The organism is Bradyrhizobium sp. CCH5-F6 (genome assembly GCF_001556045.1).
GTDB lineage: Bacteria > Pseudomonadota > Alphaproteobacteria > Rhizobiales > Xanthobacteraceae > Bradyrhizobium.
In genome coordinates this window covers 1-230,686 of record NZ_LSIC01000012.1, presented here as the reverse complement: position 1 = coordinate 230,686, position 230,686 = coordinate 1, and the positions used below count along the sequence as shown (strand labels likewise).

Sequence of the window (230,686 nt, the reverse complement as noted above, 5' to 3'; positions counted from 1 at the left end):
GCAACAAGGCCGGCGGCCTCACCACGATTCTGGAGAAATCGCTCGGCGCGATGGCGAAGGCCGGCACCACCAACCTTGTGGAGGTATTGCGCTACGCCGAGCCCGTCACCAAGAAGGGCTTCGTCTTCATGGACACGCCCGGCTACGATCCGGTGGCTGCGACCGGGCAGGTCGCCGGCGGCGCCAATCTGGTCTGCTTCACCACGGGTCGTGGCAGCGTGTTCGGCTGCAAGCCGGCGCCCTCGATCAAGCTTGCCACCAACACGCCCATGTACAAGCGCATGGAAGAGGACATGGACGTCAATTGCGGCATCATCCTCGAAGGCGAGGAGACAGTCGAGCAATGCGGCCAGCGCATCTTCGATCTCATCCTCAAGACCGCCTCGGGACAGCCGACCAAGAGCGAGAGCTTCGACTTCGGCGGCGCCGAGTTCGCGCCCTGGGTGCTCGGCGCGACGATGTAGTCGCATCCCGCGTGCGACGTAGCACGAGCACAATCGACGGCCGATCGAGCCAGGCCGGCGATCACGTCCGCGACGCGAGTGATGTGCAAGTGCAACGGTCGTTCGCTCCAGTAGTGATACGGAAGCAAGGATCTCGCGCCCAAGTTCCCGGGATTACATCTGGTTAACACTGTTGTCGTAGACAGGAAGTGATGCGGCTCCGCAACGTTGCGGGCCGGCCTTCGTCCAAGGATCGAACAGATGCAAGCGATACGTCCCACTGGGGTGGAAAATCTCCTCGGTGAGGAGGAACTGATCGTATCGAAGACGGATCTCAAAGGCCGCATCACCTACGCCAACGACGTCTTCATCCGCATGGCGAAATTCTCCTGGACGGAGCTGATGGGCGCGCCCCACAGCGTGATCCGCCATCCTGACATGCCGCGCTGCGTCTTCAAGCTGTTGTGGGACACGCTCGCGGCCAAGCAGGAAATCTTCGCCTACGTCGTCAACCTCGCCAAGGACGGCAGCCATTATTGGGTGCTCGCTCACGTCACCCCGACGCTCGACGATCGCGGCGACATCGTCGGCTATCACTCCAACCGCCGCAAACCCGATCCGGCGCAGATCGAGCGCATCAAGCCGATCTACAAGGCGCTGTGCGCCGAAGAGGCGCGCCATGCCAACGCCAAGGACGGCATGCGCGCGAGCTTCGAGATGATGGTCGGCCTGCTCAAGCAAAACGGTGTCGCCTACGATGAATTTGTGCTCTCTCTCTAAGGCGCAAGCCGCTGCGGGCCTGGCCTGCCTGCTCGCCGCCGCGGCCCTCGCATTGTCGGTGGCCGGCGCCTTGACCACGGTCCCTGCCGCCGTCCTGCTCGGCTTCATCGTGGCGCTGCTCGGCTACACGCTCTGGAATCAGCGCCGTTCGCTGGCTGCCATCGATGAGGCCGCGGAGGTATGCCGCAAGGCCGCCCATGGCGATCTGGAAGCGCGCGTGTTCAGCGATCGGCAGCCCGGCCGCATCGGAATGATCCAGAAATCGGTCAACGACATGCTCGACATCACCGACGCCTTCGTCCGCGAAGCCTCGGCGTCGATGGACTATGCCAGCCGCGGCAAGCACTTTCGCAAGATCCTGGCGCGCGGGTTGCCGGGCTCGTTCCGCCGTTCCGCCACCGTGATCAATTCGGGCACCGACAGCCTCGGCCGGCGCGTCGTCGAGATCGCGGAGCTCGCAAAGCAGTTCGGCACACACCTCGATGAGGTCGCCGGCGGCCTCATGAGCGCGGCGACCGATCTCGAATCCGACGCCGGCCAGATGGCCGCGGCGGCCGAGACGACGAGCCGTCAGACCTCCGGCGTGCGCAATGCGTCCGATCAAGCCTCCAGCAACGTCGCTACGGTGGCGAGCGCGGCGGAAGAGCTGGCGTCATCGATCGCCGAGATCGGCCGCCAGGTGGCCGGTTCGACCGCGAGCACGGGGCGGGCGGTGAACGAGGCCAATCGCGCCGGCAGCGAGATCCGCTCGCTCGCCGACGCGGCGCTGCGGATCGGCGACGTCGTCAGGCTGATCAGCGAGATCGCCGAGCAGACCAATCTCCTGGCGCTCAACGCCACCATCGAGGCGGCGCGGGCAGGGGAAGCCGGCCGCGGCTTCGCGGTGGTGGCCTCCGAGGTCAAGAGCCTCGCCAACCAGACCGCAAAGGCGACCGAGGAGATCAGCGCCAAGGTCGGCGAGATGCAGCAGTCGACCACCAATTCGGTCGCGGCGGTCGAGGCGATCGCGCAGACCATCGCCGAGATCGACGAGATCACGGCCGCGATCGCAACCTCCATCGAGCAGCAGGGTCTCGCCACCCGCGAGATCGCCCGCAATGTCCAGGAGGCCTCGGCAAGCACCACGCAGGTGTCCTCCAACGTTACCGGCATCAGCGAAGCCGCCGCCGACACCGGCCGTGTGGCAAGCCGCGTCAACAGCGCCTCCGAGCGCGTCCATGGCGAGGTCGAGACGCTCCGGCGCGAGGTGACGCAGTTCCTGCAGCGGCTGACCTCGGCGGCGTAAGGCTGCCGGGCGTTCCAGTATGGGGACGACGATTTAAGGGGCGAACAGCGAATAGGGAGTGGCGAATAGGGTAAATCTTTGGCTGCTCGCCATTCGCCGATCACCATTCGCCCCTGTCGTAGGCACGGCCTGCCCGTTGTTAGTGCTTGATCGCACCGACATCAGGTGTTCTGCTCAAAAAAGCTGCTGGAGCACCGCACCCCGTGTCGATCTACGTCGCGCTACATCACGTCACGCACTACAAATACGACCGTCCGATCGACCTTGGCCCGCAGACCATCCGCCTGCGGCCGGCGCCGCATACCCGCACGCCGATCCTGAGCTATTCGCTCAAGGTCACGCCATCCAATCATTTCGTGAACTGGCAGCAGGACCCGCAAGGCAACTGGCTCGCCCGCTACGTCTTTCCGGAGAAGACCACCGAGCTGAAATTCGAGGTCGACTTCACGGCGCAGATGACCGTGGTCAACCCGTTCGACTTCTTCGTCGAGCCATATGCCGACAGCTTTCCGTTCGAATATCCGAAGGACCTGAAGACGGAGCTCGCGCCCTATCTCGAGACCGTCAAGCCCGATCGCCTGTTCGCCAAGTTTCTGGACACGATTCCGCACGAGGCCCCGAACACCGTCAATTTCCTGGTCGATCTCAACCGCGAGCTCCAGAAGAAGATCCGCTACATCATCCGCATGGAGCCGGGCGTGCAGACGCCGGAGGAGACGCTTGCTTCCTGCGCAGGCTCGTGCCGCGACTCTGCCTGGCTCCTGATCCAGACCATGCGCCATCTCGGTCTCGCCGCCCGCTTCGTCTCCGGCTATCTGATCCAGATCCGGCCCGACATCGACCCGATCGAGGGACCGCCGGAAGTCGAGAACGATTTCACCGATCTGCACGCCTGGGCCGAGGTCTATCTGCCTGGCGCGGGCTGGATCGGTTTCGACGCGACCTCCGGCATGCTCGCGGGCGAGGGACACATCCCGGTTGCCGCGACGCCGCACTATAGCTCGGCCGCTCCGATCTCCGGTGGCGCGGGCTTTGCCGAGGTCGAGTTTGCATTCGACATGAGCGTGAAGCGCATTCGCGAGGCGCCGCGCATCACGAAACCGTTCTCCGACGAATCCTGGGCACGGCTCAACGATCTCGGCGAGCAGGTCGACGGCGATCTCGCGAGCCAGGACGTGCGCCTCACCATGGGCGGCGAGCCGACTTTCGTCTCGGTCGATGATCTCGAGGCGGCCGAGTGGAATACCGAAGCCGTCGGCCCGACCAAACGCGCGCTCGGCGACGATCTGATCCGCCGCTTGCGCACGCGCTTCGCGCCGGGCGGCCTTTTGCATTACGGCCAGGGCAAATGGTATCCGGGCGAGAGCCTGCCGCGCTGGGCCTTTGGCCTGTACTGGCGCAAGGACGGCATACCGATCTGGAAGAACGCCGATCTCATTGCCAGGATCGAGAATCCGCGCCGGGCCGAGGTGAAGGACGCCGAGGCCTTCATGGAAGGCACGGCGGCCCGGCTCGGCCTCGATGTCGGTTACATCATCCCGGCTTACGAGGACACCGCGTACTGGCTCCAGAAGGAGGCCGAGCTTCCGGTCAATGTCGATCCCACCGATTCCAAACTATCGGATCCGGAAGCCCGCGCGCGGATGGCGCGCGTGTTCAACGAGGGACTCAACACGCCGCGCGGCTTCGTGTTGCCGGTGCAGCGCTGGAATGCGCCGCCGCGCTGGCGCAGCGAGCGATGGCAACTCCGGCGCAATCATCTGTTCCTGATGCCGGGCGATTCTCCGCTCGGCCTGCGCCTGCCGATCGGGTCGCTCGGTTACGTCCCGCCCAACCAATATCCCTACATCGTCGAGCAGGACCCGATGGAGGCTCGGGACAAGCTGCCGGTGTTCACGCTCGCCGCGCGTCCGGAGCCTCCGCCGCGGGCCGCGCCCGAGCATCTCAACACCTCCGTCCCGGTGCGCACTGCGATGTCGGTCGAAGTCCGCGACGGCGTGCTCTGCGCCTTCATGCCGCCGGTCGAGCGCATCGAGGACTATCTCGAACTGGTCGCCGCGCTCGAAGCCACCGCGGAGGAGATGCAGCTACAGGTCCATGTCGAGGGCTATCCACCGCCGTTCGATCCGCGCATCGAGGTCATCAAGGTGACCCCCGACCCTGGCGTCATCGAGATCAACATCCAGCCGGCGAAGAGCTGGCGCGACGCGGTCGAGATCACCTCCGGCCTCTACGAGGACGCGGCGAAGGTGCGGCTCGGCGCGAACCGCTTCCTGGTCGACGGCCGTCACACCGGCACCGGCGGCGGCAATCACGTGGTGGTCGGCGGCTCGAGCCCGCAGGACTCGCCCTTCCTGCGCCGTCCCGATCTCTTGAAGAGCCTCGTGCTGTACTGGCAGCGGCATCCGTCGCTGTCCTATTTCTTCTCCGGTCTGTTCATCGGCCCGACCAGCCAGGCGCCGCGCATCGACGAAGCGCGGCACGACAGCATCTACGAGCTCGAGATCGCGCTCTCGCACGTACCGCCGCCGGGCACCCAGACCCCGCTGTGGCTGGTGGACAGGCTGTTCCGGCATCTGCTGGTCGACATCACCGGCAACACCCACCGCGCCGAGATCTGCATCGACAAGCTCTATTCGCCGGAGGGACCGACCGGCCGGCTCGGACTCGTCGAATTCCGCGCACTCGAGATGCCGCCGGATCCGCGCATGTCGCTGGCGCAGCAGCTCCTGATCCGCGCACTGATCGCAAAGTTCTGGCGCGAGCCGCTGGCCGGCAAATTCGTGCGCTGGGGCACCGCGCTGCACGACCGCTTCATGCTGCCGCATTTCATCTGGGAAGATTTTCAGGACGTGCTCACGGAGCTGAAGCAGTTCGGCTACCCGTTCGAGCCGGAATGGTATCTGGCCCAGCTCGAATTCCGCTTCCCCGCCTTCGGCCGCATTCATCATGGCGGCGTGACGCTGGAGCTGCGCCAGGCGCTGGAGCCCTGGCACGTGCTCGGCGAGGAGGGCTCGGCCGGGGGCACTGTGCGCTACGTCGATTCGTCGGTCGAGCGGCTCCAGGTCAAGGCGGAGGGCTTCGTCGAAGGCCGTCACATCGTCACCTGCAACGGCCGCCGCCTGCCGATGACCGCCACCGGACGCTCGGCAGAGGCCGTGGCTGGCGTCCGTTTCAAGGCCTGGCAGCCGGCGTCCGGCCTGCACCCGACCATCCCCGTTCACGCGCCCCTGACCTTTGATCTGATCGACACCTGGAACGGCCGCTCGCTCGGCGGCTGCGTCTACCACGTCGCTCATCCCGGTGGGCGCAGCTACGACACCAAGCCGGTCAACACCTATGAGGCCGAGGCGCGACGGCTGGCGCGCTTCCAGGACCACGGCCACACCCCTGGTCCGATGCAGCCGCCGCCCGAGGAACGCACAAATGAGTTTCCGCTGACCCTCGACTTGCGGACACCGCTCCTGCAATGAGTATGGTGCCGGGGCAGGGAGACGCGCATGGGCGAGGGCGCAGCCGAACAGGACGACAAGGCGGGGAAGGCGCAGGATCGGCGTGAAGCCCAGCGCCGGCTCACGCAATGGGTCCGCGACTATAGCCGGCTGCCCGGCATCCCCGACGAGTTCCTCGGCCAGGACGGCACCCCTCGCGCGGTCTGGAGCCGCTTCTTCGACGCATTCGGCGCGCTCGCGCCCGACGAGATCGAGCGGCGCTTCGGCATGGCCGACCGCCACCTCCGCGAGGCCGGCGTCACCTACCGCGCGCCCGGCGACAGCGCCGACCGGCCCTGGTCGATCAGCCATCTGCCGCTTTTGATCGACGAGGCCGACTGGAAGCAGCTTTGCGCCGGCATCACCCAGCGCGCCGAGCTGCTCGAGCGCGTGCTGCGCGACATCTATGGCGAGGGCCGGCTCGTTGCCGAAGGCGCGCTGCCGGCGGCCGCGATCGCCGGCAGCCCCGAATATCTCCGTCCCGTCTGCGGCGTGCCGCCGCCGGGCGGGCGCTATCTCTCCATCTATGCCGCCGATGTCGGCCGCGGGCCGGACGGACGCTGGTGGGTGCTCGGCGATCGCACCCAGGCGCCATCGGGCGCGGGCTACGCGCTGGAGAACCGCCTTGTGCTGTCGCGCGCCTTCTCCGATCTCTACAAGTCGATGAACGTGCCGCGCGTCGCGCCGTTCTTCGAGGCGTTCCGCGACAGCCTTCGCGCGCGCGCCGACCGCGACGAGCCGCGGATCGGCGTTCTCACCCCCGGCAGCTTCAGCGAGACCTATTTCGAGCATGCCACGCTGGCGCGCTATCTCGGCTTCCTGCTGGTCGAGGGCGACGATCTCGCCGTCAGCGACAACCGCGTCCACATCCGCACCGTCGCCGGGCTCAAGCGGCTCGACGTGCTCCTGCGCCGGGTCGATTCCAACTCGCTCGATCCGCTCGAACTCGATGCCTCCTCGCGGCTCGGGGTCCCCGGTCTGATCGACGTGTTGCGCAAGGACGGCGTCGTCGTCGCCAACATGCCTGGCTCGGGCGTCCTGGAGGCGCGGGCGCTGCTCGGCTTCCTGCCGGCGCTCAGCCGCCGCCTGCTCGGCGAAGATTTGAAGATGCCGCACATCGCGACCTGGTGGTGCGGCCAGCGCGCGGCGCGCGACGAGGTGCTGGCGCGGCTCGACGACGTCGCGATCGAAGGTGCCTACCGGCGTGACGTTCCCGGTTTCGACAGCAATGGTCCCGTGCTCGCGAGCGAACTCGATGCCGCCGACCGCCAGCGCCTGATCGACGCCATGACCGCGCGCGGCATGGACTATGTCGGCCAGGAAGTGGTGCGGCTCTCCACCATGCCGGTGTGGGAGAAGGGACAGCTCACGCCGCGCCCCTTCGTGCTGCGCGTGTTCGCGGCCGCCACGCCCGACGGCTGGGCCATCATGCCCGGCGGCTTCTGCCGGATCGCCGAGCAGCCGGACGCCCGCGCGGTGTCGATGGGCGACGGTGCCCGCGCCGCCGACGTCTGGGTGGTCTCGGACAAGCAGGTCTCGACCGCGACGCTGCTGCCGGCGACCGACAAGGTGCGCATCCGCCGCATCGCCGGCGTGCTGCCGAGCCGTGCCGCCGACAATCTGTTCTGGCTCGGCCGCTACCTCGAACGCGCCGAGGCGACGCTGCGGCTGGTGCGCGCGCTGGGCTCGCCGAGCGGGCCCAACAAGGGCACCGCGGCCTCGGTGCAATCGGCCGAACGCATCCAGCGGCTGCTGGTGGCCTGGGGCGCGATCTCGCAGAGCTCGCGCGCGGCTCCCGGTCGCATCGCGGCCGAAGCGTTGCAGAGCGCGGAGCGCTTCGGCTCGGCATTGTCGCTGGTGCGCGCGGCCCAGCGCACCGCCACCTCCTTGCGCGAGCGGCTGTCGCCCGATGCCTGGCAGGTCATCACCGAGATGGCGGAGCGGCTCGCCAACGAAGTGGAGGACGACGACGGCGTGCTGAGCGCAGCCGAGTTGACCTTGCAGGAACTTGCAAGCTTCGCAGGCCTCGCGCAGGAGAACATGAACCGCGCCGCCGGCTGGCGTTTCCTCGACATCGGACGCCGCACTGAACGTGCCATCAACACCACGCGCTTCGCGCGCCAATTCGCCTATGACGAAGCCGGCGACGAGGATCTCGACATCCTGCTGACGCTGGTGGATTGCCAGATCACCTACCGCTCGCGTTATCTGCTGGCGCCGATCCTGGCGCCGGTGCGCGACCTCGCCGTGCTCGACGGCTACAATCCGCGGTCGGTGGCGTTCCAGGTGACGACGCTGAACGAGCACATTGCCGCGCTGCCGAGCCTGAAGGAGCACGGCCTGATCGAGAAGCCGCAGCGGCTCGCGGTGGCGATGCAGGCGATGCTCGCGACCGCGGAGGCCGAGAAGCTCGAGGTCAAGACCCTGTTCGCACTGGAGCAGGATCTGCTCAGCTTGGCCGACGCGATCGGGCAGCACTATTTCCCGCACGGTCCCAATGCCAGCCGGCCGGAAAAGCTGACGGGGCTGGCGTGATCTACGACATCCGTCACGTCACCACCTACGAGTACGAGAATCCCGTCAGCTTCGCCCGCTGCACGCTGCGGCTGGAGCCCCGGAGCGGCGATGGCCAGGAGCTGATCTCGCACGATGTCGAGATCCATCCACGCCCGGCCGAACGTACCGTGCGGCGCGATTTCTTCGGCACGCTGACCGAGAGCGTCGTGATCGAAGCCGCGCATCGCAATCTGCGCATCGACTCGCGTTCACGTGTATCGGTGTCACGCGCGCCGCCGGCGCGTGATGCGCTCAGCCCGCCCTGGGAGAGAATTCGCGACCTGGCCTTCGAGGCGACGAGCCTCGGACCGGCCTCGCCCGTCGGTTACGTCTTCGCAAGTCCTCTGGTGCCGGTGCTCCGCCCGGTCAGCGCTTACGCGGCGGAGAGCTTTGCGCCGGACGTGGGCATCCTCGAAGGCGCGGTCGATCTGATGCACCGCATCCGCAACCAGTTTCGCTACGATCCCAAGGCGACGGTGATCTCGACACCGCTCGACGAGGTCTTCGACAAGCGTCACGGCGTCTGCCAGGACTTCGCCCATGTGATGATTGCAGGGCTGCGCGGCCTCGGCCTGCCTGCGGCCTATGTCAGCGGATATCTGCGTACCATTCCGCCGCCGGGCCGGCCGCGTTTGCAGGGCGCCGACGCCACCCATGCCTGGGTCTCGCTGTGGTGCGGGGCCGAGCTCGGCTGGGTCGATCTCGACCCGACCAACGATGTCCTCATCGGCAACGATCACATCGTGCTTGCAATGGGGCGCGATTTTTCCGACGTCTCGCCGGTCGACGGCATCATCGTCGGCTCGCAGAAGCAGAAGCTCGGCGTCGCCGTCGACGTGCTGCAGGTGGAGTAGGGCGTGTGCTCATAAGCGTCGGCTTATCAACGCACAGCGAAACTCTGACATCTTGGAAATGATCGGCAGGTTGTGACCCGTTGCGGACCTTCGTCGTGGCGTCGAAGGTTTGCTGAATCCTCGGAAGTCATATGAGCCAATTTCGCATCGCATCTGCGTGTCTATAGAGCCCTCGGACGCCTGACGGCGCTGGCAAAGCGTGAGGCGATACCTAAGCACCGCGGCGCGCTCGAGACCGTTGAGATCCTTTGCGAGGCTCCAGACGCAACCTCAGCCGGTCTATGGTTCGCACGAAAAGGCTCTCGTCATCGGTTGCGCGTGCCAACACTAAGGCGCCCTGAATTCCAAGTACTATTTCTTCGGCGGACAGGTTGGCGTCTGCAGGGTTCCATCCTAGTCGGACGAGCGCATCACTCAATGATGCGATCCACCGGACAAAATACCTTGAAATTGCATCGGAAAAACGATCGCGCGTGCCGTCGAGGGCAAATGCTCCGACGAGACAAATGCGTCTACCTGAGCGGAAATATGAAATGACGGAATCCCACATGCGAGTGATGGCTGCTTCAGGTGCGTCGTTGCGCAAGGGCGCGAAGACTTCGCGCTCGAACCAAGCATCAACTTCGTCCAGTACGGCTTTGGCCATGTCTTCTTTCCCGCCAGGAAAGAAGTGATAGAGGCTGCCCTTTCCTAGGCCGGTTTTTTCAGTAATCCGGCTCAATGACGAGCCCTCGTAGCCGAATTCCCGGAAGACTTCGGCTATGAGGGGGATTACGTCACGGCGCTCATTGAGCGTCCGCATGCGATGCCTTTCTAGTTTAGAGGCCTAAGTCCGACAGTCCCGGATGGTCATCCGGACGGCGGCCAAGAGGCCAGTGGAACTTGCGATCTGCTTCTTTGATAGGGACGTCATTGATGCAGGAGAAGCGCCGTTGCATCAGTCCCTCGCTATCGTATTCCCAGTTCTCGTTGCCGTATGACCGAAACCAGTTGCCGCTGTCGTCATGCCACTCATAGGCATAGCGGACAGAAATTCGGTTGTCGGTGAAGGCAAATAGTTCCTTCACCAAGCGGTAGTCTAGTTCCTTCGCCCACTTCCGGGAAAGGAACGCGACAATTGGGCCTCGTCCATTGACGAATTCGGCGCGATTCCGCCAGCGGCTGTCCGGCGTGTATGCGAGGGACACCTTTTCTGGGTCTCGGCTATTCCATCCATCTTCCGCGAGGCGGACCTTTTCCTTGGCGCTTTCTAGTGTGAAGGGCGGCGCAATCTTTGTCATGTCTACATCTCCGTTGTACTGATGGGTACAACGTATACCGTTCGGTACAGAATGTCAACGGCGTTCGATAATGATCGCTTGAAGTGCACTCGACAACTTCACGGAAGCCGATCAACCAACCGAAGTACGCAAATGATCGAACTGCGCCGACGTCGCCTAATGGGCCTATCTCCGAACTCAGGTGAGGGACGCCAACGCGCCGCTATGGAGGTGGAACGGAACCTACAAGAACAGCAGCGCGGGTTTATCGGTACCCGCCCTGCAAACGGTCGGCGCTCGCCGGTCACCGCACCATGGTCTCGCGATCCCAGGCCTGATAGTCGGGCGAGCCTTCGATGCGGATGGGACCCTCGTAGCCGTATTCCACCATGTGCACGGTTACATAGTCTTCTCCGAAAAACACCACGCCGTACGATTGCGGCAGGTCGGACGCACTCAGAAGCCTGGTCTCGGAGAACAAAGGATAGCTCGCATGGTTGGTGCCGCGCAGCGACGAGACTGGAACGCCTGCGACAGAACCGGCAAGAGGCAAGTGACAATGCCCGAAGAAGACGTGACGGATCTTTGACCGGTTGCGGCCAACGAGACGCCGGAACGGCGCTTCGTCGAGCAGGCGGATCTGGTCGAGAGGACCGAGATGCACCGGCATGGGATTATGGTGCATGAAGAGCAGGAACGGCCCGTCATGCTCGGCAAGCCGTGCCTCGAGCCAGCCGAGACGATCTTCGCAATAGCGGCCGGCATGCGTGTCCGGATGGGCGGTGTCGAGGAACAGGCAGCGGCCGGCTGCCGTATCGTGCATACCCTGGACGAAGCCGTTCTCGTCGGCGAGGTCGGGGAACACGCTCAGGAAGGCGGCGCGCCGGTCGTGGTTGCCGATGCACAGCCGGACCGGCAGCGGATATTCGTCGAGGCGCTGCTTGAGCCATTGATAGTCGGCGAGATCGCCCCAATCCGAGAGATCGCCGGTGATCACCATCAGTTCAGCGTCGTGATGATCCTTCAGGGCATGCGCCAGCGCCCGCTCGAAATTGGCCCGCGGATCGCGGCCGCCGATGGTCGAGCCGGGCGTCGTGAGGTGAATGTCGCTCAGATGAAGCAGTTTCACCGCCATCTCCAATCATTGCGGCGCGGGGCGCCGGAGCGCCCCGTGCCAGTGCATCCGAGAGAGCTCAGCGTGCCGCGCCGGTGGTCTTCGGCAGCAGCTTCTGCACGTCCGCGGTCATGTCGGCGAGGACGGCCTCGGGCTCCTTCGCGCGGGCGCCCGAGATGATCGAGTTGAGATGATCCTTGATCACGTCGGTGATCTTCAGGCCGTTGTCGCCGGGGAAGGCGTACCATTTGGTGAGCAGCGCGAGCTGGCTGACCGCGGTGTAGTTGTTGGGGTTCTTGACGTAGAAGTCCTTCAGATAGACGTCGTTGGCGACCTTGTTCGGCGGCATGTAACCGGTGGTCTCCGCCATGATCGCCGCGCCCTTGGGGCCGGTCCAGAACTTCACCGCTTCCCAGGCGGCGTCGCGCTTGGCCTTGTCCTTGGCGAGGATCAGCACGACATTGCCGCCGGCCGGCAGCCTGCCGTTCGGAGAGACGACGTCCGGGAACGGAATCGTCTTCAACGCGAACTTGCCGCCGGTCATCTGCGTGACCTTGTTGAGGTCCGAGGTCGAGGTGATGTGGAAGCCGGTCTTGCCGGCAGCGAACGCCGCGCGCATCGACGGCTGGTCGAGATTGGGCATGCCGCCTTCGTTGACCAGCCGCGCAATCGTGTTGATCGCGAACTTGCCTTCCGCTCCGTCGAACGCGACCTTGGTCTCGTCGGCGTTGAGCATGGTGCCGCCGCGCGCGAAGACCGGCGCCTGCCACAGCCAGTTGCCGGTGATGTCCCAGGCATAGGTGACGCCGTTGGTGTCGTTGCCGAGCGCCTTGACCTTCTTGGCGAGCGCGATCAGCTCGTCCCAGCTCTTGGGCAGGTTGTTCACATCGCCTCCCGCCTGCTTCACCAGGTCGAGATTGACGTAGACGATGGGCAGGGAGATCGCGAAGGGAAGGGCGTAGACCTTGCCGCTGGCGGTGCCGATGTCGAACATCGCCTGGTGAAAGCCCTGCTTGTCGAAATCCTTCTCGGCCGCGATGTAGCCGTCGAGCGGGGCCGGGATGTTCTTGTCGACCAGGACGCGGATGCGGTTCAGGCCCTGGAAGGATACATCAGGCATCTGGTTGGTCACGGCTTCGCGCAGCACCTTCTGTGTGCCGTCCTCGTAGGATTCGTAGGGTGCCCGCATGGTGACCTTGATCTCCGGGTGCACCTTGGCGAACTCCTCGGCGATGCGCTTGTGGGTCTCGGTGAACAGCTCCGGATAGGGATACTGCATCACGATCTCGGTCTGGGCCTGCGCGAGCGCAGATCCAGCCACGAGCGACAGAGCCGCCGCGGCGATGATGGTCTTCAGCATGGATAGACTCCTTGGTTGGGGTGGCGCAGTTACTTGATCCCGGTCAGGGTGATGCCCTCGATGAAACGGCGCTGGGCAAAGAGGAAAGCGATGACGAGCGGCGCGATGATCACCATCGCCGCCGCCATCAGCGGGCCGTAGCTGGTGCCGGCCTCGTTGTTGCGGAAATGCGCGACCGCAAGCGGCGGCGTACGCAATTGCTCGCTGTTGAGCACGATCAGCGGCCAAAAATAGTCGTTCCAATGCGCGACCACGGAGAAGATTCCGAAGGCGGTCACGGCCGGGATCGCGGCCGGCAGCATCACCCGCCAGACGATGCCGAATTCGGAGATGCCGTCCATGCGCGCGGCATCGACGAGATCGTCGGGCACGGTCTTGAAGAACTGGCGCATCAGGAAGATGCCGAAGACCGAGATCGTGAACGGCAGGACGAGCGCGGCATAGCTGTCGAGCAGGCCGGCCTTGTGCAGCATCAGGAAGACGGGGATCGCGGTTGCCTGCGGGGGGATCAGGATCCCGAACAGCACGAGCGCAAACAGCGTCTCGCGGCCGAGGAAGCGAAGCTTTGCGAGCGCATAGGCCGCCGGCAACGCCACCATGACCTGCAGCACGAAGATCGAGACGGTGACGATGACGCCGTTGAGCAGGAAGCGCAGCAGATTGGCCTTGGCGAAGGCCTCGCGCAGGTTCTCCATCAGAGCAAACTGATGCGGGATCAGGTGCAGCTCGCTGGAAAAGATCTCGGTCTGCGGCTTGGACGCGGTCGAGATCATCCAGATGAAGGGGGCCAGCATGATCGCGGCGCCCGCGATCAGGAGCACGTGGCGGAGGATCGCCCGGAACGGGATGGGATGCGCGTAGCTCATGAGTAGTGCACGCCGCGATCGGCGAGCCTCGATTTGACCAGAGTGAGCAGGAGAACGAAGACCAGGAAAACGACGGTGATCGCCGCGGCGTATCCCGAGCGGAAGAACTCAAATCCTTCCGTGTACATGGTGTGGATCAGCACCTCGGTGGATTTCGACGGGCCGCCCTTGGTCAATACGTGCACGGTGTCGAACACCTGGAACGAGCGGATGCCGGAGATCACGACGACGAAGGTCGTGACCGGCCCCAGCATCGGCCAGGTCACGAGGCGGAAGCGGGCCCAGCCGCTCGACGCGCCGTCTATCTCGGCCGCCTCGTAGAGCTGCTTGGGGATGGAGACGAGGCCGGCGAGAAACAGCACCATGTTGAAGCCGACCGCCTGCCAGATGCCGATCGCGCACAGCGCATAGAGGGCGGTGCTGCGGTCCTGCAGCCAGGCGAAGGCCGGCAGGCCCGCGCCGCGCAACACCCCGTTCACCAGTCCGAATTGCGGGTGCAGCATGAACTCCCACACGACTGCCATCGCGATCAGGGTCGCCATGACGGGCAGGAAATAGATGGTACGGTAGAGGCTGCGCAGGCTGGTGCCGCTCTGGATCAGAAGCGCGATCGCAAGTCCTGCGATCACGGCGCCGGGCACCACGATCACGACGTAAGCCAGCGTGTTGCGCAGCGCGGTCCAGAACACCTTGTCGGCGAACAGGTCCTGGTAATTGGAAAGGCCGATCCAGGAGAAATGCGGCGCGCCGAGCTGATAGTCGGTGAAGGAGAGCGCGATCACGCCGGCGAGCGGACCAAGCAGCATGATCAGCATCAGCGCCGCGGCCGGCGTCACCAGGGCGTAAGCGGAGTATGTCCGCCGGCTGCCGTGGGCCGGCACCGTGCGCCGCGTCACGCCTGCGGGGGCGATGGCCGCGTCAAAGGTCATGGAGCCGTCAGACATGGGCGGGCTCACGGACGCGCTCGGCCTGCTCCAGTCTGAGCTCGATCCGCTTCCCGGCCGGATCGAAGATCCGCACCGCGTCGGGTGCGAAGCCAAAGGTGACGGAGCCGCCCATCGCAGGCAAATGCCTGACGTCCGCGAGCCGCGCGATCAGGCGCAGCCCGCTGCCTGCGATCGCAAGATGCACGAATGCCTCGGCACCGAGATTCTCCAGATGGACGACGGTTCCGGTGAACGGCCCTGTGCCGAGGTCGATCCGCTCCGGGCGGACGGCGACGCGGCATTCGCCGGCCGCCGCACTGGACGAGAGCTTCAGGCCTGTCCCCAACACATCGACGCCGCCGTCCTTCCGGATCCGGCCGGGTAGGACGTTGATCTTGGGGCTGCCGATGAATTCGGCGACGCGGATATCGCCGGGGTCGTTGTAGATCTCTGCGGGCGTCCCCGCCTGAATCAATTCACCGCCCATCATGACGGCGATCCGGCTCGACATGGTCATCGCCTCGGCCTGGTCGTGCGTGACGTAGACGAACGTGGCCTTGAGGCGGCGATGCAGCTCGGCGAGCTCTGCGCGCATGTGGACACGCAGCTTTGCGTCGAGATTGGAGAGCGGTTCATCGAACAGGAAGGCCAGCGGCTCGCGCACCATGGCGCGCCCGACCGCGACGCGCTGCCGCTGTCCGCCGGACAATTGCCCGGGCTTGCGCCGCAGCAATGGAGCGATGTCGAGTTGCTCGGCGATCCTTTCGACGTCGGCGCGGATATGCCGTTCCTTGGCGCGCCGGCCCGGCAATAGTGCGCCGAGCAGCGGCAGCCGCTCGATCGCCGAGAGGCGCCGCATCCGCAATGGCACCGCAATGTTGTCGAAGGTACTCAGATGCGGATAGAGCGCGTAGGATTGGAAGACCATCGCGAGGTTGCGCGCGCTCGGGCGAATGGCGTCCACGGGGCGGCCGTCGATGTGGACCTGGCCGGAATTCTGGGGCTCCAGCCCCGCTATGATGCGGAGCAGGGTCGACTTGCCGCAGCCGGAAGGACCGACCAGCGAGATGAACTCGCCGTCCTCGATGCGGAAATCGATGCCTTTCAGGACGTCAGTACCGTCAAAGGATTTGCGGATTGCGGAAAGCTCGATTTGCGCCATGCGCGCTGGTCCCCTGCTGGCCTGTTGCGGCGCACGAGGAGTAGGGACCGCATCTGACATTCACATAACGGTCAATGGCTGTCCTTATGGTCATCCCAGGTTTTGCTTTTGCCGAGTCCGGCAGACGGGGGTATCGATCGTGGGGTTGTGGTCGTGGCGTTGACGTCGTCGCGCGTGCGGGCCGTCAATGCGGTGTTCGAGACCGGCAGCTTTGCGGCCGCAGCAAGGCGGCTGGGGGTGTCGCAGCCGGCAGTTGCCCAGCTCGTGCGCGATCTGGAGGCCGAGTTCGCGGTTGCGCTGTTCGACCGGCATGGCCAGACCCTGATCGCGACGCCGCTGTGCCGGCGGCTCTATGCCGCGACGAACCGCATGCAAGCGATCGAGGCGGATGCACTGGCCATCCTGCTGCAGCGCGATGAGCTCGCGGGGGGTGAGCTTCGCATCGGGCTTGGCAATGCCATGCCGGGCATGGCGCTGATCGCGGCGTTCCGCAATCTGTACCCGAAGATCCAGATCAACATCGAGATCGGCAGCTGGTCGGCGATCATGGCCGCGGTGATCGACCAGCGCGTCGACGTCGCCGTCCTGCCGGAGGTGCCGCAGGACAACCGCTTCCGGCGCGAGCCCTGCGTCCAGCAGCGCGTCGTTGCGATCTGCCATCCCGTTCACGACCTCAGTCGGGAAACGCGCGTGTCGATCGCCGGCCTCGTGCAATATCCGCTGGTCTTTCGAACCCGGGATTCCGCGACCCAGCGCGCCGTGGACAGGGCATTTCGCGCCGTCAACCTGCGCGCCAGTCCGGCGATCATCGTCAATACGCGCGAGGGGATGCTGGAGGCGGTTGCCAATCGGCTTGGCGTCGGCTTCGTCTGGGAGCACGGCTCGAGCCGCATCGACCGGATCGCGAAGGTGGCAATCGCGGAAATCGAGGCGGAGTCGCCCGAATACATCTTCTCGCTGGCCGGCAAACGCGGCAAGCTGGTCGAGCTGTTCTATCTGGCCAGAAGTCTTTCGCGTCCGGCCGACGGCGCCGACATCCTGGCCGCGCCGTGAAGCGCCAGTCTTGCCGCCAGTCTTTCCGGCTGCCTTTGGTTGTGCTGGAGTGTGACGGCAACCGTGATGTTGCGCGGCGGGATGGCAGGTTATTTACGTATTTTTGCTCCGGAGTTTGGTGACCCGACCCAAGATGGGCTATGCTCCCGCTGCGTCGAGGACAAGAATGAGACGTCGGGAGATGGCATGGGACACCAGCGGCGGACGGGGCTGCATCCATGATGACCTTACCGAGACTGGCGGCCGAATCTCTGGAGCAATTGCTCGGTAAGTTCATGCGGCGCCGGTACGATGAGACTTCTGCGAGCATCGTCGAGAGCGCGACCCGCACCGCGATGGAATGCATCGGCAACAGCGATGCGCTCTACCACAACATCGAGCATACGATGCTGGTGACGCTGGCCGCCCAGGCGATCCTCAGCGGCCGGAGCCTTCATACGCATCTGTCGGCCGAGGATTACGTCCATGTCCTGGTCGCCTGCCTCGCCCACGACATCGGCTATGTGCGCGGGCTGTTCGAGGAGGACGACGCCGACGGCTTCGTGATCGATGCGACCCACGCCAAGATCTCGTTGCCGCGCGGCGCGTCCGATGCGAGCTTGATGATGTATCACGTCGACCGGTCGAAGCTTTATGTGACGCGGCGGCTCCGGCACATCCCCGGAGTGGACCCGGACCGCGTCGCCCGTGCCATCGAGGGCACGCGCTTTCCCGCCCGTGAAGGGCAGGAATATGACGACGAAGCCTCGATCCTGCGCGCGGCCGACTTCATCGGCCAGCTCGGCGACCCCAACTATCTGCGCAAGGCCAACGCGCTCTACTACGAGTTCGAGGAGGTCGGCATGAACCGTCAGCTCGGCTACGACTCGCCGGCCGATATCGTCAACCGCTACCCCCAATTCTACTGGAACAGCGTCGCACCGCACATCCAGACCGAGATCGGTTATCTCAACAAGACCGAGATCGGCCGGCAATGGATCGCCAACCTCTACAGCAACGTCTTTCGCGCCGAACGCGACATCTCGCTGTCCGGTCCGCAGAAGTAGGTCGGCCGCGCCTGGCCTTGTTGGGCCCGGCGATATCCGGGGCGGTAGTGCCACATCGGGGATGTCGCTTCGCTGATCCGGGCTGCTGAGTCACACGTCTCGGCCGTGCAGTTTCCAGAGCTCGTAGAGGCTGTCCCAATCGGGAATCTCGTCGCAGGCGTAGCCGTAGGTCCGTCCGCTGCCGAGCTTCCGGAAATCTCTCATCGCATTCAGGTGCGCGCCGCTCGAGACGAAACGGCGCATGCTGACCAGATCCGACCACGCCGTCATGGTGTGGTAGACACCTCCTTTGACGCTACCGGTGGTGAGCAGATTCCCGGGCGCGCGCCTTGCCTGTGCGAAAGTTCGCATCGTCTTCCACCAGAACACCGGAAGCTGCATGACTCCATTCGGGCGAAAGCCCGTCATCGAGACATAGACCATGTCGGTCCCTTGGTCCGTTGCGTCTCATCAGAACGAATTTGTCCGAGGGCTTGGATCACTCGCGATCCGCGGTTTATGCTGAGAAGGCGAGGTGCCCGGCATGCAACAGAAAACAGTCACCACCGACGTCCTCGACGTCGCCTATCTCGACTACGGTGCGCCGGATGGCTGGCCCTGCATCATGGGTCACGGCTTTCCCTATGACGTGAACGCCTACGCCGAGGCGGCGCCGATCATCGCGGAGGCAGGCGCACGCGTGCTGGTGCCCTGGCTGCGCGGCTACGGGCCGACGCGGTTTCGCTTCGCACAGACGTTGCGCTCCGGTGAGCAGGCGGCGCTGGGTGCCGATCTCCTCGCCTTCATGGACGCGCTCGGCATCGAGCGCGCGGTCGTCGGGGGCTATGATTGGGGCGGTCGCGCCGCCTGCGTGGTGTCGGCGCTCCACCCCGAGCGCGTGGTCGGGCTCGTCTCCGGCAATTCCTACAACATCCAGAACATCGCCCGCGCGATGGAGCCGGCTTCGCCACCGGAGGAGGCGGCGCTCTGGTATCAATATCTGTTCCACAACGAGCGTGGCCGCCGCGCGCTGGAGCGCAACCGGCGCGGCTTCGCCCGCCAGCTCTGGTCGATGTGGTCGCCGACCTGGGCGTTCGACGACGCCACCTTCGAGCGGAGCGCGGTGGCGTTCGACAATCCCGATTTCGTCGACGTCGTGATCCACTCCTACCGCCACCGCTATGCGCTGGTTGAGGGCGACCCCGCCTATGCCGCGATCGAGGCGAGGCTGGCCGCCCAGCCGCCGATCCGCGTCCCGACCATCGCGATCGACGGTGACAGCGACGGCGTTAATCCCGGCACCGCCCATCACGCGCCCAAGTTCGAGGGCTTCTTCGAGCGGCGCGTGTTCGCGGGCGCCGGTCACAATCTGCCGCAGGAACGGCCGGCCGAATGGGCCCGGGCCGTGCTCGACGTGCGCAAGGCGGCCGAGCGCGCCTGACCATCGAAGGCGAGAGCGGACGTAGTCCGCTGCATTCGATCTTGACTTGCATCAATGTTGCTGCCGGCCGGCGGTGTTCTGCTGGCTGTCGTCCCGGTACGGCTCGTGCTATCTTGAATTGTGCGTCGGGGCCTCGCAGCAGGAGTGACCGCCATGACAAGTGCTTCGGATACGTCTCCCCATGGGAGTCTGGGCTCGGGCATCGCGGCGCTGCATGCCAAATGGGGCTGGATCGTCGCGCTCGGTGTCGTCTATCTGATCGCCGGCTTCGTCGCGCTCGGCAGCGTGGCGATGGCGACGGTGGCGAGCGTGATCGTGGTCGGCGCCATGATGATCGTCGCCGGTGTCGCCGAGGTCATCGGCGCATTCCAGTTGAAGAGCTGGGGCAAGTTCCTGATCTGGGCCTTGCTCGGCGTGCTCTACGTCATCGCGGGCTTCGTGACCTTCCAGAACCCGTTGCTCGCGGCAGTGCTGTTGACGCTCTTTCTGGGTGCGTCACTGATTGCCTCTGGCGCCATCAGGTTGTTCCTCGCCTTCAACATGAAGCGTGAGACGCCGTGGGTGTGGGTGGCGGTCTCGGGCGCCATCACGCTGCTGCTTGGCCTCTTGATCGTTGCGCGCTGGCCGGTCAACAGCGTCTACATCCTCGGCCTGTTCCTTGGCATCGACCTCATCATGGCGGGGGCCGGATGGATCAGTCTGGGCCTTGGCCTGAAGCGGCGTCGTTGAACGACGCTGCGTCATCAGCAACTCGACGCAAGACCGTGTGACGGAACTCCGTTGATTTGACGCGCTGACAAAAAGCAGCACGCCGCGCGACCGCCTGATGGCGTCGCGGCGACAATCATCGGGGAGAAACCATGAAAGCCGCATTGGTGCTGGCCGCAACGCTGGCTGCCGCCTGCCTGTCCACGCCCGCCGCCGCGCAGAAATCCTACGGTCCCGGCGTCAGCGACACCGAGATCAAGATCGGCAACACCATGCCCTATAGCGGCCCGGCCTCGCCGCTCAGCATCACGGGCAGGGTGATCTCCGCCTATTTCGACGAGGTCAACGAGAAGGGCGGCGTCAACGGCCGCAAGCTCAATCTGATTTCGCTGGACGACGCGTTCTCCCCGCCCAAGACGATGGAGGCGGCGCGGCGGCTGGTCGAGGGCGACGGCGTCGCCTTCATCTTCGCGACCATGGGCACGGCGCCGAGCTCGGCGATCGCGAAGTACCTGAACAGCAACAAGGTGCCGCAGCTCTTTCTGATCAGCTCGGCCTCGAAATGGAACGATCCCGCCAACATGCCCTGGTCGATGGCGTTGCCCTGGGCGCCGAACTACACCAGCGAGGCCGCGATCGACGTCGCCTATGCCCGCGCCAAGAACCCGAATGCGCGGTTTGCGGTGCTCTATCAGAACGACGACGCCGGCAAGGAATATCTGCGCGGCGTCAAGGAGGCGCTCGGTGCTGACGCCGACAAGGCGATCGCGATGGCCTCGAGCTTCGAAGTCGCCGACCCCACCGTCGATTCCCAGGTGCTGACGCTGGCGAATACGAAGGCCGACGTCTTCCTGATCTATTCGGTGACGCCGCGCGCCTGCGCGCAGGCGATCCGCAAGGCGCATGAGGTCGGCTGGCAGGCGACGCGCTTCATCGCGAGCGGCTGCGCCAACAAGGCCACCGTGATGGTGCCCGCGGGCCTCGATGCCGGAAAGGGCGTGCTGTCGCTCGGCGCGCTCAAGCCGTTCGTCGAGACGCCGAAGAACGATCCGGCGATGACGGCCTATATCGACTTCATGAAGAAACGCCTGCCCAATGCCGACGTCAACAACGTCGCCGGCCTCTACGGCTACACCGTCGCCGAAGCGCTGGTGGTGCTGCTGAAGCAATGCAAGGACAATCTGACGCGCGAGAACATCATGGCGCAGGCCGCGAACCTGAAGAACGTGCCGCTGTCGCTGCTGATGCCCGGCATCACGCTCAACACCACGCCGCAGGACTTCCGCCCGATCAAGGACGGCTACATGCTCCAGTTCGACGGTAACGATTGGGTGGTCGCGAGCGAGCTGTTAAAGGGGACGTGAGGGGCTGACAAGTCATCGCGGTTGACCGGTGTTGCGGCGCATCCTTCGAGACGCGCGCAAAGGGCGCGCTCCTCAGGATGAGGGCGGAGTGCGGGGTGGCAGTGTCAACAAGCGCCGGTGTCGCTTAGCCTCACCCTGAGGAGACCGCGAAGCGGTCGTCTCGAAGGGCGAGGCGCGCGCTCCACTTTTTACGAACAGGAGACCCCCATGGACTTTCAACACTCTCCCCGTTCGCTGGAGCTCCAGGACCGCGTCAGCCAGTTCATGCGGGCCCACGTCGAGCCGGTCGAGGAGCTCTATTACGAGCAGGTGAAGCCGGAAGCGTCGCGCTACAAGACGCCGCCCGTCCTGCAGGATCTGAAGCGGCTGGCGCGGGAGCAGGGGCTCTGGAACCTGTTCCTGTCAGGCGAGCACGGACCGGGCCTGACCAATCTCGAATATGCGCCCGTGAAGGAGATCATGGGCCGTATCCTCTGGGCGACCGAGGTCTTCAATTGCTCGGCGCCCGACGTCGGCAACATGGAGGTGCTGGCGAACTACGGCACGCCGGCGCAGCAGGAGCGCTGGCTAAAGCCGCTGCTGGAGGGACGCATCCGCTCCGGCTTCTCGATGACGGAGCCGCAGGTCGCCTCCAGCGATGCCACCAACATCCAGTGCGCGATCAAGCGCGATGGCGACGATTACGTCATCAACGGACGGAAGTGGTTCACCTCAGGCGCGATGAACGAGGATTGCGAGATCCTGATCGTGATGGGCAAGACCGCGCCTGACGATCCCGACCGCCACCGCCAGCAATCCATGATCCTGGTGCCGAAGAATACCCCCGGCGTCCGCATCGTCCGCGACATGCTCACCTACGGCTACGACGACGCGCCGGTCGGCCATCCCGAGATCGTCTACGAAGATGTTCGCGTGCCCGCGGAGAACATCCTGCTTGGCGAGGGCCGCGGCTTCGAGATCGCGCAAGGCAGGCTCGGGCCCGGCCGCATCCATCATTGCATGCGACTGATCGGCTGCGCCCAGCGCGCGCTGGAATTGATGTGCCAGCGGTCGGTCTCGCGCGTTGCCTTCGGCAAGCCGCTTGCCGAGCAGGGCTCGGTGCGCGAGGACATCGCAAACTCCTTCTGCGAGATCGCGCAGGCGCGGCTCCTGACGTTGCAAGCCGCCGACAAGATGGACCGCGAAGGCAACAAGGCCGCCCGCGACCTGATCGCCGCCGCCAAGATCGTGGTGCCCAGCATGGCCGCCCGCGTCATCGACCGCGCCATCCAGATCCACGGCGCCGCCGGCGTCTCCCAGGATACTTTCCTCGCGCGCGCGTACGTCTACGCCCGCTTCATCCGCATCGGCGACGGGCCGGACCAGGTGCATCTGGCGGCGGTGGGCAAGGAGCTGATCAGGCGGGGCGGGGTGATGGGGTAAGGGTGCCCGATCCGGTTGCACTCATTCGGTAATCTTCACAAAGCCTTCTTGCACGAGCTGGATTGTTCTGGCCATGGCGTCCAGATTGACCTTCACTCCCGCGAGCAAGTCGGCATTCCCCCAACCGTTGACTCTGGCCGTGGCGCCGCAAAGTTCGACCTTCACACCTCGCCTCATGAGATCGGCGATAAGGTCCTTGTATGGATTTCCAGTTGCGATATTGCGCGATGAGTTATACGCGCGGTCATCGAGCGTGACGTGACCGGCATTGGTGTGAAATACGGCGATCACGTTCGATTCCGCGCTCCAGTCGGCGATATCGCCGGCAATTAGCTGGAGATGGAAGATCGACGCCGGCAGATCGCCTTCGAACTGCAGCGCGCCTATGCTGTGGACGGACTTCACCCGTCGAAGCTCGACGGGAAGGTCAATGGTCAGTTTTGCGCTGGACATTTACTCACACCCTGCTGCTTGATTGTTCTGATTTCTGCGGTCGTCGGAAACGATGAACGGGCGCCTTGCGGCGTTGCGGGCCCCACCCGGGGAGCTCTCGCTGTTAGTCAGACCTACACCCCGGTATAAACAAGCTTGGTGAAGAATGCCGGGCTGATGACGAACTGGCCCCACTTGGCGTCGAAAGCCGCCGTCGGCTTTGCCGCGATGGTCTCATCCAGCGAGCGGCCTTGCTGCTTCAGCAAGGCGACGTTGGTGCGAATGGCAATCAGCATCTCGTGGAAGCTCTTGAGGCCGGCCTTGTCGCTGACGGGCTGTCCGTGACCAGGGACCACAATGGTGTTGTCGTTGATCTGCGAAAGCACGGCGCCGACGGCGGCAATCGTCCCGTCGATGCTTCCGCCCGTCGAATAGTCAATGAACGGGTAGATGCCGTTCCAGTAGATGTCGCCGGCGTGGAAAATATTCGGTTCGGCGAACTCGACCGTAATGTCGCCGTCGGTATGCGCGGCAGGAAGGTGCTTCAGGCGGATGGTGGTGTTGCTGAACCTGAGCTCTTTTGTATCCGACATCGTTTCCGTTGGTGCCGCGCCGGGGGGCGAGGCCGGAAAATCGACGTGCCAGTCGTCCACCCTCTGAGCGGACATCAAATGTTTGCGGGTGTTGGCGTGGGCAACAATGGTGGCGCCTTCCGCGCTCAGCCATTCGTTTCCGTTGGCGTGGTCGAAATGCCAGTGCGTGTTGATCAGGTACCTCAAAGGCTCCTTGCCGAGTCCCGCAAGGGCGTCGACGATCCTCGGCCGCGAAGCGCTGATCCCCGCGTCGACCAGTAGCTTGCCCTCAGGCCCGACCAGTGCGGCGATGTTGCCGCCGGACCCTTCCAGGACAGCGATGTTGCCGCGGAGTCGATGCACATTGATGGGAGCCTTTGCCGCCTCGGCGCGAATCATGTCGACGATTCCCTCGCCATAAGCAAACGCCTCTCTGGGTGTCAGCCAGCCGCCTGATGCACCGAGCGTGGTCGCGCCGATGCAGCACAAACAGAAGCCGCGGCGGGAAATTCTGGGTGTCCGGGTCATCGAATGCCTTTCCAGGTGCTCGGCGCACATGCCGACGCACCGATCAAGAAATGAGTTCGCCGCAGGGCGCCGTAGACGATCTAATCCTGGCACCTACGCCTTGATGAAGGCGAGGATGTCCTGATTGACGACCTCCGGATGAGTGCTGCACATGCCGTGTGGGAAGCCCGGATAGACTTTGAGCGTCCCGTTCTTGAGAAGCCTTACCGACAGCAGGGCCGCATCTGCGATCGGCACGATCTGGTCGTCGTCGCCGTGCATCACAAGAACCGGCACGTCGATCTGCTTCAAGTCTTCGGTGAAGTCTGTTTCCGAGAAGACCTTGATGCACTCGTAGTGCGCGTTCGCGCCACCCATCATGCCCTGCCGCCACCAATTCCGGATCAATCCTTGCGATACCTTTGCGCCGCTGCGGTTGAAGCCATAGAAGGGCCCACCGGCCACGTCGAGGTAGAACTGTGCGCGATTGGCCGCGAGCTGGGCCCGCAGATCGTCGAAAGCTTCCAAAGGCGTACCGCCAGGATTTCGATCGGATTTCAGCATCACCGGCGGGATTGCTCCGATGATCACCGCCTTTGCGACCCGTCCTTTGCCATATCGTGCCACATAACGCGTGACCTCGCCGCCGCCGGTGGAATGTCCAACGTGGACTGAATCGTGCAGATCGAGCGCGGCAGCCAGCTCCGCAACGTCGGCGGCGTAGGTATCCATGTCGTTGCCGGCCGCGGTCTGCGACGATCGTCCGTGTCCGCGCCGATCATGCGCGATGACCCGGAAGCCCTTGCTCAGGAAGAAGAGCATCTGGGCATCCCAGTCATCGGCGCTGAGTGGCCAGCCGTGATGGAAGACGATCGGCTGCCCCGAGCCCCAATCCTTGTAAAAGATCTCCGTGCCGTCCCGTGTCGTGATCGTGTTCATGGTCATGTTCCAATTCTCAGCTGCGAACCGGTGCGGCTGCGGCCAGCTCCGTGCGGGTCGTGGGGCGGCCGTCGATGCTCTCGTAAACCGCCTTCGATTTGCCGAGCGTATCCATCAGCGATTTGGGCCCCTCGAAAGGTCTTCCGCCGATATGCCAGCCATCGGTATGCAACTCCTCGATCAAAACCCATACGACCTCACGGAACGCCTCCGATCCTTCGAATTTCACCATCACATCGGTGATGGCGGCGGCCATGGCGTGTTTCTCCTCGGGCGTGAACACGCCGTCGACCAGCTTGATGTTGACGAACGGCATTTCATCCTCATGTTCTGCCTGGGAGATGGATGGTCGGTCAGTCGGCAATGTCGATGACGATCTTGCCGTTCGCGCTGCGGTTCTCGATCAGCCGGTGCGCTTCGGCGGCTGAATCGAGCGTAAATCGGCGCGGATCGAGCAGAGGCTTGATCTGGCCCGCCTCGGCGAGCCGCGTCGCCTCGCGCAGGATCTCGCCATGGTGCGCACGGCCCTGTCCTGTCAGCATCGGCAACAGGGTAAAAACGCCCGAATAGGTTGCCGCGCGAAATGAAAGCGGAGCGAGCGAGTGGGTGCTCCAGCCGAGACAGCTGACGACATGGCCAAAGCGCCGGACCGCATTGAATGATGCGTCTATCGCGGTCCCTCCGACCGTGTCGTAGACGACGTCGAAGCCGCGGCCGCCGGTGTGTTCCTCGACGTAGTCTTCGATGGTCGAGCGGTTGTAATCGATCGCGACGGCGCCGAGCTTTTCGATGAGGTCTTGTTTCGTAGCTCTATCGGATGCGTACACCTTCGCGCCAAAGGCTCGCGCGATCTGGATGACCATCTGGCCGACGCCGCCCGCCCCGTGGATCAGCAGCTTCTGGCGCGCCTGGATCTGGGCTCGGTCGACGAGCCCCTCCCACGCGGTGATGAAAATGAGGGGAAGTGCCGCGGCCTCGCGCATGCTGAGATTGGCCGGCTTCGGCGCAAGCAGGTCTGCGTCCACATTGGCAAAGGTCGCGAGGGAGCCCTGCAGGCCTCCCACGCCACCCGTCAGTCCGTACACGTCATCTCCGGGTGAGAATGCCGTGACATTGGGGCCGACAGCCTCGACAGTGCCGGCCAGATCGAGTCCGAGAATGGCGGGGAACGGATGCTTCGCATGCGGCGCGTTGCCGCCGCGGATCTTGAGGTCGAGAGGATTGACGCCGCTCGCTTTGATCTGGACGAGGACCTCGCCAGGACCGGGTGAGGGCCGCACAATCGTGGTGCGAATGAATGGCCCATTGCTGTCGCGAACCACGAGGGCGTCGATCGAATTGCTTGCGACCATTGCCTGCCTGCATCTTCTTGAGGCGCTCGCCCGAGGCAAGCGCCGGTGCAGCCGACCATGCGCGCTGCAAAGGCCTTGCGGCCAGTGAAACGTTGTGAATTCTCGTGGGACGTGTGAGCGCACGTGAGGGCCACGGGCGGAGCGGACAAAACCCTAAGACACCTCGGCCAAAAGAATGCCTGCGGAGCGCAGGTCGGCCGTCTCGAAGCCTTCGTGAAATTTCCCGAGGGTCGTTGCCAGCACGTCGCGCGCGCGCATGTCACTGCCGTCAGCGCGGAGCAGGCAAGCCAGACTCGTGGCCGCCCGTAACTCCCATGACAGGGCCCCTTGTCGTTGCGCCCAATCGATCGATTGCAGGAAGCAGCGCTCGGCGCCGGCGAAGTCCGCGGCATCGCGACGTAGCAATATCTCCCCTTTCACGCGCAGGAGCTCGGCCACGTACCAGAGCTCTTCTTTCTGCCTGCTGCGGTCGAGTCCCCTCTCGACTGTCGCGAGCGCCTCTGAAACCCGCCCTGCCGAGGCCAATCCTTCCGCAAGAATGCACAGGAAAGCGGTGCTGTAGTGAACGAGCATGCTGCCTTGCTGCAGTTGATCGAGTGTCCGGGAAAGCAGCTCCGCTCCGGCGCCGGCATCGCCCTGCCTTATGAGGAGAACAGCTTTCCAGCATCGTGCGAAAACCTCCCACTGGGCGAGTGCATGGGTTGACGCAAGATCGAGCAAATCATCGATGGAGTTTCTTGCTGCCGTGAGGTCGCCTGTCAGCAGGGCGATGGGACATGGTCCTCGCGCCAACGCATCGCACAGGGATATCGCGTGACCGGTGACACGGGCTTCGTCGACGCCCTCGCGTGCCACGCGGGTGGCCTGGTCGGAGAAGCCCTGGAGCCAGAGCAGCTGCGCCAACAACACTCGCGACGCCACGACCTGATCGAACCTGAAACGGGGGGCGCCTTCTGGCGCCGCGCGGCGCGGCAGCGGCCTCGCGAGAAAGCGGTCGACGTGACGCCGCGAGCCGGCGATGTCTCCCACGCAGAACAGCGGCACAGCGATCAATCGATTGCCGTTGGGGAGATCGATGCCGCTTTCCGAGATCTTGAAGAAGCGCTGCCCTGTTTGCAGCGCCGCGCGGTATTCTCCCGATCCGATCTGGCAGAACCACAAGCCCCAGAGCGCTTGCAGCTGCTCCTCGATGTCTTCGAGGCTCTCTGCAATCTCCAATGCCTTTTCCCAGGCGACAGAAGCTTGCGGTGCAAGGCCGATGGTGAAAATCCGTGCCAGTCCGAGTGCCATGTAGAGTCGCATCACTTCGCGCGCTTGGGCGTCCCGTCCCGGCCCCGGAGCGATGGTTGCCAGCGCACGCTGAACGCCGTCGCGGCATTCGTCGACCGATGACAGTTGGAACCAAAGCGGTATCGCGGCCACCGTGAGCGGTATTCTGACGGACTGGTCGCCCGCAGGTGAAAAGGCCCAATCGAGCGCGGTCCGCACATCATTGACGTGTCGGCCATGCCGGTCGAGCCACTCAGACCCCGTTAGCGGCTCGATCTCTCTCAGCGCTTCATTCAGTGTCGCGCACAGGTACCGCGCGAGCCGAGACATCGCGACGTCGAACTCGCGGGCTTCAGACAGCTTGGCTAGCGCATAGGCACGCGTCGTATCGAGCAGGCGATAACGAGCGACCCTGCCATGAGCCACCGCGACGAGCGATTTCGCGACCAAGTTCGCCAGAGTTTCGGTGACTTCCGCATTTGCGGTTTCAGCCTCGCTTGCAACCGCGCTGGCTCCTTCGAACGTGAATTCTCCGACGAATACGGCCAGCCGACGCAGCATCACCCGTTCGTCTGCCGAGAGCGATTCGTAACTCCAATCGAGCGTGGCGCCCAGCGTCTGGTGCCGGGGCAGGGCCGTCCGTCGGCCACCCGTCAGAAATCGAAAGCGGTCGTCGAGGTGCTCTGCGATGCCCCGCGTGCCGAACGCGTCGACCCGACCAGCCGCCAGTTCGATTGCCAACGCAATGCCGTCGAGTTGGCGACAAATATCCGCAACGATTGGCGCATCGCCGTCGTTCAGCTCAAATCCGTTGCTGCTTGACGCTGCGCGTTCGACGAACAGCTGGACGGCAGGAAAATTCAGCGCGTGGGCAGCCGTCAGGCCAGCCGATATCGGCGGTGTTTCCAATGATGGCAGTTGATAGACGCTTTCGCCTTCTGCGCGCAGCGCCTCGCGACTCGTTGCCAGAATTCGAACGTTCGGCGCCTCCTTCAACAAGGCTTCGGCAAAAGTGGCGGCAGCCCCGACCACTCGCTCGCAGCTGTCGAATATGAGCAACATGGTCTTGTCTCGGAGGAATCCGATGACACGGGGAAGCGGGTCTTCGGAGATGTTTGCAAGCTTGAGCGTCGAGGCCAGGACGCTCGCGAGCAGTTGAGGGTCGACCAAGGGTCCGAGGTCTAGAAAGCCGACACCGTCGCTGTAAGAGGCCTCCAGTTGTTCAGCGACTGCCAGGCCTAACGTCGTTTTTCCGATGCCACCGGGGCCGACGATCGTGACCAGGCGATAACGCGCCAACCGTTCTTTGACAGTCTCGATGGCTGCTTCGCGCCCAATCGGAGGTGTAAGCTGTCTTGGCAGGTTGCTCCTGCGATCCTGACCCGCGAGGGCGTGCTTGCTGTCGTCCTCGGGGTGCGCAACCGGGGCGGTAAACCGATAGCCGCGGCCCGCCACCGCGGAAATATACCTGGCGCTTCCCTCGCCATCACCAAGCGCTTTCCGCAGCAGCGCGACCTGAGCCCTGAGATTCGACTCATCGACGACGGTGTGGGGCCACACCTGCGCGACCAGTTCGTCTTTCGTGAGCAGTTCTCCGGCGCGGTCGGTCAAGGCGATCAGCAGGCCCAGAGCGCGGCTTCCGACGCGTACCGGCGTGTCACCCTTCAACAACAGGTGGCGGTTCGGAAGCAGCTTGAAAGGACCGAAGGTGATGGTCCGGTCGTTTTGCGACGCTTCAACCATTCCGGGGCAATTCCAGGCGAACTCGCTTTCCAATTATTTCGTTGACGGAGCGCACAAAGGTCGAACGCGACATTTTGGGATTGATAGCTGCGCGGCTTGCGAAGAGCCGAGGCTTGCGTCTGGCCTGCCCGCATGTCCGTCATCGGCATGATCACATCATGCCCCTGTTTCGTCCGACGAGTCAAAATCAATTCGTAGAAGCAGCAGGTCGTCGTGCCCGCCAAGCCATTGAAAAACCTCAACCCGCCTACTGTGTTTGGGGTGTTTTCGGTTTCTTGTCTGAGCGCCCCCGCCATAGTCCTGGTGCCGAGGAACACGCCCCGCGTGCGCATCGTCCGTGACATGCTCACCTACGGCATGGCGACGCGCCGGTCGGCCACTCCGAGATCATCGACGAGAATGTACGCGTGCCCGCGCCGAACATCCTGCTCGCGAAGGCCGCTGCTTCGAGATCGCGCAAAACAGGCTAGGGCCCGGTCCGGCTCTCACCGCTGCTTCCAAGAAGTGGTTGATCTTCCAGGACGACTGAGGCTCACGGGCAGAAGGCCATGATATCTTCACCGACAACCAAGGCGCTATCGTAGTCCTGCCGGGTTGCGTCAATGAGCTCTTGTATGGTCGGGGGGCGTTGATCCCATCGTCGATCAGCACCCGCCACGGACCGGCTTGGATCAGGGTCGCAGGCCCAAATCTGAGCGGGTCGGGCGACGGCATGCCGCTGCCCAGCAGCGTCGCATTGAATGGCGTGTCCATGACGGTCCTATTGCTCCGGCCTGAAGCCGGATGCCTTGATCGGCGCGGCCCAGCGTTCGACGTCCTCGCGCTGGATGCGGGCAAATTCCTCGGGCGATGTGCCGGTCGGCTTCAGTCCGATTTGCGCAATGCGCGCCTTGACGTCTTCGTCCTGGACGATTGTCGCGATCGCGCCGCTCAGCTTCGATACCGTCGCGGCCGGCGTTCCGGCAGGTGCGAAGAAGCCCCACCAGCCGCCGCCTTCGATAGCGTATCCACTTTCCCGGAAGGTCGGAATGTCGGGCAGGAACGTCGATCGCTGCGCGCCGGAGGTGGCCAGCACGCGTATCCGACCGCTCTTGTGCAACTCCGTCAGTTCATTGGTGGACAGGAAGACGATGGGGATCCGGCTGCCCATCAGGTCGGTGAGGGCCACCGTGCCACCCTTGTAGGCGATATGCTGCAGCGGCACGCCGGCGGCCTTCGCGAACATCAATCCGAAGAAATGGGGAAGCGTGCCTGCGCCGGGTGTGCCGAAGTTCGCCTTGTCCGGGTTCGCCTTCAGCCAGGCGATCAGCTCGGGAAGGTTGCCGGCGGGAATCTTCGGATCGATGCAGATGCCGAACTCGAAAGTGGCGATCTGTGAAACCGGCGCGAAGTCCTTGACCGGATCGTAGTCGAGCGCCGGGTAGACGCTTTGATACACGGCCATCGGAGCGATCGGAGTGGCGAGCAGCGTGTTGCCGTCCGGCTCGGCCGTCTTGACCGCCTGGACGCCGAGGCGGCCGGCCGCGCCCGCACGTGGCTCGACGATCACGGGGCGCTCCAGCGCCACGCCCAGTCGTTCGGCAATCAGGCGGGTCAGGGTGTCGCCGGAGCCTCCGCCTGGAAACGGGTAGATGATGCGAAGAGGGGCGGTGCGCGTCTGCGCTGCAAGAGGCGGCGCCAACGTCAGCATCGCGAAGCCGGCGACCGCAAGGACGATTCGGGTGAACCGCATGTTGGCCTCCTGTTCAGTTGCGGCTCCAGCTTCGCCCGGTTCGGGGTATACCGGGAAGCTCGATTGTCGGATATGGATATCCGGAAACCGAATAGGAGGACCGGATGGATGATCTCCGCCTGCGGCGGTTGAAGCTCCGCGATCTCCACGTTCTGGACGCCGTCGCCGAAGCGGGAAGCATGGCGAAGGCCGCGCCGCGGCTCGGCATGTCGCAGCCGGCCGTGTCCCGCGTCGTTGCCGAGTTGGAACATCTGCTTGGCGTTCCCCTGTTCGACCGGACCGCGACCGGCGTGGAGTTGACGAGGTTCGGCGAGGCGATGCGTCGACGCACCGCCACCGTTGCCGATGAGCTCAAGCAGGGCCTCGGCGAGCTGACTTTCCTGGTCGACCCGACGCAGGGCGAGATACGTATCGGCACGACGGAGCCCATGACGGCGCTGACGGCCACGATCGTCCAAGGCATCTCGGACGTGTATCCCAGGATCAAATTCGTCATCAGCGCGAACGATACGCTGGCGCTGCATGAAAGGTTGCGCCACCGGGAGATCGACATTGCGGTGACGCGCATGGCCGCAGACTTCGACCGCTACGAGGATCTGGTCGGCGAGGCCTTGTTCGAGGACGAGCTTGCGGTGATCGCGGGAAAGCAGAATCCGCTGGTGCGGCGCAGGCGTCTCACCCTCGGGAACCTCATGAACGAGAAATGGCTGCTTGGCCCGCCCGCAATGTCCTTCCTGCGTCCTTTCATCGAGGAAGCCTTTCGCACTGAAGGGTTGGATGTGCCGGCGGCGACGGTGACCTGCGGCTCATATGCGATGCAGATCAATCTGCTTGCGGCCGGTCCCTTCCTGGCAATCCTGCCGAGGGCTACGCTTCGCTACCCGGGGCCACATCCGACATTGGCTCCGCTTCGCTTGCGAATGCCGACGACGCGCCGGCCAGTCGGCCTGGTGCGGCTGAAGCACCGCCATGTCAGTCCAACCGTCAGCCTGTTCTGCTGGGCTGCGCGTGAAGCCGCCGCGAAAATGCGATGAGCCGGCGATGGAGGATTTGAGGATTGTACGACGCCGTCGGACAACGCTCATGACAGACTACGCAGCTCTTCCACGCCGATTGGCGGCTTTACTCGCCACCCGACGATGAAAGCTCGTTTTGCGAGCCCGTTCCGAACGCGAGCGATCTGCGTGCGCTCCCTATCGAGCCGAAGCCGCAGCAGGGGATCGCGAGTGCCCGAGACGGCGAGGCTCTTGTTGATGACCCAGCCGTATGGTTCGACGCCGGCACGCCGCAAGTCATCCTGAAGGGAAGCGGCCTCGGAAACCGGCGTCGTCTCCGGCAGCGCCACGAGGATGATCTTCGTGTGGGTCGGATCCTGCAGCCTCATCAACGGGGTAACGATACGTCCTGCAGCGGTCGGTGCAATCTGGCTCGTCATCTGGCGGTGATAGGCGCCGGTCGCGTCCAGCAGCAGGAGCGTGTGGCCTGTCGGGGCCGTATCGAGCACCACGAAAGCGCTCCGGGCCTCCGCAACAATGCGTGAGAAGGCATGGAACACGGCGACCTCTTCCGTGCATGGAGAAGCGAGGTCTTCGAGCAGCAGAGCCTTGGCCTGCTCGTCCAGGTCCCGGCCCCGGCTCGCCAGTATCTTTGCGACATAGCGCTCCGTTTCAACCCGGGGATCGATCCGATCGACGGTCAGACCGGGCATGACGCCATCGACGACGAAGCTGACGTGAGCTGCGGGATCGGTCGTGCTGAGATGAACGGCATGACCTCGCTTGGCCAATCCCGCGGCGATGGCCGCGGCGATCGTCGTCTTTCCGACGCCCCCCTTACCCATGACCATGATGAGGCCATGCTTGTCCTGCGCGATGTCATCGACCAGCCGATTCAGGCCCGGAAGGTCGAGCGGTGCGGTACCGGGCTCGGCAGCTACCAGCGATGGCTGATTGGTGGGCGATAAAAGTGCCCGCAGAGCCACGAGGCCGACGATGTCGAACCCGAGCAGAGGAATTTCGTCGCGCTGCAGTTTCGTGAGCGATGCCGGCATTGCGGCCAGGGCCTCGTCCTGATCGCGCTCGAGAGCAACTGCAACGACATCGGTCTTGTCCGTGGCATGGAAGCGCCCATTCACCACGAGAAGCTGGTTCGAGAGATTGAGCGCGTCAAGTTCGGCCGCCGTTCTGGCCGCCTCTCGGATCGCACCCCGGTCTGCGCGGGTGACCAGAATGATGGTGGTCTGCCTGGAATCGCCCAAGGCTCGGAGCGCCTTGCGAAAGCGGTCCTCCTGCATCTTCAGACCTGAATGCGGCCCCAGGCAGGATGCCCCCCGATCGTTGTCCTTGAGAAAGCCGGTCCATGCCTTTGGCAGGCTCAGGAGCCGCAACGTGTGACCTGTCGGGGCGGTGTCGAATATGATGTGATCGAACGCCGCGATATCGCCGTCCAGCAGTCCCACGAACTCGTCAAAGGCAGCTATTTCGGTGGTGCAGGCGCCGGAGAGCTGCTCGCGCACAGTCGATCGCTCGTCAGGGGTAACTTCCGGTCCGAGCTGTTCGAGCACTTTACCGCGATAATTATCGGCCGCAGCCTCGGGATCGATGTTCATCGCCGAAAGTCCGGGCGCGTTTGGCACCGGGGTAGGGCGATCGGTCAAAGAGACCTCGAGCATCTCGTCGAGGTTCGACGCAGGGTCGGTGCTGACGATCAGGACACGCAGTCCGCGGTCGGCGAGGCTAACGGCCGTAGCGCACGCAAGAGAGGTCTTGCCGACTCCGCCCTTGCCAGTGAAGAACAGAAATCGAGTTGGGGCGGCCAGCGCGCGAAAGTGGGGCAACATAGGGTGTCCTGCGGTCACAGAGGTCACGCGGCATTTGCCGATCGGTCCAGATGCCGCGCAAGCATCGCGTTGGAGGTCATTCATCAGCCTGACGCTTCTGGCGTGCCGGAGATCGGCACACGCCCAGGCAGCTCATGCCTTTTCCTCGAAGGCAGGCTCAATTCATCGATTCAAGCGCAAGCGCGATCCCTTGGCCGCCGCCGATGCAGAGAGTGACGACGCCCTTCTTGATGCCGTCCCGTTTCATCGAATGCAGCAATCGAGTGGTCAGCACCGCGCCGGTGGCTCCAATCGGGTGACCATGCGCGATCGCACCGCCTTCCACATTGACGATGCTTGCGTCGAGACCCAGGTCCTTCGCAACCGCAATTGCGATCGCCGCGAAGGCTTCGTTGATCTCGATGCGCTGGACATCCGATACCTTCCAGCCCGCCCGTTCGAGTGCCTGCTTGACTGCCGGCACCGGCCCCAACCCGAACATGCCTGGTTCGACGGCGCCTATCCCGTAGGCGACCAGACGCGCCATCGGCAGCAGGCCCTTCTTGTCGGCCCAGGCGCGATCGGCCACGATCATCGCCGACGCGCCGGTATTGAGCCCGGGCGCGTTGCCGGCCGTAATGGTGCCGTCTTTACGGAAGGCCGGCTTCAGCTTGCCGAGGCTTTCCATCGTGGTATCGGGCCGGTTGTGCTCATCCTTGTCGAAAGGAGTTGGACCCTTGCGGGAGGCAATTTCGACTGCAGCGATTTCCGCGGCGAACTTGCCGGCAGCCTGAGCCGCGGAGAATCGCTTTTGCGAGCGTTCGGCCCAACGGTCTTGCTCTTCGCGGGTGATCTGGTGCGAGGCTGCGAGATCCTCGGTATGCCATCCGGAATGTTGCCCGGAGAAGGCGTCATTCAGACCGTCCATCAGCATCGCATCGAAGATCTTCGCATCGCCCATGCGATAGCCCCAGCGCCCGGAACCCATGAGATACGGCGCACGGTCCATGTTCTCCATCCCGCCGGCAACCGCGCTGTCGACGAACCCGAGCATCACCTCCTGGGCAGCACTGGCGATCGCCTGCGCACCCGAGCCACAGACCCGGTTGACCGTCAGTGCCGGAACAGCGACGGGAACGCCGCCATTGATGGCCGCTTGCCGGGCCGGATTCATCTTGTTGCCGGCCTGGATCACGTTGCCCATGACGACAGTGCCGACATCGCCGGGCGACAGCTTCGCGCGCTCCAGCGTCGCACGGATCGCCACGGCGCCGAGATCGACAGCCGGCAAATCCTTCAGCGTGCCGCCATACGTGCCGACGGCGGTGCGCACGGGCGAACAGATCACGACTTCCTTGTTGGCCATTGGTCATCTCTCGCTTGGCTGCATCGCTCTGCGACGGGATATCTTGCGCAATGTATGAACAACCGGCCGAGGCTCTGTTGAGATGGATCAACGGAGCGGAGGAACCAAGTCTGGATCAAGGGTTCGATCTCGGCCTCAGGCGCTGTGGAATGTCCCGAAGCTCTCGGCTGTTGGCCGCAGGCGCCATCGAGCGATCGTGCTCAAACGCGACCTTCTGAGCGCATGGCGAATGCGACAATTGTTGGGAGCAGGCCTGCTCTGCACCCGCGCGCCGGACAACAGCTCGGCCCGTCTACGGCGACGGAAGGGCGGAGCGCCCATGATGACATCATGCCGGTGTTTTGCCCGACGAGTCAAAATGAATTCGTAAAATCCGCATAGTCTCGCGGCGGTGGCTAACCCATTGATTCAGTTGCCCCCGCCTACTGTGCATGGGGTTGTTTTCGCACTTTTGTGTCGGCGCGGGCTTCGCAGGCAGCGCTCGCGCCGTCATCCCGCCCTGGCGATACGCTCGTCCGCCGATCCCGACCGCAGGTTCTGGAAGAACTTCTCCACCTCGCGAGACAACGTGTCCGCCGTCGCCGTCAGGCTGCTTGCCGCCGTCAGCACCGAGGATGCCGCTGCATCGGTCTCGCCGATGGCATCGCGCAGCGAGGTGATGTTGGCGACCAGGGTCTCGTTGCCCTGGGCGGCCGATTGCGCGTTGGAGGAGATCTCGCGGGTGGCGGCGTCCTGCTGGCCGATGGCGCCGGCGATCGCCGCGGTGACCTCGTTGATCTCGCGCACCGCGCCGCCGATCTCGCGCACGGCATCGACCGCGTTGCGGGTGGAGGCCTGGATCATCGAGACGTTCTCGCCGATCTCGGCGGTGGCCTTGGCGGTCTGGCCCGCGAGCGCCTTCACCTCGTGGGCGACGACGGCAAAGCCGCGGCCGGCATCGCCGGCGCGGGCTGCTTCGATCGTGGCGTTGAGCGCGAGCAGATTGGTCTGCTCGGCGATCGCCTGGATCAAATTGAGCACGCCGTCGATGCGTTGCGTGGCTGCGGCGAGGCTCTCGATCTCGGAGATCGACTTCTCGGTGCGCTGGCCGGTCTGCTCGACCGCCCCGGCGCTCTGCCGCACCTGGCGGCCGATCTCCACCACCGAGGCCGACAGCTCTTCGGCCGCGCCCGCCACTGCCGTGACGTTGTGCGAAGCCTGCTCGGTGGCGTTCGCCGCGGTGCCGGCGCGGCTGCTCGCATCCGCAGTGACACGGGTGATGGTCTGCGCGGTCTCGCGCATGACCGAGGCGTTGTCGCTGAGGCCGCGCATGATCGCGCCGATCGCCTCGCGAAATTGCTCGACGGATCGTTCGATGTGGCGGGCGCGCTCCTCGCGCGCGGCGGCGTCGTGCGAGACCTGCGAGGCGAGGTTGCGGTTGCGGCCCATGGCGTCCTGGAACACCTGGATTGCGCGGGCCAGTGCGCCGATCTCGTCGCCGCGGTCGGAGTGCGGCACCACGACATTTTCGGCGCCGTCGGCGACCTGCTTGATGGTGGCGGTGATCGAGGCCAGCGGCCGGGCGATCGAGCGGGCGATGATGACGATGCCGATGACGACGAGGACCAGCGACATGCCGGCGAGGCAGGTCAGCACGAACGACAGCTCGCGATTGGTCTCGGTCTGCTGCGCGATCTGCCTGGCGCGCTCGGCATAGACCTTGGAGAGCGCTTCGAGATCCTTGTTCAGCGCCGATCGCACGGCGCGGTTGGCGTCGTTGTCGCCCCATTCGCGGCCCGCGGCCGCATTGATCTCGACGCCGCGGCGCACCAGCTCCTTGCGGAATTCGACGAACTGCTCGATGCGCTTCTTGAAAGTGGCGAACTGTTCGGCATCGTCGGCTCTGACGATGGTCTCCCAGCGCTTCACGACGTCGAGGATCTGCGCGTTGAACTTGAGCAGCCCGTCGCCGTATTTCTTCACCACGGCCGGCTCGGACGACATGTAGACGCCGCGCGATTCCATCACCACCGCATAGACCAGCGAGTTGACCCGCTCGACGTTCAGCGCGGCGGCATTCGCCGTCTCGATCGCGCTGGCGAGGTCGGCGCTGCGGCGGCTGTTGTAGTTGGACAGCATCGCCATCGCGGCCGTGAGCACCGCGAACAGTGCGAAGATCGCATAGAGCCTGGCGGCAAGCGTGAAACGGCCTGCCAGCCTGGTGGCATTCCCAGATCGGTCGGATGTCATGGTGTTCAGGGGCCCGGAATGGCCGGAAGCGGCCGGTGAGCAGAATCGTATGGAATTGATGCAAAACTTTGCAGGAGGAAGGTGGATGCGGCGTTAACGCCGAAGGCTTGGGACGAGCGCTGCACAGCCGGAGAAAAATACGATGGTTTTCAGCTGGTTAGTGGCGCGTCATGGGGCTCCGGCCCATCGTCTCCCCGGGCTCGAACGGGATGCCCCGAGCATCGGCGTGCGGGCCGGCCGCCAAAGCGGGCAATCTCTGGCGCCGGGACCGCCTTCATCGTCGACTTGGCCTCGGCCATTGGCCGACGAACCCGGTGAGACCCTTGGTCTATCGCCACACCCTCGACGCCACGAGCTGCACGTTTCCCGACCTGAGCGACCTGCTTGCCGGCGTGCTGCGGCGACCGGCGGGGCGGGTCGTCGCTGGGGACGTGATGTTTTTTGAGGCGGGGCAGGGCTCGCTCGCCGCTGGCTGAGCTACCGGTCGACGTCCTCCACGACGCGCCCTATGTCCGCGACGTCGTCAGCTTGCGCCTCGCGCCGGAGTGCAGGCCTGCTGCCGGATTTTGCCGCGCGCCTGATCGCGTGAGGCGATGTAAGGTGCGAACGTCCCTCCGAGGAAACCATCTGCGCTTCCCGGAATTATGCTTATGCCACAATATTGAGAAATTCCGCCGCCAGCATTACGTTGTGTGTCTGGCGCGCAATTTCCGCACCATCGGTCGAGTGTGGCGGGGGAGCTTTGATGCGAGCTGAAAGCAATGGAACGTCCCGGCGGATACTGTGTGTGTTTCCGCGCTACACTTCGTCCTTCGGTACGTTCGAGCATGCCTATCCCCTGACCGATGGCGTCCGTGCCTTCATGCCGCCGCAGGGGCTGTTGCTGATCTCCGCCTATCTGCCGCAGGATTGGCAGGTCAAATTCGTCGACGAGAATCTGCGCCGTACGACGAAGGAGGAGTTCGAATGGGCGGAAGCCGTCTTCGTCAGCGGCATGCACATTCAGCGCCAGCAGATGAACGACATCTGCCGCCGCGCCCATGAATTCGATCTGCCGGTCGCGCTCGGCGGACCTTCAGTCAGCGCCTGCCCCGACTATTATCCGGCCTTCGACTATCTCCATGTCGGCGAACTCGGCGACGCCACCAACCAGCTGATCGAGATCCTGTCGCGCGACACGTCGCGCCCGGAGGCGCAGGTGGTGCTGACCACCAGCGATCGCCTGCCGATGACGGAGTTTCCGATCCCGGCCTACGAGCTCGCCGACGTGAAGAAATACTTTCTCGGCAGCATCCAGTATTCCAGCGGCTGTCCCTACCAGTGCGAGTTCTGCGACATCCCCGGCCTGTACGGCCGTAACCCGCGCATCAAGACGCCGCAGCAGATCATCGCCGAGCTCGATCGCCTGCGCGAATGCGGCATGACCGACACGGTCTATTTCGTCGACGACAATTTCATCGGCAATCGCAAGGCGGCGCTCGACCTGTTGCCCCACCTGATCGAATGGCAGAAGAAGACCGGCTACGTGGTGCGGCTCGCCTGCGAGGCGACGCTCAACATCGCCAAGAGGCCCGAGATCCTCGAGAAGATGCGCGAAGCCTATTTCGTCACCATCTTCTGCGGCATCGAGACGCCTGACCCAGACGCGCTGAAGGCGATGCAGAAGGACCACAACATGATGGTCCCGATCCTGGAGGGCGTGCGCACCATCAACTCCTACGGCATGGAGGTCGTGTCCGGCATCATCATGGGGCTCGACACCGACAAGCCGAACACCGCGGAGGCGTTGCTCGCCTTCGTCGAGGAATCGCGCATTCCGTTGCTCACGATCAACCTGCTCCAGGCGCTGCCGAAGACGCCGCTGTGGGACCGGCTGGAACGCGAGGGACGCCTGGTCCACGACGACGGCCGCGATTCCAACGTCGATTTCCTGTTGCCCTATGACGAGGTCGTCACGTCCTGGAAGCACGCCATGGCAGTCGCTTACGCGCCCGAGAAGGTTTATGCGCGCTACCAGCATCAATGCGACCACGTCTATGTGAAGCGCCTCAAGATGCCGGTGCCGGACGAGATGAAGACCTGGCCGAACATCCGCCGCGGCCTCGTCATGCTGCGCAACATCTTCTGGAAGGTCGGCGTGCTCGGCGACTACAGGCGCGTGTTCTGGAAGTTCGCGCTGGGGCGCATCAAGCGCGGTGACATCGAGGGCCTGATCGGCTGCACGCTGATCGCGCACCACCTCATCACCTTTGCGCGCGCGGCCTCCAGCGGCAAGCAGAACGCCTCGAACTATTCGATCCGCCTGCGCGAGGCTGCGGTCCCCGCCGAATGACGGGCCACGTCTGATCCGGCTGCGCCGCGCCGTTCCACGCTCGATCGGCGTGTATTGACGCCAGCGCACGGCTGCTTCAAGGCCGCCTGGCTGGTCCGCGAGGGTCTGGCCCGGCAGGTTAGCGGCGCGGCGATGAAGGTTGAGAGCGCGGACCGCGCGTCACGTCGAATTGGCACATTTTCCCCGGGATGACCGGCATCCCCGCCCAGATCGCCGCTTTCTTGATCGATTCGGCCCCGCTTCGCCGGCTTGCGAAAAGACCTGTTGACCTGCTAAACCCCCTCGCGGCGAATTTCCGCGCATTTTCAAAGGGCAAGCCTCCCATTGGTATGGCGTTTTCAAGCCGCTCGCGGAGCGCAATAAGCTCTCAAGACTGAGCCGATTTAGGAACTGGACAAGGCATGCTCGAAAAGCACAGCGAGAATGAGGTTCATGTCGACAAGCTCGAGCAGGGACCTACGTCCTCGATCGCCTTCGGGCTGGAGCGGCTCGGGCTGATCGCCGTCCGGGCGCCGATCGTCTCCTGCATCGTCCTGCTCGCCCTGATCGTCGGCGCGGTGTTCGGCATCTACCGCATCAAGATCGACGATTCGCTGTCGCAGCTGTTCCGCTCCGACACCCGCGAATTCCGCCAGTACGAAGAGGTGACGAAGAAATTCCCCGCGGAGGAGTTCGACGTCCTCGTCGTGGTCGAGGGCAAGACCCTGCTGGCGCGGAACAACCTGGAGAAGTTGCGCGACTTCGTTACCGACCTGCAACTGGTCGAAGGCACGCGCGGGCTGGTCTCGCTGTTCTCGGCGCGCCAGGCGCCGGCGCCGGGCAAGCTGCCTGCGGCCCTGTTCCCGGCCGAGCTGTCCGAGGGCGCGGCGTATGACAAGTTCATCGAGACCGTCAAGAACAACGAGATCATTCGCGGCAAGCTGTTGTCGGAGGACGGCACGCTGGCGCTGATCGTGCTGTCGCTCGATCCCGAAGTGGTCGGCTCCAACAAGCTGACCAAGACCGTCGGCGACATCCGCGCCCTGATGAAGGAGGATCTCGGCGACACCGGGCTCAACGTGCAGCTCTCCGGCGTGCCGGTGATGCAGCTCGAGATCCGCAACGCGGTCGAGCGCGACGGGCTGACCTACAACATCCTCGGCATCCTCGCCGGCTGCATCATCGCCATCATCTTCTTCCGCAAGATCTCGTTCATGGTTGCGGCGGCGTTCCCGCCGATGATCGCCATCCTGCTGGCGCTCGGCGCGCTCGGCTGGGCCAATTTCAATCTCAACATGTTCCTGAACGTGATGACGCCGCTCATCATGGTCATCAGCTTTTCGGACTCGATGCAGCTCACCTTCGCCGCGCGCGACCGGCTGATCGCAGGCCAGGACAAGTTCACCGCGTTCAAGAATGCAGTGCTGGTGGTGGGGCCGGCCTGCGTGCTGACGCACGGCACTGCCGGCATCTCCTTCATCGCTCTGCAATTCTCCGACTCCGACCTGATCCGCAAGTTTGGCGAGGCGGGCCTCGCCGCCACCATCATCGCGCTGGTCGCGGTGCTGTCGCTGGTGCCGGTGTTCGGCGTGCTGCTCGTGCGCAACGAGAAGGTGTTCGCCGTCAAGTTCCAGAGCGCCGATGCCGGCGTCCAGGCCCTGCGCAATTTTTGCTACTGGATCGCGGTGCGCATGGTCGGCCGGCCCGGCCTGTTCAGCCTGATCGCGGTGCTGTTCGTCGGCGGCCTCGGCGTCATCTACGCCAATCTGGAGCCGCGCTACCGGCTCGCCGACCAGGTGCCGGACAAGCGCCAGGCGGTTGCCGCCAGTGACCGGCTCGACGCCAAGCTCACCGGCGCCAACCCCGTCAACGTGCTGATCGCATTCCCCAAGGGCGAATCGCTCTATTCGCCGGAGACGCTCCAGACGATCGCCGACGTGCATTCGACCGTGGAGAAGGCGGCCGGTGTCGGCAACGTCTGGTCGCTGGAGACGCTGCGCCGCTGGCTGGCCGAGAAGGCGGGCAGCGCCGACGTCGCGACGTTGAAGGAATATGTCAACGTCATCCCCGAGCATCTGGTGCGGCGGTTCATCGATGCCGAGCAGGATGCCGTCGTGGTCGCCGGCCGCGTGCCGGACAAGGATTCCAGCCAGCTCCTGCCGATCGTCGACAAGCTCGATTCCGAGCTCGATGCCGTCCGCAAGAAGCATCCCGGCTACGAGATCGCGGTGACGGGTCTTGCCGCCATCGCCGCGCGCAACTCGGCCAGCATGATCGAGAAGCTGAACCACGGCCTCACTATCGAATTCGCGCTGGTCGCGATCTTCATCGGCCTCGCGTTCCGCTCCTGGGTGGTGATGCTGGCCTGCATTCTGCCGGGCATCTTTCCGGTGGTGATGTCGGGCACGGTGCTGTGGGCGATGGGTGAGGGGCTGCAATTCGCCAGCGTCGTCGCGCTCACCGTCTCGTTCGGCCTGGGCTTGAGCGCGACCATCCACTTCCTCAACCGCTTGAGGCTCGAGAGCAAGCCGGGCGTCGGCTCAGCGCTCGCGGTCGAGCGGGCCACCGTGCTGGTTGGTCCGGCGCTGATCCTGACCACGGTGGTGCTGGCCTGCGGCCTCGTCGTCACCGTGTTCTCCGACCTGCCGTCGCTGCGACTGTTCGGCTGGCTCAGCGCCTTCTCGATGGTCATGGCCCTCGTCGCCGACCTCTTCATCCTGCGGCCGACGGCGATGTGGCTGATCAATCTGCACGGGAAGTTGCAGGGCTCTGACAAGCCCGCGATCTGAACGGCAGGGCTGCGAAGGCGGCCAGCGCTTTCAGGCCTCGATACGGACGATCCCGTACGGATTGAACTTGAAGTCGCCCTCGGCGTAGTCCTGCTCCCGCGACAGCGCGAGCTTGCGATCGCGCAGCGTCGCGTCGACGCCGCGCTCGGCCATTGCGTCCGCGATCTCGTCCATCAGCTTCGCCGCATTCCGGTCGCTGCCGCGCGCCTTCGCGACATAGATTTCCGGCAGTCCAACGAGGTGGAAGCCGACGCTTTCGTTGTAGGTGTCGCCGCCGAGCGGGCGCTTGGCGAAGGCGAGGCGGCATGCCTTGGCGACAGCGGGAGTCACGGCAAGGCCCTGGCCGGAGCTGGCGCCCTTGCGCGCCTGATCGGCGAGACTGCGCCATCGCGCGAGGCCATGAGCAACGCCCGCGCTCTCGCCCTTCACGGCGGTCGCGCCGGCCTCGATCATCTCCTCGACGATGCGCAAAGCGGCGGCCGAACAGGCGACCGTCTTCTGCTGCTCCATGGGCGGGCTCAGCACGTACAGGACCGCCTTGTGGTTGACCACGGCTGCTTCGTCCGCAGCGGACCATGCGTTCGGGAAGACCCGGTCCCAGCACACCCCGAACGATCGCTCCATGTGCGGATCGGGCTTGGCCTGCGAATAGGTGCGGTCGATCTCGAAGTTGAAATCGGCGATCGTCCTGGCCACCGCCTCCGGCGGATGCAGCAGGCTTTCGTCCTTGCCGAGAAAGCAGAGCACGTGACGCGGCCTCGCTGACGAGGGTTGCATGTTCGTCTCCCGCCGGACCCGCGGTTGATCGTTGGCGAAGGCGGGGCTGGCGGCGAAGAGCCCGATGGCCTTCAGCACATGTCTGCGAGTTGGGTCCATGTCCGCAACGATGTCAGCAAAAAGCCTCCGGGTCGCGAGAACCGGAGGCTGTATCCTTTCGAAGCGGGAAGGGCGTCAGCTCTTCGTCATCGTGATGTTGACGCCGCGGATCTCGCCCTTGGAGGAGATCTGCACGGTCTGCTTGGTGCCGTTGGTGCGGAGCGACAGATTGGCGGCAAAGCCGTTGGCTTCGACGAACACGTCGATCTGGCCGCCGCCTGCGGTGCCCTGGAGATTGCCGAAGATGTTGCGGCTCGCTTCGCTCCAGTTGCCGGAGATGCGGTCACCCTGGCTCGTCACGTCGCTGGTGAGGTTGAACTTGTAACTGTCGGACGCGCAGTTCAGCGCCTGCTTCAGGTTGAGGCCGCTGCCGGCGACCTTGTAGTCCGCCTTGCAGCGAATGCGCTCGGTGGAGCCGTCGGACAACGACACCGTGCCGGTGCCGGTCCACGCACCGTCGAAGCCGGCAAACGGTCCGGACGACTGAGCATGGCTCGCCGAAACTGAGAGGAGCAGCGCCCCGATGCCGGCCGCCGTGATTGCCAGTCCAGATCGCCCAAAGAATTTCATCGCAAATATCCCGTTTTGGAACGACGTTCGCTTACGATTAGAACGTCTCGCCACATCGAAAGTTTAGTGCTCCGAGCCAGTGTCAGGTTCAACGCCCGGCCGCCAGAGATGGCGGTTCACGACGCCTCGCGCCAGGTTTGAATCGTCAATTTACCATGTTTCGGCGTGTTTCCGGCGGGAAAGGCAGGGCGGATAGATGCAGCTCTGCAACAGGTATGCACTAAAACGCAGATATTCTGAATTATGACGTAGTATCAGAACCTTACGTCTGCGAATGAAAGCGCGGGGAAGACCTGATTCGGCGGGTGTGGCGCCAATTTGGCCGCATTTGCCAGTGCTTGTGCCTTCTCCGGGCCGCTCTCCCGCGGCGACTTGCCATCAGAACAATCCGTTCCGGTCGTCCGCCCTGTGCAGTCCGGGTCCGGTGCGATTCTGCCGTCAGAATGAAGGAAAACAATGCGTAATCTTCTCGTCGCTCTCACCCTGCTGTCGGCATCCCTTTCGACGGCGGCGTTCGCCCAGCAAGGGCGTGGCACGGACGCCGAGCAGAAGGCCTGCACGCGTGACGTGCAGAAGTTCTGCCGTCCCGTCATCGATCAGGGCGATTTCACCATCCTGGCCTGCCTCAAGGAGAACCGGGCCAAGATCTCGCAGGCCTGCGATCAGGTGCTGAAGAACCACAACCAATAAGCTCGGCCATTGGCCCCCAAAGGCGGATCCTGGAGCCGCCTTTGGGCCCGATCCGGAAGGGCAGCCATCGACAGACAGGATTGGTTTTGCGGCCGTATTCCCCTATATGGGGCCGCGGCGGCATCGCCGGGCATGAGCCCGCGCGAGTGAAAAAGCCTTCCAGTCCAAACGATTGTAGACCAGCCCTCGATGATCTCTGCGAGCGAATTGCGATCCGGCAAGGGTGACCACGACGAGAATTTTCCCGTCGCGTCCTGGATCATTCATCCGCGTCATCGCGCCCTGATCCTGGCCTACTACAATTTCGTCCGCACGGCCGACGACATCGCCGACCACGCGACGCTGCCGCCCGACCAGAAGCTCGCCTATCTCGATCTGCTGGAGGCGGAACTGCTCGGCAAGGGCGAGACCCAGGCGGAGGCCGTCACTCTGCGCCGTGCGCTGGCCGAGCGCGGCATGGCGCCGCGTCACGCGCTCGACGTGCTGGTCGCGTTCCGCATGGACGTGACCAAGCTGCGCTACGAGACCTGGGACGAGGTCATCCATTATTGCCGCTATTCGGCGATGCCGGTCGGCCGCTTCATGCTCGACGTACATGGCGAGAGCACCTCGACCTGGGCGGCATCGGACGCGCTCTGCGCGGCGCTTCAGATCAACAACCATCTCCAGGATTGCGGCAAGGATTTCCGCGAGCTCAACCGGGTCTATCTGCCGCGCGATGCGCTGGCAGCACACGGCGCCTCGGTCGAGCAGCTTGGCCTCGCCCAATCGCCGCCGGCAATGCTGGCCTGCCTTCAGGCGCTCGCCGCGCGCAACGAGGCGCTGCTCCACCAGAGCAAGTCGCTGAGCGCGGAGGTGAAGGATTTTCGTCTCGGCGTCGACATCTCGGTGATCCAGGCCTATGCCGATCGTATCGTGCGTCTGCTCAAGGTGCGCGATCCCCTGCGCGAGCGCGTGCATCTGAACAAGCTCGAGCTGCTCGCCTTCAGCATCGCCGGGATGATCGGCGAGGTCGGCCGCCGCGCGATCGGACGCAAGGCCATTTCCAGACCGGGGACTGCACATGACGCTTGAGGCGACCACGCCCGGCGCCAGTTACGGCTCGACCGCATCCGGCAGCTCGTTCTATGCCGCGATGCGCATCCTGCCGCGCGACCAGCGCGAAGCGATGTTCCAGATCTACAGCTTCTGCCGCCAGGTCGACGACATTGCCGATTCCGACGGGCCGCGCGAACAGCGGCTCGCCGCGCTTCAGGAATGGCGCAACGACATCGATGCGCTCTACCGGGGCAATCCGCCGCCGCGTCTGAAGGACTACGTCTCCTCGGTGAAGACCTTCGGGCTGAAACGCGAGGATTTTCTCGCGATCGTCGACGGCATGGAGATGGACGTGCCGCAGGACATTCGCGCCCCCGACATGGCGACGCTCGATCTCTATTGCGATCGTGTCGCCAGCGCCGTGGGACGCCTGTCGGTGCGGGTGTTCGGCATGCCCGAGGAAGACGGAATCCTGCTCGCGTACCATCTCGGCCGCGCGCTGCAGCTCACCAATATCCTGCGCGACCTCGACGAGGATGCCGGCCTCGGCCGGCTCTATCTGCCGCGGGAAGCGCTGCTGCATGCCGGCATCACCTCCAATGATCCGAACCGCGTGATCGCCGAGCGCGCGCTACCGAAGGTCTGCCTGCCGCTGGCGCAGCGCGCGAAATCTCATTTCGAGAAGTCGGACGAGATCATGAACCGCAACAAGCGCCGCGCGGTGCGCGCGCCGCGGATCATGTCGAAATATTACCACTCCATTCTGGATCTCCTGATCGCGCGCGGTTTCACCGCGCCGCGCGAGCCGGTGCGTGTGTCGAAGATCACGCGCATCCTGATCCTGCTCCGTTACGCTTTCATCTGATGCAAAAGACAGCTCACATCATCGGCGCTGGAATTTCCGGCCTCTCCGCCGCCGTGCGGCTCGCCAATGCCGGATTCAAGGTTGCCGTGCACGAGGCGACGCACCAGGCCGGCGGCCGCTGCCGGTCCTATTTCGACGGTGCCACCAACCTCACCATCGACAACGGGAATCATCTGCTGCTGTCGGGCAACAGCCATGCGCGCGCCTATGCCCGATCGATCGGCACCGAAGCGGGCCTCGTCGGTCCCGAGAGCGCGCAGTTTCCCTTCGTCGACATCAAGACCGGCCAGCGCTGGCAGATCGATCTCGGCGCCGGCCGGCTGCCGACCTGGGTGCTCGACGAGAGCCGCCGCGTTCCCGACACCGGCCTCACCGACTATCTCAAGCTGGCGCCGCTGATCTGGGCGTCGGAGGAGACGCTGGTCGGCAAGTCGATTCCCTGCGAGGGCGTGCTCTATCAGCGCCTGGTGCAGCCGCTGCTGCTGGCTGCGCTGAACGTCGATCCGCCCGAGGGTTCGGCCGGTCTCGCCGGCGCGATCGTGCGCGAGACGCTGCTCGCGGGCGGGCAGGCCTGCCGTCCCCTGATCGCGCGCGACGGCCTCAGCGCCGTTCTGATCGAGCCTGCGGTGAAATTCCTGCAGGAGCGGGGCCACTCGGTTCAGCTCGGCCATGAGCTGCGCTCGTTCGCGACCATCGACGGCAAGGTCGGCGCATTGAACTTCGGCGGCGAGGATGTGATCCAGATCGGCGAGGGCGATGTCGTCGTGATGGCGGTGCCGCCGCGTGCTGCCGCGAGCCTGCTGCCGGGCCTGAAGACGCCGACCGAATTCCGCGCCATCGTGAACGCGCATTTCCGTTTTGAGCCGCCGCCGGGCTCGGCTCCGATCCTCGGCGTGATCGGCGGCGTGGTGGAATGGCTGTTCGCGTTCCCGAACCGGCTTTCCGTCACCATCAGCAATGGCGACCGTCTGGTCGACATGCCGCGTGAGGAGCTCGCGCAGGCGATCTGGAACGACGTCTGCAAGGCCGCCGGCCTGTCCGGCGAGCTGCCGCCGCAATTGCCGCCCTGGCAGATCGTGCGCGAGCGCCGCGCCACCTTTGCCGCGACGCCGGCGCAGAATGCCCTGCGTCCGGGACCGGTCACGGCGCTGAAAAACCTGTTTCTCGCCGGCGACTGGACTGCTACGGGATTGCCTGCAACGATCGAGGGATCGGTCCGGTCCGGCGATCGCGCTGCCGATCTGGTGCTGGCCGCGCAGCGGCCCTGACGGGCAAATATCCCGGTCAATTTCAATCGACTATCGGAGCAATCGAGCGACATGGATTCCGTGAACGCGACCAGCCGCGAAGCCCTGGAATCGAAGAAATTGGAATCGAGCATTGCGTCGGCCACCGAGGGCGTCCTCGGCCTCCAGCAATCCGACGGTCATTGGGTGTTCGAGCTCGAGGCTGACGCCACGATCCCTGCAGAATACATTCTGCTTCGGCACCATCTCGCCGAACCGGTCGATACCGCGATCGAGGCCAGGATCGGCAACTATCTGCGCCGCATCCAGGGCGCCCATGGCGGCTGGCCGCTGGTCCATGACGGTGCGTTCGACATGAGCGCCAGCGTGAAAGCGTACTTCGCGCTGAAGATGATCGGCGACTCCGTCGATGCGCCGCACATGGTGCGTGCGCGCGAGGCGATCCGCTCGCGCGGTGGCGCGATACACAGCAACGTCTTCACCCGCTTCACGCTGGCGATGTTCGGCGTCCTGTCCTGGCGCGCGGTGCCGGTGCTGCCGATCGAGATCGTGCTGCTACCGTTCTGGTCGCCGTTCCACCTCAACAAGATCTCCTATTGGGCGCGCACCACCATGGTGCCGCTGATGGTGATCGCCGCGCTGAAACCGCGCGCGAAGAACCCGAAGGGCGTCGGCATCGACGAGCTGTTCCTGCAGGATCCGCGCTCGATCGGCATGACCGCGAAGGCGCCGCACCAGAGCATGGCGTGGTTCCTGCTATTCCGCTCGCTCGACGCGATCTTGCGCGTGATCGAGCCGATGTTTCCCAAGAGCCTGCGCAAGCGCGCCATCGACGCCGCGCTCGCCTTCACCGAGGAGCGGCTCAACGGCGAGGACGGCATGGGCGCGATCTACCCGCCGATGGCCAACATCGTCATGATGTACGACGCGCTCGGCAAGGATGAGAATTATCCGCCGCGGGCAACGACGCGCCGGGGTATCGACAAGCTGCTCGTGATCAACGGCGACGAGGCCTATTGCCAGCCCTGCGTCTCGCCGGTGTGGGACACGACGCTGACCGCCCACGCGCTGCTGGAAGCGGGCGGCGACAAGGCGGTGCCGGCGGCCAAGCAGGGACTCGACTGGCTGATCCCGAAGCAGGAGCTCGAGGTGAAGGGCGACTGGGCGGTGAAGCGGCCCGACGTGCGCCCCGGCGGCTGGGCCTTCCAGTACAACAACCCGCATTACCCCGATCTCGACGACACCGCCGTCGTGGTGATGTCGATGGACCGCATGCGCCGGGAGCACGGCGCGTCCGGTTACGACGCCGCGATCGCCCGCGGCCGGGAGTGGATCGAGGGGATGCAGAGCGACGACGGCGGCTGGGCCGCCTTCGACGTCAACAACCTCGAATATTACCTGAACAACATCCCGTTCTCCGACCACGGCGCGCTGCTCGACCCGCCGACCGAGGACGTCACGGCGCGCTGCATCTCGATGCTGGCCCAGCTCGGCGAGACCGAGGAGACCAGCAAGCACGTCGCCGCAGGGATCGCCTATTTGCGGAAGACCCAGCATCCGGAAGGGTCCTGGTACGGCCGCTGGGGCATGAACTTCATCTACGGAACCTGGTCGGTGCTCTGTGCCCTCAACATGGCCGGGGTCGATCACAAGGACCCCATGATCCGCAGGGCCGCGGCCTGGTTGACCTCGATCCAGAACGAGGATGGCGGCTGGGGCGAGGACGCCGTCAGCTACCGGCTGGACTACCGGGGATGGGAGGCTGCCCCCTCGACGGCCTCGCAAACGGCATGGGCCTTGCTTGCCCTGATGGCGGCAGGCGAGGTTGATCACCCGGCCGTCGCCCGCGGGGTGGAGTACCTGATTGCAACACAAAACAAAAAAGGACTGTGGGACGAGCAGCGGTACACCGCCACAGGCTTCCCCCGTGTATTCTACCTACGTTATCATGGTTACCCGAAGTTCTTCCCGCTGTGGGCATTGGCGCGGTATCGGAACTTGCGGAACACCAACAGCAGGGTGGTAGGGGTCGGAATGTGACTTTGGGGACGGGGGACTTTGTTACCGGGGCTCAAGCCATCGATTCCCGGCCGATATTGATTGTGACCGGACTCGTTCAGGAGGCCCGCATCGCGGCCGGGCCCGGAATGGCGGTCATCTGTTCATCCAGCAGCCCGACCCAGTTGCGGGCACTTCTGACCGTGGTCGATCCTGAGACGATTCGCGGCGTGATCTCGTTCGGCGTTGCCGGCGGGCTCGACCCGAGCTTGCGCTCCGGCGACGTCGTGCTGGCGACCGAGGTGCTGTCCGGGGATACCCGCTGGGCTGCCGGGCTGTCGCTTGGCGACGACCTGATCGAGCGGCTGACCTCGGGCCGCCGCCGCGTGGTGCGCGGCAGCCTCGCCGGCGCCGAAGAGGTGGTCACCGCGCGCTCCTGCAAGGCGGCACTGCATTCGGAGACCGGGGCATTCGCCGTCGACATGGAGAGCCACATCGCGGCTGCCTACGCCGCCGAGGCCGGCCTGCCGTTCGCCGCGGTCCGCGTCATCAGCGACCCCGCCCATCGCGCGCTGCCGGCGCTCGCCCGCGCCGCCATCAAGCCGAACGGCCAGATCGACCTGCCGGCCGTCCTGCGCGGCATCGTGCGCAATCCGACGACGCTGCATGCGCTGGTCTCGACCGGCATCGATTTCAACCGCGCGCTGCGATCCTTGCGCGGCTGCCGGGACTTCCTGATCGGCACCGAGCTCGCGGGCGCCGAGGCGCTGGTGTCCGAGACTGCCTGAGCGGGTTCTTCGAGCGGATTTGGCAAAGGCCCGGTCGCTGATGGCAACCGGGCCTTTTCATTTGGACAGCGTAATTGTCGTCACGGGTGAGGTCGCCTTCACTCAATGCAATTTCGACGCCGTCACCCCGGCTTGCTTGCGAGCCCACCCGAGCCTATCTTACTTTCGTCTTACATCAGGAAGCTCGGGCCATGGCCGGCGCGAAAAAGCTCACCACCACCACCGTTTCCACCAAGGGACAGGTCATCCTGCCCAGCGCCATTCGTCAGCGGCGGGAATGGGGGGCGGGAACGCGGCTCACGGTCGAGGATACGCCGGAGGGCGTGCTCCTGAAGCCGGCGCCGGCTTTTGCCGAGACGCGGCCGAAGGACGTGTTCGGCGTCCTGGCCTACAAGGGCAAGCCGAAGACGCTGGACGAGATGGACGCAGCCGTGCTTGCCGAAGCCAGGCGGCGCCATGCTCGCGATTGATACCAATCTGATCGTCCGCTACCTGACCGGCGATCACGTCGCCCAATCCGCACGTGCTCGCGCCTTGATCGACGGCGAGAGCGTCTTCGCCGCCGTCACGGTGCTGCTCGAAGTCGAGTGGGTGCTGCGAAGCGCGTACGGTTATCAGGCCGCTGACATCGTGCACGCGCTTCGCGTCTTCGCGGGGCTTCCGACCGTCACGGTCGAAGACGGCGCGATGGTTGCGGCGGCACTCGACCTCGCCGAGACGGGAATGGATTTCGCCGACGCGCTGCACCTGACGAGATCCGGACATTGCGAGGCCTTCCTCACCTTCGATCGCAAGCTCATCAAGGCGGCGAAGGCGGCGGGTCGGGCGGGGGTGCGCGAAGCACGGTAGTCGTATGGCGAAATGTTGCCGCGGAACAAGTGCGATGGGTTTTCGCGAGGGGCTCAGTCTATCCTACGGGCTGACGAGATCTGGCCCTTTCTGTTTATCTTTGTAGAGCGACTTGCCTCGCCGCCAACGTGATTTCGTAGTGTTGCTTGAACGCTTGCGAAGCCCATCTCTTCCCGAGCACGTTCTTTCTGAAAGCAAAAATGAGCGCACCCGAGATGAAGCCAATTGGGTTCCTTTGCTTGCTATTGATCTTTCTCTGTGGCGCCGTCCACGCAGGCGAGCAAAGATGCAGCGCGGCTCGTCTCCATGCAAATCTGGCGAAATCTGACGGCAAGTGGTGGTTAGTCGAGGAAGATCCTCTGCCACCTCAAAAGCGGATAACGGTGGGAACCGAATATCCGGCGTGCGTTGCACATTGCGAACGCCCATTCCAGCCCATTCGGCGGCTCTCGATTGATGGCGTTAAGATTTGGGTGGCGCCCTTCGGCTCCGACTACATGCTGGCCAGGCTTCGTGTGGTGGGCAAGGAGCTCAGTCTCGATCGCATCACCTTCATGCTGCCGCTGCCCGCAATGTGGCAGAGTGTGATCATCCAAAGGTATGCGAAGCCAGGTGTCCGGTTCACCCTTTCGGCGCCGGACGGCGAGTGTGGGGCGGGCGCTTTAGTTCTGACAATTGACGGTACGGGAGCTGCCGAACCATTTTCAACCGAGCAGTGGCAATTCAAACGAACCAATGCGAATTGGTGGCGCTGAACTCCTGATCTCTCTATGGGCCCCGGAAGCTCAGCCTGCTCGCGACCCTCAGCCATGAAGTCCGGGCTGAAGCCGCGCGCGACGGCCTCACGAAGCGAGGCCCATGGTCTGGAGGCGTTCCGCCTCGGGCGCAGGATCACGGCGTCGCCTTCACGCGACACCTCGACTTCATCGACCGAGAAATGAAAGTCCTTCGGTAGCCTGACGGCCTGGGAGTTGCCGGATTTGAAGACCTTGGCGATCTCGGGCATTGGTGGGCCCCTTGTGTGTACAGTAAAGTATATACCCCCTCAGGTGTAAGTCTACGAGGCTGTCGCAGCAATTCGGGTGTCACCGTCAGAGGCCGACGCGGAAACGGTCGCCCGCGAAACTCTGAGGTTGCGCGTCGCCTCGTGAAGAGCTGCCGGCCACGCGCACTCAGCCCTTCACGATTTCCGCCCGCATCGCCTGCACGCGCTCGTTCAGGGCCGCCAGCTCGTTCTCGTTCATGCCCGAGCGCTCCAGCAACAACTCGCCCAGACATCCCGACCGCTCCAGCAACCCATGGCCGGCCGAGGTCATCGTCACCTCGACCTTGCGTTCGTCCTCCGTGCCCCGCCGGCGCTCGACCAGTCCGGCGGTCTCCAGCCGCTTGATCAAGGGCGTCACCGTGCTGGATTCGAGGTCCAGTCGCGTGGCGATGGCGCCCACGGTCATGGGACCGCCTTCGCCGAGCGTGCAGAGCACGAGGTATTGCGGGTAGGTCAGGCCCAGCTCGTCGAGCAAAGGCTTGTAGGCCCGCGTGATGGCCATGCTGGTCGCATAGAGCGTGAAGCAGATCTGGCGATCCAGGGGACGCGTTTTCGCAGCTGTCTTGGTCGGACTTCTCTTGGCCATAGCAGATCATAGCACAATAATTGATATCGCGATAACGAATTTTCTGGACAGCGGGGTCCGACTGGCCTAGACCTAATTTATATCGCGATATCATTTATTGCGATATCAAATGGAGAACGTCATGAGTCAGCCGAACCAAGCCACCCGCCGCAGCGCGATCACCGCGGGAATCGGCCTAGCCGCCGCCGCGTCCCTGGGCGCAACCGCCGATGCACAAGCCGCCAAGACCGCGAGCCCCCGCGCCGCGAGCGGCTTCGTGACCACGCGGGACGGCGTCCAGATCTTTTACAAGGATTGGGGTCCCAAGGACGGGCAGCCGATCGTCTTTCACCATGGCTGGCCGCTGAGCGCCGACGACTGGGATGCCCAGATGATGTTCTTCCTGTTGAAGGGTTTTCGCGTGATCGCCCACGACCGCCGCGGGCACGGCCGTTCGACGCAGACCGACAGCGGCAACGAGATGGATACATACGCCGCCGACGTCACCGCTCTGACCGACCACCTCGACCTGAAGAATGCCATTCACGTCGGCCACTCCACTGGTGGCGGCGAAGTGGCGCACTATGTCGCGCGCGCAAAGTCAGGCCGCGTTGCCAAGGCGGTTCTGATCGGCGCGGTGCCGCCGATCATGCTCAAGACGGCCGCCAATCCCGGTGGGCTTCCGCTCGAAGTCTTCGATGGCTTCCGCGCCGCGCTTCTTGCAAACCGCGCGCAGTTCTTCCGCGACGTTCCGTCGGGCCCGTTCTATGGATTCAACCGGTCGGGCGCCAAGGTCAGCCAGGGCCTCATCGACAATTGGTGGCGTCAAGGCATGATGGGCGGCGCCAAGGCGCATTACGATTGCATCAAGGCCTTCTCCGAGACCGACTTCACCGACGATCTCAAGAAGATCGATGTGCCGGTGCTGATCATGCACGGCGAGGACGACCAGATCGTCCCGATCGCCGACAGCGCCCAGCTCGCCATCAAGCTGGTCAAGCACGGCACGTTGAAGACCTATCCCGGCCTGCCGCATGGGATGGCGTCGACCAACCCCGACATCATCAACGCGGACCTGCTGGCCTTCTTCCGGGCCTGAGGTCTGTCGCCTCAAGCATCATCCGGAAAAGTGCGCAGCGGTTTTTCGAAAAGATCATGCTCAAACAACAACCTAAAGCGCGATGACGATTCATCCTAATCGCATCGCGCTTTCGGGGACGAGGGGAGGGAGCACCGCCCCCTCGTCATTCCGGGATGCGCGCGTCGGCACGCAGATCCGGAATCCATCGGGCCACAGGTCTTGACGCGCCAGGGATTCCGGGTTCGCGCTGCGCGCGCCCCGGAATGACGGTGGAGGGGTTACGCCAACAGCGCGCGAGGCGTCGGGCAAAACACCTTGATACCCGTCAATCCATCCCAGCGAAAATATTTCACTTTTCCGAATTTCGGATTTGTGGCATAGGCCATTCATCCCGGCCCCTGCCAGAGGGGCGCTTCGCGATCGTCACGAGATGCGGGCCGGGGTGCGGTGGACGCGGTAGCGCCGGCGCGGAAATGCGATGACAGGGACGGGCAGCCCGTTGAGTCATGCGCGACGCGGTACGACACGGCGCGGTCACAGCGGCCAGGCTGGACATCGGGGGTGAGCACACGCCAGCCCTTGACGCTTCCGGGTTGGCCGTCCGCGGACGGAGAAGTCGTGTGGTCCTGACGTCCGGTTGCTGGCGTCAAGTCTCGCGGTGATGCGTGGTGTCCGACCGGATGCGTGCATCGAACAAGCGGCGAGGCGACGGGGGCAATAGTGCATCGCTCCCCGGGGAGAGCACGAAGGACACCGTTAAAACCATCCGCGCAGGGAAGGCCGGGTGACCGGCAACACCTGTGATCCACCCCGTGTGCGTTTTCGATGCACGCGGATCCGCGGGTGCCAGCCGGCGCCCGGCCTTCCCTGCGCCCTTTGGTCTTTCGAGGGCGAAACGAACAGCAAAGCTCGGGCGAAAGCAGCCGCGAGAACGCGCAGGTGCGTCTGCGAGAAGAGAGCGCATGGAAGAACAAGCTCGTGCCGCATACGCCGTCATTGCGAGCGCAGCGAAGCAATCCAGAGTCCCACCGCGGAGCGATTCTGGATTGCTTCGCTACGCTCGCAATGACGCTGGGTCGGGCAGCGTGCCTCGAAGCCTCACGAGACTGCGCAAAGGAAAAGGCCCGGTCGCGTTCGAGGCCGGGCCTTTTCTCGTTCGTAACCGTGACTGGCGCTTACGCCGCGGTGGACGCCTTCTGCGCCGCCTTCTGCTTGGCAGCCTCGGCTTCGTCCTTGCGGATCTCCGACAGGCGCTTCTGCACTTCGGCCGAGAAGATGTACTGCGCCGGGCGCTGCTTCGACATGTCGATCTCGGGCGCCATCGGGCCCGTGGTCCGGATGCCGCGCAGCGATACCCACATCGCCTTCAGCGGGTTGTTCAGCGCAGCCGTTGCCGCCGTCGGCTCGTAGCCGCAATGGGCCATGCAGTCCGCGCACTTCTCGTAACGGCCGGTCCCATAGGAGTCCCAGTCGGTGGTCTCCATCAGCTCCTTGAAGGTCTTGGCGTAGCCTTCGCCGAGCAGGTAGCAGGGCTTCTGCCAGCCGAAGATGTTGCGCGCGGGCATGCCCCACGGCGTGCACTCGTATTCCTGGTTGCCGGCGAGGAAGTCGAGGAACAGGCCGGAATGCATGAAGTTCCACTTCTTGCCCTTGCCCATGGCGAAGACGTCGCGGAACAGCTTCTTGGTCTTGGTGCGGTTGAGGAAGTGCTCCTGGTCCGGGGCGCGCTCATAGGCGTAGCCCGGCGACATCGAGACGCCGACGCCGAGCTCGACGGTGAGGTCGAGGAATTTCGCGATCTCCTCGGCCGGATGGCCGTCGAAGATGGTGGCGTTGACGTTGACGGTGAAGCCGCGCGCCTTGGCCGCCTTGATCGCGGAGACGGCGCGGTCGAACACGCCCTTCTGCGACACCGCCTTGTCGTGGTGGTCGCGCAGGCCGTCGAGATGCACGGAGAAGAACAGATACGGCGAAGGCTCGAACAGATCGAGCTTCTTCTCCAGCAGCAGCGCATTGGTGCAGAGCGAGACGAACTTCTTGCGCGCGACGAGGCCGCGCACGATCTCGCCGATCTCCTTGTGGATCAGCGGCTCGCCGCCGGGAATGGCGACCATCGGGGCGCCGCACTCGTCGGCCGCGTCCCAGCACTCCTGCGCCGTCATGCGGCGATTGAGGATCGCGTCGGGGTAGTCGATCTTGCCGCAGCCGACGCAGGCGAGGTTGCAGCGAAACAGCGGCTCCAGCATCAGCACGAGCGGATAGCGTTTGCGGCCAAGCAGCTTCTGCTTGAGCAAATAGCCGCCGATACGCATTTCCTTGAAGAACGGGATGGCCATTACAGGTTTTCTTTCTGGGCTTTGAATTCGGGTGGGTCAGCTCGCAGCCAGTTGGGCCGGAAGCCGGAATTCGATGTTTTCCTCGCGGCCCGGCAACACCGAGACCTTCACCGGTCCGATCCGCCGCATCGCTTCGATCACGTCATCCACGAGTACCTCGGGCGCCGAAGCGCCGGCCGTGACGCCGACGGTCCTGGCATCCTTCAACCATTCCGGATTGAGCTCGCTGCCGTCGGCAATCAAATAACTCGCGACGCCGGCCTCAGTGCCGATTTCGCGAAGCCGGTTCGAATTCGAGCTGTTGGCGGCGCCCACCACCAGGATCACGTCGACCAGCTTGCTCAAGTCCCTTACAGCAGATTGGCGGTTCTGTGTCGCATAGCAGATATCCCGGATATCCGGGCCTTGAATGTCTGTAAAGCGGGCCTGGAGGGCCGCGATGATGTCCCTGGTGTCGTCGACCGACAGGGTGGTCTGGGTGATGTAGGCCACTGGCGTATCCGCCGGCAATGTGAGCGCCTTGACCTCCTCAACGCTCTGGACGAGCTGCACCGGCCCCGGAACCTGGCCCATCGTGCCCTCGACCTCGGGGTGGCCGGCATGGCCGATCAGGATCAGCGTCCGCCCCTTGCCGATGTAGCGCTTCCCCTGATTGTGAACTTTCGTGACCAGCGGGCAGGTGGCATTGAGCACCGGAAGGTCGCGGGCGGCGGCCTCTTCCTCGACGCTGCGGGCAACGCCATGGGCGCTGAAGACCGTCACGGCCTTCGGTGGAACCTCGGAAAGCTCCTCGACGAAGATCGCGCCCTTGCTCTTCAGGCTCTCGACGACGTGTTTGTTGTGCACGATCTCATGGCGCACGTAGACGGGCGGGCCGTATTTCTCCAGCGCCCGTTCCACGATTTCGATCGCACGCACCACACCCGCGCAGAAGCCGCGCGGTTGCGCAAGATAAACTTCCATCGGACGCCCATCACGCAAGTTGCACCAATCCGCTTTCGTAAGTCCCCGGCGGCACCCCGATACTGACCAATGAGTTGCAATATCCGCACCATTGGTTCGCCTATACGGTAGCCTACCACCCTTGTGGGCTCGCGCGCATGGAGGCGCAGCACTTTGTGTCAAAAAATCGGCAGCAAGGAAAGGTCGGAACACTCATCGTCAGCCTTGATGGTATTATAGTAAGTCAAGCCTTGTGCCCAATGCGCGACCTTCGTGCATCGTCCTTCGTCACTTTCCCGCCTCAACTCTCCGGCTATACCCACCGCCCCGCATGATTTTAGCCACGGTCTCCCGCCGTTTACCTCGAACCTCGTGGCGGCGAGAACCACTCAAAACAGCAATAGGTTTCGCCCGGGAACTCCGATAAACAGCGGGCGTTTCCGGCAAGCTGTTTAACTGCAGAAAGAAAAGAAGTGCTGCAAAGCGTAGTCGTTGCCATTGTCAGGGCCTGCACCCGGTTTGCCTCCCTCGTCGTCCTTCTCGGGCTCTTGCTGTCGGTGGGAGCGGGCTATTACGCCGCGCGCCACTTCGCCATCAACACCGACATCAATTCGCTGATTTCCCAGAATCTCGACTGGCGCAAGCGCGACCAGCAATTCGACAAGGCGTTCGATCAGAACGAAACGATCCTCGCTGTGATCGAGGCCAAGACGCCGGAAATGGCGAGCGCAGCGGCAAACGCGCTCTATGCCAGGCTGAAGGACGACAAGACCAACTTCCTGTCGATGCAGCAACTCGGCAGCGGCGATTTCTTCGAGAGGAACGGATTGCTGTTCCTGCCGACGGAGGAAGTCGGCAAGATCACCGGCCAGTTCGAAGCCGCCGCGCCCCTGATCGAGATCATGGCGGGCGACCCCTCGATTCGGGGACTCACCGGCGCGCTGGAGACGGGACTTGCCGGCGTCAAGCGCGGCCAGGTCAAGCTCGACAACACCGAGCGTCCGTTCAACCTGATCGCGCAGACGGTCGAGACCGTGCTCAACAAGGGCAATGCGAGCTTCTCCTGGCGCGAACTGGTCAGCGACGAGCCGCTGAAGGATTCGGACAAGCGCACCTTCATCGAGTTCAAGCCGATCCTCGACTACAACGCGTTGGAGCCCGGCAAGGATGCCACCGACGCGATCCGCAAGGCCGCGGCCGAGCTCGATTTTCCCACCAAATACCAGGCGCGGGTGCGGCTCACCGGTCCGGTCCCGATCGCCAACGAGGAATACGCGACCGTCCAGGAAGGCGCCGTCGTCAACGGCGTCGGCACCGTCCTCGTCGTGCTGCTGATCCTGTGGCTGGCGCTGCATTCGGCGAAGATCATCTTCGCCGTGTTCGTCAATCTGTTCGTGGGCCTTGCGCTCACGACCGCGGCCGGCCTGATGATGGTCGGCTCGCTCAATCTGCTGTCGATCGCGTTCGCGGTGCTGTTCGTCGGCCTCGGCGTCGATTTCGGCATCCAGTACAGCGTCCGCTATCGCTCCGAGCGCTACAAGCACGATGACCTCGCGGGGGCGCTGGTGCTGGCTGCCAAGCGTTCGGCAGTGCCGCTGTCGCTGGCCGCAATGGCCACCGCGGCCGGCTTCCTCTGCTTCATGCCGACCGACTACAAGGGCATCTCGGAGCTCGGCCAGATCGCCGGTGTCGGCATGCTGGTGGCGTTCGTGTCCAGCATCACGGTGCTTCCCGCGCTGCTCAAGCTTCTGAACCCGCCCGGCGAGCCGGAGCCCGTCGGCTACGCCTTCCTGGCGCCGCTCGATCACTTCCTGGAGACGCACCGCGTGCTGATCGTCGGCGGCACGCTGCTGCTCGCGCTCGGCGGCCTCCCGCTGCTCTACTTCATGAAGTTCGACTTCAACCCGATGAACCTGCGCAACCCGAACGCCGAATCGATCGCGACCTTCCTCGATTTGCGCAAGGATCCCAACACCGGCGCCAACGCCATCAACGTGATGACCACGTCCGAGGAGCAGGCAAGACAGGTCGAGGCGAAGCTGGAGAAGGTGCCCGAGGTGTTGCGGGTGATGTCGCTCGACAGCTTCGTGCCGCAGGACCAGCCGCCGAAGCTGAAGCTGATCGCACAGGGCGCCAAGGTGTTGAACCCCGCGCTCAACCCCGATCAAATCGATGCGGCGCCGTCGGATCAGGAAAATGTCGAATCGTTGAAATCCTCGGCCGATAATCTCCGCCGGACGGCGGGCGATGCGAAGGGACCCGGCGCGATCGCCTCGCGCCGTCTTGCAGACGCGCTCGAAAAGCTCGCCAACGGCGACGAGGCGACGCGCAACAAGGCGCAGGACGTGTTCGTCACGCCAATGAAGATCGTGTTCGACCAGCTCAGGAAAGCCATGCAGGCCGAGCCGGTCACCCTGAAGTCACTGCCGCCCGATCTCGTCAGCGGCTGGAAGAGCAAGGACGGCATCATCCGCGTCGAGGCGTTGCCCAAGGGCGATCCCAACGACAACGACACGCTGCGCAAGTTCGCGGCGGCGGTGCTGGAGGCCGAGCCGACCGCCATCGGCGGACCGGTCTCGATCCTGAAATCCGGCGACACCGTGGTGAAGGCTTTCATCCACGCCGGCATCTATGCGCTGCTGGTGATCGGGCTCTTGCTATGGATCACGCTACGCCGGTTCGTCGACGTGCTGATGACGCTGGTGCCGCTTCTGGTTGCCGGCGCCGTCACGCTCGAGATCTGCGTGTTGATCGGCCTGCCGCTCAACTTCGCCAACATCGTTGCGCTGCCGCTGCTGCTCGGCGTCGGCGTCGCCTTCAAGATCTATTATGTCGTGGCCTGGCGCTCGGGCAGGACGAATCTGCTCCAGACCAGCCTGACACGGGCGATCTTCTTCAGTGCGCTGACGACGGCGACCGCGTTCGGCAGCCTATGGCTGTCGAGCCATCCCGGCACGTCCAGCATGGGCAAGCTGCTTGCACTCTCGCTGGTGACGACGCTCGCCGCCGTGTTGCTTTTCCAGCCGGCCCTAATGGGCAAACCCCGCAATCTCGGGGAGTAGGCAGATGTCGCCGACCGGGTCAGCGGCGCTCTTCTGACCGGGCTTGGCGGCGGCTGCGGCCTTCGGAGCTGCCGGCGCAGCCGCGGTGGCGGATGTCACGGCCTGGGCCGCTTGGGCTCCCTGGGCCTTGGGCGCTGCGCCGCCGGATTTCGGCGCGCCCTTGGCCATGGCGTTGGCAGGACTCAAGGGGATCGGCGGGCCGACCCGGGTCCAGGTTTCGCCGCCGCAGAGGAAGCCCATCACGCAGCCCTTGATTTCGAGCTGATCGGTCCCGGCCGGCGTGATGGTCGCGCTGTAGAGCTGGCCGTCCTTGGCGTTGTAGACCTGTCCCTCCCACTGATCGACGCCGGGCTTCTTCTTCATGTCGATCAGGGTCGCCATGCCCAGCGTCGGCCTGGTCTTTTTCGAGGCATCCGGATTATTCTCGTCGCGCCCACCGGGCTGCTTTTCCCAGGAGACCGCGCCCCACATGCTGCCATAGCATTGGGCGACACGAATGTTGGCTACGCCGTCGGCGACTCGCCAGTCGCCGGTCGGGTCTGCAGCGAGCGCGGGTGTCAGGCAGGTGTAACCGCCAGCCAGTATTAGTCCGGTGTAAAGGGCCAAACGCATGATGGTTCCTTGGCAGTGCAACATGATCTAAAAGCTGTGCTTGCGAAGATGGTCCGAAAAAGGGCAAAAGGCCGCACAGACCGTTTTCCGTAACGGTCCGTTTTCAGTTGACGAGACGGCCCTCAAGCGAAGTATGTAGCGGATGCACAGCCCAAATCCAGACATGTCTCAGCTATTCGCGGACCGTCAGGCCCAGCGCAGCACCCTGCATAACCGGTATTTGAACGAGCAGTTCGTTCGGGTTCTCAAGACCATCGGCTACGATGTCGGCTTCCAGAAGGGGCAGGGGCAGTACCTCTACGATCGCGAGGGCGCGCGCTATCTCGACCTGTTGTCCGGCTTCGGCGTGTTCGCGATCGGGCGTAATCATCCTGTCATGCGCGAGGCGCTCAAGAGCGTGCTCGATGCCGATCTGCCCAACCTCGTCCAGTTCGACGTGTCGACGCTCGCCGGCGTGCTGGCCGAACGGCTGCTGAAATACGTTCCCTATCTCGACAAGGCCTTCTTCGCCAATTCCGGCGCCGAATGCGTCGAAGCCGCGATCAAGTTCGCGCGCGGCGCCACAGGCCGCCCCGGCATCGTCTATTGCGCCCATGGCTATCACGGCCTGACCTACGGCGCGCTATCGCTGACCGGTGACTCGAATTTCCGCACCGGCTTCGAGCCGCTGCTGCCGGGCTGCACCTCGATCCCGTTCAACGATCTGGCCGCGCTGGAAAAGGCGTTGGCCTCACGCGAGGTCGCCGCCTTCGTCGTCGAGCCGATCCAGGGCAAGGGCGTCAACATGCCCACCGACGACTTCCTGCCTGGCGCGGCCGCGCTCTGCAAGAAGTACGGCACGCTGTTCGTCGCCGACGAGATCCAGACCGGCATGGGCCGCACCGGCCGCTTCCTCGCCGTCGAGCACTGGAACGTCGAGCCCGACATGGTGCTGCTGTCGAAGTCGCTGTCGGGCGGCCACGTGCCGGTCGGCGCGGTGCTGACGCGCAAGGGCATCTTCGACAAGATCTTCAACCAGATGGACCGGGCGGTCGTGCACGGCTCCACCTTCTCCAAGAACGACCTCGCCATGGCCGCGGGCATCGCCACGCTCGACGTCATGGAGTCCGAGAAGCTGATCGAATCGGCCGCAAAGCGCGGTGCCGAGCTGCGCCTGGCGCTGACGCGCATGGTGCCCGGCTACGAGCTGATGAAGGAAGTGCGCGGCAAGGGCCTGATGATCGGCGTCGAGTTCGGCCCGCCGAAATCGCTGCGCCTGCGCGCCTCCTGGAACGTGCTGGAGACCGCCAACAAGGGCCTGTTCTGCCAGCTCATCACCGTGCCGCTGTTCAAGGATCACAAGATCCTGACCCAGGTCGCCGGTCACGGCAGCCACACCATCAAGCTGCTGCCGCCGCTCACGATCACCGAGGAAGACTGCGGCTGGATCGAACGCGCCTTCGACGACGTCATCGCCGGCAGCCACAAGGTCCCCGGCGCGATCTGGTCGCTCGGCAAGACGCTGGTGGACAACGCGGTGCGAAGGTCGGCCTGACGAGAATAGTCCGCGACCAAAAAGAATCTTGGTTGCGTCTCGGTACCGCTCGGCAAGTCATGTGCTTCAATCGGCAAACACCGAATTGAACATCGCTGCCGCATCCCCGTCTTTGGCGAGTGCGAGGATCGCGCGCCGCCGCGTGCCATAGAGGAAGGGAATGTCGATCCAGTCCTTGCTCCTGATCAGACGCCGGTTCACCGACGCGTTTTGGGCGACGCCGGTCATGCCGATCAGGAAGTGCGTCGCATCAATTTTCACGGACAGCGCGTCGATCTGAGCGCCCTTGGCCTTCTCACTCGTTTTCAGCATCAGACCCATCACCTGGTGGATGCCGCCGCCGGCGAAGTCGAGCGGCGGTATGAAGTCGACCTGAACGGTGTGGCTCGCGGAAAGCGATGGATCGAAGTTGCGACGCAAGGTGATCGTCATCCGCATGTTCCGCTCCGGAATGACGACTTCGCCGCGTATGGTGATGTCGCCTCGCGGCGCCGAGGGGTCAGCGGTCTGTTCTGCTCGCCAAGTGACATGGCCTTCGAACTGGTCGCCCGCTCCGGATCCCTCCTCGTGGAGAACCGCCGGCCGCGCGACGTCTTGGCCGATCTCGGCCGCTGCCGGCGTGAGCATCGTCCAGGCAAGGGCTATGGCAAAGAACTGATTTCGTTTCATGGAGTTGCAATAGCAATGCGCCCGGGTCATTGCAACCGGAGGATGCAATCAATACCCCGCCGTCACCCCTCCACATTCGCTTTCATCGCCGCCTCGAACTCCTCCACGAGCTCGGCGAGCTCGTCGGCGCCGATATCGCTGACGGCCCCAGAAGTTGAGGCCGCGCTCGCCCCTCTGCGAGATGATGTGGTCGGCATTGTCGAATTCGGCGGGCTTCGACACATGCGTGCCGGAGTTCGTAACAGCTCTGGATTTGCCCCGGTTCAGCAGCGCGTCGCCAAAGCGCGTCGAAGACGCGTGAATGCGCTTCCATGCTGCGCCGCGTTCAGGGCACCAGCCCCTATTTCGCGAACTCCCGCACAGCTGCGACCACGGCCGCCGGCACTTCCTGAGCCACGCAATGGCCGGCGCCTTCGAAGACCTGCGTGCTGGCCCGCGGAATCAGCAACACGGCGCGTCGCGCCATCTCCTTGTAGATCGGCCCCGAATTCGCGGCTGTCGTGACGCACACCGGGCAGTCGATCTCGGTCAGCCAGGCAAACGGATTGCCGCGGACGTCGCCCACGTACACCTGCTCCATGGCCTCGTAGATCGGGCGCAGGATCGCCGATTCGATCTCGGGTGTGCAGCAGAGTCGGACGCGGCCATCGTCGAGTGGCACGAAGCCGTGGCGCACATAAGCGCGTAGTGAGGTCTCGGTCCAATCCGCAAAGGCCGGAGCGGCGCGATAGCGCTCGAACACGGCGTCGCCACTGTCGAACTCAGCGCGTCGGCGCAGCGTGCTCTCGACGCGGGACAAGGATTCCTCGCTCAATCCGCCGGAGCGCGCCTTGCGCGGGTCCATCACGGTCGGCTCCATCACGAAGAGACGGGTGAAGCGGCCGGGCAAGAGTTTCGCAGCGAGCAGGAGATCGGTCGCCCCCGCACTGTGGCCAATACCGTAGATGTCGCGGAGATCGAGCGCATCGATCACGTGGCAGACGTCCTGCGCATAGTCTAGGAAATGATAGGCGCCGGGCTTGTGGCTCGCGCCGTGGCCGCGGCGGTCGAGCGCATAGACCGTGTAGGTCGATGCAAGCTCGCGCGCGACCTCATCCCAGACATGGGCAACGAAGCCGGTGCCATGCAGGAGCAGCGCGGGCGGCCTGCCGCTCTCGCCCCATTGCAACATGGCGATCTGCGCGTCGGCCGGGCCGATATAGAAACGGTGCGGATTGATCATGGGAGCAGTGATGCGCGACGGGTTCGTTTACTTCGCGTCCTCCAGGATCATCGTGGCGCCCTTCTCCGCAATCATCGCCGTCGGCGTGTTGGTGTTGCCCGAGGTGATGGTCGGCATGATCGAGGCGTCGACGATGCGCAAGCCTCCGAGGCCGTAGAAGCGCAGACGCTCGTCGACCACCGCCATCGGATCGTTCGCCGTCCCCATCTTCGCGGTGCCGACGGGATGGAAGATGGTGGTGCCGATGTCGCCGGCGGCCTTTGCGAGCGAGGCGTCGTCGTCGCCGACGGAGGGCCCGGGCAGATATTCGCTGGGACGATACTTCGCGAGCGCCTTCTGCTGCATCAGGCGGCGCGTCGTACGGATCGCGTCGGCGGCGACCTGGCGGTCGTCGTCGGTCGACAGATAGTTCGGCGCGATGATCGGCTTTTCCTCCGGCGTCGCCGAACGGAGGCGCACGGTGCCGCGCGAGGTCGGCTGGAGATTGCAGGCACTCACCGTGATCGCGGGAAAGCGGTGCAGGGGATCGCCGAACTTGTCGAGCGACAGCGGCTGCACGTGGAACTGGATGTTGGCGCGTGCGCGCGTCGCATCCGAGCGCGTGAAGATGCCGAGCTGCGACGGCGCCATGGTCAGCGGCCCGCGCCGGCGGAAGGCGTAGTCGAGGCCCATCAGGCCGCGTCGGACCAGATTGTAATAGGTCTCGTTCAGCGTGCGCACGCCCTCGACCTTGTAGATCGCACGCTGCTGGAGATGGTCCTGGAGATTGCGTCCGACGCCGGGCTTGTCCATGACAATGTCGATGCCGAGCGGCGACAGCCAGTCGGCCGGGCCGATGCCGGTGCGATGCAGCACCTGCACCGAGCCGATCGAGCCGGCCGACAGGACCACCTCGCGCTTCGCCCGCGCCTCGATGATCTCGCCGTTCTGAATGAAGCGCACGCCGACGGCGCGGCCTTGTTCGATGATCAGGCGATCGACCAGCACATGCTTTTCGAGCCTGAGATTGGGGCGGTTCAGCGCAGGCTTGAGGAATCCGCGTGCCGACGACCAGCGCCTGCCGCGCTTCTGGTTGACGTGGAAATAGCTGGTGCCTTCGTTGTCGCCGGTGTTGAAATCCGGGATGCGCTTGATGCCCATCTCCTCGGCGGCGTCGCCGACGGCGTCGAGAACGGCCCACGACAGCCGTGGCGCCTCGATGCGCCAGCCGCCGCCGGCGCCGTGATGTTCGCTCGCGCCGAGGAAGTGATCCTCGAGGCGCTTGAACATCGGCAGCACGTCGTCATAGGCCCAGCCGGTCAGCCCGAGCTGGCGCCAATGATCGTAGTCGGCGGCCTGGCCGCGCATCGAGATCATGGCGTTGATCGCCGAGCAGCCGCCGATCACCTTGCCGCGGGGATAGGCCAGCGAACGGCCGTTCAGGCCGGGCTCGGCCTCGGTCTTGAACATCCAGTCCGACCGCGGATTGCCGATGGCGAAGAGATAGCCGACAGGGATGTGGAACCAGATCCAGTTGTCGTCGCCGCCGGCCTCGAGGATGAGGACGCGGTTTTTCGGGTCGGCCGAGAGTCGATTTGCGAGGATGCAGCCCGCCGTGCCGGCCCCGACAACGATGTAGTCAAACTCACCTTCGAGCCGCCTTGGCATTCTGCTTCCACCCGGATGGCATTTTGCGTTCCGTCTAATAGGCAGACGCAGCGGATCGGGACAAGTCCCGCCATGCTGGAGGGGCAGGGCCGGACCCCGATCCCCGGCGGTTGGGTGGACCGGCGCTTGCATGGTACAGTCCTGTATTTCCAATAATGCTCGAGACCCTCCATGCCCATCGTGAACCGCGTCGCCGACCTGCAACCCGATATTCAGGCTTGGCGCCGGGACATCCATCAGCATCCGGAGCTGCTATATGACGTCCACCGTACCGCGGCATTCGTGGCGGACCGGCTGCGGGAGTTCGGCTGCGATGAGGTCGTGACCGGTCTCGGCCAGACCGGCGTGGTCGGCGTCATCAAGGGCAACAAGCCCGCCGGCGACGGTCTCAAGGCGATCGGGATGCGTGCCGACATGGACGCTCTGCCCGTCGAGGAGCAGACCAACCTGCCTTACGCCTCCAAGACCCCGGGCAAGATGCACGCCTGCGGCCATGACGGCCACACCGCGATGCTGCTCGGGGCGGCGCGCTATCTCGCCGAGACCCGCAACTTCGCCGGTGACGCCGTCGTGATCTTCCAGCCGGCGGAGGAGGGCGGCGCTGGCGGTGCGGCCATGGTGAAGGACGGCCTGATGGAGCGCTTCGGCATCGAGCAGGTCTACGGCATGCACAACGGGCCCGGCATCCCGGTTGGCTCGTTCGCGATCCGGCCGGGTCCGATCATGGCGGCGACCGACGAGGTCGATATCCTGATCGAGGGCCTCGGCGGCCACGCCGCGCGTCCGCACAAATGCGTCGATTCCGTGCTGGTCGGTGCGCAGGTGATCACGGCACTGCAGTCGATCGTCGCGCGCAGCGTCGATCCACTTGAATCGGCCGTGATCTCGATCTGCGAATTCCACGCCGGCAACGCGCGCAACGTCATTCCGCAGACCGCGAATCTGAGAGGCACCATCCGCACGCTGTCGCCGGAGGTACGCAAGCTGGTCGAGAAGCGCGTGCGCGAGGTTGTGGCGGGCGTGGCGCAGATCACGGGTGCCAAGATCGACCTGCACTACAAGCGCAACTATCCGGTGGTGAACAACCACGCTGCGGAAACCGAGGTGGCGCGGCGCATCGCGGAGCAGGTCGCAGGCGAGGCCAATGTGCACGACATGGCACCGCTGATGGGCGGCGAGGATTTCGCCTACATGCTGGAAGCGCGGCCCGGCGCCTTCATCTTCTGCGGCAACGGCGACAGCGCCGGCCTGCATCACCCCGCCTACAATTTCAACGACGAGGCGATCGTCTACGGCACGTCCTACTGGGTCAAGCTGGTCGAGGAGCAGCTCGCGGCGTCGTAAAGGGCCGAGCTCGAGCACATGAAGGAGCCCGTGTGTTGTACGGGCTCTTTTTTCTTGAGAGATCGGATGGCCAACCAATGCGCGAAGCCATTTCCTGCCAGTTCAGGCAGCCCGTGCGGCCTTCTTCTGCAGGCCGGCGGCGATCTTCAGATCCTCGACAAAGCGCTGATACTCCAGCACCTTGGCTTCCGGATCCGGCAACCGCAGCAAATAGGACGGATGCACCGTGACGAGCGCTTTGCGGCCGTCGGGCAGGTCTATGAGCCGGCCGCGGTTCTTGCCGATCGGGGTGATCTTGCCGAACACGCTCTGCGCGGCGGTGGCGCCCATCGCCACGATGAGATCGGGCTGGATTGCCGCGACTTCCCGCTGATACCATTGCCTGCACGCCCGGATCTCGGGTGTGTTCGGCTTCTGGTGCAGGCGGATCTTCCCGCGCGGCACGAATTTGAAGTGCTTGACCGCGTTGGTGACATAGACCTTCTTGCGATCGACGCCGGCTTCCGCCAGCGCGCGGTCGAGCATCTGCCCCGCGGGGCCGACGAAGGGATGGCCGGCGAGGTCTTCCTTGTCGCCGGGCTGCTCACCGACCAGAATGATGTTGGCCGACTTCGGGCCTTCGCCGAACACGGTCTGCGTCGCGTCCTTGTAGAGATGGCAGGCGCGGCAATGCGCGGCCTCCTCGCGCAGCGCTTCGAGATCGTCGGCAGCAAGCTTGCGTTTCATAGGGGCCTCCGGCCGCTTCTGAGGCTTGTGCGGATCGGTTGCGGCGTTGGCGATCATGGCGCCGGTCATCCGTTCGGCATCCTCGATCAAGGGCTTAATGATCGAAGCCTCGGGCAGGTTCCTCCAATATTTCTTCGGCATCTCGGCCTGCATCGCCTTCACCTTGAGCCGGGCCGGATTGAAGATGCTGGCGTAGTAGCGCCGCCAGGTTTCCTCCAGCCGGTCTTCGCTCGGCGCTTCGCTCTTGCTCACGCCTGACGTGAACGACAGTGCGTGGCCATCCCAATGCGCGCAGAGGTCCGGCGTCAGGATCGACCAGGGCATGTCGGCGAAGCGTTTGGCGAAGAACGGCGCCGCAAGCTCGACGATGTGATGCTCCGGCTCGAACCAGGCGACGTAATGTGCCTCGCGTTCCCGGCCGATCTCGCGGAAGCGGACGAAGGCGTGCATCTTGTGCTCGTCGCGATAGACCGCCTTTGCCATGGCCGTGACTTGCGCGACGTCAGGATCGGTCGCGACCTCGATCAGATCGTGGTTGTCCTTCAGCCGAAACAGCAGGCGATAGAGGATCGCAAACCGCTGGGGATCGCGGTGGAGGATCGCGGCTTTGGCGAGCTCGACGAATTTCGCGGGTACGTTGAAGGTGCCGTCGTTCACCTCGAGGATCGGAGAGGGCGAGGGGGGCGCGAACAGCTCGGCTTCGCCGCCCTGCACGGCCCAGGTGACGTCGGCTGGTTTCACGTGATGAAGCACGAGCGTCCGCGCGGCTTTGCGCCAGCCATCGAAATCGGTTTCGCTGTCGAGCGTGATGTACTGCATCAGAAGCCAAATCCCAGTTGCGTTGCCTTCGGCTTGAACCGGTCGATCAGCCGCGCTTCGTCGAGGCGGTGCGGTGAGGGGCGGTGATCGCTGAGGACGATGAACGGCATCGCCTTGTTCCTGGGGACATGCAGCCGCGCGAGATCGGCGAGGCGGATCGTTGTCGTGCGCCGCGTCGCAATGATGCGTTCGACGGTCTTGGTGCCGAAGCCCGGTACGCGCAGCAATTCCTCGCGGCTGGCGCGGTTGACGTCGAGCGGGAAGCGGTCGCGATGGCGGAGCGCCCAGGCGAGCTTTGGATCGATATCGAGCGGCAGCATGGCGCTGTCGTCGACGATCTCGCCGACGTCGAAGCCGTAGAACCGCATCAGCCAGTCGGCCTGGTAGAGCCGGTGCTCGCGCAGCAAGGGCGGCTGTACCAAAGGCAAGGCTCGGCTCGCATCAGGGATCGGGCTGAAGGCGGAGTAGTAGACACGCCGGAGACGGTAGGCGCCGTAGAGATTGGCGCTGGTGTGGAGAATGGTCTGATCGGAGGCTGCGTCGGCGCCGACAATCATCTGCGTGCTTTGTCCGGCCGGCGCAAAGCGTTGCGGCTTGGCCTTAGTCTTTGCGCTGCGGCTGTCCTCGGCCTCATCCAGCTTCAGCCTGAGCCGGCCCATGGTGCGGCGGATCGCGCGCACGTCCTTCTCGGGTGCGAATTGCTGCAGGCTGGTCTCCTCAGGCATTTCGATATTGATGGAGAGACGGTCGGCATATTTGCCGGCCTCCGCGATCAGCGCATCGTCGGCCTCGGGAATGGTCTTCAGATGGATGTAGCCGCGGAAGTGATGCTCCTCGCGCAGTTTTCGCGCGACACTGACCACTTGCTCCATGGTGTAGTCGGGGCTGCGGATGATGCCGGAGGAGAGAAACAGGCCCTCGATGTAGTTGCGCCGGTAGAAGTCGAGCGTGAGCTTGACGACCTCGTCGATGGTGAAGCGGGCGCGCGGCACGTTGGAGGAGGCGCGGTTGACGCAATAGAGACAATCGTAATTGCAGGCATTGGTCAGCAGCACCTTGAGCAGTGAGATGCAGCGTCCGTCCGGCGCGTAGGAATGGCAGATGCCCATGCCGGGCGCGGTCGAGCCCATGCCCCTGCCGTCGCTGGAATCCCGCTTCTCGGTGCCGCTGGAAGCGCAGGACGCGTCGTATTTGGCTGCGTCCGCCAGGATTTCCAGCTTGCGTTGTACGTCCATATCGGAAACCCTTTGATTCAGCTCACGAATCCAAAAGCGCGGTAATTCGATTGACTCTCTGTGCGCCGTTAGCTTTATATTAGAACATATCATGAACAAATGAGCCAGCCGTTGGTTCTTCTTTTGAGAACCGCGGCAATCATCCCTGAAGGAGCGGCGAGCATGCAGAGCGCGATCAGCAAAAGTGGTCGCCGGTTTTGCGTCCGATCGCGCTCTTCTTTTTGAGAGGGCGCATGATCTTGTCGCCAAACCGCTCACACTTTGGCGGATCATGCGCCACCGCACGCATCAGCGCGCTTGCGACCTTGCGCGGCCAGATCGAGCGCATCGAGGCGGCGGAGGTCGTGCATCAGCAGGGTCGCGTCGCCCTCGGCCACAGTGAGGCTGACGGCGCGCTGAAAGGCGGGCTCGCGCGCGCGGCGATCCACGAGGTGTTTTGCGAAGGGCGTCAGGGCGCTGCCGCAACGGGCTTTGTCACCGGGCTTGCGGGCCGCGTGACGGCACGCAAGCCGCTGCTGTGGGTGCGGCAGGATTTTTCGGAATTCGAAACCGGCGCGCTGTCGATGAGCGGGCTATCCGAACTCGGGCTCGATCCGCGCCGCGTGGTGATGGTGCGTGCCGCCGATGTCGAGAGCGCATTGCGCACCTCGGCCGATGCGCTCGCCTGCGATGCGTTGGGCGCCGTGGTGCTCGAGCTCTGGGGCGAAACCAGGCAATTCGATCTCGTGGCGAGCCGCAAGCTGACGCTGGCCGCGCAAGGCTCCGGCGTTACCGGCCTCTTGCTGCGGATGGCCGCGCAGCCACTGCCGTCAACCGCGGAGACGCGATGGATGCTGCGTGCGGCGCATTCGCCGCCGGGCTCAGCATGGAGTGCCTGGGGCGCGCCGGTGTTCGACGCCGAGCTCTTGCGCAATCGTCATGGCCCCTGCGGCCGGTGGATCATGGAATGGAATTGTGATGAGTGCCAGTTCAGTGAGCCGTCGACGTATCCTCAGCCTGTGGCTGCCGCGCCTGCCCATCGACAGGATCCAGCGGTTTCTTGGCAGCGCCGGGCTGGGTAAAGCCAATCACGAGCCGAGCATCGTCGTCATCAAGGACAACAATGCGCTGGTGATCCATGCGCTGGACGAGGCCGCCGAGCGCCTCGGCCTGTATATCGGCCAACCCTTGGCCAATGCGCGGGCGATGTGTCCTGACCTGCGTGTGTTCGATGCCGATACCGTCGCCGATGCGAAGACGCTCAGCGATATCGCCGACTGGTGCGACCGTTTCACGCCGCTGGTGGCGCTCGATCCGCCGCTCGGGCTGTTCCTCGACATCACCGGCTGCGCGCATCTGTTCGGCGGCGAGGCGGCGCTGCTGAAGATGCTGGTCCGGGCGCTCGACCGGCAGGGCTTTGCCGTCAGCGCTGCGATCGCGAGCACCTCGGTCTGCGCCCGCACGCTGACACGGCAGGCCACGGGCACCATCGTGGCCGATGGCAGGGAGGCGGAGGCGATCAGCCGGCTTCCGGTCTCCGCGCTCGGGGCGGGCGAGGCCATCACCACCGGCTTGCGCCGCGCCGGTCTGAAGACCATCGGCGATGTCGCCTCACGCTCGCCGAGCGAAATCACGGCGCGGTTCGGCGCGCGGTTCTCCACGCTGCTCGCGCATGCGCTGGGACAGGGAGATGCGCCGATCAATCCGCGTAAACCGCTGCCCGATTACATCGTGGAGAAGCGTTTTGCCGAGCCGATCGCGACCGACACCATGATCGCGATGACGCTGTCGCGGCTGGCTGACACGCTTGTTACGTCCATGGAGAAGCAGGGCAAGGGCGCGCGGCGTCTCGAGGCAGCCTTCTTCCGTACCGACGGCGTGGTCCGTGCGATCACCGTCGAGACCGGACGCCCAGTGACGCGAAGCGCCGTGATCGACCGGCTGTTCCGCGAACGGCTCGATGCGCTCGCAGATCCGCTGGATCCCGGCTTCGGCTTCGACATGGTGCGGCTGTCGGCGAGCCGCACCGAGATCGTGGTGCAGGAGCAGCGCGATCTCGATGCGCATGTCCATGACAATGATGAGATTGCCGCGCTGATCGATCGCATCGCCGCGCGCATCGGGGGAAAGCGCGTCGTCGTCCACTTGCCGCAGGACACCCATATCCCCGAGCAAGCGGTGCTGGCCGCGCCGGCGCAGCATCATCTCGCCGTGGCCATGCAAGCCGAATGGCCGGCGCGCACCGAGAGCGAGCCGCCGCTGCGCCCCCTGCGGCTGTTCGACAAACCGGAGCCGATCAAGGTGCCGTTCGCGACCGTGCCTGATGGCCCGCCGCATCAATTCACCTGGCGCCGCGCGTTGCATGCGGTGGTGCGGGTGGAGGGGCCCGAGCGCATCGCCATGGAATGGTGGCGGCAGGACGGCAAACAACTGACGCGGGACTATTTCCGCATCGAGGATGCCGAAGGCTTGCGCTTCTGGATCTTTCGCGACGGTCTCTACGAGGGGGAGACGTTCGACGGCGAAGGCAAGCCCGTTTCCCCCAACTGGTATGTGCACGGTCTCTTCGCATGACCACGCCCGCCTATGCCGAGATCGGCATCACCACGAACTTCTCCTTCCTGCGCGGCGGCTCGGATCCGCGCGCCTATGTGCATCAGGCGAGCAGGCTTGAGATCCCCGCAATCGGAATTGCCGACCACAACACGCTCGCCGGCGTGGTGCGGGCCTACAAGGAGCTCGACAATGCCGAAGTGCTGCACAAGCCTAAGCTGCTGATCGGCGCGCGCATCGTCTTCGTCGACGGCAGGCCCGACATCCTGGTCTATCCGCGCGATCGTGCCGCCTATGGCCGGCTCTGTCAGCTCCTCACCAGGGGCAAGCGCGGCGACGACATCACGCGGATCGAGAAGGGCGAATGTCGTCTCACCTTCGCCGATCTCCTGGAGTTTTCGGAAGGCCAGTTGCTGGTCCTGACGTTGCCGCATCGCTTCGAGCCCGCTCAGGCGCTGAATGTTCTCGGAAAGCTCAGGGACAGCCGCGCCGAGGGCGTGTGGTTGGCGGCGAGCCTGATCTATCGCGGTGACGACAGGCGTCGCCTGGCGCGACTCGATGATCTCGCGACAAAAGCCCAAGTGCCGCTGCTCGCGACCAACGAGGTGCTTTATCACCATCCCGCGCGCCGTCCCCTCCAGGACGTGCTGACCTGCATCCGGGAAAAGACCACAATTGATTCGATCGGGAGGAAGCTCGAATCCAATGCCGAGCGGTTCCTGAAGACTCCGCGAGAAATGGCGCGGCTGTTTCGCGATTTCCCTGAAGCGATCGCGGAGACCATGCGCTTTGCGGGCAAGATCGACTTCTCGCTCGACCAGCTCAAATACCAATATCCCGACGAGCCGGTGCCGCCGGGCAAGACCGCGCAGGGACATCTGGAGGATCTGACCTGGGCCGGAGTCGACAAATATTTCTGCGGCAAGATCGACGACAAGCTGCGCGCGACGTTGAAGAAAGAGCTGGCGCTGATCGCCGAGCTGAAATACGCGCACTATTTCCTCACCGTGCACGACATCGTGCATTACGCGCGCAGCCAGAACATCCTGTGCCAGGGCCGCGGTTCGGCGGCGAATTCGGCCGTGTGTTACGTGCTCGGCATCACTTCGGTCGATCCGACCAAGGTTGATCTCCTGTTCGAGCGCTTCATCTCCAAGGAGCGGCTGGAGCCGCCCGACATCGACGTCGATTTCGAGCATTCGCGGCGCGAGGAGGTGATGCAATATGTCTATCGCCGCTACGGCCGCCACCGCGCCGCGATCATCGCTACCGTGATCCATTACCGTCCGCGCAGCGCCATTCGCGACGTCGGCAAGGCGCTGGGCCTGACCGAGGACGTCACCGCGGCGCTCGCCGACACGGTTTGGGGCAGCTGGGGCAAGGGCCTCAACGACATGCAGGTCAGGCAGGCCGGGCTCGATCCGAACAATCCCATGATCAATCTCGCGGTCGAGCTTGCGACCGAGCTGATCGAATTCCCGCGCCATCTCTCCCAGCATGTCGGCGGGTACGTGCTGACGCAGGACCGGCTCGACACCTATGTGCCGATCGGCAACGCCGCGATGGACGACCGCACCTTCATCGAATGGGACAAGGACGACGTCGACGCGCTTCATATGATGAAGGTCGACGTTCTGGCGCTCGGCATGCTGACCTGCATCCGCAAATGTTTTGACCTGATTGCGGACCACAAGGGCGAGCGCTGGGTGCTGGCGAGCGTTCCGCAGGACGATCCCCGGGTTTACGACATGCTGTGCGCCGGGGAGTCGCTCGGCGTGTTTCAGGTCGAGAGCCGCGCGCAGATGAACATGCTGCCGCGCCTGAAGCCGCGGACCTTCTACGATCTCGTCATCGAAGTCGCGATCGTGCGGCCGGGGCCGATCCAGGGCGACATGGTGCATCCCTATTTGCGGCGGCGGAAAATGAATCCGGAGGACATCGAATATCCTTATCCAAAGGGCGGAAACAAGAACGAGCTTCGCGAAGTCCTGCACAAGACGCTTGGTGTGCCCTTGTTTCAGGAACAGGCGATGCGGATCGCGATCGTGGCCGCAGAATTTACCTCGGAAGAGGCCAATGGATTGCGGCGAGCCATGGCAACGTTCCGCAACGTCGGGACCATCGGCAATTTCGAAGAAAAGATGATCGGCAACATGATCCGCCGGGGCTACGATCCTCAGTTCGCCAGAAATTGCTTCGAGCAGATCAAGGGTTTCGGCTCCTACGGTTTTCCGGAGAGTCACGCCGCGAGCTTCGCGCAGCTCGTCTACATCTCGTCATGGCTGAAATATCATCATCCCGACGCGTTCTGTTGCGGACTGCTGAATTCGCAGCCGATGGGTTTTTATGCGCCGGCGCAGATCGTCGGAGATGCCCGCAAGAACGGTGTCGAGGTGCGCGACATCGACGTGTCCTACAGCTTTGCGCAGAACACGCTGGAGCAGGGGAGTGGCAGATATTGCGCCGTGCGCCTCGGTTTTCGTCAGATCGACGGTTTCCACTGGCTGGATGAGGATGAGGAAAGGCTGAAATGCTCTCAGCTGTCATTCCGGGGCGCGCGCAGCGCGAGCCCGGAATCCATCGGGCCGCACACGCCTGGAGGAATGGATTCCGGGCTCGATGCTGACGCATCGCCCCGGAATGACGACGTGGAGAAAGTCCAGGACTGGGCCGACCGCATCATTGCCGCCCGCAACCGCCGTCCCTTCACCTCGCTGGAAGACTTCGCCCGCGATACCGGCCTGCCCAAGCGCGCGCTGATCCTGCTGGCGGATGCCGATGCGTTCCGCTCGCTCGGGCTCGACCGCCGCGAAGCGCTGTGGCAGGTGCGGCGACTGCCCGACGACGTGCCGCTGCCGCTGTTCGAGGCGGCGACCGCCCGCGAGCAGCCGGACGAAGGCGCAAAGCCATTGCCGGCGATGCCGCTCGCCGAGCAGGTGGTTGCGGACTACCAGACCATCCGGCTATCGCTGAAGGGCCACCCTATGGAATTTTTGCGCGAGATGTTTTCGCGCGAGCGGGTGGTGGCTTGCAGGGATATCAATCACGAGAACGAGCGGCGCCGCGTCCGCTGCGCCGGCGTGGTCCTGGTGCGGCAGCGGCCGGGCAGCGCCAGCGGCGTCGTGTTCATGACGCTGGAGGATGAGACCGGCATCGCCAATGTCGTGGTCTGGCCCAAGATCATGGAGCAGTACCGCAAGGAGGTGATGGGCGCGCGCCTCATCCTGGTCGAAGGCTACATCCAGAGCAGCCCCGAAAAGGTGACGCATCTCATCGCCCTGCGCATGGTCGACCGCTCGCACGATCTGGTCGGCCTCGCCAACGATGCCTTGAGCCGCAAGCATCCGGTACCGGCAGGCGCCACCGTGGTCGAGCCGCTCAACGACGATCCCCGCGCTCTTACCGACATGCCGGCGCAAAAAGTCCGCCACCCCCGCAACGTCCGCATCCTGCCGCCCTCGCGGGATTTTCATTGAAGGTGTAACGCAGGCCCCACCACACTGTCATTGCGAGCGCAGCGAAGCAATTCAGGATGTTTCGGCGGCGGGATTCTGGATTGCTTCGCTGCGCTCGCAATGACGAGATTATTGAGTAACCGCGCGCCACATTCTCAGTCGTCATGCCCGGGCTTGACCCGGGCATCCACGTCCTCAGCAGGTACGGTGGCGCGTGGATGCCGGTCAAGCCCAGCCGTGATGCTGGAGCAGTATCGCAAACCGGGCCCTCAAAAATTCACCCGGTTCGAGATCGCCCCATCCACGACGAGATTGGATCCCGTCGTGAAGCCCGACACCGGGCTTGCCAGAAACACTGCCGCGCTCGCGATCTCCTGGGGCGTTGCCATGCGTCCCGTCGGGTTGCGGCTCATCGCATCCTTGTAGCGCTCGGGCATGTTCTGCTCGATCATCTCCCAGACGCCGCCCTTGAAATAGACCGTGCCGGGCGAGACCACGTTGACCCGGATCTTCTTCTTCGCATGTTGCCGCGCAAGCCCCTTGGCCATGTGGATCAGCGCGGCCTTGATCGGGCCGTAGGAGCTCGCCGTGTCCGCCTGCGCCGCGGAGATCGAGGAGATGATCACGAAGGCCGCATCGCCGCGGCTTGCGCCGCTGGCTTCGAGGAACGGCCGGGCAGCATCGAAGGCGTGCACGGCACCGAGCACGTCGAGCCGGAAGTTCTGCTCCCATGACGCGGGATCGCCGCCCTGCGCCATCGCGCCGGCATTGGAGAACAGCATGTCGATGCCGCCGAGCTCTTTCGCCGCAGTCTCGATCCAGGATTTCAGTGCCGCGCCGTCGGTCACGTCGACCGGGCTGCCGGTGGCCTTGATGCCGCTCGCCTTCAGCTCCGCAACAGTGGCCGCGACCTGATCGGCATTGCGCGCGCACACCGCGACATTGGCGCCTTCACCGGCCAGCGTCGTCGCGATCGCCCGCCCGATGCCGCGCGTGCCGCCGAGCACGATGGCGTTCTTGCCTTTGAGACCGAGATCCATTGTTAGCTCCTTATTTGGTGCTGCGAGTGCAGCTGTTTCGACAAGTATGCTGAACTATCCAGTTCGTCATTGCGAGCGTTGCGAAGCAATCCAGAAATGCGTCCGAGGCAACGGTCTGGATTGCTTCGTCGCAAGGGCTCCTCGCAATGACGCGGTGAGAGGCTCGCACCTCTCACTCCGGCGCCGCTCCCACCGGCGGGCCGCCGGGCGGCCGGTGCAGGAAGGTCAGCGAGGCATAGGCGCCAACCCATGAGCCGATCGCGGCGAAGGCGACGTAGAAGGCGTTCTCGGTGTAGCTGATCACCGCGTAAGAGGAGAGCATGTACCAGATCGCGCTCCAGGTCGCGGCCGGCACGCGCTTGCGCGCGACCACGGCCGAGGTGAACATCACATAGACCGCGTCGGTGGCCGCCGTTGCGACGAATACGGCGCCTGCGGTGAGGGGATCGATGGTGGCCATTGCAATCCTTCTCGTGCTGATGAACGGTCGCGAAAACTAGAGCATGATCCGGAAAATCGTGCAGCCGTTTTCCGACGGGGGGCATGCTCAAACTTGAAGGGCGAGAAGCGGCCATGAAGCCGTACATGCTGCGTTCATCGAGAGCATGCCATCTGCCTTCGGCACGTTAAGCGTGCAGCATTCGGTCCTGCCGTCGATGACGCCGGCGCAACGGAGAGGTGCTGCGATGCCGCTCCGCAGTCATCCGGCGCGGTGGCCGGCGCGAAGCTGACATGAAGCTGACATGTCGCAGAAATTTAACGTAAACGGAAAGGCGCGAAGCGTTTTTTAGGTTGTTTGTAATCCCAATTCGGCACTATTAGCGCGACCGATAGGCAGGCGTCTGCCGAGATCGTCGCAAACACGACCGGGCTCCATGGCAGTTGAAAATACGATGCGATGGCAGGTGTTCAGAAAACCGCAGATGATCGCATCTGTCGTTCTGCTCGCTCTTGCCGGTGCCGGGGCCTACGGCTTCCTTTCTTCGGCACCCAAGGAAAAGAAGCACTCCGAGATCTCCAGCCAGTCGCGCAGGAATGCGCAGACATTCACGCCCACGCCGTCCGAATGGGCGACGCTGACGATCGAGCCGGTCAAGGCGAAGAGCTTCCGGGCCGAATATGTCACCGAGGGCAAGGTCGCAGTCGACGAGGACCGCTCGACGCCGGTGTTCTCGCCCTATGCGGGCCGGGTCACCAAGCTGCTCGCCAAGCCCGGCGAAATGCTGAAGCAGGGTCAACCGCTGTTCACGATCGAGGCCGCCGACACCGTACAGGCCCAGAACGATTTCATCGCGGCGATGACTTCGCAGAACAAGGCGAAGTCCGCGCTCGAGCTTTCCGACATCCAGTTCAAGCGCGCCAAGGACCTTTATGAAGGCCATGCCATTCCGCTGAAGGATTACCAGCAGGCGGAAGCAACCCAGGTCCAGGCGCAGAACGACATGCGCTCCTCGGCGACGGCGCTGGAAGCCGCACGCAGCAAGCTGCGTATCCTCGGCTTCACCGACGAGACCATCAAGGCGTTCCAGGACAAAGGCACGATCGATCGGGAGATCACGGTCTATTCGCCGATCTCCGGCACGGTCGTGCAGCGCAAGATCGGGCCCGGGCAGTACGTCAATTCCGGCGCCAGCGATCCGGTCTTCGTGATCGGCGACCTCTCCACCGTCTGGCTCACCGCCTTCGTGCGCGAGAGCGATGCGGCCGCGGTGTGCATCGGGCAGGACATCACCGTCAACGTGATGGCGCTGCCGGGCCGGCCGTTGACCGCCAGGATCAATTACGTCGCCGCCGCGATCGACCCCGCCAGCCGCCGCCTGCTCGTCCGCGCGACCATCGACAACAAGGACGGCCTGCTCAAGCCGGAGATGTTCGCGAACGTCACGATCTATTCGGCCGGCGACCGCGCCGCGCCGGCGGTGCCGAAGCAGGCGTTGATCTATGAGGCCGACAAGGTCCGCCTCTGGGTCGCGCGTGACGACAAGTCGGTCGAGCTGCGCCAGATCAAGACCGGTCTCATCAACGGCAACCTCGTCGAGGTCACCAGCAATCTGAAGCCCGGCGAGCAGATCGTCACCAAAGGCAGCCTGTTCATCGACCGCGCGGCGTCCGGCAGCTGATCGACGACCCAGGAAAATTGAAGACCTGAATGGATCGTCTCGTTGCCCTTGCCGTCAACCGGCGCTTTCTGATGGTCGGCATGTTCGTCGCCGTGCTCATCGGCGGCCTGATCGCGTTCAACCAGCTCAACATCGAGGCCTATCCCGATCCGACACCGCCGATGGTCGACATCGTCACGCAAAGCCCGGGCCTGTCGGCGGAGGAGATCGAGCGCTACATCACGATCCCGATCGAGACGCAGGTCGCGGGTTTGAAGAACCTCAAGTCCATCCGTACGATCTCGCTCTACGGCCTCTCCGACGTCAAGCTCCAGTTCTCTTTCGCCTACACGTATGACGAGGCCTTGCAGCAGGTCTTGAACCGGCTGGCGCAGCTCGCGCCGCTGCCGGGCAACGTGCAGCCGCAGATCTCCCCACTCAGCCCGATCGGCGAGATCTTCCGCTATCGCCTGGTCGGCCCGCCGAACTACAGCGTGCTCGATCTCAAGACCATCCAGGACTGGATCCTTCAGCGCCGCTTCCGCGCCGTACCCGGCGTCATCGACGTCACCGGCTGGGGCGGCAAGAGCAAGACCTACGAGCTCCAGGTCGACTTCAACAAGCTGGTCGCCAACGGCCTGACGCTGCCGCAACTGCTCCAGGCCGTCGGCAATTCCAACGTCAATGTCGGCGGTAACACCGTCGATATCGGCCAGCAATCGGCCGTGGTCCGCGGCGTCGGACTGATCCGCTCGATCGACGACCTCGCCAACACCATGGTGGCCCAGACCGGCGGCAATCCGGTGCTGGTCAAGGACGTCGCAACCGTCACGATCGGTCAGAAGCCGCGTCTCGGCATCGCCGGTCTCGACGACACCGACGACATCGTGCAGGGAATCGTCCTGATGCGCCGCGGGGAGCAGAGCTCGCCGACGATCAAGCGCGTCCACCAACTCGTTCAGACCATCAACAACTCCGGTATCCTTCCGCCCGGCGTGCGCATCGAGCGCATCTACGACCGCGGGGACCTGATCGAGCTCACGACCCATACCGTACTGCACAACATGGTGGTCGGCATCTTGCTGATCGTGCTGTTGCAGTGGATATTCCTCGGCAATCTCCGAAGCGCGCTGATCGTCGGCGCGACGATTCCGTTCGCGCTGTTCTTCGCCGTGATCATCCTGGTGCTGCGCGGGGAATCGGCGAACCTGTTGTCGGTCGGCGCGATCGATTTCGGCCTGATCGTCGATGCCACCGTCATCATGGTGGAGGCGATCTTCCGCCGCCTGACGCAGACGACGCCGATCTCGGAATCCGGGCATATGTCGTCCGAGACGCTGTTCGGAATGAAGAGCCACGCCATCCTCAGCGCGGCCGCCGACGTCTCACGCTCGATCTTCTTCGCCGCGGCGATCATCATCGCGGCGTTCCTGCCGCTTTTCACGCTGTCGGGGGTCGAGGGCAACATCTTCGGGCCGATGGCCCGCACCTACGCCTACGCGCTGGCCGGCGGACTGCTTGCGACGTTCACCGTCACGCCGGCGCTGTCCGCGATCATCCTGCCGGCGCATGTCGAGGAGACCGAGACCCGGGTCATGCAGTTCCTGCACCGGATATATTCGCCGTTGCTGCATTGGGCGGTCGCCAATCGCACCATCGTGCTCGGCGGCGCCCTCGGCCTTGTGCTGATGACGGTGGCGCTCAGCCGGCTGCTCGGCCTCGAATTCCTGCCGAAGCTGGAGGAAGGCAATCTCTGGATTCGCGCCACGCTGCCGCCGACCATCTCGCTCCAGGAAGGCAACAGCTACGTCAACGAGATGCGCAAGGTGATCCGCGCCCGGCCCGAGGTCGAATCCGTCGTATCGCAGCACGGCCGTCCCGACGACGGCACCGACGCCGCCGGCTTCTTCAACGCCGAGTTCTTCGCGCCGCTCAAGCCCGTGAGCCAGTGGCCGGGGACGCGCGACAAGGAGGAGCTGACCGCCGAGCTGCTCAAACAGCTCGACGATCGCTTCCCCGGCGTCGAGTTCAACTTCTCGCAATATCTCCAGGACAACGTCTCCGAAGCCGTCTCCGGGGTGAAAGGCGAGAACTCGATCAAGCTGTTCGGCAGCGATCTTCAGGCGCTGACCGACACCGCCAACAAGATCAAGTCGGTGCTGGCGACCGTGCAGGGCGTCACAGACCTCGCGGTGTTCACCTCGCTCGGGCAACCGACCGTCCAGATCGACATCGACCGCGCCAAGGCCGCGCGCTACGGCTTGGCGCCGGGCGACATCAATGCCACGATCAAGGTCGCGATCGGCGGCGACACCGCAGGCGACATCTACGAGCCCGGCAGCGACCGTCACTTCCCGATCATCGTGCGCCTCGCGCCGGAATACCGCAGGAGCGCGGAGGCGATCCAGAATTTGCGGATCGGCGCGCCCGGACCGAACGGTACCGTCACGCAGATCCCCTTGAGCGAGGTCGCCACCATCAGCCTGGTCTCGGGCGCGGCCTACATCTATCGTGAGCAGCAGGAGCGCTATCTGCCGATCAAGTTCTCGGTGCGCGAGCGCGACCTCGGCAGCGCGATCCGCGAGGCCCAGGACAAGATCGCCGAGCAGGTGCAGCTCCCGCCGGGCTCGCACATGGAATGGGTCGGCGAGTTCGGTAACCTCCAGGACGCGATCCGGCGTCTGTCGATCGTAGTGCCGATCTCACTGGCGCTGATCGGCGTGCTGCTCTGGTTCAATTTCGGCTCGATGACGGACACGCTGCTCGCGATGAGCGTGATTCCGATGGCGATCTTCGGCGGCGTGCTGGGGCTGTTGATTTCCGGAACGGCGTTCAGCGTCTCCGCGGCGATCGGCTTCATCGCGCTGTTCGGCATCGCCGTGATGGACGGCATCATCATCCTGTCGCAGTTCAACCAGCTCATCGAGGAGGGCATGGACCGCATGAGCGCGGTGGTGCGCACCGGCGAGCTTCAGCTCCGCCCCGTGCTGATGACCTGCGTCGTCGCGGGCGTCGGCCTGTTGCCGGCGGCACTGTCGGAAGGCATCGGCTCGCAGGTGCAGAAGCCGCTCGCGGTGGTCGTCGTCACCGGCATGATGCTGGCACCGGTCGTGATCCTGGTCACCTTGCCGGTCCTGATCTCGTTCTTCTCGCGCCATGGGCGCTGACCGTCAGAACCCGTACAGCTGCGCCGGATTGTCGACGAGGATCTTCTTGCGCACATCTGCCTGGGGCGCCCACACCGGAAGCTGGTTGAGCAGGCGGCCGTCGTCGATCTGGTAGAGCGGCGCGATGTCGGTGGGCTTGCGTCCCTCGACGCGGCTGGAATCCGGATGCGGCCAGTCGGTTCCCCAGACGATGCGGTCCGGATTCGCCGCGATCAGCGCGCGGGCATAGGGCATCATGTCCTGATAGTCGGGTGCGAGCTTCGACGAGCGATAGGCGCCGGAGATCTTCACATAGGCCTTGCCGGATTCGACGAGCGCGATCAGGTCGGCAAATCCGGGTTGCTCCAGGCCGAGCGAAGCCTCGAGACCCCCGAAATGGTCGAACACGACGGGTACCGGCGCAGTCTCGACGAGGTCCTTGATCGCCGAGATCATCGCCAGCGAGGTGTAGAGCTGCACGTGCCAGCCGCGCGCTTTCATACGCTCGACAGCGGCGGTGAAGCGGGGCCGGCCGACATTGGGGTCATTGACGCCGCCGGTCGCCAGATTGAGGCGGATGCCGCGGAAGCCGTCTCGATGCATCGCATCGAGTGCGCTCTCCGTCGTCTTGTCGTCGATCACGGCGACCCCCCGCGCGGTCGCGCCGCGCGCCTTCATGCCGAACAAGGTGGAGGAATTGTCGGTGCCGTAGACGCTCGGCGTCACGATCACCACGCGCTCGATATGCAGCGCCTTGTGCAGCGCCGCCATTTCTTCGGGGCTCGCCGGCTCCGGCGTATAGACGCGCCCCGCGAAGAACGGAAACTTTTCAGGATCGCCATGAATGTGGGTGTGACAATCGCAGGCATGGGCCGGGACGTCGAAATTGACCGGCGTCGCGGGCTGTGCCGCGCGGGCGTGGGCTTTGCTGGTCATGGCTGCTCCGGCGGCAAGGGAGGCAAGCAGGATGCTGCGTCGGCTGAGCATGGTTTCTCTCCCTGTTTTTGTGGTTTGGCAGCCGCAACGGGACGGTATCACATCAGCCGGGCAGCGGATGCGCTTCGCTGCATAGCTGCTCGACGAGGTCCGCAAGCGGGCGTGAGCCGTCAACGCGCACGACCGGGCACGGCAGGCCCGCGAGCCAGGCCTCATCTTGTGCGAGACTGCGTCCCTCGCGATCGCCGGCTTCGTAGCGCGAGGCCCATTCGACGAACGATTTCGTCTGCTCATGACGCCAGCCGCCCTGTGCGACGGCATCAGCTCCGAAATGCGCAGCCTCGCGGCTACGCAGGCGCTGCAGGCGAAGCTCGCGCGGCGTCGTCACGAAGACGACAAGATCGAAGAACAGGACGAGCTCGTTGCCCCAGCCGGTGACGGTTCCGCTCTGCACCCAATCGAGGCGCGGCAGAAACATCTCGTGCATCAGGCGCAAGCGCTCGGCGGCGGGGCGCGTCGTCTGGTAGGGCGGCACGGTCGGCAGCCAGAAATAGTCGTCGGTGTCGTGATGCGGCAGCGCAAGCCGGCCGGCAAGCGCGCGACCGAGCGTCGTCACGCCGGAGCCCGAAGCTCCCATCAGATGGATGCGGCGGCTCTTCATCGGCGCAGGCCAGTTGGTTTGAAACCAGCTACTGGCCGGACGGCGTGCGCAGGCCGTGCCAGGCGTCGCGGACCTGGTGGTAATGCACCTCGGGCAGATAGTCCGGCGTGTTCAGGTTCAGCGTCTTGACGTCGAGATGGCCGATGGCGCTGAGCAGCGTGTAGGAGGCGATCACCCGGTCGCGTTGCGCGCCGATCAGACGGGCCTTCGCCTGGATCAAATCGGCTTGCGAGTTCAAGACGTCCACCGTCGTGCGTTGTCCGCCGGAGGCTTCGCGCTGCACGCCCTGGAGCGCCACGGTCGCGGCCTTCACCTCGGACTCCGAGGCCGAGACCGCAACCTTCGCGCCTTCATTGGCAGCCCAGGCGCTCACAGCCGCCGTGCGCGCCTGGTTGCGTATCTGGTCGAGCACGAGCCGGCTCTGCGCCGTGATCTCCTTGGCCTGGCGGGTCTGCGCTGCGGCCTGGCCGCCGTCGTAGATCGGGGCGGTGACATTGGCGACGATCGAGGCCTGGTCCTCGGCGAAGGTGCCGAGCGTCGGGTCGTTGTTGCGACTCTTGCTGGCGCTGCCCTGGATGGTGGCGCTCGGCAGCAGCGAGCCTTCCACGATGCGGATGTTGGTGGAGGCAACGTCGACGTCGAAGCTGGCGGCCATCACCGCCGGGTGCTGGCGGATCGCCATGGTCATGGCGTCCTCGCGGCTCTTCGGCAGATAACGGTCGACAGCCTCGGCCGCCCGAAGCTGCGACGGCGCATTGCCGATCACTTGCGCATAGGTCGCCTGGCTGACGGCGAGCGCGACCTCCGCCGCATTGAGATCGGCAAGGCCGCGGTTGAGACGCGCCTCGGCCTGGGCAGAGTCGGTGGGTGTGACGTCGCCGGCATTGAGGCGGCGCTGGGTGACCGCGAGTGTTTCGCGCAGGAAGGCGACGTTGGAGCGCTGTGCCTCGACCAGCGACTGGTTGGCGAGCACGTTGGTGTAGGCGGTAACCGCATCGAGCAGCACGCCCTGGCCGACATTACGCAGCGCCTCGCGGCCCGACTGCACCTGGAGTTCGGCGGCCCGCACGCTGTTGGCGGTGCGGAAGCCGTTGAACAGGGTCTGCGTCACGGTGACGCCGATGATCCAGGGTTTCAGGTTTGCGGTCTGAATGGTGTTGTCCGGCAAAAGGTTCCGGACCGATTGCAGGCCGGCGCTGAGGCTAGCCACGATCTGCGGCCGGTAACCGGCCAGTGCCTGCGGCACGTTCTCGTCGGTGGCGCGCTGGCGCGCGCGCTCGGCATTGAGCTGCGGATTGGTCTGGTAGGCCTTGGCAAGCGCCTCCGGCAGGGCTTCGGCCCATGCAGCGCAGGGCAGGGCGCACGAGAGCGCCAGTGTGGTCCATGTCGCAAGCGCGCGACCCACGCCCGATCGACGTCGCTTCATCACGCGACCAGCTCTGGCGGTACGCCCAATCATGTAATTCCGCAAAACCCTGGCTATGCGCCCCCGCCGATGGTGGCCTCTTAACTGTTAAACCAGCCGGGGTCGCGCAGGCAAACTGCCGCGGGGGAAACCCCCATGTATTCCGTGCTTGTTGCAGAGGCGTCACAGCCGTTTTGGGCAAAACGCCAGAGCCTTACACCTGCCTGACCGGTCGCTGGCGCTACCTGTTCTTGTTCACCGGCTTGCGCTTCTCGATGAATGCCGCCATGCCCTCGGAGCGGTCTTCCAGCGCAAAGGTCGCATGGAACAGGTTGCGCTCGACGCTCATGCCCTCGGCAAGCGTGGTCTCGAAGGCGCGGTTCACCGCTTCCTTGGCCATCGCGGCTGCCGGGCGCGACATCGCGGCGATCTTCTCGGCTGCCGCCATCACTTCGTCCATCAGCTTGTCGGCGGGGACGATGCGGCTGACGAGGCCGGAGCGCTCGGCTTCCGCCGCATCCATCATCCGGCCGGTGAGGCAGAGGTCCATTGCCTTGGACTTGCCGATCGCGCGCGTCAGGCGCTGGGTACCGCCGATGCCGGGAATCGTGCCGAGCGTGATCTCGGGCTGGCCGAACTTCGCGGTGTCCGCGGCGATGATGAAATCGCACATCATGGCGAGCTCGCAGCCGCCGCCCAGCGCATAACCGGCAACCGCCGCGATCGTCGGCTTGCGGCAACGCGCGACTCGGTCGCCGCCGATCGCGGCAAAATCCTCCGAGAACATGTCGATGAAGGCCTTGGGCTGCATCTCCTTGATGTCGGCGCCGGCGGCAAAGGCCTTCTCGTTGCCGGTCACGACGATGCAGCCGATGGCGTCATCGGCCTCGAGATCGTCGACCGCCGCGGCGATCTCGCGGAAGACGCCGAAGGAGAGCGCGTTGAGCATCTTCGGCCGGTTCAGCTTGATGATGCCGACCGCACCGATGGCTTCGACGATGATGTGTTCGAACGTGCTCATGCTCCACCCACGCTTTTGATTGAGCGGGCAATGTGCCCGCTGGCGCGGTGGGCTTCAAGAGGCTACGGGCCGCCGGAACGCGACGCGACGAGAGGCGGGTTCCGGACGAGGTCCGTCAGGCCGGTGCGCGGCCAGCGATCACGCCATGAACATCCGCGCGGCGGACACCAGGGTCAGCAGCGTGCCGACGCCGATGAAGATCTTGCCGATCAGGGAGCTCTGGTCCCAGGCCGAGCTCTGCTGGCTGCTTGCCATCACCGGCGCCGGACGTGGCTGCGCCTCGGTTGCGGCAATCACCGCCTTCTGCGCTGGCGGGCTCTCCTGCTGCAGGGCGCGATCGATGTCGTTGAGCTGATCGGGCGCGACGACCTGGCTTTCGGGGTTTGCCGCGTTGGTATTGTCTGCGGCGGCCTGGACATTGTCGCTGGCGCGGTTCGTCATGGCCGAGGCGGCGGCGGCAGGCGGCGTATCGGCGGCGAGCTGCGCATTTGCGTTGGCGACCTCCGGCGGCATCTGGCTCGACGCCGGCACCTCATTGCCGGCCTTGTTGTCGTTCTTGGCCTCGTCGGCCTTCGCCGCGGCGTCCTTCTTGTCGGATTTCTGCGTGGCCTTGCTGGTGCGGCGCGAGTCATGGCGCCGCTGCTTGGCCGTGTCGGCCTGCTTGTCCGCACTGTCCGACTTATTGCTTGCGGCCGAACTCGGCGCCGCCTGTGCAACGCTCCCGAACAGCAAGAATAGCCCGGACAAGACAATCAGGGCCGCGCGTGCGCTGGCATTCTTCATGTTGACGATCTCCCCAATTCCGCCCGTCCCGGCAGCGAACAGAGACCCCGGGGCGTGACGACAGCGGGGCAGAAAATGGGAATCTTCGGGCTAGACCCGGCAAAAACGGGGCAATTTGTTTGAATTGTTGTCGCCGGATGCGGAACGAGCCGATCGATGTTATGAGCCGTCGGAGATCTCTGCGGCCGCATTGATCGCGTGGCTCGGCCGTTGATCACGATTTCGTGATCTGATGGGTGTCCGCGTAACAAATTGAAAGAGCGGCCGAATTGCATGGTGAGGGGCGCGGGTGCGCGGACGTGAGGACGAATGGACCGGCCTGATGCGGTCGGCCATGGCTGGCGATGACGCGGCGTATCATCGCTTGTTGAAGGAAGTCACGCCGGTGCTGCGCGCCGCCGCGAGGCGCGGCCTGGCGCGGGCAGGCCAGCCTCCCGACCAGGCCGAGGATATCGTGCAGGAGATTCTGTTGGCGGTGCATCTGAAACGGCACACCTGGGACAGCGAAGCCCCCTTCGCGCCCTGGCTGTTCGCGATCGGCCGGAACAAGCTGATCGACGCGCTCCGCCGCCGCGGCAGGCGCGTCTTCGTCAACATCGACGATTTCGCCGAGACGCTGCCGGGCGAGGCGCCGCAGGAGACCGCCTCGGCTGGCGAGGTCGCCGCGCAACTGGGCACGCTGCCGCAGCGCCAGCGCGACGTGTTGCAATCGATCGCGGTCGAGGCCGCCTCGATCAAGGATACGGCGGCAAAGTTTTCGATGAGCGAGGGGGCGGTGCGGGTCGCGCTGCATCGCGGACTTGCGGCACTTACGGCCAAACTGCGGGACCATTAGTCATGGATACCGATCAACTCATTCGCACGCTCGCAGCCGACAACGCGCATCGCGCGCCGCGAGTCGGCGCCGTGCTGACGATGGCGCTGCTGGTGGCTGCACCCTTGTCGATCCTGATCTTTGCGACGTTCCTCGGCATGCGTGCCGACGTGATGAGCGCCATGCGCAACCCGTTCTTCGACATGAAGTTCGCGGTGACGCTGTCGCTCGCAATCCCCGCGATCATCGTCAGCCTGCATCTGTCGCGTCCAGAGGCCCTACTGCACGGCTGGGGCTGGCTGTTGCTGCTTCCGGTCGGGTTGCTCGCTGTGGCGATCGGCAGCGAAGCGATGATGGCGCCGGCCATGCCGATGACGATGCGCCTGATGGGCAAGAACTCCAGGGTGTGCCTGGTCGCGATCCCTGCGATGTCGCTGCCGCTGCTGGCGGGGGCGCTGTTCGGCCTGCGCCACGGCGCACCGTCGCGTCCCGCGCTCGCCGGCCTGGTGTCGGCCGGGCTCGCCGCGACCCTCTACGCCTCGCACTGCACCGACGACTCCCCGCTGTTCGTCGCGACCTGGTACACGCTCGCGACCGCGGTCGTGACCGCGATCGGCGCGCTGGCGGGATCCAGAGTTCTTCGCTACTAGCCGCGCCGGCTTCACGCAGCCGGCGTCGTATGCAGCTGCATGCGGTGGAAGCGCAACACCTGCTGTGCAGTCGAGGCGCGCAGGGCTTCATAGGTGTCGCGCAGCGTCAGAATGTCGGTCTGCGACCCGCCGGAGAGCTTCTCACGCATGGCGATGATGGCGCGCACGCTCGACCATTGCATGCCGGCGACCTTGGCGAGGATCATCACGCCTTCGGTGCGGTTCTCGATCATCATGGTCTCGGCGGTCTCGACCGCGACGCCTGCGAGTGCAGCCAGCCCCGCATTGGTCTCGTCGAACTTGCCCTGCTCGGCGAAGGTTGTGACCTGGAACTCGTTGAGCCGTCCGTCGTCGTGCAGCGATTTCACCAGCGCGCGGGCCATCTCGGTCTGCTTTGTCATCGTGGTGGCGCGAACCCGTTGCGCCGCTTCCTGCACGGCGTTCGACACGTCGTCCGCGAGCTCGGGATGCGCGGCCGCGAGTTTCCTGCGTACGCTCAAGGATGCCTTGGCGACCAGCCTCAAATAGTGATGACGTGGCAGGTCAGGCCGCAGGCCGATGCAGCTGGCGAGGTCGTCGTCGCGTTCGGCGCGGATGACGAGGTCGGTGAGACTTCCCTCGGAGAGCCGCGCGCCCGGATTGCTGACGGTCGACTGCACCACGTCCTCGTTGCCGCGCGTCACCAGCACGTCGCTCAGAGCTTCCGAAAGCACCCGCCGCACCGAGATCGCCTTGAGATGCGCCTGACCCCTGGTGCGCGCGATCTCGATCAGCGTGTCCTCGTCCAGCCGTTCCGATTTCGACAGCACGGGCCCGGAGACCTCGATGACCTCGTCGAGCGCGAGCGTGCGGATGATCTCCGGCGGCGCATCCGCGATCGGGGCGAGGCGTTCGGCGAGCAGCGCCCTGGCCGACGTTTCGATCTGCGCGATCAGGCACTGGAACACGTCGTCGAAGACGCGGATGTGGTCGTCGGAATAGTCTACCGCGTTGCCCACGAAGAGATCGGTGACGCGGCGCAGCGTCTCGACCCGGCGCGCAACGGTGCCGTGCGCGAGGGAGGCCTGCAATTCCTCGAGCAGGTTTTCGGATGATCTTGCGGTTCTGGATTTCATGGCCCTGTCCTGGAGCGTTCCCGGCAGCAGCTTCTGTCGCACCGGGAGGAAATGGATTGGTCAGCTCGTTACAATTGAGTTGCGGCCTTGCGCCTTGGCGGAATAGAGCGCGCGGTCGGCGCGCGCGAGAAACGTGTCGGCAGTATCAATATCGCGCAGCGTCGCGACGCCCGCGGACATGGTCACCCGCATGCCCGGAGAGAATGCGCTCCAGTCGAGATCGGCAACGATGCCGCGCAACCGCTCGAGCATGCGTCGCGCGGCGTCGCCCGGCATGCCTGGCAGCAGCAGCAGGAATTCCTCGCCGCCGTATCGGCCGAAACTGTCGGCCGGGCGGATGTTGGCGAAAATGGTGATCGCGAATGTGCGCAGCACCTCGTCGCCGACGGGATGGCCGTAGGCGTCGTTGATGCGCTTGAACCAGTCGATATCGATCAGGGCGATCGTGCAAGGCGTGGATGCCTGCCGCTTTTCGATCTCGGCATCCAGAAGCCGCATGATGCAGCGGCGGTTGTAGGCGCCGGTAAGCTCGTCGAGCTCGGCGAGTTCCTCAATGCGCTGATAGGCGGCCTTCAGTTCGATGCTGCGCCGGTACAGGATCTTGCGCAGGGTGGCACCGAACAGGCCGAGGAAGGCGCACTGTCCGATCACCAGCACAAAGCAGAGCATCGAGGCGGTTCGTTGCAGCCGCGTCGTGACCGGCAGTCCGATCGGCAGATCCGATCCCAGGAAAACCATGGCAAGCCCGCAGGTGGCGAGGCCCCAGGTGAGCATGGCCTGGCTCGACGTCATGCGCAGTGTTCCGAACGTGAAGATCAGAAACAACACGGCCAGGAACGCGACCCCGACGGTCGGCACTGCGAGCAGGAACACCAGTTGCAGCGCCATATGCGCCGAGATCTGATAGACGGTGAGATAATGATCCTCGAACCGGTCGCCGAACCCGGCTTCGGACAGCACCGTGAACGTACCGATGATCAGGAGGCCGCCGAGCCAGAACAGGGACGGAACGCCCATCGAGATCGTGCCGTCATAGGCGTAGAGCAGCAGCACCGAGGCGCCCAGCGAATAGCTTGCGACCTGGGCCATGTACATCTGGCGGCGTTGCCGGGCCCGGCGCTCCCTCACTTCGGGGGCCGTCGTCTCGGGCGCGAGGACGAGGTCCGCGGCCTCTGCGGCATTCCTCTCGGGAAAGGACGTCGCAGCCGTGCTCATGATCCCGCCAATGGTGGATGCCAGCGCAGAAATCTACGTGGCAAGCCTTTAGGTTTGGTATCCTTTGAAGCCGAATCCAAACCGTGCAGCACGGAGCAGGCGATCGGCCCGCGCGGGGGAGTTACCGGCGATCAGGTATCGTTTGCGATGCGGTCAATCCAAAGCAGAGCCTGGCGCGACAAACGTGGTGCAGGGCTGCTATGGAACCGGACTAGGCTGGGCCGCCTGTGCCGGACAGGCATTCCGCAGGGAATATCTCAGTATTATGTTACCGATCTGCACTGATTCCGCTGACCGCCGCGGGTGGGACAAGAAAAGAGCCTCTATGTGGGGTAGGTCACATCAGCCCCCGTATGACTGCGGTAGGTTGAACAATTTTGCGCCCCGGGTCGAACCGGTCACTGCATCGATCCGACCAACTTTGCGAGACGGCCATTGAGCGCGACACAGGCGGCTTCGGACGAGATCCTGATCGCCAGGATCGCTCAAGGTGACCGGCTCGCCATGCAGGTGCTGTACGGGCGGCACCATGTCAGGGTTTACCGGTTCGGACTGAGGCTCGTGCGTGACGAGCAGGCGGCGGAAGACCTCATCAGCGAGGTGTTTCTCGACGTCTGGCGTCAGGCCGGCAAGTTCGAAGGACGATCCGCGGTTTCCACCTGGCTGCTGGCAATCACCCGATTCAAGGCCCTGTCTGCGCTCCGGCGCAGGAAGGATTTCGAGCTGGACGAAGAAGCCGCGAACGCGATCGAGGATACGTCCGACGATCCGGAAACGGTGGTGCAGAAGAAAGATACCAGTGCAGCGTTGCGGGAGTGTCTGACGGGCCTCTCGCCGGAACACCGGGAAATCGTCGATCTCGTCTACTACCACGAGAAGTCCGTGGAAGAGGTGGCCGAAATCGTCGGGATACCGGAGAACACTGTGAAGACGCGCTTGTTCTATGCGCGCAAGAAACTGGCCGAACTGCTGAAGGCAGCCGGCGTTGAGCGAGGCTGGCCATGATGGCGTTGAGCAAGAAGATGCTGGAGCAAGAACCCAGTGAGGTTGAACTGCTGCTGCCCTGGCACGCGGCCGGCACGCTGAACGCGCGCGATGCGCGTCGCGTCGAGGACGCGCTGGCGCGCGATCCCGAGCTTGCCAGGCAATATGCCGCGATCCGCGACGAGTACGAAGGGACCATCCATCTGAACGAGAGCCTGGGTGCTCCGTCGGCGCGCGCGATGCAGAAGCTGTTCGCCGCGATCGATGCCGAGCCGGCAAGGGCGAGCGGATCGCTGCCGCTGGCGGCGCGCATCTCGACCTTCTTTGCGAGCCTGTCGCCGCGCACGCTGGCGTGGTCGGCGAGCCTCGGCGCCGTCGCGCTCGTGTTGCAAGCCGGAATCATCGGTGCCGTGCTGATGAAGAACCAGCCGGCGACCTTCCAGACGGCTTCGCTCTCGACCGGCGCGCCCATCACGCGCGACCTTGGTGGCACGGCTGCGCCGGCGCGCGCGCTGGTGCGCTTCACGCCGGAGGCGCGCGTCGCCGACATCACCGCGCTGCTCGACAGCTACCAGGCTTCGATCATCGGCGATGCCAAGGGCGGGATGTTCCGCCTCCAGTTCGACAAGGCGATGAACCAGGACGAGCTCGCCTCGCTGCTCGGCAGGATGCAGCGCGAGAAGTTCGTCAACCTCGCCGTCGCGGCGCCCTAGGCGCGCCGCTGAGCCGATGACGGGCAAGTCCGAGAGCAGGGTGCGCACCGGGACCTTCGCTTCAACCGTCGGGGCCGCGCTTCTGGTCGCCTCATGTCTCGGCGTCGAGGTTGCGCAGGCGCAGGCGATCATGCGCACGCCGACGATCAGCGTTCCCTCGCGCACGCCGACCCTATCTCCGAACATTGCCCCGCGGGTCAGCCCCAATATCGCTGCGCGAGCGGTCAGCGTCGACCGCGGCGCGCGGACGACGGCGGCAATCCCCCACACAACGACGGCGCGCGTACGACCGACGCCGGTGCTGCCCCATGCCCGCTATTCGCCGAACCTTTATCCGTCCTGCACCGCGCCCTATCGGGGGGGCGACGGCGAATGTCTGGCGCAGCCGAACGCAGGCGGCCAGGGTGGTGGAAAATCAGGCAAGAAAAGCGCGGGCAAGGGGAATGGCAACACCGCGCCGGCCGCGGCGAACCTGCGCAGCTTCGCCAACGAGTTCGTCGCCGAGATCGACGGCACTTTGTCTTCGGCCGAGGCCGACCAGCTGGCGCGTCGTCACGGCCTGACCCGCATCGCTTCCGAGAATTTCCCGCTGATCGGAGCCACGTTCGGCCTGTTCCGTATCACTGACGGCCGGCCATACGAGACGGTGCGGCGCGAATTCGCTGCCGACGGCAGCGTGCGCTCGCTCCAGCCGAACTTCCGATACGTGCTCCAGGACCAGAGGTCGTCGGGAAAGCTGGAGGGCGATCCTGCGCAATATGCCCTGACGAAGCTCCGCCTGCCGCAGGCGCATACGCTGGCGCATGGAGCCAACGTTACGGTTGCCGTGATCGATTCCGGCATCGACGCTAGGCATCCCGAACTCGCCAATTCCGTTGCCGACAATTTCGACGCGCTCGGCAGTGCAGAGGGGCCGCACGTTCATGGCACCGGGATCGCCGGTGCCATCGTGGCGCACGCCCGCCTGATGGGGAGTGCGCCCGAGGCGCGCATCATCGCCATCCGGGCGTTCGGCGGCGCCAACGGCGGCGCGGAGAGCTCGTCCTACATCATCCTGCGGTCGCTGAATTACGCGGCCGAGCATGGCGCGCAGATCGTCAATATGAGCTTTGCCGGTCCGAAGGACCCGGTGATCGAGCGCGCGATCGCCGCCACGGCCGCGCGTGGCCTCGTCCTGATCGCGGCGGCCGGCAATGCCGGCGCGAAGTCGCCGCCGCTCTATCCGGCAGCCAATCCGAATGTGATCGCGGTCAGCGCAACGGATCAGCAGGACAGGCTGTTCACGGCCTCCAACCGCGGCAACTACATCGCGGTCGCGGCCCCCGGCGTCGACATCTTCCTGCCGGCGCCCGACGGCAAGTATCAGATCACGTCGGGCACCTCGTTTTCGGCTGCCTATGTCTCCGGCGTCGCGGCGCTGCTCCTCGAGCGCAATCATACCTTGAAGCCGGAAGCGCTGCGCTCGGCGCTGACGAAGACCGCGCGCGACCTCGGCTCGCCCGGGCGTGACGACCTTTTCGGCGACGGGCATACGGATGCGTTTGCTGCGGTCATGGCCGTCCCCGCCGACAGCGCGACGCCGGTCGCAGCTGCCTCCGGTACAACAAAACGTGAAGATGCGGACAAGCGTCGCGACGCGCCCGGCATCCGTGCGATCGAGCAACCCTCGCTCTCGAGCGCGGACGATAAATCCACGATTTCTCAGGCGGATAGGCCGGCGACGCGATAAGCGGCTGCGACAAAGATGCGCGCAGGTCCCGGCTCAAAAAGGCGAACCCCGCATTGAACGTTCAGCCAGCTGCCACGACCAAATAGTGTGGGAGCGGTCATCCCTCCCCATCAGTCATATCAGGCGCGAGCGCCCATCCACCCCAAGCGCCCATATGGCTCGACCCGTCCGGTTGTCCCCCCGGACGGGTCATTTTCTTTTGGGCATATGTTCTTCTGAAGCTTCGCATTCCTTCAGCTTCCGGCCGACGATCGCCGGGTCGGCCATGGCCGCCGCTCGCGCGAGGCGCCGCAAGGCCGCCATGCTTGTGCGAAGCTTGACTCGCAAACCCCGCAAATCTCCGCACGACTACGGTGTCTGACGACGAACGCCGCGTCGTTGCTGGACAAGTCAAAACTTTTCCACAAAATATTCACATCGCGCCTAAACTGATTCGTGTGCGTTGCGTCGCGTCCGTACCTTCTCCTGACGGGCTGATTTATGACACATCGCCAAGAGTTCGTTCGCGGCGCGGCTGGTAGCCGCGAGATCGCGGCGCGCTGGTGCGCTCTCGCCGAGCAGCGCCTGCAGCATCTCTCCGAGATGTTCGAGACCGGCCGCTGGCGCCGGTACCATTCCGAGGTCGCGTTCCTCGAGAACATCCAGGAAGCCAAGCGAGCCGTCCAGACCTGGCGCGCGCTCGCAACCGGAGGGGACGTCGCCGAGGCGGCTGCGAGCGTGACGCCCGCATTCGGTTGGTCGCCGGCGGCGATGCCCCGCACGGCATCGCCGGACCGAAAGCCGCAGACCGTGCAGCCCAAGGCCGTTCACATCGCGCCCGAGACCGCCGTGGCGGTCAGGCTCGATCCCCAGCCGGACCTGCTCGCCGAAATCACGGAAGCGCCGATTGCACCGGTGTTGCCGCCCGTCGCCATGGCGCCACCCAAGGCACCCGCCGCGGTGGCTTCGTTTACCGCCCCCGCCGAGATGCCGCCGCTCAAGGCTCCCGCTGCGAGGGCGCCGCTGAGCGCACCTGCCGTGAGACCGCCGGCCGCCATGGCAACGCTTCTGCCGCAGTTCGCTCCGCCCGCCGCCGAAATCGTTGCAGTTCCCGAACGCGTCGTCGAATTCACCTTCAGCCTCGACGGTCTGGAAGCGAAGTACCCGTTGCTCCGCAACGCGTTCTAGCGGACGTTCAGGAAGGGATTTGCGTTCCTCCAACGTCGCCCTGTGGCGCGCGGCATGGGACGTTTCGCATCCCATGAGGAGCCTCGAAGGGTGCGCGGCCTGTCTGCCTGCAGCGCGGCTAGCGTCGCACCGCGTTCCCGCCGACCATCACCTGCGCGAACCGCTGGGCCCCTTCGGCCGACAGGTCTGACGTCACTGCACGCGCGTGATCGAGGCCGACCACGGCGCCGCGCGGGGTCTCGGAGATCATGTTGTTGTTGACGAGCGCGGTGCCGGCGCCCGGCACAACGGAGACTCCGACGCCGGCCAGCGCCTTGCGGATCACGTTGCCGGTGATTGCGACGTCACGCAGATATTTGCCCCAGCCGGCGACGATTCCGTAGGACGGAGCGTTCTCGATCACATTTCCGGTGACCGCTGAGTCCGCCTCGATATAGATGCCGACGCCGGCATCGTCGTCCGGCGCGGTGCCGATCGGCCGCTTCGGGATCAGATTGCGGATGATGTTGCCCTGGACCACCGCGATGCGGCCGCCCTCGTTGAAATTGCAGACGGAGACGCCGACGGCTGCGCCATCCACCGTGTTGTTGGCGATCACCGCGGCTTCGAACGCAAACTCCGAATAGAGCGCGACCTCGCGCACGTCGCTGACGCTGTTGCCGGTGATGTGGATGTTCGATGCGGAGTTGCCGCGCACCGCCGAATAGTCGCAATTCCTGATGCGGTTGCCGCGCACGATCACGTTGCCCGCGCGAAACGCGTTGATGGCGTTGCCGTACTGGCCCGAGCCGCCGGGGCCCGCCTTGATGTCCTCGATGCGGTTGTCCGCGACCAGCGTGCCGTCGTCGCCGAGCGCGGTGCGCAGGATCTCGATGCCGTTGTCGTTGGTGCCGATGATCGTGTTGCGCGAGACGCTGAGCCCCCTGGCGTCGAACGAGACCACCGCAGTCAACGCGATGTCGGTGAAGATGTTGCCGGAGATGTCGCCCGCGACCTGCTCGAGCCAGATGCCGCTGCCCCCCGATCCGGTGATCGTGCAATCGGCGATGCGGACGTCGCGGCCGCCGAGCACGTGGATCAGGCCGCGCCGCGTCGGCAAGGGAATGTTGCCGCCGTCGAAGGTGATGCCGGTGAGGCCGATTGCATCGGAACCGTCGCTCTGGATCGCCGAGGCCCCGCCGGTGAAGACGAGCTTGGTCGCACCGCGGACGCCGATCAGTTGCGCGCCGCTCGGCAGCCGCAACAGCCCGGTGCGATACACGCCCGGTGGCAGCGCCAGCGGCATTTGCGCCCGCGCAGCCTCGTCGATCGCACGCTGCAGCGCTCGCGTCTGATCCTCGCTGCTGCCGGGCCGCACGCCGTATTGCGTGGCGTCGCGCCCGAGCAGGGACGTCAGCGGCGCCGCGCGCGCGGCGTCGGATGGCATGGCGAGCGCGCCGGCGATGCCGACGGTCGAAGCTCCGATGAGATGGCGGCGATTGAGGTCCATGGCGCGTCCTCCGGCGGACGCGGGATGTCCGCGCAGACTAGGTAGCGCAGGGCAGCCGATGGCGCCGGGATTGTTGGCGGTAGGGTTAAATGTTTACGCCAAGCCGGTGCCGAAGGTGGGCGATGCGACCGCGCGGCGCTTACGAAACGCGCGCCTTCCTTGCCAACGCCACCATCTCCAGCAGCATGGCTTCGCCCGCATCGACCAGTTCCTCCAGCGTGATCCGGGCTGCGCCCTTGCGCCGCACGGCGCCGCCACGCGCGAGCAGCGGAATGTGGATGAACGCCGCAAGCTTCGGCTCGCCCGCCCTGACTTTCTCGATCGCGCGCCAGCTCAGATAATTGCAGAGATAGGCGCCGGCATCGCGCGAGGCACGCGCGTCGATGCCGGTGAGGCGCGCGGCGCGCAGCAGCCGTGCCGTGTGCGGGCCGAACATCATCGCGTCGGCATCGCCGGCGATGCCGCGTTTGCTCGAGCGGGTGTTGGCGGCATCCGGCCACAGCATGGTGACGGCGTTGCGGGCGCGGGTCTCGATCCGCAGGTAGGGCGTGCGCGCCGCGAGGCCGAACATCAAGAGCGCATCCGGCTTCACCTTCGCGAGCACATCCGGCAATTGCCGGTCGACCGCGGCATAGGTGACCGGGAAGATGTGGCTCGACAGCTCGACATCGTCGAGCGCAGGCCGGCGCAACTGCATCAGCCGGGCCACCAGCGGCTGGGTCGGATTGTAGGGCGCGCCGGGAAATGGCCCGAAGCCGGTGAGGAGAATGCGGAGCCCGGTCATTGCAGCAACTCCAGAATCCGCTCGGCTGCGAGCGCCGGCGTCAGATGGCCGTCGGCGACCTCCGCCTCGATCTTCCGGACTTTCGTCCGCACCGATGCTTCGCTGCGCAGCCTTGCCAGCATGCGCTGTTCCAGCATCGACCACATCCACTTCACCTGCTGGTCGCGCCGCCGCGCCGCGAAGTCGCCGGACGCATTCATCGCCTTGCGATGCTCGAGGATCTTCTGCCAGAGCTCGGCGATGCCTGTGCCCGCCAGCGCCGAATAGGTGACGACAGGCGGGTGCCAATGTTCGGACCGAGGCGCCAGAATGTGCAGCGCGCCGCGATAATCCGCGGCGGTGATGTTGGCGCGCTTGAGATTGTCGCCGTCCGCCTTGTTGATCGCGATCATGTCGGCAAGCTCGACGAGACCCTTCTTGATGCCTTGAAGCTCGTCGCCGCCGCCCGGCAGCATCAGGGCGAGGAAGAAGTCGGTCATGTCGCAGACCGCGGTCTCTGACTGGCCGATGCCGACGGTCTCAACCAGCACGACGTCGAAGCCGGCGGCTTCGCAAAGCAACATCGCCTCGCGCGTCTTCGCCGCGACGCCGCCGAGCGTGCCTGACGACGGCGAGGGTCGGATGAAGGCATTGTCCGATGCCGAGAGCCGCGCCATCCGCGTCTTGTCGCCGAGGATCGAGCCGCCGCTGCGCGCCGAGGACGGGTCGACCGCGAGCACCGCGACCTTGTGGCCCTGCTCGATCAGATGCGTTCCGAGCGCGTCGATCGTGGTGGATTTGCCGACGCCGGGCGATCCCGTGATGCCGACACGAACCGCCTTGCCGGTGTCGGGCAGCAGCATCTGCACCAGCTCGCGCGCAAGCGCCTGATGGTCGCCACGCCGGCTCTCCACCAGCGTGATCGCGCGCGCCAGCGCCGCACGACTGCCGGCACGCAAGTCGCGGGCGAGGGATATGATGTCGAGCAAGGCCTTTTTCTCAGTCATGCCCTGCTTTACAACGCCCGGCCGGAGCAGGCGAGAGCCGCCTGCCCGATATCACCGGCCCGTTGCCGGCGCCGTTTGCGGCAGTTTCACCTTGCGCCAGACCCACACCATCACCGGCCAGAGCAGGGCGCCGATCGCCATGGCGGCGAGGATCGCCGCGACCGGCCGCTCGAAGAACGGCAGGATGCTGCCGTCGGACTTGATCAGCGAGGTGACGAAGGCCTGCTCGACCATGGTGCCCATGACGATGCCGAGCACCATGGCCGCGACGGGATAGCCGTTCGCTTCCATCACGTAGCCGATCACGCCGAAGGCGGCGACGGTGACGATGCCGAACATGTTGTTGCCGATCGCGAACGAGCCGACCGCGCAGCACAGCATGATGACCGGCATGATGGCCGAGCGCGGCGCCAGCAGGATGTAGGCGGCGACCCGGATCATGGCGATGCCGAGCGGGATCATCATGATGTTCGCGATGATGAACATCAGATAGATCGCGTACATGCTCGACGCCTTCTCGGTGAACAGCGTCGGGCCGGGATTGAGACCCTTCATGTAGAGCACGCCGATCGCGATCGCGGCGATGGTGTCGCCGGGGATGCCGAACAGCAGCGAGGGTACCCAGCCGGAGGCGATGCTGGCGTTGTTGCTGGCGCCGGCCTCGACCAGCCCCTCGACATGGCCGGTGCCGAATTTCTCCGGCTCCTTGGAGAAGCGCTTCGACATCGCGTAGGAGACCCAGGCGGCCATGTCGGCGCCGGCGCCGGGCAGCACGCCGATGATGATGCCGACGATGTTCCCGCGCGTCATCTGCCAGCGATACAGCTTCGTCAGCTTCCACTGGCCGGCCAGGATGCTTCCGAACTTTCGCCGCGGCAGCGGCGGCGGCTCGGGCGTCAGCATCGCGCGCATGACCTGCGCCACCGCGAAGACGCCCACCAGCGCCGGGATCGGCTCGATGCCGCCGAACAGATCGGTGAGGCCGAAGGTGAAGCGCGGCACACCGCCGGGATTCTCGATGCCGATGCAGGCGACCAGGAGGCCGATGAACATGCCCGCGATCGCCTTCACCGGCGATGAACGCGCGACCAGAGTGGCGCACATCAGGCCAAGCAGGGCCAACCAGAAATATTCGAAGGTCGAGAACGACAGCGCGATCTCGGCGAGCGGCGGCGCCAGGATCATCAGCGACAGCACGCCGGCGATGCCGCCGACCGCGGAGAACCACACGCCGGCACCTAACGCGAGCTCGGCCTGGCCCTTGCGCGTCATGGCATAGGCTTCGTCCGCATAGGCGGCGGAGGCGGGCGTGCCGGGAATGCGCAGCAGTGCGCCCGGAATGTCGCCGGAGAAGATCGCCATCGAAGAGGCCGCGACGATGGTCGCGATCGCCGCGATCGGGGACAGATAGAAAGTGACGGGGACGAGCAGGGCGGTTGCCATCGTCGCCGACAGGCCCGGCAACGAGCCGATCACGAGCCCGTACACGGACGCTGCGAACATCGCGATGATGACCTCCCAGGTGGAGATCAGCGCGAATGCATCAATCAGGGTCTTCAGCATGGGCGATTACCAGGGCGTCGGCAGCAGGCCGGCGGGCAGCGGCACCCGCAACAGCTTGCCGAAGATGAGGTGGATGGCGAAGGGCGAGAGCGCCGCGAGCGGCAGCGCCAGCTTCCACTTGGCTCCCAGCGCCGTCGAGGTGACGTAGACCATGATCGCCGCGGTGATGATGAAGCCGAGGCGGTCGGCCGCGACGACGTAGAACAGCAACAGCGCGGGCGGCAGCAGCGCACGCAGGCCGTAGAGCTTGCCCTGCGGTGGCGGAGCAGCTGCCTGGCCGTCCTCCAGGGGAACCAGCTGTTCCTCCTCCTCGAAGGAATGGCCGATGCCGAACACGATCGCCAGCCCGCATAGCGCAAGGCCGCAGCCGATCACCAGCGGAAACACGTTGGGGCCGACCGGCTGCCCAGGCACCGGCGGCAAGATCCAGCCGCCATAGGCGGCCGCAGCGCCAAGTGCGACGAGAAACGATCCCGTGACGGAGTCGGGAAGACGCATGGGGAGTCCTGTGAAAGAAGTTCTCCCTCTCCCCGCGCGCGGGGAGAGGGTTGGGGTGAGGGGGGCTCTCCGCGGACGAAGTGAGAGTTGGATTCGCGGAGAGTCCTCCTCACCCGGAATTCAAGCTGCGCCTGAATTCCGCCCTCTCCCCGCAAGCGGGGAGAGGTGAAACGTCACGTCTTCGAAAGGCCTGCCGCCTTCATGGCTTCGCCCATCTGGGCGTCGCCCTTGTCCATGAAGCTGGCGAAATGAGCGGCATCGCCCCACACGGTGCCGAAGCCGCGATTGCTCATGAAGTCCTTGAACTCCGCGGAGTCGTAGACCTTCTTCAGGGCTGCGGTGAGCTTTGTTGCGATCTCCGGCGGCAGGTTCTTGGGCCCCGCGATGCCGCGCCAGGCGCCCGTCGCGTAGTCGATGCCCATCGCCTCCTTCAGCGTCGGCACGTCCTTGAAGACCGGATTGCGGGCCGGCGCCATGATGGCGAGGCTCCTGGCCTTGCCCGCCTCGATGATGGCGCGCGCCTCCGGAACCGAACAGGTGGTGAGATCGAGGCCGCCGGCGGCGAGATCCTGCATCGCGGGTGCAGCGCCATTCGACGGCACCCAGGCGACCTGGTTGGCGGGCAGGCCCATCGCCTGCATCCAGCCGACCAGTGCCAGATGCCAGATGCCGCCCTGGCCGGTGCCCGACGCCTTGAACTTGCCGGGAGGCGCCGCCTTGATCGCATCGGCGAGTTCCTTGACCGTCTTGTAGGGCGAGGAGGAGGAGACCTGGATGCCCGGCGGATCCTCATTCATCAGCGCCAGCGGCGTGTAGCTCTTCGGCGTCAGCTCGGTCAGGCCCTGCCAGTGCATCATCGAGATTTCGACCGTGAGCATGCCGATGGTGTAGCCGTCGGGCTGGGCGGTCGCGATCGCGCTATGGCCCACCACGCCGGAGCCGCCGGTGCGGTTGACCACGTTGAAGGGCTGGCCGAGATCCTTCTCCAGCAGCGCCGCAACGATGCGCGCAGTCGCATCGGTGCCGCCGCCGGCGCCCCAGGGCACGATCACGGTGACCGGCCGGGCCGGATAGGCTTGTGCGAGCGCGGGCTTGAAGCCGAAGGCGGCGGATGCGGCGACTGCGGCAGTCGAGGCCGCAAAGGTGCGGCGCGTAATCTTGGACATGAATCCTCCCAGCGGCGCCCGTGACGTCGGACGCTCTTGTCAATGACGGCATTCTAGTCGGCTTTGCAGCGTCGCCGCAAGGTAGCGCTACCAACGAGATCGCGCCTGTTGTGTGAAAGCGGGGAGCCCATCGGATGAGCAGTCGGAAACCGGGTGGGTTTTGCCCGCGCAAGCCGCCAACCTCCCGCGCGTAACGAGAACCAAAAGGCAAGCCTCCAATGATCCAAGCCTATTACAGCGCCGTGCTGGACCATCCTCTGGACGACGTCTGGTCGCTGATCCGCGATTTCAACAACTATCCCGCCTATATCGACGGGGTGAGCGAGAGCGTGATCGAGGACGACAAGCGCGGCGACGAAGTCGGCGCCATCAGGCGCTTCTGCTATCTCGGAAACTGGATCCGTCAGCGCCTGGTCGACCACTCGGACCGGCAGCACAGCCTGACCTATGCCGGTCTCGAAGCGCTGCCGTTTCCAGAAGATGACGCGGATCAGAGCCCAGCGCCGACGCGCTATCAAGGCACCATGCATCTGCGCCCGATCACCGAGGGCGATCGTACCCTCATCGAATGGTCGGTCGACCTCGAGACGGAGCCCGCGGACGCCGACCGCTGGCGGGCCCTGTTTGCCTCCTGGATTCCCGATTGGACGGAGTCGCTCGCGCGGACGCTGGCCCGGACCCGTCCGCGATCCAGTTAGCGGTCGCTCACTGCCCGTCCGCATCGTCCTTCGGCCGCGCGCCGCCGAAGATGCGGGTGCCCTCCACGGTGAGATAGGGCTTCAGCGTTTCCCACGGCACGAAGGCGACATACTCGCCTTCGGCGTAGGCGCCGACGGCATAAGGCGGGTAGTGGAATGTCAGGCCGGAGCTTTTGCCCGCTTCGGTCGAGGGCGCAAGCGTCACCGCGCCGATCTTGAGCAAGCTCGGCGCGAGCTCCTTGAACCATTCGTCAGTCGCGGTCTCGCTGGTGCCGCGCTTTTTCTTCTCGGCCTTGAGTGAAGCGATCACGGCCTTCACCATGGTGTTCATGGTCGCCCCGTTGTCGGCGGTCTCGGTGAAGAACGGGCGGATCGAGATGCGCTTGTTCTCGGCCTTGTCCCACAGGATCGTGTTCACGTCCGAATTGGGATGCGCGCCCCTTGTGTTCACGTAGTCGTTGCGGAGGATGCTGATGTAGCGATCGGCAACGACGGAGCGGATTTCATATTTCCGCTCGAAGTCCCAGCCACCGTCTTTGAAGAACTGCGGATCGGCCTTGCGCGCGGCGGCAGCCTCGGCAGAGTTCTTGTCGAGCCACTTTTTGCCTTCGGCGAGGCAATCCGCCGCCAGCGGTGCATCGGCCTTGATCCTGTCGTCGAGGAAGACGCGCGCCTCGATGTTTTTGGTCTTGACGACGGAGTCGGGCTTGGGGTCGGCAGCGTGCGAAAGGGAAATATTGGCTGCGCCCATCAATAGTGCCAGGCTCAATTTTAGGACGGTGTTCAAGCCTTTGGCTCCTTGGCGATGGTTCGGATGAAGATCTCCAACGGCGGCAGATCGTCCTTGATCATGTCCCATAACAGATCCGCGTCGGTCTGATGGTAGGCATGTCGCAGCCAGTTGCCCAGGTCGGCCAATCCCCTCCAATTAATGCTGGGATTGTTCGCTTTAACATCGTCCGGAATGGAACGCGATGCTTCGCTGATGACCTCGAGTAAGCGCTCGACTGCCAGACGCATGAAGACGTCCTGCGCGAATGTCTCACGGCTGTGAGTTGCCACGGCCGTTCTGATCTTGTCCGTGGCATCCAGGATATGGCCGACGGGGTCAGCAAAAGTCGGCGGCACGTCAGAATACTTCGTGTATGTCGTCTGCGATCCGCTCTGCAAAGCGTGGAGAGAGGGAGCGCCGCACCGTTGCCTGGGCTTGCAGGCCGGTCGCATCCTCGATGATGTGCTCAACATCGATCAAGTTGAGTAGGGAGAACGAGATTTCGGGCTCGATCTCGACGAGAACGTCAATGTCGCTATCAGGCCGATAATCGTCCCGGGCGCGCGAGCCGAAAATGGCAAGCTTCGATACGCCTTTACCTTTGATGGCATCCGCGTTTTTGCGTATCGCAGCGATGATTTCGTCACGTGTCATGGACGCACCCGGCCGGTTACCCCGGCCATTCTATCATCTACTCCGCCGCCTCGCTATGCCCGAGCCGGGCGTTCAGCTTGCGGATCAGCTCCTCGGCCGCCTCCGCGATCACCGTGCCCGGCGGGAAGATCGCTTCCGCACCGGCGGCATAGAGCGCATCGTAATCCTGCGGCGGCACCACGCCGCCGACGATGATCATGATGTCGTCGCGGCCCTGCTTCTTGAGCGCGGCCTTCAGTTCGGGCACGGCGGTGAGATGGGCGGCTGCGAGGGAGGAGACGCCGAGGATGTGCACGTCATTCTCGACCGCCTGCCGCGCGGCTTCGTCGGCGGTCGCGAACAGCGGGCCGATGTCGACGTCGAAGCCGATATCGGCGAAGGCGGAAGCGATCACCTTCTGGCCGCGGTCGTGGCCGTCCTGGCCGATCTTGGCGACCAGGATGCGCGGGCGGCGGCCTTCCGCCTCCTCGAACGCGTCGATCAGCGCCTGAACCTTCTCGACCTGGTTGCCCATGCTGGACGCCTCCCGCTTGTAGACGCCGGTGATGGATTTGATTTCGGCGCGGTGGCGGCCGAACACTTTCTCCAATGCGTCAGAGATTTCGCCAACGGTTGCCTTCGCGCGTGCCGCGTCGATGGCGAGCGCGAGCAGGTTGCCGTTGCCTTCGCCGGCCGAGCGCGTCAGCGCGGCGAGCGCGGCGTCGACGTCCTTTTGGTTTCGCTCGGATTTCAGCCGCTTCAGCTTGTCGATCTGGAGCCGGCGAACATTGGTGTTGTCGACCTTCAGGATCTCGATCGGGACCTCGTCGGTCGGCTTGTACTTGTTGACGCCGATCACGGCCTGCCTGCCGGCGTCGATCCGAGCCTGCGTCTTGGCCGAGGCCTCCTCGATGCGCAGTTTCGGAACCCCGGCCTCGATCGCCTTCGCCATGCCGCCGAGCTCCTCGACCTCCTGGATGTGGCTCCACGCCTTCGCCGCGAGGTCGCGCGTCAGCCGCTCGACGTAATAGGAGCCGCCCCAGGGATCGATGATGCGGGTGGTGCCGCTCTCCTGCTGGAGGAAGAGCTGGGTGTTGCGGGCGATGCGCGCCGAGAAGTCGGTCGGCAGCGCCAGCGCTTCGTCGAGCGCGTTGGTGTGCAGCGACTGGGTGTGGCCTTGGGTGGCCGCCATTGCCTCCACCGTCGTGCGCATCACGTTGTTGAAGACGTCCTGCGCCGTCAACGACCAGCCCGAGGTCTGGCTGTGCGTGCGCAGCGACAGCGAGCGCGGATCTTTCGGGTTGAACGGCTTGAGCAGCTTCGCCCAGAGCAGGCGCGCAGCCCGCAGCTTGGCGACCTCCATGAAGAAGTTCATGCCGATCGCCCAGAAGAACGACAGCCGCGGCGCAAAGCGGTCGACGTCGAGCCCGGCGGCAAGACCGGCGCGAAGATATTCGACGCCGTCGGCGAGCGTATAGGCGAGCTCAAGGTCCTGCGTCGCGCCGGCCTCCTGCATGTGATAGCCGGAGATGGAGATCGAATTGTACTTCGGCATCCTCGTGGAGGTGTAGGCGAAGATGTCGGAGATGATCCGCATCGATGGCGCAGGCGGATAGATGTAGGTGTTGCGCACCATGAACTCTTTCAGAATGTCGTTCTGAATGGTGCCGGAGAGCTTTTCGGGCGGCACGCCCTGTTCCTCCGCGGCCGCGACGTAGAGCGCGAGGATCGGCAGCACGGCGCCGTTCATGGTCATGGACACGCTCATCTGGTCGAGCGGAATGCCCGCAAACAGCGTGCGCATGTCGTAGATGGAATCGATGGCCACACCGGCCATGCCGACGTCGCCGCCGACCCGCGGATGATCGCTGTCATAGCCGCGGTGGGTGGCAAGATCGAAGGCGACCGACAGACCTTTTTGTCCCGCCGCCAGATTGCGCCGGTAGAACGCGTTGGAATCCTCCGCCGTGGAGAAGCCGGCATATTGCCTGACCGTCCAGGGCTGGTTGACATACATGGTCGGGTAGGGGCCGCGCAGATAGGGCGCGATGCCCGGATAGGTCTCGAGGAAATCGAGCCCGGCGAGATCCGCCTCGCCATAAGCGGGCTTCACCAGAATGCCCTCGGGCGTCAGCCATGGCTCGGCGCTGCCGACCGGTGCGGCGGTGGCGATGCGCTCGAAGGCGACATCGGCGAAATTGGGAATGCGGGTCATTCCTTGGGTCCCTCAAACCTGCGGTTTCGTTTTATCATGTCTGCCGTCGCTCGCCATGGTCCTGCTCACGTCGCCGCCACGGCTTTTCGGGCTGCGATCCGGCGCTTCATCTCGTCGCGCACGTCCTTGAACTCGCATTCTCTGAGAAAGGCCTCTAGGGACGAGGGCGTAACTAGGTTGCCATTGCCCAAAGCACTCAAGAGTCCGATGAGCAAGGCTTGGATCCGATAGAAGATGCGGGCATGAAGCAGCCCGCGGCCGAACAGCCCCGTCCCCAGGCGGTAGGCCAGCTTGTTCTGTTGGATAAACGCCAGCGACCGAATGTACGCTTCCTTCTCGGCAACCAGCGTCTCATAGCGTGCCGCGATCTCGGTATCATCGAGTTTGGCAAGGTCGCCGCGCAGATTGATGCCGAACCGCATGGACGCCTCAATCATGATCCGGATGCTGATGGCTGACGATGGTCGCCATCTTCTCCGGTCCGTAATTCTGTTGCGTGGTCTGGCTCGGCAGGTTGGAGATGCCGACCACCCAGCCGAGGCGGGACTCGGTGCCGAACTGCCGCGTCGGCACGACGCGGTCGGGGCGGTCGAAGGTGCCGGTCATGATCTCGATCCGGTCGCCGTCGATGCGACCAAAGCTCAGCGGCGTGCCGCAGGCTGCGCAAAAGCCGCGTTCGGCGATGGTGGAAGAGCGGAAGAACGACGGCTGTCCCCTGGTCCAGGTAAAATCCGTTCTGTTGATGTCGGCCAAAGAGGCGAAAGGCGCACCGCTTGCTTTCTGGCACATCCGGCAGTGGCAGATCGAGACCCTGGTCGGCGCTGTCGTGACTGCAAAGCGCACGGCCCCGCATTGGCAGCCGCCAGTGAGAACGGGTTTGCCGGGTTCGGTCATGCCTGCTCCATCCGTCGATAGGCGTCTTGCAGCGTCGCAAGCGCATCGCCTCCGGCGAAGATGAAACCGGTGACGCCGGCCGCGCGCAGGGCCGCCTCGGCATCGGTCGGGCGCCCTGCCAGATAGATATGTCGGGCGCCTGCGGTTTGCAGGGCCTGCGCCGCGGCCTCGGCATGTTCCGCATAGACCTTGTCACTGGAACAAAGACAGGCGAGCTCTGCGCCGGAGTCCCTGAAAGCGGCGCCGAGCTTGACGGGATCGGCAAAGCCCTCGCTGTCGACGGCCTGGATGCCGCCGGCCTCGAAGAAGCTCTTGGCAAAGGTCGCGCGCGCCGTGAAATCGGCGGGCGTGCCGAGATTGGCCAGAAACACCTTTGGACGGGCGCCGCGCGCCTTCAACACGGCATCGGATTTGTCGCGCAACGCCTCGAACGGTTGCGCCAGCCGGATCGGCGCCAGTGCCTCGAATCTGTACTTCTGCTCGCCGTAAGGCGCGAGCGCGACCGGTGTCGCCTTCAGCACCGCGGTCTCGCTCTCATGCAGGTTCGGAAACTCGCTGGCGCCGGTCAACACGTCGCGGCGTTTTGCGATGTTGGCCTCCCGCGCCTTTCGCGCGGCCGCCACCTTGCTCTGGAACAGGCCCTGCTGAAGCGCCGCGAAGGCACCACCCGCTTTCTCGCTTTCCTGGAACAGCGCCCAGGCGGCGTCGCAAAGCTGCGCCGTCAGAGTCTCGATGCCGCCTGCGCCGGCCGCGGGATCGCTGACCTTGGCGAGGTTGCTTTCTTCCAGCAAGAGAAGCTGCGTGTTGCGCGCCACGCGCCGCGCGAACGGATCGGGCAGGCCGAGCGCCAGCGTGTGCGGCAGCACGGTGATCGCATTCGCGCCGGCGAGCCCGGCGGCGAATGTCGCGATGGTCGCACGCAGCATGTTCACGTAAGGGTCGCGCTGCGTCAGCATGCGCCAGGCGGTATCGGCGGCAATGAACAGCGGTCTTGGCGTGAGCCCGCAGGCCTGCTCGATGCGCGCCCACAGCAGCCGCAGCGCGCGGAATTTGGCCATGGTGAGGAACTGGTCGGCATCGGCGGCGAGCCGCGCATAGACCATGCCCTGCGCCTGCTCGAGCGGAATGCCGGCGCCTTCGATCGCACGCAGATAAGCGACGCCGCAGGCGAGCACGAAGGCGAGCTCCTGCACTTCCGAGCCACCGGCGTCATGGATCACGCGCCCGTCGGCGGAGGCGAACGGTCCCTTGAAGCCGAGCGCAGCGAGACCCTGGATGGCGCCGCCAATGGCGGGAACGATCTCGTTCCAATCATAGGGGCTGTAGCCCCACATTGCGCAGGCCGCGAGCGGATCTACTCCGAAGCGGATGTCGCAGGCGGCGGGATCGAGGCCCTTGCTCTTCACAAATTCCGCGACATGGATCGCGGCCATCCGCGACTGCGGACCGATCTGGAGCTCGAGGCCGATCCCGGCATCGAGATGGATGTCCTTCAGGACTTTCGCAACCGCATCGGCCGACGGTTCCAGCCCGAAGCCGTAAGCTCCGTTGCCGTCGGCGAACACCAGCGCGAGCCCGGTCGCGCCATTCTCCAGATCCTGCAAAGCCTGTGCATTCGCGGCCGCCGCATCGGGATGGTCGATCCGCTGCACGATCTGCCACGGCGCAGCCGGCGGCCGTCCAGCCACGGGCGCAACGCCCCTGGCGCGCGGATAGAGCGGATCGATCTTGATGCCGTCATAGGTCTTGCCGACCAGCTTCTCGAACGGCGCGCCCTTCAGCACGCCGTCGACCAGCTTGCGCCAGTCCTCGACGGTGGCCTTGGGAAAATCCGCCGCCAGCGGCAGGTCGTCAGTCACGGAGGTCATGCGGCGAGAGGCTCCCAAACATCTTCTTGTTCGCTGGCGAAATTGCCACGGCAGGCCGTCCCTGCAAACGGTTGTTTTTGGTTAACCGGTATCCGGAAGCCGCTCAATGCCTTGCGTCGAGACGCTGGCGAGCCCGTCACGCACACGAATGCCTGAGATCACGCGGTCCGGCGCGATTTCGGCCAGCGGCACCAGAACGAAGGCGCGCTCGAACAGGTGCGGATGCGGCAGCGTCAGGTCGGGCTTCTGCAGGCTGACGTCGTCATAGGCGATCATGTCGAGATCGAGCGTGCGTGGCCCCCAGCGCCTCGCCTTGTCCCTGATACGGCCGAATTTCTGCTCGACCTTCTGCAGCACGAACAAGAGCGCGTGCGGATCGAGACCGGTCTCGATCTCGATGCAGGCGTTGATGAAGGGATCCTGGTCCTCGTCGCCCCAGGGCGGGGTGGCATAGTCCGAGGAGCGCGCGATCAGGGCGCCTTGCGCCATGCCGCAGATATGGGCGATCGCCTTGCCGAACGTCGCGCGGACATCGCCGACATTGCCGCCCAGCGCGATCAGCACGCTCGCCATGCTAGGGGTGCCGCGAGCGCGTCAGCATGACACCGACATCGTCGAAGATCGCGGCGATGGGCGCATGCGGCTTGTGCACCGTGATCTTCACGGCGCGGATGCGCGGGAAATTCGACAGGATGGCGTCGGCCACCGCGCCGGCAGCGCGCTCCAGCAGCTTGTAGTTGGTGTTCTTGAACGCCGCCGTCGTCGTCGCCACGACATCGGCGTAGGACACCGTGTCCGCGAGCCGGTCGCTGCGCGAGGGCTCCGAGAGGTCGGTATAGAGTTCGAGATCGATGACGAAACGCTGGCCCACCTCGGTTTCGTGATCCATCACGCCGTGGCGGGCATGGATCGACAGGCCGGTAACGAAGATCGTATCGGTCATTGCTTGCTCTCGATTGCGTGCGCCACGCGCAGGGCTTGCAGGGTTTCGCCGACGTCATGGGTCCGGATGATCTTCGCGCCGCGCTGCGCGGCGATCAGATGGGCCGCGATCGAGCCGCCGAGCCGCTCCGATGGTTCGGACGGCGACACCGAGGCGATGAAGCGCTTGCGCGAGGCGCCGACCAGGATCGGCAGGCCGAACATCTCGAATTCGCGTAAGCGCGCCAGCGCGGTCATGCTCTGCTCGGCCGTCTTGCCGAAGCCGATGCCGGGATCCAGCACGATTTTGTCGCGTGCGATGCCAGCCTGTGCGGCGATATCGAGCGAGCGCAGGAAGAACGTCTTCATGTCCGTGATGATGTCGATGGCGGGATCGGCGTCGTCGCGGTTGTGCATGACGATGACTGGGACGCCTCTTGCGGCGATCAGCGGCGCCATGCCGGCGTCGCGTTGCAGGCCCCAGACGTCGTTGGCGATCGCAGCGCCCTGGTCGAGCGCGAAGGCCACCACCTCCGCCTTCATGCTGTCGATTGAGACGGGCGCGCCGAGCGCCACCACGTCGGCCAGCACCGGCTTCAGCCGGGCGAGCTCGTCCGCCGCCGTGACGGGCCGGGCGCCCTTGTAGGGGCGGGTGGATTCGGCACCGATGTCGATGATGTCGACGCCATCGGCGATCATCGCCCGCGCCCGTTCCATCGCCCTTGCGGGCGCGATGAACTCGCCGCCGTCGGAGAAGGAATCCGGGGTGATGTTGAGCACGCCCATCACCGCCGGGATCGGCCGTTCCAGCAACGTCCGCAGCGCATCAAGCCCGGCCGAGCCGGCCGATGCGACGGAGGGGGAAGGCGAGGCGTTCATGCGCGTGGCTTTAGCGGTCGGGGAGGGGGAGTCAAGACCAACACCCTCGCTGTCATTGCCCGCGAAGGCGGGCAATCCAGTATTCCGAGGCCGTGCGGTGATACGGAGGAGACCCGGCGTACTGGATACCCCGCCTTGGCGGGGTATGACACCGAAAGCTAACGCGGCAGGGAGAGGCCCTAATACGTGATCTTCGGCGGCAGCTTCTTGGCCTTGGCGATGATGTCGCCGACCGACTTCTCGGAAGGCAAGATGCGGACGAGCTTCTTCTTCTCGTTGGCCTCGCGCATGCTCTGGGCGAGCCTTGCCGGATTTCGATAGGCGAGCTCGCGCACCGTGGTGACGCCGGCGGCGCGAACGAGGCCGACCTTGGCCCGGCCCATGCCGGGGATGCGCATGTAGTCCGAGACATTGGCCCATTCCAGCAGCAGCTGCTCGCTGATGCCGGTCTTGGCCGACAGAGCCTTGCGGCCTTTCACGGTCGACGCGGCCTCGAGCAGCGCGTCGGTGGTGCGGATTCCTTGCGCCTTCAGCTTGTTGGCGGCAAAGGCCGAGAGGCCCTCAATCTCGGAGATCGGATATGTCATGATGCTCGATGTGAATGCGTGGCTTCAGGCGAACTGGCTGAGGCCCGGCGTCCCCGCGATGATCTTGCCCATCTGATCCGCTCCGATCTTGTCCCGCCCGTAGCGGAAAAGTTCACGGGCAACTTTTTGAATGTCGGACATGCCAAGTCCCAGACCCATCAGGCGCGTGCCCACGGCCATCAGACCGCCGCCCATCAGCCGTGACAGGCCGCCGCCGCTCCTGGACGCGTCGATCGCAGCTTCTGCTCCGGGAATCTGATCGATCAGGGCCTGCACGCTATCGGAGGGGCCCTCGCTGCGGAGGAAGCCCAGGATAATGCCGACGGTCTTTTCAGCCACAGCACTATCTATGCCGGCGTTTGTCGCCAGCCGTCCGATCAACTCGTCCATAAGACCCGCCCCTCAGCCGGTTCACATGCCGGAGTATTGCTTTCGAAAATGATCTTGGGCCGGTGTGACGTGAAATTCAAGCGATGAACGCACGCGCTGCGCGAAATCATATGCGAACGCGCGAAAGGTGTTGCAGCCGTGCAAGAGCCGAGAACGAATCGGCGAAAAATTGCCGCGTTGCGAACACTTCGCTCCGACTTTGGGCTGACCTCGTCCGTTTGTGTCCGACAATGTCGCATGCCTGGGCGCGTTGAACGGTTTTATTCGGTGCGCGACATGCGTTAAACTACGGAACTGGTGCATTTGAGTTTCAATACGCGAAACTCGGCAGAGAGATCAGAGATCAGAGAGAATAATGACCGCACAAGACAGCAAGCTCGGCGATACCGACGACAAGATCTTCGTCGGCAAGGGAAACGAGCAGGCATGGCTGACGCTGGCGCTCGCCAATCGCCACGGCCTCGTCACGGGTGCAACCGGAACCGGCAAGACCGTGTCGCTGCAAGTGCTGGCGGAAGGATTTGCGCGCGCCGGTGTTCCCGTATTCGCGGCCGACATCAAGGGCGACCTGTCTGGGATCTCGGAAGTCGGCGAGGCCAAGGACTTCATCCTCAAGCGCGCGGGCGAGATAGGCCTCAAATTTCAGCCGGACCAGTTCTCGACCGTGTTCTGGGACGTGTTCGGCGAGCAGGGCCACCCCGTGCGCGCCACCGTCACCGAAATGGGGCCGTTGCTGTTGGCACGGATGCTCGACCTGAACGACGTGCAGGAAGGCGTTCTCAATGTCGCATTCCGTGTTGCCGACGAGAATGGTCTGCCATTGTTGGATATGAAGGATCTGCGGTCGCTGTTGGATGCGATCGTTCCCGCCAGCGGCAAGAAGGCAGCGGATGCCGAGGAAGATCCATTTGCCGAGATCCGCAAGGCCGCGCAGAGCTTCGGCAATGTCAGCAAGGCGACGGTTGGAACCATTCAACGCCAGCTCCTGGTGCTGGAAAACCAGGGCGGAACGAAATTCTTCGGTGAGCCGGCACTGGAGCTGAAGGATTTCATGAAGACCGATAGCGACGGTCGCGGCATCGTCAACATTCTGGTTGCTGACAAGCTGATGGAGAGCCCCAGGCTCTACGCTACCTTCCTGTTGTGGTTGCTGTCGGAGTTGTTTGAGGAACTGCCTGAAGCCGGCGATCTGCCGAAGCCAAAACTGGTGTTCTTTTTCGACGAGGCGCATTTGCTGTTCAACGATGCGCCGAAGGCACTGATGGACAAGATCGAGCAGGTGGTTCGTCTGATCCGTTCCAAGGGCGTCGGCGTCTATTTCGTCACGCAGAATCCGATCGACGTGCCGGACAAGGTGTTGGCCCAGTTGGGCGGTCGTGTGCAGCATGCTCTGCGCGCCTTCACGCCGCGCGACCAGAAGGCGGTCGCCGCTGCGGCGCAGACCTTCCGGCCCAACCCGAAGCTCGACACGGCCAAGGTGATCATGGAGCTCGGCAAGGGCGAGGCGCTGGTGTCCTTCCTCGAGGGCAACGGCACGCCTTCGATGGTGGAGCGGGTGATGATCCGGCCGCCATCGGCCAGGATCGGACCGATCACGCCGGACGAGCGCAAGGCGATCATGGCTGCAAGCCCGATGAAGGGCAAATATGACACCGCCGTCGATTCCGAGTCCGCCTACGAGATGCTTCAGAAGCGCATCGCCGCCACGGCGGCCACGGCGGAAGGTCCAGCTGGCGGAAGCGGCGGCGGCATCCTGGGTCAGATCGGCTCGATCGTTGGCACCATCTTCGGCACCAACGTCAAGCGAGGGCGTCTCTCGACTGGCCAGGTCATTGCGCGGGACGTGACGCGATCGGTCACCAACCAGGTGATCGGCGGGTTGGCCGCGAACGTCGGAAAGTCGGTCGGCGGCCAGCTCGGCGGCTCGATCGGCCGCACGCTGGTCCGCGGCGCGCTCGGCGGATTGCTGCGGCGGTAGGCGGAACGCCGGGCGGGAAGGCGATCCCTCCACCGCCCGTCGGCTTCACCCAAGCTGGGGGCGAACATCACACAATCAGGTGAGGGGACTCTCCAAGTCTCCGCCCGTCTGCTACGTCCTGCTGGTCGCCGCACAGGATCGCACCGTGACTTCGCCCGCTCCGTTAGCCAAGCCTGACGCGCCCAGACGCTTGTCGCTGCGTGCGCCGCTGGATCTGCTTTTTCTGCTCTGCTGCGTCCTCCTGACGGCCGACGTGCTCGTCCCCGAGATTTTCGGCCGCGGCAAGACCAAGGACTACCTGCTCTGGTACTGGGCCGGACAGCAGGTCTTGCAGGGTTGGCCGCTCTATCCCGCCACGGCCAAGGAGTATTTCGACTTCATCTATCCGCCGTTGCCGGCGATCCTGTTGGCGATCCCGGCCTGGTTCGGCAAGATTCCGCTCTATGTCATCCTGTCGATTCTGAATGCTGTGGCGTGGTGGTACACCGGGACGCTCTCCCAAGTCATGGCCGGCTCGGGCCGCAAGCCAGGCCCCTGGCTGGAAGCGCTGCCGGTCCTGGTCACCGTCGCCTTCGTGTTCGACATGTTCGATCTCGGCCAGCCGAATCTCGTCCTGCTCGCGATGATGCTCTATGGCTTCTGGAGCTTGCGGCATCAGCGGGCGTGGCTCGCCGGCTTCTTGTTCGCGCTTGCCACCGCCATCAAGGTGTTTCCGATCGCAGTGCTCCCCTATCTGCTCTGGCGGCGGAAGTGGGGCGCCCTCGTCAGCACGATCGCCTTCACCGGCATCCTGCTCTATGTCGTGCCGGCGCCGATCCGCGGCTTCGAGCGCAACGCGGCCGAGCTTGCGGTCTGGTATCAGGGCATGGTCGGGACGAGCTCGGAAGAGGGCTTTGGCCAGCGCGCGGAGCAGAACTGGTCATGGGTCAACCAGTCCCTCATTGCCGTCACGCACCGTCTGGTCCGTCCGGTCAACTACAACCAGGACGATCGCAACAAGCCGCCGCGGACGATGAACGTCATCGACGTCGATTACAGGACGGCGAACTGGATCGTGCTGGCGCTGTCGGCACTGCTCGGGCTCGGCTTCGTCGCGATCATGCCGCGGGAGGCGCAGCGGACGGAGCGCTCGGACGCCGAGGAGCTCGGCATCCTGTTCTGCCTGATGACGGTGGCCTCGCCTTTAGCCCGGCAATACTACTTCATGTGGCTGTTCTTCCCGATCACGGTGCTGATGCATCGCGCCGCCTTCGACGCGCGGGCGCATGTGCGCCTGGGAACCTGGCTCGCTTTGGGCGCCGCCGGCATCCTCCTGCTGCTGTCGCTGCCGTGGTTTCCCCACGTCATCCAGGCCTGGGGCAACAACCTCGCCGCGACCGCCGTCCTCGCAGGGTGCCTCGCCTGGCACATCCGGCATCCGCCGGTTGCGGCTGGCCCCCAGGCTGCGCCGGCGCTAAAACCCGGGACCTCTTGAGACCCAACAATCAGGATCACGACCATGGCCAATGCGCAGCTCCAATCCGTGCTCGACCACATCGACAAGGATTTCGACAACAGCCTGCAGCGTCTGTTCTCGTTGTTGCGGATCAAGTCGATCTCGGCCGATCCCGCCTTTGCAGATGACTGCAAGGCCGCTGCCGAACATCTCGCCAAGGACATCGCCAGCCTCGGTGTCGCCACCGAGGTGAGGCCGACCGCGGGCCATCCCGCCGTCGTCGGCAAGACCGCAGCAGGCGGGCGGCCGCACGTGCTGTTCTACGGCCATTACGACGTGCAGCCGGTCGACCCGCTCGATCTCTGGCACCGTCCGCCGTTCGAGCCCGTCGTCACGGATCATGCCGATGGCCGCAAGATCATCGTCGCGCGCGGCGCCGAGGACGACAAGGGACAGGTGATGACGTTCGTCGAGGCCTGCCGCGCCTGGAAGAAGGTGACGGGCTCGCTGCCGGTCGACGTCACCTTCCTGATCGAAGGCGAGGAAGAGGTCGGCTCGAAGAACTTCGTGCCCTTCATCGAGGCCAACAAGGACGAGTTCAAGGCCGACTACGTGCTGGTCTGCGATACCGGCATGTGGGACCCCAACACACCGGCGATCACGACCTCGCTGCGCGGGCTGCTCTACGAGGAGCTGAAGATCACCGCCGCCAACCGCGATTTGCATTCCGGCGTGTTCGGCGGCAGTGCGATGAACCCGATCCGGGTGCTCACGAAAATCCTCGGCGGCCTGTTCGACGACGACAACCGCATCACCATCCCCGGCTTCTATGACGGTGTGAAAGACACGCCCCCTGACATCATGGCGCAGTGGAGGAAGCTCGAATTCACGCCGGACACGTTCCTCAAGCCGGTCGGCTTGTCGCTTCCTGCAGGCGAGAAGGGCAGGCTCCTGGTCGAGCAGGCCTCCACGCGTCCGACCTGCGACGTCAACGGCATCTGGGGCGGCTATATCGGCGAAGGCTCCAAGACCGTGATCCCGTCGCATGCATCGGCGAAGGTGTCGTTCCGTCTCGTGCAGGGCCAGGACCCCGCGAGAATCCGCAAGGCTTTCCGCGACTACGTATCGGCGCGCATTCCCGGCGACTGCAAGGTCGAGTTTGGCGATCATTCCGCGGCGCCGGCCGTCGCACTCGACTGGAACATGAAGCCGCTCGCCGCCGCTCGCACGGCACTAACGGAAGAATGGGGCAAGGAGACCGTGCTGATCGGCTCGGGCGCCTCGATCCCCATCGTCGCCGACTTCAAGCGCACGCTCGGCCTGGACTCGCTGCTCGTCGGCTTCGGCCTCGATGACGACAACATCCACTCGCCGAACGAGAAATACGACCTGCGCAGCTTTCAGAAGGGCATCCGCTCCTGGGCTCGCATCCTCGCGGCGCTGGCGGAGGTGAAGTAGGGGCTTGCAAGCTGAGAGCTTTGCAAAATGCCAGCTTCGACAAAGTCCGGCCGCCACCAACGTTCAATCGAGGTTTGAAATGATTCTCGGCAGAGCCGATGGTTTGTGGCTGAACGAACCGAAGAGATGGGCCGCGGAAGGCGACAGCCTTGAAATCGTTACCGACAAGGCCAGCGATTTCTGGCGCGAGACGCATTATGGCTTCAATCGCGACAGCGGGCATTTCCTTGGTTTTCCGACTGGCGAGGCTTTCACCGCCGAACTACACGTCCAGAGCGACTTTCGGCAGCTCTACGATCAAGCGGGCATCATGGTTCGCATCGACGAGCGGCATTGGGTCAAGGCCGGGATTGAGTTCTCGGACGGACAGGCCATGCTTGGGAGCGTGTTGACGGACGAGCGTTCCGACTGGACGACTGCACCGTATCAAAACGATGCCAGCGACTTTTGGGTACGCGCAACCGTCGACAAGGGTGTGCTTCGGTTGCAGATTTCGGCTGACGGCAACCTTTGGCCGCTGATGCGGCTGGCTCCATTCCCAATGGCAAGCTCCTATCTTGTCGGGCCGATGGCCTGCACGCCCGAGCGGGATGGGCTGAAGGTCCTGTTCACAAGCTTTCGTCTGTCGCCGCCGCTTGGTAGGCCTTTGCACGACCTGAGCTGAGGGAGCCGCCAGCGCGTTGCATTCAAACAAAAACGCCGCCCGGAATTGGGCGGCGTTTCATTCCAAGACGTGCAGAGGGTGTTGAGAGCTACCCTACACGAAATCCCCCGAAGCTCAAGACCGGTAGCCCGGCAGCTCGCGGTCGAGCTTGCGCAGCAGCGGCGGCCACACGAGGTTCGTCGCGCGCAGCTCGGCGCGGTCGCGGTTCGACAGCAGCTCCGTGTTCTTGTCGATCGCGGTGTCGTCGACCGGATAGACCGGCGTGCCCAGCGCGCGCGTGCGCACCTGCATCGAGCAGGCGCGCTCGAGGTGATACATGCGCTCGAATGCGGACGCGACCGAGCGGCCGACCGTGAGCGTGCCGTGATTGCGCAGCAGCATGTGGTTGTGATCGCCGAGGTCCTTCTGGAGCCGCGGCCGCTCTTCATGGTCGAGGGCGATGCCTTCATAGTCGTGATAGGCGAGGTCGTGGGTGACGAGCTGGGCGGTCTGGTTCAGCGGCAGCAGGCCTTCCGCGCTGCTCGACACCGCAGTGCCGTCGAGCGTGTGGAGATGCAGCACGCAGATGGCGTCCTCGCGCACCTCGTGGATCGCCGAATGGATGGTGAAGCCGGCTGGGTTGATGCTGTATTCGCTCTCGGAGAGCTGGTTGCCGTGCAGGTCGACCTTGACGAGGCTCGAGGCCGTGATTTCCTCGAACATCAGTCCGTAAGGGTTGATGAGGAAGTGATGGTCGGGACCGGGCACGCGCGCGGAGATGTGAGTGTCGACCAGATCGTCCCAGCCATACAGCGCCACCAGGCGATAGCAGGCGGCGAGATTGACCCGTTGCTGCCACTCCGCCTCCGTCATGTTCGACGGCACTTCCCTCAGGCGCGCTTCCGCTGGCGACATGGCTGATCTCTCCGAACATCGTTGTTGCGAGGCGCGAACCTAGTCCTGCTGCGGGCTGCCAGCAAGGCGGTCAAAGGCGCGGCAGTTCAGCGTCGCCCGCATGAGCGGACGCGATATGCGGGGTGCCCGGATGTCGCTGGCGCTCATCCAGGCGACGGCTGCGTTTTTCTTGTGCAGCCCCGAGACCAGGGAATAAACTACGGCGCCGGGATCGACAGCAGGCTGGAGATGCTGCGGCCGCGGATGTCGTAGACGCGGGCGAACACCACGTCGTCGCGCTTGATCTCGACCATGACGGGCGCGGTGAGACCCTTGCAGTAGAACTCGCCGAGCGTCATCGCAAAATCGGCCGCGTTGGAATCCCAGCCGATGGTGAAGTCGGGGCCGAGCGCGACCTGCGCGGGCCGCTGCGGACCGCAGACGGCGACCTTCCATTTGCGATTGGTGGGCGGCACTTCCTGGCGCTCGACCAGTTGCTCGCGCAATTCGTCCGAGGCCTGTTTCAAGGCGAGGCCCCAATAGTCCAGCATGAAACGGTTGTCGGCGCCGCGCACGGTGCCGGCGATGTGGTTGAAGTGCGTGTACTGATAGGGGTGCAGCCGGATCATCTCGGCGAGCGAGACCGCCAGGCCGAAGCAGAAGGCCGCGAGCACGACCGGCTGCCATGTCCGGTGATTGGCGCGCAGGCGCTCCATCGTCCAGGCGAAGGCGACGCCGCCGAGCACCGCCATCGGCGGGATCACGAAGACGAAATGGCGGATGCCGTTGTACAGCGCCGGCCGCTTCACCATGGCGATCACGAGCGGCAGGGTTGCGGCAAGCGTCAGCATCAGGAGGATCGTCTTGCGGCGCGCCGGAACCTTGTGGCGCGGCAGCATCGCGAAGGTGCCGATCACGGCGCCGGCCATCAAAACCAGCATCACCTCGGGCAGCTGCAGTGCGAACAGCGTCGGCAGATAGGACCAGGGCATGTCGGGCACGGATACGATCGCGCCGTCGAACATCTCCTTCCACGGCTTCTCGAAGAAGTGCGAGAAATAGGTCAGCGCCTCGAAGGGATTGCCGGGCTCCATGATCGACCACGGCCAGATCAGGCCCATGATGAGGTAGCCGAGCACGAGGCCGGGCAGCAGCACATAGACGACATGGGCGAAGCGGCGGACCGACTCGCGCAGGCCTTCGGTGCGCAGTTCTTCCAGGAACAGCGGCATGAAGCCGAGTACGGCGTAGACCAAGGCGAGCCCGCCGAGAACGCGGCAGCCCAGCGAAAGGCCGGCGCCCAGGCCGACAATGAGGATCGTGCGCGGCGACGGCTGCGGATATTCCTCGGCGAGCCGGACGAGGCCGAGCATCAGGATGATCATGGCCACCGCGAAGGGCGCATCCTTCGGGTTCATGAACATGTGGCCGTAGAAGATCGGGCACAGCGCGAGCAGCAGGAGCGATGCAAGACCCGCAAGAGGGCCGCCGATGCGGCGGCCGAGCCGCCAGGTCACGGCGAGGCCGATCACGCCGACGACGGCGCCGAGCAGGCGGCGCGTCTCGAACAGCTCGAGCGGAATGACTTTGTGGAGCAGGGCCGCGACCATGTCGAAGCCGCCGCCATACATGTAGAGATTGGCGAACGAGAGCGCGGCGGTGTCCTTGAAACCGGAACCGAACATGCGGAGCAGCAGGTCGGCGTATTCTGCGTGGGTGTAATCGTCCCAGCCGAGCCCGTAATCGCGGAAGGTGAGGCCTGCGATCACGGCGACCGCGGCAAGCACCAGCATGGCGAGATCGTCGCAAGTCCGCTCGACCGAGCGCCGCAAGGGCGTGTCGATCGCCGAAGTCGTGATGGATGTCATGGCTATCGGTGCCCCGGAATCCCCTCTTGACCCTGCTCGTGCGCGCGGGCCTGCTCCCGGGACTCCGTATAGCGCAGTTCCATTACCAAGTAATTGGGCATTATGGCTAAATTCCTGATGCGGCGCAGCAATTCCCGTTACTCGAGGCCAGTCTCAGCAGTAGCGAGCCGGAGCTGAAGGGAATGTGAATAAGTCTCTGATTTCCCTCCCTTTAGGAACACCGCCTGCAATTGGTCGTTGGCGTGGAACACCGTATGACGATATCGTGGTGCAGCGGTTGTCGCGTGTGGATGCGCGGCCGGGGGTGAGTTCGATGAATTTGGCTTTCCTGATCGTGGGGATTTGCGCCTTCCTGGCGGGGTTCCTTGCGATCATTTTCGGCCTGACGATCAGGGAGTTCAGCCTCGGTGGTACTCTCATAATCTCGGGCACCATCGGCGTCTGCTCCGGAATGTTACTGGTGGGCCTGCATCTGGTGCTGCTCGAGCTCAAGGGCATCGCGCGCCGGCTGGCCGGTGTGGTCGCGCCGTCCGAGGTTCGGGTCAGGCCCGTGCTGCCGGGCCTCGCCGTGCCTGGAGAGGTCGAAGCGAACAGCAGGTTGCGCCGGCGCCGCCGTCACCGCCGTCCGCAAGTCCGCCGCCGTGGCAGAGCGAAGCTGCTGCGCGCGAGCGTCCGCGCGTCGAGGCAGTGCAGGAGCCGGAAGCTCCCACGCCGTCCCCCGCTCAGGAAACGTCGCGCCGGCGCAACCTGCTGTTCGCTTCGACCTCGCGCAAGGAGCGCGAGCGCGCGGACGCGAAGACGACCGAAGGTGCACCGCCGCAACCGCCTGCGGAGCCCAGCCAGGCCGCGAACACTCCGCCTGCGAGCTTTGATGCTGCCTGGCCGAAGCCGGACCGCGTGCGGCCGCCGGAGCCGCCGGCCGCTTCTCGCCGTCCGCCACGCTCTCCGTCGGAATTTGCGGAGGCCGCCCCACCGCCTGCACCTGAACCGCCGCCACCCGTGGAGCCGCCGCAGGTGACCGTGCTCAAATCCGGCGTCGTCGACGGCATGGCTTATTCGCTCTATTCCGACGGCTCGATCGAGGCGCAGATGCCGGAAGGCATGATGCGCTTTGCCTCGATCGACGAACTCCGCGCCCATCTCGACCAGCGCGGTTGAGGCCGCCGTGCTCTAAGTAAAGCGGCGCGGTTCAGCAGTAATCGGCGTATCCTCGCCAGTCGTCCGGTTTCCCTCGAATGTATTGTTGACACGGAATACTTTGCCGTCGTCAATCCCGTCGGATGCAGGCTTGAGAAAGGACGGGCGCATGTCGGATGCGGGTGCAAAGAATTTCGTCGAGCTGACGGCGAGCATCGTGTCGGCCTATCTCAGCAACAATCCGACGCCGGCGGCCGAGATTCCGAACCTGATCAGCCAGGTGCATGGCGCCTTGGTGCGGGTCTCGTCGGGCCGGACCGAGACGGCACCGCTGGAGCCGGCGAAGCCGGCAGTGTCGCTGAAGAAGTCGATCGCGCCGGACTATCTGATCTGCCTGGAAGACGGCAGGCGCTTCAAGTCGCTCAAGCGCCATCTGCGCACGAAGTACAACATGACGCCGGAGCAGTACCGCGAGAAATGGGGCTTGCCGGCCGACTATCCCATGGTCGCGCCGAACTACGCGGTGGCGCGCTCGCAATTGGCGAAGCAGATGGGGCTGGGACAGCAGCAGCGGAAGCGGAAGTAAGCCTCTTATGAGGCTGCCGCCAGCGCTTCCTTCGCGTCGGTCTTGATGCGCTCGACCATCGAGCGCAGGCCGTTCGAGCGCTGCGGCGTCAGATGATCGCGAAAGCCGAACTCGTTGAACACCGCGATTGCGTCGGTGTCGAGGATCTGCTGCGGCGTGCGGCCCGAATAGAGCGCGAGCACGATCGCGACCAGCCCGCGCACGATATGCGCGTCGCTGTCGCCGCGATATTTCAGGATCGGTTCGCCGCCGCTGCGGTCGACCAGCTTCTGGAGCCAGACCTGGCTGACGCAGCCTTGCACCTTGTTCGCGGCGGAGTGCTCGGCCTCCGGCATCGGTTCCAGGGTACGGCCGAGTTCGATGACGTACCGGTAGCGGTCGTCCCACTCGTCCAGAAGCTCGAAATTGTCCCTGATTTCGTCGATCGTGGTCATGCTGGCCCGTGTTCCCGTTCGGGCCAATATAGGGACGCGAGAGCGTGAAATCGATAGGGAATAGGCTTTTGGCTCGTGTGGAGCCGGTCGCCCCTTTCAGCGCGCAGCGTGTCTAATTTGCAGGCTGCGGTCCGCGCCATTCCAGCGCGAGGTCGTCCTGGGTCAGCGTGTCGCGCGGCGCCTCGCTCGAGGCAACGTCGCCTTCGCCGGCCATCGCGATCGAGCCGGTATGGTCGGGCGCCTTCTTGTGATCGTTCTTGTTGCCGTCGTTCTTCTCGTTGGTGATCTGCTCTTTCTTGTCGTTGATGATCTGGTAGAGCTTCTTTGCACCGTCCTGGGCGCGCTGGCCGATGATGGACGCGGCCTGTCCGCCGACCTCGCAGGCGGTCGGCTGGCGCTTGCAGAACTGGGTCATGTCGGAGACGGCCGCAGTCGCAGCCTGCACCGCATCGGCAGCGCCGATCTGCGGCAGCTTCTCCGATTCGGGCGTCTTGTCCCGCGGCAGGAGCACCAGCACCAGCCCGAGCCAGAATGTGATGCGAAGCAGAAAGCGCATCTTGCGACCTGTACGTTCGATCCCGTCCGCGGCGATCTCCGCGGATGGGCGGACCTAGCAACTCTCGATAAATCGCAAGTGATTGCCTTGAGCTTAATTCGCGGAAAATTTACGCAGAATTCTTCGGGATCGTCGTTTCCGTAAATATTCGATTGACGTCGCGGCCTTGATTCTGCCGGGCTGCCTCGCATCCACCAATTCGAAACCATGCGGACGAAGGTGAAACCCTGTGTTCACCATCTGCAGCGAAGACGTCGTCAAATCGTCTAAAAAGCCCCGCGATGCCCCGGCGTCCGGCCGCACGCGGCGTCGCCTTAGCACTCGTTTAAGGTCGCTCTGACACGGTGGCTCAACGATAAGGAGGCGTTCCGGCGCGTCTTCAAAAGACGATCGAGCCGAAGCGCGAGACCCGTGACAGTTTTGAGTATCATCCGCGATTGTCTCGATGCACTGCTGCATCCCTCCGCGCGCTACGATGCGCTGATGCGAGCGCGCCATCGTGCCTTCATGGCGCCGCGGCTGCTCGGCAGCCTGGCCGCCTTTGCCGCATTTCCGGTCTATCTCGCCATGCGCGGCGCGCCGAGCGCGATCGAGGTCGCGGCCTTCGCGTGGCTGATCGCGCCGATCATGTTGTCCTGGTTCCTGTCGCGCACCGGCCGCTATGAGGGCGCGCATGTGCTGTCGTCGCTGGCGCTCGCCGGGCTGATCATGGCGGTGGCGGTCACGACGGGCGGCATCGAATCATTCGCCGCGGTCTGGCTGGTCGTAGTTCCCCTCGAAGCTGCTCTGTCGGCCTCGCGCCGGGTCGCGGCTTTCGCCTCGCTGCTCGCGCTGTCCTGCGCAGGGATGCTGATCCTGTTCAGCCAGCTCGGTTGGCTCCCGGTGGAGGAGCCGGGCGCGGCCGAGCGCGGCGTGCTGATGGCCTTCGGCATCGCGTCCGCGACTCTCTATGCCGGAGGCCTCGCCTTCGGCGCGGAATCGCTCGCGCGCACCAGCGTCGCGCTGTTGTCGCGCGAGGAGGAACGCTATCGCCTGCTGGCGCGCAACATGAGCGACGTCATCTCGCGGCATCGGCGCAATGGCGCGGTGCAGTTCATCTCGCCTGCGGTGGAAGCCATGCTCGGCATGCAGGTGGCGCAACTGCTCGGCCATGGCCTGTTCGACCGCGTCCATGTCGCCGATCGGCCGGCCTATCTCACGGCACTCTCCGAGGCCGCGCGCGGCGACGTGCGCAGCGTCGAGTTCCGGCTGCGGCGGGAGCCCGCCGGTTCCGAACGAGGTGAGGTCGATTTCATCTGGGTCGAGATGCGCTGCCGCCCGCTCGACCAGGACAGTGCTCGCGACGTCACGCAGGAGGTCGAAGTCGTCGCCGTGATGCGCGACGTCACCGACCGCAAGCTGTCGGAGCAGGCGCTGGATCAGGCCCGCAGCGCCGCCGAGGCGGCCGATGCCGCCAAGACCCGCTTCCTCGCCACCATGAGCCACGAGTTGCGCACGCCGCTCAACGCCATCATCGGCTTCTCCGAGATGATCGCGCAGGAGCAGACCTTGATGCTGGGTGCTGCCCAGCGCAAGGAATACGCCGAGCTCATCAACGATTCCGGCCAGCATCTGCTGTCGGTCGTCAACGGCATTCTGGACATGTCGAAGATGGAATCGGGCAATTTCGAGATTGCCTCCGAGCCGTTCGCGCCGCGCGCATCGCTGCTCCATTGCTGCAATCTGCTGGCGCTGAAGGCGCGGGAGAACGGCATCGACCTGATCACCGACGCGCCGCAGGACCTGCCCGTCATGACCGGTGATCCCAGGGCGTTCAAGCAGATCGTGCTCAACCTCGTCGCCAATGCGATCAAGTTCACCGAGCGCGGCGGCCAAGTCAACGTATCGGCCGCTGTGTCGGGTTCGCAGCTGATGCTGCGCGTCAGCGACACCGGCGTCGGCATCGCACCCGACGACCTCAAACGCATCGGCGCGCCGTTCTTTCAGGCCGGCAAGACCTATCAGCGCCGTCACGAGGGCACTGGTCTCGGACTTTCGATCGTGAAGAGCCTCGTATCGTTGCATCTCGGCGAATTGACGGTACAAAGCAGGTTAGGAGAGGGCACCGCCGTCACCGTCAAGCTGCCGCTCGTCTACACGCCGCCGCAAGTCAGGCCGGCCGAGAGCAAGATCGCGACGCTGACGCCGGCGCTGCGCCAGGACCTTCACGACCAAGCTCACGACCAAGCTCAGGACCAACCCGCTCTGGTGAAGAAAAGTGCCTAAGAAGCCTGCCAAGGACGAAGCCGCTCCGCGCCGCCGTGGCGCCAAGGCCGCGGTCATCGATGTCGAGACCGAGCGCAACATCGTGTTGCGCGTGCTGTTGCACAGCCCCAAGGATACGCTGGCCGGCCTGGTCGCCGTTGCCGCGATCGGTGCGATCGTTGCCAATGCGCTGTTCCTCCAGACTGGCCGGCATCCCGCGCCGATGTTCGGCACGGTGATCAACCTTCCCGCGCCGTCGGCGGTGCCGCTGTCGAACCCGTTGCCGCGTCCGCGCCCCGTCGGTGCCGATACCTCGCCGCTCGAGCCGCGCGCGACGGAGTTCCGCGTTGAACCCAAACCTGCCGAGCGTGCCGCCGAGAAGGCGCCCGAGAAGCCCGTCGAGGCGACCGCCTCGACGCGCTCGAACGATCCGATGACCAGTCTGGTCAAGGCGACGGCCTCGACGCCGCCCTCGGCTCTGCGTCCGCCGGCGCCGATTCCGGTGCAGAGCCCGGCCGCGCGACGCATCGCCGGCGTGCAGCGTGCGCTGTCCGAATATGGCTACGGCAATCTGAAGATCACGGGCACCATGAGCGGCGAGACCCAGGCCGCGATCCAGAAATTCGAACGCGAGCACAAGATGCAGGTCACGGGCCAGGTGTCCGACCGGCTGCTGCGCGAACTCGCGGCCGCAATCGGCCATCCCGTCGAATAGCCGTTACCGCCTGTCATTGACGCCGATCAACTCCGCATGTCGCGCGCCGCACATCAGGTCGGCGTCTGCGGGCGCGCGATTTGCTGGGGATCAATGACGGCTGGCGGCTTCGGGGAACATGATCGTTCATCCTCATCGAGGAAGAGAGAGGTCGTCATGTTCAAGGTTTCGATTCTGGTCTGGATCATGTTGGGAACCACGTTGGCTGGAATCAGTCTGATCGTGGTGCTGATGGTGCCGAGCCTTGCGGCGGATGCCATCAAGAACATTCCCTACGCCGTAGCAGTGGGATTCGCGCTGGCGATGCCGCTGTCATATTTCGTCGCGACCCAGATTCGCGGTGGTCGGGACAGCACGCGCAAGGCGTGAGACGCACGAGCCGAGGCTGGCGTGAGAGCTCGCGCTGGCCTATCGTCGGATTCATGCGTTTGAAATCCAACATTTGGGTGGCGGCTTATTTGCGTCGCTGCCAGACCGAGGGCGTGTTCGGCGCGGTGCGACGCCGCGGCGCCGAGGAGGCCGGCGCGGTGTTCGTCAAGGTGTCGCTGCTCGACGGCCATGCGATGCTGTATGCGCCGGCGCCGCAGACCGTCTATGACGACGGTCGACCGATCGATCGTTTCTTTGTGCCGGTGGCGCCGCAGCCCCTGCCGGAGCACGCCATCGAGGAACGGCTGACCAGGGAAATCCGCTTCGATCCTGACGCCTGGATCGTCGAGACCGAGGACCGCGCGGGCCGGCATTTTCTCGATCTGGCGAAGGCCTGACTTCTGCACAGTCGTGTCCCGGCTCTGCAGCGCACAGCGAAGAGGCGCTGCGCTGCGTCCGGGGCACGAGAGCCGTCAGCGATCCGACGAACCAGTGCCTTTCCGCACCGCAGGTGCAGTGCCCGGCTGCGCACCCGGCCGTGTCTGGCTTGCGCCGGCACGCGCGCGCTGGCGCTCGCCGTCATGCAACGAGGACTGATATTTGGCGCGGGTGACGGCCAGCGCCGAGCCGCGCCAGGCTGCCAGCATCACCAGCGCCGAGCGATCGCTGAGGCGATCGTAGAGCCGCGACAGCCGGTACACGGCGTTGACGGAGGTGCCGATCTCCGGCTTGAAGAACAACAGGATGCGCTGGAAGACCGGGCTCGGCATGTCGAGCGCACGGGCGGCGACCGCGAGCGCCTCGCCGCCGGCATCGTCGGCGATCTGGGCCGCGACGCGCGAGGGCAAGATCAGGCTGTCGCCGAGCTCGAAGGTGAAGTTCTCGATGTCGCCCGCGATCGCGGCCATCTCCAGGATCTGGATCGCGCGCCTGGCCCGCACGGTCGGAATCCGCGGCGCGGCCTTCAGCGGCGTCTGCGCCAGATTGTGCAGGATCAGCGCGCGCTCGGAGGCGCCGGCGCGGAAGAACATGTCGTGGATCTCGGCCGCTTCCTTCGGCTGCATCGCCAGGTTGGCGGCCATGCGCTGCTCGGCTTCGGTCGGCGCGCGCACCGGGGCGGGCGCGGGTGGCGGAACAGGAATCTCCCGCGCCAATGGAACCCTGCGGCCTTCCTGTGTCGCGACCAGCCCGAGCTTCTGCAGGACCGGTACGGGCGTCTTCGGATAGATCGCGAGCCGCGCCTTGACTGCCGCGCGCGTCGCATCGTCGACCTGGTCGATCAGCCGCGTGGCGAGCTCGATGAATTGTCGCTGCTCGTCCTCGCTATGGGTGCTCGTCTGGACATACAGGTCGGTCAGCACGCGCAGCAGCGTCGGACGGACATCGACGCCTTCGCGACGGGAGAGGGACATCAACCCGTCGAATCCGGGGAACAGCGACTTGGTCATTGAGATACGCGACCTGGAAAAGAGACTCGCCGTGAGCCTATCGCAGGCTCCTTTAAAGGCTCGTTAAGGAAAACGAGGCGTGAAACGGGAGGCTTGTTTTGAACGTTTCTCGTGCCGCAACGGGACGCCGCGCCCCGACCCGTGCGGTTACGGTCCGAAAGCCGCGTTTACACCCCGTTAACCATGAACTGATCTTAATGAACCCATGTTGCTGGGGCGCGTTCGGTCGCGCGGCAATCGAGAGAGCTGACATGGGGACCATCATCGAATTTCCGGCCGGTCGCCGGGTAGGCTCGTCGGGGGACGTCTCGCCGCACGCGGACATGGGGACGGTTCTGATCCTCCCGGTGATCCGCATCGAGCGCGAGAGCGACGAAACCAGCGGCGATCGCGGGCCGGAGCAGGGCACAGCGCCGGGGCGCCGTCGTCGCCGTCGTTAGGTCCGGCTTTTTCGCAATGCCGGATCCCATCCGCCATATCCGGCCTTTCGTATCGGCCGTCCTGCTCGCGCTGCTCGGCGCGATGCTGGGCGCTTGCAGTGGCGGCGATTTCGGCCGCACCCGCGCCGACATGCGCAGCGACGACATGCATCGCTGGCTGGGCGCGGAGGTCACCTCCAGCGTCGGCCTGAAGCCCTCGCAATTCCAGCTCACCGACGAGGAGCGTCAGCTTCGCGACCTCGCCTATCCCATGATCGAGCCGCCGCTGTCGCGCCCGGCATGGAAGAGCGTGTTCGGAGACTACAAGGCGCTGCCGTCGCCCTGGCGGCAGAAGATCGTGTTCGACCGCACCATGTACGGACGCACGCTGATCGACGAGCCGCATCGCTCGCATTCCTCGCGTTATGCTCAGCTGATCGAGGATGTCCGCAACGACATCACCCGCTTCGAGCCGTTCTTCGCCAGCGCGATCCGCGTCATCGATCTCGACAGGAAGCGCGATGCCAGCATGGCGCGAGTCTCCGCGCTCTCGCCGAGGGAGAGGGAGGACGCGGTCGCGCGCATGCAGGAGAACTCGCTGATCGTGCAGTGGGTGCAGCAATGCCTGGAGCAGCGCGTCTCGTCCTATCGCTGGGCGCTGGAGCGCCTGGTGATCCAGGCTCCCGACGGCATGGCTGCCGACGCCGATCGCCTGATCGGCGAGCTCGCCGCCCAGACTGCCAACCCGCCGGTCGCAGCGCAGCCGCCCTATGGGCGGGCGGTCGTCTCCAAAGGCTGAGACGCGCAAGGGCGGCTTCTGGCGAGCGCGGACCGTCCGTATCGATCGGCGCATTGGGATCCGAATCCCGCGCTTTCGTGGCTCTGCCTGGCCGCGCCGCGCTGCATCAAAGCCTTCATCCAGCCCAGACATCGTTTGGGAACCCTGATTGCGCTTGTCCTTCCGGGCCGGATGGCTAGGATTATTTTGTTTTCCTTCAAGTCCATTTGCCCAAAGGTCCTTTGAGATGAGCTTCGACGCCCCGCGTCCCCTCACAAGCCGTCTGGACGTTGCCCCGCGCACCCTGCTGGTACTTGCCGTCGTTCTCGGATCTGCCGGCCCTGCCGCCGCACTGACCAAGGAGGCGGCGATCGAGAATTGCCGGATGACGGTCGGCAAGCCGATCGTGCAGGGCTGCATGCGCGCCGGCGGTGGGCCCGCCGGTGGCGCCAATCTCGAAGCCTGCCGTGCCAAGGCATCGCCCCAGGTCAGGGCCTGCGTGATGGCGGCGATGAACGCAGCCAACGGCCGCGCAAATGTGGCTGTCGAGATTCCCAAGGAAACGGCGCACAAGCTCGACGCCGGGACCGCCCTTCCAAAGGACTTCGTCGCTCCGCCCCGCAGCATCGCTGACATCACGGCGGTTCTCGACGGCGACAAGCCCGACGAGAAAATGATCGCGGAGCTCAAGTCGGATGCCGACGCCGTTCCGACCGGGAAGGAGTCCCGCGGGGATCTCGCCCAGCTCTATTTCGACCGCGCCAACGCGCGCGCCCAGCTTGGCCGGCTCGCCGAAGCGATGGCGGACGCCGACAAGGCCGCAGAGGTCGGGCGCGGCGCCGTTAATCCGAACCTGCTGGGTCGTATCCTGCAACTCCAATCCCTGCAGCACGCGCTCGCGGGTGATCCGAAGCGCTCGCTCGAGATCATGCAGAGGCTGCTGCGCGAATCCGCCAGCATGCCCGGCGCCAAGGGATTGCAGTTCAACACCAACCGCGGCATCGCCAGCGTTCTCATCCAGATGGGCGACGTCGCGCAGGCCGAGGGCTATCTGCGCCGCAGCCAGACTGCGATCCAGGAGGCCCGCACCAGCGGCCATCCCAACTGGCGAGCGGCCTATGCCAAGTTCGGCCAGAGCTGGGAAGGCGAGCTGGAACTCGGGCGTGCGTTGATCTTCGAGGCGCGAGGACAGTTTGCCGACGCGGAAGCTGCCTATCGCAACGCCGAACTGCGCAAGCGCGCAAGCACGAAGGCGATCCTGGAAGGTGACAATCCGCCCGCCGAAACCATCCTGTTGCAGGCAATCGACGGCATCATCCTGAACCAGGCGCGCATGAAGGCGAAGCAGGGCCGGCTCGCCGAGGCTGAGGTGGACGCGCGTCGTGCGCTGCTGTCGCGCCTGAAAGATACCGGCAAGTACAATTCCGTCACGCCGCGCTTCGTGATGGGGCTTGCGGGCATCCTTGTCGACCAGGGCCGTTACGAAGAGGCCGAGAAGCTCGGACGCGTCGCCCTCGAAATCAACAACAAGGTGGGCGTGCCGGAGGACTCGCAGGCAACGGTGCAATTGCTGTCGCAGCTCGCCGGCATCCTCACACTTCGCCGTCAGAACGCTGAAGCCGGCGCGATGTTCGCGCGGATCGACAAGGCCGTTGCCGGCTGGGATCCGCAGCGCCGCCAGGTGTTCGAGCTCAATCCGTCCCGCATCCTGTCGCTCTACGGTTCCGGTCAATTGGACGCCGGCATCGCCGCCGCCGAGCAACTCGTGAAGAAGCAGATCGCGCGGGTCGGCGAGAATCATTTCGACGCCGCATCGGCGCGCGGCACCCTGGCGATGGGCCTGATGCGCGCCGGACGCGACGCCGAGGCGATCCGCGAATACAAGGCCGCCATCCCGGTCATGATGGCGGGCGCCAACGAGAATGCCGACGACGAGAACACGACCGTGGTCGCTGCGCGCAGCCAGCGGCTGCAGGCCATCGTCGAGAGCTATCTGGTGCTGCTGGCCAGGGCCGAAGGGACCAACAAGGATGTCGGCCAAGAGACGTTCAGTCTCGCCGACGCCATCCGCGGCCGTTCGGTGCAGCAGGCGCTCGCCGCCTCGAGCGCGCGTGCTGCGGCAAAGGATCCCGCGCTTGCCGAGCTCGTGCGCAAGGAGCAGGACATGACCAAGCAGGTCAACGCCCAGCTCGGCACGCTCAACAACGTGCTCGCGCTCCCTGCGGCGGAGCGCGACGAGAAGGGCGTTGCACAAATCCAGGCCTCGATCGCGGCCCTGCGCAGTCAACGCGACAAGGCGCGACAGGAGATCAAGCAGAAATTCCCGATCTACGCCGATCTCGTTTCGCCCAAGCCGCCGAGCGTCGCCGAGATCCGCGCCACGCTGGCCGACGACGAGGCCATGCTGTCGTTCTATTTCGGCCAGAACGCCAGCTTCGTCTGGGCTGTGCCGAAATCGGGGCCGGTGGCGTTCGCCGCCGTGCCGGCCAGGATCGGCGACATCGAGAGCAAGATCCGCAAGCTGCGCGAAGCGCTCGAGCCGCAGGCGGCGATGATCTCGGATATTCCGCCGTTCGACCTCGCGCTCGGCCACGAGCTCTACGAGCTCCTGCTCAAGCCCGTCGAGAGCGGGTGGAAGCCGGCCAAGAACCTGATTGTCGTCACCAATGGCGCGCTCGGGCTATTGCCCCTGTCCCTGTTGCCGACCGCGAAGGTCGAGGTGGCCGCCGACGAGGACCCGCTGTTCGCTGGCTATCGCAATGTGCCGTGGCTGGCGCGGACCCATGCCGTGTCGACGGTGCCGTCCGCGGCAGCGCTGCGCACGCTGCGGCAATTGCCGCCGGGCAAGCCCGGCCGCGGCGACCTCGTTGCCTTCGGCGATCCCTATTTCAACAGGGATCAACAGGCCGAGGCTGATGGCGCCGGGGAGAAGGTGCAGGTCGCCGATGCCGGCGGCAATGTCACGCGCGGCGGGCCGCTGAAGCGGCGCAACAGTCCCAAGCTCGAAGGCGTGGACAGTGCCGAGCTCGGTCTGCTGCCCCGGCTTCCCGATACCGCGGATGAGTTGAAGTCGATCGCGTTGGCGCTGCAGGCCGATCCCTCGAAGGTGCTGTTCCTCGGCAAGGACGCCACCGAGAGCGCCGTGAAGACCATGAATCTCTCCGGCTTCAGGATCCTGGCCTTTGCGACCCACGGTTTGGTGCCGGGCGAACTGAATGGGCTGACGCAGCCGGCACTCGCTTTGTCCTCGCCGGCAGTGACGGGGCAGGGTGGCGATGGCCTCCTGACGATGGAGGAGATCCTCGGCCTGAAGCTCGATGCGGACTGGGTCATCCTGTCGGCCTGCAACACCGGCGCGGGCGCCGGAGCCGGCGCTGAGGCGGCATCCGGGCTCGGTCGCGCGTTCTTCTACGCCGGAACGCGCGCGCTGCTGGTGACCAACTGGTCGGTGCATTCGCAATCGGCCCGGGAACTGGTGACGGACCTCTTCAAGCGGCAGGCCGACGATCCCAAGCTGTCGCGCAGTGAAGCGCTGCGCCAGGCGGCGATGGCCCTCGTCGATGGGCACGGCTACCTCAACAGCGAAGGCAAAACCGAGTTCGCCTACGCGCATCCGCTGTTCTGGGCGCCTTACACCATCATCGGCGATGGCGGCTTGCGTTGATGAACAAGGAAGGGGGGCAGGGAAAATGAAGCGAACTATCTTGCTGGGCCTCGCGGCTGCGGGTTTGTTGTGTTCGGAACCGTCGCGCGCCACGCAGTTGATCACGGAAGAGGAAGCGAAGCTTCCACCTCCGAAGGGAGCGGTCGCTGCGGACCGGCGCGGCATCCTGCGCGGACCCAAGGTCGAGTTCGTCTCGCCCGGCGAGTCCGTCAGCTCGCCGATGAGGCTGTTGCTGAAGTTCGAATCGTTCGGCGGCACAAAGATCGATCCGGACTCGGTCAAGATGATCTTCCTCCGGACGCCGAATGTCGATCTGACCCCTCGGGTCAAGCCCTTCGTGAAGGCCGACGGCATCAACATGCAGGATGCCGAGCTGCCGCCGGGCGAATACACCGTGCGCGTCGATATCAAGGACAGCGACGGCCGGTTGGGCACGACCGTCTTTACCCTGAAGGTCGCCCCCAAGTGACGTGCCCCTATTGCCGGTCCGGCACTGCTGAGGATGCGCTGGCTTGCTCGTCCTGCGGTCGCGACATCGCCGCTCCCGCCACGCTGGTTGCTGAGCGCGACGATCTCCTCCGCAAGCGCGAGCAATTGCGCGACGAGCTAAAGCGAGCCCGAGACGAGATCGAGGCCTTCATGAGGCGGAGGCATTCGCGCTAGCGATGGAATGTCCGTTCTGCGCCGAGACGATCAAGGACGAAGCCATTGCGTGCAAGCATTGCTCGCGCGACCTGCGCGCGGTGCGGCCGATACTGCTCGAGATCGAAGAGATCGTCACTGATCTGGACAGGCTCAGGCGCGATCTCGACCGCGTCAATGTCCGCCTCGAGCGCTACAAGAACCCGTTGCGCTACTATGGAACGCATGCGGTGCTCTACGTCGCCATCCCATCCCTGCTGCTGGTGATCGCGCATGTGCTCGTGACCATCACTTTCAACGTCTCGCCGATCCCGCTCCGGATCGCATCGATCGTCATACCGCTCCTGTTCGGATTCCTGGCCTATCCGCTGCACCGGGTCTCCGCCCTGACGGCGTTCGTACTGGCGTTCTCGGCCGCGAGCGTCAGCATCCTCGCCATGTTGACGGTCACCGGGATCCACGATCGTGTCCCGATCCTCCCGGAAGCCTGGATCGAATGGCGCGAAGTGTTCGAGTACGGTGCCAGCATCCTGCTCGCCTTCGTGTCCGGAAACATCTTGAGCGTGGTGATATTCCAGGTCCTGCCGCGCGTGCTGACCCAAGGCGGCAAGCCGAATGCGTTCGCGTTCCGGGTGGCGCGCCTGCTGGGGCAGCACGTTGGTGAGGAGCAGCTGCGCCGCCGCGCCCGCCTGATCCAGGACCTCATGCAGACCGCGGGGCCGCTGGCGGGCGTCGCCGTGACAGGCATCGGCTCGATCTACGCCGGACTGAAGGGCTTCTTGCTCGGATAGCTCCGCGTTCGATGCGGGCGCCTGGTCCGGGCCGGCGTGGCGCCGGGGGAAGATGCCGGCCTATCGCGCTTCGACGACCTCGCCGTCTTCCTTCACGAAGCGACCGACCGGACTGTCGAGCAGATCGACGACCGCCTCCGAGGGCCTGCACAATCGCGTGCCCTTTGGCGTCACCACGATCGGGCGGTTGATCAGGATGGGATGAGCGAGCATCTGGTCGATCAGCTCGTCGTCGGACCATTTGGGATCGTCCAGGCCGAGCTCCTTGTACGGCGTTCCCTTCTCACGCAGCAGCGCGCGGACCGGAACGCCCATCGTCGCGATCAACTCCTTGAGCTTCTGCCGCGAGGGTGGCGTCTTGAGATACTCGATGACGACGGGCTCAGTGCCGCTCTGCCGGATCATCGCCAGCGTGTTGCGCGAGGTGCCGCAGGCAGGGTTGTGATAGATCGTGACGGTCAAGATCGGGTCTCCACGACAGCAGCTTCGCCGCGCCTCTCGGCACGTTTGAGGCCAATTCATACCAGCAGCGGGTCAGCGATGGCTCCGCAGAACTTCGCAAGGCCGACGCTTGTGATCGCGGCGACTATCGAAGGCGCCGGAATGCGTGTGTTTTCCGGGGCTCCGGCCGAAATTGACCGGCGGCAGAGGGCGCCTCACTTGCCGGCCTCCAGGGTGGCGGGGACTTTACCGGTCCCGGCTTCGTACCAGCCTCGCGTGGCCTTGACGATGCGGACGACGGACAGCATCACCGGGACCTCGACGAGGACGCCAACGACGGTCGCCAGCGCAGCGCCGGAGTCCAGGCCGAACAGGCTGATCGCGGCGGCGACCGCCAGTTCGAAGAAATTGCTCGCGCCGATGAGGGCAGCTGGAGCCGCGACGCACCAGGCCACGCCGAACCGTCGGCTCAGCCAATAGGCCAGGCCCGCATTGAAATAGACTTGCACGAGAATCGGGACGGCGAGGATCGCGATGACGACGGGCTGTCTGACGATCTGCTCTCCCTGAAAGCCGAAGAGAAGCACCAGTGTCGCGAGGAGCGCGACCAGTGAGACAGGCTGCAGCATCCGCATGACGCGGTTGAACCTGTCGTCGCCACCTCGCAGCAGCACCTTGCGCCATAGCTGAGCGACGATCACGGGAACAACGATGTAAAGCAGAACGGACAGAAGCAATGTGTCCCAGGGCACGCTGATCGAGGCCACTCCGAGCAGCAACCCTACAAGCGGCGCGAACAGGAAAACCATGATCACGTCGTTGAGTGCGACCTGGCTCAGGGTGTAATGGGGCTCCCCTTCGCACAAATTGGACCATACGAACACCATCGCGGTGCAGGGGGCAGCCGCAAGCAGGATCAAGCCGGCGATGTAGGACGGGATCTGGCCGGCCGGCAGCCACGGTGCGAAGAGGTGACCGATGAAGAAGGAGCCCAGCAGCGCCATCGAGAACGGCTTCACGGCCCAGTTGATGAAGAGGGTGACGCCGACGCCGCGCCAATGCTCCCGGACCTGGCCCAGTGAGCCGAAGTCGATCTTCAGCAACATCGGCACGATCATGAGCCAGATCAGTATCGCGACTGGCAGGTTGACCTTGGCGACCTCGGCGGCTGCAATCGCGCTGAAGAAGCCAGGCATGACGTGCCCCAATGCGACGCCGACAACGATGCAAAGCGCGACCCACAAAGTGAGGTATCGTTCGAAGATGCTCATGGTTACGCCACGTCACTCTTGCCGGACGTTGCCCCCTCGGAGCGGCCGATTTCCCGCAGCTTGGTCCCCAGCGAAAGCCGGTCGATGCCGCTGAGGGGCAGGTTCACGAACGCGCCAATACGGTTCTTCAAATAGCGGAACGCTATCGAGAAGGCCGCAAGTCTTTCAATCTCGCTGCCTTCGACGGACGCAGGATCTTCGATGCCCCAATGCGCGGTCGTCGGTTGGCCCAGCCAGACCGGACAGGATTCGCCGGCTGCGTTGTCACAGACGGTGAAGACGAAATCCATCACCGGCGCGTCGGCTGCGGCGAACTCGAGCCAGCTCTTCGAGCGCATCCCGTCGACCGGGTAGTCCATGGACTGAAGCGTGCGCAGGGCCAGCGGATGCACGGCGCCTTTCGGCGTGCTTCCTGCGGAGAAGGACCGAAAGCGCCCGGCACCGTCCTTGCGGAGGATCGACTCTGCGAGGATCGAGCGCGCGGAATTGCCCGTACAGAGAAACAGCACATTGTAGATGCGATCAGGCACGGACCTTATCCTTTCGCTTGGGAGCGCAGCACGATTGCAGAGTCTGGACGACGGGCTCGCAAACTTCCGGTCGTCCGCCGCAGCAATCCCGCAGCAGGAAAACGGCAACCTCGCGAAACTCGCCGAGGTTGGCGCGGTAGATGATCGAGCGGCTGTGCCGCTCGGACAGCACGAGGCGCGCGCGGCTCAGAATCGACAGATGCGCCGAGAGCGTGTTTTGAGGGACTTCCAGCAGGCGCGCGAGGTCGCCGGCCGCAAGACCATCCGGCTCGTGTCTGACCAGCGCCCGGAACGCCTCAAGACGGGTCGGTTGAGCCAGCGCGGCGAGCGCCAGGACGGCTTCTTCTGGTTCCATATATCCAGATTTATGGAATTGATCGGGTCGCGTCAACCTGAAACTCGATCACCCCGTCCATATTTCGATTATTCTAGAAATAAAGTTTGACAGCCGATGTGGCCCGGATGCATCGTGGTGCCCATGAAGATCGATGATGCAGCAGCACGACTGGAAGCCCTGGGGAATCGGACCCGGCTGCAGATCTATCGCGCGCTCGTCCGGGCGGGGCACGCCGGCATGCCGGTCGGCCGCCTGCAGGACAAGCTGAAGATCCCGGCGTCGACGCTGTCGCACCACATCAAGACCTTGGTCTCGGTCGGACTGGTCAGCCAGATCAGGGAATCGACGACCCTGATCTGCCACGCCAATTTCGACGCCATGCGCGGCCTGGTCGACTTCCTGGTCGCGGAGTGCTGTGCCGACGAAGTCGGATGCAAGGATGCTCAGACGGCGGCCTGAATCATTTCGCGAATTATTCTATAATTCTAGAAAGATCGGAGAATTCGGATGAACAAGAAGACGATAGCCGTCATCGGGGCAGGGCCGGTCGGTCTCGCCGCCGCCGCGCACGTGCTCGAACGCGGCATGTCCCCCGTCGTGCTGGAGGCCGGACCGGAAGCCGGGCATGCGGTGCGGCAGTGGCGGCACGTCCAGCTGTTCTCGCCGTGGGAATACAATGTCGACAAGGCGGCGGCGCGCCTGCTCGCGCCGACGGGCTGGAATTCGCCGGATCCGCAATCCTATCCGACCGGCCGCGAACTGATCGAGCGCTACCTCGCGCCGCTCGCAACGCGAACGCCGCTGCGTGAAAGGATCCGGACCTCGAGCCGCGTCACGGCGATCAGCCGCGTCGGCTTCGACAAGGCGAAGACCAGGGGCCGCGAGCAGGCGCCTTTCGAAATTCGTTATCAGAACGGCAAGGGACCCGAGGTGCTGCGCGCCGACGCCGTCATCGACGTATCCGGCACCTGGTTCTCGCCCAATCCCGCCGGCAGCAACGGTCTGCCCGCGATCGGCGAACGCGAGCACACCGATCGCATCGCCTATGGCATGCCGGATGTGCGAGGGGCTGCGCGCGCCAAATATGCCGGCAAGACCGTCGCCGTGCTCGGTGCTGGCCATTCCGCGGTGGGCACGTTGATCGATCTCGCGCAACTCGCCGAGGAGGTGCCCGGCACGCAGCCCGTCTGGCTGTTGCGCGGCGGTGATCCTGCAAAGGCCTTCGGCGGCGGTGGCAACGACAAGCTTGCCGCGCGCGGCGAGCTGGGCTCCGCCTTCGCCGCGCTCGTGGCCGCTGGAAAGATCAAGGTCGAGACCGGGTTCGGCGTCACTCACCTTTCGCAGGCCGAAGGACGCCTCAGGATTTCGGCAGGCGCGTGCTGCGGTGCGCGGAGCGTGGTGGCGGATGAGCTGGTGGTGTCGACCGGCTTCCGTCCCGATCTCTCGTTCCTGTCCGAGCTGCGGCTTCGGCTCGACCCGGCGATCGAGGCGCCCGTCGCACTTGCGCCGCTCATCGATCCCAACGAGCATAGCTGCGGAACGGTGCGGCCTCACGGCGCGCGTGAGCTCGCACATGATGAGCCCGGCTTCTATCTGGCCGGCATGAAATCCTACGGCCGGGCGCCGACCTTCCTGATGATGACCGGTTACGAGCAGATCCGCTCGATCGTCGCCGAGATCGCAGGCGACAAGGAGGCTGCGGCACGGGTCGAACTCGTGTTGCCGGAGACCGGTGTCTGCACACGTGGCGGCGTCGAGTCCGCCGGTGATGCGGGATGCTGCGGCGGTCCGGCCAAGGCCGAGCCCTCGGCCTGCTGTGCCGCCGATGAATCCGACAGGAAGGCAGGCGGCGCGGGATGCGGGTGCTCATGAGGCGAGGCCCTGCGGGCCCGCTCGCTGTCGTCGTCGCGCTCGGCACCGCGCAGACCATTGCGTGGGCGTCGAGCTACTATCTTCCCGCGATCCTGGCTGCACCGATCGCGCGCGATCTCGGTCTTGCGCCGACCTACGTGTTCGGCGCGTTGTCGGGAGCGCTCGTCATCTCCGGCCTGCTCGGTCCGAGAGTCGGGCATGCCATCGATACGTTCGGAGGGCGCGGCCTGCTTGCGACCTCGAACCTCGTTTTCGCGGCAGGCCTGCTCCTGCTCTCACTGGCCCATGGCGCAGCGGTGCTGATCGCAGCCTGGATATTGCTCGGGATCGGCATGGGCATGGGCCTCTATGAAGCGGCCTTCGCGACGCTTGCGCGCATCCATGGCGCCGATGCGCGACGAACGATCACCGGCATCACCCTGATCGCCGGTTTCGCCAGCACGCTCGGCTGGCCTCTCACGACATGGCTCGCTTCGGAGTACGGCTGGCGCGCGGCCTGCCAGGCATGGGCGGTGATCCATATCGGCCTGGCGTTGCCGCTCAACCTTTCGTTGCCCCGTGCCGCTCCCTTGGGCCAGGAGTCCCGACCGGGCACGGGCGCGAGCCAACATTCCGGCCGCCAGAGCGAAGGCTTCGCAATGATGCTGCTGGCATACATCTTTGCGGCGGCAAGCTTCGTCAGCTCCGGAGTCTCGGCCATTCTGCCGACCATGCTGGTGGCGTTCGGCGCCACGCCGGCACAGGCCTTGTTCGCGGGAGCATTGGTCGGACCCGCGCAAGTCGGCGCCCGCCTTCTGGAAGCTGGATGGCTCGGCCGGTTTCATCCGCTGCTGTCGGCGCGGCTCGCCATGCTGATGAATCCGATCGGCGTGCTTGTGCTGGTCGCGGGCGGCCCTTGGCTCGCGCCGGCGTTCACGGTGCTGTATGGCGCGGGCAACGGCATCATCACCATTGCCCGTGGCACGCTGCCGCTGGCGCTGTTCGGGCCGGCGGGATTCGGCCGGCGGGTCGGCATGATCTCCCTGCCGTCGAGGGCAACAGGCGCCTTCGCGCCGCTTGCGCTGGGACTGATGGTGGATCATTTCGGCAGCAGCGCGCTCTGGATCAGCGCGCTGGCCTCGGCCTCCGCCTTGTTCGCGCTTCTGCTCCTTCGTGCCGATCGGACGACATGAGCACCCACGGGATGGGAGGAGAGCATTCGTAGCTTGCGCGGCTGGCCGCTGATTGCGGCAATGTGTATCGGTCAGCTCGGCAATCTCCTGCCGCATGTGACGTTGTCCGCGAATCTGGCGCAGCACCTGATGCCGGCGTGGGGGTTGTCCGCCGCGGAAGGCGGGCTGATGGCGAGCGGCTACGCGTTCGGCTACATGCTGGCGGTGCCCGTGCTCACGACCTTGACCGATCGCATCGATGCACGACTCGTGCTCCTGGGCGGCTCTGTCGTCAGCGGAGTCGCGACCGTCGCGTTCGGGATCTTCGCGCAAGGGTTCTGGTCGGGGACCATCATCTGGTCGCTCGCGGGTTTGGGTTTTGCCGGTGCCTACATGCCAGGGCTCAAGGCGCTGACCGACCGGTTGCCGGCCGGCGACACCTCACGGGCGGTAACGCTGTACACGTCGAGCTTCTCGGTCGGCGTCGGCCTGTCCTTCCTGATCGCGCAAATCCTCGCCGATCGCTGGGGGTGGCGGACGGCATTCTACGTGACGGGTATCGGGCCGATTGCGATGGTGGTCGCGTGTCTTGCGATCGAGGGCCGCCGCCCCACTCCCAGAGCAGGACGCCTGCTGAACTTTGCACCCGTTTTTGCCAACCGCGAGGCGCTCGGCTACATCTTCGGTTACGGCGCTCACTGCTTCGAGCTCTATGGCATTCGCACCTGGCTGGTCGGATTCTGGACCTTCGTCGTTGCGCATCAAGGCGCGCCCTCATGGCTCTCTCCGGTCCTGATGAGCTTCTGCTTCGCGGTGATCTCGATGCCGGCCAGTATCCTCGGCAATGAGGCCGCCCTGAAATTCGGGCGGCATCGTGCGATCACGGTGGTGATGATCGCTTCGGCCTGCGTTGCGCTCGCCATCGGCCTCAACGCGACGGCTCCGGCATGGGTGCTGGCGTTGCTGCTGATGATCTATGGCCTGACGGTGCCGGCGGATTCAGGCGCGCTGACGGCGGGCATGTCGGCTGCGGCTGTTTCCGAGCATCGCGGGGCGACCCTGGCCCTGCATTCGACGGTTGGCTTCGGCCTGTCCGCGATTGGAGCGTGGGGAACCGGGGCTGCGCTCGATGCTGCTGGCGGTCCGCAGAGTGCGAAGGGCTGGTTGCTCGTTTTCATCGTGCTCGCGGCCGGAATCGCGTTGGGCCCGCTCGCATTGCTGTGGGCGCGCATGACTCCGTCGGAGAAGCATCTATCGAGGTCAAGATAGCGACCCCGGGAGTTCGCTGCTTGGTCGGGGGTGATCGCGGTGACAGGTGCCGAACCCGCGGTCACGAATGCTTGACCCGGATCAAAGAATGCTTTCGGCAGCGGGATATGTTACAAACGCTGCGGTTCCAGAAAGTGTCCCAACAGTTAAAAGCAGATTAATGCGGATCGTCCGTACCATCCTGGCATTCGCCATCGCCCTATCCCTGGCGATGCTGCCGGTTGGCGTGTCCGCTTCCAGCCTCGCCATGTCGTCGGACGACATGCCGGCGACCATGGTCATGAGCGGCCACGGAGAAATGTCGATGGACGATTGCTGTCCCGACATGAAGGGAACGGGCTCCGACACCGGCGGCTACAAGTGCGGGATGGGGTTCTGCTGTGTCGGCAGCACCATCGCACTTGCAGACATCCGGCCCCTGGCCTTCGAATTGCTTGCCATAGCGGCGGGGGAAACCGTCATTCCCGACGATCAGGTCGTCGCCTTCCGCGGCGGCAGTCCTCCCTTCCGGCCCCCTCGAATCTGATCTCGCCAATTTAACGACGCGTGCGCACGGCTGCGCGCGTCGCTGGCTGACGTGCGCGCGTCATGCGTCACGGCGGAAGATCAATTCATGAGGACAGGAAATGCTTTTCAGATTCAGCGCTGCGGCTCTTGCCGCCACCCTTTCGCTCGCCGCTTCGGCCGCCATGGCGGGGGCAGGCGATTACGCTTTCGAGCCGGTCAATCCCGAGATGAAGAAGGGCGACGACGTCACGCTCGCCGTTCGCCTGACAAACAAGCAGACCGGCAAGCCGGTCTCCGACGCGGTGATCTTCAGGACTCGCGTGGACATGGCGCCTGACGGCATGGCCGACATGGAGTCGGCCGTCGCGCCGCTGCCGTCCCAAGAGCCGGGCGTCTATGCCTTCAAGACCGACCTGCCGATGGCCGGCCGCTATCAGGTCACGCTCTCGGCGAAGGTGCAGGGCGAGCCTGAGACGGTCACCAGCAAGGTCATCGTCAAGGCGACGAAGTGAGCCTTCGGGCGCCGCCGGACGGCGCCCGAACTTCTCTTTCCCGTTTACATGGACGCGCGCCCGCGGCACGCGGTATCTGGCGATGAACACGCAACGTCTTCTCACCGCACTCGCGCTCACTGGCAGCCTGGCCCTGGGCGTTTTCTGGCTCATGAACGACGGCGGCTCGTCCGTCCATGCCGAGGTCGTCTCGGCCACGGCAGGCGGTGCCAAAACTCCGCTCTATTACCGCGATCCGAGCGGCGCGCCGCTCTGGTCGGCCGGGCCGCGGAAGGACGAGCGGGGGCGGGACTATCTGCCGGTCTACGATGACGATCAGGCAGCCCCTGCAGAGTCGAAGCCATCGCAAGCGGCCGCGTCGCGAAAAATTCTCTACTACCGCAATCCCATGGGGCTGCCCGACACCTCGCCCGTGCCGAAGAAGGATCCGATGGGAATGAACTACATCCCCGTTTACGAAGGTGACGACGTTGACGACGGGACGGTGAAGCTGTCGCCCGGCAAGATCCAGCGCACCGGCGTGAAGTCCGAGCCGGTGGCGCGGCGATCAATCCGGGTGCTGGTGAAGGCGCCCGGCACAATTCAGCTGGACGAACGCCGCGTCTCGGTGATCGCGATGCGCGCCGAAAGCTTCGTGCAGAAGGTCGCGGACGTCACCACCGGCACCCGCGTGAAGGCCGGCCAGCCGGTGATGGAGATCTACAGCGCGGCGGTCGCGTCTGCGGCTGCCGAGTATCTCGCGACGATCACCTCGAAGACCGTCGGCGGCGTCGAGTCGTACGGCCGCGGCTCGCGGCAGCGGCTGGTCAATCTCGACGTCCCCGAGCAGGTGATCGCCGAGATGGAGAAGACGCGCGTCGCGCCCGTCACCATCCATTGGTCGGCGCCGCGCGACGGGATCGTGCTCGAGCGCAACGCGATCGAAGGCATGCGTGCCAATCCCGGCGATGTGCTGTTCCGGATCGCTGACACTTCGCTGGTCTGGGCGCTGGTCGACGTCGCCGAGCGCGATCTCGGCAATATCGGGGTGGGGCAGTCCGTTGCGGTGCGCGCGCGAAGCTTTCCCGGCCGCGCGTTCACCGGCAAGATCGCCGTGATCTATCCGCAGGTGAACCGCGATACCCGGACGGTTCGCGTCCGGATCGAGCTCGCCAATCCCGACGCGGCGCTGCTGCCGGACATGTATGTCGATGCCGACATCGACACGGCAGATGGCGCGCCGGTCCTGGCGGTACAGGATAGCTCGGTGCTCGACACCGGCACGCGCCAGGCCGTTCTCGTCGACAAGGGGGACGGGCGCTTCGAGCCGCGGGACGTGAAGCTCGGCCGGCGCGGTGGCGGCTATATCGAGGTGCGGGACGGTCTTGCGGACGGCGAGGCGGTGGTCACATCCGCCAACTTCCTGATCGATGCGGAGAGCAATCTGAAGGCCGCGCTCAAAGGCTTCGCCGAGGCTGCTCCTCAGGCCTCCGACGCGGGCCATGCGGCGGGAGAGCACAAATGATCGCCCGCATCATCGCCTGGTCGGCGCGCAATCTGCTGCTGGTGCTGTTCGGCACCGGCTTTGCGGCCGCCGCCGGCCTCTACGCCCTGGTTCATCTGCCGCTGGACGCCATTCCGGACCTCTCGGACACGCAGGTCATCGTCTACACAGAATATTCCGGCCAGGCGCCGCAAGTGATCGAGGACCAGGTCACCTATCCCTTGACGACGGCAATGCTGACCGTGCCGAAATCGAAGGTGGTGCGCGGCTTCTCCTTCTTCGGCGTGTCGTTCGTCTACGTGATCTTCGAGGACGGCACCGACATCTATTGGGCGCGCTCGCGCGTCATGGAGTTTTTGAACGGCGCGTCGTCCAGGCTTCCCGCCGGCGTCACCCCGACCATCGGGCCCGACGCGACTGGCGTCGGCTGGGTCTATCAGTACGCCGTGATATCAAGGCAATTGAACCTCGCGGACACGCGCACGATCCAGGACTGGAATCTGAAGTTCGCGCTGGCCAAGGCGGAAGGCGTCGCCGAGGTGGCCAGCATCGGCGGCTTCGTCAAGCAGTACAACGTGGTGCTTGATCCGCAGCGGATGCGCGATCGCGGCATCAGCATGCAGAAGATCCGGGAGGCGATCCGCGCCAGCAATGCCGACGTCGGCGGACGTACAGTCGAACTGTCGGAGTTCGAATACGTCATTCGCGGCAAGGGCTACATCAGGAGCATCAACGATCTCGGCAACATCGTCCTGAAGACGAGCAACGGCACGCCGGTGCTGCTTCGCGACGTCGCCAATGTCGAACTCGGGCCGGACGAGCGGCGCGGCATCGCCGAGCTGAACGGTGAGGGCGAAGTCGCAAGCGGCATCGTATTGCAGCGCTTCGGCGTCAACGCCCTCGACGTGATCGAGAACGTCAAGAAGCGCTTCCGGGAGATCGCCAGCAGCCTGCCGAACTCGGTCGAGATCGTCCCGGTCTACGATCGCTCCAGCCTGATCTATGCGGCCATCGATACGCTCAAGCACACACTGCTCGAGGAGAGCATCGTGGTCGCGCTCGTCTGCATCGTGTTCCTGCTCCATGTCCGCAGCGCGCTGGTCGCGATCCTGATGCTGCCGGTCGGCGTGCTGATGGCGTTCGGCGCCATGAAGCTGCTGGGACTGGGATCGAACATCATGAGCCTCGGAGGCATCGCGATTGCGATCGGCGCCATGGTGGATGCCGCGATCGTCATGATCGAGAACGCCCACAAGCACCTCGAACGCGCCAGGCCCGATCAGTCGCGCGTCCAGATCCTGATCGACGCTGCGTCCGAAGTCGGGCCCGCGCTGTTCTTCAGCCTGCTGATCATCACCGTGTCGTTCATGCCGATCTTCACGCTGGAATCGCAGGAGGGGCGGTTGTTCAGCCCGCTGGCGTTCACGAAAACCTTCGCGATGGCGGCTGCCGCCCTGCTGTCCGTCACTCTGGTGCCGGCGTTGATGGTGATCTTCGTCCGCGGCAGGATCGTGCCGGAGCACAGGAATTTCATCAACCGTTTCCTGATCTGGATCTACCGGCCGGTCATCAAGGGCGTGCTGCGCGCCAAGACGCTGGTGATCCTGGCCTCGCTCGTCGTGCTCGCCATCACGATCTGGCCGGCGCGCCAGCTTGGCACCGAGTTCATGCCGACGCTGGACGAAGGCACGCTGCTCTACATGCCGACGACGCTGCCGGGCATCTCGGTGACCAAGGCGGCGGAACTGATGCAGACGCAGGACCGCATCATCAAGTCCTTTCCGGAGGTCGCGTCCGTCTTCGGCAAGGCGGGGCGGGCGGCGACCGCCACCGACCCGGCGCCGACCGAGATGTTCGAGACGATCGTCAACCTGAAGCCCAGGGAGCAGTGGCGGCCCGGCGTCACCGTCGACAGCCTGGTCGCGGAGATGGACAAGGCGCTGCAGTTTCCGGGCGTCTCCAACGCCTGGACCATGCCGATCAAGGCGCGCATCGACATGCTGTCTACCGGCATCCGCACCCCTGTCGGCGTCAAGGTGATCGGCACCGACCTCGTCGAGATCGACCGGCTGGCGCGGCAGGTCGAACGGGTGATCAAGTCCGTCCCCGGCACGTCCTCGGCCTACGCCGAACGCGGCATCGGCGGGTACTATCTGGAGATCGTGCCCGATCGCGAGGCGCTCGCCCGTTATGGCATCCTGATCCAGGACGTGCAGGACACCGTCGCCGCCGCTCTCGGCGGTCAGACCGTGACGACGACGGTGGAAGGCCGGCAGCGGTTCGCGGTGAACATGCGCTATCCGCGCGACATGCGCGACAATCCCAAGGCGATCGCCAGCGACATACTGGTGCCGATGCCCGCGGGCGGCGCCGTACCGCTCGGCGAGGTTGCCAAGGTCGAGCCGGCGCGCGGGCCGACGTCGATCCGGACGGAGAACGGCCAGCTCGCGACCTACGTCTATGTCGACATCCGCGATCGCGACATCGGCAGCTACGTCACCGATGCGCAACGCGCCGTGACGGAGAGCATTCAGTTCCCCTCCGGCTATTACGTGGTCTGGAGCGGCCAGTACGAGTATCTGCAGCGCGCGGCAGCGCGGCTGAAGATCGTGGTCCCCGTGACGCTGACGATCATCTTCCTGCTGCTGTACCTGAACTTCAGGGCCATGACCGAGACCCTCATCGTCATGCTGTCGCTGCCGTTCGCGCTGGTCGGCGGCATCTGGATGATGTGGTGGCTGGGCTTCAACCTGTCGGTCGCCGTCGCGGTCGGCTTCATCGCGCTCGCGGGCGTCGCCGCCGAAACAGGCGTCGTGATGCTGATCTATCTCGATCACGCGCTGGCTGAGATGAAGGCGAAGCGCGGCGCCGAGGGCGGGGTCTTCACGCGGCGGGATCTCCACGACGCCATCATGGTAGGCGCCGTCGAACGCGTCCGGCCCAAGATGATGACGGTGGTCGCCATCATGGCGGGCCTGCTGCCGATTATGTGGAGCACCGGTACGGGGGCCGAGATCATGCAGCGCATCGCGGTGCCGATGATCGGCGGCATGATATCCTCGACGCTGCTGACGCTGATCGTGATCCCCGCGATTTTCGGACTGGCGAAGGGGCAGGGGCTGCCGCCGGGTGGCGAACTTACCGAGGAAGCGGTGATGGGAGTGTACGTTCCGCAAGCCGCCGAGTAGTGTTGGTGGATGTCCTGCAACATGGGTGAAAAATCATGAAGATCGTCGTTTTGATCATCGCCTTGCTCGCGCCGGCTGCCGGTTTGGCGCAGACGCCGTACGCCGGCATGCAGTCCCGCCACATCAAGGCGCTCTCGGACCAGCAGATCGGCGATCTGCGGGCGGGGCGCGGCATGGGGCTCGCGCTCGCGGCCGAGCTCAATGGATATCCCGGGCCCTCCCACGTGCTCGAGCTCGCGGACCAGCTCGGATTGAATCCGGAGCAGCGGCGCAAGGTCGAGGTGATGTTCTCCGAGATGAAGACCGAGACCACTCCCATCGGCAACATATTGATCGAGAGGGAGGCGGATCTGGATCGGCAGTTCGCCAGCCGGACGATCACCGACGAAAGTCTGGGATCCGCCACCGCAGCCATCGCGAAGACACAGGGCGAGCTGCGGCAGGCTCATCTCAAATATCACCTGCGCACCGCGGCGGTTCTCGATCAGGCGCAATTGGCGCGATACGCCGAGCTGCGCGGGTACACGTCCGACGGCGTTCCGCAACGCCATCGCCACCGCCATCATCAATGAGCTGGCGCACGGACCGAGCGTTGCCAATCCCTGGATGACGCCGGAAGAGCCCGCGTCATCCGCCGCCGCTACGGTTGCGGCGGATAGCGGTCGAACGCCGGCAGTTCGTGCGCATGCTCCATCCAGCGAAGCCGCTCGGCGACCTGGATCTGCATCGTTGCCGGCACGGCCGCGGGATCGTCGTAGGTCGCGCTCTGGATGTCGATCATGCCCGGCAGCATGCTGGCATTGACATAGAACAGGCCGGTGCCGCAGTCGCCGCAGAAGTGCCGCCGGCCATGTTCCGAGGAGTTGTACACCTTCGGCTCGCCTTTCGTCACCTTGACGGCATCGTCGGCGTACATCGTCCAGCCGACCACGGGCGCGCCGGCGTGAAGCCGGCAATCGCGGCAGTGGCACAACGCGTGCACGATCGCGTCGCCCTCGGCCTGATAGCGGATCGCGCCACAGTGGCAGCCGCCGGTAATGGTGCTCATGCGTTCCTCCGATCGAGACGACTTTTTGAATCGATAACCATCGAGACGAGCGGCTTCAATACCCCAGGCGATCGGGAGTTGCGTCCTACTGTCGCCTGACACCTGCTGCCATCGCCGCTATGCGAGATCGGTTCCGCAGAGATGCACGGTCTCGGTCTGCTTTGAAACGCCCCGTGCACTCGGCCCTCATTCTCAGGGCCGTTCAGCGCGGTCTGGCCACCACGTTGAACCACAGCGTCGCATTGTAGAGGTCGGCCGTCGCCTGATCCGGCGTGACTGACGGCGCCGCGCGATGATCGATGACCAGCAGATGGGGACCCGGCTTGACGATGGGAACGGCCGCCACGCCTTCGGCGTCCGTCTTGAATTTTGGAATGTCCTTCTCTGCAACGGCCGTCTTGCCGTCGCCGCGTTCGACCTCCGCCTCGGCGAGAGGCTTGCCGCGAAACAGCACCTTGACCTTGAGCGCCTCACCTGGCCTCGCCCTGGCTGGATCGGTGAGCGGCACAAGCTCGAGTTCGTGTCCGAGCACCTCCTGCCACGGCGCGTCAGCCCCCGTGATCGCCTTTGCGAACTTTCCGGACCAGAAGCTCTCGGCGGCGTCAGGCACCAGCCGCCTGGTGGCGTTGCGATAGGAGCCGTCTTTCGTCTTGACCCAGAATCCGTTGTCGTAACGCGCCGCGAGCAGCGTATGCCCGGCATCGTCGAACGGTCTCGTTCGTGCGACCTGGATGCCGTTGTCCGATGCGCCCGCAAGTCCGTCGAGCAGCGAGCTGCGGCCTTTCGGCGTGATCATGAACAGGTCCACGACCTTGTCCGCAAACGCCGGCGGCCGGTCATCCGGATGACCGTAGTTGACGATGGCGCGGCGTCCGGTCGCCGGCCCCGAGAACGTGAGCCAGACATCATGCGCCGAAGCCGAGGATATCGAACCGAGAACGAGCCCGGTTGCCAGCAGTGTGTGGACGAGACGAGAGAAGGTGCGGCTCATTTGGTCACCAGTTTTGGATTTGTCGCGGCCATCACGGTGGGGAAACGATATGAAACGCCCGCAAGCACGGCGATGGTCGGCTGCGCGCTGACGAAGATGTCGGACGTTCTTGCGCCGACGGGATCGCCGAAATTGATGGCGATCTCGCTGAGGCGATCACCGGGATACCAGGTCGCCTGCGTGAACGCGGTCCACCCCTCGGGCCAGGTATAGGCGAGCTTGCCGGTCACGCGGGAGTAGGGTGAGGTCGTGATGAGGCCGTCCTGCGTCAGGTTCTTCTTGCCGACGAAGGTCACATAGGCGGAGCCGGACAGGATTTGCGCATTGACCGTCGCGACGTTGAAGTCCACGCCGACATTGGCGACGTAGCTTGGCACGTTGGGAACGAAGTAGGAGGGAGCCGCGTCGACGAGGCGGGCCGAGACGCCGCCATAGTTGGCGAATAGCGATACGTTGTTGACGGGATCCCTGATCACGTACCAGCGGGCATCGACGTCGTATCCGTTGCGCTGGGCCTTCCCCAGGAACGTCACGGGCAGACCGGGCGCCGCCTGAAACGCTTCATTGGCAGAGTCCGTCGTCCAATAGCTCGCGAGCAGCCTGAAGCGATCGAATGTGAACTGGACGCCGCCCTCGCGGCTGACGATCCTGAATGGCTGAATGCCGGGGTTGCCGATCAACTCTGCGGGTACGTCGATGCTGCGGAAACCCTCGCCGTAGTTGGCAAACAGCTCCAGCCATTTGAATGGCGTAATGGCGACGCCGGCTTTTGGGCTTGCGATGCCGTTCGAAATGTTCGGCGTGCCGCCGGGCGTGATGCGGTCGTTGATGTCGTAGTAGAACTGGTCGTAACGTCCGCCGGCCGTGAACTTGAGCCATGCCAGCGGCTTGACCTGGACCTGGCCGAAGCCGGCGATGTTCGTCTCGGTCAATCCGACATTGACCGCGGCCGGACCCGACACGGCGCGTGCGATGGTCGGCGCTTGAAACGCCTCGATGAAATCGGTGCGCCAGTTGCTGCCGAGCAGGACCTGCACGGGAATGTCGTCGCCGATGGCACCGCTCCAGACCTTGCTGACACGGCCGCCGACCATCGTGCGGTCCTCGTGCTGCACGCGCTGGCCGCCGCCGAAATCCGCGAACCGGTTCGAGAACTGGTGGTTGACGAACAGGGTGCCCTTCAGCTCCTGGTCCTGTGCGCCGGAGCTGTAGTTGGCGACGAGGTTTTCCAGTTGCTTGTTGCCGCCGTCGGTCGGATTTGTCGCCGAGCGTTCGGAGATCGTTCCGGCGGCAACGGCGTCGCGACTGGCATAGCCCGGCGAGCCATACTCGGTGCCATAGGCCTGTGCACGGAACGACACGGTGGCGCCGTCCGGAAGCGTCGTCGTGACCTTGTTGAACGAGTTGTAGCGATTGATGAAGCTGTTATCGCGATAACCGTCGGTGTGATACCCCTCGAACGCCAGATAGGGCAGCCACGCGCCCTGCGTCGTGCTGTAGGTCGCAACGCCCCGCGCAGTGCCTTGCGTGCCCCCGGAGATGCCGAGGCTGGCATAGGGCTCGGCCTGCTTGGTCGTGATGTTGACCGAGCCGCCCATATTGGAGTCGCCGTACTCGACCGAAAACGGCCCGCGCACGATCTCGATGCTCTTGATCGTTTCCGGAAACAGCACGTTGAGGTCGGCATAGTTCGGCGTGTGCAGCGAGGAGACCTCGTTGAGCGGGACGCCGTCGATGTAATAGGCGATGTCGCGGCCATGCTCGGATTCGGTATAGCCTCGCAGCGAAAGCCCGTAGCCGATGCCGCCCTGGCCGTAGTTGGACACATTGAAGCCCGGGAGCGAGCGGAACAGGTCGCCATAGGTTGCGACCGCCAGCCGGCTGATTGCCGGTGCGTCCATCACCGTAACCGCCGCCGGCAGCGCAGTCACCGCGCTCGACACGTCGCCCCGTCCTGGCGTCGCACCAGCGGAGAGGCCCGCGCTCGATTGCTGCTGCGATGAAGGCTGCGTGACCGGCGATCGCTGCGCCCGACGCGCGGCGTTTGTCCTTGCCGAAGGCTCTGCGCGCCGCGTGCGCCTGGGAGGCGCCTCGGGCGCCGTGATCGTGACCGGCGGCAAGGGCCCGGCCGCAGATCCCGCCGGTGCCGTCTGGGCGTGAACCGACTCTTCGGCCGAAGCCCCCGATATCGCGATGCCGGCCAGAACCAGACGCCAAGAAAGTCTACGCAACTTAACCCCCCGCCTTCACGTCGCCCCTCGACGGTCTCCGGCAACCGGTATGATGTCTCGTACAGGTGATCATACCTGCGTATGACGACTTGAGTCGATCATCATACTTGCATGAGCAAGTTGCGGGCCAACATGGGGGCGTGGATGGGTGTTCCGGCAAAGCTGACGGGATTCAGGCTGTTACGTGCTCGGACGTCGGGCATGCGCAGCGCATCGCTCCTCGCGGCAGCGGGGTCTGTAGGAAAGCTGCTGTCCACCACCTGGGAATCGCCGGCAACGGCGTGACCAGTCGATGGCCGTCCACATGACGCTTTGTCCCCAGGGCTGTCCGCAGACGTCTCGCGCTGCTCCAGATTCCCGAACAGCCGGCGCAGTCGGCAGCGGCAACGCATTGGCGGTTTCCGCGACTGGACGGCGCCTCCAGGCCACGCATGAGCAACGGCCCCGGTCCGCCACGCGGCGATCTCGAACATATCGTCGCGTGGCATCCGGTCCGGTCAGAAGCTGACGCCGAGCCGCGCGTTGAACGAGCGGCCGGGTCCCTTCACGTTGTAGCCGTAGGCGGCCGAAGACCCCATCATCGAGACGACCTTGTAGTCGACCAGATCGGCGCCGCCCAATGGCAGGTAGTAGTTCTGGTTGAACAGATTGTCGATGCCGAGGTCCAGTCTGACGTGCTGCCACTGGTAGCCGGTACGCAGATTGACCAGTGCATACTCCGGTGTCGTCAATTCGTTGCGAACCTGGCTGACCTGGTCTTTCGAGCCGACGAGCTGCAACTCGACGCTGTTGGTCCATCCGCCGAGGCGATGGTCGAGCGCGAGCTTCGCGTTGACAGGCATCATGTGGTAGAGGTCCACGCCGTCTGTGCGCCGGCCGCGAACATAGCCGATCAGGCCGCGAACCTGTCCCTGACCGTACACCGGATCATCCCACACGGTCAGCCGTCCCTCGACGTTTACGCCGTAGAGCGTCGCGTCGTGGTTGGCGAACTGGAGGTAGACGAAGCCGGTGCTGGCGGTCAGGTTGGCCGGATTGCTCGCGAGGCAGCTTGCGGTCGCGCAGCGGTCGACGTCGATATAGTCCTGCACATAGCTGGCATAGGGCGTCACCTTGACGTCCCAGATGCGTTGCGCGGGATCGTGCCAGCCGGCGGTGAAGCTGACGGTGTGGGCCTTCTCCGACTTGAGGTCGACATTGCCGACATAGCCGTTGCCGTCGCCGAACCAGCCGATCATCTTCATGGCCATCGCATTGGTGGACCAGGCATAGCGTTCGTAGAGATTGGGCGAGCGCGTCTTGCGGGCAAAGCCGAACTCGTACTGGCTCACATCATCAGGCTCGTAGCGGATCAGCGCGGAGCCGTCGACATGGACGTCGGTGCGGGCGCGGTCGAGCGCATTGAAGGCAGCCGCATCCGCGCCGTAGCTCATCGCATTGTAGCCCTGCACGTTGCCGGTGTTCATCCACACCACGTCGTTGCGCAGGCCGACGATCGAGGTCCACTGCCGGTCCCAATGGCGTTCCCACTCGACGAACGTGCCGACGCGGTCGCGCGTGCCGCCATTGATGTTGATGAACGCGTTCGGGCTCATCATCATCGATCCCGCCACCGGATTCCACCAGTCGTCGAGCCGGTTCAGCGCCAATTCGTTGCCGACCCGCAGCAGGTCATGGCCGGAGAGCGCGACGGTCGCCTTCAGCGCATAGCCGATGTCGAGGCTCTTGGTGTCCATCGGCATGTCGCTGACCTTGTCGGGCGCGATGAATCCCATAGTGTGCCGGATCTGGTGCACGAAGGCGCTGGCTTCGAACTTGCCCCAATCGAACACGCCCTCATAGCGCCCGTTGGCATAGAGCCCGCGGTTGTAGACCATGTCCATGTACTGGTTGACGTAGCCCTGGTACGGAATGAACTGCCCGCCGATCTGGAAGGTGAAGAGGTTGCCGAAGCTCTGCTTGGAGACGCTGATGGCGTGGTTCTGCGTCTCGTACCGCGTCGACTTGATCGTGCTGCCGTCGCCGGCCTTGTAGTTGCCGGCACGGACCCAGCCACCGGTATAGGTGATGCTGGTGTCGCGGTTCGCCACCGTCGCATTGGCATCGACCCCATAGGCATTGCCGTTGCTGCGGAAGAAGCCCGACAATTGCGTGCTGGTCACCCAGCCCGCCTGCTCCGGCACGAAGGCCGGCGGCGCAGTGGTGACGTCGATGCGGCTGCCGATATAGTCGCCGCCGACCGACACCGGCCCGACGCCGAGATAGGCGCGCATCTTCGCGATCATCGCGGGGTTCACGAACGACAGCGGCGGATTCATCTCGTTCGGGCAGGCCGGGCTGATCAGCATCGAGTTGATCGCGACCTGCAGCCGGTCCGCGCCAAATCCGTTGATCGCGGGCAGGCTCGAAACGCCGCCGGCGCCCCATGCCGCGCCGCCTGGCAGGTCGGTGACGAGCGAAGCGGAGTCGCTCGACGACAGGCCGCGGTTGAAGCCGGCTTCGGGCGGCAGTTCGGCGGAGGCTGGCACCGAATTCCGACGCTCGTCTGCCGCGGCTCGACCTCGTTCCGGTGTTGCAGCAGCCGGTGCGGCGGTGGCAACGCCACGCGGCTTCCGTTTGTGCTGGTGTGGCGCTTCAACAGTCACCGGCGGCAGTTTCTCCCGCGCTTGCGCGAGTGCCGATGTAGCGAAGGGTGGAAGCAGGGCGACGGTGGCGAGCAGGGCGGGCGGGACGAGCACCGTCGTCGCGATCCGTATTGACCGGCGCAGGCTGATGGATGTGTTTGACATGTGTTTTTCTTCTTCGGGCCAGAGTGCACTGGCGCATGACGGAGGCGGGGCGTGCGAGGGCGGCCCCTGCCGGTGATGCGGAATGGGTGAAGCAAAAGCAGCTCAGGCTCCGCATGGCGTCCCAGGGCGGGAGCTGCACGAGGAGCTTTCGCGCGAATGTCTGCGCTGGTCAGCGCAGCATCAGGTCAGGGCAGGTGGTCCGCGGGACTGGTGGTCGAAGGACCGCGCGTGGGCGACGATCCGCTGCCGAAACGCGTAGACCGCAGGCGCGGCGAGCGAAAGGCGTTCGGTCAGTGCGGGGTGAGGCGGCGGCAGGGCGCCGGAGACGTGATGCCCGAGGCAGAGCGGGCAGCGTACGGTCGTCTTGCCGTTGCGCTTGTCCGCGTCGCGTTGCGCATTGTCGTCGTTGCTGGTGGTGCAGAGCTCATGGGCGGCCGCTGCGACGGCCGGAGAGATGCTCGCGATGAGGATGCTGGAGAGGATGACGTTGAAGACGAGGGCATAGACCGCAATGAATGCAGCCCCCCATCCGATCCATCGCTTGCGAACGAGCCCCGTCATTCCACCCAATTCCCCGCCGGCAGACGTAGCATAGGCAGGGGCCGAGTCAAAGTTGCAAGCCCGGGCTCGGCTGAATGATTTGTGGTCGCGTGATGCGAAGATCGATACCGCTTGGACAAAGTGTCCAGTTCGCCAATGCGATCGGCCGGCTTTAATGCCCGGCTGACTGCCATGGTCGATACGTGACGTCCGGCATCGTTTGGCCTGGGCGTCATGCAAGCAGCCTCGATGAGGAGGTCGCGGTTGCGAAAAGATCGACGGCCGCGGTCGATGAAGAGTGGACACCGGTCCGCAGGTCTGTATTGTTTCTGCGGGGAAATGACAGTGATCGGCGGCATACGAAACATCAGGGGTCTGGCTGCGGCAGTTTGCGCCGCCGCCTTCCTGCTTGCCTCACAGGTCATTTTCTCGTCCGCGATCGCTGCCCGCATGGACGCGTTCGATCTGTTGTCGGGCGCGCTGGACCAGTCGATCTGCTCATCGCAGATGGATCGCTCGGGCGAAAGGGACCCCGGTCAATCCGCGCTTCACAAGAAGCTCTGCGACATCTGCGCCTTCGCGGCGCAATCCAGTCTTCCGACCGCCAACCTTCTTGTTCACGTCGCGCGGCTGACGCCTTCGACGACGATTGTCGAGCCACGGTCGGCAGGCATTCTGCTCCGCCAGACCCACGAGCCGCGCCTGACACGAGGACCACCTTTGCACGCTTGAGACGAATTTTCCGTTTCGAGCCTTCAAAGGAGTGCCGCCGTGTCGCGTCATCTGCCCACCGTGTGTGTGGCGGCAACGATCGTCGTTGCCGTATCCGATCAGTCGCTTGCCCAGACTCGTCCCGACCCCACGCTTCCGCCCGTTACGATCGACGCTCCCAGCCCAGAACGCGCTGCGAAGCCGACGCGGCGCTCGCAGGCGGCGGCACGCACGACCGCCCGACGAACGGCGCCGCCTCAGACAGCGCCCTCTGCCGTACCGCCGCTTCCTGCGGGTGTGACCATCAATCCGAGCATTCCGGTGGCCCAGACGACGGCGGGGCCGGTCCAGGGCTATCGCGCTCTCACGGCCGCATCTGCGACCAAGACCGACACTGCGCTCGAGCGCATTCCGCAGAACGTCGTGGTAATCCCGCGCTCCGTCATCGACGATCAGGGGGCGATGACGGTCAGTGAAGCCGTCACCAACGTCAGCAACGTGCGGGTCGTCGACACGCGGATGATCGGCAATGTCGAGCAGGTGCCGGTCAGGATCCGCGGTTTTGGCGCGGAGATGTGGATCGACGGCTATCCCGGCAATCTGTTCCTGGCGGGAGATCGCGACGGCCTCGCCAATGTCGAGCGCATCGAGGTGCTCAAGGGACCCAACGCGCTTCTCTACGGCGGCGGCGCCGGCTCTCCCGTCGGCGGCACGATCAACGTGATCTCGAAGCTTCCAACCGACAAGGCGAAATACGAAGTCGGTGGCACGTTCGGGAGCTATCAGTACTGGAATCCGCATTTCGACATCAATCAGCCGCTGAACGATGCGAGGACCGCGCTGTTCCGCATCACCGGCGAATACGGTCAGAGCAAGAACTTCACCGATGTGCTCACGCCCAGCCATTACAACATCAACCCGACCCTGACGTTGACCAATCGCGAAGATACCTCGCTGACGATCCAGGGGTTCGTGTCGGAGCAGCGCCAACAGGCCTATCCCGGCCTGCCGGTGGATGGGACTCTTTTCGGCGCATACCGCGTGCGCCGAGATCTCTATTTCGGCGATCCCAACATCCCGGAGAGCTATTCACGCCTGCATGGCGCAACTGTTACGCTCGACCACGAGTTCAACAACGTGTGGTCCGCGAACATCAAGGCCAGGTGGAGCCAGTCCGAGTTTCGTCAATTCTCGCAAAGTCCGCTCAATGACGCGACCTTCACCGGCGGTACCCCGGTTTTTCCGCCCGCGCTCTTCGACGTGAACAACGTAGACGTCCTCGACCGCCAGCAGGAATTCAGCATCAATCCGAGCGTGAAGGCCAGGTTTGCGGTGGGCCCCACCGCCAACACCTTGCTGTTCGGCGCCGACTACAGCCGCGTCGAGGATTCCGGATACATGAACACGGATCTCTTGGGACTATTGGGCGCCACCGTCGATCTCAGCAGCCCAAATCCGGTATTTCCGCCGTTCACGACGCCTGATCCAAGCTCGCCGACGTTCGTTCAGTTCAACAAATTCGACAACACCTACCTCACCAAAGCCCTCTACACGCAGTTGCAGTCGACGATCTACGACCGCATCCATCTTCTGGCGGGCGTGCGGCTGAATTCGATCGACACGACCTATAACGAGTTCGCGACGACCCCGCCGGGCGTCTTCAAGACCGATGCCACCAAGGCGCTGCCCCGCACCGGCATCGTGTTCGATGTGGTCAAGGGCTTCTCGCTCTATGCAAGCTATGGAGAGGGGATGAAGTGGACGCCGTTCTCGGCGGCGTTCGTCGCGGGCCCGCCCGAGACGTCGCAACAGCGTGAAGCCGGCATCAAGTTCAACTGGGGCGGCATGCTCACGGGCACCGTGGCGGTGTTCGACATCGACCGCGACAACGTTCCCTATACCACTGCGGCCTTTGCGGGCGCGCTGTCCTCGCAGAAATCGCGCGGCTTCGAGGCGGATATCGTCTTCCAGCCGACCAGCAACTGGAGTGTGCTGGGAAGCTTCGGGCACACCGATGCATTCTTCGTCACGGATACGCCCACGGCGCCCGCAGGCAACAAGCTGCCCTTCGTGCCGCAGAATTCCGGGCGGGCGTGGATCAACTACAAGTTCGACGGTCCGTGGACGGGATGGAGCGCCGGCGCCGGCATCTACGCCGCGTCGAGCCAGTATGTCGATTCGCTCAACCGCTGGTCCACCGCGGGCTATTACACCCTTGATGCCAGGATCGCTTATGAGACGAAGAAGTTCCGGGCGGCGTTCGTCGTCAAGAATCTCACCGGCCAGGAATACTACACGCCGTACACCTGGTTTGGCGGTCAGGTGGCGCCGGGGGCGCCACGCACGTTCTATCTGCAGACCTCGTACAAGTTCGATTGAGGTTGAGTATGATCACGCGCCGACAGATTGCTGCCGCGAGTGCGATGCTGGCCGCCATGCATCCGCTTCATCGAGCGCTCGGCCAGACGGCACCTGCCGGCGCGGCTGACGCAAAAGCCAAATCGACACACGACATGTCCTCCATGCCTGCCGACTGGATGGGGCATGAACAGATCGCTCTCCTGATCTATCCGTCCTTCACCGTGCTCGACATGGTCGGACCGCACTACATGTTCACCAGCCTGATCGGCGCTACCGTTCACGTCGTGGCGAAGACGACGGCTCCCGTGACCAGCGACGCGGGCCTGACCATCGTTCCGACCAAGTCGTTCGAGGATTGCCCGCGGGATCTGGATGTCATCTGCGTCCCGGGCGGCACTGACGGCACCCTGGCGGCCATGCAGGACGAGGAGACGATGCGCTTCCTCGCCGATCGCGGCAGCAGGGCAAGATACGTGACGTCTGTGTGTACCGGCTCGCTGCTGCTCGGTGCCGCCGGACTGCTCGAGGGCTACAAGGCCACGTCGCACTGGGCGACGCGGGATCTGCTGCCCATCTTCGGTGCGATCCCGACCGAGGGGCGTGTCGTACGCGACAGGAACCGCATCACCGGAGGCGGCGTCACCGCGGGAATCGACTTCGGCCTCTCCATGGTCGGCGATCTCAGGGATCGACCCTACGCGGAGGCCGTGCAGTTGCTGGCTGAATACGCGCCGGCCCCGCCTTACGATTCGGGATCTCCGGCTTCGGCCTCGACCGATACCCGCACGTTGATCGAAGACATGTTCGTCGACTTTCTGAAGAACGCCAGGGCGACAGGCGAGGGCGTGCGGCGAAGATAGCCCAGCTTGGAGAGGAAACATGACACGTGAGGGACTGAAGTCGTTCTCCATCCATATTCTCATCCCCTTCGTGATGGGCGCGAGCATCGGCTTGCTGTTCATGTATGCGATCTATCTCCTCGACGTCGGCGGCCTGCGCACGCTGCTGGCCAGGACGGGCGGGAGCCTGTTTGATGTCGGCCTCATACCGGTTGGCTTCGCTTTCGGATCGCTGGCGATTGGCACGAAGGGGCTCTTCATCGACAATTGACGACGATCGGTGCGACTTTGACGCAGCGCAATGCCTTCAGGGACGAATTCGGATGAATTGCTTTTCGCAATGTTCGATTTCGACCAGCCGCTGTTCGTCGCCGGGCTTCTGCTTGGCTTTTCCTCCAGCCTGCACTGCTTCGGCATGTGTGCAGGCATTGCTTCCTCCTTGCACTTCGCCGCCGACTTCGGTTCGAACCGGCCGCGGCAGGGCCTGTTGACCGCGACGGTCCTGATCAATGCGGGACGCATCTCGGCCTACGTGCTGGCCGGCGCCACGGTCGGCGCGATCGGATCGAGCGTGTTCGGATCGTTCGATCACGCGTTCGCTCATGCGATTCTGCGCTGGGCTGCGGCCGCGGCTCTCGCCTGGATCGGACTTTCGATGCTCGAAGTGCTGTCCCTGCCGGCTTGGCTCTCCCGGCTGGCCGCAGCCGTCAGCGCCAGGATCGGCGCCGCCGCCCACGCGATCCAGCTTCCGCCGACGATTGGGTTGTTCGTCAGCGGCGCAGTTTGGGGCTTCCTGCCCTGCGCCATGGTCTACGGCGCGCTGTTCTACGCCATGCTGTCCGGCTCGTGGCTGGGCGGCGCGCTCGCAATGAGCGGCTTTGGCCTCGGCACACTGCCTGTCCTGCTCGGCGCAGGCCTCGGGCTTCCGATGCTGCGGCGTCGCGCGACGGCAGGGTGGTTGCGGAACACCGTGGCTCTCGCCATCATTGCGGTCGGTATCGTCAGCGCGGGCATGTCGCCATCGACTTTGGCGGCGTGGTGCCGGACCTGACCGGCTCGCGGTTTCAGGCGATATTGATCCCCTGATCCTGGGTTGGGCTCCCAAAAGAATTACCCGCGGCGGATTGCTCCGCGCGGGTGTGACGAACTTTCGATGCTGCCAGCATGCCGGTGTTTTGCCCGACGAGTCAAAGAAGCGTGCACCTCGTCCCCCCGAGCTTCGTTAGCTCCGACTGAAGAGCACAACGATTTCAAAGGCCTCGCTACTGTGCATGGGGTTGTTTTCGCACTTTGATGTTTCGCAGATGTTTCGCAGCGCCGAAATGACCGCGCTCAACGCCGTCCGCGCGGCGCTTCGGCCTTGGCCGGTGGCTCGGTCTGCGGCGCGCAGGTCGCCGTTGCCAGCGAGGCCTGCGCCTGCGGCATCAGGCCGGGCTCGGCCGCGAGCGCCTTCATCAGGATCAGTCCGGTCGTGGTCGGGGAATCGATGATCAGCCGGTCGGCCGCGGTGACCTCTTCGTCCTCGGGTAGCTCGCTGTGCTGCGCTTCGGTCATCAGGTCGAGCTCGATCACCTTGCGGCCCGCGGAGCGGTCGTTGATGGCGTAATAGGCGATCTCGTTGCGGGTGTAGAACGACACCGAGGTGTAGGCTTGGCTCACCGGCACCGTGAGCTTGATCGGTCCGCCCGACAGATCGTAGCGGCAAATCGCCAGCGCGAAGGCCGGGTCCATGAACGGCATCGGCGAATTGCTGGGGTCGGCGAGGGGAAGCTGGGTGACGGCGTTCACTTTCGTCATCGGCGTCAGCCGCGAATAGGCGTCCTGCGTCGCGATCCGCGGCAGCGCCAGCACGCTGACGAGATGGACCACGAGGCCCAGCACCACGCCGGCAATGATGGTGAACACGAGCCGGATCATGAGCAGCCCACCGTCTTGATGCTGGGCATCGGCGCATCGCGCTGGGTGCGGGTCGCGACGCCGACCGGCGTATCATAGAGCCGCAGCATCAAGGCGTAGCGCTCGATGCCGCCGGTCGGCAGCCAGTTGCCGGCGCGCGAGCGCGAGGCGATGCGGATCTCGAACGAGCCGTCGGACTGCCGGACGATCTCCTGGCTGGTGAAGCCGTAGCGCTGCAGCGAATTGGCGACGAGGTGGCCCTTGCGGTCGTACAGCGTCAGCGTCCAGAACCGCGCCGGCGGCGTCACGCCCGAGACGACGACGTCGCAGCGGCCGTCCAGCGCCTTCTTGTTGTCGTCCCTGGTCGCGGTGAAGGCGACGCCGTCGCCGGTGCCGATCGGCAGCTCGCCGTTGCGCACGATGGTGGCGCGCGAATAGGGATCGACGTCCGCGGTGCCGGTGCGCGGCCGCGCGGTCCAGGGGCCGATGGTCAGCGCACCGATCTCCGTGCCGCGCGTCGTCGTCATCCAGGTCGCGCCGACGCCGACGACCGTCGCGAGAAGAAGCGCCGTCAATGTGATCAGGATCAGCCGCACGGGTTTCGATCAGTTCTTGCGCGGGGCGGAAGCGTTGGCGTTCTCTTCCGCGTAGTTCTGCGGGAAGGCGAGCGCGCTCGTCGACGAGGCCGGCTTGGTCGGCGTGCCGTCATTCGCCGCCGATTTGTTTGCGGTCTTGGCTGCATCGTCCAGCAGCCTCTCGACGCGCACCAGGATGTCGGCGCCGCGTTTGGTCAGCACCGGCGGCGGACCGGGTTTGGTCTCCAGCACCTTCGCCGCCGCATTGGCCTGCGCGTTGGAGATGTGCTGCGGCGGCAGCTTCTGGCCCATGCCGATGCCGGGGATTTCCCTGACCTCGACGCCCTGATGCGCCACGAGCATGATGTCGTGCCAGGTCTGCGCCGGCAGCGAGCCGCCGGTCATGCGGTTGGTCGGCGAATAGTCGTCGTTGCCGTACCAGACCGCGCAGGTGAAGTTGCCGGTGTAGCCGACGAACCAGGCGTCGCGATACGCATTGGTGGTGCCGGTCTTGCCCGCGGTCGGAATGCCGTCGAGGGCTGCGCGGCGCGCGGTGCCTTCGCTGACGACGTGGCTCATCATGCCGGCCATGTCGGCGGCGATGTTCGGCGGGATCGCCTGGCGCGGCTTCGGTCCGTCGCGGTCCCAGCGCCAGACGAGGTCGCCTGCGCCGGTGCGCACTTCGAGCACCGAATGCGGCGTGACCGCCTTGCCGCGGTTGGGGAAGGTCGCATAGGCCACCGCATGTTCGAGCACGGTGACTTCGTCCGAGCCGATCGGCAGCGACGGCGTGTCGGGCAGCGGCGCCTTGAGGCCGAAGCGGCGCGCGACCTCGACGATCTTGGCGCGGCCGACCTTGGCCGGGTTCTGCGCCTTGGGCTCGTTCTTCCGGCCGATCTCGATCGACAGCTTCACCGGCACGACGTTGATCGAGCGCGTGATCGCCTGGGTCAGCGTCACCGAGCCGGAATAGGAATGGCCATAATTCTGCGGGCACCAATTGCCGATGCAGACCGGGCCGTCGACCACGATCGAATTCGGCGTGTAACCGTTCAGCAGCGCGGTGGTGTAGACGTAGGGCTTGAACGAGGAGCCGGGCTGGCGACAACCGTCGTCGCCGACCATGGCGCGGATGCCGCCGTCGAGGTCGGCGACGACGGTTGCCGCCTGAGTCGCGTGATAATCGCGGCCGAACTGGCGCAGCTGGTTCTCGACCGCGTCTTCGGCGGCCTTCTGCACGTTGGGGTCGATAGCGAGGCGCACCACGAAGACGCGCTCGGTGTAGGATTTCGGGAAGGTGTCGACCAGCTTGCGCATCTCGTCGAAGGCGTAGTCGAGATAATAGTTCGGCGACGCCTCGTCGCGGCGGTCGACGGCGAAGGCCGGGTTGCGGCGGGCGCCGAACACCTGGCCCTCGGTCATGAAGCCGGCGTCGACGAGATTGTCGAGCACGACGTTGGCGCGGGCGCGGGCGGCGGGCAGGTTGATGTGGGGGGCGTATTTGGTCGGCGCCTTGAACAGGCCGGCGAGCATCGCCGCTTCCGCCAGCGTCACGTCGCGCGCGGATTTGTTGAAGTAGAAATGCGCCGCGCCGTCGACGCCGAAGGTGCCGCCGCCCATATAGGCGCGGTCGAGATACAGCTTGAGGATCTCGTTCTTGGTCAGGCGCCATTCCAGCCAGATCGCGAGGAAGGCCTCGTTGACCTTGCGCTCGATGGTGCGCTCGTTGCTCAGGAACAGGTTCTTGGCGAGCTGCTGGGTGATCGAGGAGCCACCCTGGCGGACGCCGCCAGCCTGGGCGTTGGTGACGAGCGCGCGCGCCGTGCCGGCGATGTCGATGCCGAAATGTTCGTAGAAGCGGCGGTCCTCGGTCGCCAGCGTCGCCTTGATCAGCACGTCCGGAAAGTCTTCCAGCGGGATCGAGTCGTTGTGCTTGATGCCGCGGCTGCCGATCGGATTGCCGTAGCGGTCGAGGAAGGTCACCGCGAGGTCGGACTTCTTCAGCCAGTCCTCGTCCGCGGTTTCGCGGAAGGCGGGGATGGCGAGGGTGAGCATCACGACCAGGCCGCCGAGCCCGAGGGTCGCGGCCTCCGACAGCGGCTCGATGAACACCCAGCGCTTCCAGCGGCCGACATAGAAGCGGTCCATGAAGGTCGAGTAGCGCTCGTAGAGCTCGCGGATGCCCTTGGCCGAGGAGAACAGCGAGGAGTCGATGCGCGCATCGAGGTCGAGGAAGAAGTTCCGGACCTTCTGCTTCCAATGCGGTGGTATGATCTGGCGCACCTAGAACCCTTGAGGCTTGCTTCGAAAGCGTTCAAGCACCCGGCCGGGGCGGCATCGAGACGTCTTGCGGGAATGTTGCGGCAAACCCAAGGCGCCCGGTCAGCATCCGAGGGACTTGCTGTTCCTTCTAGCCGAGCGGGGCCCATAAACCAATGGTCACGCTCGCGATTTTGAACAACAGGCCTAATTGACCCCGGTTCTTTACGGGCCTCCAGGCGGCCTCGCTTGCACCCTTGCGGCCGCACGCCCTAGATGGCTTTAGCCGTAGCTCTTTCGAACTTTTGTTGAGGCGCATGACCGCAGCTCCCAAACGACCGTCCGGCCAGGAAGGATTCTTCTGGAAAACCAAGACGTTGGAAGAGATGACGGGGCCCGAATGGGAAAGCCTGTGCGACGGCTGCGGGCGTTGCTGCCTGAACAAGCTCGAAGACGAGGACACCGGCAAGATCTATTTCACCCATATCGGATGCAAGCTGCTCGATGGGACCAGCTGTGCCTGCAAGGACTACCCGAATCGTTCGGACAAGGTTCCGGATTGCGTGCGCCTGACCCCGGCCAATGTCCGCACCTTGAACTGGCTGCCGCCGAGCTGCGGCTACAAGCTCGTCGCAGAAGGTCGCGACCTCTATTGGTGGCATCCGCTGGTTTCGGGCGATCCCAACACCGTGCATGAAGCCGGCGTCTCCGTGCGCGGCCGCGTCGAGGGAAGCGAGGAGGATATTCCGGACGAGCAGCTCGAGGATCACATCGTGCAATGGCCCGCCGTGCTGCCGAAACGGGCCCGCCTGAAGCGACGTCCGAAGGACTGATCCGCCACACGACTGGATCACGTGTTCGGGATGGCCCCTCGGCGGGATGCACCCATGCGCCGTGGTGCCTGCCAGGGAAGAACTTTGCTGTCTACATTGGACTGCATAGAACGAATCCTCCGCGGTGTTGCGCCGCCACATGACGTCCGATCGAGATGAACAAGTTCGAACGGCAGAGCGCTGCCGACGTCCAGACATTGCCTGACGACATCGCCGAAGAGCTGTCCCGCCTTCCCAGCGAGGTGTTGAGCGTCGATGACGCGCCGTCCATCGCGCCGCCAGTACCGCTGTCGCAGGACGAGGTCCGCACCATCGTGATCAGCCTGATGCTGACGATGTTCCTGGCGGCGCTCGACCAGACCATCGTGGCGACCGCGCTGCCGACCATCGGGCGCCAGTTCCAGGACGTCTCCAGTCTCTCCTGGGTGATCACAGCCTATCTGCTCGCCTCGACCGCCGTCGCGCCGGTGTTTGGCACGCTCAGCGACATCTACGGCCGCCGCGTCATGATCATCATCTCGCTCAGCCTGTTCGTCGCGGGCTCGGTGCTGTGCGCGATCGCGCCGAACCTGCCGATGCTGATCCTGGCGCGCGGGCTTCAGGGCCTCGGCGGCGGCGGCATCATGCCTGTGGTGCAGACGGTGATCTCGGACGTCGTGAGCCCGCGCGAGCGCGGCCAGTATCAGGCTTATTTTTCCAGCGTCTGGATGGTGGGCGGCATCCTCGGCCCGGTCATCGGCGGCGTGTTCGCCGAGCATCTGCACTGGTCGATGATCTTCTGGATCAACCTGCCGCTTTCGGCCGCCGCGCTGGCGCTGCTGCTGCCCAAGATGAGCAAGATTCCGGTGTTCCACCGCAAGCGCAAGGTCGACTGGCTCGGCGGCGTCTTGCTGATGGCCTCCGCCGTCGTCTTCATGCTGGTGCTGACCTGGGGCGGTACGCGCTACGCCTGGCTGTTCCTGCCGCTGCCGCTGCTCGGCGGAAGCGTCGTGCCGTTCGGGCTGATGGCCGGCGGGTGTGCGCTCGGCGCGATCACGGGCCTCACGGTCCAGCTCCCGCTTTATTATGAATCCGTCTATCATCTCAGCGCGAGCGAGGCGGGTCTTGCGCTGATTCCGCTGGCGGCGGTTTCGACCATCGGCGCTGCCGTCGCCGGCCGCACCATGGCGCGGGCCAAGCACTACAAGCGCGTCGCCATCGTCGGCACGTCCTGGGCTGCGCTGTGCGGCCTTGGTCTCACGCTGACGACGCTGCCGCTATGGGCCCTGCTGACGCTGATGGCGGCGTTCGCGCTCGGCCTCGGCACCACCTTTCCGGTCTGCGTGGTTTCGGTGCAGAATTCGGTCGCGCGGCCGCAGGTCGGCACCATCACCGGCGCGTTGAACTTCTTCCGCTCGCTGATGTCGTCGTTCACGGTCGCGGCCTTCGCGGCGATCCTGTTGATCGCGCTCGGCACCGACATCCCGCTGGCCGGCGAGCATCACGCCGCGGGCGCCGTCGCGATCCCCGCCGACGACATGCGGCACGCCTTCCGCTACGTGTTCGGCGCTGCCACCGCGTTGATGACCGCCGCCGCGCTGTGCCTGATTGCGATGGAGGAGCGGCCGCTGGCCGGCCCCTCGGCGAAGCAACCGGTCGAGATGGCCGAGTAGGCTCTCCCGTCACGGCGCCGGCCACTCAAGAAGGTCGGAAGCCGCTCCGACCGGGAACGGCTTCCTTTTCAGTTTCCAGAAGCTACTCGGCGGCTTGCATAATCCCGCGCGATTTGGACAGCGGGTCGGCCACCGTGCCGATCGCTTCCATCGACTTCTCGAACTTGACGAAATCATCGTCCATGATCGCGCGGGGATTGAAATCTTCATCGGCAATAACACCGTGCACGCGCCGCCTCTGCATGCCCATGTTGCCGCCGTCGTAGATCGGCAGCACCGCGGCTTCGCGCAGATATTTGCCAAACTTGAATTCGGTGCTCAGGCTGTTGACGCCGACGATCTGCATGCACTTGTAGACGCACTCGAACATCGTCTCGGTGACGTTGATCTTGCACATGGCTCCGAGCAGCTCGGCATGCTGCGAATGCTTGTCGAGGTAGTCCGCTGCGCGCCACGAGAAGTAGCGCGCCGACTCGATCTTTGCCGCGATGTCGCCCATGACATAACCGGCGTTCTGGAAGCGGATGATTGGGTTGAGCGACCCCGCGGTGTTTTTCTTCAGGAACTTGAGTGCATCTTCGTAGGCCGCTCTGGCAACGCCGACGGCGGCGATGGCAGCGACCGGGCCGGACCAGGCGAAGTTTCTATTGATCACGAAGTCGCCATTGCCCTGAGCGCCAGGAAGTAGATTGTCCACGGGAACTCTGGCGTCCTTGAACACGATGAACGCGTTCGAAGTCGTGCGATGTCCTTCCTTGTCGAGGAAAGTCCAGGTAATGCCCGGCGTTCCGCGCTCGATCACGATGGCCGATAGTCCCTCGGTGCCTCCGACGGTGGTATCGGTTCGGATGATCGCCGTTTGTGTGTTGGTGCCAAGTCCATCCCAGCCAGCGGACGAGGACCATTTCTTCTTGCCGTTGATGATGAAGTAGTCGCCATCGCGCACCGCGGTCATGCCGATGCCGGCCTTGGGCTGCGGGCTGTCGAAATTCGCGGTGCCGCCAGTGCCGCCGGGCGGTTCGCCCGCGGTCCAGGCGCTGAGATAGGTGCCAGTGGGGTCGGAAGTCGCCGCGCCGATGAAACGCTTCTTTTGCTCTTCGGTCCCGTACCAGGACACGGGCATCAGGCCGAGGCCGTTGCATAAGACCGTACAGGCGAAGCCGGGATCGACTGCGCAGATTTCTTCGGCTGCGATCACGAAGTCGAGACAGGACAATCCGCCACCGCCGTACTCTTTCGGCAGCATCGCCATGGCGATACCGGCCTTGTAGGCCTCGACATAGGCACCCTTTGTCATCTGATATGCCAGCATCGGATCGGGCTCCTTGTCGGCCGCCGGTATGACCGGAGCCAAGACCCCTTCGGAAAAGTCCCTCGCCATTTTCTGAATTTTCCGCTGCTCTGCGGACATCGTGAAATCGATCGCCATGCAAGTTCTCCGTTGGATGCGTGTTTCGGTTGTTTGGAAGCGGAAGCCCCGGCCGATTTGCCTCCCACGTGCATCATCCTCCCGAACTCGGATCGGCGGAAGTAGATAGTTTAGGCAGTTATTACTGTTTAAATATCTAGAAGCGCACATGTCTGATGCAGTTTGGTTCGGTTTTGGGCAGTTTGCGCGTGGAATTGTGCAGCGCCGGAGACTCTGTTGAGATACATCTGGCTCGGATTTTCTGAGGAGGGCTTGGCGTGATTGTCGGCGACACCCAGCAGAAGCTGTTGACCAAACTTCTGGAATCGAAAGCTGGGCTCTCGGTGGATGAACTCGCGAGCGCAATCGATATTACTCGCAGCGCGGTGAAGCAGCACCTATCCGGTATGGAACGGTCCGGATATGTGCAGCACACCTCGTCGAAAAGCGGCGGGCGCCCCCGCTTCCTGTACACTCTCACCGAGAGCGGAATCGATCTTTTCCCCAAGCGCTATTCGTGGTTCTCGCGGGTGATGTTCGAGACCCTGCGCAAGAAGATCGGCGCGACGAAGTTTGGCTCGTACATGTTCGAGCTCGGAGTCGACATGTCGTCAGCGGCGATCCCGCGCCTGGTCGGAAAAACGCGAGTCGAGCGTGTCGTCGAGATCGTGAAGATCATGAACGAGACCGGATTTGCTGCGCGTGTGATTTCGCCCGGCAAAGGTGAGAAGCTGCCTCGCATCGAGTGCAAGAACTGCGTTTTTCACGATCTCTCAAAGGATTACACGGAGGTCTGCCAGTTCGATCTCGGGTTTCTTTCTGGTCTGATGGGGGCGCCGATCGAACACCAGGAGTGTATGCAGCGCGGCGGTCAGGCCTGCCGTTTCAAATTCGTGCCGACGGCCTGAACCTCCGCCGGCGGCGCCTTCTTTCCGAACGGTGTGGCGGCCGATCTTGCGATTGCGCGCGGGTCGAAATCCGGCTCGGCCATGACAGCGCATATCTTCCGCATTTGCATGCCGATGTTGCCGGCATCATATAGCGGAAAAACGGACGCTTCCCTGAGATAGCGTTCAAGCGGGTGCGATCTGTCGAGCGCGTTCACGCCGACCACCTTCATCGCCTGGAAGACGGCGCTGAACAGCATCTCGCTGCAGAAGACCTTCGCCATGGGGCCGATCGCGTGGCCGTCGGCGTTGTGGAGGTCGTGATAATGGGCGGCCTTCCAGGCGAAGGCGCGGCCAGCCTCGACCTTCATGGCGACCTCTGCGAGTGTATACGCGACCACCTGGTGGTTGATGATCGGTCTTTCGCCGCCTCCGGTGTACCTCTTGGCCCACGACAACGCGTATTCGTAGGCCGACCGCGCCACGCCGACCGAGGCGATAGCCGCCACTGGCCCGGACCAGGTGAACGCTTTGTTGATGACGAGATCGCCGTCACCGACCGCGAATGCGTTCTCCTCGGGCACACGGCAGTCGGAAAACAACATGGAATTGTTTTGGCAGAGGCGGTGCCCGGACTTGGAGATCGGCTGTTCGTATGAGATGCCCGCGGTTCCGCGCGGCACCACGATGGCGCTGAGGCCCCGTGATCCATCGGCGAGCGGATCGGTTCGGACGATGCAGACGTTGACGTCCGCGCCCTGCAGGTCCCAGCCGCCGGCATTCACCGGCCAGTATTTGCGTCCGTTGAGTACGTATTCGCCATTCTTTCTGTCGTGGAATGCCGTGAGGCCGATGCCGGCAGGATAGGACGCCGGACCATCGAAATTGGCTGTCCCCCCAGGAGTTCCTGCCGGTTCGCTCGCGGTCCACGCGGCGAGGTACTCGCCTCGCGGATCGCTGGTTGCTGGCGCTAGCCATTTTTGCTTCTGCGCGTTCGACCCGAACCAGACCAGCGGCATCAAGGCCAGGCCGTTGACGAGCAGGATGGTGGCGAAGCCGGGATCGACCGCACAGATTTCCTCGACCACGATCTGGAGGTCAACGTTGGAAATACCGCCGCCGCCGTACTTCTTCGGTATGAAGCCCGTCGCAAAGCCGAGCTTATAGCTCTCCACATAGGCGCCCCGGACCGATTGAAAGGCTTTTTGTGGGTCGGGTTCCTCGTCAGCGGCACGCACCAGCGGAGCGAGGGTCTCGTTGGCGAACTCACGTGCGATGCGCTGCAAGCGTCGCTGGTACGACGTGAGGGTAAAGTCGATCATCGCCGCTGCCTTTGGGTCACAAGCGCATAAAGACAGTTTTACATATCTAAAATGGTTCTGTGTGTGCGTATTGTGAGCATGCCGTGCCAATTGATAGGCAGTTGACGTTTGAGCCATTGATGGGGCGGCGGGAGATGCATCTCTCACCGCCCCATCCGATCGCGTGACACAGCTTGTGCGCGGGTGATCTATGCCCCCGGCCGCGACACCTCGGTCTCCTTGCTGGTGATGAACTCCAGCAGCACCGGCACGCCTTCCCTGGTCTTCTGGATACCGCGCCTGATCGCAGGCACGATGTCCTCCGGCCTCGTCACGCGTTCGCCATAGCCGCCGAAGGCGCGTGCCATGGCGGCATAATCGCCGGAGATGTCGGTCGAGCGATATTTCTCGGTCGAGACCGGCATCACCTTCAGCTCGATCGCCATCGAGAAATTGTTGAGCAGGATCGACATGATCGGAATGCGCTCGCGCACCGCGGTCTCGAAGTCCATGCCGGTGAAGCCGATGGCCGCATCGCCCCACACGTTGATGCAGAGCTTGTCGGGCTTTGCGAGCTTGGCGCCCATCGCAAGGCCCAGGCCATAGCCGAGCTGGGTCGTCTTGCCCCAGCCGAGATAGGTGAGGGGCTCGACCGACTTCCAGAACGGCGAAAGCTGGTCGCGCGGGCTGCCGGCATCATGGGTGATGATGGTGTTGTGGATGTCGACGGTGTGCTGCAGGTCCCACAGCACGCGATAAGGGCTCAGCGGCGCGTCGTTGCTGGTGAGCTTCGGCATCCATTTCGCCAGCCATTCCTTGTGCGAGGCCGCAATCTCGGCCGCCACGGCCGAGGCGTCGCGATCCGTGGTGACGGTCCTTCCGATCTCCTCCAGCAGCGCGTCGAGCACGAGGCCGGCATCGCCAACGAGGCCGATTTTCGCTTCCACATCCTTGTTGAGGTGATTGGGGTCGAGCGTGGAATGGATGATGGTCTTGCCCTTCGGCATCGCGATGCCGAAATTGGTCTCGGTGAAGGAGCAGCCGATGCCGAAGATGACGTCGGCCTCGCTCAGAAACTTCGGCACCGCGCGGGGCACGGCGAGGCCGCCCGAGCCGAGCGAGAGCGGATGCGTTTCCGGAAACGACGATTTTCCGCCGAGGCTGGTGGTGACGGGGATCGCGAGCCGTTCGGCGAGCCGTTTCAGTTGCGGCCAGGCCCGCGCGTAATGCACGCCCTGGCCGGCATAGATCACCGGCCGTCTGGCGTTGGCCAGCAGATGGGCTGCCTCCTTCACGTGGACGGGATCGGCGCCGTAGCGGGTGCGCAGCACCGGCGTGTAATCGAGCGGCTCCGGCACCTCCTCGTTCCACATGTCGGAAGGAATCTCGATGATGACCGGCCCGCCGCGGCCGTTCTTCAGCTTGGTGAAGGCACGGCGGAAGATGTTGGCGACCTCGCTCGCAAGGATGATCGGCTCGGACGACTTCGCGAACGGCTTCATTGCCTCGCTGGAATTGAAGTTCGGCTCGATATGCGACAGCCTGCGCTGATAGCCCATCGGCAGCACCAGCACCGGCACGGATTCGCCGAAGCACTGCGCGACCCCGCCCATCGCGTTCTCGGCGCCCGGCCCATGCTGCATGCAGAACGCGCCGATGTTGCGGCCCGACGTCACCCGCGAGATCGCATCCGCCATGTGGATGCCGACGCGCTCCTGCCGCACCATGACGGGGCGGATATCGGCTTTCGCCGCGTGCTCGATCAGATGATTGACGGGATAGCCGCAGAGGATCTCGATCCCCTCGCGCTTCATGATTTCCGCGATGGCGGTGCCGAGCTTCATGGCGTCTCTCTCCCTGGGCGAGGCCGGTTGCTCCGGCTGGTTGGGAAGAGAGGATCAGGAATCGGAAGGGCGGTAAAGTGTGGCACGACGCACATGCGGTAGGGCAGCCATGCGGACGGCTCACCGACCGGCATCTCCTCGTCGAGGGCATGGCCCGATCGGCCGGGAATGAGCTTCGCGGGCGTGGCCGCACACGGGCCGGGCAGGCTCGAATTGACCTGAATCAACGAGCTTGCTGCTATACTTGGAATGTTGGGACCGGTCGCGGCGCAACCGATGACCAAATCGATCTTGTCTTCTCACTGCGGGCGGCCGTGCGAAGCGCCCTCCGGATCGTGGGTACGAGAGAGACCGTGATGGCGTGACTGATCGTCAGCAAACAACGCCGTTCTTCTTCAGGCCTTCCGCATCGGCGAGGCCGCGCAAACCTGTCCTCGGAAGCAGAGGGCTGGTTTCGCTCCCCGCGCCGTTGATGCTGCTGCTGATATCCTTGGGCGCCATCGCGACGGTGTGGTGGTGGCTCGGCACGCCAGCCGACTTCGCGCACGCGCCGATCGATCCCAACCACAAGCTGCAATGCATATCCTACGCCCCATTCCGGAGCCATCAGACCTCGCTTTCCCCAACGACGCAGGTGTCGCGCGAACAGATCGCCGAAGATCTCGCCCAGCTTGCGAAGATATCCGACTGCATCCGTACCTATGCGACCGATCTTGGTCTCGATCAAATTCCCGAACTTGCGGCGAAGGCAGGTCTGAAAGTCATTCAGGGCATTTTTCTGGATCGAGACCGGCACAAGAATTCGCTGCAGATCGAAGCGGGCATTCGCCTCGCCAGGGATTATCCCGGGACCGTCATAACACTCGTGGTCGGCAACGAGGTCTTGTTGCGCAAGGAGATGGCGGCATCCGAGCTCGCGGCGGCGATCCGCATGGTCAAGGCCCGGGCTGGCGTCCCCGTGACCTATGCCGACGTCTGGGAGTTCTGGCTGGGCAACCGCGAACTCGGCGATGCCGTCGACTTCGTCACGATTCACATCCTGCCCTATTGGGAGAACGTTCCGATTCCAGCGGAAAGTGCCGCCGCGCACGCCGGCGAGATTCGCCGCCAGGTCGCGTCGGCCTTTCCGGGCAAGGAAATCCTGATCGGGGAAATCGGCTGGCCGAGCGAAGGGCGGATGCGGGAATCGGCCCTGCCGTCGCGCATCAATCAGGCACGGGTGGTCTCGGACGTCCTCGCGCTTGCGCGGCGCGAGAACTTCCGCGTCAACCTGTTCGAGGCCTATGATGAAACGTGGAAACAGGAGATCGAGGGCACGGTCGGCGGATCCTGGGGGCTGTACGATTCCCTATCGCGTACACCGAAATATCCGCCCGGAGCTCCCGTCAGGAACTATCCGTTCTGGAAGCTGCAGATGTGCGGCGGACTGGCGCTGGCGCTGCTCGTTTTCGGCGCGGCATGGCTGTCGTCCCGCGGCAGTCGCACCGAGCCCGCGCTCGTCGCGTGGATTGCGGTCGGACTGTCCGCAACCACCGCCGGAATCCTGTTCGGGGTGGCCGCGCAAAAGATGTCCAATGAAAGTTCCGGCGTGGGCGGCTGGGTTTTGTGGGGTTCGCTCCTGACGGCGGCAACCGCTTCCCCGGTGTTTGGTGCGAGCGCCCTCATGTCGGGTCGCGCGTTGCCTCGCCTTTCCGATGTGTTGGGTTCGAGCGAGCCCGGAACCCGATCGGTGCCGACGATCATGCACGGCCTGGTACTGATCGTGATCCTCGTGATCGGCACGGCGACCGCGTTCGGCCTGGTGTTCGATCCGCGCAATATCGATTTTCCTTTCGCGTCTCTCACCATGGCAGCCTTGCCGTTCGCGTTGATGGCGGCGCTCGGTCCAGCCAGGAAGGGACGCCGTCCTCTGGTGGAATCCATCTTTGCCGGCGTCTTTCTCGTATCGTCGATCTACATCGGGTTCAACGAAGGACCGGCCAACTGGCAGTCGCTATGGACCTGCGCTGCCTATCTGCTGCTTGCGATGACGTTGTTGCAGGCCTCGCGGGTGGAATCTGATCCGAGCGCAACGTCGGTGGTTGACCGCTAAAGCATGATCCGGAAAAGTGCGCAGCGGTTTTCCGAAAAGATCATGCTTAAACAACAACCTAAAGCGCGATGACGATTCATCTAATCGCATAGCGCTTTAGTCGCCGCGGATTTCCATCGGCTTCCTCGACGAGGGGGGCGATCTCTCACCTTGCGCCGATGCGAGGGCGATCCTGTCTCATTCGAAACAGGCCGCGAGAACGCGGCGGTATGCCCGCAGGTGAAATGCGGTAGAGCTGCGCCGCCTCTCCACACTCCGTCATTGCGAGCGCAGCAAAGCAATCCAGAATCGCTCCTCGGTGACAGTCGGAATTGCTTCGCTACGCTCGCAATGAACGACTTCATGGCCTCGCTGGAATTGAAATTCGGCTCGATATGCGCAGGCCGGCGCTGATAGCCCATCGGCAGCACCAGCGCGGGCACGGATTCGCCGAAGCATTGCGCGACCCCGCCCATCGCGTTCTCGGCGCCCGGCCCATGCTGCATGCAGACGCGCCGATGCTGCGCCCCGACGTCACGCGCGAGATCGCATCCGCCATGTGGATGCCGACGCGCTCCCGCCGCACCATGACGGGGCGGATCTCGGCTTTCGCCGCGTGCTCGATCAGATGATTGACCGGATAGCCGCAGAGGATCTCGATTCCCTTGCCCCGCATGATTTCCGCGATGGCGGTGCCGAGCTTCATGGCGTCTCTCTCCCAGGGCGAGGCCGGTCGCTCCGGCTGGTTGAGGAGAGAGGATCAGGAATCGGAGGGGTGGTAAAGTCCGGCCGGTGGCTCAGGCAGGTAGGTTAGCCATGCAGGTCGGCATCGGCCGGGGAGGACTGCACCAAACGTGGCTGCTGGGCTTTGCGGAGGCTATTTGCAATTCCGGCAAATGATCAGCTTGCGCTTCAACGACTCGCCGTCGGGATCGACTGTTGACGTGTCGGCGACGCCATACCTCGCGGTCCGCGATCCCGCGGGCGACGCGGCCTGCGCGTCGTCCTCGCGATCGACGCTGAAGCCGTCATAGTCGAGTGCGGGATTCGGAGCCTGGGTCGGCCCGGCGATGGCGGAAGATGTCGCCGGAGGTTCCTTGGTGCCGGCGCGCGGGGGCGAGGCTTTGGGCGGCGCCAGCGAAACCGGCGGCACGGTCTGTGCGAAGGCGCGGTCCTGTGGCCATCCGCCGACGAGGACCAGACCGAGCACCAGCAGCATGGCCGTTTTCATCGCAATCCTTCGCTCGATCCTGGATGCGGAGCACGGTCTCATCGGCCCGCGAAGTCGACCCTATCAGCAGCGATCTTGCAAGGAAAAGATGCCCGAAATGGGACCGCGGTTCGCCGGCCGCGATCCCTCGTGGGCTCAGGTCGAGCAGGCCGCGAGATCGCGACACCGTGTCTTGCGATGGCAATCCCCTCGACGGCGAACCTCACGCGTCCCGCATGCGGATCATCGCCGCTTGCGCTGAATGCCGGACTAGAAGCGGTAGGTCGCCGTTCCCAGGATCGTTCGTCCCTGACCGTAATAGCAGTCGCCGCGCGCATAGCAGGCTGCCACGTAGCGTTCGTCGGCGATGTTGTTGACGTTGAGTTGCAGCCTGTATTTGCCGGGGTCGTAGGCTACCATCATGTCGAACAGTGTGTAGGACGGGATCGTGTACGTATTGGTTTCCTCGTAGGAGTCGCCGATGTAGCGCACGCCGGCACCCACCGTCACGTCGTGCAGACCGAGCGCGCTCAGGCGATACTTGCCCCAGAGCGAGGCCTGGTTGGCGGGCACACCCTCCACGGTCTTGCCGACGTTGTCGCCCCGCTCGACCTTGGCGGCGATGTAGGAATAGCTGGCGATGACGTCGAGATCGGACGTGACCTTGCCGATGAGCTCGATCTCCGCGCCGCGAATGCGGACCTGGCCGATCTGGCTCGACGCGAACGGATTGGATGGATCGTTCGATGCGGCCAGACGGTTCTTCTCCACCGTGTCGAAGACCGCGCCGTTGATCGCGAGGCCCGGCATCGGCGTGTACTTGAAGCCGACCTCGTAGGTCTCGCCGCGCTGGTCCTTGCAGGGACCATCGAGACACGTGCTGCCGCCATAGGTCGGGCTGAAGGACACCGGATTGAACGACTGGGCCCAGGTGACGTAAGGATTGAATCCGAACGGCGTCTCGTACATCAGGCTGGCGCGGCCGGTCGTTGCCGACCTGTCGCTGTCGGCGCCGGTATACCGCGTGCTGGCATAGTCCTGCCGGATCCCGATCGTCGCCAGCCAGGGCCCGAGCCGCATCTGATCCTGGGCATAGAGGCCGGTCTGGGTCTGTTCTGCATCCGATCCCCGCGTCAGCGCCGGCAGGGGGACGCTGGTATAGACCGGCGAATAGAGATCGAACGGGGTCGCGTCGAAGCCGGAGCCGGTGGACGACCGTGCATAGAGGCTGCGATAGTCCACGCCGAACAGCACCTTGTGCTGGAGCGCTCCGGTGATGGCCTTGATCTGCACGTTGTTGTCGAGCGTGATATTGTCGTTCGACGTCTGCTGGTTGTAGCTGTAGCGATTCACCGTGCGCCTGGAGGCGTCGAGGAAGGGATCGGCCGAGAATGCGTTCGCGTAGACCGAACGATAGACGCCGTCGACGTGCGCATAGCGGAAATTCTGCGTGAATTTCACGGCATCGTTGAAGCTGTGTTCGAACAGGCTGCTGATCGCGCCGGTTTCGGTCTGATACACATCGTTGTTGGGGTCGCCGACAAACCGGTTGCGTGGAATGTAGCCGTTGATGCCGGGCGTGAGCGTACCTTCCCGCGGCAGGAAGCCATTGGTGGTGCCGGTCTTGTCCTTCTGGTAGACGCCGAGCACGGTCCAGCTCGTCTTGGCCGTCGGTCGCCATGTCAGCGAGGGCGCCAGCAGCATGCGATCGTCGGGGACGTAGTCGACCTGCGTTCCGCTATCGCGGAACAGGCCGACGAAGCGATACAGCCATTCGCCGTCCTTGGTGACCTTGCCGGTCGAATCCATCTGGACCTGCTTGCGGCCGAAATTGTCGAAGGACACGCCGATCTCGCTCGCTGCGTCTGCACGCGGGCGCTTGGATATCAAATTGACGAGGCCCGCGGTCGAGGTGTCGCCATAGAGAACGGATGCCGGTCCGCGGAACACCTCGATGCGCTCGAGCATGTAGGGATCGACGCGCCATTCGTTGAAGTTGTTGCGGTTGTTCACCCGCGTGCCGTCGAGATAGACGTTCGGATCCTGGCCCCGCACCTTGAAATAGTCGTTGCGGGAATCGACGCCACCCGGCTCGGCGAAAACGCCGGGCACGTAGCGCAGGGTTTCCTGGATGCTGCTGACGCCCTGGTCTCGGACGCGCTCGGCGCTGACGACGGAGATCGATTGCGCGGTCTGGTTCAGCGGCGTGTCCGTCTTGGTGCCGGTGCCGCTCTGTGTCGCCAGATAGCCCTGCACCGGGCCCATGGCGGTCTCCCCCGCCGCGGCGGGCTGCGCGGCGACCTGCGCCGCAGCCGGGGCGTTGCCGGTCCGCGCAGCGTTGCGGCGTGTTCCCGTCGCGCGTGCCGTGGATGTGCGTTGAGGTCGCGCCGCGGGTCGCGGTTGGGCCTGTTCGACGATGACAGGAGGCAAATCAACAGCCGTCTGCGCGATTGCCGAGGGATCGAACGCCAGAGTCGCAATTGCGACCGTAGAAGCACCAAATAGATACGTCGCGTTCTTCATTCCCACCACGCTTGCGCTTGATTCCAAAAGTCGAGACGGCTGGTAGCAACCGTGCCGATCCAGGAGCAAGACGAAGTCAGGCGGTTTGCAGCAATTCCAGATTGGTTTCGTTCCGGACGACCGCGCACTCATTTAACGAAGCGCGTCAATTGTTTCCGGCGAGCAAAGATTGGATGATCGGCAGCGCGTGCGCTTGAGACGCGCAGCCATAGGCGACCCCATCGCGCAGGGGGCGCAACCGTCAGCCAGAGGCCTTATCCTATGTCCTCCAGCGCGCGGCGCAGCCTTCGGATGATGACGCCGCGGGCGCGGTCGTCGGCGGCGGCTGCGACACGGTCGTTGATGTCGAGCATGAGCTCGGACATCTCGTTGTGCCAGTCGAGACGGGTCACGGCCTCCGGCGCGAGCCGCCGGCGACGATCCGCATCGAGCACGCGCGGTTCGGGTGCGGCGAGCTCATAGATATCGTCCAGCATCGGCTGGTAGACCTTGGCCGCGGGAATGATGCGTTCGGCCACGCGCTCGGCCAGCCCCGCGATCGCGCCTTCCTCGCCGTGGACCAGGAACAGGCCGCGCGCGATCGGCCGGCGCGCCGCGATCCAGCTGGCCATGCCGGCGCCGTCGGCGTGGCCCGAATATTCGTCGATCATGCGGATGCGGGCCGCGACCTTGATCTCGTCGCCCTGGATCCGCACCGCCTTGGCCCCGTTCTGGAGGAAGCGGCCGAGCGTGCCGTTGGCCTGGAAGCCGGCGAGCAGCACGGTCGCGCGCTCGTTCCACAACCAGCGCTTCAGATGATGGCGGATGCGGCCGGCGTCGCACATGCCGCTCGCGGCGATGATGATGTGGAATCCGGTGAGACGCATGATCGCCTTGCTCTCGTCCGGGGTTTCGGTGAATTTGAGGTGAGGGGAGTTGAGCAGGCGCATGACGTCGACGGATGGGTCGAGGCTCTCGGCATGCCGGCGGAACACTTCGGTCGCGCGGATCGCGAGCGGCGAATCGAGGAAGACCGGGGCCGTCGGAATCTCGCCGTGCTCCATCAGGTCGACGAGATCGACGATCAGCTCCTGGGTGCGCTCGACCGCGAATGCGGGGAGCAGCAGCGCGCCCCCGGCTGCCGCCGCCTCGCGCACCTCGGCCGCGAGGTGCTTGCGGCGGAGGGCGGGTGTCGTGGCCTCACGCAGCCGGTCGCCATAGGTCGCTTCCGAGATGACGTAGTCGAGGTCGCTCGGCGCTTCGGGGTCGGGCTGGAGCAGCTTGGCCTCGGGCCCGACGTCGCCCGAGAGCAGAACGCGCAGCGGACGCGTCGAACCTTGCTCGGCGATTTCGAGCTCGATCGAGGCGGAGCCGAGCAGATGGCCGGCGTTCCAATAACGCGCGCGGACGCCCGGGATCACGTCGGTCCAGCGTTCATAGTCGACGGCGCGAAACGATTGCAGCGATGCAATCGCATCGGCCTGCGTGTAGATCGGCTGCACCTCCTTGCGCCCGCGCGAGACGTTTCGCCGGTTGAGCTGCGTGACCTCCGATTCCTGGATGCTGCCGGCGTCGGGCAGCATGTAGGAGCAGAGATCGATCGTTCCGCGTGTCGCCAGGATCGGTCCCTCGAATCCCGCGCGCACGAGTTTCGGCAGCAATCCGCTGTGATCGATGTGAGCATGCGTGAGCAGCACGGCATCGATATCGGCGGGGCGAAACGGAAAGGCGCCGTAGTTGAGCTCCTTCAGCGTCTTCTGGCCCTGGAACAGGCCGCAATCGACCAGGAAGCGGCCGGTCGCGGTCTGGAACAGATAGCTCGAACCGGTCACGGTGCGGGCGGCGCCGCAAAATCGAACGGTGATGCTCATGTCGTCGCCTCCGGAAGATGTGTCGTGCCCAGCTCGGACCGCAAGGCGGCCGCGAGAATCTCGTCGAGTGCAATCGCATTGGTCGGATGCGGCACGCTGTCGGTCGAGCGGATCGACCGTATGCCGGACTCCGTGAATAAGGCGATCATCGCGGGTGGAAACAGCGCGTGCGTCACGACCGCATCGACCACGGTCGCGCCAATCGCTCTCAGCGCCTTCGCGGTGGCCATCAAGGTCGTCCCGGAGGATACGATGTCGTCCACCATGAGCGCCGGTCGTCCCGAGAGCAGGTCGGGATCGGCAAAGCTGACGGCGACGGAGCGGTCGCCATGCCGCGTCTTGCGCGCCACCGTGTGCTGCAAGTGCAAACGGCTCGCGACGTCATTCACCCAGGGCTCGGACTCCATGTCGGGCCCGATCACGACGGTCGCGGGATCGACGTTACCGGCGGCCAGCGCGTTCGCGATGGCCGGCATGGCGGACAGGTTCTCCGCTTCGATACCGGGAAACACGGACCTGATGTCGGGAGTGCGATGCAAATGCGCATCGACGGTGACGACGCGGTCCACGGTCGCAGCGAGCAGGCGGCCCATGGCGCGCTGGCTGATGGCCTCGCCGGCATGAAAGGCAGCATCCTGCCGCATGTAGCAGAGATAGGGCGCGACGAGGACGAGCCGCTTCGCACCGTCGCGTCGCAGGGCCTCCGCGGCGAAGAGCAGGGCGATGAGCTTGTCGTTGGGCTGATCGAGCGGAGCGTAGAGGATCGTGGTGTCGGTCGCCGGCGCGACCGCGACCCGCAGTTCCCCGTCCGGAAAGCGATGTATGGCGATCTCGCCGCAGGCAAGCCCAAGCCGCGCCGCGAGGCGCCTGGCCGCACCGGTGCCGCACGGCAATGTCTGGAGCGCGACCGTGCTCACGACGCCGTCTTGCCCTGCGGTGCCTCTTGACCGTTGACGAGGTAGCCGGTCTCGTCGTCGGCGGCGGCGGCAACCAGATCATGCTCGGGCCGGTCGAACGTGTAGACGCGATAGAGCGGCTCGCCCTGCTCGACGCGGTCGCCGATCTTCTTGAACAGGCGGATGCCGGCGCCCTTGTCGAGCGGCGCGCCGGCGGTTCGTGCGAGACGGTTCAGGCGCAGGCAGTCGATCGCCGATACGATGCCGTCATGCGTCGCCTCGACGTCGAAGCTGAGCGGTCCCAGCTCGTTGCTGCATGTCGACGGCCCCTGAGCGTCGATGATCTTCTGCATCTGCTTCAGCGCCGCGCCGCTGTCGAGCAGCTCGCGAGCCCTCGCGTAGCCGGCGCCGCCGCGCAGCTTCGGATCGTATTCCAGGAGATGTGCGGCGAGCCGCAGCGACTTCTCGCGCAGGTCGCGCGGCGCGTCCTTCTCGTTGCCGAGCACCGCCATGACGTCGTTGGCCTCGAGCACCGGCCCGATGCCGTTGCCGATCGGCTGGCTGCCGTCGGTCGTAATCACCTCGACCGTGCGGCCGAAGCGGTCGCCGACGAATTCGAACAGCTTCCGCAGCCGCATGGCCTCGACGCCGCCGGTGACTTTCGCGGTCGGCCCGACCGGAATGTCGATCAACAGATGGGTCGAGCCCGCCGCGATCTTCTTGGACATGATGGAGGCGACCATCTGCTCGCGGGTATCGAGGCTCAGGGGGCGCTCGACCGAGATCAGGACGTCGTCGGCCGGCGACAGGTTCACGTGCCCGCCCCAGATCAGACAGCCGTTGCAGGTCGAGACGATCGCCTTCATCTCCTCGACGCCGACATTCACCCGCGCCAGCACCTCCATCGTGTCGGCGGTGCCGGCAGGCGAGGTGATGGCGCGCGAAGAGGTCTTCGGGATCGGGAGACCATGGGCGGCGACGATCGGCACCACGACCATCGAGGTGCGGTTGCCGGGGATGCCCCCGATGCAATGCTTGTCGACGACGACCGGGTTCGGCCAGACCAATTGCGTGCCGGCCTGCGCCATTGCCCCGGTGAGGGCGAGAAGCTCGTCGCTGGTGATGAAGCTGGCCGAACCGATCAGAAAGGCGGCGATCTCCATGTCGGAGTAGCGATAGTGCGCGAGATCGTTGATGATCGCGCCGATCTCGGCCTGGCTCAATGTTCGTCCGCGGATCTTCGCACGCACTGCTTCCAGGCTCTCCGGAGGCGAGGCGGGCCTGACCGTCACCGGCGTTCCGACGGCTTCCGCGAATCGCCGGAACGCGGGCTCGGAGAGTCCGATCTCGTCCGGAGCCGCCAGCGCATCGTCGTCCGTGATCAGCAGCGTCGCCAGGAGAACCTTGCCGCCCAGACGAAGCTCGACGCGGCTGAAACCGCGGAATATCTCCGCGCGCAACGCCTTCGAGTGCCTTGAGACGACGACGACGTTCTCACGGCCGGTATCGAGGCGGACGCGGCGGATCTTCAGTTGGGAGTGCGGAAGGTCTTGATGCATGGACGGGCCGGCGGCAGGGAGTTGGGTCTCCATGCTTAAACGTCGCCGTCCCGATGCTGTTGACCCAGATCATGGCCCGCAAGGCGGGAGACCCGGGCGAGGAGCGCTACGCGCCGCGCAGGCCAGGGCCTGCCGCTACTTCATCGACGAGCTGATCGAGTTGAACTTGTTGTTGAGCAGCGCGCCGCCCGTGTTGTTCACGACGGTCACGATTGCCAGGGCGATTCCGGCGGCGATCAGGCCATACTCGATTGCGGTTGCGCCATTCTCATCGGCAAGGAAGGACCTAAACAGACGCATTGCCAACTCCTGTTGATCCGATCCGATGGATGGTCGCCTCGTTATCGGACTCGAAAATCGATCGAATAAATCTTTGTGCGCGCCAAAAGAATTAAGCCCCGGCGATCACGCCTCCGCTGATACGACGGAGTCCATTAAATTAGGGTTCCGTCGATGCGTCCAAATGGATTCAAATCGCAGCCCCCCAAGCGGGCTGCATGGCCGAAGTGCCGTCGAGGCGAGATTGTCGGGCCGCTTAACCGATTGTTGAGCCTGTTCTTCAATCGGCCCCGCAAGGACATGTCCACCGCGCTCATCGACGCCGTCCGTCCGTATTCAGCGCCCGCAACATGGCGATGCGGGCGAACATCACCCAACCGCCGCCGGTCTCGGCCGCATTGATCAAGGTTTCGATCGCCGTCTGCCAATGCGCCTCGTGCTGGGCGTCCTCGGGCAGCCGCATGATGTAGTCCGCGGCATCCTGAAGCGTGAGCAGCTTGCGCTTGCTGCTGACGCGAACGGGATCGTCGAACGCCGTCGACCAGGGCATGTCAGGCCGGCCGGTCGGCGAGGAGAGACATCACGGGGGCGACCGCGCGGTGCGATGCGGCTAGCCGGCCTTCTTCGCCCGCGCCGGCTTGTCGGCCTTCTTCGCGGCGTCCCTGGGCGCAGTCTTTGCCGCGGCCTCCTTGCCGCCCTTGCCGGCGATCGGCAGCAGCATCTCGCGCTGCCCCTCGACGCGCTTCTTCGGCCTCTTGCCCTTGACGGTCTCCTTGGCGGCCTTCGCCACGGGCGCCGCGTCCTTCTCGCTCGCGAGGCTCTTCTTCAGCGCGTCCATCAGATTGATGACGTTGCCGCCGGTCTTCGGTGCCGCCTTGGCGGTGATCGGCATGCCGCTGCGCTTCTTGTTGATGAGGTCGATCAGCGCGGTCTCGTAATGGTCCTCGAACAGCTCGGGCTCGAACGCGCCGGACTTCTTCTCGACGATGTGCTTTGCGAGGTCGAGCATGTCCTTCGTGAGCTTCACGTCCTGGATGTCGTCGAAATATTCCTTCTCGCTGCGGACCTCGTAGGGGTAGCGCAGCAGCGTGCCCATCAGCCCGCTATCGAGCGGCTCCAGTGCAATGATGTGCTCGCGATTGGTCAGCACCACGCGGCCGATCGCGACCTTGTCCATGCTGCGGATGGTCTCGCGGATCACCGCATAGGCGTCGTGGCCGACCTTGCCGTCGGGCACGAGGTAATAGGGACGGATCAGGTAGCGGTTGTCGATGTCTGTCTTGGGCACGAACTCGTCGATCTCGATCGTGTGCGTCGAGTCCAGGGCGATTTCGTCGAGCTCGTCCTTGGTGACCTCGATATAGGTGTCGGTGTCGACCTTGTAGCCCTTGACGATGTCCTCGGACGTCACCTCGTCACCGGTCTCGGCGTCGACCTTGAGGTACTTGATCCGATGACCGGTCTTGCGGTTGATCTGGTTGAACGAGACTTTCTCGGTATCCGAAGTGGCCGGATAGAGCGCGACCGGACAGGTCACGAGCGACAGACGCAGAAAACCCTTCCAATTGGCGCGGGGGGCCATAGGCTACTCCAGACGCAACAGAGGACAAGTACTAAGGATAACATCGCCCCGGCCCGAATCATAGCAACCGCCGGCACGGAATCTTGCAACGGCGTTAATCGCGGCCTGCACCGCATTGCCGGAGCACGCCCATGGCCGGAACATCGCCCGAGATCACGCGTTGCTCCCGCACGACATAACCGCGAGAAGGTCGCGGCCATCCGACGCGACAGCGAGAGATTGAGGTCACCATGGCAACCACGCGAGAGCAGAAGCGGATCGTGGAAACTCCGACCGAGGCGCGTCAGGGCGAGCCTGGACCCTCCGTGGCGGCGCTGCTCGCCATCTCGACCGGGCTCGCAATCCTGATCCTCGCCGTCGTCTGGTTCGTGTTCTTCCGCACCTGACGACCGGATCCGGACGGCCGGACCTTCCGGCTGGCCGCGTAACCCGGCACACACTGCGCCCGCCATGCCGCCGGCTCGTCCCGCGGCCTGGCGGGCGCAGTCGCATTGGCTTGAAAGCAGGTCGTATATGACCAAAAAGTAACGTAGCCCGGTTCCCCGCGTTCATATTCAGTTCACGCCGGAATTGCTCATCTCTTATGGTGTATTCATGCAGCCTGTTCTTGCAGCCTATCTTTGGAGAGACGCGTGCGCCTGCTCGTTGTTGAGGACGACCCCGATCTCAATCGCCAGCTCACCAAGGCGCTGACCGACGCCGGCTATGTCGTCGATCGGGCCTTCGACGGGGAGGAGGGGCACTATCTCGGCGACAACGAGCCGTATGACGCCGTGGTGCTCGACATCGGCCTGCCGAAGAAGGACGGCATCTCGGTGTTGGAGGCCTGGCGCCGCAACGGCCGCACCATGCCGGTCCTGATCCTCACCGCACGCGACCGCTGGAGCGACAAGGTGCAGGGCTTCGATGCCGGCGCCGACGACTATGTCGCAAAGCCGTTCCATCTGGAGGAGGTGCTGGCACGCATCCGCGCCCTGCTTCGTCGCTCGACCGGCCACGCCCAGAGCGAGCTCAGCTGCGGTCCCGTCACGCTCGATACCCGGACCGGTCGGGTCAGCGTGTCAGGCAATCCCGTGAAGATGACCTCGCACGAATATCGGCTTCTGGCCTATCTGATGCACCATTCCGGGCGGGTGGTCTCGCGCACCGAACTTGTCGAGCACCTCTACGACCAGGATTTCGACCGCGACTCCAACACCATCGAGGTCTTCGTTGGACGCATCCGCAAGAAGCTCGACGTCGACATCATCCAGACCGTCCGCGGTCTCGGCTATCTCCTGACCCCGCCGCCTGCGCCGGGCGCCTGAGGCCCGGGCTTCGGGCGGTCCGGGCTTGACGGCCGCGCTGACACGGGCCTTGTTCGGCCCATGACCTTCGACCGCCTGACTTCCAGCCCCTGCCGGGACCGTTCCGATGGCCGCTAGCTCGCTTGCGAACCGACTGTTCTTGTCGGCGACCGCCTGGCTCGTGGTGATCCTCGCCATCACGGGCGTCGTGCTGTCGTCGGTCTACAAGGATGCCACCGAGCGCGCCTTCGACCGCCGGCTCAATCTCTATCTGCGCACGTTGATCGCGGAAGTCGCGACCCCCGACGAGCCGCCGGACCGGCAGTTCCAATCGCTTGGCGAGCCCCTGTTCGAGCTGCCGCTGTCCGGCTGGTACTGGCAGATCACGCGGACCGACACCGAAAAGCCGGAGGTCCGCTCCTCGCGCTCGCTGTGGGACAAGAAGCTGCCGAAGCTGGAAGAGCAGGGTGCCGAGCTCACCGCCGCCGGCATTCGCCTTGCCTATGTCGACGGACCGGAGGGACAAAATCTGCGCATGGTCGAGCGGCCGGTCGATCTCGGCGCCGACGGCAAATTTCTCGTCAGCGTCGCCGGCGACGACACCGAGATATTCGACGAAACGCGAAGCTTCGACTACTATCTCGGCGGCACGTTCACGGCGCTCGGCATCGTGCTGCTGCTGACGACCGTGTTCCAGGTCCGCTTCGGCCTCGCGCCGCTCAAGCGCATCTCGGAATCGATCGCCGACATTCGCTCCGGGCGGGCGGAACGGCTCGAGGGTGAATTCCCGGTCGAGATCGCGCCGCTGGCACGCGAGACCAACGCGCTGATCGATGCCAATCGCGAGATCGTCGAGCGCGCGCGCACCCATGTCGGCAATCTAGCCCACGCGATCAAGACGCCGCTCTCGGTCATCGTCAACGAGGCTGGCGCCCACGCGGCCGATCCGTTCGCGGCCAAGGTGATGGAGCAGGCGGACCTGATGCGCGACCAGGTCGCCCATCACCTCCAGCGTGCGCGCATTGCAGCGCGGGTTTCAGTGGTCGCGACCGTGACGGAGGTGGCGCCTGCCATCGAGGCGCTGCGGCGGACCATGGAGAAGATCCATCGCGACCGCGACATCGTGGTCGAGGCCAAGGCCGATCCATCCGCAAAGTTCCGGGGCGAGCGGCAGGATCTTGAGGAGATGGTCGGCAATCTCGTCGACAATGCCTGCAAATGGGCGGCTTCGCGCGTCTTTATCGAGGTGCGGGTCGAGACGCCGCACCAGACCGGCGCCGGCCCGCGCCTGCGGATCATCGTCGATGACGACGGGCGGGGCCTGTCGGAGGCCGAGCGCGCCCAGGTCTCCCGGCGCGGCCAGCGGCTCGACGAGTCCAAGCCCGGATCGGGGCTCGGGTTGTCGATCGTGACCGACCTCGCCGCGCTCTATGGCGGCAGCCTTTCGCTCGGCTCTGCGCCAAACGGTGGCCTGCGCGCCGAACTGGTCCTTCCTGGAATATAATCCCTTGTTGCCACGAGGCTTTTTCCCGTCGTCGACACACGTCCAGGGAAAACCGGCGGCATTCGAAGCCACTTCCTAAACGGCTTCTTAAGTGGCGACCTCCTAAGATCGGGCCCGGACGCATCCCATGTCCGCCACTTTACCGTGCATTACCCGGGCGCATGAGCCAGACATCGATCGAGCGGCTGACGGAATATCTCGCGCAGCTCCCGCCGCAGTCGCAGGCGTTGCTGATGCGGGAGTTCGAGCGCGCGCTGGAGCGCGGCCAGGACACGGCCGTCGCGACCCTCGTGCTCGATCAGTTGCGCAAGATCGTCCGCAAGACCGAAGCCGACGAAGCGCCGCCGCCGCGGACGGACGATCTGTCGCGGCTGCTGTTCCAGGTGCTGGAACCGTTCCTGGTCGAGGCGGGCGTCCCGATCCGGGTCGGGCAGATCCGCCGCTCGTCGCTACAGCCCATCTGGCAATGGCTCGGCCGTGACGGCGCCCCGGACAAGATCAGCGAATTCGAGGCGGCGCTGTCGCGCATCCCGGCCGACAATGCAGGGCAGGTCGAAGTCCTGGCGCAAAAGCTTCAGGCGGTGGCCGCGGACGCGATCCTCAAGTTGACGGGACCGGGCGGCGGCGACAAGTCGCGCGCGATGGCCCGCGTCGGCCCGCCGAACGTGATCGAGGACCTCTATTCGATCGGGGCGGTCCTCCAGGTCCGCGAGGCCATCGCCACCTTGAACGAGAAGCTGCCGCGCTTCCTGCGCGCCTTCGGCGAGCCCCAGATCGCCTCGGTGACGTCGGCGCTCAACATTCCCGCGCTTCAGACGCCACAGATGCTTCCCTTCGCGCTCTCGATGGTCGTGCAGCGGATGACCGCCCCCTGGCAGATCATCCGCCTCGCCATCAAGATTGCCGCGTCCGATGACGAGATTCGCGTCGCGGCAACGCCTTATGGCGCTGCCGTCACGATCGCGCTGCACGATCTGTCCTGCGTGGCCGCGATCCTTCGCATGGACATCAAGCGCGGCCATTTCGACAACGTCGCCGGCAATCTCAAGACGCTGCACGACGGCGTGCGCGGCCTGCGCACCGAGCTCGACCTGCGCAACGATTCCGCGTGGGGCAAGCAGTTGACCTCGATCCGGGCCGACATCTCCAATGCACTGCAATCCGAGATCGACAGCGTTCCCGGCCGCGTTCGCCGTATCCTGCGCCAGCGTCCGGAGAAGGACATTCCGCCGGGCGCGCGGATCGACAGCACCGAGGTGGAGGAAGCGGTGGCGCTGATCGACTTCGTCGCGACCTGCCGCAACTATGCGAGCGAGCTCGCGATCAACGAGGTGACGCTGCGCACCTATTCCGATCTCCAGCAATATGTTGAGCGGTCGACCGAGCAGCTGGTGCAGTCGCTGCGCGCCGCCGATCACAAGGTGCGCACCTACCGGCAGCAGCAGGTCCAGGCAGCCATCCGCTTCTGCGAGGTGCTGTTCGGCGACGACTACGCCTCGCTGATGAGTCGTGCGGCGGAGAACGCGCTCACGGGCGAGCGCAAATCGTCGCGCGCGGGCTGATTAAGCGCAAATTTCACGGTCACAATTTCTGGTTGACGGTGTCGATGGCGCGCCGTACGGTTCCCGAGCAAGTTCGGGGAATTTCTATCTGCAGGCGCATGAAGTCCATCATCAGCTCCATCGAAATCGAGAACCACGTCATTACGGCCAAGTACCATCGACTGATGGTCGGCGCGAAGGTGGTGCTGGTTGAGAAGGAAAGCGGCCGGCAATTCCCGGAGACGATCACTAGGGTCGCCTCTCCGGTTCCGGTCGGGGCGCTACGCATCCGGTTGCCCGATGCGATCAGGCCGGGAACATACTTCCTGAAGGTCTATAACGGGCACGGCGAGAATACCGCGCAGAGTGCGGACTTCGAGATCGGCTAAGCCGTTGGAGTTTCACCGTTTCGGGACCGCGCGGGTTCGCGCCGAATTGACAATTGTCAATTGCCGCATCGTCCGGCCGTGGTGTAAAGGCACCTATAGGCGCGGTTCGTGCGCCGCCGGAAGCTTGCCAGATGACGTTATGGTTCGTGTTCGCGCTGATGACGGTCGCGGCGATTTTCGCCGTGCTCTGGCCGCTTGGCCGCAGCAGCCGCGCACAAGATCAGGGCAGCGAGGTCGCGGTCTACAAGGACCAGTTGGCCGAGATCGAGCGTGATCTCACGGCAGGATTGATCCCTGCGCCGGAGGCCGAGGCGGCGCGCGTCGAGATCAGCCGCAGGCTGCTCGCGGCAGCGGCCAGCGAGCCCGCAACGGCGCCGAAGTCGAGCCTCAAATGGCGTCGTGCCGCGGCCGTGCTGGCGCTCGCCGGGCTCCCGCTCGTTGCGGTCGGCATCTACATGCCGCTCGGCTCACCGAGGCTTCAGGACTTCCCCCTGGCGCAGCGGGAGCGTGGGACCGGCATGGCGCAGTCGCTCGAGAACCTCGTCGTGCAGGTCGAGCAACATCTGGAAAAGAATCCGACCGACGGGCGCGGCTGGAACGTGCTCGCGCCGGTTCTGGAGCGGCTCGGCCGCTTCGATGACGCGGTGCGCGCCTATCGCAACTCGCTCACCTACAATGGCGAGAGCGCGGAGCGCCGGTCCGATCTCGGCGAAGCGATCTCGGCCGCTGCCGGCGGCGTGGTGACGGCCGAGGCCAAGGCCGAGTTCGAGCGAGCTCACGCCTTGAACGCCGACGATCCCAAGGCAAACTACTTCCTGGGTCTTGCCGCCGAGCAGGACGGCCGCAAGGGCGATGCCGCCACGATCTGGCGCGCGCTGCTCGCGAAAGCGCCGGCGGATGCGCCGTGGCGTGCCCTGGTGCAGTCCTCGCTCGCGCGGGTCGGCGGGGGCGACACGATGCCCGCGCTGTCCGATGAGACGATTGCTGCCTCCAGGGATATGGCTGAAGGCGATCGCAACGCGATGGTGCGCGGCATGGTCGATCGTCTGGCGACGCGGCTCAAGCAGAATGGCGAGGATGTCGAGGGCTGGCTGCGTCTGGTGCGCGCCTATCTCGTGATGGGCGAGCGTGACAAGGCTGTGGGAGCCTCGGCGGACGCCCGCCAGGCGGTTGCCAGCGACGCCGACCGGCTGCGCCAGCTCAACGAAGGCCTGAGGACTCTCGGGCTCGGCGGATGACGATTTCGGAACGAGACGAGCGGAGAACGGATACGCCATGACGCGCAAGCAGCGACGTATGACCATCATCGGCGGCTCGCTCGCCGTGCTCGCGCTCGCGGCCGCGCTGGTGCTCAACGCACTTCGCGACTCCATCGTGTTCTTCTCGACGCCGACCATGGTCGCCGAGAAGCATGTCGAGCCGGGCAAGCGGTTTCGCCTCGGCGGGCTGGTGCAGCCCGGCTCGCTGCAGCGTGGCGACAATCTCGCGGTGACCTTCGAGGTTGCCGACGGCAATGCCAAGCTGCCGGTCGCCTTCAAGGGCATCCTGCCCGACCTGTTCCGCGAAGGGCAGGGCGTCGTCGCCGAAGGCGCACTCGACGCCAACGGCGTGTTCAAGGCCGATACCGTCCTCGCCAAGCACGACGAAACCTACATGCCCAAGGACGTCGCCGATGCCCTGAAGAAGCAGGGGCACTGGAAGGACGATTACGAGGCCAAGGGACCAGCCGGCAGCAAACCTGCGGCCACGACGGCGCAGGGCAACCCGCAGGGAGCGGTGCGGTGATCGCGGAGTCCGGACATTATGCGCTGGTGCTGGCGCTCGCCCTTGCACTGATCCAGTCGATCGTGCCGCTGATCGGCGCGCGGCTGCGCGATACCGCCCTGATGAACGTGGCGCGTTCCACGGCGCTGGCGCAGCTGCTGTTCGTCGGCGCCTCGTTCACGGCGCTCGTGATGCTCCACGTGAATTCTGATTTCTCCGTCGCCAACGTGTACGAGAATTCCCACTCGATGAAGCCGCTGCTCTACAAGATCACCGGCGTATGGGGAAACCATGAAGGCTCGATGCTGCTGTGGGTGTCGATCCTTGCGCTGTTCGGGGGGCTGGTCGCGGCCTTCGGCAACAATCTGCCGCTCTCGCTGCGCGCGCACGTGCTCGCCGTCCAGGCCTGGGTCGCCAGCGCCTTCTACCTGTTCATCCTCATGACGTCGAACCCGTTCCTGCGCATCGCCAATCCGCCGATCGAGGGACGCGATCTCAATCCGGTGCTCCAGGACATCGGGCTCGCCGTGCATCCGCCGATGCTCTATCTCGGCTATGTCGGTTTTTCGATCTCGTTCTCCTTTGCCATCGCGGCGCTGATGGAGGGGCGGATCGATGCGGCCTGGGCGCGCTGGGTGCGGCCGTGGACGCTGGTGGCCTGGATATTCCTGACGCTCGGCATCGCCATGGGCTCGTACTGGGCCTATTACGAGCTCGGCTGGGGCGGTTGGTGGTTCTGGGATCCGGTCGAGAACGCCTCGCTGATGCCCTGGCTCGCCGGCACCGCGCTGCTGCATTCGGCGCTGGTGATGGAGAAGCGCAACGCGCTGAAGGTCTGGACCATCCTGTTGTCGATCCTGACCTTCTCGCTGTCGCTGCTCGGCACCTTCCTGGTTCGCTCGGGCGTCATCACCTCCGTGCACGCCTTCGCGACCGATCCGACCCGCGGCGTGTTCATCCTGCTGATCCTTTGCCTGTTCATCGGCGGCAGCCTGTCGCTGTTCGCGGGCCGCGCGACGTCGTTGAAGCAGGGCGGCCTGTTCGCGCCGATCTCGCGCGAGGGCGCGCTGGTGCTGAACAATCTGCTGCTCACGGTGGCCTGCGCGGTCGTGCTGTTCGGCACGCTTTATCCGCTGGCGATGGAGATGCTCGCCGACTTCAAGATGTCGGTCGGCGCTCCCTTCTACAATCTCACCTTCGCGCCGCTGTTTGCCCTGCTGCTGCTCGCCGTGCCGTTCGGGCCGATGCTGGCGTGGAAGCGCGGCGATCTGCTCGGCGTGACGCAGCGCCTGCTCGCGGCGGGTGTTGCCGGGCTCGTGGCCGTCGCCATCGCCTGGGGGTGGACGACTGGCGGCAGCACGCTGGCGCCGCTCGCGATCGGGCTCGGCGTCTTCGTCATTGCCGGCGCCGTGACCGACATCGTCGAGCGGACGGGCCTGGTTCGCCTGCCGTTCGCAACGGTGCTGAACCGGGCGCGCGGCCTGCCACGGTCGGCCTGGGGCACGGCGTTCGCGCATGCCGGCCTCGGCGTCGCGCTGATCGGGATCGTCTGCGAGACCACCTGGAACAGCGAATACATCGCGACGATGAAGCAGAACGACGTCGCCCATATCGCCGGCTACGACGTGAAGCTCGACGGTCTGTTTCAGCGCCAGGGTCCGAATTTCCGCGAGATGATCGCCGAGTTCAAGATCAGCCGCGATGGCGAGGCGCTCACGGTCATGACGCCGTCGAAGCGCAGCTTCACGACGCGCGGCTCGTCGACGACCGAGGCTGCGCTGATGACGAGCGGCGCGAGCCAGCTCTATGTCTCGCTCGGCGACGCCACCCCCGAAGGCGCCATCGCCGTGCGCATCTATTACAAGCCGATGGTGCTCATGATCTGGTGGGGGCCGGTGCTGATGGCGTTCGGCGGCGTGCTCTCGCTCTCCGACCGCCGCCTGCGGGTCGGCGCGCCGAAACCGGCGCGGGCCAAGCAGCGCCTCCAGCCCGCGGAATGATCCGATGCGCCGGATGATGGCCCCGTTCATCGCGTTGATGCTGCTGGCCTTGCCTGCGGCTCACGCCGTCCAGCCCGACGAGATCATGTCGGATCCCGCCAAGGAATCGCGCGCGCGGGAGCTGTCGCGCGAGCTGCGCTGCATGGTCTGCCAGAACCAGTCGATCGACGATTCCGACGCGCCGCTCGCGCGCGACCTGCGGCTCCTGGTGCGCGAGCGCATCGCTGCCGGCGACAGCAATTCTCAAGTGCTCGACTTCCTGGTGGCGCGCTATGGCGAGTTCGTGCTGCTGAAACCGCGCTTCGAACGGCAGAATCTTCTGCTGTGGCTGCTCGGGCCGGTGCTGCTGCTCGGCGGAGCCCTGGCGCTGTGGCTGCAGATCCGGCGCCGCGCGCGAAGCGGTGCAGACGTACCGGCGCCGCCGCTCTCGCCCGAGGAAGAGGCGAGGCTCGCCGCGTTGATGTCGGACGATGCCAAATCTTCCTGACGTCCAACCGCAAAATGGAAGCCAGGCGGCGGCCGCCGCCGCGCGTTTCATGCTATTTTGACCTTTGTCTGGAAGCTTGTCGGGAGATCAATTCCAGCCTCTGAGTCCTCCCGATGTTCGCGAACAGCAATCTGACGATCCGCTTCCTGGTCGGCGCCGTCGTCGCTGCATTATTGTTCCTGCTGGGCATCGGCGGTGGTACCGGCTTCGTCGCGGTGCTCTATCTCAACAACGAGATCACCAGCCTGTCGTCGCAATTTGCCGCGCTGAGCGGCCCGGCGCGCGACCATGCGATGCAGATCTACCAGCAGGCGCAGACCGCGTTCTCCTGGTTCCTGATCGCCTGCGGCGTGATTGCGGTCTTCGCCGCCGCGATCTGCCTCGTCACCTGGTTCGCTGTGCGCAACGGCATCCTCACCCCCCTGTCGGCAATCGTGCATGCCATGCGCGAGGTCGCCGACCAGAAATTCGAGACCGCCGTTCCCGGGCTCGGCCGCACCAACGAGATCGGCCTGCTCGCCGGCGCGCTGGAGGTCTTCAAGACCAACGGCCTCGAGCGGCGCCGCCTCTCCGAGCAGCAGCTGCATGAAGCGCAGCATCAGGCCGAGCGGTCGAAATTCCTGGACGACCGGATCAAGCGCTTCAACGATCTGGTCGCCAGCGTCGTTGCCAGCGTGGCGTCATCGGCCGTGCATCTGAAGACCAACGCCGAGACACTGTCGCGGACGGCCAATGACACCAGCACCAAGGCCAATGCGGTCGCGAGCGCCGCCAGCCAGGCCAGCACCAGCGTGCAGACGGTGGCGGGGTCTGCCGAGGAGATGACGAGTTCGATCGGCACGATCAGCCGCCGCGTCACGGACGCGACCCAGCGCGCCGAGGGCGCGGCGTCACAGGCGGAGAAAAGCCGCGATACCATCCACACGCTGTCGGATGCCGCCGAGAAGATCGGCGAGGTCGTCCAGCTCGTGCAGGCGATCGCGTCGCAGACCAATCTCCTGGCGCTCAACGCCACCATCGAGGCGGCACGGGCAGGGGAGGCCGGCAAGGGATTTGCGGTGGTCGCTTCCGAGGTGAAGACTCTGGCGCATCAGACCAGCAAGGCGACGGAGGAGATCACCTCCCATGTCGCCAGCATTCAGGGCATCACTGCGGAAACCCGCGGCGCGATCGACGGCATCTCCAAGACGCTGTCGGAGATTTCGTCGATCATGTCCGGCATCGAGATCGACACCGCCCAGCAGCGCAACGCCACGCAGGAGATCACGCGCAGCGCCCAGGACGCCGCGCGCGGCACCCTCGACGTTTCCAATCATATCGTCCAGATCACCTCGACCTCCGCGGAGACCGGCCGCATGGCCGCCGAGGCGCGGGATTCGGCTGTCGACCTGTCGCAGCAGGCCGAGACTTTGAAGCGCGAAGTCGACGAGTTCATCGTCAGCGTCAGGGCAAGCTAAGCGGTAAAAGCTGCGCCTCAGTCTCGGCGCGGGAACTCGATTAAGTTCCTGTAAGACCACAATTTTCAGTCTGTGCTAAACTGCCGCATCCATCTTCGCCCTTCATTACGAAAGTTTAACCCCGCCGCCAGCGCGCGGTAAGGCGGGAGCCCCCATCTTCAGGTCCGCAAGGTGCCGGTATCGGCGCCACAAGGATTTCAAGGCCCTGGAGATTTCTGCATGACCGACCGTATCGATCTTTCGAACCTCCCGTCGTACCGGCAGCCGCGCCGCTCGGTGTTCTCGGCGCGCAAGCTCGCGCTGATGGCTTCGGTCGTCGCCGGTCTCGGCGCTGCCGTCTATGGCTATGGCCCGTCGACCTCGCCGGCCGACCTGTTCTCCAGCCCGGCGCATGCGCAGGTGAACAACGAGGTTCGCAAGGTCGAGCGTCCCGTCGGTTTCGCCGACGTCGTCGAACGCGTGAAGCCGTCCGTGATCTCGGTGAAGGTCAACATCAAGGAGAAGACCGCGAGCAACGAAGACGGGGATGACTCGTCCTCGCCCTTCCAGCCGGGCTCGCCGATGGAGCGCTTCTTCCGCCGCTTCGGCGGTCCCGACGGCCTCCCGGGCATGAAGGGAGGCCGCGGCCGCGTCGTGCAGGGCCAGGGCTCCGGCTTCTTCATCTCGGCCGACGGCTATGCCGTGACCAACAACCACGTGGTCGACGGCGCCGACAAGGTCGAGGTCACCACCGATGACGGCAAGACCTACACCGCCAAGGTGATCGGCACCGACCAGCGCACCGACCTCGCCTTGATCAAGGTCGAGGGCGGCTCGAACTTCCCGTTCGCCAAGCTCGCCGACAGCAAGCCGCGGATCGGCGACTGGGTGCTCGCCGTCGGCAATCCCTTCGGCCTCGGCGGCACCGTGACCGCGGGCATCGTCTCGGCGAGCGGTCGCGACATCGGCAACGGGCCCTATGACGATTTCATCCAGATCGACGCGCCCGTGAACAAGGGCAATTCCGGCGGTCCCGCCTTCGATACCAACGGCGAGGTGATGGGCGTCAACACGGCGATCTACTCGCCCTCCGGCGGCAGTGTCGGCATCGCGTTCTCGATTCCGGCCAGCACCGTGAAGAGCGTGGTCGCGCAGCTCAAGGACAAGGGCTCGGTCAGCCGCGGCTGGATCGGCGTTCAAATCCAGCCCGTGACCTCCGACATCGCCGACAGCCTCGGCATGAAGAAGGCCGAAGGCGCGCTGGTGGCGGAGCCGCAGGCCAATGGTCCGGCCGCCAAGGCGGGCATCGAGTCCGGCGACGTGATCACGGCGGTCAACGGTGATGCCGTCAAGGACGCCCGTGAGCTCGCCCGCACCATCGGCGGCATGGCGCCCGGCGCGACCGTGAAGCTCAACGTGCTGCACAAGGGCCAGGACAAGGTCGTGAACCTCACCCTCGGCCAGCTGCCGAACACGGTCGAGGCCAAGGCCGACACCGACAAGGACGGCGGCAAGGGTGCCAATCGCGGCACCGACGTGCCCAAGCTCGGCATGACCGTTGCCCCCGCCAACTCCGTGGCCGGCGCCGGCAAGGAAGGCGTCGTCGTCACCGAAGTCGATCCGAAGAGTGCTGCCGCCGAACGCGGCTTCAAGGAAGGCGACGTGATCCTCGAAGTCGGCGGCAAGAGCGTGGCCACCGCCGGCGAAGTCCGCGACGCCATCAACGCGGCTCGGACCGACAACAAGAACAGCGTCCTGATGCGCGTGAAGAGCGGCGGCCAGTCGCGCTTCGTCGCCGTGCCCATCGCCAAGGGCTAACCTTCGGGAGGCTTACGAGATGGAGGGTGTCGCCGGCATCAGTCGCCCCCGCCGACGGCCCCTTCGGGGAAGCAGCGCAACGTTCGCTTCCCCTCACTACCTTCCGGTGGAATTACGCCCCCCTCCGTCGGAAGGCCTAGGGCGGTGAGGTCCCCCCAGCCTCACCGCCCGCCTTTTCCCGCTCCGAGACTCTCCCGCTCGGCTTGCATGCGATTGCCGCTCGCGCCATGTTTAGAGAAGGTTCCCTCCCTTGACCGCCGCCGAACGCACGATGCGCCTCCTCATCATCGAAGACGACCGCGAATCCGCCGATTATCTCGCCAAGGCGTTTCGCGAGGTCGGACACATTGCCGACCACGCCGCTGACGGCGAGGAAGGCCTCGCCATGGCCGAGAACGGCGATTACGACGTGCTGGTGGTCGACCGCATGCTGCCCAAGCGCGACGGCCTGTCGCTGATCGGCGCACTGCGCGACAAGGGCAACACGACGCCGGTGCTGATTCTCTCCGCGCTCGGTCAGGTCGATGACCGCATCAAGGGCCTGCGTGCCGGCGGCGACGACTATCTGCCGAAGCCCTATTCTTTCGCCGAGCTACTGGCCCGCGTCGAGGTGCTGTCGCGCCGTCGCGGCGGTCCCGCCGAGGACACGCTCTATCGCGTCGGCGATCTCGAGCTCGACCGGCTGTCACATCGCGTCGCTCGCGGCAAGGATGAGCTGACGCTCCAGCCGCGCGAATTCCGCCTGCTCGAATACCTGATGAAGCATGCCGGGCAGGTGGTGACTCGCACCATGCTGCTCGAGAACGTCTGGGACTATCATTTCGATCCGCAGACCAACGTGATCGACGTGCACATTTCGCGGCTGCGTTCCAAGATCGACAAGGGTTTCGAGCGGCCGCTGCTGCACACGATCCGCGGCGCGGGGTACATGATCCGTGACGGGATACGGTAGGGATTTGCGTTTCATGGTCCGTGATCTCGACCTCGCAGAGCTGAGACGGGCCGTTGAAATCTAAGCTGAGGGCGACTTCACTTTGCGCTTCGTGGCGCGCGATCGTGCGCGTCCTCTGCCCTTCGAGCTTGTCGCGCGGATCATGCGAGCCTTGCCGGATCCCTGTTTTGACGATTTGACCGGCATTGGGATGACCAGATCGTCTAACGAAACTCCGAGTGCCCGCGCGATGAGGGCGAGGGTCTGTACATCGCCGGTCTTTGCTCCGTTCTCGATTTCGGAAATGAAGCCCTGAGCCACGCCGACGGATTTCGACAAGGCCTCTTGGGTCATGCCGCGATGCTTGCGCCAGAATGCCAGTGGGGTTTTGGCCTCGAGCAACTCGCTCGCCTGTTCGCTGCTCAAAAGGATCTCGGTCCCCATCTCGATATCGGCCAGGATGCCGTTGGCTCGTGCCGCGTCAGCCGCATCCTCATCCCGCCGACCCATCGTCAGGGCGTCGTATTCGGCGCGCGACAGGATCACGATATCGTCGCCCTGGGGGGTCTTGGTCATGACGGGCATGATCGCTCCTATTGGTAGATTGCGCCACGCGGACCCACGTCCAGAACGGTGATCGTCGTTTCAGTCTCGGTGAACAGAACGCGAAAGCCCGCGATGCGAAGGCGCTTTGCGCTGCTGCCCGTGAGCTGAATGACGTTGTTCGCCAGGCTTTCCGGGGTCGTGGCGTACTGCTCGATCTTGGCGCGGATTTGCTTTGCGCGGTTGCCGTGAGCCTGAAGACTCCGTAGCGCTGCCTTGGTGTACAACACCGTCTTCATGAACAATGAATATATCTGTGAGAGATATTTCTGTCCAGCAGAAATCTCCCAATGAGATTGTGAACGCTTTGTCACTTCTGGGACTTCGGAGACCCGTGGTAATGTCGGCGGACACTTCCACTCGCCAGGTGACTTGATCCGTGACGGCATTCGGTAAACTCGTCCGCACCACGGCATTCCGGCTGACGCTGGTCTATCTGCTGCTGTTCGCGATGTTCGCGGCCTCTTTGCTGGCCTATTTCGCCTGGAATACGCGGCGGCTGATCACCGAGGAAATCACGCAGACGGTGAACTCCGAGACCTCGGAGATCAACGAGATCTACGGCCGCCGAGGCCTGCGTGGCCTCGTGCTCGCGATCGAGTACCGGGCGCTGCGGCCGGGCGCCAACCTCTATCTGGTGACCACGCCGACCGGGCAGGCGATCGCCGGCAATGTCGGCTCGCTCGCGCCTGGCGTGATGGCGACGCGCGGCTGGTCCGAAACGGCCTACCGGCGGATCGAGGACGCCGACGAGCGCGATCATCGCGCGCTGGTGCGCGTCACCGAGCTCGAGAACGGCTTCCGTCTTCTGATCGGCCGCGATCTCGACGAGCGGCGTCGCCTGTTCGGCATCGTGGCGAAGGCGGCGCAATGGTCGGTCCTGATCGTCGTCGTGCTTGGCCTCGGCGGCGGCATCTTCGTCGCGCGAAGGGTGCTGAGGCGCATCGACGCCATGACCGGCACCACGCAGCGAATCATGAGCGGCGATCTCAGCGAGCGCCTTCCTGTCGGGCGGAGCGGCGACGAGCTTGATCGCCTCGCGGAAAACCTCAACGCCATGCTGGAGCGGATCGAGGCGCTGATGGCGGGGCTCAAGGAAGTCTCCGACAACATCGCGCATGATCTCAAGACGCCGCTGACCCGGCTGCGCAATCGCGCCGAGGAGGCGCTGGCGCGATCGGGCGGCGAAGCCGATTACCGCGCCGCGCTGGAGCGGACCATCGAGGAATCCGACGGTCTCATCCGCACCTTCAACGCGCTCCTGATGATCGCGCGGGCAGAATCCGGGCAGGCGCGCGGCAACATGGACGACTTCGATGCCGCCGAGGTCGCGGGCGGTATCCACGAGCTTTACGAGCCGCTGGCCGAGGACGACGGCATGACCCTGAAGGTCAAGTGCGAGCCGGCGCCGATTCATGCCAATCGCGAGCTGATCAGCCAGGCGCTCGCCAATCTGGTCGAGAATGCGATCAAATACGGCAAGCCGGCGGCGCAGGCCGCCGGAACCGTGGTCAGCATGGACGCGAGGCAGATCACGATCGAGGCCAGGCGCGACGGCGATCAGGTGCTGCTCAGCGTCACCGATCGTGGTCCGGGGATCCCCGAAGCGGATCGCAAGCACGTCGTCGAGCGATTCGTGCGGCTGGAGGCCAGCCGCACCCTGCCGGGCTCCGGCCTCGGTCTCAGCCTCGCTTCGGCGGTTGCGACATTGCATGGCGGCGAATTGCGCTTGGGCGATGCCCATCCAGGTCTCGTCGCCACGCTCGTGCTGCCGGCGCGCGCCGGGGCCGGCGACAGGGTTGCTCCGCCAATACCGGATGTGCCACAGAAGGTGGCATGAACCACTCCGCGCCGGGATACGCGGACAAGCATGGTGAGAGGCTGGCCGCACGCTTCGCGGCGGCTCCCCATATTGCCGCTTCCACAACCGACGAACGACGTCTCGAGAATTGGCTGGCCGAGCTCGAGCCGGCGCAATCGGCTCGTCTCGAAGCGCTGCTGGGCCATCCTTTCGCCCGCAACATCCTGGCCGGCATCGCGGAATTCTCGCCCTATCTGTTCGACCTGGTGCGCGCCGATGCGCTGCGCCTGATCCGGCTGCTCGAATCCGACCCGGATGCGCATCTGGCGGCTTTGATTGCGGAGGCGCGGAGCGCGGTGTTGGCGGCCTCCGACGAAGCCGAGGTGATGCGGCTGCTGCGCCGGATGAAGGCGGAGGCCGCGCTGCTGATCGCGCTGTGCGACATCGGCGGCGTCTGGCCGGTGATGCGGGTGACGGCCGCGCTGACCGACGTCGCGGTGTCTTCCGTGCAGGCCGCGCTTCAATATCTGCTGCGGCAGGAAGCCGCACGCGGCAAGCTCTGCCCTCCGAATCCCGAGGCGCCCGAAGAAGGCTGCGGGCTGATCGTGCTCGCGATGGGCAAGATGGGCGCGGGCGAGCTGAACTATTCCAGCGATATCGACCTCATCGTGTTCTTCGATCCCGATGCCACGACCCTGGCCGCGGACATCGAGCCGCAGCCGTTCTTCGTCCGTGTCACGCAGGGGATGGCGCGAATCCTCCAGCAGCGCACTTATGACGGTTACGTCTTCCGCGTCGATCTGCGCCTGCGGCCCGATCCGTCTTCGACGCAGGTGGCGATCTCCCGCGACGCCGCGCTGGGCTATTACGAGCGGGAAGGGCGCACCTGGGAACGCGCCGCGATGATCAAGGCGCGCGCCTGTGCCGGCGATGCAAAAGCAGGCGAGGCCCTGCTCGCCGAGATCGCGCCCTTTGTCTGGCGCAAGCATCTCGACTTCGCCGCACTCGCCGACGTGCACGACATGAAGCGGCAGATGCAGACCTATCGCGGCCAGAGCGAGATCGCGGTCGAGGGGCATAACGTGAAGGTCGGGCGCGGCGGCATCCGCGAGATCGAGTTCTTCGCGCAGACGCAGCAGCTGATCGCGGGCGGCCGCCATCCGGAGTTGCGGGTGCGGCCGACGCTGATAGCGCTCGATGTGCTCGCCTCCAGCAAGTGGATCACCCCTGCGGCGCGCGACGAACTGACCACCGCCTACGAATTCCTGCGCCGTGTCGAGCATCGCCTCCAGATGATCGCCGACGAGCAGACCCACACGCTGCCCGAGGACAAGCAAGCGGTCGAACGCTTCGCCTGGTTCTTCGGCTATCCGGACCGCGAGGCCTTTGCGCGCGACCTCTTGCAGCAGCTGCAGATCGTCCAGGGTCACTACGAAAAACTGTTCGAGGGCGACGATCCGACCGGGACGGCCAAGCTGCCGGCGTTGGACTACAGTGCCGGGCCGGACGATCCGCGCTTGCTCCAGCACCTGACGGCGCTCGGCTTCAAGAAGCCTGCCGCCGTCGCGCAGACCGTGCGCGACTGGATCACCGGCGATTATCGTGTGTTTCGCGTTGAGGCGACGCGAAGCGCCTTCGTCGAATTCGTGCCGACGCTTATCGACGGACTTGCCCATGCCGAAGAGCCCGATCGCGCCGTCGTGGCGTTCGATCATTTCCTCGGCGCGCTCCAGCGCGGCGGCCGGTTGATCACGTTGCTCGGCCAGAATCGCGATCTCGTCGCGCTGGTGGCCCTGGTGCTGGGCGCGGCGCCCCGGCTCGGCGAGATGCTGGCGCGGCAGCCGCAGCTCATGGACGGCCTGATCGATCCCCGCTTCTTCGGCGCCATGCCGGACCGGCAGGAATTGTCGGGACGGCTCGCCACGACCGTGCAGGACGCCGGCTCATACGAAGAATTCCTCGACCGCCTGCGCCAGTTCGGTCAGGAGAGCCTGTTCCTCATCGGCACGCGTATCTTGTCCGGCACGGTCTCGGCGCAACAGGCGAGCACGGCCTTTGCCGACGTCGCCGAAGGCATCGTCCACACTGTCCATGGCCTCGTCGCAGACCGCTTTGCCGCCCAGCACGGCCGCATCAAGGATCAGCAGACCGCGATCGTCGCGATGGGCCGCCTCGGCAGCCGCGAGATGACCGCCTCGTCAGATCTCGACCTGATCCTGCTCTACGATTTCGACGGCGAGAATCCGGACTCCGATGGTGCGAAGTCCCTGCACGGTGCCCACTATTTCGCCCGCTTCACCCAGCGTCTGATCAGTGCCTTCACGACGCGCACCAATTACGGCGTGCTCTACGAGATCGACATGCGGCTGCGGCCCTCGGGACGCGCCGGTCCGGTGGCGTCGAGCCTCGTCTCGTTCGCGGACTACCAGGCCAACGAGGCCTGGACCTGGGAGCACATGGCACTGACGCGCGCCCGCGTGGTGTCGGCATCGCCCGAATTCCGGGAACGGATCGAGCGCGTCATCCGCGAGGTCCTGACCCGCCCGCGCGATCCCGCCATCACCGCCAACGACGTCGCGGACATGCGGCGCGCGATCGCGCAGGAGAAGGGCGAGGCCGATTGCTGGGATCTCAAACATGCCGCCGGCGGCATGGTCGACATCGACTTCATCGCGCAATATCTCCAGCTCGTGCACGCGCACGACAAGCCCGAGATTCTCGACGTCGGCACCATGCAGGTGCTGGACAATGCATGCAGGCTCGGCTTTCTCCCTCAGTCGGAGACGGAGATATTGCGTGCCGCGGCGCGGCTCTACCACGACCTGACGCAGATCCTGCGGCTGTGCGTCAGCGAACGCTTCAAGCCGGAGACCGCCGGCACCGATCTTCTGCGCGTGATGGCGCGCGCCGGCGACGCGCCGGATTTCTCGTCGTTGGAGGCGCGCGTGAAGGAGACGCAGACCGAGGTGCGGCGCGTGTTCAGGGCGCTGCTGGAAGTGACGTCGCCTGCTTCAGCGAGGTGATGGCTTCGCGCACATCGGGTTCGAGGCCTGCGCCGCCCGCATCGAGATGGGCGAAGATCGCGCGCTTCATCCGCGGATCCCAGAATTTCTTGATGTGCTCGGCGATCCCCGGCACGGCCCTGTCATGGCCCTGGCTCTGGAAGAATTTGCCGATCTGGTTGGCCATGTAGATCAGGCGGTCAGGCGACATCGGCAACCTCCGTGGCATGGCGGGAGACGATCCGCTCGCCATGCGAAAACACTTCGAACCCGTCCTGGCGCGCGATCGCTATCAGCGTGATGCCGGCGGCTTCCGCCGTGCGTATCGCGAGCGCGGTCGGTGCAGACACGGCGACCATCACGGGGGCGCCGATTGCGGCCGTCTTCTGCACCATCTCCACCGAGACCCGGCTCGTCAGCAGCACCATGCCGCCCCGCGCATCCGTGCGGCTGCGCGCCAGCGTCCCCACGAGCTTGTCGAGGGCGTTGTGACGGCCGACATCCTCGCGCAGCGCGACGATGCCGCCTGCAGGGGACCAGAACGCGGCGGCATGAACGGCGCGGGTCTGCAGGTTGATCGATTGCAGCGGCGCGATGGCCTGCATCGCCGTCATGATCTGTTCCGGCGTGAAGGTCTGCCCGTCAGGCACAACGGAAGCCGGGCGCACCGCCTCGGCAATCGACTCGATGCCGCAGATGCCGCAACCGGTGGGTCCCGCGACGTGGCGGCGGCGCTCGCTGATCCGCGCGGCATCTTCCATTGCCAGCCACATGCGGAGCTCGATGCCGTCGTCGAGGCGGACCACTTCCAGCGAGCGGATGTCGTCGGCTGACCTGACGATGCCTTCGCTCACGCTGAATCCGACTGCGAAATCTTCCAGATTCTGCGGCGTTCCCATCATGACGGCATAGGTGCCGCCATTGTAGGTCAGGGCCAGGGGCGTCTCCTCTGGAATGAATCGTGTTCCCCCGGACGCGATACCGTCGCGCCAGATCTCGCGGTCGATGGCCTGGACTGGCACGTGCATGCCGCTACTCCGCGGCTTCGGCCGGCACGATGCGGCGGGACTGCCGCGCCTGTGCGTCATAGGCCTTCTGCCAGTCCGACGGGCCGTTCGACGGCGAGACCTGCACCGCCGTGACCTTGTATTCGGGGCAATTGGTTGCCCAGTCCGAATAGTCGGTCGTGATGACGTTGGCTTGCGTGTCCGGGTGGTGGAAGGTGGTGTAGACGACGCCGGGCGCGACGCGGTCGGTGATCTCCGCGCGCAGCGTGGTCTCGCCGGCGCGGCTCTTCAGCCGCACCCAGTCGCCGTCGCGCACGCCGCGCTGCTCGGCATCGTGCGGATGGATCTCGAGGCGATCCTCGGCATGCCAGACCACGTTCTCGGTCCGCCGCGTCTGCGCGCCGACATTGTACTGGCTGAGGATGCGGCCCGTCGTGAGCAGCAGGGGATAGCGCGGGCCGGTGCGCTCGTCGGTCGCGACATATTCGGTGACGACGAACTTGCCCTTGCCGCGGACGAAGCCGTCGATGTGCATGACCGGCGTGCCCTCCGGCGCTTTCTCGTTGCAGGGCCACTGCACCGAGCCGAGCTCGTCGAGCTTGGCGTAGGAGACGCCGGCGAAGGTCGGCGTCAGCGCCGCGATCTCGTCCATGATCTCGGAGGGATGGCTGTACTTCATCTCGAAGCCCATGGCCTTGGCGAGGCCGATGGTGACCTCCCAGTCGGCCATGCCGTTCTTCGGCGACATCACCTTGCGGACGCGCTGGATGCGGCGCTCGGCGTTGGTGAAGGTGCCGTCCTTTTCGAGGAAGCTCGAGCCGGGCAGGAAGACGTGGGCGTAGTTGGCGGTCTCGTTCAGGAAGAGATCGTGCACGATGACGCATTCCATCGCCGACAGCGCCGCCACGACGTGCGAGGTGTTGGGATCGGACTGGAGGATGTCCTCGCCCTGCACGTAGATGCCCATGAAGGTGCCTTCGACCGCGGCATCGAACATGTTGGGAATGCGCAGGCCCGGCTCCGGGTTGAGCTTGACGCTCCACAGCGCCTCGAACTGCTCGCGCACGGCATCGCCCGAGATGTGGCGATAGCCGGGCAGTTCGTGCGGGAACGAGCCCATGTCGCAGGAGCCCTGAACGTTGTTCTGACCGCGCAGCGGATTCACGCCGACGCCGGGGCGCCCGATATTGCCTGTCGCCATCGCGAGATTGGCGATCGCGATCACGGTGGTGGAGCCCTGGCTGTGCTCGGTGACGCCGAGGCCGTAATAGATCGCGCCATTGCCGCCGGTGGCGTAGGTGCGGGCCGCCTCGCGCAGCGCCTTCGGATCGACGCCGGTGAGGATCGCGGTCGCTTCCGGGCTGTTCCGGGCTTGCGCGACGAAGGCGGCCCATTCCTCGAACTCGCTCCAGTCGCAGCGCTCGCGCACGAAGGCTTCGTTGACGAGGCCCTCGGTGACGATGACATGCGCGATCGCCGTCATGACCGCGACGTTGGTGCCGGGCATCAGGGGCAGATGCAGCGCCTTCACATGCGGCGATTCCACCATCTCGGTGCGGCGCGGGTCGATCACGATCAGCTTGGCGCCCTGGCGCAGCCGCTTCTTCAGGCGCGAGGCGAACACCGGATGCGCGGATGCGGGGTTTGCGCCGATCACGACCACGACGTCGGTGTCTTCCACTGAGTCGAAATCCTGCGTGCCGGCGGAGGTGCCGAAGGTGGTGGCGAGGCCGTAGCCGGTCGGGGAGTGGCAGACGCGGGCGCAGGTATCGACATTGTTGTTGCCGAAGCCGGCGCGGATCAGCTTCTGCACCAGATAGGTCTCTTCATTGGTGCAGCGGGACGAGGTGATGCCGCCGATGGCGTCGCGGCCGTACTTCTTCTGGATGCCGCGCATCTTCGCGGCGGCAAACGAGAACGCCTCGTCCCACGACACCTCGCGCCAGGGATCCTCGATGCGCTCGCGGATCATCGGCTTGAGGATGCGCTCCTTGTGGTTGGTGTAGCCCCAGGCGAAGCGGCCCTTGACGCAGGAATGGCCGCGATTGGCCTTGCCGTCCTTGTAGGGGACCATGCGCACCACTTCCTCGCCGCGCATCTCGGCCTTGAAGGCGCAGCCGACGCCGCAATAGGCGCAGGTGGTGACGACGGAGTGCTCGGGCTGGCCGATCTCGATCACGGACTTCTCCGTCAGCGTCGCGGTCGGGCAGGCCTGGACGCAGGCGCCGCAGGAGACGCATTCGGAGCCGAGGAAGCTCTCGCTCATGCCCGGCGAGACGCGGCTGTCGAAGCCGCGGCCTGAGATCGTCAGCGCGAAGGTACCCTGCACCTCCTCGCAGGCGCGGACGCAGCGCGAGCAGACGATGCACTTGGAGGGGTCATAGGTGAAGTAGGGGTTGGACTCGTCCTTCGGCATCCAGTGATCGTTGGTGCAGCCGTCCGTCCTGCCAGGTGTCTTGGCGAAAACATGGTTCTCGCCCTCATAACCGTAGCGCACGTCGCGCAGGCCCACGGCGCCGGCCATGTCCTGCAATTCGCAATCGCCGTTGGCGCCGCAGGTGAGGCAGTCGAGCGGATGATCGGAGATGTAGAGCTCCATCACGCCCTTGCGCAGCTTCTTCAGCCGCTCGGTCTGGGTGTGCACGACGAGACCCGGCATCACCGGCGTGGTGCAGGAGGCGGGCGTGCCGGCGCGACCCTCGATCTCGACGAGGCAGAGCCGGCAGGAGCCGAACGCGTCGACCATGTCGGTCGCGCAGAGTTTCGGAATTTGGTGGCCGGCATCCATCGCGGCGCGCATGATGGAGGTGCCTTCTGGCACCGTGACCTCCTTGCCGTCGATGGTCAGCGTCACCATCGTTTCCGATCTCGAGCGCGGCGTGCCGAAGTCGATTTCTTCGATCAGAGACATTGTCGTTCTCCTATTCCGCGGCCTGAAGCGTGGTCGGTACGGGTGCGAAATCTTCCCGGAAATGCTTCAACGCGCTGAGCACAGGGTAGGGCGTGAAGCCGCCGAGCGCGCAGAGCGAGCCGAACTTCATGGTGTTGCAGAGGTCTTCGACCAGCGCGAGATTCTCGCTCACGCGCTCGCCCTTGATGATCTTCTCGATGGTCTCGACGCCGCGGGTCGAGCCGATCCGGCAGGGCGTGCACTTGCCGCAGGATTCGATGGCGCAGAACTCCATCGCGAAACGCGCCTGCCTGCGCATGTCGACACTGTCGTCGAACACGACGATGCCGCCATGGCCGATCAGGCCGTCGCGCGCGGCGAAGGCCTCGTAATCGAACGGCGTATCGAACAGCGCACGGGGAAAATAGGCGCCGAGGGGGCCGCCGACCTGCACCGCCCGGACCGGGCGGCCCGTGAACGTGCCGCCGCCGATGTCGTCGACGAGCTCGCCGAGCGTCACGCCGAAGGCGGTCTCGAACAGCCCGCCGTAACGGATGTTGCCGGCGAGCTGGATCGGCATCGTGCCGCGCGAGCGGCCCATGCCGAAATCGGCGTAGGCCTTGGCGCCTTCGGCGAGGATGAAGGGGACGGCGGCGAACGACAGCACGTTGTTGATCACGGTCGGCTTGCCGAACAGGCCGTGATGGGCCGGCAGCGGCGGCTTGGCGCGCACGATGCCGCGGCGTCCTTCCAGGCTCTCCAGCAGCGAGGTCTCCTCGCCGCAGACGTAGGCGCCGGCGCCGACGCGCACTTCGAGATCGAAGGATTGCTTCGAGCCGCCGATATTCGTGCCGAGATAACCGCCGCGCCGGGCCGCGACGATGGCCGCCTTCATCGCCTCGACCGCGTGCGGATATTCGCTGCGGATGTAGATGTAGCCCTTGGTCGCCCCGACGGTGAGCCCGGCGATCGTCATGCCCTCGACCACCAGGAAGGGATCGCCTTCCATGATCATGCGGTCGGCAAAAGTGCCGCTATCGCCCTCGTCGGCGTTGCAGACGACGAACTTGCGGTCGGCCTTGGCTTGAGCGACCGTCGTCCACTTGATGCCGGTCGGGAAGCCGGCGCCGCCGCGGCCGCGCAGACCGGACGCGGTGACTTCGTTGAGGATTGCGTCGGTGCCAAGCGAGAGAGCGCGCTCGAGGCCCTTGTAGCCACCATGGGCGCGGTAATCGTCGAGCGAGCGCGGGTCGATCACGCCGCAGCGGGCGAAGGTGAGGCGGGTCTGGCGCTTCAGCCAGGGAATCTCGTCGGTCGCGCCCAGCTGCAAGAGATGCGGCGTATTGTTGGCGAGCGCGTCGAGCAGGGACGGCACGTCGGTCTGGGTGACAGGACCGAAAGCGATGCGGCCCTGGGGCGTGGCGACCTCGACCAGCGGCTCCAGCCAGTAGAGGCCGCGCGAGCCGGTTCTGACGATCTCCACTGCAACGCCGCGCCTGGTTGCGGCCTGCTCCAGCGCATGGGCAACCTCGTCGGCGCCGACGGCCAACGCACCGGCATCGCGCGATACGTACAGGCGGATGCTCATCGCTGTGCCTCCGCAACCAGCGCATCGAGGCGCTTCTGATCGAGCCGTCCGACGAGGCGACCATCGAGCATCGCGGACGGCGCCGTCGCGCACAGGCCGAGGCAGTAGACCGGCTCCAACGTGATGCGGTCGTCGGCCGTGGTGTCGCCGAGCGCCACGCCGAGCTTCGCTTCGGCGCGCGCTGCCAGCGCGTCGCCGCCCGCGGCCTGGCAGGCTTCCGCACGGCACAGCTTCAGCACATGGCGGCCGGCCGGCTTGTGGCGGAAATCATGGTAGAACGTGAACACGCCATGGACCTCGGCCCGCGAGAGATTGAGTGCTTTCGCGACCAGGGGGATCGCCGCCTGCGGCACATAGCCGAACGCCTCTTGAATCGCGTGCAGGATGACGAGCGTCGCGCCTTCCTGCCCGGCATGTTCGGCGATGATTTCGGCGCCGCGCGTCTCGTCCCAAGGCTCAAAAACCGCTGTCATTCTTCGTTCTCAATCTGAGCGTTCCTCGCAGCAAGCTATTTGGAATCGCTCGAAGATCAATAAAGCTGTCCCGTGCTGCGATTGCGAATTCGGATCGATCGGAGAGAGCAATCGGTCGATCTGAAAACGAAATAATGGGCGTTTCGCCCGGTGTTTTTGCGTGTAGGGCAGCGGGCGAGCGTGCTAGCTTGCATGCCACGATAGAACCCAAGGGGACGTTCGGTTGATCGACAAGCTTGAATTGCTGCTGGCACTGGCGAAGGAGCGGCATTTCGGACGCGCGGCGGAGGCCTGCGGCGTGACGCAGCCGACGATGTCGACCGGGCTGAAGCAGCTCGAGGAGATTCTCGGCGTGATGCTGGTCCAGCGCGGGTCGCGCTTCCAGGGCTTCACCCCGGAAGGCGAGCGCGCGCTCGATTGGGCGCGGCGCATCGTGGGCGATGCCCGCGCCATGCGCGAGGAAATCAACGGGCTGAAGCATCAGCTCTCAGGCGAGATCCGCATCGCGGCGATCCCGACCGTGCTCGGCATGGTCGCCGCGCTGACGACGCCGTTTCGCGCCAAGCATCCCGAGGTGCGCTTTCGCATCCAGTCCACCACCTCGTCCGAGGTGTTGGGGCTGCTCGAAAATCTCGAGGTGGATGCGGGACTGACCTACATCGAGAACGAGCCGATCGGCAAGGTGCGCACCATTCCGCTCTACAACGAGAGCTATCGTCTGCTCACTGCACCGGACGCGATGTTCGGCGACCGCGAGACGGTGACCTGGACCGAGGTCGGGCAGGTGCCGCTGTGCCTGCTGACGCCCGACATGCAGAACCGCCGCATCATCGACCGCGCGCTGCGCTCGGTCGGCGCGGAGGCGACGCCGACGCTGACCTCGAACTCGCTGCTGGTGCTGTTCACGCACGTCAAGACGGGGCGCTGGGCGAGCGTGATGCCGGCCAAGCTCGCCGAGACGCTCGGCCTTTCCGACACGGTCCGTTCGATCCCGATCGTCGACCCCGAGGTCAATTACAGCATCGGCCTCGTCATTCCGCAGCGCGATCCAATGACACCGCTGATCGCGGCGCTGGTCAACGTCGCGCGCGAAGTCGCGCCGACGCTGCAAGGGTAGATTCGAGCAAGCGCCTCGTCCTTCGAGACGACCGCTTTCGCGGTCTCCTCAGGATGAGGCTCCGCGCCATCGCGCTCTCTTGAAACTGCTGCCGCATATTCCGCCCTCATCCTGAGGGCCCGCCGCAGGCGGGCGTCTCGAAGGATGGCCGCAGGCGAGCTGTCCGTCGTGCGCTAAGCTGCAGCCGATATCTTGGACGCTTTGACCGCGTCGCGTGGCAGCGTCACGCGCACCACGGTGCCGACTTCGATTTTGGAGCGCAGCCGCATCGAGCCGCCGTGGAGCTGCGCCAGCGAGCGGGCGATGGCCAGGCCGAGGCCCGAGCCGTGATAGGTCTTGGTGAGCTGGCTCTCGACCTGTTCGAAAGGACGGCCAAGCCGTGCGAGCGAATGCGGCGCGATCCCGATGCCGGTGTCGGCGATCATCAGCACGATCCTGTCGTCGAGCTGCCGGCTCCGCACCACGACGCGTCCGCCGTCCGGCGTGAACTTCACCGCGTTGGAGAGCAGGTTGACGATGATCTGCTTGGTGGCGCGGCGGTCGGCGACGACGGAGATGGATTTTGCGATGTCGGCGTCGAGCGTGATGTTCTTGTCCTGGGCCCGGCCGGTCACGACGCGCAGGGATTCCGCCAGCGTTCGCGCTAGGTCGAGCTCCTCCATGTCGAGCTTCATGCGGCCGGCTTCGATCTTGGACATGTCGAGGATGTCGTTGATGACCTCGAGCAGATAGTGGCCGCTGGTCAGGATGTCCTGGCAATATTCCTGGTACTTCTCGCTTCCGAGCTCGCCGAACATACCCGAGCCCATGATCTCGGAGAAGCCGATGATGGCGTTCAGCGGCGTGCGCAGCTCGTGGCTCATGTTGGCGAGGAATTTCGACTTCGTCTGGTTGGCTTCCTCGGCGCGGGTCTTCTCGCGCTGATATTTCTCGGCGAGGTCGGCGAGCTCGACCGCCTGGCGCTCCAGCGCGGCCTGCGAGCGCTTGAGGTCGATGACGGTGGCGCGCAGGCGCAGATCGTTGTCGACCAGCTTCTGCTCGTGCTCCTTGATGCGCGTGATGTCGGTGCCGACCGAGACGTAGCCGCCGTCCTTGGTGCGGCGCTCGCTGATGTGCAGCCAGCTGCCGTCGTCGAGCTGCGCCTCGAAGGTACGCGCGCCCGGACCTTGGGCGCCGGTCTCGTTGTGACGGGTCCGCACCTCCGGCATGCGGCCGACCTCGAGCACGGTCTCGTAGGAGGTGCCGGGAATGACGGCCGTGTCGGGCAGTTTGTGCAGGCGCTGGAAGTGGGAGTTGCAGAGCACCAGGCGGTCGCTGGCGTCCCACAGCACGAAGGCTTCCGGAATGGTCTCGATCGCGTCGCGCAGGCGAAGGTCGGCTTCCACGGTCTTCTCGGCGAGGCTCTTCTGCTCGGTGATGTCGACCGCGATCCCGATCAGGTGCACGCTGGAATCGGTCGCGCCGCGCGTTTTCTCGCAGCGGACGCGGAGCCAGATCCAGTGGCCCTCGACATGCTGCATGCGGAAGGTCTGGTCGATGTGGTCGATCTTATCGGAGATGAGCTGGTCGGCGATCTCGAACAGGTCGATGTCGTCGGACTTCACCAGCGCGTTGACCTCGCCGAAGGTGAGGAGCTCGTTTCGGCCATCGAGGCCGAGCATCGAGAACATCGATTGCGACCAGAAGATCCGGCCGCGCGACAAATCCCAGTCCCACAGCCCGCAGCGGCCGCGGTTGAGCGCGGTGTCGATACGGCCGCGCACGGCGTCGTTGATGAGGTCGCCCTCGCGGGCGCGGGTCGACTGCCAGTGGAAGGCGAAGCCGAGGATCAGGACGACGAAGCCGGTGGTCGCCGACAGCGTCACCGAGAGTGCGGCATCCGAGCCCCAGATCGGCTCGTTCCGCTCCTGGATCACGGTGACGAAGCCAGGCAGCGACTTGATCTGCCGCGAAGTCGCCATCGCGGCGTTGCCGCTCGGCAGGGTCATGTCGGAGATGTTGCCGTCGCGCGTCGGCGCTGCGAGCAGTTGCGCCGTCGTGATCGCATCGAGCAGCCGGTCGTTGCCGACGGGGTCGCTGTCGATCGGAATGCGGGCGAGTACGCGGCGTTCGATTCCGGCCGAGGTGACGATGACGTGGCGGCCCGAAGCCGTGCCCCAGGACGGAATGAGATCCGGCAACAGCGCGGGCATGCTCTCGACGGTCTTCAGCCGCTCCTGCCGCACCGAGGTGAGGCGGTCGATGCGCTCGGCGAGCAGGTCGGCGAGTGCCGAAATGTCGTGACGGATCACCAGCCGCTTCTGGCGTGTCTGATCGACCACCTGCACGAACGCGCCGAGGCAGATCGTGATCAGGAAGGCGATGATGAGCGTCGGCACGGCGCGGCGCAGCGCGGGCTCCGCGATCAGGAGCCGGTGATAGGCAGGTTTCGCGATCGATTGCGCCAATCCCTTGATCGAATCGGATTGGACGCATGCGTTCGCGGCGTCTGCACGCGGCATGCCTTCGGCCCCCTGAAAACCAGCTTGCAACTTGAGCTCGGAAGCAGCCCCACATCGCTTCCGAATCACACTGATTTGAATCCAGTTTTCGCGGGCTGTCGAGAGTCAACGAATCGTTAACGCGAAATTATTCTTATCCAACACGCAGAATGTGCATCGCGGGGCCGCAAACTCACGGGCGCAGCGAGTCCGAAACGAGAACGTGTTGCTCGCCGCAAATTCTTCATCACGCACGCGGCGGTTCGGCGTGACTGATGACGCGCTTTACGGTCGGGAACGCACGCCGCAACGCGCGCTCGATCGCGTCGACTTGCTCGTGCACCTTGATCACGCTCATCGAGGGTGCCGCGCGGCAGTGGAAATTGACGATCTCGCCGGCGTCGGTGTTGCGGACCCGCACGTTGTGGATGTCGTGGATCTCGCCGCCGGCGGCGTATTGGGTCAGAGCGGCGGCGATGATCTGCACCCGTTCCGGGGCGGCATCGACGCCGAACGGCAGTTCCGGCTCCAGCGGCTCGATGTGGACGTCGACCTCGACGTCCTCGCCGAACTCCTCCTGGATGTTGCGCTCCAGCGTGTTGGCGACGTCATGGGCGTCCTCGAGCTGCATGTCGGCGTCGACCTCGAGGTCGATGCTGACGGTCAGCTTGGCGCCGAGATCGTGTACCGTGACATGGTGAACGGCGAGGCCTGAATTGTGCGCGATCACCATGATGCGGTCGCGCACGGTCTCGTTGTTGCGAGCGACGGGGACGGCGGTGAAGGTGAGGTCGGCGTCGCCGAACGCCTTGTCCACGGCGGTTTGCGCGCTACGCTTGATCTCCTCGACGCGGTCGATCGGATAGGTCCGCGGGACCTGCGCGATGGTGTCGATGAACGTGGTCGCTCCGACCATGCGCACGCGCAGCCGGTCGACGTCGATCACGCCCGGCACGCTCCGGATCGCGGCGGTGGCCTTCTCCTGGGCGCCTTCCGGGGCGCGATCGACCAGCGTCTGCACGGTCGAGCCGGCCATGCGCAGCCCGAGCAGGGCGATCATCACGGCAACCGCCGCGGCCGCCGCCGCGTCGCCCCACCAGAAGCCGAGGCCCGCGAGGATCAGGCCCACGATCACGGCGAACGAGCCCATCACGTCGGAGGCGAAATGCAGCGCATCCGCCGCCAGCGCCTGGCTCCGGGTCTCCCGCGCGGCGCGGTGCAGGGCGCGGGCGCGCCAGAGATTGACCGCGATGTCGATCACCAGCACCACGAACGGCACGGCCGAAATGGTCGGCGGCGGGGTTCCTTCGCTCAGCCGGCTATAGGCCTCGACCAGGATGCCGCCGGCGAGCACGTAGAGCAGGGCGGTGACGCCGAGCGCGGAGATGCTCTCCAGCTTGCCATGGCCGTAATGGTGCTCGTCGTCCGCCGGCTTGTCGGACACCCGCACCACCGCCCAGGTGATGATGGTCGCGACCAGGTCGATCGCGGAATGCAGGGCCTCGGAGATCAGTGCCAGCGAGCCGATCGCGATCCCGACCGCGAACTTGGCTGCCGCCATGCCGCCGCTGGCGAAGATCGAGATTGCGGCGACCGAGGTTTTGCTGTGCTGGGAGGTCATGGCGGGGATTTAGCAGGGCGTGGGTGAACATCAAGCGACGATCCACAGCCGTAGTCGCGAGTGATTTGCAGGAGCGGGGCCCTCGATCCCCCGTCATTCCCGGGCGCCGAAGGCTAACCCGGAATCTCGAGATTCCGGGTTTGGTCCTGCGGCCCGCCCCGGAATGACGGAGTGAGCGTCAATGCACTCCGCCGCCGCACACCTCACACCACCACCACGATCTTCCCCAGATGCTTGTTCGCCTCCATGTGCTCGAACGCCTGGTCGATGTCGTCGAACGCGAACACCTTGTCGATCGGCAGCTGCAGCTTGCGCGATTCCACCGCGCCCCAGACGTCCTTGCGGACCTCCTCGAAGATCTCGCGGACCTCCTCGATGGTGCGGGTGCGGAAGGTGACGCCGACATAGTCGATGCGCCGGGCCGCATGCAGGTCGAAGTTGAAGTCGGCATGTGTGCCGCCGAGCCGGCCGACGTTGACGATGCGGCCCTTGATCTTCGTCGCCGCGAGGTTCTGGCTCGCGACCTTGCCGGAGACCTGGTCGACGACGAGATCGACGCCTTCTCCGTTCGTCGCCTTCAGTACCTCGTCGACCCATGTCGGATCGGAGCTGTCGACGGCGAGGTCGGCGCCGTACTCCCTCAGCCGGCCGCGGCGATGGGCATCTGTCGACGAGCCGATCACGAGCTTCGCTCCCTTGAGCCTGGCGATCTGCATCGCCATCAGGCCGACGCCGGAGCTGGCGCCCTGGACCAGCACGCTCTGGCCCGCCTGCACACCGCCGACGGTAACGACGGCGTTGTGCATGGTCGTGAGCGCGACGGGCAGGGTGGCCGCCTCCTCGAAATTCATGTTCGAGGGTGCGTGGAATAGCCGGCCGTGATCGGCGAGCGTATATTCGGCAAACGCCGCACCGCCCGATCCCATGATGCGATCACCGATCTTGACGCCCTTGGCGTTCGGCCCGAGTTCGGCGACTTCGCCGGCCCATTCCATGCCGAGCACGGTGCCGACGCCGCCGGCCGCGCCATGGGCGTGCCCCATGCGCATGGCGGTATCGGCGCGGTTAAGGGCGCAGGCACGGACGCGGACCAGCACCTGCGTGCCCTTGGGCTTTGGTTGAGCGACGTCGGAAATCCTAGCGCCACCAGGGCCGTAGACGTAAGCCTTCATGAATTGGTCTCGCTTCCTGCCGTGACTATTCCGCCGCTTCACGTTGTGGATGAACGATCATGCCTTCGAGCCGGCCGCGGATGATTGCCTCCGCTTCGCGCACGATGCGGGAGACGAGCTCGGCGCAGCTCGGGATGTCCTGGATCAGGCCCTGGACCTGGCCGGCCGACCAGATGCCCTCGTCGGAATTGCCGGTGGCGTAGACCATCTTGCCGCGGGCACCCGCAACGAGCTCGCGGATGTCCTCGAACTTGGCGCCTTCCTTCTCCATCGCGACGACCTTGGTCGAGATCGCGTTCTTCGCGACGCGCGAGGTGTTGCGCATGGTGCGGAAGATCAGCTCGGTCTCGCGCTCGTCATTGGCGACGATCTTCTCCTTGATGAGCTGGTGGATCGGGCTTTCCTTGGTGGCCATGAAGCGGGTGCCCATGTTGATGCCGTCGGCGCCCAGCGCCAGGGCGGCGACGAGGCCGCGGGCATCGGCAAAGCCGCCCGAGGCGATCATCGGGATCTTGACCTTGTTCGCGGCGGCCGGGATCAGGATCAGGCCGGGGGTATCGTCCTCGCCGGGATGGCCGGCGCATTCGAATCCGTCGATCGAGATGGCGTCGACGCCCATGCGTTCAGCCGAGAGCGCATGGCGCACGCTGGTGCATTTGTGCACCACCTTGACGCCGTGCTTCCTGAACTCGTCGACATGCTCCTGCGGCTTGTTGCCGGCGGTCTCGACCACCTTGATGCCGCTCTCGATGATGGCGGCGCGGTATTCGGCATAAGGCGGCGGCTTGATCGCGGGCAGGATGGTGAGGTTGACGCCGAACGGCTTGTCGGTGAGGTCGCGGCAGCGCGCGATCTCCTTGGTGAGATCCTCCGGCGTCGGCTGGGTCAGAGCCGTGATGAAGCCGAGGGCGCCGGCATTGGCGACCGCCGCGACCAGCTCGGCACGGCCGACCCACTGCATGCCGCCCTGGACGATCGGGTGCTCGACGCCGACGAGTTTTGTGAACCGAGTCTGCAACATGACGTTTCCCCCGCCTGTATGGCGCTCTGTTATCGGTTGATGGCTGGAGGATGCCGCCCGCGTCGGCAAATGTCTATTGGACCGGCGCGCGGTGAGTGCGGGGCAATCATGCGGGGACGAGGGTGATTCCGTGCGGCGGATAATTGGGGTGCCGGGCCTTCGCCAGTGCGACTGTCGGGACGGCCCCCGAAGCGGTTCTTGAGCCCAACTGCTTCGTCGCTACTCCGCCGACAGCCGCACCATTTGTCGGCCGCCGTTCATTTCCTTGAGGCGGTTGACGAAGTTCTCCGGGCGCTGCCAGCGATTGGGGACCTGCAATCCCATGAACTCGGCGATGTCGCCGATGAAGCCGGTGCAGTTGGTGGTCTCGGCGTTCCAGACCGGCGAGTTCGCCTGCAATTTCTTGATGTAGGCGAACACGCGCTTGGCGTCGGCCTCGTTGAGATAGACCCGGTAGCTGGCGGTCAGATATTCCGGATCGAGATCGCCGTAGCTCGCGCCGGTCTCGGACGGCACGAAGGTGATGTGACCCAGCACATAGGCGAGCGTGTCGCCGGCCGGTGTGAGCCCTGCGACCTCCACGGCACGCTCGCTGGTCTTGCCGTACCAGACGAAGGCATGGCCCCAGCTTGCGGCGGTGCGCGCGCGGAAGTCGACGTAGTAGGGGCCTTTCTCCGCGCGCGCGACCGGGCGCCGCGTCGATTGCGGCTGAGGTCGCGAGGCGGTGTCGGTCGTGGCAAGCGCATTCGCGTCGGCAACGCGCTTGTTCGCCTCGTGGGCCGAGGCCGAAGGCATCATGCACGAGAGCATAGCCGCAAGAGCGAAGCCCGCGAGCATGCAGGATCCCGATCGATCAGCTTTGTTCGTCACGCAATTTCCCCCGACTATCGGCCGTTACGCAGATGAAGCGCTTATTCCGCTGCGCGTCAGTAGCGCGCCGCGACCGGGCCGGGCGCCTTGCCGATCGGGGCCTTTCCAACCGGGCTCTTGCCAATCGGCATTTTGCCGATCGGCGCCTGCTCGGCCGGATAGACCGGCACGGGCTGTCGGCGCGGCAGATCCGCAGCGTTTGCAGCCGTCACCAGAGCAAGCGTAGCACCCAGAGCAATTACAATCTTCTTCACAGTCATACCCCTGAAGGTTTGGTCCAAACACGGCAGCGCCGTGCCCCCAGACACGGCTCCCAGAAGGGCGGCCGAATGCGTCCAAGTTGCGGCACGCCCGGGACATGTTGGCGGCATATGCTTGGCGCGCGGAGATGTGATGTGTCTGGATATTTCCGGGAGATTTGGTGCCCGCATGAGCGAAGCGGCGGAGAAAGCGTGATCCCCGCATGTCGCTTCGCTCATCTCCATTCGCCCGCTTCCATTGCTCGCCCGCTCCGGCTCGAGCCGTTCCGGATCGCGGCGTCAATGACCAGCGAGCGTGACTCAGGCTACGGCTTCCCGAGGAAGTTCGACCGCATCTTTTCGGCGAACCACACCACGAAGATCGCGGCGAACGAGAGAGCGAAGTACAGGGCCGTCCACAAAAGCGCGTTGCCGGCATTCGTCATGGCGTCCTCCCTTGCGTCAGAAATCAAGTTTCTTGCCGGGAAGGATAGCGGCGGCCGCGACGGCCGATTTGCGCGGGATCAATATTGCTGCGGTGCGGAGCGAAATAGCGCGGCGTCTTCATTCCGTGCAGATTGCGTCTCCGAACCGATCAGGGAAAGGTGCCCGCCGCGCGAGGATCGGTCCGGCTCGGAAGCATCCGGGCCGGGGTCGCAGGGCAGGTGCGTGACGCCTAGGCTGCCCGCGGTGTCGAGTTGGCAGCTTCGTCAACGGCCGCGGCGATGTCGCGCATGCTGATCACGGAGACGAGGCTGTAGTTGTCGATCACGGGCAGGTGGCGGATGTGATGACGGTTCATCAGATGGCGAACGTGCTCGATCGTGTCGCCCGAGGTGCAGGAGACGAGCTGCTGGACCGAGACCAGCTGCGAGACCTTGACGTTGACGGCGGCCGCGCCGTGCTCGGCAACCGCGCGCACCACGTCGCGCTCGGTGAACATTCCGACCGCGGTGTTGCCCTCGGAGCGGACAACGTCCTTGACCACCAGCGCGCTGATGTTGTTGGCGCGCATCAGCTTGGCCGCGATCCCCACCGTTTCGTTCATACGCACCGTGACGACGCGCGGCGTCTTCTTGCGCAGAATGTCTCCGACCAGCATTGCAACCTCCCGGGTGAGTGATGCAAGAAGTGTGGTATACATAATGCCAATCGTCAAGTGCTGGGTTTGGCTGATCCGAAAAATCTTGCGAAAGCGATCCTGACGTTTGTCGCGCAAACGAAAACGCCCGGCCGTGAGGCCGGGCGTCGTACCCGCGAGATCTCTGGTGAAGCGCGTCAGATCGTGGATTTCGCGACCACGATCTTGCGCCACGGCTTGAGCACTGCGATCGCCAGCAGCGAAGCCAGGATGTTGGCGCCCGCTGCGATGATGAACACGCTGTCCCAGGTGCCGGACGATTGCTGCATGTAGTTGGCGATCGGCACCAGCAGCGCGGCGGTTCCTTTCGCGGTGTAGAGCAGGCCGGCATTGGTGGTCGCGAACTTGGCGCCGAACGTGTCGGTGCAGGTCGAGGGGAACAGCGAGTAGATCTCGCCCCAGGCGAAGAACACGAAGCCCGACAGCAGCACGAACCAGACCGGGTCGTGTCCCCAGAGGTAGAGCATCCAGATGCCGAAGCCTTCCATGCCGAAGGCGATGAACATCGTGTTCTCGCGGCCGATCATGTCGGAGATCCAGCCGAAGAACGGACGCGTCAGGCCGTTGAGCACGCGATCGATCGTGGCGGCGAAGGTCACCGCCGTCATCGTCACCGCCATCAGCGTCACCGGCACGTTGTCGACCTTCCAGTCGGCTGCGATCGGCTTCAGGTTTGCGGTCACCATCAACCCGCCGGCACCGACGATCACGAACATGAAGTACATCAGCCAGAAGATCGGCTGACGCAGCACCTCGGTCGGCTGATAGTTGCGGCGGGTCTGCAGCAGATTGGCGTTCGCCACCACGTTCGGGACCTGGCCCGCTTTCGGGGCGAGCAGGAAGAAAGCGAGGATGCAGATGATGATGCCTTGCCCGAGGCCGAAATAAAGGAAGGTGGCCTGGAATCCACTATCCTTGATCATGGCCTGGATCGGCGCGACGGTCAGCGCGGAGCCCGCGCCGAAGCCCGCGGCCGTGATGCCCGCAGCGAGGCCGCGCTTGTCCGGAAACCACTTCAGCGCGTTGCCGACGCAGGTGCCGTAGACCCCGCCGGCGCCGATGCCTGCGACGATCATGCCGAGATAGAAGCCGTTGAGCGAGGTGGCCTGCGCGTTGATCGCCCAGCCGATGGCGCAGAGCACGCCGCCGACCAGCACCACGATGCGCGGGCCGTATTTGTCGACGAACCATCCTTCGACCGGCACCAGCCAGGTCTCGAACAGGACGAAGAGGGTGAAGGCCCACTGGATCGAGGCGCGATCCCAGCCGAACGTCTTCTGGATGTCGGGGACGAAGAACGTCCAGCCGTATTGATAGTTGGCGATCATCACCATCGCCGCCACGCCGATCGCCAATTGCGCCCAGCGATAGGCATCGCTTACGCGTGCGGCACTAGGGGCCACCCCCGACTGCACCATGTCCGTCATCAAGAACCCTCCCGAAACGCGCCGATTTTTTTAAGCATGCGCCGGCCCGCATCCTGGTATTCATTATGCCAATATTCAAGCGAGGGACTAGAGGTGCGGCAAAATAACGCAGGCTTCTCCACATGAGCCATGGACGCGGGATTGTAAAGCCCGAATTGCTCGCGTCTTGGCAGCCTCGATGGCGATAGAGGCCATTCAATCCGTTGATTTGACGATACATTTTCGCGGATCGCGTCGCCGCCTGCATGCTCGGAGAATTCCGCGCGTTGGGGGATTTTTTCCGTTCGTGGGTTTGTTCGCGCACGCCGACGAGCGGCGCTGGCGGGCGGACGATTCCTGGAATTCCTTATTCCAGAAGCGTCGCCTGCGACGGTTTGGCGCTGCTCGGACGCGTCTTCCGGGTCACGCCATCGACGTGCGCAGCCGGCTGAAGCCTTCCTGGATCGCGGACCAGAACAGGGCGACGAGGCCAAGCGCCATGATCGTGCTGACGAGGCCGTTGGAGAAGAATACGCCGAGCGAGCCCTGTGATCCCAGCAGCGATTGGCGGAAGGCCTCCTCGGCCTTGTCGCCGAGCACGATGGCGAGCACCAGCGGCGCGAGCGGGTAGTTGCACTTCTTCAGGAGATAGCCGAGCACGCCGAACACCAGCATCAGCATCACGTCGAAGGTGCTGTTGTGCACCGAATAGGCGCCGATCGCGCACAGCACCAGGATCAGCGGCGCGATGATGCCGAAGGGCACGCGAAGGATCGCGGCGAAGATCGGCACGCAGGTGAGCACGACGATGAGGCCGGCGAGGTTGCCGAGATACATCGATGCGATCAGGCCCCAGACGAACTCCTTCTGCTCGACGAACAGCATCGGGCCGGGCTGCAGTCCCCAGATCAACAAGCCGCCGAGCAGCACGGCGGCGGTGGGCGAGCCGGGCACCCCGAGCGACAGCATCGGCAGCAGCGCGGCAGTGCCCGCGGCATGCGCCGCCGTCTCCGGCGCGATCACGCCTTCGATCTCGCCCTTGCCGAAATTGTTGCCGCGTCGCGACAGGCGCTTGGCGATGCCGTAGCTCATGAAGGATGCGGGCGTTGCGCCGGCGGGCGTGACGCCCATCCAGCACCCGATCAGGCAGGAGCGCAACGAGGTCATCCAATAGGCGGGCAATTCCCGCCAGGTCTGAAGCACGACGCGAAGGTTGATGCTGGCCTTGCCGCCGCGGAACGCCAGCCCTTCCTCCATGGTCAGCAGGATCTCGCCGATCCCGAACAGGCCGATCACGGCGATCAGGAAGTCGAAGCCGTTGAGCAGTTCGGTGATGCCAAAGGTCAGCCGCAACTGCCCCGTGATCGAATCGAGCCCGACCGCCGCGAGCGCGAAGCCCATCATCATCGCCGCGATGGTCTTGAACGGCGGCTCCTTGCTCAAGCCGACGAAGCTGCAGAAGGCGAGGAAGTAGACTGCGAATTTCTCCGCCGGACCAAATCGCAGTGCGAAGCCCGCGACGAGGGGCGCGACGAGCGTGATCATGACGACGGCAAACAGCGCGCCCACGAAGGAGGAAGTGAAGGCGGCGGTGAGGGCCTCGCCGGGCTTGCCCTGTTGCGCCATCGGGTAGCCGTCGAAGGTGGTCGCCACGGACCATGGCTCTCCGGGGATGTTGAACAGGATCGAGGTGATGGCGCCGCCGAACAAGGCGCCCCAATAGATGCAGGACAGCATGATGATCGCCGAGGTCGGCGGCATGCTGAAGGTCAGGGGCAGGAGGATCGCGACGCCGTTGGCGCCCCCGAGCCCCGGCAGCACGCCGATGATGACCCCGAGCGTGATGCCGATGACCATCAGCATGATGTTGTAGGGCTGCAGGGCGACCGCGAAGCCGTGAAACAGATTGGCCAACTCTTCCATGTCGAAACGTCCTGCAGCAATGATTGTATGAAGGCGCGGCTCTTACAGACCGAGCCATTCCTCGAGCGGCCCCTTGGGAAGCGGGACCAGGAACCAGCGCTCGAAAACGAGATAGGTCAGGACCGGCATGCCGACCGCGACCGCAATGGTCGTCAGCCAGCGATAGCCGCCGAGCCAGCGCATGAACCAGGCGATGAAGACCGTGGATCCGACGTAGAGGCCGATGAACGGCATCGAGCCGACATAGATCGCGGTCGGCACGACGACGCTCATGACCTGGCGCAGCTGTCCCCATTCCGCGAACAGCCGGCCGTCATCGTCGCGTTGCGCATGCCAGAGGTTGATGGCGCTCGCGCCGACGATCGCGGCGCCGATATAGAAGGGGAAGAAGCCGGCGCGCGGGCCCTCCGCGCCCCAGTTGATGCCGGCCTTCATGCTGCCGAAGATCACGACCAGGCCGAACGCGCCGATCAGCAGCGCCATGCCGATTTCCAGCGTCTTGTGTGCCGGGCCAGATTCGGATCCGGATCGTTCAGTCATGGGACCTCCAGGCGGAAACGCAGGGTTTCGCGGTCGCGGCAGGCGTGAGGACGGGCCGCGTCCTCAGCCATCGTCGATGTCGCGGCTCAATTTCCCGATGCGAGGAAGCCGGCTTCCTTCATCAAGCCTTCGTGGCGCTTCTCCTCCGCCTCGATCCACTTGGCGTAGTCGGCGCCGGTCATGAAGGTCGTGTTGAAGGCGCCGCTCTTCATGAAGTCCTGCCATTCCGGCGTGGCGCGCACCTTCTTGAACAGCTCGACATAGTATTCGATCTGATCCTTCGTGGCCTTGGGCGACATGAAGACGCCGCGCAGCATGAGATATTCCATCGCGAGGCCCTGCGACTTGCAGGTCGGAATATCCTTCCAGGCCTTGCCCTCGGCGATCGGCTCGTCATAGGCCATCGGCTGGGCGTCGAAGACGCAGAGCGGACGAAGCTTGCCGCCGCGCCATTGCGCAACCGCCTCGATCGGATTGTTGACGGTCGAATCGACGTGGTTGCCGACGAGCTGAACGGCGACCTCGCCGCCGCCCTTGTAGGGAATATAGGTGAACTTCGCGTCGATCGCCTTCTCGATGCCGACCGTGATGATCTGGTCTTCCTGCTTGGAGCCGGTACCGCCCATCTTGAACGAGCCGCTTGGTGCCTTCTTCGCGGCGTCGACGTAATCCTTGACGCTGTTGTAGGGCTTCTCGGCATTCACCCAGAGCACGAATTCGTCGAGCGCCAGCATCGCCACCGGCGTCAGATCCTTCCAGTTGAACGGAATCCCGGTGGCCAGCGGCGTCGTGAACAGGTTCGACAGCGTGATGATGATCTTGTGCGGATTGCCCGACGACGACTTCACGTCGAGGAAGCCTTCGCCGCCGGCGCCGCCAGCCTTGTTGATGACGACCAGCGGCTGCTTCATCAGATTGTGCTTGGTGACGATGCCCTGGATGGTGCGCGCCATCTGATCGGCGCCGCCGCCGGTGCCCGCGGGCACGATGAACTCGACCGGACGGACCGGCTCCCAGGCCGCACGGCTTGCGGTGCTGCTGGCGCACGACATCGCGATTGCCGCCAAGGCGACATTCAGAACGAACGGCTTCATCTTGCTTCTCTCCCTGTCGAACCCAACGCAGTCGCTCTTTGGCGGCTTGCGGCAGCCCATCTCGATTCAGATACCCGGTGTCACCCTTGCGGTCGACCTCCGTGGTAGTCCGATAGAAACTTTATGAGCAGGGATAAGGCGCGGCATCCGCTCCTTTCGGCTAAGGGGCCGCCAAGGGGCGCGGCACGTGTGTCCCTCGGCTGTTTCCCGTCGCGTGCTACGTTTCCCCGCCTCACACCTTGGATTGTGCGATCGTTCTTTGTTGGTCGAATGGTATGCGAGATGCCAGCAAACAAACAATCGGATCGGCGGGGCCCCAGTCGGACACATTGTCGCAGTCGGGCCGGGAAGGCCAGGCGAGGATGCAAAAGCAAATGGCCCCGAGTGGGGCCATTTGATCAATGGGAGAGGCTGTTGGATCTGCCGCCCGCCGATCGGCGGGGGCGGCCAAGGCGCCTTCTTACAAGCCGAAACGCGGCAGGTCGCCGTTGCGATTGGAGATCTCGGCGCTCGCCATCAGGAAGCTGTCGATCGCGACCATCAGGCGGGCGAGCAGCGAGGAGGAGGGGGCGAGAGCGACGGAAGCGGACTTGGACATCGGAAATCCCTTTCTCGAAGCAGGCGATCGTGCTGCCTCATTTCTAAAGGGAGTTTATGTATACCAGATGCCAATATCCATCAGTTTGTTTGCATAGCAGCATTCGTTCTTCCGCATTGCGGTATCGGCCGTAATCCCCTGGGCGGAGAAGGTGCCTTGACAACGTTCCGTCGAGCAAAGAATGTAATGTTATAACATTACATAGCGAGGTGCCGTGTCTCGCCGTCCTCGACCGATCCCGCTCGAAAGGCTGTTCGATCTCCATGCCCAAACTCCCCGTCACCGTCTTGTCCGGCTTCCTCGGGGCTGGAAAGACCACTTTGCTGAACCACGTCCTGAACAACCGGCACGGCCTGAAAGTGGCGGTGATCGTGAACGACATGAGCGAGGTGAACATCGATGCGGACCTAGTCCGCGATGGTGGTGCCAACCTCTCGCGGACTGATGAGAAACTGGTGGAAATGACCAATGGCTGTATCTGCTGCACCCTGCGCGACGATCTCCTGAGGGAGGTACGTGCGCTCGCCGAAAGCGGGCGCTTCGATTATCTGTTGATCGAATCGACGGGCATTTCGGAGCCGCTCCCGGTCGCAGCGACGTTCGATTTCCGCTCGGAGGCGGGCGAAAGCCTCTCCGACATCGCCCATCTCGACACGATGGTGACGGTGGTCGACGCCGCCAACCTGCTGAAGGACTATTCCTCGACCGAGTTCCTCGGCGAGCGCGGCGAGGCGCTGGACGGCGACAAGCGGACGCTGGTCGATCTCCTCGTCGAGCAGATCGAGTTCGCCGACGTGATCGTCCTCAACAAGGTGGACGAAGCCTCGCCGCAACAGCGCGAGGCGGCGCGGCAGATCATCCGCTCGTTGAATCCCGAAGCCGACATCATCGAGGCCAATCACAGCCGCGTGCCCTTCGACCGCGTGCTCAACACCGGCCGGTTCGACTTCGAGAAGGCCCAGCAGCATCCGCTCTGGTACAAGGAGCTCTATGGTTTCGCCGACCACGTGCCTGAAACGCAGGAATATGGCGTGGAGAACTTCGTCTACCGCGCCCGCAGGCCGTTCGATCCATCGAAGTTCGACGAGTTCGTCAAGGACTCCTGGCCGGGCGTGATCCGGGCGAAGGGGCATTTCTGGCTGGCGACGAGGCCGCAATGGCTCGGTGAGATCAGCCAGGCGGGCGCGATCGTGAGGACCGAAGCGCTGGGTTTCTGGTGGGCGAGCGTTCCGAAGGAGCGGTGGCCGAACGATGAAGGCTGGCGCAAGCGGCTCGGCCAGTATTGGGACAAGGTGTACGGCGATCGTCGCCAGGAGATCGTGTTCATCGGCACCGGCATGGACGAAGCCGCGATCCGCCGCAGGCTGGACGCATGTCTTGTCCCGGAAACGTCGTCGATGGACATCGCCGCATGGTCCGCTCTCGCCGATCCGTTTCCAATTTGGCGTCGAGGCGATCAGTCCAGCTGATCGACGTGAATATCAGCGTCTTGGCGTAAGGTCCGGGACCTTCCGATCAGGTCTTGCAAGGGGACGGCAAAGCCGTTAGTGCTCTGCCCCCTTTCCAATCATCTGTCAGAGTGGTTCATGTCGAGCGCCTCGCCCGCCGTCTCGATCGGCATCGATTTTGGGACCAGCAATACGGTCGTCGCCCTCGCGGCAGACGACCGCCGGGTCGAGGCGATCCGCTTCGATCACGGCGGACAGCGCCACAGCGTCTATGTGTCGGCCCTGTGCTTCTGGGAGGACCGGCCGGGCGCCGGCGCCCAGGCCGAGGGCGGCCCGTGGGCGATCGAGCAGTTCCTCGAAGGACGCCACGTCTACCGCTTCCTCCAGTCGTTCAAGACGTTTGCAGCGAGCAGCAGCTTCAACACCACCCAGGTGTTCCGGCAGCGCTACAAGTTCGAGGATATTCTGGCGGCGTTCCTGCGCACGCTGGCGCGCCATGGCGGTGGGAAGTTCGGCTTCGAGGCGGCGAACATCACGGTCGGCCGCCCGGTGCGTTTCGCCGGCGGCAATCCGGACGAGGCGCTGGCGATGCAGCGCTACCGGGCCGCGTTCGAACGCCTGGGTGCCGGCCACGCCCGCTACGTCTATGAGCCCGTGGGCGCGGCGTTCTCCTTCGCCCGCCGTCTGGAGCGCGATGCCACCGTGCTGGTCGCGGATTTCGGGGGCGGCACCAGCGATTTCTCCGTGATGCGGTTCTCCCGCTCGGGCGGTGCCTTGCGCGCCGAGCCGCTCGGCCACGCCGGCATCGGCATCGCGGGCGACACGTTCGACTATCGCATCGTCGATCGGGTGATCTCGCCGCGCCTCGGCAAAGGCTCCAGCTTCCGCTCGTTCGACAAGGTGCTGCCGATCCCCAGCGGCCACTACACCAACCTCGCGCGCTGGCATCAGCTCGCGATGATGAAGAGCAACGGCGACCTGCGTGAGCTCCGCGAACTCGCGCGCACCGCGCTGAAGCCGGAGCTGCTCGAGGATTTCATCACCATCGTCGATCTTGACCTCGGATTTTCGCTCTATCGCGCCGTGTCCGACGCCAAGGTCGCGCTGTCGAAACAGGACGAGGTGGACTTCCGCTTCCAGGGCGGCGGCGTCGAGATCGGCGCGGCCATCACGCGGAAGAATTTCGAGGCCTGGATTGCAGACGACATTGCGCGGCTGGGCGCCACCGTCGACAAGGTGCTGGGCGAAGCCGGCATCGCCGCGCGCGAGGTGGAGAAGGTGTTCCTGACCGGCGGCACGTCCTTCGTGCCCGCTGTGCGAAAGCTCTTCGCGGAGCGGTTCGGCAACGAGCGGCTGATGTCCGGCGACCAGTTCGAGTCGATCGCCTATGGCCTTGCGCTGATCGGACATAGTCCCGACCCGGATCGCTGGGCGGCAAGTGAGGTCACGGCCGCCTAGCAGGCGGCGAGCGGCGCTATTGGCCGCTATTTCTGCTGAATTCGGTTCAGGTAATCGATCACGGCGAGAATGCGGGTCCGCACGACGACCTCCGGGTTTTGCTGCGGCCCGGCCTTTTGCCAATAATAGGAATCGACGGCGTGAGGCAGGTTGACGATGGGGTTGAACCGCTCGCCCCAGACCGGCATTTCACGCGTGCCGTGAGCCGGGACTGATTTCGACCCGTATATGGTCTCGTAAACGGCGTTGGTGGGAAACACCCCGTTGTTGTTCTTGGCCAGCATGGTCAAATCGGAAGGCGGTGTCCTGAGCTGGCCGCTGACCGGTCCTTTGCCCTTAGCGTCGGCGCCATGACAACTCGCGCATGAAGACTGAAATTCCGCCTTCCCGATGTCGACCTCTTCGGCCTTGGCGGCAGCAGCGAAACCAGCGGCAAGACCGGCAATGATCAACCATTCGACAGAAGATCTCATCGTATCGCCTCCGAGGCCGGCAGGGATGACTCCTGCTCCTAGCCGGTTTGCCCTCTTGACGGTTTGACGCACATCAAGATCGCCCACCAGTGCCGTCGCCTGGGCAAAGGCCCGCAGCGCCGTGCCCGCCATCTTTTGCGGGATTGAGAGAGCGTTGGATGGCGGGCTCGCGAAGGGCGTGTAGCAACTCGATGCGAGTTGGTCTCGCGGAGCGTTTCCTCATTCTCCGTCATCGCGCGCGCAGCGAAGCAATCCGGAGTCTTTCCGCGGAGGGATTGTGGATTGCTTCGCTGCGCTCGCAATGCCGAGGTGGATAGACCGGCATGCACTGGCCGAACAGCGTAGGGTGGGCAAAGGCGCGCTCTTCGCGCGCCGCGCCCACCATCTTTTCGAGGTTGAGAGCATTGGGAGGCACGCTTCCGCCTTCGCAATTCGAGCTGCGGCGGACAAGCCGCTTTGCGTACCCAACGATGCTGATGCCGTTGTTATTGATTGATCTCGGGCTCGACGAGCTCTGCCAGATTGCGCAGCGACTGCTGCCAGCCGAGATAGCAGGCCTCCGGCGGAATGACGTCGGGGATGCCGGCCTGTGTGATGTCGATCTCGGTGCCGACCGAGACCTTCTTCAGTGTCACGGTCACTTCGATCAGGCCCGGCAGATTGGGATCGTCGAACTTGTCGGTGTAGCGGAGACGTTCGCCCGGAACGAGCTCGACATATTCACCGCCGAACGAATGGCTGTTGCCCGTCGTGAAATTGCGGAACGACATCTTGAACGTGCCCCCGACCTTGGGCTCCAGGTGATGCACGGTGCAGGTGAACCCGTTCGGCGGAAGCCATTTCGCCATCGCATCGGCCTCCAGGAAGGCGCGATAGACTTTCTCCGGGCTGGTGGTCAGGACGCGGTGCAAGCGGACAGTGCTGGGCATGTTTTTTCCTCGGTGATCGATGGGCCCGAGTTTGGCGTCGATGGCCCATTCATGTCACGAGGACGACGGGGAAGCCGCCGATCCGACAGGGGGCTCGTGATTTTTTTGCCGTGTCCGTGCCAGGTGGTCAGATGACTGCGATATCCTGCGGCGTCATCGTGAACGCCAGGCGATAGCGGCCGACCGTCGGATTGGCCTCTGCGCCCATGGCGCCGAGCGATTCCGGCGAAAGCGGGCTTGCGATCACCTCCTCGATCGCATCGGCATCGTAGCCCGAAAGCAGCACGATCCAGTCGGCGGCACCGTCGTTGCCGCGGATCCGTTGTTCGGCGGTGGGTGCGCTCGTCCGCGGCGTGTCGGTGTGGAGGAGGTGAGCGCCGGTCAGCCCCGGCTTCTGCGCCAATGTGCCGAGCGTGTTCGCGAGGTGCGCCTGCAGGTCCGCGTCACGTCCGGCCTGCGGCGACAGCCTGATGGTCGCAAGCGATGCCGCCACGCCACCGCCAAAGCTCCCGACGATCCGGCACTGGCTGCGGACCATGCCGAGATGATGCGGCATCATCTTCGCCGACCACGGCGTCGGCGCGTTGAGACGATCGAGATATCCCTTGGATGTGAGCACCTCGTATTGCTCGAGCTCGTAGAGCACGAAGAAGCCCTCGGCATCCGTCGTACTGGTCCAGCGCGATCCGCGCCGGAAGCCGGGAATGCTCATCCGCTCCGGGAAGTGCTCATGCGAATGCCAGTCGCCGAACTCGCCGCGCTGCTCCGGCCGAACGCTCCACCACATCGCGACGGCGGCCTTGCCCAGCAGTGACATGTTGATCCTCCCTGTCTTGCGCCGGGCTATCGCATTTTTCCTTGCGGCCATCCTTCGAGACGCCCGCTTCAGGCGGGCTCCTCCAGCGACAATGGATTCGCCATTGCGCGGGGATGAGGACGGAGTGCGCGGCAGCAGTTTCAACGAGCGCTGACGCCGATGAGCCTCATCCTGAGGAGGCGCGCGAGCGCCGTCTCGAAGGACGAGGCGTGCACGCAGGCCGCCACCAGACATATGCGATAGCCCTGACTTCTTGCGGCCACTTTGCCTCAACACCGACAGCGGCCGCAAGGTGTGCCCGCTTGGAAGCCGAAGCCACAATTCCGCTATCGTTTCCCCGTTCAACTCCCGCGGGAAATCAGGGGAGCTTCCGTTGCGCCGCGCGCTTTGGGCTTTGGCCGTCATCCTCAGTTGTTTCGGCTCGCCTCTGCGGGCCGCGGGCATTCAGTTGCTCGACGCCGATCCGGCGCTGTCGGGCGCGATCTGGTATCCGTGCGCGGGGGAGCCGGCGCATGTGGCGCTGGGCCGTTTATCGGTGAGTGCCGATTTCGACCTGAAGGGCGTGAAGGACTGCACTGTCACGGGCGCAAAGCTGCCGCTCGTCATCTACTCTCACGGCCGGGGCGGATTTTTCGGCCAGCAGCACGATACGGCGGAGGCGCTGGCCGATGCCGGCTTCGTTGTCGCCGCCATCAATCATCCCGGCGATACGGTCAGCGACTCCTCGCGGCGCGATACGCTGTCGGTTTGGGGATCGCGCCCGGCGGACATCGTGCGCCTGCTCGATTTCCTGTTGAACGATTGGAAGGACAAGGCGGTGATCGATCCTGCCAGGGTGGGCTTCGTCGGTTTCTCGCTCGGAGCGGCGACCGGCCTCGTGCTGATGGGGACCAAGCCGGACTTCGCCAGGCTCGCCAGCCTCTGCAAGGAGACGACCGGCATGTGCGCACAGCTTCACAATGGCGAGACGCCGCCCGAGCCGATCCACGATGCGCGCATTCACGCCGCCGTCATCGTTGATCCCGCACCGGCCACCCTGACGCGGGAGAACCTCGCTCTCGTCAATGTGCCTCTCCAGTTCTGGCGCTCGCAGTTCGGCGGACCTGGCGTCGGCGACGGCTCGGGCAACGCGCGCGTAGCGGAGGGCCTGCCGGGCAAGCCCGATGTTCACGTGGTGCCGGCCGGCCATTATGCGTTCCTGGCACCGTGCTCGCAGGAGCTGGCGGCGGCCGTCCCACGTATCTGCGCCGACACGCCGGCGGGATTCGATCGAGCAGGATTTCATCGCGAGTTCAATGCGGCGGTCGTGAAGTATTTCCGTGAGCAGTTGGCGGCGGGAGATCGCTGAGGCTCGAATTACCGTGACGGTCCAGTGCTGTCACCGTAATCGGATCGGTTGCGCTAGTCCCGGGGCGTCCGCTTGTGACCCGCAACGGGGCATGGCATCAGGTAGTAAGAGAGAGGATCAAACCGTATGATCAGCCTAATAAATGTCTTCACGGTGGATCCAGCCAATCAGGACCGGCTCCTCGATTTGCTTGCGCGCGCGACCGATGAATTCGTCAGCCGGGCACCTGGCTTTGTTTCCTCGACCCTTCATCGGAGCCTCGACGGCACGAAGGTGACCATGTATGCGCAGTGGCGCAGCGTGGAAGACTATGAGTCCATGCGCAAGGATCCTGGACCGTTACCCTTTCTCGAAGAGGCGCTCACGATCGCGAAATTTGAGCCGGGCATGTATGAGGTCGTGCGCACATTCTCGCCCATTGATCGATAGGCCTCGGCCCCGCGCGGACTTCCGCTGTTGGCTCATTGCAGTCATCGAGGACTGCATGCAAGCTGAACAGGGATCGGACGAGGTAATTCGCAGAGGCTAGGTTCATGACAGCAACGCTTTGGGAGGTCCCGGTCCCTCCCACTCAGGTTGAATCTACAAGGATTGAGCAGTTGCCGAAGCGTATCACGCGCTTGGCCATTTCGTTAGTGGTACCGAGGGACGATGTTGATGTGGTTGAATATCACGATCTTTCTCTTGAGGGGACCGAGCTATTCAAGTGCACCTATCTCACCTCTCTAACTGCAGAGATGATCCGGTCAGCTTACGGCAAGCTCGTGGATTTAGGGCGTACTGAATTGTGGTCTCAAATCGCTGACAGATCGCAGGAAGCGAATATTCGGCACTTAATGATTTGCTTCGATGACGGCCCTTGTTACGAGGTTGTCTGCACCAGCTTTTCGCACTTGAAAAGATAAACTGTGATGTCGCCTGTTGGCCGATTCTGTTGAAAAAGGCTGGCAGTATTCCGTTGTAATGGCTGGGCGGAATGA

Annotated in this window: 197 protein-coding genes and 6 pseudogenes (1 of these 203 cut by a window edge); 94 read left to right on the top strand and 109 right to left on the bottom strand. The window is 64.7% G+C overall.

Features of this window, described 5'->3' with window-relative positions; all coding sequences use genetic code 11:
* The 6 genes from AX729_RS01890 to AX729_RS01865 form a co-directional block, all read left to right on the top strand.
* Positions 1 to 464 carry the 3' end of a UxaA family hydrolase gene (locus AX729_RS01890; protein WP_061020196.1) on the top strand. It extends 1,060 nt beyond the left edge of the window, so 464 of the gene's 1,524 nt are visible here — the last part of the coding sequence; its start codon lies beyond the left edge, outside the window; its stop codon occupies positions 462 to 464.
* Between the two features lie 240 nt (positions 465 to 704).
* Positions 705 to 1,223, top strand: a complete 519-nt coding sequence (locus AX729_RS01885; protein WP_061020195.1) for a PAS domain-containing protein — start codon at positions 705 to 707, stop codon at positions 1,221 to 1,223.
* Entirely contained in the window at positions 1,201 to 2,508 is a 1,308-nt protein-coding gene (locus AX729_RS01880) for a methyl-accepting chemotaxis protein (RefSeq protein ID WP_061020194.1), read from the top strand. The genes AX729_RS01885 and AX729_RS01880 overlap by 23 nt, the downstream gene beginning before the upstream one ends.
* Before the next feature lie 203 nt (positions 2,509 to 2,711).
* Positions 2,712 to 5,981 (top strand): transglutaminase family protein, encoded by a 3,270-nt coding sequence (locus tag AX729_RS01875; RefSeq protein ID WP_061020193.1) that lies wholly within the window; start codon positions 2,712 to 2,714, stop codon positions 5,979 to 5,981.
* Between the two features lie 27 nt (positions 5,982 to 6,008).
* A complete protein-coding gene (locus AX729_RS01870; RefSeq protein WP_061020192.1) occupies positions 6,009 to 8,534 on the top strand; it encodes a circularly permuted type 2 ATP-grasp protein in 2,526 nt (841 codons plus the stop codon).
* Positions 8,531 to 9,409 carry a transglutaminase family protein gene (locus AX729_RS01865; RefSeq protein WP_061020191.1) on the top strand — a complete coding sequence of 293 codons (879 nt, stop codon included), beginning with the start codon at positions 8,531 to 8,533 and terminating at the stop codon, positions 9,407 to 9,409. Before AX729_RS01870 ends, AX729_RS01865 begins: the two co-directional genes overlap by 4 nt.
* 211 nt (positions 9,410 to 9,620) lie before the next feature.
* Here AX729_RS01865 and AX729_RS01860 read toward each other — a convergent pair whose 3' ends face one another.
* The 7 genes from AX729_RS01860 to AX729_RS01830 form a co-directional block, all read right to left on the bottom strand.
* Positions 9,621 to 10,211, bottom strand: coding sequence for a TetR/AcrR family transcriptional regulator (locus AX729_RS01860; RefSeq protein WP_061020190.1), 591 nt, complete (start codon positions 10,209 to 10,211; stop codon positions 9,621 to 9,623).
* A gap of 16 nt (positions 10,212 to 10,227) precedes the next feature.
* A complete protein-coding gene (locus AX729_RS01855; RefSeq protein WP_061020189.1) occupies positions 10,228 to 10,689 on the bottom strand; it encodes a nuclear transport factor 2 family protein in 462 nt (153 codons plus the stop codon).
* A gap of 283 nt (positions 10,690 to 10,972) precedes the next feature.
* Positions 10,973 to 11,803: a phosphodiesterase gene (locus tag AX729_RS01850; protein WP_245325011.1), complete on the bottom strand. Its 831-nt coding sequence runs from the start codon at positions 11,801 to 11,803 to the stop codon at positions 10,973 to 10,975.
* A 58-nt stretch (positions 11,804 to 11,861) separates the two neighbouring features.
* A complete protein-coding gene (locus tag AX729_RS01845; RefSeq protein WP_061020188.1) occupies positions 11,862 to 13,142 on the bottom strand; it encodes an ABC transporter substrate-binding protein in 1,281 nt (426 codons plus the stop codon).
* A 29-nt stretch (positions 13,143 to 13,171) separates the two neighbouring features.
* Entirely contained in the window at positions 13,172 to 14,008 is an 837-nt protein-coding gene (locus tag AX729_RS01840; protein WP_061020187.1) for a carbohydrate ABC transporter permease, read from the bottom strand.
* Positions 14,005 to 14,952, bottom strand: coding sequence for a carbohydrate ABC transporter permease (locus AX729_RS01835; protein ID WP_061020294.1), 948 nt, complete (start codon positions 14,950 to 14,952; stop codon positions 14,005 to 14,007). The genes AX729_RS01840 and AX729_RS01835 overlap by 4 nt, the downstream gene beginning before the upstream one ends.
* Positions 14,945 to 16,096: an ABC transporter ATP-binding protein gene (locus tag AX729_RS01830; RefSeq protein ID WP_061020186.1), complete on the bottom strand. Its 1,152-nt coding sequence runs from the start codon at positions 16,094 to 16,096 to the stop codon at positions 14,945 to 14,947. Before AX729_RS01830 ends, AX729_RS01835 begins: the two co-directional genes overlap by 8 nt.
* 153 nt (positions 16,097 to 16,249) lie before the next feature.
* Between AX729_RS01830 and AX729_RS01825 the strand changes: the two genes are divergently transcribed.
* Together AX729_RS01825 and AX729_RS01820 are read left to right on the top strand one after the other, a co-directional pair.
* On the top strand, positions 16,250 to 17,149 hold the full coding sequence (locus AX729_RS01825; protein ID WP_061020293.1) for a LysR substrate-binding domain-containing protein: 900 nt from the start codon (positions 16,250 to 16,252) through the stop codon (positions 17,147 to 17,149).
* A 218-nt stretch (positions 17,150 to 17,367) separates the two neighbouring features.
* Positions 17,368 to 18,195 (top strand): HD domain-containing protein, encoded by an 828-nt coding sequence (locus AX729_RS01820; protein WP_061020185.1) that lies wholly within the window; start codon positions 17,368 to 17,370, stop codon positions 18,193 to 18,195.
* Positions 18,196 to 18,285: 90 nt separating this feature from the next.
* On the opposite strand, the gene AX729_RS01815 is transcribed toward AX729_RS01820, so the two are convergent.
* The gene (locus AX729_RS01815) at positions 18,286 to 18,618 is read right to left on the bottom strand and encodes a hypothetical protein (protein WP_061020184.1); all 333 of its coding nucleotides are present in this window, start codon (positions 18,616 to 18,618) and stop codon (positions 18,286 to 18,288) included.
* A gap of 100 nt (positions 18,619 to 18,718) precedes the next feature.
* Between AX729_RS01815 and AX729_RS01810 the strand changes: the two genes are divergently transcribed.
* The 4 genes from AX729_RS01810 to AX729_RS01795 all read left to right on the top strand — a co-directional run bounded on the left by AX729_RS01810 (position 18,719) and on the right by AX729_RS01795 (position 23,109).
* On the top strand, positions 18,719 to 19,615 hold the full coding sequence (locus AX729_RS01810; protein ID WP_061020183.1) for an alpha/beta fold hydrolase: 897 nt from the start codon (positions 18,719 to 18,721) through the stop codon (positions 19,613 to 19,615).
* A gap of 153 nt (positions 19,616 to 19,768) precedes the next feature.
* The gene (locus AX729_RS01805) at positions 19,769 to 20,344 is read left to right on the top strand and encodes an HdeD family acid-resistance protein (RefSeq protein ID WP_061020182.1); all 576 of its coding nucleotides are present in this window, start codon (positions 19,769 to 19,771) and stop codon (positions 20,342 to 20,344) included.
* Between the two features lie 131 nt (positions 20,345 to 20,475).
* Positions 20,476 to 21,687, top strand: a complete 1,212-nt coding sequence (locus AX729_RS01800) for an ABC transporter substrate-binding protein (protein ID WP_061020181.1) — start codon at positions 20,476 to 20,478, stop codon at positions 21,685 to 21,687.
* 207 nt (positions 21,688 to 21,894) lie between these two features.
* Positions 21,895 to 23,109: an acyl-CoA dehydrogenase family protein gene (locus tag AX729_RS01795; protein ID WP_061020180.1), complete on the top strand. Its 1,215-nt coding sequence runs from the start codon at positions 21,895 to 21,897 to the stop codon at positions 23,107 to 23,109.
* A 21-nt stretch (positions 23,110 to 23,130) separates the two neighbouring features.
* On the opposite strand, the gene AX729_RS01790 is transcribed toward AX729_RS01795, so the two are convergent.
* The 6 genes from AX729_RS01790 to AX729_RS01765 all read right to left on the bottom strand — a co-directional run bounded on the left by AX729_RS01790 (position 23,131) and on the right by AX729_RS01765 (position 29,923).
* Positions 23,131 to 23,562, bottom strand: a complete 432-nt coding sequence (locus AX729_RS01790; protein ID WP_061020179.1) for a DsrE family protein — start codon at positions 23,560 to 23,562, stop codon at positions 23,131 to 23,133.
* 113 nt (positions 23,563 to 23,675) lie between these two features.
* On the bottom strand, positions 23,676 to 24,641 hold the full coding sequence (locus AX729_RS01785) for an MBL fold metallo-hydrolase (protein WP_061020292.1): 966 nt from the start codon (positions 24,639 to 24,641) through the stop codon (positions 23,676 to 23,678).
* Positions 24,642 to 24,734: 93 nt separating this feature from the next.
* Positions 24,735 to 25,559, bottom strand: coding sequence for an alpha/beta fold hydrolase (locus AX729_RS01780; protein WP_061020291.1), 825 nt, complete (start codon positions 25,557 to 25,559; stop codon positions 24,735 to 24,737).
* A 16-nt stretch (positions 25,560 to 25,575) separates the two neighbouring features.
* Positions 25,576 to 25,875 (bottom strand): tautomerase family protein, encoded by a 300-nt coding sequence (locus AX729_RS01775; RefSeq protein WP_061020178.1) that lies wholly within the window; start codon positions 25,873 to 25,875, stop codon positions 25,576 to 25,578.
* A 37-nt stretch (positions 25,876 to 25,912) separates the two neighbouring features.
* Positions 25,913 to 26,911, bottom strand: a complete 999-nt coding sequence (locus AX729_RS01770; RefSeq protein WP_061020177.1) for a zinc-dependent alcohol dehydrogenase family protein — start codon at positions 26,909 to 26,911, stop codon at positions 25,913 to 25,915.
* A 153-nt stretch (positions 26,912 to 27,064) separates the two neighbouring features.
* Positions 27,065 to 29,923 carry an ATP-binding protein gene (locus tag AX729_RS01765; protein WP_061020176.1) on the bottom strand — a complete coding sequence of 953 codons (2,859 nt, stop codon included), beginning with the start codon at positions 29,921 to 29,923 and terminating at the stop codon, positions 27,065 to 27,067.
* Between the two features lie 291 nt (positions 29,924 to 30,214).
* Between AX729_RS01765 and AX729_RS40975 the strand changes: the two are divergent.
* Positions 30,215 to 30,401: pseudogene (locus AX729_RS40975) on the top strand (acyl-CoA dehydrogenase family protein); the annotation flags it as partial.
* 282 nt (positions 30,402 to 30,683) lie between these two features.
* On the opposite strand, the gene AX729_RS01760 reads toward AX729_RS40975, so the two are convergent.
* On the bottom strand, positions 30,684 to 31,655 hold the full coding sequence (locus AX729_RS01760; protein WP_061020175.1) for a Bug family tripartite tricarboxylate transporter substrate binding protein: 972 nt from the start codon (positions 31,653 to 31,655) through the stop codon (positions 30,684 to 30,686).
* A 104-nt stretch (positions 31,656 to 31,759) separates the two neighbouring features.
* Here AX729_RS01760 and AX729_RS01755 point away from each other — a divergent pair, with 104 nt between their 5' ends.
* Positions 31,760 to 32,689, top strand: coding sequence for a LysR family transcriptional regulator (locus AX729_RS01755; protein WP_061020174.1), 930 nt, complete (start codon positions 31,760 to 31,762; stop codon positions 32,687 to 32,689).
* A gap of 47 nt (positions 32,690 to 32,736) precedes the next feature.
* Here AX729_RS01755 and arsA read toward each other — a convergent pair whose 3' ends face one another.
* From arsA to AX729_RS01740, 3 genes are all read right to left on the bottom strand, one after another.
* Positions 32,737 to 34,494, bottom strand: a complete 1,758-nt coding sequence (gene arsA, locus AX729_RS01750) for an arsenical pump-driving ATPase (RefSeq protein ID WP_061020173.1) — start codon at positions 34,492 to 34,494, stop codon at positions 32,737 to 32,739.
* Between the two features lie 157 nt (positions 34,495 to 34,651).
* A complete protein-coding gene (locus AX729_RS01745; RefSeq protein WP_061020172.1) occupies positions 34,652 to 35,839 on the bottom strand; it encodes an acetyl-CoA C-acyltransferase in 1,188 nt (395 codons plus the stop codon).
* A gap of 489 nt (positions 35,840 to 36,328) precedes the next feature.
* Positions 36,329 to 38,068, bottom strand: a complete 1,740-nt coding sequence (locus AX729_RS01740) for a methyl-accepting chemotaxis protein (RefSeq protein WP_061020171.1) — start codon at positions 38,066 to 38,068, stop codon at positions 36,329 to 36,331.
* A 323-nt stretch (positions 38,069 to 38,391) separates the two neighbouring features.
* Between AX729_RS01740 and AX729_RS39355 the strand changes: the two genes are divergently transcribed.
* From AX729_RS39355 to AX729_RS01730, 3 genes are all read left to right on the top strand, one after another.
* The gene (locus tag AX729_RS39355) at positions 38,392 to 38,544 is read left to right on the top strand and encodes a hypothetical protein (RefSeq protein WP_156456653.1); all 153 of its coding nucleotides are present in this window, start codon (positions 38,392 to 38,394) and stop codon (positions 38,542 to 38,544) included.
* 269 nt (positions 38,545 to 38,813) lie between these two features.
* A complete protein-coding gene (locus AX729_RS01735; RefSeq protein ID WP_061020170.1) occupies positions 38,814 to 40,400 on the top strand; it encodes a B12-binding domain-containing radical SAM protein in 1,587 nt (528 codons plus the stop codon).
* Positions 40,401 to 40,801: 401 nt separating this feature from the next.
* On the top strand, positions 40,802 to 43,168 hold the full coding sequence (locus tag AX729_RS01730) for an efflux RND transporter permease subunit (protein WP_061020169.1): 2,367 nt from the start codon (positions 40,802 to 40,804) through the stop codon (positions 43,166 to 43,168).
* A gap of 30 nt (positions 43,169 to 43,198) precedes the next feature.
* On the opposite strand, the gene AX729_RS01725 is transcribed toward AX729_RS01730, so the two are convergent.
* Positions 43,199 to 44,044 carry a hypothetical protein gene (locus AX729_RS01725; protein WP_061020168.1) on the bottom strand — a complete coding sequence of 282 codons (846 nt, stop codon included), beginning with the start codon at positions 44,042 to 44,044 and terminating at the stop codon, positions 43,199 to 43,201.
* A gap of 75 nt (positions 44,045 to 44,119) precedes the next feature.
* Complete coding sequence (locus tag AX729_RS01720; protein WP_061020167.1) at positions 44,120 to 44,614, bottom strand: hypothetical protein; 495 nt, start codon at positions 44,612 to 44,614, stop codon at positions 44,120 to 44,122.
* A 456-nt stretch (positions 44,615 to 45,070) separates the two neighbouring features.
* Between AX729_RS01720 and AX729_RS01710 the strand changes: the two genes are divergently transcribed.
* The 9 genes from AX729_RS01710 to AX729_RS40335 all read left to right on the top strand — a co-directional run bounded on the left by AX729_RS01710 (position 45,071) and on the right by AX729_RS40335 (position 52,844).
* Positions 45,071 to 45,304, top strand: coding sequence for a hypothetical protein (locus AX729_RS01710; protein WP_025035011.1), 234 nt, complete (start codon positions 45,071 to 45,073; stop codon positions 45,302 to 45,304).
* Positions 45,305 to 45,493: 189 nt separating this feature from the next.
* On the top strand, positions 45,494 to 46,378 hold the full coding sequence (gene hpnC, locus AX729_RS01705; RefSeq protein WP_061020166.1) for a squalene synthase HpnC: 885 nt from the start codon (positions 45,494 to 45,496) through the stop codon (positions 46,376 to 46,378).
* Positions 46,368 to 47,207, top strand: coding sequence for a presqualene diphosphate synthase HpnD (gene hpnD / locus AX729_RS01700; RefSeq protein WP_061020165.1), 840 nt, complete (start codon positions 46,368 to 46,370; stop codon positions 47,205 to 47,207). The genes hpnC and hpnD overlap by 11 nt, the downstream gene beginning before the upstream one ends.
* Entirely contained in the window at positions 47,207 to 48,475 is a 1,269-nt protein-coding gene (gene hpnE, locus AX729_RS01695; protein WP_061020164.1) for a hydroxysqualene dehydroxylase HpnE, read from the top strand. Before hpnD ends, hpnE begins: the two co-directional genes overlap by 1 nt.
* Before the next feature lie 51 nt (positions 48,476 to 48,526).
* Positions 48,527 to 50,494 (top strand): squalene--hopene cyclase, encoded by a 1,968-nt coding sequence (gene shc, locus AX729_RS01690; RefSeq protein WP_061020163.1) that lies wholly within the window; start codon positions 48,527 to 48,529, stop codon positions 50,492 to 50,494.
* Positions 50,491 to 51,240 carry a phosphorylase gene (locus tag AX729_RS01685; protein ID WP_061020162.1) on the top strand — a complete coding sequence of 250 codons (750 nt, stop codon included), beginning with the start codon at positions 50,491 to 50,493 and terminating at the stop codon, positions 51,238 to 51,240. The genes shc and AX729_RS01685 overlap by 4 nt, the downstream gene beginning before the upstream one ends.
* 191 nt (positions 51,241 to 51,431) lie before the next feature.
* Positions 51,432 to 51,710 (top strand): AbrB/MazE/SpoVT family DNA-binding domain-containing protein, encoded by a 279-nt coding sequence (locus tag AX729_RS01680; RefSeq protein WP_061020161.1) that lies wholly within the window; start codon positions 51,432 to 51,434, stop codon positions 51,708 to 51,710.
* Complete coding sequence (locus tag AX729_RS01675) at positions 51,697 to 52,089, top strand: type II toxin-antitoxin system VapC family toxin (RefSeq protein ID WP_061020160.1); 393 nt, start codon at positions 51,697 to 51,699, stop codon at positions 52,087 to 52,089. Before AX729_RS01680 ends, AX729_RS01675 begins: the two co-directional genes overlap by 14 nt.
* A gap of 200 nt (positions 52,090 to 52,289) precedes the next feature.
* On the top strand, positions 52,290 to 52,844 hold the full coding sequence (locus AX729_RS40335; RefSeq protein ID WP_061020159.1) for a hypothetical protein: 555 nt from the start codon (positions 52,290 to 52,292) through the stop codon (positions 52,842 to 52,844).
* Here the strand turns inward: AX729_RS40335 and AX729_RS38370 are convergent.
* Together AX729_RS38370 and AX729_RS01665 are read right to left on the bottom strand one after the other, a co-directional pair.
* A pseudogene (locus AX729_RS38370) lies at positions 52,841 to 53,095 on the bottom strand (antitoxin); the annotation flags it as partial. The gene AX729_RS40335 and the pseudogene AX729_RS38370 sit on opposite strands and share 4 nt — an antisense overlap.
* Positions 53,096 to 53,261: 166 nt before the next feature.
* Positions 53,262 to 53,720: a MarR family winged helix-turn-helix transcriptional regulator gene (locus tag AX729_RS01665; protein WP_061020158.1), complete on the bottom strand. Its 459-nt coding sequence runs from the start codon at positions 53,718 to 53,720 to the stop codon at positions 53,262 to 53,264.
* A gap of 121 nt (positions 53,721 to 53,841) precedes the next feature.
* Here AX729_RS01665 and AX729_RS01660 point away from each other — a divergent pair, with 121 nt between their 5' ends.
* Entirely contained in the window at positions 53,842 to 54,798 is a 957-nt protein-coding gene (locus tag AX729_RS01660) for an alpha/beta fold hydrolase (RefSeq protein WP_082770316.1), read from the top strand.
* Positions 54,799 to 55,955: 1,157 nt separating this feature from the next.
* Here AX729_RS01660 and hpnH read toward each other — a convergent pair.
* A complete protein-coding gene (hpnH, locus tag AX729_RS01655) occupies positions 55,956 to 57,116 on the bottom strand; it encodes an adenosyl-hopene transferase HpnH (RefSeq protein ID WP_061020156.1) in 1,161 nt (386 codons plus the stop codon).
* 36 nt (positions 57,117 to 57,152) lie between these two features.
* Positions 57,153 to 58,079, bottom strand: coding sequence for a 4-hydroxy-3-methylbut-2-enyl diphosphate reductase (gene ispH / locus AX729_RS01650; protein ID WP_061020155.1), 927 nt, complete (start codon positions 58,077 to 58,079; stop codon positions 57,153 to 57,155).
* A 452-nt stretch (positions 58,080 to 58,531) separates the two neighbouring features.
* Between ispH and hpnN the strand changes: the two genes are divergently transcribed.
* The gene (gene hpnN / locus AX729_RS01645; protein WP_061020154.1) at positions 58,532 to 61,120 is read left to right on the top strand and encodes a hopanoid transporter HpnN; all 2,589 of its coding nucleotides are present in this window, start codon (positions 58,532 to 58,534) and stop codon (positions 61,118 to 61,120) included.
* On the opposite strand, the gene AX729_RS01640 is transcribed toward hpnN, so the two are convergent.
* Positions 61,088 to 61,732, bottom strand: a complete 645-nt coding sequence (locus tag AX729_RS01640; RefSeq protein WP_061020290.1) for a DUF2147 domain-containing protein — start codon at positions 61,730 to 61,732, stop codon at positions 61,088 to 61,090. The genes hpnN and AX729_RS01640 overlap by 33 nt on opposite strands.
* Before the next feature lie 142 nt (positions 61,733 to 61,874).
* On the opposite strand from AX729_RS01640, the gene hpnO reads away from it, so the two are divergent.
* Positions 61,875 to 63,266, top strand: coding sequence for an aminobacteriohopanetriol synthase HpnO (gene hpnO, locus AX729_RS01635; protein WP_061020153.1), 1,392 nt, complete (start codon positions 61,875 to 61,877; stop codon positions 63,264 to 63,266).
* A 66-nt stretch (positions 63,267 to 63,332) separates the two neighbouring features.
* On the opposite strand, the gene AX729_RS01630 is transcribed toward hpnO, so the two are convergent.
* The 4 genes and pseudogenes from AX729_RS01630 to AX729_RS01620 form a co-directional block, all read right to left on the bottom strand.
* The gene (locus tag AX729_RS01630; protein WP_156456650.1) at positions 63,333 to 63,935 is read right to left on the bottom strand and encodes a hypothetical protein; all 603 of its coding nucleotides are present in this window, start codon (positions 63,933 to 63,935) and stop codon (positions 63,333 to 63,335) included.
* Positions 63,936 to 63,997: 62 nt separating this feature from the next.
* A pseudogene (locus AX729_RS41720) lies at positions 63,998 to 64,114 on the bottom strand (anti-sigma factor family protein); the annotation flags it as partial.
* A gap of 161 nt (positions 64,115 to 64,275) precedes the next feature.
* Positions 64,276 to 65,157, bottom strand: coding sequence for an alpha/beta fold hydrolase (locus AX729_RS01625; protein ID WP_061020151.1), 882 nt, complete (start codon positions 65,155 to 65,157; stop codon positions 64,276 to 64,278).
* 27 nt (positions 65,158 to 65,184) lie between these two features.
* On the bottom strand, positions 65,185 to 66,804 hold the full coding sequence (locus AX729_RS01620) for a GMC family oxidoreductase (protein WP_061020150.1): 1,620 nt from the start codon (positions 66,802 to 66,804) through the stop codon (positions 65,185 to 65,187).
* Between the two features lie 171 nt (positions 66,805 to 66,975).
* On the opposite strand from AX729_RS01620, the gene AX729_RS01615 reads away from it, so the two are divergent.
* Positions 66,976 to 68,148, top strand: a complete 1,173-nt coding sequence (locus tag AX729_RS01615; RefSeq protein ID WP_061020149.1) for a M20 aminoacylase family protein — start codon at positions 66,976 to 66,978, stop codon at positions 68,146 to 68,148.
* A gap of 102 nt (positions 68,149 to 68,250) precedes the next feature.
* Here the strand turns inward: AX729_RS01615 and AX729_RS01610 are convergent, their stop codons facing one another.
* Both AX729_RS01610 and AX729_RS01605 read right to left on the bottom strand, forming a co-directional pair.
* On the bottom strand, positions 68,251 to 69,693 hold the full coding sequence (locus tag AX729_RS01610; RefSeq protein WP_061020148.1) for a UdgX family uracil-DNA binding protein: 1,443 nt from the start codon (positions 69,691 to 69,693) through the stop codon (positions 68,251 to 68,253).
* Complete coding sequence (locus AX729_RS01605) at positions 69,693 to 70,928, bottom strand: putative DNA modification/repair radical SAM protein (protein WP_061020147.1); 1,236 nt, start codon at positions 70,926 to 70,928, stop codon at positions 69,693 to 69,695. Before AX729_RS01605 ends, AX729_RS01610 begins: the two co-directional genes overlap by 1 nt.
* A gap of 233 nt (positions 70,929 to 71,161) precedes the next feature.
* Here AX729_RS01605 and AX729_RS01600 point away from each other — a divergent pair, with 233 nt between their 5' ends.
* Genes AX729_RS01600 through AX729_RS01590 form a run of 3 tightly spaced genes read left to right on the top strand, consistent with a single transcriptional unit; the run spans position 71,162 to position 76,936 of the window.
* Entirely contained in the window at positions 71,162 to 71,989 is an 828-nt protein-coding gene (locus AX729_RS01600; protein ID WP_061020289.1) for an ImuA family protein, read from the top strand.
* The gene (locus AX729_RS01595) at positions 71,886 to 73,481 is read left to right on the top strand and encodes a Y-family DNA polymerase (protein ID WP_061020146.1); all 1,596 of its coding nucleotides are present in this window, start codon (positions 71,886 to 71,888) and stop codon (positions 73,479 to 73,481) included. The genes AX729_RS01600 and AX729_RS01595 overlap by 104 nt, the downstream gene beginning before the upstream one ends.
* The gene (locus tag AX729_RS01590; RefSeq protein ID WP_061020145.1) at positions 73,478 to 76,936 is read left to right on the top strand and encodes an error-prone DNA polymerase; all 3,459 of its coding nucleotides are present in this window, start codon (positions 73,478 to 73,480) and stop codon (positions 76,934 to 76,936) included. The genes AX729_RS01595 and AX729_RS01590 overlap by 4 nt, the downstream gene beginning before the upstream one ends.
* A 248-nt stretch (positions 76,937 to 77,184) precedes the next feature.
* On the opposite strand, the gene AX729_RS01585 is transcribed toward AX729_RS01590, so the two are convergent.
* Complete coding sequence (locus AX729_RS01585) at positions 77,185 to 77,955, bottom strand: SDR family NAD(P)-dependent oxidoreductase (RefSeq protein ID WP_061020144.1); 771 nt, start codon at positions 77,953 to 77,955, stop codon at positions 77,185 to 77,187.
* Positions 77,956 to 78,127: 172 nt separating this feature from the next.
* Positions 78,128 to 78,415 carry a hypothetical protein gene (locus AX729_RS01580; protein ID WP_061020143.1) on the bottom strand — a complete coding sequence of 96 codons (288 nt, stop codon included), beginning with the start codon at positions 78,413 to 78,415 and terminating at the stop codon, positions 78,128 to 78,130.
* Between the two features lie 415 nt (positions 78,416 to 78,830).
* On the opposite strand from AX729_RS01580, the gene AX729_RS01575 reads away from it, so the two are divergent.
* Positions 78,831 to 80,075 (top strand): efflux RND transporter periplasmic adaptor subunit, encoded by a 1,245-nt coding sequence (locus AX729_RS01575; protein WP_061020142.1) that lies wholly within the window; start codon positions 78,831 to 78,833, stop codon positions 80,073 to 80,075.
* A 29-nt stretch (positions 80,076 to 80,104) separates the two neighbouring features.
* Entirely contained in the window at positions 80,105 to 83,221 is a 3,117-nt protein-coding gene (locus AX729_RS01570; protein ID WP_061020141.1) for an efflux RND transporter permease subunit, read from the top strand.
* Positions 83,222 to 83,224: 3 nt separating this feature from the next.
* On the opposite strand, the gene AX729_RS01565 is transcribed toward AX729_RS01570, so the two are convergent.
* The 5 genes from AX729_RS01565 to AX729_RS01545 form a co-directional block, all read right to left on the bottom strand.
* Complete coding sequence (locus AX729_RS01565) at positions 83,225 to 84,187, bottom strand: amidohydrolase family protein (protein ID WP_061020140.1); 963 nt, start codon at positions 84,185 to 84,187, stop codon at positions 83,225 to 83,227.
* Positions 84,188 to 84,239: 52 nt separating this feature from the next.
* Positions 84,240 to 84,797 carry a P-loop NTPase family protein gene (locus tag AX729_RS01560; RefSeq protein WP_061020139.1) on the bottom strand — a complete coding sequence of 186 codons (558 nt, stop codon included), beginning with the start codon at positions 84,795 to 84,797 and terminating at the stop codon, positions 84,240 to 84,242.
* Between the two features lie 28 nt (positions 84,798 to 84,825).
* Positions 84,826 to 86,223, bottom strand: a complete 1,398-nt coding sequence (locus AX729_RS01555; protein ID WP_061020138.1) for a TolC family outer membrane protein — start codon at positions 86,221 to 86,223, stop codon at positions 84,826 to 84,828.
* A gap of 220 nt (positions 86,224 to 86,443) precedes the next feature.
* Positions 86,444 to 87,223: an enoyl-CoA hydratase gene (locus tag AX729_RS01550; RefSeq protein ID WP_061020137.1), complete on the bottom strand. Its 780-nt coding sequence runs from the start codon at positions 87,221 to 87,223 to the stop codon at positions 86,444 to 86,446.
* Positions 87,224 to 87,361: 138 nt separating this feature from the next.
* A complete protein-coding gene (locus AX729_RS01545; RefSeq protein ID WP_061020136.1) occupies positions 87,362 to 88,006 on the bottom strand; it encodes a hypothetical protein in 645 nt (214 codons plus the stop codon).
* Positions 88,007 to 88,295: 289 nt separating this feature from the next.
* Here AX729_RS01545 and AX729_RS01540 point away from each other — a divergent pair, with 289 nt between their 5' ends.
* Positions 88,296 to 88,841 (top strand): sigma-70 family RNA polymerase sigma factor, encoded by a 546-nt coding sequence (locus AX729_RS01540; protein ID WP_061020135.1) that lies wholly within the window; start codon positions 88,296 to 88,298, stop codon positions 88,839 to 88,841.
* 2 nt (positions 88,842 to 88,843) lie between these two features.
* The gene (locus AX729_RS01535) at positions 88,844 to 89,470 is read left to right on the top strand and encodes an NrsF family protein (protein WP_061020134.1); all 627 of its coding nucleotides are present in this window, start codon (positions 88,844 to 88,846) and stop codon (positions 89,468 to 89,470) included.
* Between the two features lie 11 nt (positions 89,471 to 89,481).
* Here the strand turns inward: AX729_RS01535 and AX729_RS01530 are convergent, their stop codons facing one another.
* On the bottom strand, positions 89,482 to 90,585 hold the full coding sequence (locus AX729_RS01530) for a DUF2336 domain-containing protein (protein ID WP_061020288.1): 1,104 nt from the start codon (positions 90,583 to 90,585) through the stop codon (positions 89,482 to 89,484).
* Between the two features lie 60 nt (positions 90,586 to 90,645).
* Positions 90,646 to 91,800 (bottom strand): GGDEF domain-containing protein, encoded by a 1,155-nt coding sequence (locus AX729_RS01525; protein WP_061020133.1) that lies wholly within the window; start codon positions 91,798 to 91,800, stop codon positions 90,646 to 90,648.
* A 435-nt stretch (positions 91,801 to 92,235) separates the two neighbouring features.
* Between AX729_RS01525 and AX729_RS01520 the strand changes: the two genes are divergently transcribed.
* From AX729_RS01520 to AX729_RS01505, 4 genes are all read left to right on the top strand, one after another.
* Positions 92,236 to 92,805 carry a sigma-70 family RNA polymerase sigma factor gene (locus tag AX729_RS01520; protein ID WP_061020132.1) on the top strand — a complete coding sequence of 190 codons (570 nt, stop codon included), beginning with the start codon at positions 92,236 to 92,238 and terminating at the stop codon, positions 92,803 to 92,805.
* Entirely contained in the window at positions 92,802 to 93,497 is a 696-nt protein-coding gene (locus AX729_RS01515; RefSeq protein WP_061020131.1) for a hypothetical protein, read from the top strand. Before AX729_RS01520 ends, AX729_RS01515 begins: the two co-directional genes overlap by 4 nt.
* 16 nt (positions 93,498 to 93,513) lie before the next feature.
* On the top strand, positions 93,514 to 95,226 hold the full coding sequence (locus AX729_RS01510) for a S8 family serine peptidase (RefSeq protein ID WP_061020130.1): 1,713 nt from the start codon (positions 93,514 to 93,516) through the stop codon (positions 95,224 to 95,226).
* 480 nt (positions 95,227 to 95,706) lie between these two features.
* Positions 95,707 to 96,393 carry a TIGR03809 family protein gene (locus tag AX729_RS01505; RefSeq protein WP_061020129.1) on the top strand — a complete coding sequence of 229 codons (687 nt, stop codon included), beginning with the start codon at positions 95,707 to 95,709 and terminating at the stop codon, positions 96,391 to 96,393.
* Between the two features lie 118 nt (positions 96,394 to 96,511).
* Here the strand turns inward: AX729_RS01505 and AX729_RS01500 are convergent, their stop codons facing one another.
* From AX729_RS01500 to AX729_RS01475, 6 genes are all read right to left on the bottom strand, one after another.
* Positions 96,512 to 97,882 (bottom strand): TIGR03808 family TAT-translocated repetitive protein, encoded by a 1,371-nt coding sequence (locus AX729_RS01500; RefSeq protein WP_061020128.1) that lies wholly within the window; start codon positions 97,880 to 97,882, stop codon positions 96,512 to 96,514.
* 139 nt (positions 97,883 to 98,021) lie between these two features.
* The gene (locus AX729_RS01495) at positions 98,022 to 98,666 is read right to left on the bottom strand and encodes a pyroglutamyl-peptidase I (protein WP_061020127.1); all 645 of its coding nucleotides are present in this window, start codon (positions 98,664 to 98,666) and stop codon (positions 98,022 to 98,024) included.
* Positions 98,663 to 99,652 (bottom strand): methylmalonyl Co-A mutase-associated GTPase MeaB, encoded by a 990-nt coding sequence (meaB, locus tag AX729_RS01490; protein ID WP_061020126.1) that lies wholly within the window; start codon positions 99,650 to 99,652, stop codon positions 98,663 to 98,665. Before meaB ends, AX729_RS01495 begins: the two co-directional genes overlap by 4 nt.
* Positions 99,653 to 99,703: 51 nt before the next feature.
* Entirely contained in the window at positions 99,704 to 101,215 is a 1,512-nt protein-coding gene (locus AX729_RS01485) for a tripartite tricarboxylate transporter permease (RefSeq protein ID WP_061020125.1), read from the bottom strand.
* A 6-nt stretch (positions 101,216 to 101,221) separates the two neighbouring features.
* Positions 101,222 to 101,713: a tripartite tricarboxylate transporter TctB family protein gene (locus AX729_RS01480; protein WP_061020124.1), complete on the bottom strand. Its 492-nt coding sequence runs from the start codon at positions 101,711 to 101,713 to the stop codon at positions 101,222 to 101,224.
* Between the two features lie 173 nt (positions 101,714 to 101,886).
* Positions 101,887 to 102,879 carry a tripartite tricarboxylate transporter substrate binding protein gene (locus tag AX729_RS01475; RefSeq protein ID WP_061020123.1) on the bottom strand — a complete coding sequence of 331 codons (993 nt, stop codon included), beginning with the start codon at positions 102,877 to 102,879 and terminating at the stop codon, positions 101,887 to 101,889.
* 218 nt (positions 102,880 to 103,097) lie between these two features.
* Here AX729_RS01475 and AX729_RS01470 point away from each other — a divergent pair, with 218 nt between their 5' ends.
* Complete coding sequence (locus AX729_RS01470) at positions 103,098 to 103,577, top strand: SRPBCC family protein (protein WP_061020122.1); 480 nt, start codon at positions 103,098 to 103,100, stop codon at positions 103,575 to 103,577.
* Between the two features lie 7 nt (positions 103,578 to 103,584).
* Here the strand turns inward: AX729_RS01470 and AX729_RS01465 are convergent, their stop codons facing one another.
* From AX729_RS01465 to AX729_RS01410, 12 genes are all read right to left on the bottom strand, one after another.
* Positions 103,585 to 104,328: an RsiV family protein gene (locus tag AX729_RS01465; protein ID WP_061020121.1), complete on the bottom strand. Its 744-nt coding sequence runs from the start codon at positions 104,326 to 104,328 to the stop codon at positions 103,585 to 103,587.
* Between the two features lie 32 nt (positions 104,329 to 104,360).
* The gene (locus tag AX729_RS01460; protein ID WP_061020120.1) at positions 104,361 to 104,705 is read right to left on the bottom strand and encodes a HepT-like ribonuclease domain-containing protein; all 345 of its coding nucleotides are present in this window, start codon (positions 104,703 to 104,705) and stop codon (positions 104,361 to 104,363) included.
* A 1-nt stretch (position 104,706) separates the two neighbouring features.
* The gene (locus tag AX729_RS01455) at positions 104,707 to 105,003 is read right to left on the bottom strand and encodes a nucleotidyltransferase family protein (RefSeq protein WP_061020119.1); all 297 of its coding nucleotides are present in this window, start codon (positions 105,001 to 105,003) and stop codon (positions 104,707 to 104,709) included.
* A 37-nt stretch (positions 105,004 to 105,040) separates the two neighbouring features.
* The gene (gene scpA, locus AX729_RS01450) at positions 105,041 to 107,197 is read right to left on the bottom strand and encodes a methylmalonyl-CoA mutase (protein WP_061020118.1); all 2,157 of its coding nucleotides are present in this window, start codon (positions 107,195 to 107,197) and stop codon (positions 105,041 to 105,043) included.
* A gap of 65 nt (positions 107,198 to 107,262) precedes the next feature.
* On the bottom strand, positions 107,263 to 107,619 hold the full coding sequence (locus tag AX729_RS01445; protein ID WP_156456648.1) for a hypothetical protein: 357 nt from the start codon (positions 107,617 to 107,619) through the stop codon (positions 107,263 to 107,265).
* Positions 107,620 to 107,626: 7 nt separating this feature from the next.
* A complete protein-coding gene (locus AX729_RS01440; RefSeq protein ID WP_061020116.1) occupies positions 107,627 to 108,091 on the bottom strand; it encodes a GFA family protein in 465 nt (154 codons plus the stop codon).
* Positions 108,088 to 109,959: a methylmalonyl-CoA mutase subunit beta gene (locus tag AX729_RS01435; protein WP_061020115.1), complete on the bottom strand. Its 1,872-nt coding sequence runs from the start codon at positions 109,957 to 109,959 to the stop codon at positions 108,088 to 108,090. Before AX729_RS01435 ends, AX729_RS01440 begins: the two co-directional genes overlap by 4 nt.
* An 81-nt stretch (positions 109,960 to 110,040) precedes the next feature.
* Complete coding sequence (folK, locus tag AX729_RS01430; RefSeq protein ID WP_061020114.1) at positions 110,041 to 110,532, bottom strand: 2-amino-4-hydroxy-6-hydroxymethyldihydropteridine diphosphokinase; 492 nt, start codon at positions 110,530 to 110,532, stop codon at positions 110,041 to 110,043.
* A gap of 1 nt (position 110,533) precedes the next feature.
* Positions 110,534 to 110,902 carry a dihydroneopterin aldolase gene (gene folB / locus AX729_RS01425; protein WP_061020113.1) on the bottom strand — a complete coding sequence of 123 codons (369 nt, stop codon included), beginning with the start codon at positions 110,900 to 110,902 and terminating at the stop codon, positions 110,534 to 110,536.
* Positions 110,899 to 111,759: a dihydropteroate synthase gene (gene folP, locus AX729_RS01420; RefSeq protein ID WP_061020112.1), complete on the bottom strand. Its 861-nt coding sequence runs from the start codon at positions 111,757 to 111,759 to the stop codon at positions 110,899 to 110,901. The genes folB and folP overlap by 4 nt, the downstream gene beginning before the upstream one ends.
* Before the next feature lie 179 nt (positions 111,760 to 111,938).
* Positions 111,939 to 112,346, bottom strand: coding sequence for a DUF4332 domain-containing protein (locus AX729_RS01415; RefSeq protein WP_061020111.1), 408 nt, complete (start codon positions 112,344 to 112,346; stop codon positions 111,939 to 111,941).
* 24 nt (positions 112,347 to 112,370) lie between these two features.
* Complete coding sequence (locus AX729_RS01410) at positions 112,371 to 112,736, bottom strand: hypothetical protein (RefSeq protein WP_061020110.1); 366 nt, start codon at positions 112,734 to 112,736, stop codon at positions 112,371 to 112,373.
* 355 nt (positions 112,737 to 113,091) lie between these two features.
* On the opposite strand from AX729_RS01410, the gene AX729_RS01405 reads away from it, so the two are divergent.
* From AX729_RS01405 to AX729_RS01390, 4 genes are all read left to right on the top strand, one after another.
* Complete coding sequence (locus tag AX729_RS01405) at positions 113,092 to 114,714, top strand: helicase HerA-like domain-containing protein (protein ID WP_061020109.1); 1,623 nt, start codon at positions 113,092 to 113,094, stop codon at positions 114,712 to 114,714.
* A gap of 145 nt (positions 114,715 to 114,859) precedes the next feature.
* Entirely contained in the window at positions 114,860 to 116,188 is a 1,329-nt protein-coding gene (locus AX729_RS01400; RefSeq protein WP_061020287.1) for a glycosyltransferase family 87 protein, read from the top strand.
* Between the two features lie 24 nt (positions 116,189 to 116,212).
* Complete coding sequence (locus AX729_RS01395; RefSeq protein ID WP_061020108.1) at positions 116,213 to 117,607, top strand: M20/M25/M40 family metallo-hydrolase; 1,395 nt, start codon at positions 116,213 to 116,215, stop codon at positions 117,605 to 117,607.
* Between the two features lie 79 nt (positions 117,608 to 117,686).
* Positions 117,687 to 118,271, top strand: a complete 585-nt coding sequence (locus tag AX729_RS01390; RefSeq protein ID WP_061020107.1) for a DUF1349 domain-containing protein — start codon at positions 117,687 to 117,689, stop codon at positions 118,269 to 118,271.
* A 114-nt stretch (positions 118,272 to 118,385) separates the two neighbouring features.
* On the opposite strand, the gene AX729_RS01385 is transcribed toward AX729_RS01390, so the two are convergent.
* Positions 118,386 to 119,165, bottom strand: coding sequence for a class II aldolase/adducin family protein (locus tag AX729_RS01385; RefSeq protein ID WP_061020106.1), 780 nt, complete (start codon positions 119,163 to 119,165; stop codon positions 118,386 to 118,388).
* A gap of 197 nt (positions 119,166 to 119,362) precedes the next feature.
* Positions 119,363 to 121,012 (bottom strand): glycosyltransferase family 39 protein, encoded by a 1,650-nt coding sequence (locus AX729_RS01380; RefSeq protein WP_061020105.1) that lies wholly within the window; start codon positions 121,010 to 121,012, stop codon positions 119,363 to 119,365.
* Positions 121,013 to 121,325: 313 nt separating this feature from the next.
* On the opposite strand from AX729_RS01380, the pseudogene AX729_RS01375 reads away from it, so the two are divergent.
* Both AX729_RS01375 and AX729_RS01370 read left to right on the top strand, forming a co-directional pair.
* Positions 121,326 to 122,170, top strand: a pseudogene (locus AX729_RS01375) (DUF308 domain-containing protein).
* A 148-nt stretch (positions 122,171 to 122,318) separates the two neighbouring features.
* Positions 122,319 to 122,735, top strand: coding sequence for a Ros/MucR family transcriptional regulator (locus tag AX729_RS01370; RefSeq protein ID WP_061020104.1), 417 nt, complete (start codon positions 122,319 to 122,321; stop codon positions 122,733 to 122,735).
* 5 nt (positions 122,736 to 122,740) lie between these two features.
* Here AX729_RS01370 and AX729_RS01365 read toward each other — a convergent pair whose 3' ends face one another.
* Entirely contained in the window at positions 122,741 to 123,169 is a 429-nt protein-coding gene (locus tag AX729_RS01365) for a SufE family protein (RefSeq protein ID WP_061020103.1), read from the bottom strand.
* Positions 123,170 to 123,281: 112 nt separating this feature from the next.
* Positions 123,282 to 123,725, bottom strand: a complete 444-nt coding sequence (locus AX729_RS01360) for a DUF5330 domain-containing protein (RefSeq protein ID WP_061020102.1) — start codon at positions 123,723 to 123,725, stop codon at positions 123,282 to 123,284.
* Positions 123,726 to 124,136: 411 nt separating this feature from the next.
* On the opposite strand from AX729_RS01360, the gene AX729_RS01355 reads away from it, so the two are divergent.
* The 4 genes from AX729_RS01355 to AX729_RS01340 all read left to right on the top strand — a co-directional run bounded on the left by AX729_RS01355 (position 124,137) and on the right by AX729_RS01340 (position 127,451).
* Positions 124,137 to 125,990 (top strand): PAS domain-containing sensor histidine kinase, encoded by a 1,854-nt coding sequence (locus AX729_RS01355; protein ID WP_061020101.1) that lies wholly within the window; start codon positions 124,137 to 124,139, stop codon positions 125,988 to 125,990.
* On the top strand, positions 125,983 to 126,684 hold the full coding sequence (locus AX729_RS01350) for a peptidoglycan-binding domain-containing protein (protein WP_061020100.1): 702 nt from the start codon (positions 125,983 to 125,985) through the stop codon (positions 126,682 to 126,684). The genes AX729_RS01355 and AX729_RS01350 overlap by 8 nt, the downstream gene beginning before the upstream one ends.
* Before the next feature lie 156 nt (positions 126,685 to 126,840).
* Positions 126,841 to 127,053 (top strand): hypothetical protein, encoded by a 213-nt coding sequence (locus tag AX729_RS01345; protein ID WP_061020099.1) that lies wholly within the window; start codon positions 126,841 to 126,843, stop codon positions 127,051 to 127,053.
* 53 nt (positions 127,054 to 127,106) lie between these two features.
* The gene (locus AX729_RS01340) at positions 127,107 to 127,451 is read left to right on the top strand and encodes a DUF1491 family protein (RefSeq protein ID WP_061020098.1); all 345 of its coding nucleotides are present in this window, start codon (positions 127,107 to 127,109) and stop codon (positions 127,449 to 127,451) included.
* Positions 127,452 to 127,526: 75 nt separating this feature from the next.
* Here AX729_RS01340 and AX729_RS01335 read toward each other — a convergent pair whose 3' ends face one another.
* On the bottom strand, positions 127,527 to 128,501 hold the full coding sequence (locus AX729_RS01335; RefSeq protein ID WP_061020097.1) for a DUF2336 domain-containing protein: 975 nt from the start codon (positions 128,499 to 128,501) through the stop codon (positions 127,527 to 127,529).
* 251 nt (positions 128,502 to 128,752) lie between these two features.
* Here AX729_RS01335 and AX729_RS01330 point away from each other — a divergent pair, with 251 nt between their 5' ends.
* From AX729_RS01330 to AX729_RS01305, 5 genes are all read left to right on the top strand, one after another.
* On the top strand, positions 128,753 to 128,941 hold the full coding sequence (locus AX729_RS01330) for a hypothetical protein (RefSeq protein WP_061020096.1): 189 nt from the start codon (positions 128,753 to 128,755) through the stop codon (positions 128,939 to 128,941).
* Positions 128,942 to 128,957: 16 nt separating this feature from the next.
* Positions 128,958 to 129,719: a hypothetical protein gene (locus AX729_RS01325; RefSeq protein ID WP_061020095.1), complete on the top strand. Its 762-nt coding sequence runs from the start codon at positions 128,958 to 128,960 to the stop codon at positions 129,717 to 129,719.
* A gap of 226 nt (positions 129,720 to 129,945) precedes the next feature.
* Positions 129,946 to 133,362 (top strand): CHAT domain-containing tetratricopeptide repeat protein, encoded by a 3,417-nt coding sequence (locus tag AX729_RS01320; RefSeq protein WP_061020094.1) that lies wholly within the window; start codon positions 129,946 to 129,948, stop codon positions 133,360 to 133,362.
* A 25-nt stretch (positions 133,363 to 133,387) separates the two neighbouring features.
* Positions 133,388 to 133,831, top strand: coding sequence for a hypothetical protein (locus AX729_RS01315; RefSeq protein WP_061020093.1), 444 nt, complete (start codon positions 133,388 to 133,390; stop codon positions 133,829 to 133,831).
* A gap of 196 nt (positions 133,832 to 134,027) precedes the next feature.
* Positions 134,028 to 134,795, top strand: a complete 768-nt coding sequence (locus AX729_RS01305) for a hypothetical protein (protein ID WP_061020091.1) — start codon at positions 134,028 to 134,030, stop codon at positions 134,793 to 134,795.
* A 60-nt stretch (positions 134,796 to 134,855) separates the two neighbouring features.
* On the opposite strand, the gene arsC is transcribed toward AX729_RS01305, so the two are convergent.
* From arsC to AX729_RS01285, 4 genes are all read right to left on the bottom strand, one after another.
* Positions 134,856 to 135,257, bottom strand: coding sequence for an arsenate reductase (glutaredoxin) (gene arsC, locus AX729_RS01300; protein ID WP_061020090.1), 402 nt, complete (start codon positions 135,255 to 135,257; stop codon positions 134,856 to 134,858).
* Between the two features lie 194 nt (positions 135,258 to 135,451).
* On the bottom strand, positions 135,452 to 136,507 hold the full coding sequence (gene arsB / locus AX729_RS01295; RefSeq protein ID WP_061020089.1) for an ACR3 family arsenite efflux transporter: 1,056 nt from the start codon (positions 136,505 to 136,507) through the stop codon (positions 135,452 to 135,454).
* 2 nt (positions 136,508 to 136,509) lie between these two features.
* Positions 136,510 to 137,037: an arsenate reductase ArsC gene (locus AX729_RS01290; RefSeq protein ID WP_061020088.1), complete on the bottom strand. Its 528-nt coding sequence runs from the start codon at positions 137,035 to 137,037 to the stop codon at positions 136,510 to 136,512.
* Positions 137,030 to 137,392 (bottom strand): ArsR/SmtB family transcription factor, encoded by a 363-nt coding sequence (locus tag AX729_RS01285; protein WP_061020087.1) that lies wholly within the window; start codon positions 137,390 to 137,392, stop codon positions 137,030 to 137,032. Before AX729_RS01285 ends, AX729_RS01290 begins: the two co-directional genes overlap by 8 nt.
* A gap of 123 nt (positions 137,393 to 137,515) precedes the next feature.
* Here AX729_RS01285 and AX729_RS01280 point away from each other — a divergent pair, with 123 nt between their 5' ends.
* The 9 genes from AX729_RS01280 to AX729_RS01240 all read left to right on the top strand — a co-directional run bounded on the left by AX729_RS01280 (position 137,516) and on the right by AX729_RS01240 (position 147,928).
* Positions 137,516 to 137,833 carry an ArsR/SmtB family transcription factor gene (locus AX729_RS01280; RefSeq protein WP_061020286.1) on the top strand — a complete coding sequence of 106 codons (318 nt, stop codon included), beginning with the start codon at positions 137,516 to 137,518 and terminating at the stop codon, positions 137,831 to 137,833.
* A gap of 48 nt (positions 137,834 to 137,881) precedes the next feature.
* Complete coding sequence (locus AX729_RS01275; protein WP_061020086.1) at positions 137,882 to 139,246, top strand: FAD-dependent oxidoreductase; 1,365 nt, start codon at positions 137,882 to 137,884, stop codon at positions 139,244 to 139,246.
* Entirely contained in the window at positions 139,243 to 140,418 is a 1,176-nt protein-coding gene (locus AX729_RS01270; RefSeq protein WP_502686893.1) for an MFS transporter, read from the top strand. Before AX729_RS01275 ends, AX729_RS01270 begins: the two co-directional genes overlap by 4 nt.
* 60 nt (positions 140,419 to 140,478) lie before the next feature.
* Positions 140,479 to 141,666, top strand: coding sequence for an MFS transporter (locus AX729_RS01265; RefSeq protein ID WP_061020285.1), 1,188 nt, complete (start codon positions 140,479 to 140,481; stop codon positions 141,664 to 141,666).
* Positions 141,667 to 141,826: 160 nt separating this feature from the next.
* Complete coding sequence (locus AX729_RS01260) at positions 141,827 to 142,192, top strand: hypothetical protein (protein ID WP_061020084.1); 366 nt, start codon at positions 141,827 to 141,829, stop codon at positions 142,190 to 142,192.
* A 100-nt stretch (positions 142,193 to 142,292) separates the two neighbouring features.
* Positions 142,293 to 142,685, top strand: a complete 393-nt coding sequence (locus AX729_RS01255) for a FixH family protein (RefSeq protein WP_061020083.1) — start codon at positions 142,293 to 142,295, stop codon at positions 142,683 to 142,685.
* An 82-nt stretch (positions 142,686 to 142,767) separates the two neighbouring features.
* Positions 142,768 to 144,189 (top strand): efflux RND transporter periplasmic adaptor subunit, encoded by a 1,422-nt coding sequence (locus AX729_RS01250; protein ID WP_061020082.1) that lies wholly within the window; start codon positions 142,768 to 142,770, stop codon positions 144,187 to 144,189.
* On the top strand, positions 144,186 to 147,356 hold the full coding sequence (locus tag AX729_RS01245) for an efflux RND transporter permease subunit (protein WP_061020081.1): 3,171 nt from the start codon (positions 144,186 to 144,188) through the stop codon (positions 147,354 to 147,356). Before AX729_RS01250 ends, AX729_RS01245 begins: the two co-directional genes overlap by 4 nt.
* Before the next feature lie 35 nt (positions 147,357 to 147,391).
* Positions 147,392 to 147,928: a Spy/CpxP family protein refolding chaperone gene (locus AX729_RS01240; RefSeq protein ID WP_061020080.1), complete on the top strand. Its 537-nt coding sequence runs from the start codon at positions 147,392 to 147,394 to the stop codon at positions 147,926 to 147,928.
* Between the two features lie 68 nt (positions 147,929 to 147,996).
* Here the strand turns inward: AX729_RS01240 and AX729_RS01235 are convergent, their stop codons facing one another.
* From AX729_RS01235 to AX729_RS01215, 5 genes are all read right to left on the bottom strand, one after another.
* Entirely contained in the window at positions 147,997 to 148,404 is a 408-nt protein-coding gene (locus AX729_RS01235) for a GFA family protein (protein ID WP_061020079.1), read from the bottom strand.
* Between the two features lie 202 nt (positions 148,405 to 148,606).
* A complete protein-coding gene (locus tag AX729_RS01230) occupies positions 148,607 to 149,395 on the bottom strand; it encodes a DUF4198 domain-containing protein (RefSeq protein ID WP_061020078.1) in 789 nt (262 codons plus the stop codon).
* A complete protein-coding gene (locus tag AX729_RS01225) occupies positions 149,392 to 151,338 on the bottom strand; it encodes a TonB-dependent receptor (protein ID WP_061020077.1) in 1,947 nt (648 codons plus the stop codon). Before AX729_RS01225 ends, AX729_RS01230 begins: the two co-directional genes overlap by 4 nt.
* 785 nt (positions 151,339 to 152,123) lie before the next feature.
* A complete protein-coding gene (locus AX729_RS01220) occupies positions 152,124 to 154,415 on the bottom strand; it encodes a TonB-dependent receptor (protein WP_061020076.1) in 2,292 nt (763 codons plus the stop codon).
* Positions 154,416 to 154,595: 180 nt separating this feature from the next.
* On the bottom strand, positions 154,596 to 154,976 hold the full coding sequence (locus AX729_RS01215; protein ID WP_061020075.1) for a DUF2946 family protein: 381 nt from the start codon (positions 154,974 to 154,976) through the stop codon (positions 154,596 to 154,598).
* Positions 154,977 to 155,189: 213 nt separating this feature from the next.
* Here AX729_RS01215 and AX729_RS01210 point away from each other — a divergent pair, with 213 nt between their 5' ends.
* The 5 genes from AX729_RS01210 to AX729_RS01190 all read left to right on the top strand — a co-directional run bounded on the left by AX729_RS01210 (position 155,190) and on the right by AX729_RS01190 (position 159,917).
* Positions 155,190 to 155,687, top strand: coding sequence for a DUF2946 family protein (locus AX729_RS01210; protein ID WP_156456647.1), 498 nt, complete (start codon positions 155,190 to 155,192; stop codon positions 155,685 to 155,687).
* A 300-nt stretch (positions 155,688 to 155,987) separates the two neighbouring features.
* Positions 155,988 to 158,045: a TonB-dependent siderophore receptor gene (locus tag AX729_RS01205; RefSeq protein WP_245325010.1), complete on the top strand. Its 2,058-nt coding sequence runs from the start codon at positions 155,988 to 155,990 to the stop codon at positions 158,043 to 158,045.
* Positions 158,046 to 158,053: 8 nt separating this feature from the next.
* Entirely contained in the window at positions 158,054 to 158,887 is an 834-nt protein-coding gene (locus AX729_RS01200) for a DJ-1/PfpI family protein (protein WP_061020072.1), read from the top strand.
* A gap of 19 nt (positions 158,888 to 158,906) precedes the next feature.
* Positions 158,907 to 159,137 carry a hypothetical protein gene (locus AX729_RS01195; RefSeq protein WP_061020071.1) on the top strand — a complete coding sequence of 77 codons (231 nt, stop codon included), beginning with the start codon at positions 158,907 to 158,909 and terminating at the stop codon, positions 159,135 to 159,137.
* 69 nt (positions 159,138 to 159,206) lie between these two features.
* On the top strand, positions 159,207 to 159,917 hold the full coding sequence (locus tag AX729_RS01190) for a sulfite exporter TauE/SafE family protein (RefSeq protein ID WP_061020070.1): 711 nt from the start codon (positions 159,207 to 159,209) through the stop codon (positions 159,915 to 159,917).
* Between the two features lie 281 nt (positions 159,918 to 160,198).
* Here the strand turns inward: AX729_RS01190 and AX729_RS01185 are convergent, their stop codons facing one another.
* The 3 genes from AX729_RS01185 to AX729_RS01175 are packed head-to-tail and all read right to left on the bottom strand — an operon-like array spanning position 160,199 to position 163,620.
* On the bottom strand, positions 160,199 to 160,783 hold the full coding sequence (locus AX729_RS01185; RefSeq protein ID WP_061020069.1) for a DUF1254 domain-containing protein: 585 nt from the start codon (positions 160,781 to 160,783) through the stop codon (positions 160,199 to 160,201).
* The gene (locus tag AX729_RS01180; RefSeq protein ID WP_061020068.1) at positions 160,780 to 161,358 is read right to left on the bottom strand and encodes a DUF1214 domain-containing protein; all 579 of its coding nucleotides are present in this window, start codon (positions 161,356 to 161,358) and stop codon (positions 160,780 to 160,782) included. Before AX729_RS01180 ends, AX729_RS01185 begins: the two co-directional genes overlap by 4 nt.
* A gap of 9 nt (positions 161,359 to 161,367) precedes the next feature.
* Complete coding sequence (locus AX729_RS01175; RefSeq protein WP_061020067.1) at positions 161,368 to 163,620, bottom strand: transglycosylase domain-containing protein; 2,253 nt, start codon at positions 163,618 to 163,620, stop codon at positions 161,368 to 161,370.
* Positions 163,621 to 163,913: 293 nt separating this feature from the next.
* On the opposite strand from AX729_RS01175, the gene AX729_RS01170 reads away from it, so the two are divergent.
* Positions 163,914 to 164,429, top strand: coding sequence for a YcgN family cysteine cluster protein (locus tag AX729_RS01170; protein ID WP_061020066.1), 516 nt, complete (start codon positions 163,914 to 163,916; stop codon positions 164,427 to 164,429).
* A 155-nt stretch (positions 164,430 to 164,584) separates the two neighbouring features.
* Positions 164,585 to 166,081 (top strand): MDR family MFS transporter, encoded by a 1,497-nt coding sequence (locus AX729_RS01165; RefSeq protein WP_061020065.1) that lies wholly within the window; start codon positions 164,585 to 164,587, stop codon positions 166,079 to 166,081.
* A gap of 82 nt (positions 166,082 to 166,163) precedes the next feature.
* Here the strand turns inward: AX729_RS01165 and AX729_RS01160 are convergent, their stop codons facing one another.
* Positions 166,164 to 167,660, bottom strand: coding sequence for an acyl-CoA dehydrogenase family protein (locus AX729_RS01160; RefSeq protein ID WP_245325009.1), 1,497 nt, complete (start codon positions 167,658 to 167,660; stop codon positions 166,164 to 166,166).
* Between the two features lie 107 nt (positions 167,661 to 167,767).
* On the opposite strand from AX729_RS01160, the gene AX729_RS01155 reads away from it, so the two are divergent.
* Entirely contained in the window at positions 167,768 to 168,397 is a 630-nt protein-coding gene (locus AX729_RS01155) for a helix-turn-helix transcriptional regulator (RefSeq protein WP_061020063.1), read from the top strand.
* Here the strand turns inward: AX729_RS01155 and AX729_RS01150 are convergent.
* Positions 168,361 to 169,815, bottom strand: a complete 1,455-nt coding sequence (locus AX729_RS01150; protein WP_245325008.1) for an acyl-CoA dehydrogenase family protein — start codon at positions 169,813 to 169,815, stop codon at positions 168,361 to 168,363. The two genes, AX729_RS01155 and AX729_RS01150, sit on opposite strands and share 37 nt — an antisense overlap.
* Positions 169,816 to 169,886: 71 nt before the next feature.
* Positions 169,887 to 171,530 (bottom strand): annotated as a pseudogene (locus tag AX729_RS01145) (thiamine pyrophosphate-requiring protein); the annotation flags it as partial.
* Between the two features lie 463 nt (positions 171,531 to 171,993).
* On the opposite strand from AX729_RS01145, the gene AX729_RS01140 reads away from it, so the two are divergent.
* Positions 171,994 to 173,613 (top strand): glycoside hydrolase family 17 protein, encoded by a 1,620-nt coding sequence (locus AX729_RS01140; protein WP_156456645.1) that lies wholly within the window; start codon positions 171,994 to 171,996, stop codon positions 173,611 to 173,613.
* A 323-nt stretch (positions 173,614 to 173,936) separates the two neighbouring features.
* On the opposite strand, the pseudogene AX729_RS38365 reads toward AX729_RS01140, so the two are convergent.
* From AX729_RS38365 to ku, 9 genes and pseudogenes are all read right to left on the bottom strand, one after another.
* Positions 173,937 to 174,298, bottom strand: a pseudogene (locus tag AX729_RS38365) (thiamine pyrophosphate-binding protein); the annotation flags it as partial.
* Between the two features lie 171 nt (positions 174,299 to 174,469).
* On the bottom strand, positions 174,470 to 174,823 hold the full coding sequence (locus tag AX729_RS01130) for a hypothetical protein (RefSeq protein ID WP_061020059.1): 354 nt from the start codon (positions 174,821 to 174,823) through the stop codon (positions 174,470 to 174,472).
* A 249-nt stretch (positions 174,824 to 175,072) separates the two neighbouring features.
* Positions 175,073 to 177,067: a TonB-dependent siderophore receptor gene (locus AX729_RS01125; RefSeq protein WP_245325007.1), complete on the bottom strand. Its 1,995-nt coding sequence runs from the start codon at positions 177,065 to 177,067 to the stop codon at positions 175,073 to 175,075.
* 512 nt (positions 177,068 to 177,579) lie between these two features.
* A complete protein-coding gene (locus AX729_RS01120) occupies positions 177,580 to 179,175 on the bottom strand; it encodes an MBL fold metallo-hydrolase (protein WP_061020058.1) in 1,596 nt (531 codons plus the stop codon).
* Positions 179,172 to 180,092: a ribose-phosphate pyrophosphokinase gene (locus AX729_RS01115; RefSeq protein WP_061020057.1), complete on the bottom strand. Its 921-nt coding sequence runs from the start codon at positions 180,090 to 180,092 to the stop codon at positions 179,172 to 179,174. The genes AX729_RS01120 and AX729_RS01115 overlap by 4 nt, the downstream gene beginning before the upstream one ends.
* Positions 180,089 to 181,630: a thymidine phosphorylase family protein gene (locus AX729_RS01110; protein WP_061020282.1), complete on the bottom strand. Its 1,542-nt coding sequence runs from the start codon at positions 181,628 to 181,630 to the stop codon at positions 180,089 to 180,091. The genes AX729_RS01115 and AX729_RS01110 overlap by 4 nt, the downstream gene beginning before the upstream one ends.
* A 135-nt stretch (positions 181,631 to 181,765) precedes the next feature.
* Positions 181,766 to 181,930, bottom strand: a complete 165-nt coding sequence (locus tag AX729_RS01105) for a Flp family type IVb pilin (RefSeq protein ID WP_061020056.1) — start codon at positions 181,928 to 181,930, stop codon at positions 181,766 to 181,768.
* Positions 181,931 to 182,222: 292 nt separating this feature from the next.
* A complete protein-coding gene (locus AX729_RS01100; protein WP_061020055.1) occupies positions 182,223 to 182,459 on the bottom strand; it encodes a hypothetical protein in 237 nt (78 codons plus the stop codon).
* A 60-nt stretch (positions 182,460 to 182,519) separates the two neighbouring features.
* A complete protein-coding gene (gene ku, locus AX729_RS01095) occupies positions 182,520 to 183,491 on the bottom strand; it encodes a non-homologous end joining protein Ku (protein WP_061020054.1) in 972 nt (323 codons plus the stop codon).
* Between the two features lie 230 nt (positions 183,492 to 183,721).
* Between ku and AX729_RS40330 the strand changes: the two genes are divergently transcribed.
* The 12 genes from AX729_RS40330 to AX729_RS01040 all read left to right on the top strand — a co-directional run bounded on the left by AX729_RS40330 (position 183,722) and on the right by AX729_RS01040 (position 196,668).
* A complete protein-coding gene (locus AX729_RS40330) occupies positions 183,722 to 183,877 on the top strand; it encodes a hypothetical protein (protein ID WP_196232375.1) in 156 nt (51 codons plus the stop codon).
* A gap of 246 nt (positions 183,878 to 184,123) precedes the next feature.
* The gene (locus AX729_RS01090; RefSeq protein ID WP_011085905.1) at positions 184,124 to 184,798 is read left to right on the top strand and encodes a response regulator transcription factor; all 675 of its coding nucleotides are present in this window, start codon (positions 184,124 to 184,126) and stop codon (positions 184,796 to 184,798) included.
* A 106-nt stretch (positions 184,799 to 184,904) separates the two neighbouring features.
* Positions 184,905 to 186,281, top strand: coding sequence for an ATP-binding protein (locus tag AX729_RS01085; protein WP_061020053.1), 1,377 nt, complete (start codon positions 184,905 to 184,907; stop codon positions 186,279 to 186,281).
* A gap of 161 nt (positions 186,282 to 186,442) precedes the next feature.
* Positions 186,443 to 187,843 (top strand): hypothetical protein, encoded by a 1,401-nt coding sequence (locus AX729_RS01080; RefSeq protein WP_061020052.1) that lies wholly within the window; start codon positions 186,443 to 186,445, stop codon positions 187,841 to 187,843.
* Between the two features lie 98 nt (positions 187,844 to 187,941).
* Positions 187,942 to 188,211, top strand: a complete 270-nt coding sequence (locus AX729_RS01075) for a hypothetical protein (protein ID WP_061020051.1) — start codon at positions 187,942 to 187,944, stop codon at positions 188,209 to 188,211.
* Positions 188,212 to 188,342: 131 nt separating this feature from the next.
* On the top strand, positions 188,343 to 189,449 hold the full coding sequence (gene ccmI / locus AX729_RS01070; RefSeq protein WP_061020050.1) for a c-type cytochrome biogenesis protein CcmI: 1,107 nt from the start codon (positions 188,343 to 188,345) through the stop codon (positions 189,447 to 189,449).
* A 37-nt stretch (positions 189,450 to 189,486) separates the two neighbouring features.
* Entirely contained in the window at positions 189,487 to 189,996 is a 510-nt protein-coding gene (gene ccmE, locus AX729_RS01065) for a cytochrome c maturation protein CcmE (RefSeq protein WP_061020049.1), read from the top strand.
* On the top strand, positions 189,993 to 191,975 hold the full coding sequence (locus AX729_RS01060; RefSeq protein WP_061020048.1) for a heme lyase CcmF/NrfE family subunit: 1,983 nt from the start codon (positions 189,993 to 189,995) through the stop codon (positions 191,973 to 191,975). The genes ccmE and AX729_RS01060 overlap by 4 nt, the downstream gene beginning before the upstream one ends.
* Positions 191,976 to 191,979: 4 nt before the next feature.
* Positions 191,980 to 192,462 carry a cytochrome c-type biogenesis protein gene (locus tag AX729_RS01055; RefSeq protein WP_061020047.1) on the top strand — a complete coding sequence of 161 codons (483 nt, stop codon included), beginning with the start codon at positions 191,980 to 191,982 and terminating at the stop codon, positions 192,460 to 192,462.
* Positions 192,463 to 192,575: 113 nt separating this feature from the next.
* Complete coding sequence (locus AX729_RS01050; protein ID WP_061020046.1) at positions 192,576 to 193,919, top strand: methyl-accepting chemotaxis protein; 1,344 nt, start codon at positions 192,576 to 192,578, stop codon at positions 193,917 to 193,919.
* 219 nt (positions 193,920 to 194,138) lie between these two features.
* Complete coding sequence (locus AX729_RS01045; RefSeq protein WP_061020045.1) at positions 194,139 to 195,716, top strand: Do family serine endopeptidase; 1,578 nt, start codon at positions 194,139 to 194,141, stop codon at positions 195,714 to 195,716.
* A 271-nt stretch (positions 195,717 to 195,987) separates the two neighbouring features.
* Positions 195,988 to 196,668, top strand: a complete 681-nt coding sequence (locus tag AX729_RS01040) for a response regulator transcription factor (RefSeq protein ID WP_061020281.1) — start codon at positions 195,988 to 195,990, stop codon at positions 196,666 to 196,668.
* A 60-nt stretch (positions 196,669 to 196,728) separates the two neighbouring features.
* On the opposite strand, the gene AX729_RS01035 is transcribed toward AX729_RS01040, so the two are convergent.
* Positions 196,729 to 197,232 (bottom strand): helix-turn-helix domain-containing protein, encoded by a 504-nt coding sequence (locus AX729_RS01035; protein ID WP_061020044.1) that lies wholly within the window; start codon positions 197,230 to 197,232, stop codon positions 196,729 to 196,731.
* A gap of 8 nt (positions 197,233 to 197,240) precedes the next feature.
* A complete protein-coding gene (locus tag AX729_RS01030) occupies positions 197,241 to 197,489 on the bottom strand; it encodes a type II toxin-antitoxin system RelE family toxin (RefSeq protein WP_061020043.1) in 249 nt (82 codons plus the stop codon).
* Between the two features lie 140 nt (positions 197,490 to 197,629).
* Between AX729_RS01030 and AX729_RS01025 the strand changes: the two genes are divergently transcribed.
* Both AX729_RS01025 and AX729_RS01020 read left to right on the top strand, forming a co-directional pair.
* Positions 197,630 to 199,090 carry a sensor histidine kinase gene (locus tag AX729_RS01025; protein ID WP_061020042.1) on the top strand — a complete coding sequence of 487 codons (1,461 nt, stop codon included), beginning with the start codon at positions 197,630 to 197,632 and terminating at the stop codon, positions 199,088 to 199,090.
* On the top strand, positions 199,087 to 202,074 hold the full coding sequence (locus AX729_RS01020) for a bifunctional [glutamine synthetase] adenylyltransferase/[glutamine synthetase]-adenylyl-L-tyrosine phosphorylase (RefSeq protein WP_061020041.1): 2,988 nt from the start codon (positions 199,087 to 199,089) through the stop codon (positions 202,072 to 202,074). The genes AX729_RS01025 and AX729_RS01020 overlap by 4 nt, the downstream gene beginning before the upstream one ends.
* On the opposite strand, the gene AX729_RS01015 is transcribed toward AX729_RS01020, so the two are convergent.
* The 5 genes from AX729_RS01015 to AX729_RS00995 are packed head-to-tail and all read right to left on the bottom strand — an operon-like array spanning position 202,031 to position 208,011.
* A complete protein-coding gene (locus AX729_RS01015) occupies positions 202,031 to 202,264 on the bottom strand; it encodes a formate dehydrogenase subunit delta (protein WP_061020040.1) in 234 nt (77 codons plus the stop codon). The genes AX729_RS01020 and AX729_RS01015 overlap by 44 nt on opposite strands.
* The gene (fdhD, locus tag AX729_RS01010; protein WP_061020039.1) at positions 202,254 to 203,081 is read right to left on the bottom strand and encodes a formate dehydrogenase accessory sulfurtransferase FdhD; all 828 of its coding nucleotides are present in this window, start codon (positions 203,079 to 203,081) and stop codon (positions 202,254 to 202,256) included. Before fdhD ends, AX729_RS01015 begins: the two co-directional genes overlap by 11 nt.
* Positions 203,082 to 203,085: 4 nt before the next feature.
* Positions 203,086 to 205,971 (bottom strand): formate dehydrogenase subunit alpha, encoded by a 2,886-nt coding sequence (gene fdhF, locus AX729_RS01005; protein WP_061020038.1) that lies wholly within the window; start codon positions 205,969 to 205,971, stop codon positions 203,086 to 203,088.
* Between the two features lie 10 nt (positions 205,972 to 205,981).
* Complete coding sequence (locus AX729_RS01000) at positions 205,982 to 207,538, bottom strand: formate dehydrogenase beta subunit (protein WP_061020037.1); 1,557 nt, start codon at positions 207,536 to 207,538, stop codon at positions 205,982 to 205,984.
* The gene (locus tag AX729_RS00995; protein WP_061020036.1) at positions 207,535 to 208,011 is read right to left on the bottom strand and encodes a formate dehydrogenase subunit gamma; all 477 of its coding nucleotides are present in this window, start codon (positions 208,009 to 208,011) and stop codon (positions 207,535 to 207,537) included. Before AX729_RS00995 ends, AX729_RS01000 begins: the two co-directional genes overlap by 4 nt.
* A 223-nt stretch (positions 208,012 to 208,234) precedes the next feature.
* On the opposite strand from AX729_RS00995, the gene AX729_RS00990 reads away from it, so the two are divergent.
* On the top strand, positions 208,235 to 209,128 hold the full coding sequence (locus AX729_RS00990; protein ID WP_061020035.1) for a LysR family transcriptional regulator: 894 nt from the start codon (positions 208,235 to 208,237) through the stop codon (positions 209,126 to 209,128).
* Positions 209,129 to 209,301: 173 nt separating this feature from the next.
* On the opposite strand, the gene AX729_RS00985 is transcribed toward AX729_RS00990, so the two are convergent.
* The 12 genes from AX729_RS00985 to AX729_RS40325 all read right to left on the bottom strand — a co-directional run bounded on the left by AX729_RS00985 (position 209,302) and on the right by AX729_RS40325 (position 223,233).
* On the bottom strand, positions 209,302 to 211,629 hold the full coding sequence (locus AX729_RS00985) for a PAS domain-containing sensor histidine kinase (protein ID WP_061020034.1): 2,328 nt from the start codon (positions 211,627 to 211,629) through the stop codon (positions 209,302 to 209,304).
* Positions 211,630 to 211,855: 226 nt separating this feature from the next.
* Complete coding sequence (locus tag AX729_RS00980; protein WP_061020033.1) at positions 211,856 to 213,229, bottom strand: cation-efflux pump; 1,374 nt, start codon at positions 213,227 to 213,229, stop codon at positions 211,856 to 211,858.
* A 203-nt stretch (positions 213,230 to 213,432) separates the two neighbouring features.
* On the bottom strand, positions 213,433 to 214,401 hold the full coding sequence (locus tag AX729_RS00975; RefSeq protein WP_061020032.1) for a zinc-binding dehydrogenase: 969 nt from the start codon (positions 214,399 to 214,401) through the stop codon (positions 213,433 to 213,435).
* A 25-nt stretch (positions 214,402 to 214,426) separates the two neighbouring features.
* Positions 214,427 to 215,422 (bottom strand): NAD(P)H-dependent flavin oxidoreductase, encoded by a 996-nt coding sequence (locus tag AX729_RS00970; RefSeq protein ID WP_061020031.1) that lies wholly within the window; start codon positions 215,420 to 215,422, stop codon positions 214,427 to 214,429.
* Between the two features lie 219 nt (positions 215,423 to 215,641).
* Positions 215,642 to 216,292, bottom strand: coding sequence for a hypothetical protein (locus AX729_RS00965; RefSeq protein WP_061020030.1), 651 nt, complete (start codon positions 216,290 to 216,292; stop codon positions 215,642 to 215,644).
* Between the two features lie 56 nt (positions 216,293 to 216,348).
* A complete protein-coding gene (locus AX729_RS00960) occupies positions 216,349 to 216,552 on the bottom strand; it encodes a hypothetical protein (RefSeq protein ID WP_061020029.1) in 204 nt (67 codons plus the stop codon).
* Positions 216,553 to 217,207: 655 nt separating this feature from the next.
* Positions 217,208 to 217,633, bottom strand: a complete 426-nt coding sequence (locus AX729_RS00955) for a CBS domain-containing protein (protein WP_061020028.1) — start codon at positions 217,631 to 217,633, stop codon at positions 217,208 to 217,210.
* Positions 217,634 to 217,809: 176 nt separating this feature from the next.
* Positions 217,810 to 219,099: an oxalate/formate MFS antiporter gene (oxlT, locus tag AX729_RS00950; protein WP_061020027.1), complete on the bottom strand. Its 1,290-nt coding sequence runs from the start codon at positions 219,097 to 219,099 to the stop codon at positions 217,810 to 217,812.
* A 402-nt stretch (positions 219,100 to 219,501) separates the two neighbouring features.
* Positions 219,502 to 221,001 (bottom strand): tripartite tricarboxylate transporter permease, encoded by a 1,500-nt coding sequence (locus AX729_RS00945; protein WP_061020026.1) that lies wholly within the window; start codon positions 220,999 to 221,001, stop codon positions 219,502 to 219,504.
* Between the two features lie 42 nt (positions 221,002 to 221,043).
* A complete protein-coding gene (locus AX729_RS00940; RefSeq protein WP_061020025.1) occupies positions 221,044 to 221,541 on the bottom strand; it encodes a tripartite tricarboxylate transporter TctB family protein in 498 nt (165 codons plus the stop codon).
* A gap of 86 nt (positions 221,542 to 221,627) precedes the next feature.
* Positions 221,628 to 222,635 carry a tripartite tricarboxylate transporter substrate-binding protein gene (locus tag AX729_RS00935; protein WP_061020280.1) on the bottom strand — a complete coding sequence of 336 codons (1,008 nt, stop codon included), beginning with the start codon at positions 222,633 to 222,635 and terminating at the stop codon, positions 221,628 to 221,630.
* A 460-nt stretch (positions 222,636 to 223,095) separates the two neighbouring features.
* Positions 223,096 to 223,233: a hypothetical protein gene (locus tag AX729_RS40325; RefSeq protein ID WP_197433513.1), complete on the bottom strand. Its 138-nt coding sequence runs from the start codon at positions 223,231 to 223,233 to the stop codon at positions 223,096 to 223,098.
* Positions 223,234 to 223,496: 263 nt separating this feature from the next.
* Here AX729_RS40325 and zigA point away from each other — a divergent pair, with 263 nt between their 5' ends.
* Together zigA and AX729_RS00925 are read left to right on the top strand one after the other, a co-directional pair.
* Positions 223,497 to 224,702 (top strand): zinc metallochaperone GTPase ZigA, encoded by a 1,206-nt coding sequence (gene zigA / locus AX729_RS00930; RefSeq protein ID WP_061020024.1) that lies wholly within the window; start codon positions 223,497 to 223,499, stop codon positions 224,700 to 224,702.
* 117 nt (positions 224,703 to 224,819) lie between these two features.
* Positions 224,820 to 226,139, top strand: a complete 1,320-nt coding sequence (locus tag AX729_RS00925; RefSeq protein ID WP_061020023.1) for an Hsp70 family protein — start codon at positions 224,820 to 224,822, stop codon at positions 226,137 to 226,139.
* A gap of 26 nt (positions 226,140 to 226,165) precedes the next feature.
* Here AX729_RS00925 and AX729_RS00920 read toward each other — a convergent pair whose 3' ends face one another.
* The 3 genes from AX729_RS00920 to AX729_RS00910 all read right to left on the bottom strand — a co-directional run bounded on the left by AX729_RS00920 (position 226,166) and on the right by AX729_RS00910 (position 228,358).
* Positions 226,166 to 226,744, bottom strand: coding sequence for a c-type cytochrome (locus AX729_RS00920; RefSeq protein ID WP_245325006.1), 579 nt, complete (start codon positions 226,742 to 226,744; stop codon positions 226,166 to 226,168).
* 353 nt (positions 226,745 to 227,097) lie between these two features.
* Positions 227,098 to 227,541: an SRPBCC family protein gene (locus AX729_RS00915; RefSeq protein WP_061020022.1), complete on the bottom strand. Its 444-nt coding sequence runs from the start codon at positions 227,539 to 227,541 to the stop codon at positions 227,098 to 227,100.
* A 127-nt stretch (positions 227,542 to 227,668) separates the two neighbouring features.
* Positions 227,669 to 228,358 carry a hypothetical protein gene (locus AX729_RS00910; RefSeq protein WP_061020021.1) on the bottom strand — a complete coding sequence of 230 codons (690 nt, stop codon included), beginning with the start codon at positions 228,356 to 228,358 and terminating at the stop codon, positions 227,669 to 227,671.
* 373 nt (positions 228,359 to 228,731) lie between these two features.
* Here AX729_RS00910 and AX729_RS00905 point away from each other — a divergent pair, with 373 nt between their 5' ends.
* Both AX729_RS00905 and AX729_RS00900 read left to right on the top strand, forming a co-directional pair.
* On the top strand, positions 228,732 to 229,706 hold the full coding sequence (locus AX729_RS00905) for an alpha/beta hydrolase family protein (RefSeq protein WP_061020020.1): 975 nt from the start codon (positions 228,732 to 228,734) through the stop codon (positions 229,704 to 229,706).
* 126 nt (positions 229,707 to 229,832) lie between these two features.
* The gene (locus AX729_RS00900; protein ID WP_061020019.1) at positions 229,833 to 230,135 is read left to right on the top strand and encodes an antibiotic biosynthesis monooxygenase family protein; all 303 of its coding nucleotides are present in this window, start codon (positions 229,833 to 229,835) and stop codon (positions 230,133 to 230,135) included.
* Positions 230,136 to 230,686: the final 551 nt, after the last annotated feature.

Coding starts and splice junctions, on each gene's coding strand:
- AX729_RS01185 (WP_061020069.1), bottom strand. CDS start 160,783: ATGATCCGGCTCGTGTTCACCATCATTGCCGGCGTGGTGCTGGGCCTC.
- AX729_RS01470 (WP_061020122.1), top strand. CDS start 103,098: ATGATCCAAGCCTATTACAGCGCCGTGCTGGACCATCCTCTGGACGAC.
- AX729_RS01200 (WP_061020072.1), top strand. CDS start 158,054: ATGATCACGCGCCGACAGATTGCTGCCGCGAGTGCGATGCTGGCCGCC.
- AX729_RS01625 (WP_061020151.1), bottom strand. CDS start 65,157: ATGATCAATCCGCACCGTTTCTATATCGGCCCGGCCGACGCGCAGATC.
- AX729_RS01170 (WP_061020066.1), top strand. CDS start 163,914: ATGACCGCAGCTCCCAAACGACCGTCCGGCCAGGAAGGATTCTTCTGG.
- AX729_RS01530 (WP_061020288.1), bottom strand. CDS start 90,585: ATGAAATCCAGAACCGCAAGATCATCCGAAAACCTGCTCGAGGAATTG.
- AX729_RS01745 (WP_061020172.1), bottom strand. CDS start 35,839: ATGGCCAACAAGGAAGTCGTGATCTGTTCGCCCGTGCGCACCGCCGTC.
- AX729_RS01615 (WP_061020149.1), top strand. CDS start 66,976: ATGCCCATCGTGAACCGCGTCGCCGACCTGCAACCCGATATTCAGGCT.
- oxlT (WP_061020027.1), bottom strand. CDS start 219,099: ATGACGGACATGGTGCAGTCGGGGGTGGCCCCTAGTGCCGCACGCGTA.
- AX729_RS01130 (WP_061020059.1), bottom strand. CDS start 174,823: ATGAAAACGGCCATGCTGCTGGTGCTCGGTCTGGTCCTCGTCGGCGGA.
- AX729_RS01545 (WP_061020136.1), bottom strand. CDS start 88,006: ATGAAGAATGCCAGCGCACGCGCGGCCCTGATTGTCTTGTCCGGGCTA.
- AX729_RS01320 (WP_061020094.1), top strand. CDS start 129,946: ATGAGCTTCGACGCCCCGCGTCCCCTCACAAGCCGTCTGGACGTTGCC.
- AX729_RS01365 (WP_061020103.1), bottom strand. CDS start 123,169: ATGACCACGATCGACGAAATCAGGGACAATTTCGAGCTTCTGGACGAG.
- AX729_RS01730 (WP_061020169.1), top strand. CDS start 40,802: ATGCTCGAAAAGCACAGCGAGAATGAGGTTCATGTCGACAAGCTCGAG.
- AX729_RS01785 (WP_061020292.1), bottom strand. CDS start 24,641: ATGACCCGGACACCCAGAATTTCCCGCCGCGGCTTCTGTTTGTGCTGC.
- ispH (WP_061020155.1), bottom strand. CDS start 58,079: ATGGAAGTTTATCTTGCGCAACCGCGCGGCTTCTGCGCGGGTGTGGTG.
- AX729_RS01360 (WP_061020102.1), bottom strand. CDS start 123,725: ATGCGCTTTCTGCTTCGCATCACATTCTGGCTCGGGCTGGTGCTGGTG.
- AX729_RS01795 (WP_061020180.1), top strand. CDS start 21,895: ATGGACTTTCAACACTCTCCCCGTTCGCTGGAGCTCCAGGACCGCGTC.
- AX729_RS01140 (WP_156456645.1), top strand. CDS start 171,994: ATGCTGCTGCTGATATCCTTGGGCGCCATCGCGACGGTGTGGTGGTGG.
- AX729_RS01255 (WP_061020083.1), top strand. CDS start 142,293: ATGCTTTTCAGATTCAGCGCTGCGGCTCTTGCCGCCACCCTTTCGCTC.
- AX729_RS01330 (WP_061020096.1), top strand. CDS start 128,753: ATGGGGACCATCATCGAATTTCCGGCCGGTCGCCGGGTAGGCTCGTCG.
- AX729_RS40330 (WP_196232375.1), top strand. CDS start 183,722: ATGGCAACCACGCGAGAGCAGAAGCGGATCGTGGAAACTCCGACCGAG.
- AX729_RS01380 (WP_061020105.1), bottom strand. CDS start 121,012: ATGACATCCATCACGACTTCGGCGATCGACACGCCCTTGCGGCGCTCG.
- AX729_RS01435 (WP_061020115.1), bottom strand. CDS start 109,959: ATGACCTCCGTGACTGACGACCTGCCGCTGGCGGCGGATTTTCCCAAG.
- AX729_RS01385 (WP_061020106.1), bottom strand. CDS start 119,165: ATGTCGCCAGCGGAAGCGCGCCTGAGGGAAGTGCCGTCGAACATGACG.
- AX729_RS01345 (WP_061020099.1), top strand. CDS start 126,841: ATGTTCAAGGTTTCGATTCTGGTCTGGATCATGTTGGGAACCACGTTG.
- AX729_RS01080 (WP_061020052.1), top strand. CDS start 186,443: ATGAGCCAGACATCGATCGAGCGGCTGACGGAATATCTCGCGCAGCTC.
- AX729_RS00985 (WP_061020034.1), bottom strand. CDS start 211,629: ATGCCGCGTGCAGACGCCGCGAACGCATGCGTCCAATCCGATTCGATC.
- AX729_RS01525 (WP_061020133.1), bottom strand. CDS start 91,800: ATGAGCACGGCTGCGACGTCCTTTCCCGAGAGGAATGCCGCAGAGGCC.
- AX729_RS00995 (WP_061020036.1), bottom strand. CDS start 208,011: ATGACAGCGGTTTTTGAGCCTTGGGACGAGACGCGCGGCGCCGAAATC.
- AX729_RS01885 (WP_061020195.1), top strand. CDS start 705: ATGCAAGCGATACGTCCCACTGGGGTGGAAAATCTCCTCGGTGAGGAG.
- AX729_RS01575 (WP_061020142.1), top strand. CDS start 78,831: ATGGCAGTTGAAAATACGATGCGATGGCAGGTGTTCAGAAAACCGCAG.
- AX729_RS01075 (WP_061020051.1), top strand. CDS start 187,942: ATGAAGTCCATCATCAGCTCCATCGAAATCGAGAACCACGTCATTACG.
- AX729_RS01590 (WP_061020145.1), top strand. CDS start 73,478: ATGACCACGCCCGCCTATGCCGAGATCGGCATCACCACGAACTTCTCC.
- AX729_RS01830 (WP_061020186.1), bottom strand. CDS start 16,096: ATGGCGCAAATCGAGCTTTCCGCAATCCGCAAATCCTTTGACGGTACT.
- AX729_RS01410 (WP_061020110.1), bottom strand. CDS start 112,736: ATGGACGAGTTGATCGGACGGCTGGCGACAAACGCCGGCATAGATAGT.
- AX729_RS01565 (WP_061020140.1), bottom strand. CDS start 84,187: ATGCTCAGCCGACGCAGCATCCTGCTTGCCTCCCTTGCCGCCGGAGCA.
- AX729_RS01760 (WP_061020175.1), bottom strand. CDS start 31,655: ATGCGGTTCACCCGAATCGTCCTTGCGGTCGCCGGCTTCGCGATGCTG.
- AX729_RS01610 (WP_061020148.1), bottom strand. CDS start 69,693: ATGCAGTACATCACGCTCGACAGCGAAACCGATTTCGATGGCTGGCGC.
- AX729_RS01480 (WP_061020124.1), bottom strand. CDS start 101,713: ATGCGTCTTCCCGACTCCGTCACGGGATCGTTTCTCGTCGCACTTGGC.
- AX729_RS01735 (WP_061020170.1), top strand. CDS start 38,814: ATGCGAGCTGAAAGCAATGGAACGTCCCGGCGGATACTGTGTGTGTTT.
- AX729_RS01835 (WP_061020294.1), bottom strand. CDS start 14,952: ATGTCTGACGGCTCCATGACCTTTGACGCGGCCATCGCCCCCGCAGGC.
- AX729_RS00910 (WP_061020021.1), bottom strand. CDS start 228,358: ATGTCACTGCTGGGCAAGGCCGCCGTCGCGATGTGGTGGAGCGTTCGG.
- AX729_RS01120 (WP_061020058.1), bottom strand. CDS start 179,175: ATGAGCATCACCGTTCGATTTTGCGGCGCCGCCCGCACCGTGACCGGT.
- fdhF (WP_061020038.1), bottom strand. CDS start 205,971: ATGTCTCTGATCGAAGAAATCGACTTCGGCACGCCGCGCTCGAGATCG.
- AX729_RS01240 (WP_061020080.1), top strand. CDS start 147,392: ATGAAGATCGTCGTTTTGATCATCGCCTTGCTCGCGCCGGCTGCCGGT.
- fdhD (WP_061020039.1), bottom strand. CDS start 203,081: ATGCACGTGCCAGTCCAGGCCATCGACCGCGAGATCTGGCGCGACGGT.
- AX729_RS01395 (WP_061020108.1), top strand. CDS start 116,213: ATGGCCAATGCGCAGCTCCAATCCGTGCTCGACCACATCGACAAGGAT.
- AX729_RS01035 (WP_061020044.1), bottom strand. CDS start 197,232: ATGCCCGTCATGACCAAGACCCCCCAGGGCGACGATATCGTGATCCTG.
- AX729_RS01870 (WP_061020192.1), top strand. CDS start 6,009: ATGGGCGAGGGCGCAGCCGAACAGGACGACAAGGCGGGGAAGGCGCAG.
- AX729_RS01725 (WP_061020168.1), bottom strand. CDS start 44,044: ATGGACCCAACTCGCAGACATGTGCTGAAGGCCATCGGGCTCTTCGCC.
- AX729_RS01305 (WP_061020091.1), top strand. CDS start 134,028: ATGGAATGTCCGTTCTGCGCCGAGACGATCAAGGACGAAGCCATTGCG.
- AX729_RS01000 (WP_061020037.1), bottom strand. CDS start 207,538: ATGAGCATCCGCCTGTACGTATCGCGCGATGCCGGTGCGTTGGCCGTC.
- AX729_RS01740 (WP_061020171.1), bottom strand. CDS start 38,068: ATGACATCCGACCGATCTGGGAATGCCACCAGGCTGGCAGGCCGTTTC.
- AX729_RS00940 (WP_061020025.1), bottom strand. CDS start 221,541: ATGACTGAACGATCCGGATCCGAATCTGGCCCGGCACACAAGACGCTG.
- AX729_RS01855 (WP_061020189.1), bottom strand. CDS start 10,689: ATGACAAAGATTGCGCCGCCCTTCACACTAGAAAGCGCCAAGGAAAAG.
- hpnD (WP_061020165.1), top strand. CDS start 46,368: ATGACGCTTGAGGCGACCACGCCCGGCGCCAGTTACGGCTCGACCGCA.
- AX729_RS01235 (WP_061020079.1), bottom strand. CDS start 148,404: ATGAGCACCATTACCGGCGGCTGCCACTGTGGCGCGATCCGCTATCAG.
- AX729_RS01015 (WP_061020040.1), bottom strand. CDS start 202,264: ATGTCGCCTGACCGCCTGATCTACATGGCCAACCAGATCGGCAAATTC.
- AX729_RS01860 (WP_061020190.1), bottom strand. CDS start 10,211: ATGCGGACGCTCAATGAGCGCCGTGACGTAATCCCCCTCATAGCCGAA.
- AX729_RS01535 (WP_061020134.1), top strand. CDS start 88,844: ATGGATACCGATCAACTCATTCGCACGCTCGCAGCCGACAACGCGCAT.
- AX729_RS01720 (WP_061020167.1), bottom strand. CDS start 44,614: ATGAAATTCTTTGGGCGATCTGGACTGGCAATCACGGCGGCCGGCATC.
- AX729_RS00970 (WP_061020031.1), bottom strand. CDS start 215,422: ATGTTGCAGACTCGGTTCACAAAACTCGTCGGCGTCGAGCACCCGATC.
- AX729_RS01600 (WP_061020289.1), top strand. CDS start 71,162: ATGATCTTGTCGCCAAACCGCTCACACTTTGGCGGATCATGCGCCACC.
- AX729_RS01840 (WP_061020187.1), bottom strand. CDS start 14,008: ATGAGCTACGCGCATCCCATCCCGTTCCGGGCGATCCTCCGCCACGTG.
- AX729_RS01020 (WP_061020041.1), top strand. CDS start 199,087: ATGAACCACTCCGCGCCGGGATACGCGGACAAGCATGGTGAGAGGCTG.
- AX729_RS01100 (WP_061020055.1), bottom strand. CDS start 182,459: ATGCCCTGGTCGACGGCGTTCGACGATCCCGTTCGCGTCAGCAGCAAG.
- AX729_RS01455 (WP_061020119.1), bottom strand. CDS start 105,003: ATGACACGTGACGAAATCATCGCTGCGATACGCAAAAACGCGGATGCC.
- AX729_RS01230 (WP_061020078.1), bottom strand. CDS start 149,395: ATGAGCCGCACCTTCTCTCGTCTCGTCCACACACTGCTGGCAACCGGG.
- AX729_RS01440 (WP_061020116.1), bottom strand. CDS start 108,091: ATGACCGAACCCGGCAAACCCGTTCTCACTGGCGGCTGCCAATGCGGG.
- AX729_RS01265 (WP_061020285.1), top strand. CDS start 140,479: ATGTGTATCGGTCAGCTCGGCAATCTCCTGCCGCATGTGACGTTGTCC.
- AX729_RS01680 (WP_061020161.1), top strand. CDS start 51,432: ATGGCCGGCGCGAAAAAGCTCACCACCACCACCGTTTCCACCAAGGGA.
- AX729_RS01040 (WP_061020281.1), top strand. CDS start 195,988: ATGCGCCTCCTCATCATCGAAGACGACCGCGAATCCGCCGATTATCTC.
- AX729_RS01370 (WP_061020104.1), top strand. CDS start 122,319: ATGTCGGATGCGGGTGCAAAGAATTTCGTCGAGCTGACGGCGAGCATC.
- AX729_RS01110 (WP_061020282.1), bottom strand. CDS start 181,630: ATGCATCAAGACCTTCCGCACTCCCAACTGAAGATCCGCCGCGTCCGC.
- AX729_RS01315 (WP_061020093.1), top strand. CDS start 133,388: ATGAAGCGAACTATCTTGCTGGGCCTCGCGGCTGCGGGTTTGTTGTGT.
- AX729_RS00975 (WP_061020032.1), bottom strand. CDS start 214,401: ATGAAGGCTTACGTCTACGGCCCTGGTGGCGCTAGGATTTCCGACGTC.
- AX729_RS00955 (WP_061020028.1), bottom strand. CDS start 217,633: ATGCTGGTCGGAGACATTCTGCGCAAGAAGACGCCGCGCGTCGTCACG.
- AX729_RS01790 (WP_061020179.1), bottom strand. CDS start 23,562: ATGTCCAGCGCAAAACTGACCATTGACCTTCCCGTCGAGCTTCGACGG.
- arsA (WP_061020173.1), bottom strand. CDS start 34,494: ATGTTGCCCCACTTTCGCGCGCTGGCCGCCCCAACTCGATTTCTGTTC.
- arsB (WP_061020089.1), bottom strand. CDS start 136,507: ATGAGCATCTTCGAACGATACCTCACTTTGTGGGTCGCGCTTTGCATC.
- AX729_RS01190 (WP_061020070.1), top strand. CDS start 159,207: ATGTTCGATTTCGACCAGCCGCTGTTCGTCGCCGGGCTTCTGCTTGGC.
- AX729_RS00960 (WP_061020029.1), bottom strand. CDS start 216,552: ATGACTGTGAAGAAGATTGTAATTGCTCTGGGTGCTACGCTTGCTCTG.
- AX729_RS01325 (WP_061020095.1), top strand. CDS start 128,958: ATGCCGGATCCCATCCGCCATATCCGGCCTTTCGTATCGGCCGTCCTG.
- AX729_RS01505 (WP_061020129.1), top strand. CDS start 95,707: ATGACACATCGCCAAGAGTTCGTTCGCGGCGCGGCTGGTAGCCGCGAG.
- AX729_RS01335 (WP_061020097.1), bottom strand. CDS start 128,501: ATGACCAAGTCGCTGTTCCCCGGATTCGACGGGTTGATGTCCCTCTCC.
- AX729_RS01260 (WP_061020084.1), top strand. CDS start 141,827: ATGCGGATCGTCCGTACCATCCTGGCATTCGCCATCGCCCTATCCCTG.
- folP (WP_061020112.1), bottom strand. CDS start 111,759: ATGAACGCCTCGCCTTCCCCCTCCGTCGCATCGGCCGGCTCGGCCGGG.
- AX729_RS01710 (WP_025035011.1), top strand. CDS start 45,071: ATGCGTAATCTTCTCGTCGCTCTCACCCTGCTGTCGGCATCCCTTTCG.
- AX729_RS01660 (WP_082770316.1), top strand. CDS start 53,842: ATGAGTCAGCCGAACCAAGCCACCCGCCGCAGCGCGATCACCGCGGGA.
- ccmE (WP_061020049.1), top strand. CDS start 189,487: ATGACGCGCAAGCAGCGACGTATGACCATCATCGGCGGCTCGCTCGCC.
- AX729_RS01220 (WP_061020076.1), bottom strand. CDS start 154,415: ATGTCAAACACATCCATCAGCCTGCGCCGGTCAATACGGATCGCGACG.
- AX729_RS00920 (WP_245325006.1), bottom strand. CDS start 226,744: ATGGCGGGCACGGCGCTGCGGGCCTTTGCCCAGGCGACGGCACTGGTG.
- AX729_RS01880 (WP_061020194.1), top strand. CDS start 1,201: ATGAATTTGTGCTCTCTCTCTAAGGCGCAAGCCGCTGCGGGCCTGGCC.
- AX729_RS01390 (WP_061020107.1), top strand. CDS start 117,687: ATGATTCTCGGCAGAGCCGATGGTTTGTGGCTGAACGAACCGAAGAGA.
- meaB (WP_061020126.1), bottom strand. CDS start 99,652: ATGACTGAGAAAAAGGCCTTGCTCGACATCATATCCCTCGCCCGCGAC.
- AX729_RS01270 (WP_502686893.1), top strand. CDS start 139,243: ATGAGGCGAGGCCCTGCGGGCCCGCTCGCTGTCGTCGTCGCGCTCGGC.
- AX729_RS01085 (WP_061020053.1), top strand. CDS start 184,905: ATGGCCGCTAGCTCGCTTGCGAACCGACTGTTCTTGTCGGCGACCGCC.
- AX729_RS01475 (WP_061020123.1), bottom strand. CDS start 102,879: ATGTCCAAGATTACGCGCCGCACCTTTGCGGCCTCGACTGCCGCAGTC.
- AX729_RS01605 (WP_061020147.1), bottom strand. CDS start 70,928: ATGGACGTACAACGCAAGCTGGAAATCCTGGCGGACGCAGCCAAATAC.
- AX729_RS01280 (WP_061020286.1), top strand. CDS start 137,516: ATGAAGATCGATGATGCAGCAGCACGACTGGAAGCCCTGGGGAATCGG.
- scpA (WP_061020118.1), bottom strand. CDS start 107,197: ATGACCCGCATTCCCAATTTCGCCGATGTCGCCTTCGAGCGCATCGCC.
- AX729_RS01215 (WP_061020075.1), bottom strand. CDS start 154,976: ATGACGGGGCTCGTTCGCAAGCGATGGATCGGATGGGGGGCTGCATTC.
- AX729_RS01125 (WP_245325007.1), bottom strand. CDS start 177,067: ATGGGCCCGGTGCAGGGCTATCTGGCGACACAGAGCGGCACCGGCACC.
- AX729_RS01755 (WP_061020174.1), top strand. CDS start 31,760: ATGGATGATCTCCGCCTGCGGCGGTTGAAGCTCCGCGATCTCCACGTT.
- AX729_RS01810 (WP_061020183.1), top strand. CDS start 18,719: ATGCAACAGAAAACAGTCACCACCGACGTCCTCGACGTCGCCTATCTC.
- hpnE (WP_061020164.1), top strand. CDS start 47,207: ATGCAAAAGACAGCTCACATCATCGGCGCTGGAATTTCCGGCCTCTCC.
- AX729_RS01640 (WP_061020290.1), bottom strand. CDS start 61,732: ATGCGTTTGGCCCTTTACACCGGACTAATACTGGCTGGCGGTTACACC.
- AX729_RS01340 (WP_061020098.1), top strand. CDS start 127,107: ATGCGTTTGAAATCCAACATTTGGGTGGCGGCTTATTTGCGTCGCTGC.
- ccmI (WP_061020050.1), top strand. CDS start 188,343: ATGACGTTATGGTTCGTGTTCGCGCTGATGACGGTCGCGGCGATTTTC.
- AX729_RS01780 (WP_061020291.1), bottom strand. CDS start 25,559: ATGAACACGATCACGACACGGGACGGCACGGAGATCTTTTACAAGGAT.
- AX729_RS00915 (WP_061020022.1), bottom strand. CDS start 227,541: ATGCCCAGCACTGTCCGCTTGCACCGCGTCCTGACCACCAGCCCGGAG.
- AX729_RS01055 (WP_061020047.1), top strand. CDS start 191,980: ATGCGCCGGATGATGGCCCCGTTCATCGCGTTGATGCTGCTGGCCTTG.
- AX729_RS01555 (WP_061020138.1), bottom strand. CDS start 86,223: ATGAAGCGACGTCGATCGGGCGTGGGTCGCGCGCTTGCGACATGGACC.
- AX729_RS01500 (WP_061020128.1), bottom strand. CDS start 97,882: ATGGACCTCAATCGCCGCCATCTCATCGGAGCTTCGACCGTCGGCATC.
- AX729_RS01770 (WP_061020177.1), bottom strand. CDS start 26,911: ATGGTCGCAAGCAATTCGATCGACGCCCTCGTGGTTCGCGACAGCAAT.
- AX729_RS01595 (WP_061020146.1), top strand. CDS start 71,886: ATGAGTGCCAGTTCAGTGAGCCGTCGACGTATCCTCAGCCTGTGGCTG.
- AX729_RS01445 (WP_156456648.1), bottom strand. CDS start 107,619: ATGCGGTTCGGCATCAATCTGCGCGGCGACCTTGCCAAACTCGATGAT.
- AX729_RS01570 (WP_061020141.1), top strand. CDS start 80,105: ATGGATCGTCTCGTTGCCCTTGCCGTCAACCGGCGCTTTCTGATGGTC.
- AX729_RS01820 (WP_061020185.1), top strand. CDS start 17,368: ATGATGACCTTACCGAGACTGGCGGCCGAATCTCTGGAGCAATTGCTC.
- AX729_RS01250 (WP_061020082.1), top strand. CDS start 142,768: ATGAACACGCAACGTCTTCTCACCGCACTCGCGCTCACTGGCAGCCTG.
- AX729_RS01150 (WP_245325008.1), bottom strand. CDS start 169,815: ATGGCTCAAACGTCAACTGCCTATCAATTGGCACGGCATGCTCACAAT.
- AX729_RS00925 (WP_061020023.1), top strand. CDS start 224,820: ATGTCGAGCGCCTCGCCCGCCGTCTCGATCGGCATCGATTTTGGGACC.
- AX729_RS01510 (WP_061020130.1), top strand. CDS start 93,514: ATGACGGGCAAGTCCGAGAGCAGGGTGCGCACCGGGACCTTCGCTTCA.
- AX729_RS01415 (WP_061020111.1), bottom strand. CDS start 112,346: ATGACATATCCGATCTCCGAGATTGAGGGCCTCTCGGCCTTTGCCGCC.
- AX729_RS00935 (WP_061020280.1), bottom strand. CDS start 222,635: ATGAAGCCGTTCGTTCTGAATGTCGCCTTGGCGGCAATCGCGATGTCG.
- AX729_RS00945 (WP_061020026.1), bottom strand. CDS start 221,001: ATGGAAGAGTTGGCCAATCTGTTTCACGGCTTCGCGGTCGCCCTGCAG.
- AX729_RS01045 (WP_061020045.1), top strand. CDS start 194,139: ATGACCGACCGTATCGATCTTTCGAACCTCCCGTCGTACCGGCAGCCG.
- AX729_RS01275 (WP_061020086.1), top strand. CDS start 137,882: ATGAACAAGAAGACGATAGCCGTCATCGGGGCAGGGCCGGTCGGTCTC.
- AX729_RS01495 (WP_061020127.1), bottom strand. CDS start 98,666: ATGACCGGGCTCCGCATTCTCCTCACCGGCTTCGGGCCATTTCCCGGC.
- AX729_RS01405 (WP_061020109.1), top strand. CDS start 113,092: ATGACCGCACAAGACAGCAAGCTCGGCGATACCGACGACAAGATCTTC.
- AX729_RS01050 (WP_061020046.1), top strand. CDS start 192,576: ATGTTCGCGAACAGCAATCTGACGATCCGCTTCCTGGTCGGCGCCGTC.
- hpnH (WP_061020156.1), bottom strand. CDS start 57,116: ATGGCCATCCCGTTCTTCAAGGAAATGCGTATCGGCGGCTATTTGCTC.
- AX729_RS01550 (WP_061020137.1), bottom strand. CDS start 87,223: ATGAGCACGTTCGAACACATCATCGTCGAAGCCATCGGTGCGGTCGGC.
- folK (WP_061020114.1), bottom strand. CDS start 110,532: ATGGCGAGCGTGCTGATCGCGCTGGGCGGCAATGTCGGCGATGTCCGC.
- AX729_RS01630 (WP_156456650.1), bottom strand. CDS start 63,935: ATGAAACGAAATCAGTTCTTTGCCATAGCCCTTGCCTGGACGATGCTC.
- AX729_RS01485 (WP_061020125.1), bottom strand. CDS start 101,215: ATGCTGAAGACCCTGATTGATGCATTCGCGCTGATCTCCACCTGGGAG.
- AX729_RS01245 (WP_061020081.1), top strand. CDS start 144,186: ATGATCGCCCGCATCATCGCCTGGTCGGCGCGCAATCTGCTGCTGGTG.
- AX729_RS01105 (WP_061020056.1), bottom strand. CDS start 181,930: ATGCGTCTGTTTAGGTCCTTCCTTGCCGATGAGAATGGCGCAACCGCA.
- AX729_RS01620 (WP_061020150.1), bottom strand. CDS start 66,804: ATGCCAAGGCGGCTCGAAGGTGAGTTTGACTACATCGTTGTCGGGGCC.
- AX729_RS00900 (WP_061020019.1), top strand. CDS start 229,833: ATGATCAGCCTAATAAATGTCTTCACGGTGGATCCAGCCAATCAGGAC.
- AX729_RS01765 (WP_061020176.1), bottom strand. CDS start 29,923: ATGGTTGAAGCGTCGCAAAACGACCGGACCATCACCTTCGGTCCTTTC.
- ku (WP_061020054.1), bottom strand. CDS start 183,491: ATGGCCCCCCGCGCCAATTGGAAGGGTTTTCTGCGTCTGTCGCTCGTG.
- AX729_RS01285 (WP_061020087.1), bottom strand. CDS start 137,392: ATGGAACCAGAAGAAGCCGTCCTGGCGCTCGCCGCGCTGGCTCAACCG.
- folB (WP_061020113.1), bottom strand. CDS start 110,902: ATGACCGATACGATCTTCGTTACCGGCCTGTCGATCCATGCCCGCCAC.
- AX729_RS01210 (WP_156456647.1), top strand. CDS start 155,190: ATGCAAGCAGCCTCGATGAGGAGGTCGCGGTTGCGAAAAGATCGACGG.
- shc (WP_061020163.1), top strand. CDS start 48,527: ATGGATTCCGTGAACGCGACCAGCCGCGAAGCCCTGGAATCGAAGAAA.
- AX729_RS00980 (WP_061020033.1), bottom strand. CDS start 213,229: ATGACCTCCCAGCACAGCAAAACCTCGGTCGCCGCAATCTCGATCTTC.
- hpnC (WP_061020166.1), top strand. CDS start 45,494: ATGATCTCTGCGAGCGAATTGCGATCCGGCAAGGGTGACCACGACGAG.
- AX729_RS01665 (WP_061020158.1), bottom strand. CDS start 53,720: ATGGCCAAGAGAAGTCCGACCAAGACAGCTGCGAAAACGCGTCCCCTG.
- zigA (WP_061020024.1), top strand. CDS start 223,497: ATGCCCAAACTCCCCGTCACCGTCTTGTCCGGCTTCCTCGGGGCTGGA.
- AX729_RS01160 (WP_245325009.1), bottom strand. CDS start 167,660: ATGTGCGCTTCTAGATATTTAAACAGTAATAACTGCCTAAACTATCTA.
- AX729_RS40335 (WP_061020159.1), top strand. CDS start 52,290: ATGAGCGCACCCGAGATGAAGCCAATTGGGTTCCTTTGCTTGCTATTG.
- AX729_RS01030 (WP_061020043.1), bottom strand. CDS start 197,489: ATGAAGACGGTGTTGTACACCAAGGCAGCGCTACGGAGTCTTCAGGCT.
- AX729_RS01775 (WP_061020178.1), bottom strand. CDS start 25,875: ATGCCGTTCGTCAACATCAAGCTGGTCGACGGCGTGTTCACGCCCGAG.
- AX729_RS01675 (WP_061020160.1), top strand. CDS start 51,697: ATGCTCGCGATTGATACCAATCTGATCGTCCGCTACCTGACCGGCGAT.
- hpnO (WP_061020153.1), top strand. CDS start 61,875: ATGCACAGCCCAAATCCAGACATGTCTCAGCTATTCGCGGACCGTCAG.
- AX729_RS01560 (WP_061020139.1), bottom strand. CDS start 84,797: ATGAAGAGCCGCCGCATCCATCTGATGGGAGCTTCGGGCTCCGGCGTG.
- AX729_RS01515 (WP_061020131.1), top strand. CDS start 92,802: ATGATGGCGTTGAGCAAGAAGATGCTGGAGCAAGAACCCAGTGAGGTT.
- AX729_RS01165 (WP_061020065.1), top strand. CDS start 164,585: ATGAACAAGTTCGAACGGCAGAGCGCTGCCGACGTCCAGACATTGCCT.
- AX729_RS01805 (WP_061020182.1), top strand. CDS start 19,769: ATGACAAGTGCTTCGGATACGTCTCCCCATGGGAGTCTGGGCTCGGGC.
- AX729_RS01465 (WP_061020121.1), bottom strand. CDS start 104,328: ATGGGCGCAGCCAATATTTCCCTTTCGCACGCTGCCGACCCCAAGCCC.
- AX729_RS01585 (WP_061020144.1), bottom strand. CDS start 77,955: ATGGATCTCGGTCTCAAAGGCAAGAACGCCATCGTGCTCGGCGGCACG.
- AX729_RS01850 (WP_245325011.1), bottom strand. CDS start 11,803: ATGGCGGTGAAACTGCTTCATCTGAGCGACATTCACCTCACGACGCCC.
- AX729_RS01800 (WP_061020181.1), top strand. CDS start 20,476: ATGAAAGCCGCATTGGTGCTGGCCGCAACGCTGGCTGCCGCCTGCCTG.
- AX729_RS01195 (WP_061020071.1), top strand. CDS start 158,907: ATGACACGTGAGGGACTGAAGTCGTTCTCCATCCATATTCTCATCCCC.
- AX729_RS01580 (WP_061020143.1), bottom strand. CDS start 78,415: ATGGCCACCATCGATCCCCTCACCGCAGGCGCCGTATTCGTCGCAACG.
- AX729_RS01815 (WP_061020184.1), bottom strand. CDS start 18,618: ATGGTCTATGTCTCGATGACGGGCTTTCGCCCGAATGGAGTCATGCAG.
- AX729_RS01845 (WP_061020188.1), bottom strand. CDS start 13,142: ATGCTGAAGACCATCATCGCCGCGGCGGCTCTGTCGCTCGTGGCTGGA.
- AX729_RS40325 (WP_197433513.1), bottom strand. CDS start 223,233: ATGTCCAAGTCCGCTTCCGTCGCTCTCGCCCCCTCCTCCTCGCTGCTC.